This is a genomic window from Photobacterium sp. DA100 (assembly GCF_029223585.1).
Classification (GTDB): domain Bacteria; phylum Pseudomonadota; class Gammaproteobacteria; order Enterobacterales; family Vibrionaceae; genus Photobacterium.
In genome coordinates this window covers 2,706,100-2,936,785 of the sequence record NZ_CP119423.1, presented here as the reverse complement: position 1 = coordinate 2,936,785, position 230,686 = coordinate 2,706,100, and the positions used below count along the sequence as shown (strand labels likewise).

194 protein-coding genes, 3 tRNA genes, 1 riboswitch and 1 other annotated feature (1 of these 199 cut by a window edge) are annotated in these 230,686 nt (G+C 49.9%); of the genes, 125 read left to right on the top strand and 72 right to left on the bottom strand.

What is annotated here, in order from left to right; all coding sequences use genetic code 11:
• Positions 1-315 precede the first annotated feature (315 nt).
• The 13 genes from ccmA (at position 316) to PTW35_RS13300 (ending at position 10,782) form a co-directional block, all read left to right on the top strand.
• Positions 316-966 (top strand): cytochrome c biogenesis heme-transporting ATPase CcmA, encoded by a 651-nt coding sequence (gene ccmA / locus PTW35_RS13360; RefSeq protein ID WP_281025410.1) that lies wholly within the window; start codon positions 316-318, stop codon positions 964-966.
• A gap of 6 nt (positions 967-972) precedes the next feature.
• Positions 973-1,638, top strand: a complete 666-nt coding sequence (ccmB, locus tag PTW35_RS13355) for a heme exporter protein CcmB (RefSeq protein ID WP_039467441.1) — start codon at positions 973-975, stop codon at positions 1,636-1,638.
• 278 nt (positions 1,639-1,916) lie between these two features.
• Positions 1,917-2,648 carry a heme ABC transporter permease gene (locus tag PTW35_RS13350; RefSeq protein WP_281025409.1) on the top strand — a complete coding sequence of 244 codons (732 nt, stop codon included), beginning with the start codon at positions 1,917-1,919 and terminating at the stop codon, positions 2,646-2,648.
• A gap of 7 nt (positions 2,649-2,655) precedes the next feature.
• Positions 2,656-2,862, top strand: a complete 207-nt coding sequence (ccmD, locus tag PTW35_RS13345) for a heme exporter protein CcmD (RefSeq protein ID WP_281025408.1) — start codon at positions 2,656-2,658, stop codon at positions 2,860-2,862.
• A complete protein-coding gene (gene ccmE, locus PTW35_RS13340; RefSeq protein WP_281025407.1) occupies positions 2,859-3,344 on the top strand; it encodes a cytochrome c maturation protein CcmE in 486 nt (161 codons plus the stop codon). The genes ccmD and ccmE overlap by 4 nt, the downstream gene beginning before the upstream one ends.
• Entirely contained in the window at positions 3,344-5,329 is a 1,986-nt protein-coding gene (locus PTW35_RS13335; RefSeq protein WP_281025406.1) for a heme lyase CcmF/NrfE family subunit, read from the top strand. The genes ccmE and PTW35_RS13335 overlap by 1 nt, the downstream gene beginning before the upstream one ends.
• Positions 5,329-5,883, top strand: a complete 555-nt coding sequence (locus tag PTW35_RS13330; RefSeq protein WP_281025405.1) for a DsbE family thiol:disulfide interchange protein — start codon at positions 5,329-5,331, stop codon at positions 5,881-5,883. Before PTW35_RS13335 ends, PTW35_RS13330 begins: the two co-directional genes overlap by 1 nt.
• Positions 5,884-5,933: 50 nt before the next feature.
• Complete coding sequence (locus PTW35_RS13325) at positions 5,934-6,443, top strand: cytochrome c-type biogenesis protein (RefSeq protein WP_281027513.1); 510 nt, start codon at positions 5,934-5,936, stop codon at positions 6,441-6,443.
• The gene (ccmI, locus tag PTW35_RS13320; RefSeq protein WP_281025404.1) at positions 6,443-7,651 is read left to right on the top strand and encodes a c-type cytochrome biogenesis protein CcmI; all 1,209 of its coding nucleotides are present in this window, start codon (positions 6,443-6,445) and stop codon (positions 7,649-7,651) included. The genes PTW35_RS13325 and ccmI overlap by 1 nt, the downstream gene beginning before the upstream one ends.
• A 217-nt stretch (positions 7,652-7,868) precedes the next feature.
• Positions 7,869-8,846 carry an MlaA family lipoprotein gene (locus PTW35_RS13315; RefSeq protein ID WP_281025403.1) on the top strand — a complete coding sequence of 326 codons (978 nt, stop codon included), beginning with the start codon at positions 7,869-7,871 and terminating at the stop codon, positions 8,844-8,846.
• 256 nt (positions 8,847-9,102) lie between these two features.
• Positions 9,103-9,435, top strand: coding sequence for a four helix bundle protein (locus tag PTW35_RS13310; RefSeq protein ID WP_281025402.1), 333 nt, complete (start codon positions 9,103-9,105; stop codon positions 9,433-9,435).
• A gap of 213 nt (positions 9,436-9,648) precedes the next feature.
• On the top strand, positions 9,649-10,173 hold the full coding sequence (locus PTW35_RS13305) for an elongation factor P hydroxylase (protein WP_281025401.1): 525 nt from the start codon (positions 9,649-9,651) through the stop codon (positions 10,171-10,173).
• A 342-nt stretch (positions 10,174-10,515) separates the two neighbouring features.
• A complete protein-coding gene (locus PTW35_RS13300) occupies positions 10,516-10,782 on the top strand; it encodes a YfcL family protein (RefSeq protein ID WP_281025400.1) in 267 nt (88 codons plus the stop codon).
• Between the two features lie 795 nt (positions 10,783-11,577).
• Here PTW35_RS13300 and PTW35_RS13295 read toward each other — a convergent pair.
• The 5 genes from PTW35_RS13295 to PTW35_RS13275 all read right to left on the bottom strand — a co-directional run bounded on the left by PTW35_RS13295 (position 11,578) and on the right by PTW35_RS13275 (position 16,718).
• Positions 11,578-13,797 carry a YjbH domain-containing protein gene (locus PTW35_RS13295; protein WP_281025399.1) on the bottom strand — a complete coding sequence of 740 codons (2,220 nt, stop codon included), beginning with the start codon at positions 13,795-13,797 and terminating at the stop codon, positions 11,578-11,580.
• A gap of 2 nt (positions 13,798-13,799) precedes the next feature.
• Positions 13,800-14,684 carry a capsule biosynthesis GfcC family protein gene (locus PTW35_RS13290; protein WP_281025398.1) on the bottom strand — a complete coding sequence of 295 codons (885 nt, stop codon included), beginning with the start codon at positions 14,682-14,684 and terminating at the stop codon, positions 13,800-13,802.
• An 11-nt stretch (positions 14,685-14,695) separates the two neighbouring features.
• Positions 14,696-15,415, bottom strand: a complete 720-nt coding sequence (locus tag PTW35_RS13285) for a YjbF family lipoprotein (RefSeq protein ID WP_281025397.1) — start codon at positions 15,413-15,415, stop codon at positions 14,696-14,698.
• A gap of 168 nt (positions 15,416-15,583) precedes the next feature.
• Entirely contained in the window at positions 15,584-15,886 is a 303-nt protein-coding gene (locus PTW35_RS13280) for a hypothetical protein (RefSeq protein ID WP_281025396.1), read from the bottom strand.
• A 646-nt stretch (positions 15,887-16,532) separates the two neighbouring features.
• Positions 16,533-16,718: a hypothetical protein gene (locus tag PTW35_RS13275; protein ID WP_281025395.1), complete on the bottom strand. Its 186-nt coding sequence runs from the start codon at positions 16,716-16,718 to the stop codon at positions 16,533-16,535.
• Positions 16,719-16,745: 27 nt separating this feature from the next.
• Between PTW35_RS13275 and PTW35_RS13270 the strand changes: the two genes are divergently transcribed.
• From PTW35_RS13270 to PTW35_RS13135, 28 genes are all read left to right on the top strand, one after another.
• The gene (locus PTW35_RS13270; RefSeq protein ID WP_281025394.1) at positions 16,746-17,888 is read left to right on the top strand and encodes a polysaccharide export protein; all 1,143 of its coding nucleotides are present in this window, start codon (positions 16,746-16,748) and stop codon (positions 17,886-17,888) included.
• 157 nt (positions 17,889-18,045) lie between these two features.
• Positions 18,046-20,205: a polysaccharide biosynthesis tyrosine autokinase gene (locus PTW35_RS13265; protein ID WP_281025393.1), complete on the top strand. Its 2,160-nt coding sequence runs from the start codon at positions 18,046-18,048 to the stop codon at positions 20,203-20,205.
• 245 nt (positions 20,206-20,450) lie between these two features.
• Complete coding sequence (gene cysD, locus PTW35_RS13260) at positions 20,451-21,365, top strand: sulfate adenylyltransferase subunit CysD (RefSeq protein WP_348637723.1); 915 nt, start codon at positions 20,451-20,453, stop codon at positions 21,363-21,365.
• A gap of 59 nt (positions 21,366-21,424) precedes the next feature.
• Positions 21,425-21,769 carry a four helix bundle protein gene (locus PTW35_RS13255; protein WP_281025392.1) on the top strand — a complete coding sequence of 115 codons (345 nt, stop codon included), beginning with the start codon at positions 21,425-21,427 and terminating at the stop codon, positions 21,767-21,769.
• 79 nt (positions 21,770-21,848) lie between these two features.
• The gene (gene cysN, locus PTW35_RS13250; RefSeq protein ID WP_281025391.1) at positions 21,849-23,276 is read left to right on the top strand and encodes a sulfate adenylyltransferase subunit CysN; all 1,428 of its coding nucleotides are present in this window, start codon (positions 21,849-21,851) and stop codon (positions 23,274-23,276) included.
• Positions 23,277-23,293: 17 nt separating this feature from the next.
• A complete protein-coding gene (locus PTW35_RS13245; RefSeq protein ID WP_281025390.1) occupies positions 23,294-24,196 on the top strand; it encodes a sulfotransferase in 903 nt (300 codons plus the stop codon).
• Between the two features lie 150 nt (positions 24,197-24,346).
• Positions 24,347-25,381: an O-antigen ligase family protein gene (locus PTW35_RS13240; RefSeq protein ID WP_281025389.1), complete on the top strand. Its 1,035-nt coding sequence runs from the start codon at positions 24,347-24,349 to the stop codon at positions 25,379-25,381.
• Between the two features lies 1 nt (position 25,382).
• Positions 25,383-26,510: a glycosyltransferase gene (locus PTW35_RS13235; RefSeq protein WP_281025388.1), complete on the top strand. Its 1,128-nt coding sequence runs from the start codon at positions 25,383-25,385 to the stop codon at positions 26,508-26,510.
• Complete coding sequence (locus tag PTW35_RS13230; protein ID WP_281025387.1) at positions 26,495-27,403, top strand: glycosyltransferase family A protein; 909 nt, start codon at positions 26,495-26,497, stop codon at positions 27,401-27,403. The genes PTW35_RS13235 and PTW35_RS13230 overlap by 16 nt, the downstream gene beginning before the upstream one ends.
• Positions 27,400-28,167, top strand: coding sequence for a WecB/TagA/CpsF family glycosyltransferase (locus PTW35_RS13225; RefSeq protein WP_281025386.1), 768 nt, complete (start codon positions 27,400-27,402; stop codon positions 28,165-28,167). The genes PTW35_RS13230 and PTW35_RS13225 overlap by 4 nt, the downstream gene beginning before the upstream one ends.
• A 48-nt stretch (positions 28,168-28,215) precedes the next feature.
• On the top strand, positions 28,216-29,637 hold the full coding sequence (locus PTW35_RS13220) for a mannose-1-phosphate guanylyltransferase/mannose-6-phosphate isomerase (protein ID WP_281025385.1): 1,422 nt from the start codon (positions 28,216-28,218) through the stop codon (positions 29,635-29,637).
• Positions 29,638-29,640: 3 nt separating this feature from the next.
• On the top strand, positions 29,641-31,005 hold the full coding sequence (gene cpsG / locus PTW35_RS13215; RefSeq protein ID WP_281025384.1) for a phosphomannomutase CpsG: 1,365 nt from the start codon (positions 29,641-29,643) through the stop codon (positions 31,003-31,005).
• A gap of 16 nt (positions 31,006-31,021) precedes the next feature.
• A complete protein-coding gene (locus PTW35_RS13210; RefSeq protein ID WP_281025383.1) occupies positions 31,022-32,320 on the top strand; it encodes an oligosaccharide flippase family protein in 1,299 nt (432 codons plus the stop codon).
• Positions 32,321-32,353: 33 nt separating this feature from the next.
• Complete coding sequence (locus PTW35_RS13205; protein WP_281025382.1) at positions 32,354-33,760, top strand: undecaprenyl-phosphate glucose phosphotransferase; 1,407 nt, start codon at positions 32,354-32,356, stop codon at positions 33,758-33,760.
• Positions 33,761-33,948: 188 nt separating this feature from the next.
• Positions 33,949-34,548, top strand: coding sequence for an adenylyl-sulfate kinase (cysC, locus tag PTW35_RS13200; RefSeq protein ID WP_281025381.1), 600 nt, complete (start codon positions 33,949-33,951; stop codon positions 34,546-34,548).
• A gap of 139 nt (positions 34,549-34,687) precedes the next feature.
• The gene (locus PTW35_RS13195; protein ID WP_281025380.1) at positions 34,688-35,650 is read left to right on the top strand and encodes a DHHA1 domain-containing protein; all 963 of its coding nucleotides are present in this window, start codon (positions 34,688-34,690) and stop codon (positions 35,648-35,650) included.
• A 229-nt stretch (positions 35,651-35,879) separates the two neighbouring features.
• The gene (gene galU, locus PTW35_RS13190) at positions 35,880-36,800 is read left to right on the top strand and encodes a UTP--glucose-1-phosphate uridylyltransferase GalU (protein ID WP_281025379.1); all 921 of its coding nucleotides are present in this window, start codon (positions 35,880-35,882) and stop codon (positions 36,798-36,800) included.
• Positions 36,801-36,834: 34 nt separating this feature from the next.
• Entirely contained in the window at positions 36,835-38,562 is a 1,728-nt protein-coding gene (locus PTW35_RS13185) for an SLC13 family permease (RefSeq protein WP_281025378.1), read from the top strand.
• Between the two features lie 28 nt (positions 38,563-38,590).
• Positions 38,591-39,757 carry a nucleotide sugar dehydrogenase gene (locus PTW35_RS13180; RefSeq protein WP_281025377.1) on the top strand — a complete coding sequence of 389 codons (1,167 nt, stop codon included), beginning with the start codon at positions 38,591-38,593 and terminating at the stop codon, positions 39,755-39,757.
• Between the two features lie 131 nt (positions 39,758-39,888).
• Entirely contained in the window at positions 39,889-40,263 is a 375-nt protein-coding gene (locus PTW35_RS13175; protein WP_281025376.1) for a VanZ family protein, read from the top strand.
• 441 nt (positions 40,264-40,704) lie between these two features.
• On the top strand, positions 40,705-41,070 hold the full coding sequence (locus tag PTW35_RS13170; protein ID WP_281025375.1) for a VanZ family protein: 366 nt from the start codon (positions 40,705-40,707) through the stop codon (positions 41,068-41,070).
• 99 nt (positions 41,071-41,169) lie between these two features.
• A complete protein-coding gene (rfbB, locus tag PTW35_RS13165) occupies positions 41,170-42,186 on the top strand; it encodes a dTDP-glucose 4,6-dehydratase (RefSeq protein WP_281025374.1) in 1,017 nt (338 codons plus the stop codon).
• Positions 42,187-42,443: 257 nt separating this feature from the next.
• Positions 42,444-43,577 (top strand): hypothetical protein, encoded by a 1,134-nt coding sequence (locus tag PTW35_RS13160; RefSeq protein WP_281025373.1) that lies wholly within the window; start codon positions 42,444-42,446, stop codon positions 43,575-43,577.
• A gap of 1 nt (position 43,578) precedes the next feature.
• Positions 43,579-44,769, top strand: coding sequence for a hypothetical protein (locus PTW35_RS13155; RefSeq protein WP_281025372.1), 1,191 nt, complete (start codon positions 43,579-43,581; stop codon positions 44,767-44,769).
• Positions 44,747-45,817: a glycosyltransferase gene (locus tag PTW35_RS13150; RefSeq protein ID WP_281025371.1), complete on the top strand. Its 1,071-nt coding sequence runs from the start codon at positions 44,747-44,749 to the stop codon at positions 45,815-45,817. The genes PTW35_RS13155 and PTW35_RS13150 overlap by 23 nt, the downstream gene beginning before the upstream one ends.
• Complete coding sequence (locus PTW35_RS13145) at positions 45,804-46,367, top strand: acyltransferase (protein ID WP_281025370.1); 564 nt, start codon at positions 45,804-45,806, stop codon at positions 46,365-46,367. The genes PTW35_RS13150 and PTW35_RS13145 overlap by 14 nt, the downstream gene beginning before the upstream one ends.
• 2 nt (positions 46,368-46,369) lie before the next feature.
• Positions 46,370-47,518: a glycosyltransferase gene (locus PTW35_RS13140; protein WP_281025369.1), complete on the top strand. Its 1,149-nt coding sequence runs from the start codon at positions 46,370-46,372 to the stop codon at positions 47,516-47,518.
• A 16-nt stretch (positions 47,519-47,534) separates the two neighbouring features.
• Positions 47,535-48,650, top strand: coding sequence for a glycosyltransferase family 4 protein (locus PTW35_RS13135; protein ID WP_281025368.1), 1,116 nt, complete (start codon positions 47,535-47,537; stop codon positions 48,648-48,650).
• A gap of 38 nt (positions 48,651-48,688) precedes the next feature.
• On the opposite strand, the gene PTW35_RS13130 is transcribed toward PTW35_RS13135, so the two are convergent.
• Both PTW35_RS13130 and wecA read right to left on the bottom strand, forming a co-directional pair.
• Complete coding sequence (locus PTW35_RS13130) at positions 48,689-49,816, bottom strand: Wzz/FepE/Etk N-terminal domain-containing protein (protein WP_281025367.1); 1,128 nt, start codon at positions 49,814-49,816, stop codon at positions 48,689-48,691.
• A 63-nt stretch (positions 49,817-49,879) separates the two neighbouring features.
• Positions 49,880-50,929 (bottom strand): UDP-N-acetylglucosamine--undecaprenyl-phosphate N-acetylglucosaminephosphotransferase, encoded by a 1,050-nt coding sequence (wecA, locus tag PTW35_RS13125; protein ID WP_281025366.1) that lies wholly within the window; start codon positions 50,927-50,929, stop codon positions 49,880-49,882.
• Between the two features lie 443 nt (positions 50,930-51,372).
• Between wecA and PTW35_RS13120 the strand changes: the two genes are divergently transcribed.
• A complete protein-coding gene (locus tag PTW35_RS13120; RefSeq protein WP_281025365.1) occupies positions 51,373-51,801 on the top strand; it encodes a protein tyrosine phosphatase in 429 nt (142 codons plus the stop codon).
• Positions 51,802-52,033: 232 nt separating this feature from the next.
• Here the strand turns inward: PTW35_RS13120 and PTW35_RS13115 are convergent, their stop codons facing one another.
• The 3 genes from PTW35_RS13115 to PTW35_RS13105 all read right to left on the bottom strand — a co-directional run bounded on the left by PTW35_RS13115 (position 52,034) and on the right by PTW35_RS13105 (position 57,438).
• On the bottom strand, positions 52,034-53,830 hold the full coding sequence (locus PTW35_RS13115) for an RICIN domain-containing protein (RefSeq protein WP_281025364.1): 1,797 nt from the start codon (positions 53,828-53,830) through the stop codon (positions 52,034-52,036).
• 435 nt (positions 53,831-54,265) lie between these two features.
• Positions 54,266-56,038 (bottom strand): adenine deaminase, encoded by a 1,773-nt coding sequence (adeD, locus tag PTW35_RS13110; RefSeq protein ID WP_281025363.1) that lies wholly within the window; start codon positions 56,036-56,038, stop codon positions 54,266-54,268.
• A gap of 11 nt (positions 56,039-56,049) precedes the next feature.
• The gene (locus PTW35_RS13105) at positions 56,050-57,438 is read right to left on the bottom strand and encodes an NCS2 family permease (protein WP_044623925.1); all 1,389 of its coding nucleotides are present in this window, start codon (positions 57,436-57,438) and stop codon (positions 56,050-56,052) included.
• 433 nt (positions 57,439-57,871) lie between these two features.
• Between PTW35_RS13105 and PTW35_RS13100 the strand changes: the two genes are divergently transcribed.
• Positions 57,872-58,519: a TetR/AcrR family transcriptional regulator gene (locus tag PTW35_RS13100; protein WP_044623924.1), complete on the top strand. Its 648-nt coding sequence runs from the start codon at positions 57,872-57,874 to the stop codon at positions 58,517-58,519.
• Between the two features lie 229 nt (positions 58,520-58,748).
• Positions 58,749-59,906 carry a Na+/H+ antiporter NhaA gene (locus tag PTW35_RS13095; protein WP_281025362.1) on the top strand — a complete coding sequence of 386 codons (1,158 nt, stop codon included), beginning with the start codon at positions 58,749-58,751 and terminating at the stop codon, positions 59,904-59,906.
• Positions 59,907-60,004: 98 nt separating this feature from the next.
• Here the strand turns inward: PTW35_RS13095 and PTW35_RS13090 are convergent, their stop codons facing one another.
• From PTW35_RS13090 to PTW35_RS13075, 4 genes are all read right to left on the bottom strand, one after another.
• Positions 60,005-61,051 carry a lipase family protein gene (locus PTW35_RS13090; RefSeq protein ID WP_281025361.1) on the bottom strand — a complete coding sequence of 349 codons (1,047 nt, stop codon included), beginning with the start codon at positions 61,049-61,051 and terminating at the stop codon, positions 60,005-60,007.
• 514 nt (positions 61,052-61,565) lie between these two features.
• Positions 61,566-64,757 carry a discoidin domain-containing protein gene (locus tag PTW35_RS13085; RefSeq protein WP_281025360.1) on the bottom strand — a complete coding sequence of 1,064 codons (3,192 nt, stop codon included), beginning with the start codon at positions 64,755-64,757 and terminating at the stop codon, positions 61,566-61,568.
• Between the two features lie 70 nt (positions 64,758-64,827).
• Positions 64,828-66,135, bottom strand: a complete 1,308-nt coding sequence (locus PTW35_RS13080; protein ID WP_281025359.1) for a DUF1501 domain-containing protein — start codon at positions 66,133-66,135, stop codon at positions 64,828-64,830.
• Positions 66,136-66,140: 5 nt separating this feature from the next.
• Positions 66,141-68,090: a DUF1800 domain-containing protein gene (locus tag PTW35_RS13075; RefSeq protein ID WP_281025358.1), complete on the bottom strand. Its 1,950-nt coding sequence runs from the start codon at positions 68,088-68,090 to the stop codon at positions 66,141-66,143.
• A 342-nt stretch (positions 68,091-68,432) separates the two neighbouring features.
• Here PTW35_RS13075 and PTW35_RS13070 point away from each other — a divergent pair, with 342 nt between their 5' ends.
• From PTW35_RS13070 to PTW35_RS13060, 3 genes are all read left to right on the top strand, one after another.
• A complete protein-coding gene (locus PTW35_RS13070) occupies positions 68,433-69,821 on the top strand; it encodes an MBL fold metallo-hydrolase (protein ID WP_281025357.1) in 1,389 nt (462 codons plus the stop codon).
• Positions 69,822-69,982: 161 nt separating this feature from the next.
• Entirely contained in the window at positions 69,983-71,149 is a 1,167-nt protein-coding gene (locus PTW35_RS13065) for a nucleotide sugar dehydrogenase (RefSeq protein ID WP_281025356.1), read from the top strand.
• 297 nt (positions 71,150-71,446) lie between these two features.
• The gene (locus PTW35_RS13060) at positions 71,447-71,764 is read left to right on the top strand and encodes a hypothetical protein (RefSeq protein ID WP_281025355.1); all 318 of its coding nucleotides are present in this window, start codon (positions 71,447-71,449) and stop codon (positions 71,762-71,764) included.
• Between the two features lie 94 nt (positions 71,765-71,858).
• Here PTW35_RS13060 and mnmC read toward each other — a convergent pair whose 3' ends face one another.
• Positions 71,859-73,871 carry a bifunctional tRNA (5-methylaminomethyl-2-thiouridine)(34)-methyltransferase MnmD/FAD-dependent 5-carboxymethylaminomethyl-2-thiouridine(34) oxidoreductase MnmC gene (gene mnmC, locus PTW35_RS13055; RefSeq protein ID WP_281027511.1) on the bottom strand — a complete coding sequence of 671 codons (2,013 nt, stop codon included), beginning with the start codon at positions 73,869-73,871 and terminating at the stop codon, positions 71,859-71,861.
• A 242-nt stretch (positions 73,872-74,113) separates the two neighbouring features.
• Here mnmC and fabB point away from each other — a divergent pair, with 242 nt between their 5' ends.
• From fabB to purF, 10 genes are all read left to right on the top strand, one after another.
• Positions 74,114-75,325: a beta-ketoacyl-ACP synthase I gene (fabB, locus tag PTW35_RS13050; protein ID WP_281025354.1), complete on the top strand. Its 1,212-nt coding sequence runs from the start codon at positions 74,114-74,116 to the stop codon at positions 75,323-75,325.
• 583 nt (positions 75,326-75,908) lie between these two features.
• A complete protein-coding gene (locus PTW35_RS13045) occupies positions 75,909-77,081 on the top strand; it encodes a 4-phosphoerythronate dehydrogenase (RefSeq protein WP_281025353.1) in 1,173 nt (390 codons plus the stop codon).
• Positions 77,078-78,091, top strand: a complete 1,014-nt coding sequence (locus PTW35_RS13040; RefSeq protein ID WP_281025352.1) for an aspartate-semialdehyde dehydrogenase — start codon at positions 77,078-77,080, stop codon at positions 78,089-78,091. The genes PTW35_RS13045 and PTW35_RS13040 overlap by 4 nt, the downstream gene beginning before the upstream one ends.
• 412 nt (positions 78,092-78,503) lie before the next feature.
• The gene (locus PTW35_RS13035; protein ID WP_281025351.1) at positions 78,504-82,583 is read left to right on the top strand and encodes a FimV/HubP family polar landmark protein; all 4,080 of its coding nucleotides are present in this window, start codon (positions 78,504-78,506) and stop codon (positions 82,581-82,583) included.
• Between the two features lie 219 nt (positions 82,584-82,802).
• A complete protein-coding gene (truA, locus tag PTW35_RS13030; RefSeq protein ID WP_281025350.1) occupies positions 82,803-83,588 on the top strand; it encodes a tRNA pseudouridine(38-40) synthase TruA in 786 nt (261 codons plus the stop codon).
• Positions 83,589-83,766: 178 nt separating this feature from the next.
• Entirely contained in the window at positions 83,767-84,699 is a 933-nt protein-coding gene (gene accD, locus PTW35_RS13025; RefSeq protein WP_281025349.1) for an acetyl-CoA carboxylase, carboxyltransferase subunit beta, read from the top strand.
• A gap of 184 nt (positions 84,700-84,883) precedes the next feature.
• On the top strand, positions 84,884-86,158 hold the full coding sequence (folC, locus tag PTW35_RS13020) for a bifunctional tetrahydrofolate synthase/dihydrofolate synthase (protein WP_281027510.1): 1,275 nt from the start codon (positions 84,884-84,886) through the stop codon (positions 86,156-86,158).
• A gap of 2 nt (positions 86,159-86,160) precedes the next feature.
• Entirely contained in the window at positions 86,161-86,748 is a 588-nt protein-coding gene (locus PTW35_RS13015) for an SPOR domain-containing protein (protein WP_281025348.1), read from the top strand.
• Between the two features lie 64 nt (positions 86,749-86,812).
• Positions 86,813-87,304 carry a colicin V production protein gene (gene cvpA / locus PTW35_RS13010; protein WP_039467779.1) on the top strand — a complete coding sequence of 164 codons (492 nt, stop codon included), beginning with the start codon at positions 86,813-86,815 and terminating at the stop codon, positions 87,302-87,304.
• A 149-nt stretch (positions 87,305-87,453) separates the two neighbouring features.
• A complete protein-coding gene (gene purF, locus PTW35_RS13005; protein WP_281025347.1) occupies positions 87,454-88,971 on the top strand; it encodes an amidophosphoribosyltransferase in 1,518 nt (505 codons plus the stop codon).
• Positions 88,972-89,136: 165 nt separating this feature from the next.
• Here the strand turns inward: purF and PTW35_RS13000 are convergent, their stop codons facing one another.
• Both PTW35_RS13000 and PTW35_RS12995 read right to left on the bottom strand, forming a co-directional pair.
• Positions 89,137-89,736: a Yip1 family protein gene (locus PTW35_RS13000; RefSeq protein WP_281025346.1), complete on the bottom strand. Its 600-nt coding sequence runs from the start codon at positions 89,734-89,736 to the stop codon at positions 89,137-89,139.
• A 425-nt stretch (positions 89,737-90,161) separates the two neighbouring features.
• Complete coding sequence (locus PTW35_RS12995) at positions 90,162-91,037, bottom strand: LysR family transcriptional regulator (protein WP_281025345.1); 876 nt, start codon at positions 91,035-91,037, stop codon at positions 90,162-90,164.
• A 338-nt stretch (positions 91,038-91,375) separates the two neighbouring features.
• On the opposite strand from PTW35_RS12995, the gene PTW35_RS12990 reads away from it, so the two are divergent.
• The gene (locus PTW35_RS12990) at positions 91,376-92,425 is read left to right on the top strand and encodes a response regulator (protein ID WP_281027509.1); all 1,050 of its coding nucleotides are present in this window, start codon (positions 91,376-91,378) and stop codon (positions 92,423-92,425) included.
• An 81-nt stretch (positions 92,426-92,506) separates the two neighbouring features.
• On the opposite strand, the gene PTW35_RS12985 is transcribed toward PTW35_RS12990, so the two are convergent.
• Positions 92,507-93,895, bottom strand: a complete 1,389-nt coding sequence (locus PTW35_RS12985) for a peptide MFS transporter (RefSeq protein ID WP_281025344.1) — start codon at positions 93,893-93,895, stop codon at positions 92,507-92,509.
• A 415-nt stretch (positions 93,896-94,310) separates the two neighbouring features.
• Between PTW35_RS12985 and rfaH the strand changes: the two genes are divergently transcribed.
• Positions 94,311-94,808: a transcription/translation regulatory transformer protein RfaH gene (gene rfaH / locus PTW35_RS12980; RefSeq protein ID WP_281025343.1), complete on the top strand. Its 498-nt coding sequence runs from the start codon at positions 94,311-94,313 to the stop codon at positions 94,806-94,808.
• A 78-nt stretch (positions 94,809-94,886) separates the two neighbouring features.
• Complete coding sequence (gene galU, locus PTW35_RS12975) at positions 94,887-95,795, top strand: UTP--glucose-1-phosphate uridylyltransferase GalU (RefSeq protein ID WP_281025342.1); 909 nt, start codon at positions 94,887-94,889, stop codon at positions 95,793-95,795.
• A 199-nt stretch (positions 95,796-95,994) separates the two neighbouring features.
• On the opposite strand, the gene folD is transcribed toward galU (PTW35_RS12975), so the two are convergent.
• Positions 95,995-96,855: a bifunctional methylenetetrahydrofolate dehydrogenase/methenyltetrahydrofolate cyclohydrolase FolD gene (gene folD, locus PTW35_RS12970; protein ID WP_281025341.1), complete on the bottom strand. Its 861-nt coding sequence runs from the start codon at positions 96,853-96,855 to the stop codon at positions 95,995-95,997.
• 349 nt (positions 96,856-97,204) lie between these two features.
• On the opposite strand from folD, the gene PTW35_RS12965 reads away from it, so the two are divergent.
• Positions 97,205-97,281, top strand: a tRNA-Arg gene (locus tag PTW35_RS12965).
• A 22-nt stretch (positions 97,282-97,303) separates the two neighbouring features.
• Here PTW35_RS12965 and PTW35_RS12960 read toward each other — a convergent pair.
• Both PTW35_RS12960 and PTW35_RS12955 read right to left on the bottom strand, forming a co-directional pair.
• Positions 97,304-97,468 (bottom strand): hypothetical protein, encoded by a 165-nt coding sequence (locus PTW35_RS12960; protein WP_281025340.1) that lies wholly within the window; start codon positions 97,466-97,468, stop codon positions 97,304-97,306.
• A 148-nt stretch (positions 97,469-97,616) separates the two neighbouring features.
• Entirely contained in the window at positions 97,617-98,411 is a 795-nt protein-coding gene (locus PTW35_RS12955; protein WP_281025339.1) for an SDR family NAD(P)-dependent oxidoreductase, read from the bottom strand.
• Between the two features lie 422 nt (positions 98,412-98,833).
• Here PTW35_RS12955 and tig point away from each other — a divergent pair, with 422 nt between their 5' ends.
• The 7 genes from tig (at position 98,834) to PTW35_RS12920 (ending at position 107,829) form a co-directional block, all read left to right on the top strand.
• On the top strand, positions 98,834-100,135 hold the full coding sequence (gene tig / locus PTW35_RS12950; protein ID WP_281025338.1) for a trigger factor: 1,302 nt from the start codon (positions 98,834-98,836) through the stop codon (positions 100,133-100,135).
• A 107-nt stretch (positions 100,136-100,242) separates the two neighbouring features.
• A complete protein-coding gene (clpP, locus tag PTW35_RS12945) occupies positions 100,243-100,866 on the top strand; it encodes an ATP-dependent Clp endopeptidase proteolytic subunit ClpP (protein WP_281025337.1) in 624 nt (207 codons plus the stop codon).
• A 115-nt stretch (positions 100,867-100,981) separates the two neighbouring features.
• Positions 100,982-102,262 carry an ATP-dependent protease ATP-binding subunit ClpX gene (gene clpX, locus PTW35_RS12940; RefSeq protein ID WP_039467655.1) on the top strand — a complete coding sequence of 427 codons (1,281 nt, stop codon included), beginning with the start codon at positions 100,982-100,984 and terminating at the stop codon, positions 102,260-102,262.
• A gap of 129 nt (positions 102,263-102,391) precedes the next feature.
• Positions 102,392-104,764: an endopeptidase La gene (gene lon, locus PTW35_RS12935; RefSeq protein WP_281025336.1), complete on the top strand. Its 2,373-nt coding sequence runs from the start codon at positions 102,392-102,394 to the stop codon at positions 104,762-104,764.
• Positions 104,765-104,975: 211 nt separating this feature from the next.
• Positions 104,976-105,248 carry a nucleoid-associated protein HU-beta gene (gene hupB / locus PTW35_RS12930; protein WP_039467660.1) on the top strand — a complete coding sequence of 91 codons (273 nt, stop codon included), beginning with the start codon at positions 104,976-104,978 and terminating at the stop codon, positions 105,246-105,248.
• Positions 105,249-105,507: 259 nt separating this feature from the next.
• On the top strand, positions 105,508-107,397 hold the full coding sequence (gene ppiD, locus PTW35_RS12925; RefSeq protein ID WP_281025335.1) for a peptidylprolyl isomerase: 1,890 nt from the start codon (positions 105,508-105,510) through the stop codon (positions 107,395-107,397).
• Positions 107,398-107,583: 186 nt separating this feature from the next.
• Entirely contained in the window at positions 107,584-107,829 is a 246-nt protein-coding gene (locus PTW35_RS12920; protein ID WP_281027508.1) for a ComEA family DNA-binding protein, read from the top strand.
• A gap of 112 nt (positions 107,830-107,941) precedes the next feature.
• On the opposite strand, the gene rrtA is transcribed toward PTW35_RS12920, so the two are convergent.
• Positions 107,942-108,430, bottom strand: coding sequence for a rhombosortase (rrtA, locus tag PTW35_RS12915; protein WP_281027507.1), 489 nt, complete (start codon positions 108,428-108,430; stop codon positions 107,942-107,944).
• On the opposite strand from rrtA, the gene PTW35_RS12910 reads away from it, so the two are divergent.
• Together PTW35_RS12910 and PTW35_RS12905 are read left to right on the top strand one after the other, a co-directional pair.
• Complete coding sequence (locus PTW35_RS12910) at positions 108,359-108,529, top strand: hypothetical protein (protein ID WP_281027555.1); 171 nt, start codon at positions 108,359-108,361, stop codon at positions 108,527-108,529. The genes rrtA and PTW35_RS12910 overlap by 72 nt on opposite strands.
• On the top strand, positions 108,513-109,130 hold the full coding sequence (locus PTW35_RS12905; protein WP_281025334.1) for a tRNA-uridine aminocarboxypropyltransferase: 618 nt from the start codon (positions 108,513-108,515) through the stop codon (positions 109,128-109,130). Before PTW35_RS12910 ends, PTW35_RS12905 begins: the two co-directional genes overlap by 17 nt.
• Before the next feature lie 201 nt (positions 109,131-109,331).
• Here the strand turns inward: PTW35_RS12905 and PTW35_RS12900 are convergent, their stop codons facing one another.
• The 3 genes from PTW35_RS12900 to PTW35_RS12890 all read right to left on the bottom strand — a co-directional run bounded on the left by PTW35_RS12900 (position 109,332) and on the right by PTW35_RS12890 (position 112,771).
• Positions 109,332-110,708 carry an anti-phage deoxyguanosine triphosphatase gene (locus tag PTW35_RS12900; protein WP_281025333.1) on the bottom strand — a complete coding sequence of 459 codons (1,377 nt, stop codon included), beginning with the start codon at positions 110,706-110,708 and terminating at the stop codon, positions 109,332-109,334.
• On the bottom strand, positions 110,708-111,292 hold the full coding sequence (yfbR, locus tag PTW35_RS12895) for a 5'-deoxynucleotidase (protein ID WP_281025332.1): 585 nt from the start codon (positions 111,290-111,292) through the stop codon (positions 110,708-110,710). The genes PTW35_RS12900 and yfbR overlap by 1 nt, the downstream gene beginning before the upstream one ends.
• A gap of 264 nt (positions 111,293-111,556) precedes the next feature.
• Positions 111,557-112,771, bottom strand: coding sequence for a pyridoxal phosphate-dependent aminotransferase (locus PTW35_RS12890; RefSeq protein ID WP_281025330.1), 1,215 nt, complete (start codon positions 112,769-112,771; stop codon positions 111,557-111,559).
• Positions 112,772-113,315: 544 nt separating this feature from the next.
• Between PTW35_RS12890 and PTW35_RS12885 the strand changes: the two genes are divergently transcribed.
• Genes PTW35_RS12885 through menE form a run of 5 tightly spaced genes read left to right on the top strand, consistent with a single transcriptional unit; the run spans position 113,316 to position 119,622 of the window.
• Positions 113,316-114,632, top strand: a complete 1,317-nt coding sequence (locus tag PTW35_RS12885; RefSeq protein WP_281025329.1) for an isochorismate synthase — start codon at positions 113,316-113,318, stop codon at positions 114,630-114,632.
• Complete coding sequence (menD, locus tag PTW35_RS12880; protein ID WP_281025328.1) at positions 114,629-116,350, top strand: 2-succinyl-5-enolpyruvyl-6-hydroxy-3-cyclohexene-1-carboxylic-acid synthase; 1,722 nt, start codon at positions 114,629-114,631, stop codon at positions 116,348-116,350. The genes PTW35_RS12885 and menD overlap by 4 nt, the downstream gene beginning before the upstream one ends.
• Complete coding sequence (gene menH, locus PTW35_RS12875) at positions 116,334-117,197, top strand: 2-succinyl-6-hydroxy-2,4-cyclohexadiene-1-carboxylate synthase (protein ID WP_281025327.1); 864 nt, start codon at positions 116,334-116,336, stop codon at positions 117,195-117,197. The genes menD and menH overlap by 17 nt, the downstream gene beginning before the upstream one ends.
• On the top strand, positions 117,197-118,171 hold the full coding sequence (gene menC, locus PTW35_RS12870; protein ID WP_281027506.1) for an o-succinylbenzoate synthase: 975 nt from the start codon (positions 117,197-117,199) through the stop codon (positions 118,169-118,171). Before menH ends, menC begins: the two co-directional genes overlap by 1 nt.
• Positions 118,172-118,191: 20 nt before the next feature.
• A complete protein-coding gene (gene menE, locus PTW35_RS12865; protein ID WP_281027505.1) occupies positions 118,192-119,622 on the top strand; it encodes an o-succinylbenzoate--CoA ligase in 1,431 nt (476 codons plus the stop codon).
• Positions 119,623-119,697: 75 nt separating this feature from the next.
• Here menE and PTW35_RS12860 read toward each other — a convergent pair whose 3' ends face one another.
• The 3 genes from PTW35_RS12860 to PTW35_RS12850 form a co-directional block, all read right to left on the bottom strand.
• Complete coding sequence (locus PTW35_RS12860) at positions 119,698-121,566, bottom strand: MFS transporter (RefSeq protein ID WP_281025326.1); 1,869 nt, start codon at positions 121,564-121,566, stop codon at positions 119,698-119,700.
• Between the two features lie 146 nt (positions 121,567-121,712).
• Complete coding sequence (locus tag PTW35_RS12855; RefSeq protein ID WP_281025325.1) at positions 121,713-122,309, bottom strand: TetR-like C-terminal domain-containing protein; 597 nt, start codon at positions 122,307-122,309, stop codon at positions 121,713-121,715.
• A gap of 273 nt (positions 122,310-122,582) precedes the next feature.
• Entirely contained in the window at positions 122,583-122,981 is a 399-nt protein-coding gene (locus tag PTW35_RS12850) for a TM2 domain-containing protein (RefSeq protein WP_281025324.1), read from the bottom strand.
• 194 nt (positions 122,982-123,175) lie between these two features.
• Here PTW35_RS12850 and PTW35_RS12845 point away from each other — a divergent pair, with 194 nt between their 5' ends.
• The 3 genes from PTW35_RS12845 to PTW35_RS12835 all read left to right on the top strand — a co-directional run bounded on the left by PTW35_RS12845 (position 123,176) and on the right by PTW35_RS12835 (position 125,909).
• Positions 123,176-124,054, top strand: a complete 879-nt coding sequence (locus PTW35_RS12845) for a TIM44-like domain-containing protein (RefSeq protein WP_281025323.1) — start codon at positions 123,176-123,178, stop codon at positions 124,052-124,054.
• Between the two features lie 128 nt (positions 124,055-124,182).
• Complete coding sequence (locus PTW35_RS12840; RefSeq protein WP_281025016.1) at positions 124,183-125,514, top strand: IS4 family transposase; 1,332 nt, start codon at positions 124,183-124,185, stop codon at positions 125,512-125,514.
• A gap of 149 nt (positions 125,515-125,663) precedes the next feature.
• Positions 125,664-125,909 carry a TIGR02647 family protein gene (locus tag PTW35_RS12835; protein ID WP_281025322.1) on the top strand — a complete coding sequence of 82 codons (246 nt, stop codon included), beginning with the start codon at positions 125,664-125,666 and terminating at the stop codon, positions 125,907-125,909.
• On the opposite strand, the gene PTW35_RS12830 is transcribed toward PTW35_RS12835, so the two are convergent.
• On the bottom strand, positions 125,906-126,154 hold the full coding sequence (locus PTW35_RS12830; RefSeq protein ID WP_281025321.1) for a YkgJ family cysteine cluster protein: 249 nt from the start codon (positions 126,152-126,154) through the stop codon (positions 125,906-125,908). The two genes, PTW35_RS12835 and PTW35_RS12830, sit on opposite strands and share 4 nt — an antisense overlap.
• Before the next feature lie 233 nt (positions 126,155-126,387).
• On the opposite strand from PTW35_RS12830, the gene PTW35_RS12825 reads away from it, so the two are divergent.
• Together PTW35_RS12825 and PTW35_RS12820 are read left to right on the top strand one after the other, a co-directional pair.
• Positions 126,388-126,822, top strand: a complete 435-nt coding sequence (locus PTW35_RS12825) for a YcgN family cysteine cluster protein (protein WP_082008663.1) — start codon at positions 126,388-126,390, stop codon at positions 126,820-126,822.
• A 118-nt stretch (positions 126,823-126,940) separates the two neighbouring features.
• Entirely contained in the window at positions 126,941-127,495 is a 555-nt protein-coding gene (locus PTW35_RS12820; RefSeq protein WP_281025320.1) for a hypothetical protein, read from the top strand.
• 109 nt (positions 127,496-127,604) lie between these two features.
• On the opposite strand, the gene dusC is transcribed toward PTW35_RS12820, so the two are convergent.
• Together dusC and PTW35_RS12810 are read right to left on the bottom strand one after the other, a co-directional pair.
• On the bottom strand, positions 127,605-128,555 hold the full coding sequence (gene dusC / locus PTW35_RS12815; protein WP_281025319.1) for a tRNA dihydrouridine(16) synthase DusC: 951 nt from the start codon (positions 128,553-128,555) through the stop codon (positions 127,605-127,607).
• 104 nt (positions 128,556-128,659) lie between these two features.
• Positions 128,660-129,331 carry an NAD(P)H-binding protein gene (locus tag PTW35_RS12810; protein ID WP_281025318.1) on the bottom strand — a complete coding sequence of 224 codons (672 nt, stop codon included), beginning with the start codon at positions 129,329-129,331 and terminating at the stop codon, positions 128,660-128,662.
• A gap of 194 nt (positions 129,332-129,525) precedes the next feature.
• Here PTW35_RS12810 and PTW35_RS12805 point away from each other — a divergent pair, with 194 nt between their 5' ends.
• From PTW35_RS12805 to PTW35_RS12785, 5 genes are all read left to right on the top strand, one after another.
• Positions 129,526-130,173 carry an SEC-C metal-binding domain-containing protein gene (locus PTW35_RS12805; RefSeq protein ID WP_281025317.1) on the top strand — a complete coding sequence of 216 codons (648 nt, stop codon included), beginning with the start codon at positions 129,526-129,528 and terminating at the stop codon, positions 130,171-130,173.
• Entirely contained in the window at positions 130,118-130,594 is a 477-nt protein-coding gene (locus PTW35_RS12800; RefSeq protein WP_281025316.1) for a (deoxy)nucleoside triphosphate pyrophosphohydrolase, read from the top strand. Before PTW35_RS12805 ends, PTW35_RS12800 begins: the two co-directional genes overlap by 56 nt.
• A gap of 617 nt (positions 130,595-131,211) precedes the next feature.
• Positions 131,212-132,504, top strand: coding sequence for a group II intron reverse transcriptase/maturase (gene ltrA, locus PTW35_RS12795; protein WP_348637735.1), 1,293 nt, complete (start codon positions 131,212-131,214; stop codon positions 132,502-132,504).
• Between the two features lie 644 nt (positions 132,505-133,148).
• Complete coding sequence (locus PTW35_RS12790; protein ID WP_281025315.1) at positions 133,149-133,598, top strand: L-alanine exporter AlaE; 450 nt, start codon at positions 133,149-133,151, stop codon at positions 133,596-133,598.
• A gap of 486 nt (positions 133,599-134,084) precedes the next feature.
• Positions 134,085-134,372, top strand: coding sequence for a hypothetical protein (locus tag PTW35_RS12785; RefSeq protein ID WP_281025314.1), 288 nt, complete (start codon positions 134,085-134,087; stop codon positions 134,370-134,372).
• Positions 134,373-134,410: 38 nt separating this feature from the next.
• Here the strand turns inward: PTW35_RS12785 and mscM are convergent, their stop codons facing one another.
• On the bottom strand, positions 134,411-137,707 hold the full coding sequence (gene mscM, locus PTW35_RS12780; RefSeq protein WP_281025313.1) for a miniconductance mechanosensitive channel MscM: 3,297 nt from the start codon (positions 137,705-137,707) through the stop codon (positions 134,411-134,413).
• A gap of 262 nt (positions 137,708-137,969) precedes the next feature.
• Between mscM and PTW35_RS12775 the strand changes: the two genes are divergently transcribed.
• Positions 137,970-138,057: transfer RNA gene (locus PTW35_RS12775), tRNA-Ser, on the top strand.
• Positions 138,058-138,081: 24 nt separating this feature from the next.
• Positions 138,082-138,172 (top strand) — tRNA-Ser (locus PTW35_RS12770).
• Positions 138,173-138,352: 180 nt separating this feature from the next.
• Here the strand turns inward: PTW35_RS12770 and PTW35_RS12765 are convergent.
• Positions 138,353-141,082 (bottom strand): nitrate reductase, encoded by a 2,730-nt coding sequence (locus PTW35_RS12765; protein ID WP_281025312.1) that lies wholly within the window; start codon positions 141,080-141,082, stop codon positions 138,353-138,355.
• 428 nt (positions 141,083-141,510) lie between these two features.
• On the opposite strand from PTW35_RS12765, the gene cobA (PTW35_RS12760) reads away from it, so the two are divergent.
• The 7 genes from cobA (PTW35_RS12760) to yiaY all read left to right on the top strand — a co-directional run bounded on the left by cobA (PTW35_RS12760) (position 141,511) and on the right by yiaY (position 152,469).
• A complete protein-coding gene (gene cobA / locus PTW35_RS12760; protein ID WP_281027504.1) occupies positions 141,511-142,344 on the top strand; it encodes a uroporphyrinogen-III C-methyltransferase in 834 nt (277 codons plus the stop codon).
• Positions 142,345-142,406: 62 nt separating this feature from the next.
• A complete protein-coding gene (gene nirB / locus PTW35_RS12755) occupies positions 142,407-145,016 on the top strand; it encodes a nitrite reductase large subunit NirB (protein WP_281025311.1) in 2,610 nt (869 codons plus the stop codon).
• 13 nt (positions 145,017-145,029) lie between these two features.
• Positions 145,030-145,368 (top strand): nitrite reductase small subunit NirD, encoded by a 339-nt coding sequence (gene nirD / locus PTW35_RS12750; RefSeq protein WP_281025310.1) that lies wholly within the window; start codon positions 145,030-145,032, stop codon positions 145,366-145,368.
• A gap of 291 nt (positions 145,369-145,659) precedes the next feature.
• Positions 145,660-147,135, top strand: a complete 1,476-nt coding sequence (locus tag PTW35_RS12745) for a NarK family nitrate/nitrite MFS transporter (protein WP_281025309.1) — start codon at positions 145,660-145,662, stop codon at positions 147,133-147,135.
• A gap of 103 nt (positions 147,136-147,238) precedes the next feature.
• A complete protein-coding gene (locus PTW35_RS12740) occupies positions 147,239-149,032 on the top strand; it encodes a bifunctional protein-serine/threonine kinase/phosphatase (protein WP_281025308.1) in 1,794 nt (597 codons plus the stop codon).
• A 243-nt stretch (positions 149,033-149,275) separates the two neighbouring features.
• A riboswitch (cyclic di-GMP riboswitch) is annotated at positions 149,276-149,382 on the top strand.
• A gap of 76 nt (positions 149,383-149,458) precedes the next feature.
• Positions 149,459-150,967, top strand: coding sequence for a lytic polysaccharide monooxygenase (locus PTW35_RS12735; RefSeq protein ID WP_281025307.1), 1,509 nt, complete (start codon positions 149,459-149,461; stop codon positions 150,965-150,967).
• Between the two features lie 353 nt (positions 150,968-151,320).
• A complete protein-coding gene (gene yiaY, locus PTW35_RS12730) occupies positions 151,321-152,469 on the top strand; it encodes an L-threonine dehydrogenase (protein ID WP_281025306.1) in 1,149 nt (382 codons plus the stop codon).
• A 127-nt stretch (positions 152,470-152,596) separates the two neighbouring features.
• Here yiaY and PTW35_RS12725 read toward each other — a convergent pair whose 3' ends face one another.
• Positions 152,597-153,745, bottom strand: coding sequence for a GGDEF domain-containing protein (locus tag PTW35_RS12725; protein ID WP_281025305.1), 1,149 nt, complete (start codon positions 153,743-153,745; stop codon positions 152,597-152,599).
• Positions 153,746-153,757: 12 nt separating this feature from the next.
• A complete protein-coding gene (locus tag PTW35_RS12720) occupies positions 153,758-154,255 on the bottom strand; it encodes an oxidoreductase (RefSeq protein ID WP_281025304.1) in 498 nt (165 codons plus the stop codon).
• Positions 154,256-154,662: 407 nt separating this feature from the next.
• Here PTW35_RS12720 and PTW35_RS12715 point away from each other — a divergent pair, with 407 nt between their 5' ends.
• The 5 genes from PTW35_RS12715 to PTW35_RS12695 all read left to right on the top strand — a co-directional run bounded on the left by PTW35_RS12715 (position 154,663) and on the right by PTW35_RS12695 (position 159,101).
• Positions 154,663-155,319, top strand: coding sequence for an ABC transporter permease (locus PTW35_RS12715; protein WP_281025303.1), 657 nt, complete (start codon positions 154,663-154,665; stop codon positions 155,317-155,319).
• A gap of 27 nt (positions 155,320-155,346) precedes the next feature.
• Positions 155,347-156,468 (top strand): ABC transporter ATP-binding protein, encoded by a 1,122-nt coding sequence (locus PTW35_RS12710; RefSeq protein ID WP_281025302.1) that lies wholly within the window; start codon positions 155,347-155,349, stop codon positions 156,466-156,468.
• A 3-nt stretch (positions 156,469-156,471) separates the two neighbouring features.
• Positions 156,472-157,203 (top strand): ABC transporter permease, encoded by a 732-nt coding sequence (locus PTW35_RS12705; RefSeq protein ID WP_281025301.1) that lies wholly within the window; start codon positions 156,472-156,474, stop codon positions 157,201-157,203.
• A 20-nt stretch (positions 157,204-157,223) separates the two neighbouring features.
• On the top strand, positions 157,224-158,111 hold the full coding sequence (locus PTW35_RS12700) for a glycine betaine ABC transporter substrate-binding protein (RefSeq protein WP_281025300.1): 888 nt from the start codon (positions 157,224-157,226) through the stop codon (positions 158,109-158,111).
• A 144-nt stretch (positions 158,112-158,255) separates the two neighbouring features.
• A complete protein-coding gene (locus PTW35_RS12695; RefSeq protein WP_281025299.1) occupies positions 158,256-159,101 on the top strand; it encodes a nitrilase-related carbon-nitrogen hydrolase in 846 nt (281 codons plus the stop codon).
• A gap of 174 nt (positions 159,102-159,275) precedes the next feature.
• On the opposite strand, the gene cls is transcribed toward PTW35_RS12695, so the two are convergent.
• Positions 159,276-160,733 carry a cardiolipin synthase gene (cls, locus tag PTW35_RS12690; protein WP_281025298.1) on the bottom strand — a complete coding sequence of 486 codons (1,458 nt, stop codon included), beginning with the start codon at positions 160,731-160,733 and terminating at the stop codon, positions 159,276-159,278.
• A gap of 376 nt (positions 160,734-161,109) precedes the next feature.
• Here cls and PTW35_RS12685 point away from each other — a divergent pair, with 376 nt between their 5' ends.
• From PTW35_RS12685 to PTW35_RS12675, 3 genes are all read left to right on the top strand, one after another.
• Positions 161,110-162,543 (top strand): sodium-dependent transporter, encoded by a 1,434-nt coding sequence (locus tag PTW35_RS12685; RefSeq protein WP_281025297.1) that lies wholly within the window; start codon positions 161,110-161,112, stop codon positions 162,541-162,543.
• A 173-nt stretch (positions 162,544-162,716) separates the two neighbouring features.
• The gene (locus PTW35_RS12680) at positions 162,717-163,406 is read left to right on the top strand and encodes a TIGR01621 family pseudouridine synthase (protein ID WP_281025296.1); all 690 of its coding nucleotides are present in this window, start codon (positions 162,717-162,719) and stop codon (positions 163,404-163,406) included.
• A gap of 497 nt (positions 163,407-163,903) precedes the next feature.
• The gene (locus tag PTW35_RS12675; protein ID WP_281025295.1) at positions 163,904-164,842 is read left to right on the top strand and encodes a class I SAM-dependent methyltransferase; all 939 of its coding nucleotides are present in this window, start codon (positions 163,904-163,906) and stop codon (positions 164,840-164,842) included.
• A gap of 209 nt (positions 164,843-165,051) precedes the next feature.
• Here PTW35_RS12675 and gspS2 read toward each other — a convergent pair whose 3' ends face one another.
• The 12 genes from gspS2 to PTW35_RS12615 all read right to left on the bottom strand — a co-directional run bounded on the left by gspS2 (position 165,052) and on the right by PTW35_RS12615 (position 176,278).
• Positions 165,052-165,441, bottom strand: coding sequence for a type II secretion system pilot lipoprotein GspS-beta (gene gspS2, locus PTW35_RS12670; protein WP_281025294.1), 390 nt, complete (start codon positions 165,439-165,441; stop codon positions 165,052-165,054).
• Positions 165,442-165,465: 24 nt separating this feature from the next.
• Positions 165,466-165,765 carry a YciI family protein gene (locus PTW35_RS12665; RefSeq protein WP_281025293.1) on the bottom strand — a complete coding sequence of 100 codons (300 nt, stop codon included), beginning with the start codon at positions 165,763-165,765 and terminating at the stop codon, positions 165,466-165,468.
• A gap of 233 nt (positions 165,766-165,998) precedes the next feature.
• Positions 165,999-166,394: an acyl-CoA thioester hydrolase YciA gene (gene yciA / locus PTW35_RS12660; protein WP_039458384.1), complete on the bottom strand. Its 396-nt coding sequence runs from the start codon at positions 166,392-166,394 to the stop codon at positions 165,999-166,001.
• A 14-nt stretch (positions 166,395-166,408) separates the two neighbouring features.
• The gene (locus PTW35_RS12655; protein WP_281025292.1) at positions 166,409-166,948 is read right to left on the bottom strand and encodes a septation protein A; all 540 of its coding nucleotides are present in this window, start codon (positions 166,946-166,948) and stop codon (positions 166,409-166,411) included.
• A 112-nt stretch (positions 166,949-167,060) separates the two neighbouring features.
• Entirely contained in the window at positions 167,061-168,266 is a 1,206-nt protein-coding gene (locus PTW35_RS12650) for a dicarboxylate/amino acid:cation symporter (protein ID WP_281027503.1), read from the bottom strand.
• 370 nt (positions 168,267-168,636) lie between these two features.
• A complete protein-coding gene (gene trpA, locus PTW35_RS12645) occupies positions 168,637-169,446 on the bottom strand; it encodes a tryptophan synthase subunit alpha (protein WP_281025291.1) in 810 nt (269 codons plus the stop codon).
• Entirely contained in the window at positions 169,446-170,636 is a 1,191-nt protein-coding gene (gene trpB / locus PTW35_RS12640) for a tryptophan synthase subunit beta (protein WP_281025290.1), read from the bottom strand. The genes trpA and trpB overlap by 1 nt, the downstream gene beginning before the upstream one ends.
• A 12-nt stretch (positions 170,637-170,648) precedes the next feature.
• Entirely contained in the window at positions 170,649-172,019 is a 1,371-nt protein-coding gene (gene trpCF / locus PTW35_RS12635) for a bifunctional indole-3-glycerol-phosphate synthase TrpC/phosphoribosylanthranilate isomerase TrpF (RefSeq protein ID WP_281025289.1), read from the bottom strand.
• Between the two features lie 2 nt (positions 172,020-172,021).
• Positions 172,022-173,032 carry an anthranilate phosphoribosyltransferase gene (trpD, locus tag PTW35_RS12630; RefSeq protein ID WP_281025288.1) on the bottom strand — a complete coding sequence of 337 codons (1,011 nt, stop codon included), beginning with the start codon at positions 173,030-173,032 and terminating at the stop codon, positions 172,022-172,024.
• A gap of 18 nt (positions 173,033-173,050) precedes the next feature.
• On the bottom strand, positions 173,051-173,674 hold the full coding sequence (locus PTW35_RS12625) for an aminodeoxychorismate/anthranilate synthase component II (RefSeq protein ID WP_281025287.1): 624 nt from the start codon (positions 173,672-173,674) through the stop codon (positions 173,051-173,053).
• A 10-nt stretch (positions 173,675-173,684) separates the two neighbouring features.
• A complete protein-coding gene (locus PTW35_RS12620) occupies positions 173,685-175,268 on the bottom strand; it encodes an anthranilate synthase component 1 (RefSeq protein ID WP_281025286.1) in 1,584 nt (527 codons plus the stop codon).
• Positions 175,265-176,278, bottom strand: a complete 1,014-nt coding sequence (locus tag PTW35_RS12615; RefSeq protein WP_281025285.1) for a bifunctional 3-deoxy-7-phosphoheptulonate synthase/chorismate mutase — start codon at positions 176,276-176,278, stop codon at positions 175,265-175,267. Before PTW35_RS12615 ends, PTW35_RS12620 begins: the two co-directional genes overlap by 4 nt.
• A 69-nt stretch (positions 176,279-176,347) precedes the next feature.
• Positions 176,348-176,440 (bottom strand) — a sequence feature (Trp leader region).
• A gap of 155 nt (positions 176,441-176,595) precedes the next feature.
• On the opposite strand from PTW35_RS12615, the gene PTW35_RS12610 reads away from it, so the two are divergent.
• The 3 genes from PTW35_RS12610 to rluB all read left to right on the top strand — a co-directional run bounded on the left by PTW35_RS12610 (position 176,596) and on the right by rluB (position 179,344).
• Positions 176,596-177,462 carry a PHP domain-containing protein gene (locus PTW35_RS12610; protein WP_281025284.1) on the top strand — a complete coding sequence of 289 codons (867 nt, stop codon included), beginning with the start codon at positions 176,596-176,598 and terminating at the stop codon, positions 177,460-177,462.
• A 23-nt stretch (positions 177,463-177,485) separates the two neighbouring features.
• Positions 177,486-178,106, top strand: coding sequence for an L-threonylcarbamoyladenylate synthase (locus PTW35_RS12605; protein ID WP_281025283.1), 621 nt, complete (start codon positions 177,486-177,488; stop codon positions 178,104-178,106).
• A 167-nt stretch (positions 178,107-178,273) separates the two neighbouring features.
• A complete protein-coding gene (gene rluB, locus PTW35_RS12600; protein WP_281025282.1) occupies positions 178,274-179,344 on the top strand; it encodes a 23S rRNA pseudouridine(2605) synthase RluB in 1,071 nt (356 codons plus the stop codon).
• Positions 179,345-179,422: 78 nt separating this feature from the next.
• Here the strand turns inward: rluB and PTW35_RS12595 are convergent, their stop codons facing one another.
• Positions 179,423-180,184 (bottom strand): YciK family oxidoreductase, encoded by a 762-nt coding sequence (locus PTW35_RS12595; RefSeq protein WP_281025281.1) that lies wholly within the window; start codon positions 180,182-180,184, stop codon positions 179,423-179,425.
• A gap of 155 nt (positions 180,185-180,339) precedes the next feature.
• Between PTW35_RS12595 and sohB the strand changes: the two genes are divergently transcribed.
• Positions 180,340-181,401: a protease SohB gene (sohB, locus tag PTW35_RS12590; RefSeq protein ID WP_281027502.1), complete on the top strand. Its 1,062-nt coding sequence runs from the start codon at positions 180,340-180,342 to the stop codon at positions 181,399-181,401.
• A gap of 26 nt (positions 181,402-181,427) precedes the next feature.
• Complete coding sequence (locus PTW35_RS12585) at positions 181,428-181,850, top strand: DUF805 domain-containing protein (RefSeq protein ID WP_281025280.1); 423 nt, start codon at positions 181,428-181,430, stop codon at positions 181,848-181,850.
• 79 nt (positions 181,851-181,929) lie between these two features.
• Here the strand turns inward: PTW35_RS12585 and PTW35_RS12580 are convergent, their stop codons facing one another.
• On the bottom strand, positions 181,930-182,178 hold the full coding sequence (locus PTW35_RS12580; protein WP_281025279.1) for a YciN family protein: 249 nt from the start codon (positions 182,176-182,178) through the stop codon (positions 181,930-181,932).
• Positions 182,179-182,845: 667 nt separating this feature from the next.
• On the opposite strand from PTW35_RS12580, the gene topA reads away from it, so the two are divergent.
• Positions 182,846-185,491, top strand: a complete 2,646-nt coding sequence (gene topA / locus PTW35_RS12575; protein WP_281025278.1) for a type I DNA topoisomerase — start codon at positions 182,846-182,848, stop codon at positions 185,489-185,491.
• A 108-nt stretch (positions 185,492-185,599) separates the two neighbouring features.
• The gene (locus PTW35_RS12570) at positions 185,600-186,931 is read left to right on the top strand and encodes an IS4 family transposase (RefSeq protein WP_281025016.1); all 1,332 of its coding nucleotides are present in this window, start codon (positions 185,600-185,602) and stop codon (positions 186,929-186,931) included.
• 147 nt (positions 186,932-187,078) lie between these two features.
• Here PTW35_RS12570 and PTW35_RS12565 read toward each other — a convergent pair whose 3' ends face one another.
• Positions 187,079-187,873, bottom strand: a complete 795-nt coding sequence (locus PTW35_RS12565; protein ID WP_281025277.1) for a tRNA isopentenyl-2-thiomethyl-A-37 hydroxylase MiaE — start codon at positions 187,871-187,873, stop codon at positions 187,079-187,081.
• A 151-nt stretch (positions 187,874-188,024) separates the two neighbouring features.
• Positions 188,025-188,786 (bottom strand): DNA repair protein, encoded by a 762-nt coding sequence (locus PTW35_RS12560; protein WP_281025276.1) that lies wholly within the window; start codon positions 188,784-188,786, stop codon positions 188,025-188,027.
• 316 nt (positions 188,787-189,102) lie between these two features.
• Between PTW35_RS12560 and cysB the strand changes: the two genes are divergently transcribed.
• From cysB to ltrA (PTW35_RS12540), 4 genes are all read left to right on the top strand, one after another.
• A complete protein-coding gene (gene cysB / locus PTW35_RS12555) occupies positions 189,103-190,077 on the top strand; it encodes an HTH-type transcriptional regulator CysB (RefSeq protein WP_281025275.1) in 975 nt (324 codons plus the stop codon).
• Positions 190,078-190,198: 121 nt separating this feature from the next.
• Complete coding sequence (locus PTW35_RS12550) at positions 190,199-191,386, top strand: methyltransferase (RefSeq protein WP_281025274.1); 1,188 nt, start codon at positions 190,199-190,201, stop codon at positions 191,384-191,386.
• Positions 191,387-192,115, top strand: coding sequence for a sulfite exporter TauE/SafE family protein (locus PTW35_RS12545; RefSeq protein ID WP_281025273.1), 729 nt, complete (start codon positions 191,387-191,389; stop codon positions 192,113-192,115).
• 645 nt (positions 192,116-192,760) lie between these two features.
• Positions 192,761-194,053 (top strand): group II intron reverse transcriptase/maturase, encoded by a 1,293-nt coding sequence (ltrA, locus tag PTW35_RS12540; protein WP_348637735.1) that lies wholly within the window; start codon positions 192,761-192,763, stop codon positions 194,051-194,053.
• Between the two features lie 51 nt (positions 194,054-194,104).
• Here ltrA (PTW35_RS12540) and PTW35_RS12535 read toward each other — a convergent pair whose 3' ends face one another.
• The 3 genes from PTW35_RS12535 to PTW35_RS12525 all read right to left on the bottom strand — a co-directional run bounded on the left by PTW35_RS12535 (position 194,105) and on the right by PTW35_RS12525 (position 198,637).
• Positions 194,105-196,099 (bottom strand): EAL domain-containing protein, encoded by a 1,995-nt coding sequence (locus PTW35_RS12535; RefSeq protein WP_281025272.1) that lies wholly within the window; start codon positions 196,097-196,099, stop codon positions 194,105-194,107.
• Positions 196,100-196,283: 184 nt separating this feature from the next.
• Entirely contained in the window at positions 196,284-197,201 is a 918-nt protein-coding gene (locus tag PTW35_RS12530) for a DUF3943 domain-containing protein (protein WP_281025271.1), read from the bottom strand.
• A gap of 230 nt (positions 197,202-197,431) precedes the next feature.
• Positions 197,432-198,637, bottom strand: coding sequence for an aromatic amino acid transport family protein (locus tag PTW35_RS12525; protein WP_281025270.1), 1,206 nt, complete (start codon positions 198,635-198,637; stop codon positions 197,432-197,434).
• 548 nt (positions 198,638-199,185) lie between these two features.
• On the opposite strand from PTW35_RS12525, the gene PTW35_RS12520 reads away from it, so the two are divergent.
• A complete protein-coding gene (locus PTW35_RS12520; protein WP_281025269.1) occupies positions 199,186-200,406 on the top strand; it encodes a CinA family nicotinamide mononucleotide deamidase-related protein in 1,221 nt (406 codons plus the stop codon).
• Between the two features lie 68 nt (positions 200,407-200,474).
• On the opposite strand, the gene asrC is transcribed toward PTW35_RS12520, so the two are convergent.
• The 10 genes from asrC to PTW35_RS12470 all read right to left on the bottom strand — a co-directional run bounded on the left by asrC (position 200,475) and on the right by PTW35_RS12470 (position 210,904).
• Positions 200,475-201,491: a sulfite reductase subunit C gene (gene asrC, locus PTW35_RS12515; protein WP_281025268.1), complete on the bottom strand. Its 1,017-nt coding sequence runs from the start codon at positions 201,489-201,491 to the stop codon at positions 200,475-200,477.
• Between the two features lie 9 nt (positions 201,492-201,500).
• Entirely contained in the window at positions 201,501-202,361 is an 861-nt protein-coding gene (asrB, locus tag PTW35_RS12510) for an anaerobic sulfite reductase subunit AsrB (protein ID WP_281025267.1), read from the bottom strand.
• Positions 202,354-203,415 (bottom strand): anaerobic sulfite reductase subunit AsrA, encoded by a 1,062-nt coding sequence (asrA, locus tag PTW35_RS12505; protein WP_281025266.1) that lies wholly within the window; start codon positions 203,413-203,415, stop codon positions 202,354-202,356. The genes asrB and asrA overlap by 8 nt, the downstream gene beginning before the upstream one ends.
• Positions 203,415-204,284 (bottom strand): uroporphyrinogen-III C-methyltransferase, encoded by an 870-nt coding sequence (gene cobA / locus PTW35_RS12500; protein ID WP_281025265.1) that lies wholly within the window; start codon positions 204,282-204,284, stop codon positions 203,415-203,417. The genes asrA and cobA (PTW35_RS12500) overlap by 1 nt, the downstream gene beginning before the upstream one ends.
• A 428-nt stretch (positions 204,285-204,712) precedes the next feature.
• Positions 204,713-205,000: a class I ribonucleotide reductase maintenance protein YfaE gene (gene yfaE / locus PTW35_RS12495; RefSeq protein ID WP_281025264.1), complete on the bottom strand. Its 288-nt coding sequence runs from the start codon at positions 204,998-205,000 to the stop codon at positions 204,713-204,715.
• Positions 204,997-206,130, bottom strand: a complete 1,134-nt coding sequence (gene nrdB / locus PTW35_RS12490; RefSeq protein ID WP_281025263.1) for a class Ia ribonucleoside-diphosphate reductase subunit beta — start codon at positions 206,128-206,130, stop codon at positions 204,997-204,999. The genes yfaE and nrdB overlap by 4 nt, the downstream gene beginning before the upstream one ends.
• A gap of 48 nt (positions 206,131-206,178) precedes the next feature.
• Entirely contained in the window at positions 206,179-208,446 is a 2,268-nt protein-coding gene (gene nrdA, locus PTW35_RS12485) for a class 1a ribonucleoside-diphosphate reductase subunit alpha (protein ID WP_281025262.1), read from the bottom strand.
• A 397-nt stretch (positions 208,447-208,843) separates the two neighbouring features.
• Positions 208,844-209,506: an HAD-IA family hydrolase gene (locus PTW35_RS12480; RefSeq protein WP_281025261.1), complete on the bottom strand. Its 663-nt coding sequence runs from the start codon at positions 209,504-209,506 to the stop codon at positions 208,844-208,846.
• A 218-nt stretch (positions 209,507-209,724) separates the two neighbouring features.
• Positions 209,725-210,432 carry a bifunctional 2-polyprenyl-6-hydroxyphenol methylase/3-demethylubiquinol 3-O-methyltransferase UbiG gene (gene ubiG, locus PTW35_RS12475; RefSeq protein WP_281025260.1) on the bottom strand — a complete coding sequence of 236 codons (708 nt, stop codon included), beginning with the start codon at positions 210,430-210,432 and terminating at the stop codon, positions 209,725-209,727.
• Between the two features lie 325 nt (positions 210,433-210,757).
• Positions 210,758-210,904, bottom strand: a complete 147-nt coding sequence (locus PTW35_RS12470; protein ID WP_281025259.1) for a hypothetical protein — start codon at positions 210,902-210,904, stop codon at positions 210,758-210,760.
• Positions 210,905-211,394: 490 nt separating this feature from the next.
• Here PTW35_RS12470 and gyrA point away from each other — a divergent pair, with 490 nt between their 5' ends.
• Both gyrA and serC read left to right on the top strand, forming a co-directional pair.
• Entirely contained in the window at positions 211,395-214,028 is a 2,634-nt protein-coding gene (gene gyrA / locus PTW35_RS12465; protein WP_281025258.1) for a DNA topoisomerase (ATP-hydrolyzing) subunit A, read from the top strand.
• A 183-nt stretch (positions 214,029-214,211) separates the two neighbouring features.
• Positions 214,212-215,294: a 3-phosphoserine/phosphohydroxythreonine transaminase gene (gene serC, locus PTW35_RS12460; RefSeq protein WP_281025257.1), complete on the top strand. Its 1,083-nt coding sequence runs from the start codon at positions 214,212-214,214 to the stop codon at positions 215,292-215,294.
• A gap of 87 nt (positions 215,295-215,381) precedes the next feature.
• Here the strand turns inward: serC and PTW35_RS12455 are convergent, their stop codons facing one another.
• From PTW35_RS12455 to PTW35_RS12445, 3 genes are read right to left on the bottom strand one after another with little or no spacing between them, the layout of a single operon-like run.
• Positions 215,382-215,849 (bottom strand): lipocalin family protein, encoded by a 468-nt coding sequence (locus tag PTW35_RS12455; RefSeq protein WP_281027501.1) that lies wholly within the window; start codon positions 215,847-215,849, stop codon positions 215,382-215,384.
• A 55-nt stretch (positions 215,850-215,904) separates the two neighbouring features.
• Positions 215,905-217,194, bottom strand: a complete 1,290-nt coding sequence (locus PTW35_RS12450) for a histidine kinase dimerization/phospho-acceptor domain-containing protein (RefSeq protein ID WP_281025256.1) — start codon at positions 217,192-217,194, stop codon at positions 215,905-215,907.
• The gene (locus tag PTW35_RS12445) at positions 217,166-217,834 is read right to left on the bottom strand and encodes a response regulator transcription factor (RefSeq protein WP_281025255.1); all 669 of its coding nucleotides are present in this window, start codon (positions 217,832-217,834) and stop codon (positions 217,166-217,168) included. The genes PTW35_RS12450 and PTW35_RS12445 overlap by 29 nt, the downstream gene beginning before the upstream one ends.
• Before the next feature lie 107 nt (positions 217,835-217,941).
• On the opposite strand from PTW35_RS12445, the gene PTW35_RS12440 reads away from it, so the two are divergent.
• From PTW35_RS12440 to PTW35_RS12400, 9 genes are all read left to right on the top strand, one after another.
• Positions 217,942-219,210, top strand: coding sequence for a DUF5666 domain-containing protein (locus PTW35_RS12440; RefSeq protein WP_281025254.1), 1,269 nt, complete (start codon positions 217,942-217,944; stop codon positions 219,208-219,210).
• 163 nt (positions 219,211-219,373) lie between these two features.
• Positions 219,374-220,654 carry a 3-phosphoshikimate 1-carboxyvinyltransferase gene (gene aroA, locus PTW35_RS12435; protein WP_281025253.1) on the top strand — a complete coding sequence of 427 codons (1,281 nt, stop codon included), beginning with the start codon at positions 219,374-219,376 and terminating at the stop codon, positions 220,652-220,654.
• Positions 220,655-220,870: 216 nt separating this feature from the next.
• Complete coding sequence (gene cmk, locus PTW35_RS12430) at positions 220,871-221,554, top strand: (d)CMP kinase (RefSeq protein ID WP_039468056.1); 684 nt, start codon at positions 220,871-220,873, stop codon at positions 221,552-221,554.
• A gap of 100 nt (positions 221,555-221,654) precedes the next feature.
• Complete coding sequence (rpsA, locus tag PTW35_RS12425) at positions 221,655-223,325, top strand: 30S ribosomal protein S1 (RefSeq protein ID WP_281025252.1); 1,671 nt, start codon at positions 221,655-221,657, stop codon at positions 223,323-223,325.
• Between the two features lie 72 nt (positions 223,326-223,397).
• Complete coding sequence (ihfB, locus tag PTW35_RS12420) at positions 223,398-223,688, top strand: integration host factor subunit beta (RefSeq protein ID WP_039468048.1); 291 nt, start codon at positions 223,398-223,400, stop codon at positions 223,686-223,688.
• A 199-nt stretch (positions 223,689-223,887) separates the two neighbouring features.
• Positions 223,888-224,172 (top strand): lipopolysaccharide assembly protein LapA domain-containing protein, encoded by a 285-nt coding sequence (locus PTW35_RS12415; RefSeq protein WP_039468044.1) that lies wholly within the window; start codon positions 223,888-223,890, stop codon positions 224,170-224,172.
• 6 nt (positions 224,173-224,178) lie between these two features.
• A complete protein-coding gene (gene lapB, locus PTW35_RS12410) occupies positions 224,179-225,348 on the top strand; it encodes a lipopolysaccharide assembly protein LapB (protein WP_281025251.1) in 1,170 nt (389 codons plus the stop codon).
• 312 nt (positions 225,349-225,660) lie between these two features.
• Positions 225,661-226,356, top strand: a complete 696-nt coding sequence (gene pyrF, locus PTW35_RS12405) for an orotidine-5'-phosphate decarboxylase (RefSeq protein ID WP_281025250.1) — start codon at positions 225,661-225,663, stop codon at positions 226,354-226,356.
• Positions 226,357-226,504: 148 nt separating this feature from the next.
• Positions 226,505-227,776 carry an MgtC/SapB family protein gene (locus PTW35_RS12400; RefSeq protein ID WP_281025249.1) on the top strand — a complete coding sequence of 424 codons (1,272 nt, stop codon included), beginning with the start codon at positions 226,505-226,507 and terminating at the stop codon, positions 227,774-227,776.
• A gap of 88 nt (positions 227,777-227,864) precedes the next feature.
• Here PTW35_RS12400 and PTW35_RS12395 read toward each other — a convergent pair whose 3' ends face one another.
• The 4 genes in view from PTW35_RS12395 to PTW35_RS12380 are tightly spaced (each overlapping or abutting the next) and all read right to left on the bottom strand, a layout consistent with a single transcriptional unit that may run on beyond the window.
• Positions 227,865-228,689 carry an ABC transporter ATP-binding protein gene (locus PTW35_RS12395; RefSeq protein WP_039468030.1) on the bottom strand — a complete coding sequence of 275 codons (825 nt, stop codon included), beginning with the start codon at positions 228,687-228,689 and terminating at the stop codon, positions 227,865-227,867.
• The gene (locus PTW35_RS12390) at positions 228,686-229,687 is read right to left on the bottom strand and encodes an oligopeptide/dipeptide ABC transporter ATP-binding protein (protein ID WP_044623839.1); all 1,002 of its coding nucleotides are present in this window, start codon (positions 229,685-229,687) and stop codon (positions 228,686-228,688) included. The genes PTW35_RS12395 and PTW35_RS12390 overlap by 4 nt, the downstream gene beginning before the upstream one ends.
• Complete coding sequence (gene sapC, locus PTW35_RS12385; RefSeq protein WP_281025248.1) at positions 229,687-230,574, bottom strand: putrescine export ABC transporter permease SapC; 888 nt, start codon at positions 230,572-230,574, stop codon at positions 229,687-229,689. Before sapC ends, PTW35_RS12390 begins: the two co-directional genes overlap by 1 nt.
• Positions 230,561-230,686, bottom strand: partial view of an ABC transporter permease subunit gene (locus tag PTW35_RS12380; RefSeq protein ID WP_281025247.1) — the final stretch only. The gene runs 837 nt beyond the window's last position; only the last 126 of its 963 coding nucleotides appear in the window; its start codon lies beyond the right edge, outside the window; the stop codon is at positions 230,561-230,563. Before PTW35_RS12380 ends, sapC begins: the two co-directional genes overlap by 14 nt.

The following is a 230,686-nucleotide window of genomic DNA, read 5'->3' as shown; positions in this document are numbered from 1 at the left end:
TAAGGGCTTGCTTCCGCTTCTAACTTGTAAGCATTTTTTTCACTTTTAATATTTTTACGCTGGAAGAGGTATTTGGCGGGTGGTGTCTGGCTGAACAAGTTGCGATGAAAGTGTGCGCATAATTAACGATTTTGCTATTTTTTATATTTCTTGTGGCACTTTTTTAATGTTTGCTTGTCGCACAGTGGCAATGTGGAGAAGCGAATCGCGGGCTTAGCATTGAAGTCACAATTACGACCCCTAGTCTCTAACAACCCGAGGGGGGGCTGTGGTACTATGCGAGTCTATTTGTGACACCTAGGATACATCATTTTTATGTTGTCTGTTGAAGAGTTAAGTTGTACCCGGGACGAAAGGGTATTGTTTGAGGATCTGTATTTTACGGTCTCGTCGGGGGAACTAGTCCAGATTGAAGGCCACAACGGCGCAGGGAAAACGACCTTGTTACGGATCCTTGCTGGGCTTGGCCGCGCAGATAACGGGCGGGTTTGCTGGCTGGATGAAGATATTGAATCAGCTCGCGAAGACTACCACCAAGAATTGTTGTTTCTGGGGCACCAGACCGGGGTTAAGCGTGAGCTGACAGCCTTCGAGAACCTGGCTTTTTTTCAGTCGATGCACCAATGCAACGAAAGCTCTGATCTAGCGGGCGCGCCTCAGGTATCTGGCGATGACAGCTTGTGGCAGGCCTTGGCCCAGGTTGGCCTGGCCGGGCGGGAAGATGTGCCTGCCGGTCAGTTGTCTGCCGGTCAGCAGCGCCGTGTGGCCTTGGCCCGGCTGTGGCTGAGCAACCACAAGTTGTGGATCTTGGATGAGCCACTGACGGCGATTGATAAACAAGGCGTGAAGGTACTGGAGCGTTTGTTCCTGGCCCATGCCAAGCGCGGTGGGATTGTGGTATTGACGACCCATCAGGATATGTTCACAGACAGCGACAAGCTAAGAAAAATAAAGTTGGGGCGGTAACAGACGATGAGTGCGATTTTCCAAGTGATCCGCCGCGAACTCTTGATTGCTTTCCGCCGTCAGGCCGAAGTGTTCAACCCGCTGTGGTTCTTTATCATTGTTATCACCCTTTTTCCGCTGGGGGTCGGCCCCGAGCCTAACCTGTTGGCGCGGATTGCGCCGGGTATTGTATGGGTTGCGGCGCTGTTGGCGGCCTTGCTCTCGATGGAGCGCCTGTTCCGGGATGACTTTGTCGATGGCTCGCTGGAGCAAATGCTGCTGATGCCGACACCGCTGCCGGTATTGGCTTTTGCCAAGATGATTGCCCATTGGTTGCTGACAGGCTTGCCGCTGTTGCTGATCAGCCCGCTGCTGGCGATTTTGCTCTCGCTGGAGTGGGAAACGTGGAAGGCTGTGGTGCTTACCCTACTTATCGGGACACCGACGTTAAGCTTTCTGGGGGCAATTGGGGTTGCCCTGACGGTCGGACTGCGCAAGGGTGGCGTTTTATTGAGCCTGCTCATATTGCCGCTCTATATTCCTGTGCTTATATTTGCGACCTCGGCGATTGATGCGGCCGGTTTGGGCATGCCTTATAACGGGCAATTGGCACTGATGGGGGCTATGTTGGTGGCCTCGGCGACACTTTCTCCATTTGCTGTCGCAGCTTCACTACGAATTAGTGTGCAATAACTGATTACAATTAACTGGTGTTTGTACTTTTTCATGAGAATGGATCTCATGAGACAATTTTGAGCAAGAACAAGGAAGCAGACGATATCTGATGCAATACCCCCGAAGGGGTATTTATGTCGGTATGACATTTTGGATGATGAGGGAGTTCTGACCTCATTCAAGGTGCATAGTCGTCAAGATCAATAAACAGGCTTTTTGATGACGCTAGACAGAGTGTTTGAGCTAAGAGCTGTTTGGCAACGTAATTATTCTTATTAGATGAGTTGAGCAAAATTATGTGGAAGTGGTTACACCCATACGCGAAAGCTGAGAATTGTTACCGTCTGTGCGGTACGTTATTGCCTTGGTTTTCCGTCATTGCTTTGTTATCCATCCTGATCGGTACAGTTTGGGGACTGATGTTTGCCCCGACAGACTACCAGCAGGGCGATAGTTTCCGAATCATTTACCTGCATGTTCCTGCAGCGATATGGTCGATGGGCGCTTACATGTCGATGGCGATTGCCGCCTTTATCGGTTTGGTGTGGCAAATTCGCCTATCCAACATGGCCGCGCTGGCCATGGCACCTATCGGGGCCGTATTCACCGTGATCGCTCTGCTGACCGGTGCTATCTGGGGCAAGCCAATGTGGGGTGCTTGGTGGGTATGGGATGCGCGCCTGACTTCCGAGTTGATTCTGCTATTCCTCTACCTGGGCGTGATTGCCTTGTACAACGCCTTTGACGACCAGAAAACAGCGGGCAAAGCTGCCGGTATCTTGGCGATTGTTGGTGTGATCAACCTGCCTATCATCCACTTCTCGGTAGAGTGGTGGAACACGTTGCACCAGGGTGCGACGATCACTAAATTTGCAAAACCGTCAATTGCAACTTCCATGTTGTGGCCTCTGCTACTTAACCTTCTTGGTTTTGCTTGTTTCTTTGGTGCGCTGACCATGATCCGTTTGCGCAATGAAATTGTTGCCCGTGAAAGTCACCGCCCTTGGGTGCGTGCCCTGATGAAGTGAGGCCATTATGCATTTTGACTCTTTTAGTGACTTTTTGGCGATGGGAGGCTATGCCTCTTTCGTCTGGAGTGCCTACGGTATTTCCTTTGCGGCCTTGCTGTGGTTGATTGTTTCGAGCTTGAATACCAAGCGTCGTCTGGCAGCAGAGATCAAGAACAAGATTGCGCGTGAAAAGCGTATTAAAGAAGCTGAAAAACTGGAGAACACATTATGAACCCGAGACGTAAAAAGCGCCTGACGTTGGTATTGGCGTTGGTAGTTGGCCTCGGTGCAACCATCGGGTTGCTGCTATATGCTCTAAACCAGAATATGGATCTATTCTATACTCCGACCGAGTTGGTCGAGGGTAAGCGGGATGGAAGCAAGCCGGAAGTCGGTCAGCGTTTGCGGATTGGCGGCATGGTTGTGGAAGGCTCCGTGGTTCGTGATCCCCAGTCTTTGCAAGTAACCTTCGACGTGGCTGATGTTGGTCCGGCGGTAACGATTAAGTATAACGGCATCTTGCCGGATCTATTCCGTGAAGGACAGGGCATCGTTGCTCAGGGTGTGTTGGTTGACTCAACCACCATTGAAGCCCATGAAGTGCTGGCGAAACACGATGAAGAGTATTTGCCACCCGAAGTAGCAGAAGCAATGGAGCGTACCCACGCGCCGCTTCAGTACACCGAAGAACAACTACAGGGTAGTGCTCAATAATGATTGCAGAAATAGGCAACTTTAGCCTGATTGTTGCACTGGGATTATCCATCCTGGTCAGCATCTATCCCCTCTACGGCGCATCCGTTGGGAATCAGGCACTAATGCGAATGGCCCGTCCGCTGACGTATGGTATTTTCGGCATGACTTTAGTGTCGTTTATCGTTCTAAGCTGGGCTTTTTACAGCAATGATTTCACGGTAGCGTATGTTGCCAGTAACTCTAACACCTTGCTGCCTTGGTACTACCGCTTGTCGGCAGTATGGGGCGGCCACGAAGGCTCGTTGCTGCTTTGGGCGCTGATCCAAGCTGGCTGGGCCGTTGCTGTTGCGGTGTTTAGCCGTGGCATGCCGCTGGAATCACTGGCGCGCGTACTGTCTGTCATGGGGATGATTGCGATCGGCTTCTTGCTGTTCATCATTGCGACCTCCAACCCATTCTTGCGTACCCTGCCGTTCTTCCCGGTCGATGGCCGTGACCTCAACCCGCTGTTGCAGGATCCGGGGCTGATCATTCACCCGCCGCTGCTCTACATGGGTTATGTGGGCTTCTCGGTCGCTTTTGCTTTTGCGATTGCCTCGCTAATGACAGGTCGTTTGGATACGGCTTGGGCACGCTGGTCTCGTCCTTGGACGATTGCGGCATGGGCATTCCTAACATTGGGTATCGCACTGGGCTCTTGGTGGGCTTACTATGAGCTTGGCTGGGGTGGCTGGTGGTTCTGGGATCCAGTAGAAAACGCCTCCTTTATGCCATGGCTAGCCGGTACGGCCTTGATGCACTCGCTGGCTGTGACTGAAAAACGCGGTACGTTCAAAGCATGGACGGTGCTGCTGGCGATTTCTGCCTTCTCATTGAGCCTGCTGGGCACCTTCCTGGTCCGTTCCGGCGTCTTGGTCTCGGTGCACGCGTTTGCATCCGATCCGGCTCGCGGCATGTTCATCCTTGGCTTCCTGGTGGTGGTGATCGGCGGTTCATTGTTGCTTTACGCACTGCGCGGCGCCCAGATCCGCTCCCGTGGTAACTACGCCTTGTTCTCGCGCGAGAACCTGCTACTGGCGAACAACCTGCTGTTGGTTGCCGCACTGCTTGTTGTTCTTATTGGTACTTTGCTGCCACTGGTCCACAAGCAAATCGGTTTGGGCTCGGTGTCTATCGGGGTGCCGTTCTTTAATACCCTGTTCACCTGGCTGATGATCCCGTTTGCCTTCATTCTGGGTGTCGGCCCACTGGTTCGCTGGAAGCGCGACAAGGTCTCGAACATCAGCAAGCAGATGATCATCTCTGCCCTGGTCACTATCCCGTTTGCATTCCTGTCGGTATGGCTGTTCACCGAAGTGCTTGAGCCATTGGCGGTACTTGGTATGGCGATGGCCGTGTGGATCATCGTGATGCACGGTTTTGAGTTGTATGAGCGTGCGACACACCGCCATACCCTGTGGAAAGGACTTACCAAGCTGGGCCGTAGTCACTGGGCGATGGTACTGGGCCATATTGGTCTGGCTGTTTCCGTTATCGGTATTACTCTGGTATCGAACTACGATATCGAGCGTGACGTGCGCATGGCACCGGGTGAGACGGTGCAAGTTCAAGGCTACGATTTCCACTTTGCCGGTTTGCGTGATGCCGACGGCCCTAACTACGACGGTTACATTGCGGACTTCAATATTACCCGCGACGGTAGACGTGTAACGACCCTGCATGCCGAGAAGCGTTTCTACTCGGTGGCGGGCTCTATGATGACCGAAGCGGCCATCGACAGCGGCGTAACCCGTGACCTATACGTGGCAATGGGTGAGAAGCTGACCGACGGTGCTTGGGCGGTACGTATCTACTTTAAGCCGTTTGTAAACTGGATTTGGTTCGGCTCGGCCTTGATGGCTCTGGGCGGTGCATTTGCCATTAGTGACAAGCGCTACCGTTTCCGCCGCAAGGAAGAGAAAGGTGAGTCTGTGGTTGCGAAGCAGGAGGCGAAGGCAAACTGATGAACAAGAAGTTACTTTTTATCCCATTAGTCCTGTTCATGGGGCTGGTCGTGATGTTCATGATCCAGCTCAGCCGTAACGCCGGCGGCGATGATCCAACCAAGTTGGAATCGGTGCTGGTGGGCAAGCCGGTCCCGCAGTTCAAGCTCGAGGACTTGGTGGAAGCCGGCAAGCTGTACGAGCAGGACATCTTCAAGGGTGAGCCTCTGCTGCTTAACGTATGGGCGACCTGGTGTCCGACCTGTTATGCCGAGCACACTTACCTTAACCAGCTAGCAAGCGAAGGCGTGAAGATCATCGGCCTCAACTACAAGGACGAGCGCCTGAAAGCAGTACGCTGGCTCAACGAGCTGGGTAACCCTTACCTGCATAGCCTGTTTGACGGTAACGGGATGCTGGGGATGGATCTGGGCGTGTACGGCGCACCGGAAACTTTCCTGATTGATGCTAACGGTATTATTCGCTATCGCCATGTCGGTGATGTCAACGACCGTAACTGGAACGAGACATTGAAACCGATGTACGAGGCGCTGATTGAGGAGGCGCAGGGATAATGATGATTTCTCGTCGAATGACCCGCTTGTTCACCGGTCCTATCCTCGCGATGGCGATGGTGTTCACAGGTGCTGCGTTGGTGACCGCGCCGGCACCGGCGCTCGCTTCTATTGATGTCTACGAGTTCGATTCTCTGCAGCAGGAGAAGGACTTCCAGGAGCTGGCTGCCACGCTACGCTGCCCTAAGTGTCAGAACAACAACATTGCTGATTCGAATGCGGCCTTGGCGCAAGATATGCGCCAGAAAACCTACGAGCTGCTTCAGGAAGGCAAGAGCAAGCAGGATGTTGTGGATTACATGATTGCCCGCTACGGCAACTTTGTGACATACAACCCGCCTGTGATGGCATCAACCCTGATCCTGTGGCTAGGTCCACTGTTCTTTATCGTCGTGGGCTTTACCATCTTGGTGATGCGTTCGCGCAAAAGCACGGAAAAAGTGACTGACTCAGAGTTGGACGCGCAAGAGCAAGCCCGTTTGCAGGCGCTGATGGCCGAAATGGGTACCGAGGCCGACAAGGCCTCTTCGCAGACAAACCAAGACGGTAAGGTGAAATAATGACGATGTTTTGGGTAATTTCCACCCTCTTGGTGCTGGTCGCGATGGTCATTTTTGTCGTGCCTATGTACAAAGGCAAAGAGCAAGATGAAGTGGCAAGCCGCGATGAGCTGAACAAAGCGTTCTTCAAAGATCGTATGGACGAGCTTAAGGAAGAAAGCAGCGAAGGGCTGGTCGAAAACAAAGACGAGCTGGTGGTTGAGCTCCAGCAGTCATTGCTGGACGATGTTCTGGCCAGTGCCGAGCAGAAGAAAACTCAGGTAAGCACCGCAATGCTTATCCCGGGGTTGATTGTGTTGGTTGGCGTCAGCTTTGGCATGTACATGAAAGTCGGTAGCTTGGATAAAGTTCAGGCTTGGAATGAAACCGTTTCTCGCTTGCCGGAGCTGTCTCAGCGTTTGATGGACGAGTCCAATCCGCTCAGCGATCAGGAAATGGATGATTTGACACTGGCATTGCGTACCCGCTTGCACAGTGAGCCAAATGATGCGACGGGCTGGTTGCTGCTGGGCCGCATCGGCATGGCCAACCGCGATGCGGAAACGGCGCAGGATGCGATGGCTCGCGCCTACCGCCTTGACCCAAGTAATCCGGAAGTGATGCTGAGCTATGGCCAGACCTTGATGATGATTGGCGATCCAGCGCAGAGCGAGCGTGCTCGTCTGCTGCTTCGCAGCGTCCTGCGTGTCGATCACACCAACATTCGTGCCCTGTCGCTATTGGCATTTGATGCCTTTGAAGCTGGCAACTTCCAGCAGGCCATCAACTACTGGAACATGATGAAGCAGGTGATCGGTGCCGATGATCCGCGTGCTGACATGCTTGACCGCAGTATTGCCCGTGCCCAGTCTCAGCTGGAGCGCAGCAACAACACTGCCACGTCAGTGTCGGTAACGGTTGAGCTGGATCCGAACGTGGAGTTGCCGGAGCAAGGCTTGGTGATCATCTCGGTTCATTCAGCAGACGGTGCACCGATGCCGGTGGCCGCACGCCGCGTACCGCTGTCGTCGTTCCCGATCAGCCTGACATTGGACGACAATGACAGCATGATCCCTGAGCGCCCGATGACCTCGCTGCAGGACATGATCATCAAGGCCCGTATCGATACCGACGGTAATGTCACCACCCGTAAAGGGGACTGGTACGGTCAAAGTGAGATCATTCCGTTAGGCGGCTCGACAAACGTCGTGATAAATGCAAAATATTAATAAAATCTGCCACTTGAAGTGGTAGAGATGAAGCAGGCCAGATACTATAAGTATCTGGCCTGTTGTTTTTTAGGCTATAAAGAAAAGAGCATCAACGTATAGGTAGTGATCCTCAATTGACCGATGTCTTTAGCGGCTAGCGCAAAAGTGCTAGATGTTTGGGTTCGCCGATATTACCATTTAGCGCGTTTCAGCCTGATATGCCATGGATACCACATTGAAAAAACACCTACTTGCTATCGCTATTTCATTGACACTGACAGCGTGTGCGCAATCGCCTGATGAGCAAACATTACCGGATACCACTAACATCGAGCAGCCAGGTTCCCTTGCGGAGCAGGGTGCTGTCGACCTTGATGCCGTTGATACCGATGTTGTAGATCCCGGAGCTGTAGCTACAGAGAGCGTCACTGCGCCAGCCGATGGCATTGATGAGTTTGGCGATTACGATGACGAGTATGACGAAGATCTCGCGGCAGTGCTGGAAGAAGTCGAGCAGGGTGGTGGGGAGTATTCGGTACCGGGTGTGTATGATCCGTTCGAAGGCTTCAACCGCGCTATGTGGAACTTGAACTACGACTACTTGGACCCTTACTTGGCCAGGCCGATCTCACTGGCGTACGTCGACTACACGCCTTCATTCATCCGGACCGGCATCAGGAATTTTCTGGCCAACCTCGATGAGCCAGCCAGCATGGTCAACAGTGCCCTGATGCTCAACGGCGAAGAGGCTGTGCGCCATTTCAACCGTTTTTGGATCAACTCCACCTTTGGTTTGCTCGGCTTGATCGACATCGCCTCCGCGGCGGATATTCGCAAGCCGGTCGACAAACAGTTCGGTGACACCCTGGGTAAATACGGCGTCGCCAACGGCCCTTACTTCATGTTCCCGGTTTACGGCCCGCTGACATTGCGCGAAGGCGCCGGTGATTTTGTTGACGGATTGTACTTGCCATTAAGTGCGTTGAACTTCTGGCAGAGCCTGGGTAAGTGGGCGTTTGAAGGGATGGAAGATCGGGCGGCACTGGTCAAGCAAGAAGCTATCCTGAAGGACTCGCCAGATGCCTACATCTTCACCCGTGATGCCTACATCCAGAACAAGAACTTCCGCGCCAGTGGCGGCAACGTCGAGCTACCAGAGCAGCAAGACGACGCGTATCTGGATGATTTTATGGATGAGATAGATGAGTATTAGAGCGGCCCTGGGAGGAGCGGGTCCTGGGGCCTAGGAAATGCGGCCCTAGGAAGAGCGAAAGCAGGTCGTAGGAAAAGAAGGCTCAGGAAGATCGGGAACGGGGTGCTTGGAAGAGCAGTTCCTAGGAGAAGCGGGAAGAGCGAAGAGCTTGACATCGTTTAGCTACGAGCAAACGCTTTTGCAGTACCCAGTACCCAGTACCCAGTACCCAGTACCCAGTACCCAGTACCCAGTACCCAGTACCCATGGAGGGGGAATGGAATACCGAAAACTTCATATTTGGAAGGAAAGCTTTCAGATAGCAGTGATCGTTCATCGATTATTTGTTTCATGTAAGGATTTTGGCTTCAAAGATCAAATAAGTCGGTCTTCTGTATCTGTTCCTTCGAATATCGCAGAAGGCGAAGAACGAGAAACACGTAAGGAATCTGTCCGTTTCTTATATTACGCTAAAGGCTCATGTGGTGAGTTAGTTACACAGTTACTGTTGGCGAAGGAGTTTGGCTATATCGGTCAGGGTGAAGCCGATGAATTAGTAGTAAGAGCTAACCTTGTTAGCCGCAAAATAGCGAGTCTAATCAAATTTTGAAGTGGACAGGTAAAAGAATCTAGAGGAATTTATGATGTCTCTGAGTTTGGCATCTCTGAGAAATATCAAGATTAGAAATAGCAGGTTGTTCTTGATAATATCGCTGCATTAGCAACTAATACTACAGGACCCAGGACCCAGGACCCAGGACCCAGGACCCAGGACCCAGGACCCAGGACCCAGGACCCAGGACCCAGGACCCGCTTTTTTAAAATGCCCCATAAAAACACCGACATCATCAACATCTTCAACCAAACGTTTTTAGACTCCTTCAACACCGAACTGATCCTTGGTGGTGATGAGCCGATTTACCTGCCTGCAGATGAAGAGTACCCGTATCATAGGGTCATATTCGCCCGAGGTTACTTTGCCTCGGCACTGCATGAAATTGCCCACTGGTGTATTGCTGGCCCGCAGCGCAGGCTACTGGAAGATTACGGTTACTGGTACGAGCCCGATGGTCGAACGGCGGAAGTCCAGGCTGAATTCGAAAAGGTAGAAATCAAGCCGCAGGCGGTAGAGTGGATCCTTGCCGTTAGCTGTGGTTTTCGCTTCCAAGTGAGCTGTGATAACCTAAGCGGCAATTGTGAGCCAGACCGAGTAGGGTTTACGAATAAAGTACGCGAGCAAGTATTGGTTTACCTCGAAAACGGTATGCCAACGCGCGCCAAAACCTTATCGGAAGCATTACGCAGTCACTACGGGGTAGAACCGCTAGTGGCGGGGATGTTTGAATAAAAGCGGGGACTGAGCCCTAGGAATAACTGACCCTTGGAAGAGCAGGCCCTAGGAAAAGCGGGTCCTAGGAAAAGCGGGTCCTAGGAAGAGCAGGCCCTAGGAGAAGCGGGAAGAGCGAAAGAATAAGAGCGAGGAGCTTGACATCGTTCAGCTACGAGCAAACGCTTTTGCAGGACCCAGGACCCAGGACCCAGGACCCAGGACCCAGGACCCAGGACCCAGGACCCAGGACCCAGGACCCAGGACTTAATACTAACTTGATTCTGTTATATATGGCGTAGTAATTTGGGCTTTGCTCTTCCTAGGCCCTAGGACCCAGAATCCCGAACCCCAAAAGATATTATGATCCACCAATACGAAGATAAACTACTAACCCTGATCGACCAGATGGTTGAGACGGCATCAGACGACGAGCTCTTTGCAGGCGGTTACTTACGCGGCCATATTTCACTTTCTGCTGCCAATTGTGAGCTGGAAGGGGCGACAAGTATCGAAGCCATGAATGCCAAGGTTGAAGCGAGCATGGCGGAAGCGCAATCGGAGCTTAACCCAGCCGATCAGCTTATTGTCAAAGAGATGTGGCAACAGCTTAAAATGCAAGCGATTTAATAAGCGCTCATATTAATAAAAAAATCGGCATACATTGGTATGCCGATTTTTTATTATTCTTGATAGCTGATAGCTGATAGCTGATAGCTGATAGCTGATAGCTGATAGCTGATAGCTGATAGCTGATAGCTGATAGCTGACTTTAACTATTTGCACTCATATACTTGCGTTTGTAATCAGAAGATTTAGCAAAAACAATGATAGGTAATATTACAAACACAAAACCAGCGGCATATTGCAAGTTTTCATTGGCCAGTAGTTGGTAGCAGCTAATAATAAAAACAGACAATACAATCAACAAGTTAGCTATATGTATGGCTGGGTATTTCACTGAAAAGTGAGCATATGCCCTAAACATGCTCTTTCCTTCTATTAATATCTTCTGTCGTCAAAAAAGTGTCATTTATTATCAGGTTGTCAATTTACTGACAATCTTATTATTTATATATGATAGCTCAGTTCGCAAAATGATGTCGGAAACTGAAAATATTCTTAGTGCAATGTCACATTTTTGAGACAGAATATTTGAAATTGAAAAATATTAATGTGAACCGAGTTGATTAAGCCTTTATTTTCTTAAGTGCTTTTTAAGTTTTTTCTTTGTTTGCTCTATTAGGGCTGCATTGATTATTGGTTCTGCATGTAAAACAAAATGGATGTATTTATTTGTTGGGAAGAACCTAGAACCTAGAGAAGGTTCTAGGTTCTAGGTTCTAGGACCCAGGCCCCAGGATCTCTAACCTGCTCTTCCTAGGTCCCAGAACCAGCTCTTCCCAAGATTGCTCTTCCTCGTTCCTACTCAACCGCTCTGCGGCTGTACCACGGATATCTCGCATCCGTTACCCCAAACAGCTGGTATTTGCGATTCAGCATTTGGCCGCCATCGCGTGTAAGAGGTAACCAGGATATCGTCGCTCGGTTGGTGCTTGGTTTGACTGTCATTACGTCAAACGGAATCGAGATGTAGAAGCCTTTGGTGTAACTACCTTCACCGTATTCATCGGAGGACAGATCTGTGAAGGTGGCAAAGGCACCGGCAGTAATGCCACTATCAAACTGCTTCGAGAAATCAACGGTAACACCGATATCTTCAGTCAAGTATTGACCAGCGCTAACCTTGAACAAGGTGTTTGGTAGCCAATCCCACTGTGGTTGGTAGTAACCGGTAACATGGCCTGTCATCGCTCCGGTTTGTACTCGATATGGGCGATTAGTGATTGGATCAAACTGATCTTCTTCAGTAAAGAAACCAAACGCTGAGTCCGGATCGCGCTGGACAACATAGTTGACATCCATGCCGATAGCCCAGTTTGCACCTAGTGGGCGATACAATACCTCACCACCAACACCGCCGAACATCATTTCTAGGTAGCCACCGTAGGCTTGGCTGTACCAGTTATCACCTAATTTATCCATCCAAGTAAGCTGAAGGTTGTCGAGGCGCACAGGATTATCACTGATGTATTGGCGAACCAGGGTGCGAACACGTTTCAAGTCCGTGCCATCTGGCGGTACGTCGTACAAGAACTTGTCATAATTGTCATAAATATTGAAGTAGACCGAACCGCCTAGTTCAATATTATCGGTAAACCAGTAATTCGCTCCGGCATTGATACCAATATTGAACATGTAGAAATTTTCAGAACCGCCAATAGACTGCTGTAATGTCGGTGATAGGCTGACATCCCACCGTTTACTTGGTTCGGCAACTAGCCTTCCTTCAGGTTCATTTGGTGTAGAAACCGAACTGCTGTCTGTAACATTTGCGCCGATGTATTCAATATTGGCGACTTGGCTGAATTTATCGGCATCAATTCGGGTTTCGGTGATTGCCTGACGGTTGTTGGTTTCAATTAAACGATACTCAGTCACATCTGGGCCACGGTTGGCCAATACGGTTGCTGCACGCTCGTGTGCTTCATTACGATCACGGTATTTGTTTTGATCGGCACTTACCGTAACGCTGGTGTCAGTGTAATGAATAGTTGGGTTTTTATAACCCGCAATAGTATGCAGTTCATCAGCCAGCACTTGCCATTCCGCATTGCTCAGCTCGTTAGTATCAGGCTGACTATGACTACGTGGGGTATAATTTGGTACAGGCTCATCTTGCCAGCCGGATTTCAAGTCGTTGAAGTTGGTATATAGATTAAAGCCAAATGTCCAGGTATTGCCGCGTTCATAACTTAGCCGTAGATCCCCCCAGTTACCAAGCCTGTATAGCGCGCCATAGTTAAATTTGCTGTCCTGTGGCATTTCAATACCACCATGCGTAACCGGAAAATCACTCTTATAGTCGTTAGTATCATATTCAAGCTTGAAGCGTAATGGCTCCCAAGGGCTTTGATATTCCAAACCGCCATAGATAGACATAGGCCCACTGAAGAAATTATCAAAGTTAGCCGTACCCCATTGGCCACGGATTTCTCGTTCACAAAAGCGGTCGGCTAAGTCACATAATGGGTTAGTGACATTGCCGCTGTTGCCCATGTAACCCCATGCAACACCGAGGGTGACATCCACCGGGCCAATTTGTTTATTGGCAGCGATAAACTCGCCATCAAAGAGCCCTGTACCACCAAAATCGCGAATACCAACAGCAACCTCGGGCATCCAGTAGCTTTCTTCCCATAAGCGAATTTTAAAGTCGATCCCTTTATCTGTGTATTTGGTATCACCACTAAAATCAGGGTTGCTACTGTAGAGTAAGTCTTGGACTATGGTGTAGCGAATCGTTGCCTCAAACCAAGGGAAGAGTTGCAGCGAAGCATTGTAGTGATGATATTCATTGTTATAGGTTGCTCCTGCGTTAAACTCGCCAGTGGGGTTCATGCGCGCAGTAGGCATTTGCATTAAGCCAACACCGCCAAAGTCAGACTGTGAAGGCCTTAATACTGGGTAGCTAAAGTCATCGGCATTGGCTGAGTAAACAGGCAGTATCGCTAAAGCGATGGCAGAGAGTCTAAAGAAGCCACAAGGTGTTTGCAAAGTTGTATTGGTATCCTTGTTTGACATGATCACAGCACCTTGTTCCTTAGCAGTTTAATCATTTCTTGGTTCAATGACAGGTAATCACCGGGTAAATCGTTATAGCCAATATAAATGGTTGCGCCCGGCGCAATATCCATATGATTTTTATTCCAATAGGCAATAGGGTGTTGCTCAACGGTGCCATCAGGCTGTATCACCGCAGCATAATCTTTCTGGTGATTGTCGATTAATGCGGTTTTATCCAAGTAGTTCCTTGCCGATAGGCGTGGTTGCCAACGCAGCAAAGTTGGTTTCTGGGTCGCACCAATGACCAAGATATCACTAGGACGATTGGGTAAATAGAGGTGGTATTCGCCATTAAGCAAAGGATTTAATTTTCTATTCAATCTAATGGCATCAAAATCAAGCGGGATTAATTCCCTTTGGTGCAAGATGTTGTTAGCTATCCAGCGTTCGTTAGCCCTAAGGCTTGCTTTCAAGGCAAAACTGGTCGGTTCTTTATCAACAAGTTGGTCGATTGCTTTCAGGACGGTCGATTTATTCTGTGGAGCTGCTCCTGTCGTCAAACTGCTGCCAGGCCAGTAAATCTGATCAGTATAAAAGTGGCTGCCCTGTATGCTGAGATTATTTTGCATTTGCGTTGTAATGCTATCGCTTATTACTTGGCTTAGGCGAGCTGGTTCAGAATAATTCAGAGACCAGGCCTGTGTTTTCTCTGGGTTGTAAATGCTCACGCTTAACTTTGCTTCTGGAGCTATGGTTGTGGTTTGAGCTACCGCCATAGAGGGGGCAAGTAGAACGCTGATAAGTGAAAAGAGAAGGAAAAGTCTTGCTTGTTGCATAATATTTCGTCTAATACGCAGAGTATTGATCAATATTTGATAAATAGGGTAAGAGGTTAAATTACTCACAGTCGCATTCCCTAGGCAAATGGTTTAAGCAAGGTCAGCTCGATATAAGGCAGGTTAGGAGCCAATTTTTGTTTGCTCTTGATGACCATGCCGTTGTTGGGCTCAATCCACCAGTGGTTGTTGTATTCGATATTCAGTGTTGGGATAGAGACATGTTCGACAAAATGCTTGGTTAGCTTATTGGTGCCGTTGATATCTAAAGTCTCTTCGCTAACGAAGACAAATTGACTTTTGACTGGATAGCCGAAATGGTAGCCAGGTTGCCAATCAATGGTTCGTTGCCACTGGGTTGGGGTAGAGGCTAAGTGCAGTCCAAGTGCTAGCGGGTCGGGTTGATAGCTATCACTGCTAACTAAGTTACCTGCTGGCAAGTTAAGGGTTTTTACGATACGCCCACTTTCTGTTATCAACATCCCTTTATCTGCTGACACCCATTTTAGCTGAGTACTCATGTGTTCTGCAGTGATTGTGCTTGATAAGTCACTGTGGTGAGTTAAACCCAGAGTGGAACGATTTTCTGCAAAGGCCAATACCATGAAAGCCTGAGGGCCATCATCTACTCGAGCGTACAGGCTGGCATAAGGTAGTTGACTAATCTCTTCGGCGTTTAGTGCTACATCCTGGTCGCCAAAAAAAGCGAGGTTAACCGTATCGTTAACGTCCTTAAACTTTTGGCTGCAGCCAGCGAGAGATAAAACCAGAAGTAATGCAGTTGAACAGTGTCGAAACATGGAGATAGCATCCAAATTGCTTAATACTAGATAAGTAGAGTGTTTCAGAATAAAGTGTCAGAATAAGGTGGTAGCTGTCTAGTTGCCGATGTGTAAACTTTTGGTCAATTAACAAAATTAACCGCACCAGAGGGCGCGGTTAAACATAATCAACTCAAACAAAATAAATTATCGAGTTGCTGTTGCTGTTGTTGTTGTACTGGTGCTACCACCTGAATCGGCCACTGCAACGCCAGCGACTGCAACTGCTGCACCGACTGCAACAGTTGTTGCTGTAATACCACCGGCCGCTGCCGCTGAAGCACCCGCAGTACCCGCTGCAGCACCTGTTGTTGACGCTGTAGTACCTGCAGTCGCTGCTGTTGAAGATGTACCGCCGGATGCTGCGGCAGTAGAACCTGTTTCAGTTGCCGCGAAAGCTGTACCACTTAGTGATAGCGCAGCAATCATTGCTAAAGCTGTTTTTTTCATCCCATTCCCTTACTTGTTGTTCAAAAGTAACAGTTAAGTATATAAAAAAATATCAATCAAGCGGTTACCGCCTTCTATGCAATGATATTGTGATTAACACAAATCCGCAATGCATCTAGCCAATTGTCATATAAGAGTTTTCTTTTTTCTTAAGTTTGAACGTGTCAAAAAGAGAACTTACTCCCAAAAATGATTAAGAAATGACTGATAAGAGTATCTTGATGGGGATTTAGGTGTGCTACTAATGGTTATAGGGATTTATAACGTTTTTGAAAGCTTCTGAATGCTGATAAAAAGATTAAAAATCAATGCTATATAAGAATGATTTAAGAATTTCTGAAAGTAAGCTACCAAATTCATATTCCTATCAACATAAAAAAAGTGTAAAATCATCAACCAGATTTTAAGGTAGATGAATGCTTTATTTCTAGGTTGAAATGGACTGAATCTGTTTGCTCTTGTGTTGACTAGATTTGACATTTCAATGCCATAAATTTGCGATAGTGTACCCCGTACTCAAAATTTGACGGTCATTAGGAACCACAACCTAAGGGCGGTAGCATGTCTAAACCACTTTGCTAACTAAGCCGACCGTTGTATAAATACGCAAGTATCTTTTGCTTCAAACCTGAACTTCCGTTCATCTTTAGCTGATAGCTGATAGCTGATAGCTGATAGCTGATAGCTGATAGCTGATAGCTGATAGCTGATAGCTGATAGCTGAGCCCCCAACGGTAGTTTCACCTTTTGTTTTAATCTTTATTATCTTAGCTGATAGCTGATAGCTGATAGCTGATAGCTGATAGCTGATAGCTGATTCTTTGTTTTTCACCTTCTCTCAACATTTTCGAAAACAAATATGCATTTCACAAAGAAGCTCCTTATTCCGGCCATGGCAACCGCTATGCTGGCGGGCTGTACTGTGCCCGGTTCAAACTTAACCATAGATGATAAAAATGTCGTTGCTTCTCAGCAAGAAAGAGACAGTGATATTTCCGAACAGGTCAATGTCTACCCGTTGACAGCCAGCGCGGTGAGGCAGTTCAAAGCGCCTGCGGTGTATTCAAAAGCAAATCCAGCCCTGGACGCTGAAATTGCCCGTTACCAATACCGGATTGGCCCTGGTGATATCTTAAATATTACCATTTGGGATCACCCAGAACTGACCATACCTGCTGGCTCTTATCGTAGCTCGGCAGAAGCAGGTAACTGGGTACATGCTGATGGTTCGATTTTTTATCCCTATATTGGGTCGGTACAGGTAGAAGGGAAAACCGTTACCCAAGTGCGTGATGAAATTGCTGTGCGCTTGGCAAAGTATATTGAAAGCCCACAAGTAGATGTCAATGTTGCCTCTTTCCGCTCGCAAAAAACCTATATTACCGGTGAGATCAACAAGCCTGGTCAGCAGCCAATCACCAATGTACCGCTTACAATGCTCGATGCGATTAATCGGGCTGGTGGCTTAGCAGAGAATGCGGACTGGCGTAATGTCACATTGACCCGCAATGGTGTTGAAGAAAGTGTTTCGCTTTATGCGTTAATGCAACGTGGTGATTTAACTCAAAACCGTTTACTACGCCCAGGTGATATTGTTCATGTACCACGAAACGATGCCCAGAAAGTCTTCGTGATGGGCGAAGTCAATAACCCACAGCTGCTTAAAATTGATCGCAGCGGGATGAGCCTCACCGAAGCGCTGAGCCATGTTGGCGGCATTAATGAGCTAGAAGCTGATGCCACAGGCGTGTTTGTTATTCGTGGTAATGAGCTATCAACCACCGATGAAAGCCAGCCATTGGCTAATATTTATCAGCTGAATATCAAAGATGCTTCAGCACTGGTGATTGGCACCGAATTTGCGCTTCAGCCTTATGACATTGTTTATGTCACCGCTGCGCCAATTAGCCGTTGGAATCGTGTAGTCCGTCAATTGTTGCCGACTATTACCGGCTTCAATGATCTAACTGAAGGTGCGCTACGCGTACGTAATTGGCCGTAGGCTATAGTTCCTAGTTCCTAGTTCCTAGGAAATAGAAAGTAGGGAAGAAGCTAGTAACTATTTTGATGAATTGCTTCAGCTAACTGAAGCATAAACGATTAACGAAAGGATCTAGGATCTAGGATCTAGGATCTACTCTATACCTAGAAGTAATTCTATGACCACAACCCAAATTATTAACAATTCTCAAAACGATTCCGATGAAATCGATTTGGTTAAGCTGTTCGGCGTGTTGTTAGATCACCGCTGGATTATCATTTTAACAACCTTCGTATTTGCTTCTATTGGTGTTGTTTATGCATTACTAGCAACACCAATTTACAAAGCGGACGCGTTAGTGCAGGTAGAAGAGAAAAGTCCAGGTGTTCCTGGCCTTTCTGATATATCAGAAATGTTTGCTTCTGAATCGTCTGCTGATACCGAGATTCAAATTATCAAATCTCGAATGGTCATTGGTAGTACCGTTGATAAATTGAACCTTACTGTCAATGTAAAACCTAAATATTTACCCGTTATTGGTAAGGGCTTGGCAAGGTTAAAAGGGGAAGACAAACCATTAGCGGTTATTTCAAAACTGGATCTGCCTCATGAATTGATGGGTGAGAAGCTGGTTTTAACCGTAAATGCTGATGAGAGCTATAGCTTGTCATTTGATGGTGAGAAATTGCTAGATGGCCGTAAAGCTGAATTGGCACAATTCGGTGAAATTTCTATTTTAATCTCAGATCTTCAAGCTGAACCAGAAACAGAGTTTACTGTCGTTAAGCGTGCCCGATTAGTGACTATTAGCGAACTGCAAGAGGCAGTTACGGTCTCTGAGTTGGGTAAGAAAACGGGGATTCTGAAACTCACTTTGGAAGGCGAAGAACCGGCGGAAATTCAGGCAATCTTGAATAGCATTACTGAAGATTACCTGATGCAAAATATCGACCGTACTTCGGCAGAAGCGGAGAAAAGTCTGCAGTTTTTGCGTGGTCACCTCCCAGATATTAAGCAGCAACTGGATGAATCAGAAGCCAAGCTAAATGCTTATAAGCTTGAAAACGATTCGGTGGATTTAGCCTTAGAAGCGAAATCAGTGCTGGATACCATGGTAACGGTAGAAGCACAACTTAACGAGTTGACCTTTAAGGAATCAGATATTGCACAGCGTTTTACCAAGAGTCACCCGGCTTATGTCTCGTTACTTGAAAAGCGTCGTACATTAGAAGCTGAGAAAGCACGTATTGATCGTACGGTCTCAAAAATGCCAAAAACTCAGCAGGAAGTCATTCGCCTCAGCCGAGATGTCGAAGTCAATCAGGCCATTTACCTGCAGTTGGTCAACAAGGTACAAGAACTTAATGTCATGAAGGCCAGTGCGGTCGGCAATGTACGTATTCTTGATAATGCCGAGACTTTGGAAGAAGCGGTAAAACCGAAAAAAGCCATTATCGTTATTATAGCGACTATGTTGGGCGGTGTGTTGTCAGTGGCATTTGCTTTGGTGAAACAAGCTTTCCATCGAGGTGTTGAAAACCCTGATGAAATTGAAGCTATCGGCTTACCGGTTTATGCCAGCGTGCCGATGTCGGATTGGCAGATTGAGCTGGAGAAAAAACAAAAGGGCAAAAAGCAGTTATCGGTGCAAGATACTCTGTTAGCGGTGTCAAACCCTGCAGACTTGTCTATCGAAGCGCTGCGTAGTCTGCGAACCAGCTTGCATTTTGCCATGATGGAAGCCAAGAACAATATCCTGATGATTTCTGGCCCAAGTCCGGGTATCGGTAAATCATTTGTCTCTGCCAACATGGCGGCAGTCGTTGCAAAATCAGGCCAAAAGGTGTTGGTGATTGATGCGGATATGCGCAAAGGCCGTATGGAAAAACAGATGGCGGTCAACCCAAAACCAGGTCTGTCTGATTTCTTAAGCGGCCAAACCAGTATTGAAAACTTACTCAAAAAGCCGGGTGTTGATGGCATGGACTTTATTGGCCGGGGTGAAGTACCGCCTAATCCATCCGAACTGCTAATGCATCCTCGCTTTAAGCAGTTGATGGACTGGGCATCAGAAAATTACGATATCGTCATTGTCGATACCCCACCAATTCTAGCGGTGACTGACCCTGCTATTGTCGGTGCCCATGCAGGTACCACACTGCTAGTTGGCCGTTTTGGACAAAATGCCGTGAAGGAAATCGAAGTGACCAAGCAGCGCTTTGAGCAAAACGGCATTGAAGTAAAAGGCTTTATTCTTAATGCTGTAGTGCGCAAAGCAAGTAGTTATTACGGTGGTAACTATGGTTACTACAACTACAGCTACAGCAGCGAAAAATAATCTTTAAGTTGCAACTAATCAGCCTTCAGCTGTCAGAATTCCCTGATAGCTGATAGCTGATAGCTGATAGCTGATAGCTGATAGCTGATAGCTGATAGCTGATAGCTTTACTTCTAATATTTCTTCAAATCAAAATCTATTAAGCTCGTAGCTCGTAGCTCGTAGCTCGTAGCTCGTAGCTCGTAGCTCGTAGCTCGTAGCTCGTAGCTCGTAGCCTTCTTTTTTATCTAAGTCAGAAAATAATTATGGAAATTTCTCAAGCAAGAATGACCCACCTCAAACAACTTGAGGCAGAATCCATTCACATTATTCGTGAAGTGGCCGCTGAATTTGATAATCCAGTGATGCTTTACTCAGTAGGTAAAGACTCCGCGGTAATGTTGCACCTTACCATGAAAGCTTTCTTTCCTGCCAAACCACCATTTCCATTGATGCATGTGGATACCACATGGAAGTTCCGTGAGATGATTGAATTTCGTGATCGCATGGCAAAGAAATATGGCATGGAGTTATTGGTTCATACCAATGAAGAAGGCCGTGCAGCTAATATTAACCCGTTCGACCACGGTAGTGCCAAATATACTGACGTGATGAAGACCCAGGCACTAAAGCAAGCACTGAATAAATACCAGTTCGATGCTGCTTTCGGTGGCGCACGCCGTGATGAAGAAAAATCCCGTGCCAAAGAACGTGTGTACTCGTTCCGTGATAAAAATCACCGTTGGGACCCGAAAAGCCAGCGTCCAGAGCTATGGAACATCTTCAATGGTAAAGTAAACAAAGGCGAGAGCATCCGTGTATTCCCGCTTTCGAACTGGACTGAGCTGGATATTTGGCAGTACATCTACCTAGAAAACATTGAAATTGTACCGCTATACCTTGCTGATGAACGCCCAGTAGTCGAGCGCGACGGCACACTGATCATGGTAGACGACGAGCGTATGCCACTTCGTGAAGGTGAACAGCCAGAAATGAAGAAAGTCCGCTTCCGCACCCTTGGCTGCTACCCACTTACTGGCGCCGTAGAATCTGAAGCAACAACCCTTCCAGAAGTCATTCAAGAAATGCTTCTGACCAAAACCTCCGAACGCCAAGGCCGTGTCATCGACCACGACTCCGCCGGCTCCATGGAGAAGAAAAAGATGGAAGGTTATTTCTAAATTTCCAGAGGAAATTTAGAGCGGCTTGAAAGCTAAAAGGCTAGAAAGCGGGAAAGTAAATGGATTTTGAAAAGTTGGATGTATGGAGAAAGTCTTCTAGATTATCAGCTGACTTATATCTTTACTTTAAGAGCTGCAAAGACTACGGATTTAAAGATCAAATAACTCGTTCAGGCTTGTCTGTTCCTAGCAATATCGCAGAGGGAATGACAAGAGAAACAGAACGAGAAAAATACCGGTATCTATCTATAGCAAAAGGCTCTTGTGCTGAATTAAGAACCCAAATCTATATTGGTATAGAAGTACAATATATAGAAAAAGAAGTTGGTAAAAATTGGCTTAATCAGACAAGGCTTATCGCAGCCATGCTTGAAGGTTTAATGAAAAAATTAAAACCTAGATAGCATTCAAGCATTCAAGCATTCAAGCATTCAAGCATTCAAGCATATACACAGAATTTAAGATTTTATTTGGAATTAAAATATGTCCAACCAATCCTCCCTAATCGCTTCTGACATCGAAGCGTACCTAAAACAACACGAAAACAAAGATCTTCTGCGCTTCCTAACCTGTGGTAACGTAGATGACGGTAAATCAACATTGATTGGCCGTTTGCTGCACGATTCAAAAATGATTTTTGAAGATCATATGGCGGCAATTAAAAACGATTCCAAGAAGTTTAATACTACAGATGGTGAGTTTGACCTTGCGCTGCTAGTAGACGGTCTTCAGTCAGAGCGTGAGCAAGGCATTACCATTGATGTAGCTTACCGTTACTTCTCAACGGATAAGCGCAAGTTTATTATCGCAGACTGCCCAGGACACGAGCAGTATACCCGTAACATGGCAACCGGTGCATCAAACTGTGACTTGGCTATTGTAATGATTGATGCCCGCAAAGGGGTTCAAACCCAGACTAAACGTCATTCATACATTGCTTCACTTCTAGGTATTAAGCATATAATTGTCGCGGTAAACAAAATGGACTTGGTCGATTACAACCAAGACACTTACCGTCAAATTAAAGCTGATTACAAAGCATTTGCTGAGCAACTTGATATCCCTGATGTGCGTTTTGTGCCTATTTCTGCACTACGAGGTGATAACGTAGTAGAGCGCTCGGCACAGATGGATTGGTACCCTGGTGCAACATTGATGCAACTCCTTGAAACCGTCAAAGTCAATGAAGATAAAAACCTGGATGTTTTCCGTCTGCCAGTACAGTACGTTAACCGTCCAAATCTCGATTTCCGTGGCTTCTGCGGCACAATTGCCGGTGGTGTGATTAATGTCGGCGACAATGTTGTTGCTTACCCTTCAGGTAAATCATCATCAGTTGCCCGTATCGTCACCGCTGATTGTGACTTAGATAGCGCATTTGCAGGCCAGGCCATTACCCTAACCCTGGAAGATGAAATTGATATCTCACGTGGTGATGTGATTGTTAAAGCCACAGAAGATGCCACTAAGCTGCCAACAACTACCAACAGCTTTGAAGCCACCATTGTCTGGATGAACGAAGCTGAGCTTCAGCCTGGCAAAGAATATGAAATCAAAGTGGGTTCAAAGAACACCTTTGGTCATATTGAGAAAATCCAGTACCGTATTGATGTCAACACGCTAGAACAACATGATTCGACAGAAATGCAACTCAATGAAATTGCTAGCTGTGTAATAGAAACAGCAAGTCCAGTAGTCATTGACAAATACCAAGACATTCACGGCACCGGTTCATTGATTATCATTGACCGTCTAACGAATGTAACGGTTGGTGCTGGTATGATCACAAATACCTCTCTAACTGCTGAAAGTTCAAAGCTAAAAGTAAAGCTGTATACTGAAGCGGAGATTGCACTAAATAAATTAATATGCCAAAAATTTCCGGAATGGAATTGTAAGAAGATATATTAAGTAAGAGAGCTTTTGAAATGGCAAATGAATTAGACTTTATGATTGTTGGTAGTGCTAAAAGTGGCACAACATCACTTTATTATTATTTACAACAAGTTGAAGGCATTTTTATGCCGGAAAATAAAGAGCCACATTACTATCTAGGCGAATTTAAACATGGTTATGATAATGGGGTGGGTGATAAAGAAATTATTAAGTCAATGTATGTCACCAGTAAAAAAAACTACAATTCTCTTTTTGTAAAGGCTAAGAAAAGTGAAAAGATTGGTGAGGCTTCTGCTACATATCTATATGATCGAGAATCAGCAAAATTAATAAAAGAAGACAATCCTAATTGCAAAATAATTATAATGCTACGAAATCCAGCTCTAAGAGCTTTTTCCGCATATTCACATATGAGAAGAGATTATCGTGAAAATGTGAATGATTTTTATGACGCAATAAATGAAGAAGAATTAAGGGTAGAAAATAAATGGATGCCTATATGGCATTATAAAAGAATGGGGTTTTACTATGAACAAGTAAAGTTATATATGGAAACATTTGGACGTGAAAATGTTCATGTCATTATCTTTGAAGATTTTATCAAAGATATTGATGCTAGTGTATCAGAAGTTTTGTATTTTCTTGGTGTTGATGCTAATTTTTCAATAAAAAAAGATAAAACAAATGAGTCAAATATGCCAAAAAGCAAATTTATACATTTGTTTATAAAAAGGCCTAATATAATAAAGTCGGTTATTAAGCCGTTTATACCACAAAGTTTAAGAAAAAAAATTATCAAATATTTTAATGGTGTAAATAAGGGAGGCAAGCTTAAAATATGTAAAAGTGATGAAGTAAAATTGAAAAGTATATATAAAAAAGATATTGAAAATTTAGAAATACTTCTTGAAAAGAAAATCCAGCAATGGCACTAAATAATGAGTAAGCTAAGAGTTGATTTTTTTAGTTTGATTATAATCATATATTTATTATTTTCATCAAGGATATATTTTAAGTTCTTCGATAGTTCACTAATATATAATTTGCTTGCCATATCTTTATATTGTGTTATCACGGCATTTTTATTGACAGGTCTAAGCAAAAAAGTATTTATTAATCATAAAGCGATACTAATTTTACTTATCTACGTGTTTTTAAGCTTTATTTGGTCGTATGATAAGATTTCAACATTAAAAGCGTCAATGTTTTTGTTCTTATCAACCATATTGCTTATGGGATTACTGTATAAGAATCAATTAAGAAACAGCGCATATGCTCTGAAAAATTACTTTCTTACTGTTGTTTTTTTATCATCTATTTTCTATTTTGTTGGTATTGGCCAAATGGGTGAGCCGTACCCAGGTGTTTTGAATGGGATATTCCCTCATAAAAATATACTCGGTAGAGTATGTGCAATAGGTGTTATTTTTTTTGGCTGTTATTGGTATTCATATAGAAAAAATAAAGATATATTATATTTGCTGTTTTGTTTTGCTTTCTTGATATTGTCTGAGTCAAAAGGCGCAATATCAATTTTAGTTATATCTATTATAGTATTCTTTTTGGTATATAATTCATACAAAGGAAGCTTAATAAAGAAAATAGCAAGTATAACAATAATTGTATCTAGCTTTATTTTAATAAGTTATGTTTTAACTAATGCAGAAGTTATTCTTGAGCTATTAGGTAAAGATATTACACTTACGGGTAGAACTTTTCTATGGGATTTGGCTTTAGAGTATTTGAGGGATCAGTATATTTTTGGCTATGGATATGATGTATTTTGGACCTCGGTTATTGATTATAATAAACTAACAGCTTATGAAATCTATTGGGAAGCTCCACATGCACATAATGGATATTTAGATTTATTATTAGATGTTGGCTTTATTGGTTTATTGCTTTACTTATATTGCAATATTAAATTAATTAAAGATGGTATGAATGCGATTAAGAAAAGTGGTAGCAATGGTAAAGCTCTTTTATTGTTTTCAGTGTTAACATTGATTTATTTATTAGTTTCGTCATTTGTTGAAAAGTCATACTTTCAATATAATGATATTCAGTGGTGCTTTTTTATTTTCTCTTCTTTTTTTATTGATGAGATAAAGAGAACATAACATGTATAATATAGGTATTTACCGTAGTATATTTCCAGTTTATTCTGAGTCTTTTATTACAGAGCAAACAAGATTTCTTAATGAGTTTTCACCAGTCTTTATAACGAGAAATAAGAAATCAAATGAGTTTAAGAATACGCATTTAATAAACTCAGAGTATGCAAAAGTCCCTTTCGCCTTGTTTGGGTTTGGAATAAATAAACGGCTTTTAAATAATAAAATTGATTTAATTCATGCTCATTTTGGCCAGGATGCATTTTATGCTAGAAAGTTAGCAAAGAAATTAAATGTTCCATTTCTAGTAACATTTCATGGTCAGGATTGTACTGTATCAGATATACATAAGATTCGCTCTCTACAAATTAGTAACTTAAATTATCTTAAAGACAGAAAGAAAATATTCCGGGAGAGTGCGAAAATAATCGCGGTTTCTGACTTTGTGAAAAATAAGTTGATTGAGCAAGGGTGCCCTAAAGAAAAAATAATTACCCACTATATAGGGGTTGATTGTGATTTATTCAACTATAAAAAGAAAATAATTAATAAAAAGACAAAAATTCTTTGTGTTGGACGTCATACAGATAAAAAAGGCATTGATGATTTAATTGAAGCTTGTTCAATATTAAAAAACGAAGGGGTAATGTTTGAGGTTATTCAAATTGGTAAAGGTGAAGAAAACTATACAAAATATCTTGAGAGTTTAGTTTCAAAGTACAGTCTTAATGACTACTTTCACTTTATTGGTTCAGTAGAGCATAGTGAAATAAAGAAATATTTTCATAACTCAGATATTTTTTGCCTACCAAGCCGAGAGGCTAAAAATGGTGACTCAGAAGCACTAGGATTGGTTTTTAATGAAGCTTCATCAACAGGACTACCTATTGTATCAACAAAGCATGGAGGAATTCCTGAAGTGGTAATCGATGGGTTGAATGGTTTCAGCGTAAGTCCGAACTCGCCAATGGAGCTTGCAAGTGCATTAAAAACATTGATAAAAGATGAAGAATTAAGGAATACATTTGGTGTGGCCGGGTCTAAGTTGGTGAGTGACAAATTTAATTTAAAGAAACAAACGATTGAGCTTGAGAAAATTTATAAAAAAGTGGTATCAGAATGGAACGGTTATTAATTATTACACCTTGTAGAAATGAAGCTGAATATGCTGAGGTTACTTTAAAATCTATTTGTAATCAAACAGTTAGGCCTGATCTTTGGATCATTGTCGATGATGGTTCAACGGATGAAACTCCTAATATTTTAAAAAAGTATGAAGAGAGATATGATTTCATCAAGGTGGTTAAAAAGAACGATAGGGGAAGAAGAAATGTTGGCCCTGGTGTAGTCGAAACTTTCTATTATGGCTTAAATTCGGTTGATTATAAAAAATATCAATTTATTTGTAAGCTTGATTTAGACTTAGATATCCCAAATAAATATTTTGAAAGCTGTATACAAAAATTTAACAATGATCCTAGGTTAGGCACTTTTTCTGGTAAGCCTTATGTCAAAGATGGTGAGAAAGTTTCAATGGAACCAACAGGTGATGAAATATCAGTTGGTATGATTAAACTTTATAGAACTGTTTGCTTTGATGATATAGGAGGTTTTATTAGAGAGGTAATGTGGGATGGTATTGATTGTCACTTATGCCGATTAAAAGGGTGGAAAGCCCAAAGTTTAGATATTGAAGAACTAAGATTTATCCATTTAAGACCTATGGGATCTAGTCAAAAAAGTATTTATACTGGCAAGAAACGACATGGCTATGGTCAATATTATATGGGGACTTCTTTATTATATATGTTAGTAAGTGTGATATATAGATTGAAGTATAAGCCTTATGTATTAGGTTCTTTTTGTATCTTGTTTGGGTACCTTGAAAGTATGCTTAAAGGTTCCAAAAGATTTGAATTCCCAGGTTTCAGAAAGCATCTTAGGATGTTCCATCTAAGCTCATTATTTATTGGAAAAAAACGAACTTTAGCAAACATGAATAAGAAAATTGAACAGGAACTAAAATGACATTAGATAGAGTTAGTTTTCTCGGTTTGTCTATGTTTAACAATAATGTCTTTGAGGTGTGCGATTATATTGAGGAGAATGTTATTGGAAAAGGTTATCAATACCTAATTACACCGAATGTAGACCACTTAACTCGGCTTAATTATGAATATTCAGACGATTTCTATCAGGCTTATTTAAAAGCAAGTATAATCGTAAATGATAGTAGAATACTCTGTAAAGTATCTCAATTGCTTAAGGGGAACTTAACTAAATTTTGTCCTGGAAGTGATTTAACAGTTGAGTTATTAAGAAGAGTTAAAGATAAAAGGGTCTACATAGTTGGAAGTAACCAAAAGTCAGTAGATATTGTCCAAAAAAAATTCAAAATCAAAAATATTGATTTCTATTCACCTCCGATTGGTTTTATTGAAAACCAGCAAGAATGTAAAAAAATTGCTCATTTAATTAAAGAGTTTTCACCTGATTTAATAGTTCTCGCGGTAGGTAGTCCTCGACAAGAACAATTAGCACTTAAGTTAAGTAATGAAAATTTAAATGCTTTGGCTATCTGTGTTGGTGCTTCAATTGATTTTATTTCAGGAGATGTAAAAAGAGCGCCGTTAGTTTTTCAGCGATGTTCTTTGGAGTGGTTGTATAGGATTATTCAAGAGCCAAGAAGATTGTTTTTGAGATATTTTGTTTGTTTTTTTAGGTTGTTTAAGATTATTTATAGAGATGTTTTAAATAGAAAAACCAATGAGGCTTATTTATTTGACGAATAATTTAATTTCGTTTTTTTATTTTATAAATTTATACAATTAGGTCATATAATGAAAGTTAATGAGGAAATTTTACCAGTAATTCTAGCTGGAGGTTCAGGAACTCGCCTTTGGCCAATGTCTAGAACTCATTTCCCCAAACAATTTATTCCGCTTGTTAATAAATCTACGATGTTACAAGATACGGTTAGGCGTTTGCATAAAATTAAGCATATACCTCCATTATTTATTTGTAATGAAGAACATCGATTTATGCTTGCAGAACAACTGCGTCAAGAAAATATCAATCATAGCGGAATTTTACTTGAGCCTGTTGGTAGAAATACTGCACCTGCGATAGCTTTAGCCGCAATAAAATCTGTTGAGGAAGGGAAGGATCCGCTATTGCTTGTGTTAGCTGCGGATCATGTAATTAAAGATGTTTCAGCGTTTTCTGAGTCAGTTAAACAAGCAATACCATTAGCTTCTGAAGGAAATCTCGTGACTTTCGGTATTGTGCCTGATGCGCCAGAAACTGGTTATGGTTATATCAAAAAAGGTTCAATTAAATCAGTAAATTCTTACTCTGTCGATAAGTTTGTTGAAAAACCTGATCTTGCTACTGCAAAGAAGTATCTAGCTTCCGGAGAGTTTTTTTGGAACAGTGGCATGTTCCTTTTTAAAGCATCTCAATATTTAAAAGAGCTTAAAGAGCATCAACCTAATATTTTGTCAGCTTGTAGAACAGCATTTATGGGGGCGCATATAGATCTTGACTTTGTTAGGATTGACGAAAAGGCTTTTATTAGTTGTCCTGATAATTCAATTGATTATGCAGTAATGGAAAAAACTAGCGACGCTGTTGTTGTACCTATGAAAGCAGGGTGGAGTGATGTTGGCTCATGGTCAGCACTTTGGGAGGTTAGTGATAAAGATATATATGGTAATGCCCTGCGTGGTGATGTCTTAATAGAGAAAACTTGTAATAGCTATGTCTATTCACAGGATAGATTAGTTGCGGCTATAGGAGTGGAAGACTTAGTTATTGTTGATACAAAAGATGCAGTATTGGTGTCTCATAAAAATGAGGTGCAAAAGGTGAAAAGCATTGTGTCCTTATTAAGGGATGCCGGACGTTCTGAGTATTTACATCACCGTGAAGTATATCGGCCATGGGGAAATCATGATCATATAGCGGAAGGAAAACGTTATCATGTTAAGAAAGTAGTTGTAAAACCAGGACATCGAACTGCAACTCAAATTCATTATCATCGTGCAGAGCATTGGGTCGTTGTATCTGGAACAGCAAAAGTTAGACACGATGATGAAACTTATTTGGTTAGTGAAAATGAATCGACTTATATTCCTATTGGATGCGCCCATTCTTTTGAAAATCCAGGAAAAGTTCCATTAGAAATTATTGAGGTTCGTACAGGTTATTATCTTGATGAAGATGATATTGAACGCATTGAGTCAGTTGGAGAGGGGTACTAAGTAGTGTCTGTATTATCATGTTTTAAGGCTTATGATATTCGTGGTCAGTTGGGTGATGAATTAAATACCGATATTGCTTATCGAATTGGTAGAGCTTTTGGTGAATATTTGCAGCCTAAGAAAGTGGTTGTTGGTGGAGATGTCCGGCTTACTTCTGAAGAGCTTAAACTTTCATTAGCGGAAGGTTTAATGGATTCTGGCTGTGATGTCATCGATATTGGTGTGACCGGGACAGAAGAAATTTATTTTGCTACTCAGTTCTTAGGTGTTGATGGTGGTATTGAAGTGACTGCTAGTCATAACCCAATGAACTATAATGGTATGAAACTAGTTCGAGATGACGCTAAGCCAATTAGTGGTGATACGGGGCTTCGAGAAATTCAGCGATTGGCAGAATTAAATAACTTTCCTGAGCCAATAAAGAAAGGTACATACACTAGAAAATCAATATTAAAAAGCTACACAGATCATTTGATGAGCTACATTTCACCACAAAATATTAAACCAATAAAGTTGGTGATTAACTCTGGCAATGGTGCGGCTGGTCATGTAATTGATGAAATTGAATCTCGATTTGAACAGTCAAATATTCCAGTGGAAATTGTAAAAGTTCATCATAATCCAGATGGTAATTTCCCTAATGGTATTCCAAACCCACTGTTGCCAGAATGCCGAGAAGACACTACTAAAGCTGTGCTTGAACATCAGGCGGATATGGGAATTGCCTTCGATGGTGATTTTGACCGCTGCTTTTTATTCGATGAAAAAGGCCAATTTATTGAGGGATACTATATTGTAGGGCTTTTGGCCGAAGCATTTCTGGCCAAGGAGAAAGGTGCTAAAATCATCCATGATCCACGTTTGTCATGGAATACCATAGACATGGTAAGCAAAGCCGGTGGGATACCTGTTATGTCTAAGACAGGACATGCCTTTATTAAAGAACGCATGCGTAAAGAGGATGCAATCTACGGCGGTGAGATGAGTGCTCATCATTATTTTCGTGATTTTGCCTATTGTGATAGTGGGATGATTCCTTGGTTACTTGTTGCTGAGTTAATGTCACGGACTGGTTTGCCTTTGTCTGATATGGTTGAGTCTCGTATTGATGCTTATCCATCATCAGGTGAAATCAACTGTAAGCTGGATAGTCCCGAACAAGCGATTGAAGCTGTTCTTGAAAAATATAAATATGAAGCGCTACACATTGATTATACCGATGGAATAAGTCTTGAATTTTCAAATTGGCGTTTTAACTTAAGAGCCTCAAATACTGAACCTGTTGTTCGACTTAATGTTGAATCTAAAGGGAATAGGGAGTTGATGAAGGTTAAAACTAGCGAAATTCTTTGTCTTCTAAATAGTTAGCTGTTTAGGTTATACAATGTTGTATAAAATAAAATCACTATCAAATTTCGATATGATCATTGGAGCTTCATTAGCTTTCATTGTTAAAATTATTGCAGCAGTAGGTGCATTTTTATTAAACATCTTAATTGCGCAATTATTAGGTGCCGAACAGGCTGGGTATTTTTTCTTAGCGCAAGCTGTTATTTTTATTATTGCCGCAATAGCAAGGCAAGGATTTGATAATGCGCTTGTGAAATTTATTGCAGGGTACCGTGCTGTAGATAACCAGGTTTTTATTTCTGGGATTTACCAATATGCATTAGCTAAAATTGTTCCAGTGCTTATTGTATTTAGTGTTGCTATATGGTTGTGTAGTGACGTATTAAGTGTTTGGTTTTTTAGTAAACCTTTATTATCTCCGATTTTATCTGTTTCTGCCTTGGTGATTTTACCTCTATCTATTAGTCAGCTCCATGGTTTTTGCTTACAAGGTCAAAAACAAGTTGTTTTAGCTAGTACCTTTCAGTCTGCAGCAATGGCTGTTTTATCATTGATTATTATTTATGCTTTACAGCCTAATAGTGCAAGTGAAGCAATGTTAGGTTATGCGGGTGCAGGTTTTATAGTATTTTTGTTTTCAATTTTTGTATGGAATTATGGTCGTAAACCTAAACTATTTTTATTACCTATAGAAGAAAAAAAACATATTACTGATTCCGTTAAGCCACTATTTGTTATTTTACTCTTGGCACAGATAACGCAATGGTCTGGACAGTTAATGTTGGGAGCATGGAATAGTACAACGGATGTTGCTATTTTTGCTACTGCTCAACGTACAGCAATGCTAACAAGTTTTATTCTGATTGCCGTAAATTCGATAGCCGCTCCTAAATTCGCAGAAGCTTTTAAAAAAAATGATATACATAGTGTTAAGAATATAGCTAAGTTTTCCGGGCAGTTAATGACTATAGTTTCATTGCCTGTGATTATTATAATGTTGTTATTCTCAGAAAAATTAATGGGTCTTTTTGGTGAGGATTTTATTCAAGGGGCTAATATTTTACGTGTTCTTGCGTTAGGGCAGTTTGTTAATGTTATTACAGGTTCAGTTGGTTATTTATTACAAATGACCGGTCATGAGAATATACTTAGAAATAATGTTATTATATCTTCACTCATTATGTTGGTTGGCGGATTTATTGTTATCCCTGTTTTTGGGGTTTATGGGGCTGCATTAATTAGTGCTTTTTCAGTTGCAACTCAAAATTTACTTTGTGTTTATCAAGTTAAAAAAATGCTGGGTTTTAATACATTAAATATTTTTAGGAGTTAATGTATTACCTTTTATATTGTTAGAGGCAATAATATGAAGTACCAAAAAGGAGTTTTACAAAGTCGCCAAACGACGGTTGCCATGTTTACCCGTTTTGTGGACTCATTGGTTATTCTAGCGAGTTCAGTTTGGGTGGCCTACTATTTTGTCGAGCTTACCGATGCGGCAAATTATTTAGCGGCATTTATTGCGATGATGTCATTTTACGCAATCTGTGAACTTCAGCATTTCTATGTGTCGTGGCGTACCACGCCATTTCGTATGGAAGCTTGGCGGTTAAGTGTTAATTGGCTGTTTGCATTTTTGGTGGCCAGTAGTGCGGATTCTATGTTGGACTTCAACATGTTTTCCTCTATTACCCATCAGTTGACTTGGTTTGGTGTTACCTGGATTGTCTTATTGTTGTACCGCCGATTATTAAAAATGATACTACGTGCCGCACGTGGTCGCGGTTATAATACAAGGCAAGTAGCTATTGTGGGCGCCGGACGTTTAGGCCAAGAGCTTGCGAAACGAATAAATCGCTCGCCTTGGATGGGGCTCAACATTGTGGGACATTATGATACGTCAGATTATGTGGAATCAGACCATCCAGAACCAATTGCACGTGTCTTAGGTGATTTGGAGCAATTAGTATCGGATGCGAAAGATGGCATTATTGACAGGGTCTACATTGCGCTGCCTGTTTCTAAACAGGCGTACATTGCTAGCTTGGTGAATGAGCTAGCTGATACCACCTGTTCTGTGATGTATCTGCCTGATGTCTTCACTTTTGAGCTTTTGCACGCGCGAAGTGATAATTTGGGTGGTTTACCAGTGATTAGTATTTATTCTTCACCAATGGATGGTTCTAACCGTATTCTTAAACGGGCTTTTGACTTGGTGGTAGGCAGTTTAATCTTACTGTTGATCTCTGTTCCAATGCTAGTGATAGCTTGTGCGGTGAAGTGGACGTCAAAAGGTCCGGTGTTCTTCAAGCAACATCGCTATGGCATCGATGGTCACCCTATCAAGGTATGGAAGTTCCGTTCGATGAATGTGATGGAAAATGGCGATAAGGTCACGCAGGCCAAGAAGGGGGATAATCGCCTGACCCCAATTGGCGGTTTCCTGCGTCGTACATCTTTAGATGAATTACCTCAATTCATCAATGTACTCCAAGGCAGTATGTCAATTGTTGGCCCTCGTCCACATGCCGTTGCCCACAATGAAGAATACCGTAAGCTAATTAATGGTTATATGCTGCGCCACTTAGTCAAGCCAGGTATTACTGGTTGGGCCCAAATCAATGGTTGGCGCGGTGAAACCGATACCTTGGATAAAATGGAAAAACGCATCGAATTTGATTTAGATTACATTCGTAATTGGTCTGTATTCCTTGATGCCAAAATCGTTTTCCTGACCATTTTTAAAGGCTTCATTGATAAAAATGCTTATTAAGATTTGAGCTATCAGCTATCAGCTATCAGCTATCAGCTGAAAGTGTTGCAATTCCTTTAAGCTCTGATATTTTCTAGCTTTCTAGCTTTCTAGCTTTCTAGCTTTCTAGCTTTCTAGCTTTCTAGCTTTCTAGCTTTCTAGCTTTCTAGCTTTCTAGCTTCTTACATTCTTATTTTACTCTATATATTATGAACGAAAACATCGTCTGGCATGATCAAGTCATCAGCCACGAAGCGCGTGCTGCGCAGAAAAAACAAAAGCCGGTTATTCTTTGGTTCACCGGATTAAGTGGCTCAGGTAAATCAACTATTGCTAACGCAGTTGAAAAAAAACTGTTTGATAAAAATTGCCATAGCTACTTATTAGATGGCGACAATGTACGCCACGGCTTAAATAAAGATTTATCATTTAGTGATCTTGATCGCATAGAAAACATTCGTCGCATTGGTGAAGTGAGCAAACTGTTCGTTGATTCAGGCTTAATCGTGTTAACGGCTTTCATTTCACCCTTCATTGGTGACCGTCACCTTGTTCGTGAGTTAGTGAAAGATAATGAGTTTGTTGAAGTGTATATCGATACACCTTTGGCTGTGTGTGAGTCTCGTGACCCGAAGGGCTTGTACAAGAAAGCTAGAGCTGGAGAGATTAAAAACTTCACCGGTATTGATTCGGCCTATGAAGCACCAACTGCACCGGAAGTCCATGTCAAAACAGCAGAGCTGTCGATTGAAGAGTGTGCGGAGCAGGTTGTGAGTTATCTGGTTGAGAAAGGCTACATAATGGAGTGATCAGCTTTAAGCTGTCAGCGTTCAGAAAAGAGCTGTTCGCTTTCTTATCTTACAATCTTGACCAGAAACCTTTCTTCTTTAAATAATTCGCTGATCGCTGATCGCTGATCGCTGATCGCTAAAATTCAAAAGGGTCCCCATGTCCACCCATTACGACATTTTCAACGGTGATGCTGACGGTATCATCGCTTTGCTGCAACTTCGTCTTGCCCAGCCAAAAGAAAGTAAATTAATCACTGGTGTGAAACGTGATATCAAACTGGTTAAGCAGGCTAAGGCCGTCGCTGGTGATAGCTTAACCGTACTCGATATTTCTATGGAGAAAAACCACGAGGATTTGCAGCGGGTTCTTGACGCTGGTGCGTCTGTTTTTTATGCCGATCACCATCGAGCCGGTGATATCCCAGAGAGTGATTCGCTGGAGTCACACATTGATTTGGATGCAAATACCTGTACGAGCTTAATTATTGATCAATTGCTTGATGGCCAATTTCATCATTGGGCAATCGCTGCGGCGTATGGTGATAACTTGATTGCGATAGGTGATAGGTTAGCGGCTAAAGCTGGCCTTTCTCTTGGTGAGGCATCGTTCTTGAAAGAGTTAGGCACATTGATTAACTATAACGGCTATGGAGCAACCATTGATGATTTGCATTTTGCGCCTGCCGATTTATATCTAAAGCTATTACCTTATAGCTCCCCGTTTTCCGTTATTGAAGACAGTGAATCGCCATACCATGTATTAAAAGCCGGGTATGAAAGTGATATGAATAATGCGCAAGCTCTAGAGCCAATCGCCAATGGGAGTACAAGTGCCGCATTTGTCATGCCTAATGAGGCATGGTCTAAGCGCATTAGCGGTGTCTTTGGAAATGAGCTTGCCAATAAATCACCGGATAAAGCACATATCGTCTTCACGGAAAATGCAGACGGAACATTTACTGTTTCACTCCGCGCCCCTTTGAATAACAAGCAAGGCGCTGGTGATATCTGCAGCCAGTTCCCAACTGGTGGTGGCCGTGCAGCTGCTGCTGGAGTTAATGCATTACCTGCTGATATGCGTGATGCGTTTATCAAAGCGGTTAATGACTATTACAGCTAAGATTCCAGCTATCAGAAATTAGCTGTCAGCTATTAGAAACTAGCTGTCAGCTATCAGTTTAAAGCGATCAGTTCAGGGCTGTTATTCTTAGTCGTTGATAGTTTTATTTTAAGCTGTTGACGCTTTTTTAAATACAGCTCTTTCAAGCTATTACAGCTTACAGCTTACAGCTTACAGCTTACAGCTTACAGCTTCTAGCTCCCCAAATACCCCCAAATAAGGAAAAACAATGAGTACAGTTAAAAAAGCTGTCATCCCAGTCGCAGGGCTAGGCACACGCATGCTTCCGGCAACCAAGGCCATTCCAAAAGAAATGTTGCCAATCGTGGATAAGCCGCTTATTCAATATATTGTCAATGAGTGTGTAGCAGCAGGCATTAAAGAAATTGTGCTGGTTACCCATTCATCAAAAAATGCTATCGAAAATCATTTCGATACCTCTTTTGAATTGGAAGCAACGCTTGAAAAGCGTGTGAAGCGTCAGCTTTTGGATGAAGTACAGTCTATCTGTCCGCCAGATGTCACCATTATGCATGTGCGTCAGGGCCAAGCGAAAGGCTTGGGCCATGCGGTACTATGTGCCAAGCCTTTGGTCGGTGATGCGCCTTTTGCTGTGGTACTGCCCGATGTGATTTTGGATGAGTACACTGCCGATCAATCAGAAGAAAACCTTGCAGCAATGCTGAAGCGTTTTGATATGTCTAAAGCTAGCCAGATTATGGTTGAGCCTGTTCCTATGTCTGAAGTATCAAAATACGGTGTGGTCGACTGTGGTGGTGCAGAGCTTCATGGCGGTGATTCTCATGCGATGACGGCGATGGTTGAAAAACCTGCGATTGAAGATGCGCCGTCGAACCTGGCCGTGGTTGGCCGTTACGTGCTGTCTTCAAACATTTGGCAGAAGCTGGCGATTACCCCTCCTGGCGCTGGCGATGAAATCCAGCTAACCGATGCTATTGATATGTTAATGGCAGAAGAGGCGGTTGAAGCCTTCCACATGACAGGTAAGTCCCATGACTGTGGTGATAAGCAAGGCTATCTTCGTGCCTTTGTTGAATACGGCATGCGCCATGATAGTCTTGGTGAAGAGTTTAAAGATTACTTGAACTCGCTTTTTAATCCTACTTCACCTTTAAAAGCGGTGAGTTAATTTGTGTGGCGCCCTCGGGCGCCTATTTCGACTTATGATGACGCCTTCATTTATAGTTGCGTTGACGATTGTCTCGCTTTTTCTTGCTCTCATCTTTACACGGGTTAGGCCCTCGATCCTTTTCAGTGCGGTAGTTCTATTTTTCTATTTCCTTGGCTACATTGAGCAGGTAAGGATGCTTAGCTTCGGTGTCAACCAAGCAGTGATTACTCTGCTATTGCTTTTGGTCGCTTCTCTTGCCCTAGAGCGTACTCGGATTTTGGTTTGGGTTACGAAGCTTGTTTTTCGCTCAACGTTTAGAATGACGTTAGCCCGATTAGGTTTATTAGCCTCGCTGAGCTCTGCTTTTTTGAACAATACCGCGGTTGTTGCCTCTTTGATGGCGGGTTTAACCCGAAGTCAAGACTATTCTCCATCCCGCCTGCTGCTCCCGCTTTCGTACTTTGCCATTATTGGCGGTACATTAACCCTCATTGGGACATCAACTAACTTAGTGGTTAACGGCTTGCTGATAGAGCAGGGATATGCATCACTGCAGTTTTTTGATTTTCTGCCTGTCGGGTTGATGATTTTACTGGTCGCAGGCCTCGCGGTATATTTTTGTGCTTATCGTTTGCCCGATAAAGTGGTTAGTAATAAGCAACGCGGGGATTACTTTATCGATGCCGAGGTGCAGGCTGGAAGCTCATTGATTGGCAAGACTATTCAGCAAAATGGCCTGCGTGCTTTGGATGGTTTGTTCCTGGTCGATATCGTTCGGGATGGCCAGCTGATTTCTCCGGTCAATCCGCAAATGATGATTAAAGATAACGATAAGCTGGTTTTTTGTGGTGATGTCAAACACATATCACAACTGGAGCAGTTTGATGGCTTGTCACTGTTCGCCAATAGCAACGGCTTGTTGATCAGCAATTTGATTGAAGTGATTGTCAGTACAGAGTCCAGCATTATTGGCAGAACGTTGAAAGATACTCAGTTTCGCTCGCGCTTTGATGCTGCAGTGGTCGCGATTAACCGTAATGGTGAGAAGGTCTGTGGCAAACTAGGGGAACAAGTTATTTATGCCGGCGATAAGCTGGTATTGGCGGTTGGGCCAGATTTTGAAAAGCACCGTAATGTTGAGCGTAACTTTTTTATTATTTCTGGCCTGAAAGTCAAATCCCTTTTGCTGCCTTGGCAAGAAGCACTGGCCATTGGCGGTTTTGTCGCCATGATAGCTTTTGCGGCCACAGGTATTATGAGCCTATTTTCTGGATTGCTTATTTACGTTGCCGCTATGGTGTTAGCCAATGTGCTGACGGGGGCTAATATTCGCCGGCGTTTCCCATTTGAAATTTGGCTGATGATAGCCAGCGCCCTGTGTATTGCCGATGTGTTTACCAGCAGTGGATTAGCACTGCAGATAGCGAATATGGTAACAAGCGTGGCAGGTAACAGTGGCCCTTGGTTTGCCTTAGCGGTGATTTTTTTCATGACAATGGTGACCACTGAGATTGTTACCAATAATGCTGCAGCAGCCTTAGCATTACCTATTGCTTTGGGAGTTGCCGAGACATATGGTGTGAACTATATGCCATTTGTCATGGCTGTTGCCTATGGAGCTAGCGCTAGTTTCATTAGCCCGTTTGGTTATCAAACAAATTTGATGGTAATGAATGCTGGTGATTATAGAGTGGTAGACTTTATCAAAACGGGCTGGAAAGTATCATTGACTTACTCCCTAGTGGTGATTTTATCGACACCATTATTTTTCCCTTTTTAGATACTTTAAATTATTAATTAGGAAACACATGAAAATCGCAGTTGCAGGTACAGGTTATGTAGGCCTGTCTAATGCTGTGCTATTGGCACAGAATCATGAAGTTATCGCCGTCGATATCATCGAAGACAAAGTTAACATGATTAATGATCGTGTCTCGCCGATTGTTGATGCAGAAATTGAAGATTTCCTAGCGAACAAAGAACTAAATCTTACAGCAACGCTTGATAAACAACGAGCGTATCAGGATGCTGAGTTTATTATCATTGCAACACCAACTGACTATGATGTTGCTAATCACTACTTCAATACATCGTCTGTTGAGGCTGTGATTAAAGATGTGATGGATATTAACCCAAATGCAGTAATGGTGATTAAATCGACCATTCCTGTTGGTTATACCAAGCAAATTAAAGAACAGTTTAGCTGTGAAAATATTATCTTCTCGCCTGAGTTCTTGCGTGAAGGTCGCGCGTTGTTTGATAACCTTCACCCATCTCGCATTATTGTTGGTGAACAAAGCGAGCGAGCACAGATTTTTGCTAACTTACTAGTTGAAGGCGCGATTAAAGAAGATATTGAAGTGCTGTTTACCGACTCTACGGAAGCAGAGGCTGTGAAATTGTTCTCTAACACTTATCTCGCTATGCGCGTTGCCTACTTCAATGAATTGGATTCCTACGCAGAGTCCCACGGCCTTGATGCTCGTCAAATAATCGAAGGTGTTGGTCTAGATCCACGTATCGGTAGTCACTACAATAACCCTTCATTTGGTTACGGTGGTTATTGTTTACCTAAAGACACTAAGCAACTTCGAGCCAACTACCAAGATGTGCCGAATTGCTTGATTGGGGCAATAGTTGATGCAAACACCACGCGAAAAGATTTCATCGCAGACTCTATTATTAGTCGTAAGCCAAAGACTGTTGGTATCTATCGCTTAATCATGAAATCTGGTTCTGATAATTTCCGTGCTTCGAGTATCCAAGGCATCATGAAACGTATTAAGGCTAAAGGGATTGAAGTTGTGGTTTATGAACCCGTTCTTGAAGAAGAAGAGTTTTTTAACTCAACAGTGATTAAAGATCTTGAACAATTCAAAGTGATGTCAGATGTAATCGTTTCAAACCGAATGGCAGAAGAGCTCTCTACCGTAGCTGATAAAGTTTACACTAGGGACTTGTTTGGTTCCGATTAAATTAATTTTTGTTGAATGAATAGAAATCGGCATGTTTTTTAACAATTAAATTGCCGATTTCTTTTTGCAAGACTTACTGGGTGAAAAAAATAGCCTGATGTTTATTTGAAATATAAAATAGAAAATTTCACATGCTGAAACGATTGTCGGTATTAATTTACATAATAGCAATGCTATTTCTTTCACTAAAACCAGTAGGGCCTAAGATAATATCCATACCTTATATTTTTTATCTTCAGCATTTTATTGCCTATACGGCTTTTGTTATTGTTGTAGCCTATGCTGTTAATAACAAACAGGTGTTTTATACATCTTGCTCTGTAATCATTTTTTTTAGTGGTTTGATTGAAATCATTCAGCCTCGTTTTGGCCGGGAGAGCTCCATATGGGATTTTGTGGCAAATTGTTTAGGTGTTAGTCTAGGTATATTGGTTGTCTACTTGCTTCGTAAAGTTCGATGGCGTAAACATCAACGTCTAAGCTACAAAGTGAGCATAAATTGGTAATGCTATTTTTGATAGTCAATACTATGGGCTTGACACTCTTGTAGAGCCCATATAATTTCTCGCTTTCTCGCTTTCTCGCTTTCTCGCTTTCTCGCTTTCTCGCTTTCTCGCTTTCTCGCTTTCTCGCTTTCTCGCTTTCTCGCTTTCTCGCTTTCTCGCTTTCTCGCTTTCTCGCTTTCTCGCTTTCTCGCTTTCTCGCTTTCTCGCTTTCTCGCTTTCTCGCTTTCTCGCTTTCTCGCTTTCCCGCTTTCCCGCTTTCCCGCTTTCCTCTTTACTATTCGCCCACACCTCGTAAAATCACCCAGAACCCAGAACCCAGAACCCAGAACCCAGAACCCAGAACCCAGAACCCAGAACCCAGAACCCAGAACCCAGAACCCAGAACCCAGAACTCAGAACCCAGAACCCAGAACCCAGAACCCAGAACCCAGAACCCAGACCATGCTCAGAAAAATCCCTCTCATCCTTTACGCGCTGCTAATTCTTTTTCTCTCGCTCAAACCGACGGGCCCTGAGCTAGTCTCTATACCCCATATCGACAAAGTGCAACATTTCATGGCTTACGCCGTGTTTGCCATATTGGCTGGCTTTGCCGTACCAACCAAACGTAGTTTCTACAAATGTTGTTTTGCCATTGTGCTGTTCAGCGGCGCGATCGAGCTTATCCAGCCATCTTTCGGACGTGAGTGCTCGTTTTTTGATTTGCTCGCCAATTCGCTCGGGGTTAGCTTGGGTATGTTTGTCACGGCTTTGCTCCACAATCAGCAAAAGCGGTTGTGTGATTTCCTAAACTTAAGCTTGGATTAGAGTGATAATCTTTAAGTTCAGGCAAGCAAAGAGCGGAGTTTGTAGTGACAATTTTTGCTATAGCCAGAGTGATGTAAAGACAGAGCTGTAAGAAAGAATATGAATATTTTAGTTACGGGTGGGGCTGGGTTTATCGGCTCAGCAATGGTTCGCTATCTCATAAGCTATACAGATGACACAGTCATCAATGTTGATAAGCTTACGTATGCGGGATCCTTACGATCATTAGCTGACGTTGAAGGTAGCCCGAGATATGCCTTCGAGCAAGTAGATATTTGTGACAGAACCTCCTTAGAGCGTGTATTTAGCCGATACCAGCCAGATGCGGTGATGCATCTGGCAGCTGAAACGCATGTCGATAATTCTATCGATGGGCCTGCTGCATTTATTCAGAGCAATATTGTCGGGACCTTTACACTATTGGAAGTTGTCAGAGCGTATTGGCTTCAGTTGGATGAGGAAAAGCGCTTAAGCTTTCGCTTTCTTCACATATCGACTGATGAGGTATACGGCGATCTTGAACAAAATGGAGCACCGTTTACTGAAATGTCACCGTATGCTCCAAGTAGTCCATACTCCGCGTCAAAGGCCTCAAGTGATCATCTTGTTCGAGCCTGGCACCGTACGTACGGCCTGCCAATACTTGTATCTAATTGCTCCAATAACTATGGCCCTTATCAACACAGTGAAAAGTTGATCCCGCGAATGGTGGACAGCGCCCTTAATGGCAAACCTCTTCCCATCTATGGCGATGGGAATCAAATAAGAGATTGGTTGTATGTCGACGATCATGTACGTGCCCTTTATGCCATGTTGAAAAGGGGGAGGGTAGGTGAAACCTATAATGTTGGCGGTGCGAATGAAAGAAGGAATATTGATGTTGTAAGGCTAATTTGTAACCTATTGGAAGAGGTCGCTCCAATGAAACCTAAAGGGATCAATCGTTACGAAGACTTGATCACTTATGTTTCGGATAGGCCTGGCCATGATGTGAGGTATGCTATTGATTTTAATAAGATTAAAAAAGAGCTAGATTGGGAGCCACAAGCTGATTTTGAGGAATGCCTCTATAAAACAATTTGTTGCATAAATGAGGGAATAATAGATAAGGCATAATGAACATTGATATGCAATGAGCTTTATTCTTATAAGCGAATCTTTCTGTTGTTTTATGTTTTAATGCACCTTATAATTGTAAGATTTTTACTTTCTGCTGGGTTGGTTGTGGTTTGCTGGAATTATTAATACTAATAAATTTTGTTGTATCATTAGTGTTGTTAGTAAAGTGCGTTGGTTATACGTCTAATAAGGTTTATAATTCGACTGTATTATATTACCCTGTGTTCTTTATTTTCTTTCCAATTCATTCTTTTTTGGATTTGGTTATTGGTTACCCGCAGCTAAAAGATTCAATCTTAGCGCTAGAAAATGTGCTTCAAATACCTGAAGCGGAGTGGATTTATCAAATTTTCATATTCACTCTGAATATTGTTTTTATGCTACTTATATTAGGTAAGAAAGAAGACTTTATCATTAAATCTATAAGAATAAATAAAGTTGTTGAGGTTATGTTATGGTGTGTGGCTGTAATAGGGCCTATAAGTTTATTGACTGTAAGTGAACCTAATATATATTTTGTTTATGGGAAAATTAGAGAGTTTATAGGGCAGTCTCCATACTCTGAGTATAGTCGTGTATGGATTGCGACAACTTTTTCATCCATGTCTGTTTTGGCTTTAAGATTTTTCTATGGTGAGGAAATTAAATTAAAAGCTTCATTGGTATTATTCGTTATACTGTTGCTGGATATATATCTTAATAATAAAAGATTCATTTATGGCTTTTTCGTTATCTATGCGGCAATATCTTACCTTTATGGGAAGAAAAGCTTTATAAACACGTCCAAAATATATATATCTATTGCTTTGTTCTTCATTGTATATGTTTTTTACTCATTTAATTATAAATATCAATATGAAGTGACATCTTCTGAAGTCTATGCGTCGACTAGGCATGAGTTTGGGCGAGATGATGTGATGAAATATGTTATCAATGAAAAGCTTATAGAAAAAAAACAGATGGTTGAATACCCAGGTCAAACTTACTTAAGTATTGTATTGGCATTTGTACCTCGGAGTATCTGGGTTGAAAAGCCATATCCATATGCCCAATATCTTACTGGGAAAATACTGTATGGTAAAACAGGTCCAGCTTTAGCCGGGTGGAATATTACGAATAGCTTATATGACGAAGCGGTTTCTAACTTCGGATGGGCTGGTTTTGTTTTGATCCTGATCTTATTACCTGCTTTTTTAAAATATATAGATAGTAATAAAAACATTATTATTAAAATATCAATGTTAATGATGCTTGTTTTTTATACAATGACTAATGTTAACTGGTTTTTACCTTTAGTGTATATTTTAGCATTTATTATATTTTTGAGATTCGTTCTAGAAAATATAGGAAAGCTTTGTGTCTTCTTAAAGTTAAACGAGAGTAAATAAAGTGAGGATTCTGAAGTTTTTTAGCTATACATTCATTTCTGCAATAATTTATGCATTAACTCAATGGGGTATAGTCTCTGCAATTAGTCATATTAAAGGCGTAGAGTGGGTTGGTGTATATGCATTTGCTCTTTCGCTTGTTTTACCGATCAACATGTTCTTTAACTTTGGTGTAAGACAACTGATCTCTACGGAGAAAAATGATGTTGATATTAACAGCTATTGTTTATCTATTCTGGTATCACAGGCTTTAGGGCTTTTGGTTTGTATTGCATTTAGCTATCTCTTTTATCAAGAATATTTATATTATGTAGTTTGTTTATATGTGGTGAAAATTTGTGAGTCACTAGCGGAGACTGTATATGGCTATCGCCAGTGGCATGATAACTATAGAGCTATTGCAACATCAAAGATATGTCGTTCGATACTGCTTTTTGCATCTATTTCTGTATCACTTCTTGCTGGGTTATCGCTGTTGCAGTCAGTACAAATACAAGTTATAGCGGCCGTTATTTCAATTTTCTTACTTGATGTAAGAAAAGTAAGTGTAAAGTCTGGGCAGATATTAAAACAACAATTTTACCTATTGGGCCTGCCTTTGGCCGTTGCTGCTACATTACTTTCAGTGAAAACAATGTTTCCTCGTTTTTTCATGGAATATTATGCAAGCAACTTTGAGCTTGGTGTGTTTGCGTCAATGATGTATTTTGTGAGTGCCGGTGGCTTAGTGATTACTGCTTTTTCACAGGTTTTAGTACCGATAGTCGCAAGAACTAGCAGAGAGAAAAAAATCAAGGTCATTTATGGCGGATTTTTAGGCTCTCTTCTTCTTGGAAGTGGCTTGTCACTATTTATCTATTTATTTGGTGAGTGGGTATTTAAAGTGATTTATGGAGATGGTTTTGTTGTTAATCATTCTCAATTGCTTTACTTGCTATTAATAATTACGACGACATTTGTATCATCATATCTAGGTTACATTGCAAGTGCACTTAGAGTTCTGAAGCAGCAACCGTTGATTTATATATTCATCATTCTTGTTATGTTTATTGCATTCTACTTATTGAAGAGTTTTATATCAGTTGTTGATAGTATTTACTTAGTTGTTATTGTTGGTAATATCGTTCAATTCTTCCTTCTTCTTTATTTAGTCAAAATAGGATTAACCGATGAAAGTAGCTCACATTCTTAAAGCATTAAACCCCGGGGGGATTGAAGCTTGGCTTAAAGATTTATCTTACGTAGATAAGAATGAGCTGTACTACCTGGTTCAAGATGAGAATGAAGGCTTTTTTGACCGTGAAGTTGAAAAAAATGATGTTAAAATAATCAAAACGCCATTCCGCAATGGTCTGATTTCATATTCAATTTTTTTATATAAATTCTTTAAAACCCAAAAAATTGATGTAGTCCACTCACATGTTAACCTTTCATCGGGTTGGATTTTATTTCTTGCATTTCTTGCTGGGGTAAAAGTAAGAATTGCCCATTGCCATAATGACAAACGGTCAGAATACAAGAACGCTAAAGCGATAAAAAAAGCATACTTTTTAGTGATGAAGCTTTTTGTCAACATCTTTGCGAATGAAAAAATTTCAGTAAGCGTTGATTCGGCAAAGTCGATGTTTTACTCAATGGATAATGTGAAAATTATTCCATGTGGACTTAGTTTTAAAAGAAACTCTAGCTTAACTAAGAGTGAGCTTGGGTTGTGCGAAGATGATATTGTTCTCACTCATATTGGGAGATTTGTCGATCAAAAAAACCATGATTTTGTAGTTGAAATTCTGTCACATATGAATAATGAGAAAGTTAAATTACTGCTTGTTGGCCAAGGAGATAAAGAGCATGCTATCAGAGCGAAAGTGATGGAGCTTGGTCTTCAAGAAAGAGTTTTTTTCCTAGGGATAAGAAATGATGTTAATGAACTTCTTCATGATGTTTCTGACTTTTTTATCTTGCCATCTAAGTTTGAAGGTCTTGGCTTAGTAGCAGTCGAGGCCCAGTCTAACAATGTTTATACGCTAGTTTCTCAGGCTTTACCGGATGATGTTAAAATTTCTGATTTTATTGAGTTTTTAGAGATAGAATATCCAGAAGAGTGGGCTAATAAGATTAAAGAGTTAATTTTGAAGGATATGCATGAGCAATCAAGAATGATGACATATCATAATGAGAGATTCACAATTCAAACAAATATGGAAAAAATAAATAAGGTATATAAAAATGAATGGTCGTAATTTATTTAAACGATTGAAATTTGTTTTCAATGTACTTGATAAGTTAATAGGATTGCTACCTTTTTTTATTCGTTCAGCTATGTTTTCTCTATTTTCAGGATTTCCTGGAAAACTAGGTGTGGCGATCAGATATGTGCTTTTACGTTCTTTGGCTCGGAGTTGTGGTGAGAACGTTTATGTTGGTCGATGGTGTACAATTAAGAATTTTGAATGTTTAAATATTGGCAGCAATGTTAGCCTTCATGAATATTGTTACATAGATGCCAAAGGAGAATTAAACATTGGGGATAATGTATCAATAGCACATGGTTGCTCGATCCTTACTTTTGAACATACTTTCGATGATGCAAACCTTCCTATCAAATATCAGGAATTAAAACTGGCTGCGGTTTCAATCAGTGATGATGTGTGGTTGGGCTGTGGTGTAAGAGTACTGGCGGGTTCCGTTATCGAGGCGAGAACTGTAATTGGCGCTAATTCAGTGGTGAGAAATACACTAGAAAGTGGCGTATATGTAGGTTCACCTGCAAGGAAAGTAAGGCCTTTATAAAAATGAAATTACTATTTGCTCACGATCATGTTTTTTACTTGGATGATATGGGGGATTTTTATTCGCCAGGTAAGCTCAATAATACTAGCTTTGATCGGTATTTTGACTCTTTTTCTTCAGTAACAATCGTATCACGTTTTAAAAAGTGTAATGATCAATCGCTATTGTCGACGTTTAATAAAATTGATCGTGAAGGTGTTAATTTTATTCCATTTGACAATTTATCAAACCTAAAAAACCGATTTTTAAAATACAATCATTATAAGAAATTAATAAAAAGTATTATTAATCAGCATGATGGTGTGGTTGTAAGGCTACCAAGTGAAATTGGTTTTCTGGTTGCTAAATGTGCTTCAGAATTTAATGTACCTTATGCTACTGAGGTTGTCGCTTGCCCCAAAGATGCCATGTCGGGATTTGCAACGCTTAAGTCACGCCTTTACTCTCCTATTATTGTCTCGGAGATGAAAAAAGCAGTGTTTAAAGCGGCTGGAGCAATTTACGTAACGAGTGATTTTTTGCAAAAGCGATACCCATGTAGTGGTTTTGTCAGCTCAGCATCTAATGTTGAAATTTCGGAGTCGGTTGATAGAAAAATTATTGACAAGATTAGCACAAAGCAGTGTGTTGATATTGCATTAGTCGGAAATCTAGACAGTTTTCATAAGGGGTATGATACCGTTTATGAAGCAGCAAAGCTGCTTGATACAGGAAGTCGGCATTATAAATTCCTACTTGTTGGGCCTGGCCAACATTTTAAAAGATCGTTTCATACTGAAAATATCGTCTTTTCATACCCTGGTGCGATGAAGCTTGATGAAGTTGTCAATCTATTAGACTCTGTTGATTTATACATACAGCCGAGTAACCAAGAAGGCCTTCCAAGAGCGACGATTGAAGCGATGAGCAGAGGCCTTCCAGCTATTGTCAGTAATGCTGGAGGCTTACCTGAGTTGATTGATCATAATTTTGTTCATGAGGTTGGTGATCACCGAATGTTAGCTACACTTATCTGTCAATTGACAAATGATGATAGGGTGTATTCTGAACAATCAAGCAAGAATACAAAAACAGCTAGCCAGTTTATTCGGGATAACTTAAAAGAGATACGTGCTAATTTTTATGCTGATTATGCATTGTGTTTAAAGTAGAAATAGTGAAACTCAAATGGCGAATATTGTAATATCAGCAAATACCAGTTGGTATTTGTATAACTTCAGAAAAAATACTATTTTAGCACTTATTAATGCAGGTCATAGCGTTACTGCTGTTTCACCAACAGATGGCTATTCTGATAAAATAGAAGAATTAGGTGCTACTTTCCATCATATAGATATTGATCAAGGTGGAACTAACCCGATAAGAGATTTTATTACGTTTGTAAACTTCGTTAAAATCTATAAAAAAAATAAATATGATGTTATTTTGAACTTTACACCAAAAAATAACATTTATAGTACGCTTGCTGGTCGTTTACTGAAAGTTAAAGTAATTAACAATATAGCAGGGCTTGGTAGCTTATTTATTAATGAAAGTATCACTTCGAAGATTGCTCGCTCATTGTATAAGCTAAGTCAAAAGCATGCTGATTGGATTTTCTTTCAGAATAATGATGATTTAACGCTTTTTTTAAACAACGGTATAGCAGACGAAAGCCTCACGGAGCGTTTACCTGGCTCTGGAGTTGATCTTTGTCGTTTTAGCGTAAAACCTGCCGATGACGATGGAGTGATTCGCTTTTTACTTATTGCTAGGATGTTACGTGAAAAAGGAGTTTTACATTATGTTGAAGCTGCAAGAGTTTTGCGAGCTAGATATGGAGTTAAAGTCGAATTTAACCTTTTAGGCTTTTTAGCGGTAAATAATCCATCGGCTATTTCTGAGCCAGAAATGCAATCGTGGGTAGAAGAAGGGATTGTTAACTATTTGGGCGTTTCGGATTCTGTGGAACAAGAAATAGCCCGTGTTAATTGTATGGTATTGCCTTCTTACTATCGTGAAGGAGTGCCTAAATCTCTTCTTGAAGCCGGGGCTATGGGTAAAATAATAGTTACAACGGACAATGTTGGTTGTAAGGAAACGGTGGATGATGGTATCAATGGATTTATTTGTCAGCCAAAATCTACTGATAGCTTGGTTGATGCATTAGATAAAGTTATCCTCCTTTCGAGTGAGGAGCGTGAAGCTATGGGGCTTGCAAGTAGGTATAAAATTGAACGTGAGTTTGATGAAAAATTAGTAATAGATAAATATTTAAGCCGAGTAGAAATGTTGTTATCGTAATTTTAGGCGAAAGCACAAGCAGTGCTTTCGCCTTTTTATTACCTATTTTTTTTCAAGTATACGGTTAGAAATCTTTTTAATAGTGCAATGAAAATGCTTACAACGATACCGAATAATGTTGCAATTAGAACAATTAAGCCTCGTTTGGGACTGTCTTTATACAGTGGTTGAGATACTTCGTTCATAAATCTATATGTTTTAAAGGATGCATCAGTATCTCTCGAGTAATTATCCAGCATCGTGATTTTAGCTGTGTATTCTTTTATACGAGGTTCAAAAATATTTAGATCATCTAGGTCTAGTTTGCTTAATATCTTATATTTTTCACTCAGTGCTTTCGAGCCAATATGAATAGAAAAAATTTCATCATTTTGTTGGGCTATTGTATTGATTGGCGTGTTAATCCCAGCTGCTTCTGCAACCTGTAAAGCAAGTTGTGTGCGTTTTTTTTCAGTTTCTAGCTTTGACTGAATCTGGGTTTGAAGCAATTTTATTGAATAATCTAATTCTGCTCTTTTTTGTGAAATCAAACTATCAATATTGAGCTCTGTTTTTTGAATAACTTTTTTATTGGTAAACTCGATATACTTATTTAACAAATCAGTACTGGTCGTACTATCAAATGATTCAAATGCTAAATTATATACATTCTTTTCATTTCTTTCCTGGGCTGCACTAAACTTGTTTGACCATGTTTGAAGCTCTTTTGTCGATGATGAACTGTTATTATGTTCATTTACATACTTTTTAAATGTCTCATTATTAGATAAAAACTCCTTTTTATTATCTAAGGAGTTAAATTCATAGATGAAGTTTTTTAACAATTCTTTTGATTCTAATAAAGCAGTAAATGGGTTTTCAAATCTTGTATTAGCTGCATTTTCTGCCGTTTCAAATGCAGGTAAAAGTTTCGCTGTTTGCTTTTGAAGATCTGCATAATCATATAGTAATGGTGGTAATACTTTGGCTTTTGACGTCCAAGTCTCTTCTACTGTGTTTACATATAAAACTGCAGCTACTGCAAAAAGACCCGTTACAACTAGTACGGTTATTTTTTCATGCCATAATGTTTTAAGAATCAGTAAGAAATCAATTTCTTTATATAAACTATGTTCTTTTTTTGAGCTTCTGACGGCTTCACTTTTAGCATTGTCTTGGCTTTTCAAAACTTTCACCACTCATTAAAACCTAATGGTTTTCCTATGTTAACTGTAAAGGTTAAATTAATATTAGATAGACGTTGTTTTTCTAATAGCTGCAGTAATTTTCCAGATATTAGATAAGATGAGCAAATATAAAATAAAGCAAAAGATAAAACTCCAAAACATGATGTATTCAGGGATGTTTACCATCTCACCATATATGCCAAAAACAGCAAAACCGGTAGCAATTGTGCATATTGTGATTAATGTTTGAACAGAGTTTAAACCAAGTCTTTGGAAAATATGGTGAAGATGCTCGCGATCTGGTTTGAAGGGGGAATCGCCACGTCGGATACGGCGGATCATAATGGCAGCCATGTCCATCAATGGAACCGCGATCAGCCATAGCGCCGTTACTGGACGCAGTGGCGGCCTTGTTCCACCTTGGCTAGCTAAAAGAAGCATCCAAATGACAGTAAAACCAATAAGCATACTCCCTGCATCACCCATAAAAACTTTTCTCTTACGGCCAAATGCACCAAGGTTAAGTAAAATGTAAGGTATGATGGCAACAATAATGATGAGCAATACATACGCTAGCGAAGGCTTGCCATCAAAGTGTAATATGTATGCAAGCCCCCCGAAAGTTACAATAGACAAACCACCAAGCAAACCGTCGATTCCGTCTACCATATTAAACGCATTTATCGCACCAATAACTGCGATAATGGTAATAACGTAACCTAGAGTACCTAGTTTTATATGGCCAAAGCCCATCAAGTTACCTAATGTATTTAATTCAAGGCCAGCAAAGTAGATCATGCAGATTGACAGAGCGCCTTGAAGTAGCATTCGAACTTTAAAATCGACATCAAACTTATCATCAAGTGCTCCAACCACTGTCAAAGTGACTATACAAAAGATATATAGGCCTGAGTCATTGAGCACTTCGGGCTTGTAGTACAGAAATTGAGCAAGGCATATGCATATGGCGATCCCACCGACAAGTGGAACAGAGCCTTCGTGATGTTTTCTTGCATTAGGTTTATCTACAAGGCCAATGCGCTTTGCGAACCTTCTTAGAAGAAATAAAGCTGTCAGTGAAGAGAAAAAGACGAAAAAAAAGTCAGCAAACATTGGATACTACTAGTTGTTGTGTTTAACCATAATTAACCAATTTTAACAAGTTTTACAGGGTTACAGAAGTCAAAAGAATGATCTTGTCGTAACATCTTACAAAGATTTAGCCTTATTAGTTTAAGGATGAACGACTTTCTTTTTTATGCTTATGATTTAAAAGCGCATTATCAAGATACCTTCGAGGCATTTTATTTAGTTTCTTGAAAATAAACAAAAATTTATCATAATATTTATATTTATTTTTCAAGTTTTTGTTTCTGGTTGCTACGGAAGCGCGCGGTTATGCAATTTTGTTGTTGCTTTCGGACTGTATCTATGAAGTACGATTATAGGCTGATAATCAGACGTCGTTCATGTAGAATTTTAATGATTTTGAATGGGGAAAAGGAATGGATGTGGCTGAACTAGGCCATGGAAATTCTAACTTTATATGGGACAGTATGTTTAATAAAATTTTAGTGGTTTGTGTTGGCAACATCTGCCGTTCACCGTCGGGTGAATACCTTTTGAAGCACCACTTGCCGAACAAGCACATTGCCTCGGCAGGTGTCGGTGCGTTGGTAGGTAAACCAGCTGACAAAACGGCTGCCGAAGTCGCGCTTGAGCACGGTATCAGCCTGGAGGGGCATGTGGCCCAGCAGCTTTCCAGCGAGCTTTGCCGCGATTACGATTTGATTTTGGTGATGGAAAAAGGCCATATCGAAGCGGTAACCAATATCGCACCGGAAGCGCGTGGCAAAACCATGCTGTTTGGTCAGTGGATTGGCCAAAAAGATATTCCTGACCCATACCGTCAGAGCCGCGAAGCGTTCGACTTTGCCTATGAGCTGATTGATGAGTCAGCCAAAGCGTGGGCAAAGAAGCTGTAAGTATGTTCTTTGGTGAGTTGAGGGGTTAACGTTAAATTTGTTGAGGCTGCTTCTGAGTAAAGAATTTGCAGGAAGTACGCCACCCGCAGAGCAGGTGGCGTTATTGGGTTGCTTGTTGTTATAGCGGAGCTTCAGCTTGCAGAACAATCAGCTTAAACTTCTCGACATCGACCAGGCCTTTCACCGACATTTTTCGCCGCCGCTCACCAGTCAGTGAGCGGCTATCAGGGCTTTAAGGTTTAATGGTACTGAAGTCCGTAAAGCGGCTGGTGTATAGCACGCTGTCCGGCTTGTCTTCTGAATCACCGAGAACAAGTACGCCAGGCACTGAGCTTGATGCGTCTATCGCATTGATTGTCCGGTCATGGTTTACGGTATAGAGAACATCATTGGTAAAGCCATTTGGCTCCTGCCAGTACCAGATCTGGGTGTTTCGCGCGAAGTCATCTCTGCAGTCTGAGCTTAGTGTCAACTGGCCATTTGCGGTTTCCAGACACTGGTTGATATTGGCAACGCTGCGATATCTCTTCTCCTGGTCGTAGATGAACGACTGAGACTTAGAGCCATCGACACAGTCTTTAAACTGCAGGCTGCTGTTGCCGACAACAGTCAGACACTGCGCATTCTGCTGGCTTAGGTAAGTCGATTTGATTGTAACCGCGTCAGCCCCCAGGAACCAGGGGCTGTTCCAGTCGACCGTCACGGTAAACTGATCAGAGTATGTCAGTTTTTCAAAGTCACGGCCGGTCTTCCAGTTTGAGTTGCTGTCGGAGTTGTTCCACAGCTGGCTGCCGGATGCGTAGCGGCGGCCAATGATCCAGCGGTTATGACCAAACAGCGCCAGACTGTCTACCGTGGTTTTGACCACGATGTCAGACGTGCCGCCGGTTCCTTCTTTTGCCGCAATTTTGGCGATAAAATCAGGCCGCAGGCCGCTGACTGCCAGCGAGTTGTTTTGCTTTAGCTTGTCAAAGTTCCACGGGTTACCACGGCGCTCATCGTAGTCCCAGCACCAGCCATCAGCGGTACCCAAATCACAGAAGCCGTGTTCCGGGTCGACAGCTGAACCATATTTGTTGTTCACATATTTGATGTTGTAGCCATCTTTATTGGTTTTCGCGATCAGCCCAAACTGCTTCTTATTGGTGATGCTGTATTTATCGCTGAAAGAGTACTCAATATCTTTGATTGGGATCTTGGGAGAAAAGCCCAGGCCGACTTTAATGCTGGTAGTGGTTTCTTTTTCGATTTTGGACTCGACCTGGTCCTGCATTCTCGGGTAGAGATCATTTAGGTAAATCTGGCCGGAAGAGAGTTTCACGCTGTCGTTAATCTTGATGCCGACATCGATAGCGTCCAGGTACTCTTTATAGACATAGTTGGTGTTGCTGTTGTGATCCCAGCGGCGGTAAATATCAGACCAGCTGTCGGCCAATCCCATATCGACCCCGGAACCCTCTGCCAGGATGATCTCAACATACTTGTCTTTATCGCCAGAGCGTGCGTAGAAAGGGGATTTGCTGTAATAGCGAATTTTGTATTTCAGCGTGACGTTTCCTTTCCCCTGCCTTTCGACATTGAAGCGTCTGTGGACGATAAACTCCATTACGTTGCCGCTGTCCTGAGAGACAGACCTTTTACTCAGGCTTCGCTTATTGAGCTCTGTTTCCAGACTGGATGCGATATATTCAGGGTCAAGCACATCAAGAAGATAGATAGCCCGCTTATCTATATCGCTAGGCTTTGTAACCAGCACATATTTACTGTCTACACCAAGCCCTAACAGCTCAGAAGTGAACGCTCTTCTCTCATCAACGCTTATTTCAGCCAGATTTAAGACGTAGTAATTACAGTTTGACGGAACGTTTTTTTCTGGGCTGTACAGGTGGCATTCTTGTTGGAAGTAGGCGGTAGATGACTGAATCAGATCCGCCACAGGGTCGGTTTGATCAAGGTTAGATGCATAACAAGCGGAACCGACTGCCGTCAGCAAACTTAAGGCGAAGAAAGAGCTCGAAACTTTTTTCATGTTATACCTTTATGTTTATTATTAGATATAAATCAATATTTTATGGGTTGTTTGCGTGAGAATGTTACTCTTATTTTTGCTGATGTATTCATGAGTTTTATGAATGTGTGATTTTGGTTTACAAAATAATCAGCCCGGGAACCTGGTTTTAATATATGAGAATGTGCTGTAGTAGGAAGTCGTTAATAATATTTATTTAATACGGCTGTCATTATTTCTGCTTCACCATAAAAAAGATCCCGCTAAAAGCCTATATAGTGGCGCCTTCTGTGTTTTGTAATTAGATTTTATGCCATTTAATTTATATGGCTTGATTATTATAAAACGATTAAATTCTCCCTAAATAAGAGACTCATTTTTGCTATAGATAGCCAGATCTATGCGTAAGAATACCAATGCCACCAGATTGACTGATGGCATTTGGGTTAATTGTCGCTATTGCGGAGCATCAGCTTGCAACTCAATCAGCTTAAACTTCTCGACATCGACCAGGCCTTTCACCGTCATTTTCAGCGACGGGATCACGGGCAGGGCGAGGAAGCTCATCTGCACGAAGGGCTCGGCCACGATGACACCAATATTTTTCGCTGCCACTTTCAAGGCAATGATGTGACTGGTAATCGCTTCTGAGCTGTCGAGGCTCATGATCCCGCCAAGCGGTAATTTGAGATCAGCGGTTACTGTACCGTCCTCGACGACACAGTAGCCGCCACCGATTGCAAGCAGGTGATTGATGGCCTGAGCCATGCTCTGCTCGTCGGCACCGATAGCGACGATATTGTGTGAGTCATGGCCGACGCTGGTGGCTATTGCCCCCCGATTGAGTCCAAACCCTTTTACTAATCCTACGGCGGGCGGCAATTGGTGGCCGTAGCGCTCGACGACCGCCAGCCTGTTGATGCCGGGCTGATCAAATTTCCGGCCGTTGTAGTAGCTAACAAGGTGGTTGGTCAGCAGCTCGTCTTTGATTATTTCAATGACATGGTAGTTGCCGGGTGTGAGGGGGATCGCCAGCTCATCGCTTGCAACAACGCTATGGCGCAATGTGGCTTGCAGCGGCGGGGCGGAGGAGTCCAGCTTATCTGAAACTAGTTCGTCCAGTTTCAGCTCGTCAACAAATTGGCCGCCGATCACGACTCGTTGGATATCGACTTGTTCCAGATCGGTGAGCAAGTTGATATCGGCCTTGTAACCCGGTGCAATCAGGCCAAGACGATCTAGACCGAAGTGCCGGGCTGCGGACCAGGAAGCGACCCGGTAGGCCAGGTGCGGCTTGATCTTATGCTGTTGGATCAGCCGTTTGACCATGTAGTTGATATGGCCCTCTTTGGCTATTTCGTGTGGGTTGCGATCATCGGTACACAGCAGGCATAGCGGCGAGCTGTAATCGGTGATCAAAGGTGCCAAGGCATCGAGGTTTTTGGCCACTGAGCCTTCCCGGATAATCACGGCCATACCTTTGGCTAGCTTCTCTTTTCCCTCCTGATAGTTGGTGGTTTCATGACAGTTCTGGATCCCGCTGGCTCTATACGCTGACAGCTCCAGACCGCTGAGTAGCGGACAGTGCCCGTCGATGTTTAGCTCGCCGAAGGCTGCCAGTTTATTGAGCATTGCCGGGTTGCCGCCGATCACCGCCGGGTAGTCCATGACCTCGGCCAGACCCAGCACATGGGGATGCTCGAGATAGGCTTCCATCTCCTCGAGGGTGAAGTCGCTGCCGTTGATATCCAGATCGGCCACAGCCGGTACGCAGGAGCTGATCTGGACAAACATGTTCTGCATCAGTAACTCACTGCAGCGCAGGAACCATTCGATACCCTGTTTGCCCATCACATTGACCAGTTCATGTGGGTCGCAAACGATACTGGTGGTACCGAGCGGCAAAGTGGTGCGCTCGAACTCGAACGGGGTCATGGTGGAGGTTTCCACATGCATGTGGCCGTCAATAAATCCCGGTACCGCAACCTGGCCATTGCAGTCGACACTGCGTTTGGCTTGCAATACCTCGGCCTCCGGACCGACAGCCGCAATATACCCTTGGTCAATGACGACAGGGCCGGGAAGTACCTCCCCGTTGACCAGATCGAGCACGGATAGGTTCGTCAGCTTCAGCTCCGCTTTCTTTTCCCCGCGTAGCACCGTTAGCAGGTGTTGCAACTGTTCCCGGCAGAGCCGTTGAGTGTGCTTGTGTTTTAAGTTCGACATCATCACGCCCCCGGTTAGTGACCATCGACAAAGACAAACTTGATAATGAACAGCAGGGCGACAATGGCTACACCTGGGTGGATTTCGCGCCAGCGGTTAGTCCCAGCCTTCATGACGCAATAGGTAATAAAGCCAGTGGCAATCCCTTCGGTGATTGAAAAGCTAAAGGGCATCATTACCGTGGTGATAAAGGCCGGAGCCGCTTCTGTCATATCGCTCCAGTTGACTTTTGCCAGTCCGGAGGACATCAGAATCCCCACGTAAATCAGTGCGCCGGCAACGGCATAGCCCGGTACCATGGCAGCGAGCGGCGAGAAGAAAATCACCACAATGAACAGCAGTCCGGTAACAATCGCGGTCAAACCGGTCCGGCCGCCAACGGCTACACCGGCAGAGCTTTCGATATAGGCCGTCACGGTCGAGGTTCCCATATAAGCACCGGCTACCGAGGTGACTGAGTCTGTCATCAGGGCTTGTTTCATGCGTGGGAAGCGGCCGCGCTCATCGGTGATACCGCATTTTTCGGTAACCCCTATCATGGTGCCTGAGCTATCAAACAGGCTCACCAAGGCAAAGGAGAAAATCACCCCGGCCAGGGCGATATCCAGAGAGCCGGCAATATCCAATTGGCCGAAGGTGCTCTCGATACTCGGAGGCATGGAGACAATCCCCGTGTATTCGACATCCCCCATCAAGGCAGCAATGGACGTCACTACGACAATCGAGATTAACACTGCGGCATGGATACCGCGTGAGGCGAGGATCACGATAATAAAGAACCCCAGTGCCCCGAGCACGCACTGCAGAGAGCTTAAATCGCCGACGGTGATCATGGTGGCAGGGCTGGCGACGACAATACCGGCATTGCTCAGACCGACCAGTGCAATGAGCAGACCGATCCCACTGGGAATACCAATACGCAGGCAGGAAGGAATGTTGCTGAGGATCCATGAGCGGATACCGAGAGCGGACATCAGGGTAAAGCAGACCGCACCCCAGAAAATGGTCCCCATCCCGGTCTGCCAGCTGATCCCCATGCCGACGACAACGGAAAAAGCGAAGAAGGCGTTAAGCCCCATGGCGGGTGCCAGGGCGATCGGTAGGTTGGCAACCAATCCCATGGCGATACAGCCAAAGGCACTGATCATACAGGTGACAACAAAGACCCCGCTAGGGTCCATACCGGCGGCCGATAGGATTTGCGGGTTAACAAAAACGATATATACCATCGTCATAAAAGTGGTGATACCCGCAATCACTTCGGTAGAAAATGTGGTGTTATGCTCGTTTAACTTAAAGCGACGCTCAAAGAAGCCGGACTGAGGGGGAACTTGCTGGTTGGGAATCGAGCTCTTCGGGAGCTCGTTGATGGGGGCACTGCTCTCATTGCTAGGCATTTCCATAATTGATTCCTTTTCTGTATTCCATCTAACAGATAAGCGCCTGCAACCATGTTCTATTGCCCAATTGTCTTGCTGTAGGGACTTGTTGTTTTGAATTGCTGTTAGGGTTGCCCATGGAACATGTGGCTGGTTTTCAGGTGCTGACGAATTTTAATTTGCTACCAGAGAATAAATGCATGTTTTTTGTACAGGACTATTGTAAGGAGATTGGAAGAACATCCGCGGCGACAGCGATCTCATTTCACTGGCTTTATTATTCCGCAAACTTCGGGTTTTGATGAATACCTAAATAGCATTGTTGACCAGAGTCACATGTCATACGGTAACGGGTACGCAATTTTTTGAAATATGAATTTGCCGCACTTTTTTGGATGCTGGTTAAGGTTTAATCATCTCAGTCGCCAATAAATTAAATTGAGGATAATGGAGTGGCATGACGACCCAGGTTAAATCGCGTGGACGTCCCAGGCAGGAGGTCGATCAACCCTGCAGTCAGCAGGCTATATTGGATACAGCCCGCCGGTTGTTTTTGAAACGTGCCTACAACAAGGTCACGACCCGTATGATCGCTCGGGAAGCAGGGGTAGATGTCGCGCTGATTGGTTATTACTTTGAAAATAAGGCCGGGTTGTACAAGGCGGTATTTGACGATATTTACGCGCCATTTTTTGCCAAACTGAACCAGTTGGAAAAAGCATCTTCGAACCGCAACACCATCGAAGAGCTGTTTATGACCATTTTTTACTTGGATATTGAATACCCGGAACTTCTGGGCATTATTTATAAAACCTTGGTGTTGAATGACGGCCCAAGACGTAGTTATATCGATAAGTCGATACTGGCCTACACCGATGCTTTTCATATCAAAATCTTTTCCACCCTCCAGCGCAAGGGCTTTATTGACCCCGACTTGGATGTCGATTTGCTCAAAGACAGTTTCAACGCGCTGGTGATGACGCCGTTTTTCTTTTATCCGCTCAAAATCGAAGATAGTTCGCAGCAAGAGACAATTGCATACCTGGAAAGTCTGTACCGGCAAAATATCCGATTGTTCCTCTATGGCTGTGCGGTGAGTGAATAAAACAGCGAACTGAGTCTATCTCGTTAAATATCACACAGCAGTCTCAAGCAAGCATCAAAAATACTGACCTTATTTCCCTATTGCGACCTTGGTGCCCCCAGCGAATGCGCCTATACCATGATGTTCGAAAGCCGATCTATAGCGCTGTTTCATATTGCGGGTTGGGTTAAGTTGAATAGGTAAGATCTATTTCCTCGCCTGGTGGGTTTGACCTTAAGGAGGGTAGGCTATGGTTCAATCTTTGGGCGCAAAAAGTGCAGTTGCCATTTCCAAGGAGCGGTTTGGGGGCTTGCTTTTGATAACTTGCTGCTTATTGGCATTTGCCTGGGCAACGCTTCACCTGCCGTCTTACACGGCCTTTAAAAATTACCCCCTTACCGATGGCGTTTCATGGCAGCTTTTTGTCAATGATTTGCTGATGGTGCTTTTCTTTTTGATGGTTGGCCTTGAATTAAGTAACGAGGCAAAGCATGGGGCATTTAGAACCCTGCGGGCCATTTTGCTGCCTTTTGCCTCTGCGTGCGCGGGGTTTATCTGTCCAGCGTTGATTTACCTGCTGCTTGTGGGCGGTGTGAGCTCACCCTTGGGCAATGGCTGGGCGATTGTCACCGCAACAGATATAGCGCTGGCGCTTGGCTTGCTCTCGTTGTGTAGCCGCGTGCCGGTGAGCCTGAAAATGTTCCTGCTGGCGGTGGCTATTTTTGATGACGTGCTCGCCATTATTACCATTGCGGTCTTCTATACCGCAACCGTTGAAATGGCTTATGTAGGTTTATCGGTACTGATCACCAGCTTGGTATGTGTCCTGTCTTACCTCCAAGTAAAAAGGCCATTGCTGTATGTGTTGCTGGGGGGAGCCTTGTGGTTTGGCTTGCTCCAAGCCGGTATCCATCCTGTCCTAGCTGGTGTGGTTATCGGAATAGCTTTAAGCCAGAGTGGGTGCGCAATTGACCACAAGACAGAGTCCATGTTGCAGTGGATAGTCACTTTATTGATATTGCCTTTGTTTGCCCTGTCAAACGCAGGTGTTTCGCTTTCTGAGGCGTTTTCTTCCGTCGCGTTTGATCCTGTGGTGGCGTATGTTGCGGTTGCGATGCTGATAGGCAAGCCCCTTGGGGTGTTTGGCGCGGTTTGGCTGGGTGTCAAACTCAAGTCTTTTGACTTACCCGAAGGGACGAATATGCTGATGGTCTTTGCTCTGTCTGTCTTTTGCAGTATCGGTCTAACGCTCTCCCTGTTTATTGGTGAGCTTTCAGGGTTGGAAAGTGATCATTACAAACTGGGAATTGTGCTGGCTGCCTTGGTGGCGAGTTTGATAGGCCTGACGTTAATGCAGTATGCAACTACCCAGGGGAGTGGCGTCATTAAGGCCGGAGCGGGTAAATGAGCATAATTGATGGCGGCCCACAAGCAATAGTAATGTCCAAGTTGCTTGAAAGGCCGCTCCGATATCAAATGGTAGTTGTATAGTTTGCCTCCTTCACGCTAGCGTTTTCCATTACGCAAAGTAGATAGGTGACTAGGCTGCGTGACATCATATTTGCCTGCAAGGAAATCTCGAAGGTAGTGGTAGTTCAACAGGTGCCCTGATCCTTTCTTTTCAAAAACGTTCCCTTTAGTTTTATCGGTCTCATGCAGTACACCCAGTCTTGCGACAAAGTCTCCGTCGTTGGCAAAATGTTCGGTGAAAGGTGATAGATAATTTGATGGGCCTTTCTGGTTACCAAATGAAGGATACTCGTCATGGGCAGAGGCAAACGTATAGACCTCAAGGTGATTGAGTAATGGGTCTTTGTGATGCTCCAGGATGAGTTTGCCTACGACATTAGAGAGAATGATCCCACCTTGGGAGTGACCAATAACGACAATTTTATGGTGATGATTGGTGTCGGTATTTTTATCGATGGTATGGACTTTCAGTTGCTGTAATTCATCCCAAATAAGGTTCTTGGCAGTTCTGGCAATATTGGTATATTTGTCGAAGTCACGCCCGGTGATGGCTTCAAATATATCAGGGAGCATGCCATTGGTTGGGTTGTGCAGCGGAGTAATAGGACGGCCGAAGACTTTGCTGAGCATGCGGGCATTTTCTTTTGCCATGTCTTTACTGGTGCAAATTCCATTGATGAAAAACCACTTTTCGTTGGGTGTCGGGTTTGGGTTATCATCACGATAGTTTTGTTCAGATAAGCACTTAATTTTTTTCTGTATCATAAAGGGGGACAGGTCAAAAGCGGCTTTCAATAAGGTGATGAGATAACTTGCGGTGTTCGGGTAGTTCTTGCGGTTTAACTCACTGTCTTCTCCGTAAAAAGGCTCAATTGGGTTGTCGCCTAAGGCTTTGGGCAGGGTGTGTATTTCTTTTAGGCCGCTGGATACGGTTCCTAAAAAAACGCAGACCTTTGAGCTATCCAGAGTATCAATGAGGTTATCTTTGCTTGTATCAATCTTACCAATAGCCTTCCACCAACAATAGGTAAGCATTTTTGTTGCCAAACCCGTCGATTTCCTTTCTTGAGTAATAGCTTCCATGGTGCACTCCTCTCGGTAGTGAGTCCCTATTTTATTAGGTATATGCATTCATCTTGATAAGGATAGAGTAGCGCAATAATGCGTATAAAAAATGAACGGGTATCGCTTTTAGAACAGGCTTGCTTACTTAAAGCTGAAGTGGCTATGCTCTGTCAAAGGTGAGTTTATAAGGCTGGATTTTTTGTGCATTTAGCGTGCTAACATGAAAATTAAACCAATTTTTGGCTGGCCGGTATTGAATTTTTTCAATACCAAAACTCAGATTTCTATACACGCTTAGCCAAAAAAGCGTTTGTCTCATTGAGCACGATTAATGTCTCAATGAGATTTGGGTGCTAATTAAGTTGCTGATTTGAAATGGCTTTTATGGGGTGTTTCGGGGGTGTCTGATAGCCCAGGCTATTTGTGGCGCTTGTTTTCATGATTCAGCAAGCATCATCAAAATAAAAGGATGTGACAGCCTCTCACATCCTTTCTCATTGCTACTTATAGACAGCTACTCTTTCACTCTGTGCTAGCGAATCGTGCGGCCAAATAGTTGAATTTCAATGAAGTTGTTCCAGTCGTTTTCCGTATTGCCGTTGCAGACAAAACGGATATAGCGCGCTGGTGGATTATCCATCATATAACTGGTCATTGCATCGCTGGTGATCTCTGTGGTGACTGACGCAATATCACTAAAGCTCACCCCGTCGGTACTGGCCTGGATAGTAAAATGGTAGGCTCGTTCTGCCGCTTTGCGCTGGGCCCATCTAATTTCCGCTAGTGCGTAGGTGTTATCCAGCTCGATAGTATACGTGACGCCTTTTCCTTCCCCCGACCAGCGGCTGTCGAAATCATCATCGATGGCAAAGTGGGCAGCCCCTGTTCCATTCGGGTTTTCTATGCTGGCCACCGCCGTGGTCGGCAGTAGTCGCATCGGTGCCGGGTCGGCATAAACATACAGCTCGGCCAGGTTCAGGTATTCCGTGGTATTCGGGTTGCTCTCGATGCGGACAAAGCGGGCTGGCAGTGACGCAAAATTCCTCGGCTCCGCTTCGAACAAGTAGCGGCTTTGGACCGGCAGGGCTTCCGAGCGCCATAGCTCATTACGGTCAGCATCTAACAGCAAGACGCTGGCCCCGTCTAGTCGGCTGTTATACCCGCTGCGGTTCACCAGTTGTATGGCATTGATTGCCGTTTCTCCCAGCAGATCGACTTCCACCCATTCAACCGACGCCTTGTAGGTATGCATGAAGCTGTCTTCATCACCGTCGACCAGGCGGTCAGCCGTATATGCCCCACCAGTCCCGGTATATACCGATGATGCCGTCGCCGGTTTACCCAGGGCAATATTGTCGCCGAACAGCGTTTCCAGCCTTTCGTTGCTCAGGCTTCGCAGGGTCATGTATTGCTCCCAGCTCAGGGGCTCGGCCAGTACGTTGCCGGTCGCGGGGAGGGCGATGGCGTTTTCCGGGATCCAGCCACCACCAATAGGCCGGCCGAATGTTTCGGCAATATAGATATTGTCTTTGTCCAGCCATTCATCCGGTACCTCTCCGGCGTGCGTTTCCGACGGGTAGGGGATATAGCCAGGTTGCTGCTCCTCTTTCATATATAGTCGGTATGGCTGCTGCCAGCTGCCGATATCCAAGAGCATGTAGGATGTCGAGCCGGCCCGAAACACACCACCGCCAAAGTTGATATCAAAGTGCTTGCGGGTACGCCCATCCAGCGCGGTGTCATCTAACTCGCCAAATTCAATATTGCCCTGAACCACCGAGGTGTGGGGGTAGTTCCAGCGTTTATGGAACTCGAAGTCGACCACATTGTTGGAGTAGGCGTTGGTTAGTGTCGATGTCCCTTGGCGCTCAGTCAACTGGTAGCCGATCTCCATCCCTTCAATATGCATATCGCTAAGGCGTATCGACCCGGCGTTGCCGAATTTTTTGATGCCGATACCACGCGGGGCGTCCAGATCACCGATGATCACAAAGTTACTGTAATCCACTGCGCCGGCATACCAGCGGTCGTCACCGGTTTTAATGGTATGGGCAATCACGCCATCAATATCGCCACTGGCTCTTTCGTCTTTCAGCGCGGTGGGGCCGCCATAGATGATTAGGTTTTCATAGAGTCCCCGGATGCCACTTTTTTCCATCAGCTCATAGCCGGTGACATACTCCTGGTCATCATACTTGGAGGTAAGGTGGGAGATCAGGCGGGTTTCAATGAGGTTATCCTCGGCGTTGTCGATAAGCTCTTTCCACTGATGGACACCAACGTGGGCAAAGCCGGCGGCAATGTTGCCGTCCATGCGGATCAGACGCGACTGAATCCAGTATCCGCTGCCGAAATGACCCAGATCTTTGCCTTGGCTGCCCAAGCCGTGACCGCGAACGCCCAAGCCAGACGTTTTGCTGCCTATGGTGTACATGGCGACATTGTTGTCAAAGCGGCCCAGCTCGTCACCGGCTTCGGCTGCAAATCCCGCCCCCATGGTATTGAATGCGACATTGTGCTCAAAGAGGCCGTAGCTGGAATGGTTGACGAATCCCCAGGCGACTGAGCCATTGACGGCATTGCCGAGCACATAGGCGGGCTGGCCAACGCCCCCGGCACGATGGAGGTGGAAGGGATAGCGGGCTATCGGGTTCAGGCCGATGGTGTAGTTACCCTGCTCGTCGACAAGGGTATTGCTCTGCCCCCAGCGCTTGTTGGTGCGCCCAAGGTTGTTGAAGGCGGCAAAGGCGACGTCGACAGCATTGGAGTGCATCATCATGATGTGGCCGCGCTTGGTAAACTCCTTGGTGTTGTATTTGTCATCATGCTTGATAAAGACAGCTTCGTTGCCCGGTGCCGTCATAAATACGACGTTGCGGCTCAGGTTAATGATGTGGGCTGTTAGAGTCAGGGTCTCCTTGCTATGCCTTGGCAGAATATGGTCGTGTTGCAACGGGGCATCCAGGGTGAGCGTTTTTCCCTGGATCGCGGCGATGCGGCGTTCCTCGTGTTGATCGTTGCTGGTACTTAGCCCGGCAATGACGATGTAGTCACCGACTTGCCAGTTGACTGGTGCCTGTTCGAGTGCAATGACACTCTCGCCGGCCATGGCCTGCCGGTACTCGGCAACTGGCGATTTTTCATTACCGTGTATTCTCACTGCGCCTATCGCAACCAGGCCGAGGCCGAGCTTGTAAGGGTCGAAGCGCGGATGGGATGGGTCATCGGTAATAAAGCCTAAATCGGCATAGTCCTTGAAGATCACTGTTGCCTGATTGGCTGGGGCGATGGGATTGCCGTGGCTGCCAATTTCCAGTAGCCCGTCACGGGTCACGACTATCGTATCGACGGTCATTTCGGTATCGAGCTGGGAGGCAAAGGCCAGGGTGCCATCGATACGAAGAGTATCGAGCTCATCCATGCTCTTGCCATCGAATACCACATGGTGGCTGGGAGAGATAATGACACGCGCCCCGTTTGAAGGGACATTGCCGCCCCAGGTCGCCGGATCAAACCAGGAGCCGGAGGTTGCCGAGACATGGGTCGCCTGTGCTTCGCTGACCATGGCCATAATGGCTTGGTGTTCACGCTGCATGTCTTCTCGTATCGGGTGATCATGGCTCGGTGCTAAGTTGGTAAGGTGATGGTGCTGTTCGGGTAAGCTGGCACTGGCCATAAACGACCAGCAAAGCAGTAATCCAATGAGGGGATGGGTAGTTCGCATAACGCTCCTCCTTGAGAGTGTATGGACTGCGGTTTTCCTCCGCCCCCGAAGGGGCGGCATGCCGAGGGGCTTAGCTCAAAAAGCCCAGCGTTTTCTGGTTGAAGTTCGCGAGGTTGGGGAACAGCAGTTCCAGTGCCTCGGTAGGGGCGCCAAACCAGTGGGCCAGTGTCGCGGCCACTTGATCGGCGGAGGTGGTTGGGATCATCCTCCCGTTGTTGTTGATGGACCAGTTGCCGTCATGGAGCAGATCCGGTATATCGCCGTAGTACCGCCCGCCGATAACCGCATCGCCCATTACCAGCTCGTGGCCCGCCCAGCCGTGCGCGGTCCCGCTCCCATTGGTAAGCTGCGAACGGCCGAAATCAGACATGGTAAAAGTGGTGACATTGCTGCCGAGCCCCGAGATATCGAGCTCGGTCTGCAAGGCCGCCAGCCCGTCTGCTAGTTCCTTGTAAAGCTTGTCATGGGCCGCCAGCTGGTTGTTGTGGGTGTCATAGCCGCCCTGTACCACGTAGAAGATCTGGCGTTGCTGGTTCAGCACCGCATTGCCCTTGATCACCTTGGCGACCATGGCAAGCTTGCTGGCCAGGGAAGTTTTGGGGAACGGGGTCGACAGCTCTGCTTCGAGCAACGGATCTAGCTGCGCGCCCGAGGAGAGCATCTGCTGTTTGATGAGGTTGATTTGCTGGCGGAATAAATTGCTCCGCTCGGCAGCCATATCATCCTTGAAGGTTTGCTCAAGCCCTGCGGCCAGGCCGAAGGCCTTGATGTTGGCGCTCTCAGACAACAACACTTGCTGGTAGCTGCTGGACAACAAGAAGTTGGTTTCCTCGCCGGTGCTGTAGGCTGGGCTAAAGTCGTAAACTGGTGAGGCTAATGTATCAAGCAATCTCCCGGCCCATCCGGTCGCAATATCGCCGCCAACAAAACCGCTTCTTTTTGCCGCCTGCATATCGGCATGGGAGCCAAGGCGGGAGATGGACGGTACGGCGTTGGCCTCGAAGGCCGCTCTGTCACCGGCAGCGATAAGATTGCCGGTGTTGATGATCGCGGTCATTTTTCCTTGGCTGAATAAATCCGCCAGTGGACCGAGGGCCGGGTGGGCGGCAAAAGCGAGATCCCCGTCCATGGCCAAGTTCACCAGCTGGCTTTTTTCTAATGCCAGTGCGCCTTTAGCGGCACTGTATTCATCGTAACGGGCAGGTAGGGTCGGGATCAGCATATTATGGGAATCATTGCCTCCTGCCAGGAACACGCAGACCAAAGCTTTGTAGTCGCCGCCGGCGGCCATGGCCAGGTTGCGCATGCCAATACCGGTCGATAATGAAAGCAAGCCTGCGGTGGCGATGGACTTTTTTAAAAATTCGCGTCTTTTCATTATCGTTACTCCTGGACCAAATACTCTGGTGAGGTGACGGTAAGCCAGATCATTCCTTTACAGCGAATACGCCCGTTGCTGGAGCCGATGGAGTCGGTGAACTGGCGGTAGGCAGCAAGCATGGTGTCGCTAATGGGGCGGTGGTAAAAGGTTTGTTCGAGGTAGGCCATTTGTTCGGCGAACTTGGAGACATGGCTGTTGGCATAGCAAGCCGAAATATCGACTTTGTTGTTTTCATCGACTTCCGGGGTGTCGTAGTTTTTATTCTGGGCAATCACATCGTGGAGGGTGTTCAACAGCGGCTTGAAGGTTGACGTGTTGAGCACCGTAAACTCGGGGGCTGCCAGACCGGCCTCTTTCAAGCTGCCATCGGGCACGTCTTCAGGACGGTAGAAGTTGAACACCGATGGCGAGCCGAGAGGAATTTGACCGTAGGCTTCGGCGGTATTGATATCCCGGTAATAGCCATCAAGGTTGCCGCGCATGGCCATCGCCCTGGCCAGATTGGTCATGACAATAAGCGGCTCTTTGAGTTTGTGAGCCTCGCCGTTGCGGGCCTCGGGATCTGTCAGTATCGCTTTGGCGACGGTGGCGAGATCGCCGCGAACTCCTTCGCCGTTGTTGCGAAAGGCGCTGGCAACCCGCTCGATGTATTCAGGCGTGGGGTTGGATGTGACCAGGCGCTGGATAAGGATTCGGCTTACAAACACTGGGGTATTGGGGTGGTTGAACAAGATGTCGATGGCGAGCTGGAGATCTTGCTCCGCCGACTGGCCTGCGGCAAAAGCCAGTCCCATGACCTGCTTGCTACCACTGTCGTGACGCTCCTCGTTGGGTGCCATGGCGGCAAAGAGTTCGCCGTTGCTGAGGTCGTCCCAGTCGCTGTTCCCCGCAAGGTGCCAGCCGGTCAATACCCGTGAGAATTCGCCGATATCGGCTTCGCTGTAAGTGGCTATCGGATCTCCGGCAGCTGTCCGATAGGGGCGACCATCAGGCTTCAGTTCGTCCAAACCGATGGTAAAGAGCTGCATTAATTCTCTGGGGTAGTTCTCGTTGGGGCGAATGCCGGCGAACGGGTTCTCCTGCTGGCTGGCAATGGCCGTCAGGTAGTATCCCATGGCAGGGTGGCGAGAAACATTGAGCAGTAAGGCGCGGTAGTTGCCTAGGGCGTGTTCGATCAATAGGTCGTAGTAGTCGGTTAATAGGCGGGGCTGCTGGCTCAGTGTCGCATCCTTTTCCGATACTACCAGTATTTGGCTGAGGGCAAAGGCTATGCGCTGGCGTAGCTGGTCCGGCGCATTGATACTTCTGTCCCACCAGACGCGATACCGGGTTTTAGCGCTGTCATCGGCACCATAGGCAAGATAACTGTCGTAGCGGGGCAAATGATAGCTGGGCTCGGTAGCCACCTGCTCGTCAAACCATAGCTCAAAGCCACTGGCGCTCAGTGCTGCTGGTTCGCCGACTTTCGGGCCGAAGGTGGCCTGGAACAGCAGTGATGCGGCTTGTTCGGTCGTCAGCGAAATCTCGGGTAGAACCGGTGCTGGCGAAAGGGGATCGATACGGGGGTAGGCCAAATTGCCCGAGGTATTGTTACTAGGTTCAACTATCCAGGTGAAGGGGCCGTAGGTACTGGCTTCGGTGCCGTCGGTTACCGTAAAGGTCACGCCTGGGTAATACCCCTCTGAGCCTGGAGGGGGCATACGGTCAGCCCATGGTTTGGCCCAGAACACGCCGTTGCCATTGACCCAGATAAAATCGGGTAGGTTTTCGCTGGACCAGCTTAGCGTTGCTTCACCATCGTAGTCTACCGGGATCACCCAGCGGTACTTTTCACCGACAACGCCTCTCGGTGGCTCAATATTTGAGGGAATTTCGAGTTTTGCATGGCCGGGGGCGGATAGGACAATAGGGATGCTGACCCATAACCATGAGCTAGCCTTAAATCGTTGCATTGCTGCCTCCTTTTTTAGTTATTTATGTAATTTTTAGCAGGCAATATGCAGCAGGTGATGATGTTTTATTGGTGGTGTGAATGTCTGGGCTGGGTATCACATTTGACGGCGGGGAAGTGCTTTCATGATGTCAGAGAGGTGCTTTTATCAAGATGTATATTTATGAGTAGGCTTAAGTGGTGGCTGAATCGACAATACCTTCAGCTCAGCTTGGTAATTCATGCACTTGAGTTGATTGTTATCAGTATTTTTCGTGAACTCAGTCGGACTTGCTAGGTGAAATGCTGTAGTAGTATTGTGATTTAGTGAAGATCTCCCTAAGGATTATTAGGGAACTTGCATATGCAGATAATTCATCACGGTGCTTATAACGGTGTTACTGGCTCTTGCCATGAACTGCGCTGGGAGCAGTATGGCATTTTGGTTGATTGCGGTTTGTTTCAGGGTGAAGAGGCGTCGGCTTCTCTGAATATTGACTTCCCGGTTGACCATATCCAGGCCTTGGCCTTATCCCATTGCCACATAGACCACATCGGACGCATTCCCTGGTTGCTTGCTGCCGGGTTTCGTGGCCCGATTTATGCGACAGAGGCTACAGCGGCTTTGCTTCCGCTAATGCTGGATGATGGCTTGAAAATCCAGCTCAACCTCAACAAACATCAGCGCAGCAAGTTTTTGACGCTGGTCAAAAGCTTGCTGCGGCCTGTGCCGTTTGATTGTCAGGCCCCCGTTACCTTGCCAAGTGGCGATCGCTTAACCTTGTACTTTCGCCAGGCGGGACATATCTTGGGGTCGGCTTATGTCGAAGTGGTGCTGCCTAGCCGTGAAGTGGTGGTGTTCTCGGGCGATCTCGGACCGTCCAATACACCTTTGCTGGTTGATCCGACATCACCCAAACGGGCGGATGTCCTGGTACTCGAGAGTACTTACGGTGACCGAAGGCACCAGCGGCAGGCTGAGCGAAGTGATAGCCTGAAGCAGATCATCAGGCAATCGCTGCTCGATGGCGGGACGATATTGATCCCGGCTTTTAGTGTCGGTCGCACCCAAGAATTGCTGTATGATATCGAAAGCTTAATTGCCGATGCTTTTATGCCGCTGCTACAGATCAACAATGAAAGTATGGCCTGGCAAGAGCTGCCGATTATTCTAGATTCTCCCCTGGCCGATAAGGTGACTGAGCAATACGATCTGTTCCACCGTCTTTGGGAAAAAGAAGCGGTTAGCCGCAAAAGCATGGGACGGCATCCGCTGTCGTTTGAGCAATGCATTACCGTCCAGTCTCACCAGCAGCACCAGGCTATCGTGAACCGCCTGCAATCAACCAATGCCCCGGCAATAGTGGTGGCGGCCAGCGGTATGTGTCAGGGGGGCAGGATAGTGAATTATCTTGAGGCATTACTCCCTGATGCCCGCACGGATGTTGTATTGGTGGGGTATCAGGCAAAGGGAACGCTGGGGTATCGACTCTCCCAGGGGGCTAAACAGGTTGAAATAAACGGTCAGATAATTGAGGTGAAAGCCAATATTCATAGCCTTTCTGGGTATTCTGCTCATGCTGATCAACATGACTTGATACGCTTCGTTGAAAATATTGAGCAGGGGCCAAAGAAAATTCACCTTGTCCACGGTGAGCTCGTTGCCCAACAGGCACTGGCACAGTGGCTCGAGGAGATAAAACCCGAATGCGAGGTGGTGATCTCGGCTGAACAAATTACCGCCACGGTTTGATCTGGACTCTTAAGTGCTTTAGTTACTGCTATGCTGTATACACCTTATAAGGTAGTATGCGGGCTATTAAAGCTTTATTAGTTAAAGGATTGCGATTTATATAATTACATGCTGAGGGATGTAAGTGATTATAAGTGCACTGAAGTAATCGAGGTTGAGTAATGAAAATTAGCGTTGCGGGTACTGGGTATGTTGGCCTGTCAAATGCTGTGCTGCTGGCGCAGCACAATGATGTGGTTGCATTAGATATTGTTGCGGAAAAGGTTGAGCTGATTAACCGTTCGGTTTCTCCTATCGAAGATAAAGAGATCTCCGAATATCTGGCAGATAAACCATTGAACCTAACGGCGACAACGGATAAGCATGCGGCTTATGAGAACGCGGATTACGTGATAATCGCTACTCCGACAGATTATGATCCGAAGACCAATTATTTCAATACTTCATCGGTTGAAGCTGTCATCAAAGATGTGATGGCTATCAATCCCAACGCGGTCATGGTGATAAAATCGACAGTGCCTGTTGGCTATACCCAGCGTATCAAGCAAGAGTTAGGCTGTGACAACTTGATGTTCTCGCCGGAGTTTTTGCGCGAAGGACGCGCACTGTTTGACAACTTGTATCCATCTCGCATTATTGTGGGAGAGAAGTCCGAGCGGGCAGAAGTCTTTGCCAACTTGTTGGTGCAAGGCGCCGAGAAAGAAAATATTGAGGTGCTTTACACTGATTCAACTGAAGCAGAAGCGGTGAAGTTGTTTTCCAACACCTACCTTGCGATGCGTGTGGCTTATTTCAATGAACTGGACTCTTACGCGGAAGCGCATGGCCTCGATAGCCGCCAGATCATCGAAGGGGTTGGTTTGGACCCTCGTATCGGTAATCATTACAACAACCCGTCGTTTGGCTATGGTGGTTACTGTTTGCCGAAAGACACTAAGCAATTGTTGGCGAACTACCAGTCGGTACCTAACAATATTATCGGCGCCATTGTCGATGCAAACCGTACCCGCAAAGATTTTATTGCCGATTCCATTATTGCGAAAAAGCCAGAAGTTGTCGGTGTGTACCGCCTTATCATGAAAGCGGGCTCAGATAATTTCCGCGCGTCTTCCATTCAGGGCATCATGAAGCGTATCAAGGCCAAAGGGATACCTGTTGTGGTTTATGAGCCGGTGCTCAAAGAAGAGGAATTCTTCCAGTCCAAAGTGATGACTGACCTTGAAGAGTTCAAGCAAGTTTCCGATGTGATTATCTCCAACCGCATGACTGAAGAGCTTGCCGACGTCGCTGACAAAGTCTACACCCGCGACTTGTTCGGGGCAGATTAATATTTTAGTTCCTAGTTCCTAGAAAGAACGGGAACTAGGAATAGCAGGTCCTAGGAGGAACAGGAAGAGCTAAGAGCAGTTTTGCCCTCTTCCTTTTTCTGGCAATATTTCTGCAGGACCCAGGACCCAGGACCCAGGACCCAGGACCCAGGACCCAGGACCCAGGACCCAGGACCCAGGACCCAGGACCCAAGGTTCTCATTCTCAAGACTATTCTCAAGACGTCCTCCCAGATTGCTAACCCCAACTATACTTACAGACATATCAATAATCATATGTTGCGCTTTGGGGATAGTAATGATGAAATTTTCATTGGCGGCAATTGTTCTATCGGGCTTGATTAGCCTTACTGCTTTTGCGGCAGACTCGACCTCTACCAACACCTCTGCGTCCAAGCCAACGGCGATTTCGCAGCAGGCTAATGCCTCTATGAAGGCGGGTAGCCAGGAAACCGGTAAGGCGGCAGGCATCGATACCGCGTTTGCGGCCTCGGCCGGGGGGATCACCGCGACGGTATTGGCGGTGGGGGCGGCGGCAGTCGTAATTGGTGTTGCCCTGTCAGACTCGGGCGGCGGTGACGATCCAGCTCCTCCGGTTACCGTTCAAGCTGATTAATGACACTTGGAATTGCGGTCTCATTAGTTTGAGCTTGCTCCAGCACTAAAAAGCTTGGCTCACATCACTTGCAAGCCAAGCTTTTTCTAGGTTCTTAAACCTTCTTCCCCTTTACTAACTTCCTCACCCACATCCGCCCCGGGTGCAATGCTTCCAGCACACTGTTTGGCAGCGGCAGAGGATCACCGCAAATCTGCGAGGCCAGCAGTTCGCCGAGCAACGGGGCAGAGCTCAGTCCGCGTGAACCCAGGCCAATCATGGCGTAGAGGTTGGGGTAAACCGGCACGTCCTGTGCACTTTCCTGCTGGTTCTTCAGATCGGCATATTGCGCGAGCAAGCTGTCATATTGGCACACATCGCCAACAAACGGCAGGTGGTCGCGGCTGGCACAGCGAACGCCAGCACGCGCCTGTTCCGCCGACATATCAATGTCCTGCGGCCAGCTTGCTGCAGGCAGGCAGTCAACCAAACGCTGCTTGTTGTCGGCATGCTCTTCCGGGCTGAAGGCCAAGTCGGTACTGCCGCGGCGGTAGCTGGCACCGATACAGTGGCTTTCTCCGGCGGCATTGACCGGGGTGAGGTAGCCATCGTAGCAGAGCACGGTTTTCAGCGGGTTTAGTGTTGGGTTGGTCGGAATATGGCTAACCTGGCCGCGAACAGAGTAAGCTGGAATGTCCTTGGTCTGCGGGAATTCGGCAAAGCGGTGGCCGTTGGCCACAATGACGGTTCCGTGTCGGTAGTTTTCACCGTGTTGATCGGCCAACAGCCAGCTGCCGTTCTCTTGTTGGTTTAACTGCTGAATATCGGTTTGAGTCTTCAGCTCAAGCCAACCCATTTCCTGCGCTTGTTCAATCAAGGCGCGGGTGAGTTCCTGCGGGCATAGCCAGCCGCCAAGCGGGTAGTTGACGCTGCTGTGGCCCGATACCACGCCAGTTACCTGCTCGGTTTGTTCAACGTCTAATTGACGAATTAGCAGCTCAGGGAAGCCGCCTGTCATCATCTTGCCTAGCTTGCTGGTGGCATTGTCATCCCAGGCCAACTGGGTGACACCGCACCAGTTATGGGCAAATGACTTTATCTCGGCGGCTTGCTCGACAAACTGGCGAGCATAGAGGAACGCCGGGGCAAAAAATCGCGACAGGGCATCGTTGGAGCCGTTGAGTAGCGGGTACACGGCCCCCTGGCGGTTTCCTGAAGCCCCTTCTGCAGGCAGTTCGTCGGCACAGTAGAGGGTGGTTTTGATGCCGCGGCGCGCTAACGCGAGTGCCGTTGTCGCCGAGCCGACACCGCCACCAATGAGCGCAATGCTGTTGTCTTGATGTTCATTCGCCAGGCAGGCTGGCTGACGCTTGTACCATGGCTTGACGTTGCTGCCGTATTTTCGCTCAATCACACTGCCGGCCAGCATCTCGCGCTTGGTGCCGAAGCCTTTGACTTTCTTCATGTCAAAACCGGCCTCGATCAGGCCGCGGCGGACAAAACCGGCGGCAGTGAAGGTCGCGGTGGTACAGCCGGTGCGGGCGAGTTTGGCCATGCCGTTGAACAGATCTTGGTTCCACATTTCCGGGTTTTTGCTTGGGGCAAAGCCATCGAGGAACCACGCATCGACGATGCCGTCATTATTCGTCCATACTTGTGGCATGCAGTCTTTGATATCACCAAACCACAGGTCGAGGGTGATCATGCCATCTTCCAGCACGATGCGGTGGCAATCGGCCACGGCTGGCGGGTAGTGGGCGTGGAGTTGGCTGGCAAACTCGGCCAGCTCCGGCCATGATTGGTGGGCCTTGATCAGATCGTCTTTGGTGACCGGGAATTTTTCAAAGCTGATGAAATGCAGCTCTTTGGTGGTTGCTTCCGGGTTGGCCTGACGAAATGCTTTGAACCACTGCCAGACGGCTAGGAAGTTGAGGCCGGTTCCGAATCCGGTTTCGGCCACTACAAAACGGCGGCGGTCGAACGATTGCCAGCGTTCTGGTAAGCCGTTTTGGTGCAGGAAGACGTAGCGGGTTTCTTCCAGACCATTGGCGTTGGAGAAGTAGACATCGTCAAAGTCATTGGAAACAGGGGTGCCTGATTCATTCCAGTCCAGTACGGCATTTTCGATTTTTGCCGAGGTGGTTTGGCTGGCGGAAGGCGTGGTTGAGTCAGGTGACTGTTGGGCTTTATCAGACAAGGGGCGAAGCCTCATAGTTGGTTATTGCCGAGGATTGTACCTGATCAACAGGAAAGCTGACCACTTTTGGCGGCTAAACCCGTTATTATCGTCAGCGTTATACCCAAGTCACCTCAGGTTGATGATTGTTTTGGCTGAGGTTATTTGGGTATAAATGACAGTAGGAATTCATCATGAAACGAGCCGTAATTACAGGCATGGGTATTGTGTCCAGCATTGGTAACAACGTTAAAGAAGTGCTGGAGTCATTGAAAACGGGTAAATCCGGTATCAGCTTCTCTGAACAGTTTGCAGAAATGAAGCTGCGCAGTAATGTTTGGGGCGATCTGAAAATGGTCCCTGCAGAGCATATCGACCGTAAGAAAATGCGTTTCATGGGCGATGCTGCTGCGTTCGCTTACTTATCGATGGAACAAGCAATTGAAGATGCGGGCCTGACGGAAGATCAGGTATCTAATGATCGTACCGGCCTTGTAGCTGGCTCTGGTGGTGCGTCTTCTTACAACCAGGTTGCGGCAGTGGATATTCTGCGTGAGAAGGGTGTGAAGCGTGTGGGGCCATACATGGTGCCGCGTACCATGTCTTCAACCGTTTCTGCGTGTTTGGCAACACCGTTTAAAATCCGTGGTGTGAACTACACCATGAGCTCTGCGTGTGCAACGTCGGCTCACTGTATCGGCCATGCGCTTGAGCTTATTCAGCTTGGCAAGCAGGACGTGGTCTTTGCCGGTGGTGGTGAAGAGCTAGATTGGTCGCTGACCATGATGTTCGACGCCATGGGGGCGCTTTCAACCAAGTACAACGACGACCCAACCAAAGCTTCGCGTACTTACGATGCTGACCGTGATGGTTTCGTTATCTCTGGTGGCGGCGGTATGCTGGTTATCGAAGAGCTGGAGCATGCATTGGCTCGCGGCGCGAAAATCTACGGCGAAATCGTCGGTTACGGCGCGACATCTGATGGCTACGACATGGTTGCGCCATCAGGCGAAGGTGCTGTGCGCTGTATGAAGATGGCGATGCAGGATGTAGACAGCATTGATTACATCAACACTCACGGCACGTCTACGCCGGTTGGTGATGTGAAAGAGCTTGGTGCTATTCAGGAGCTGTTTGGCGACAACAGCCCGGCGATTTCAGCGACCAAGGCAATGACTGGCCACGCACTGGGTGCGGCAGGTGTGCACGAAGCGATCTACTCAACCTTGATGCTGGACAACAACTTCATCGCGCCTAGCATCAATATCGAGAACCTGGATCCAGCCGCTGAAGGCCTAGATATTGTGACTGAAACACGCGAGCAGGAGCTGAAGACGGTAATGTCTAACAGCTTTGGTTTCGGCGGCACCAATGCCACCTTGGTTATCAAGAAATACGAAGCTTAACCGACTTTTGTCATTTTCCAGGGGGTGGCACTGACTAAGTTACTCAGCTAGATAGTTTTTTTGCGGAGACTGCTCTAGCCTTTTGACCTCAAGTCAGTGCCTAAAAAACAGACGCGACATTGGCTGTGTGAATAGTATTTTCTTTTGCGGGAGCTGTCTATGATCCCAGTCGGTGTTTTATTCCTGGACCTTCGCCCAGCAGAGTATCTGCTGGGCTTTTTTATGGGTCAAAAGCGGGTGCCAGAACCTAGTGCTTAGTTCCTAGGAAGAGCTGGCCCTTGGAAGAGCGGGAAGAGCAAAAAATAAGAGCGAAGAGCTTGACTGGATATAGTAAGCCGTAAACGCTTCTTCAGAACCCAGAACCCAGAACCCAGAACCCAGAACCCAGAACCCAGAACCCAGAACCCAGAACCCAGAACCCAGAACCCAGAACCCAGAACCCAGAACCCAGAACCCAGAACCCAGAACCCAGAACCCAGAACCTTCTAGGTACTAGACTCCAGGATCTAGGATCATATACCTTGACTCTTCCCAAACATCCAATAGCATCTGCCATATACAAATAACCATCGAAGGACGTTTTATGAAAATCCTCATTGACGAAAATATGCCTTACGCCGAGGCGCTGTTTGGCCAACTGGGCGAGGTGATCAGCAAGCCGGGCAGGATAATGACTGCTGAGGATTTGGTAGATATCGATGCGTTGATGATCCGCTCGGTGACCAAGGTTAACGATGCCTTGCTGGCCAAAGCCAACAAATTGCAGTTTGTTGGTACCGCCACTGCCGGCCAGGACCATGTTGATCAAGCCTTGCTGGCTCAGAAGGGAATTACCTTTACTGCGGCACCCGGTTGCAACAAAGTTGGGGTGGCCGAGTATGTGCTGAGCAGCTTGCTGGTGCTCGGCCAGCAACAGGGCTTTTCGATTTTCGACAAGAGAGTGGGGATCATCGGTGCCGGCAATGTCGGCAGTTACCTGGCCCAATGCCTGGACGCGTTGGGCATAGACTACATGCTTAACGATCCTATTAAAGAGCAGCAGGGTGACAGCCGAAAATTTCATTCGCTACAAGATATTCGCTCGCAGTGCGATGTGATCACCCTGCATACTCCGATCACCCGAGAGGGGGACTATCCAACCCACCACTTGGTTGATGAGGCCTTTATTGCGGGCATGCAGCCGGGCGCCATCCTGATCAATGCCGCCCGAGGCCCGGTTGTCGACAACCAGGCACTGAAGTTGGCCCTACAGCAGAGCCAATCAGGTGTAGGCAAGGCGCTGACGGCGGTGCTGGATGTGTTCGAACACGAGCCGCAGGTTGACTTGGAGCTGCTGCCGTTGCTGGCCTTTGCGACCCCGCATGTTGCCGGTTATGGCCTGGAAGGCAAGGCACGCGGTACCACCATGGTCTATAACAGCTATTGCCAGTTTCTTGGCCTGGCCAAGGAAGTGAGTGCGGCCAGCCTGTTGCCGATCGCGCCGGTACCTCAGGTGACGCTGAGTCAGGAGTGGGACGAGCCGACACTATTTAGCCTGACCCAGCTTATCTACGATGTGCGCCGTGATGATGGCTTGTTCCGTCGCGAAATGGGCCAAACGCTAGCGGGAAGCCCTGAAATGGCGGCAGCTTTTGACCGGATGCGTAAAAATTACTGGGATCGCCGGGAATATAGCGCGATTACAGTAGCGGGCGAGGCCCATTTTGGGGTAGAGTCGCTGGCTAAATTAGGTTTTACAGTAGAGGAAAGGCCATGAGCCAGGAATTTGATATTGCAGTACTCGGTGCGACCGGCGCTGTCGGCGAAACGATTGTAGAAGTTCTTGAGGAACGCAATTTTCCTGTTCGCAATCTCTATTTACTTGCTTCTGAGCGTAGTGCAGGCAAAACCTTGCGTTTTAAAGGTAAGTCCGTACGTGTCACCAATGTTGAAGAGTTCGACTGGAGCCAAGTTCAGCTAGCTATTTTCTCTGCCGGGGCAGAAGCGTCAGAGCGTTGGGCTCCTATCGCAGCTGATTACGGGGTCGTGGTGATCGACAATACCTCCCGCTTCCGCTACGACTACGATGTGCCGTTGGTGATCCCTGAGGTGAACCCGCACGCGTTGGCTGAGTACCGTAACCGCAATATTATTGCCAATCCGAATTGCTCGACTATCCAGATGCTGGTGGCGCTGAAGCCGATCCACGAGGCATACGGTATTGAGCGTATCAATGTGGCGACCTACCAATCGGTATCGGGCACGGGCAAGAAAGGGGTTGATGAGTTAGCGGGCCAGACGGCCAAGCTGCTTAACGGCCTGCCTGCGGAAAGCAATGTTTACGACAAGCAGATTGCTTTCAACTGTCTGCCTCATATCGATCAGTTCATGGATAACGGCTACACCAAGGAAGAGATGAAGATGGTGTGGGAAACCCAGAAGATCCTGGGCGATGATAATATCCGTGTTAACCCGACTTGTGTTCGTGTTCCTGTGTTCTATGGCCATGCCGAAGCGGTTCACGTAGAAACCTGTCAGCCTGTGCATGTCGAAGAAGCCATCAGCCTGCTGGAAAACGCAGAGGGTATCGAAGTCTTCCACGGCAATGACTACCCGACTCAGGTTAGTGATGCCACCGGTAAGGATCACGTAATGGTGGCCCGTATCCGTGAAGACATCAGTCATCCATGTGGTCTGAACATGTGGGTGGTTGCTGACAATGTCCGCAAAGGTGCAGCGACCAACAGTGTCCAGATTGCAGAGAAGCTGATCGAAGAGTATCTATAAGATAGATCCTAGGAAGAACCAGTTCCTAGATCCTAGCAAAAGCGGTTATGGACTGGCTTTATAGCTTTAGGGATACTTTCCTCTAGGATCTAGGATCTAGGATCTTTTGAAACCCAAAGCGCCATGCTTTTTCAAGCAGGGCGCTTTTTTATTTTCGAATAGTTGATGCGAGTTTAAGCAATGTTGTATTTTCAACTTGCTGAATCTACTATCAATACCAGTCCAGTGAGTTCGCATGGGGCAAGAGTGCGACCTTGCTCCCGAACTATCAATTGGCTGGCTCGGTCACGCTCAAGGTTATTGTGCATAGGCCGACATGCAATATTCTTGTATCATACAACGCGGGTATTTGTGCACATGAAGTGCGCTATTCATTCGTAGCTATTTTTCCTGCCAAAGAGGATGACAGGCAGTGTCTGACCTTTCGACGATGATAAAACGTTTTTTTCTGCCGGTAATTTTTTCCACCGCGGTAATTTCTAATACGGCCAACGCGAACACCATCCGCATTACCGGGCCAACGCAAGGCGCACAGCCTGCTACCTCTTCTTTGCCGGCTGCCACAGTGCTGCCGTCGTCTGCCGATGCTATCCGCTATGGCCCGACCACCAGTAACGAGACGCTGTGGTCTATTGCTTCCCGCTACCGCCCGAATAGTCAGGTTTCCATCTATCAGGTCATCGGGGCGATTTTCCGCAACAACCCGCAGGCGTTTGAAAACAGCAATATTCATGGCCTGATCCCCGGCAGCTATTTGGTGATTCCGACCGAACAGCAAATGCGCCGAGAATATACCGATGCCATCAAGCAACGCTTGGAAGCCGACCAGCGTCGTCCAGCCAGCAGCCAGCATCGTACTTCTGCCCAGCCACAGGTGACAACACCTAAGCCGAAGCCGGTGGCGCAACAACCTAAGCCTGCGGCCCCAGCGCCAAAGCCTCAAGCGCCAAAGGCATCGCCAGCGCCTACCGTGGTTGCCCAACCGGAGCAAAAACCAGAGCCAGTGACCGAGGTTGAGGCCCGTGAGCCGGAAGCTGCGCCCAAGAGCGAGTTGATCCCGGCGAAACCGACGGTGCTCCAGGCCCAGTTGGATGCCTCCGATGAGCAGATGACCAAGCTGCTTGAAAGTAATCACCTGCTGCGTGTCCGCCTGGCTGAAATGCAACATGAAGTCTCGGCACTGAAGCAGCAGTTGAGCGATGATGAAGTGCTGCGCGAGCAAATCAAGGGCTTTATTGACCAGCAGCGTGCGCAGCGGGCGCAAATGGTTGAGCCTGAGCCCGGTATGTTCGACCGCATGATTGCCAATCCGTGGATGCTGGCGGCACTGGCATTGATCCCTGGCGCCTTGATTGCCGGTCTACTGGCTTACTTCCTGCTTGGCCGCAAGCGCGAAGCTGAAGACGATGTGAAAGCCTTAGATGCGCCGCAAGGCCAGGACGCAGCTGCGGTGATGCCTCCGCCGTCACCGACACTGTCTGATGATGAGGGTGTCCCGAACCTGACATTGGGTGACGATGATGATATCGGTGATCTGTTTGGTGATGACGAGCCCCTGTTCGATGATCCTGAAAGCAGCTTGTTTGGCCAGGATACCCCGCTGGAGTTGAAACCGGGTGGGGAAAGCAATGGCTTTGAGCTTGGCAGTAACCTTGGGGCGAGCAGTATCTCGGTCAATAGCGACGATGCGGCTATCGGCTTGGAAGACATGGAGCGGGCACTGGATGAAATGGACAGTAAGCCAGAGTCTAATCCAGACGAAGAGTTGGCCGCGATGTGGGAGCAGTCTCTCCAGGCGGATGATGACGATGAAGATAGCTTCGACTTGTCTTACGATGGCGATGAGCTAGATTTCGACTCACCGCTTGCATCGTCGGCGGAAGATGATCAGATTATCGATCAGGCTATGCTGGATGACCTCTTCGCTTCTGATGAGGGTAATGAGCCTTCGGTTTCTGCACAGCCAGAACTAGAGCCTGAGCAGTTGGTCGGCCAAGATGAGCTGGATGCCCTGTTCGACAGTGTCGGCGTTGACGACGCTGCGGGTAATGTGCCGAGCGAGCAAGATACGGCAGAGCAGGCTGCGGTGGACAAGGCGCTGGCCGATATTGAGATGATGGCGTCGCCTGCCGCGGAGAATGACTTTGCCTCGATGTTTGAGCAAGCGGTAGACCGCGAACCTGATATGTCAGCGGACCGTTCCACGGCGTTGCTGGACGAGCTGCTCGATGATGAAGACAGCCTGACGTCAGAAATTGAGCTGGAAGAGGACAGTACGGCGCTGCTTGATGAGTTGCTGGATGAGCCTGATGCGGACGATTTGTTGTCCAATCACAATATTGAAATTGCTGAAAATAGCACAGAGCTGCTAGATGAGCTGCTGGCCGATGTCGGTGAAGGGCTGGATACTGACGATCTCGATATTGATGACTTTGATGGTGGCCTGCTTGACGAAGGCATTGAAGAGCCTGCCGCACTTGACGATATCAGTATCGGAGAGGACAGCACTGAGCTGCTTGACGATATTCTGGAGCAGCATTCCGCGCCTGAAAGCGGTGGTGAGCCACAGCAGGCGCCCTTCAGTCAGGAGGCTGGAAAACACGACGATGCGGTCTTGGCAAGCCCAGAGGTTGAGAGCACAGGCCCAGAAGCGAGTGCCGGTCTAGAAGCAAGCCGTGACCTTGACCAAAGCGCTGGCCTAGAAGAAAGCAATGACCTTGATGGGCGCGCACCATTAGCAACGGCCGATGATGAGTTGCCACCACAAAACAATAGTGACAGTAGTGCGTTACAGGAGCGGCCTCAAGCGGCTTTGGAGCCTGAGTCTGAAATTGATGAAATCGAGCAGTTGTTGGCTGCGGCTGATATGGACTCGGCAATACGGGATGATCGTGCTGAGATTGAAGCGATTGGCCAAACCGTTGAGCAGCTGCTAGAGAGCTTGGAGGATGACGAGGGCTTGGAGGATGAGGGGCAAGTCATCGTTGATGATCCGATCAGCGTTGAAGCACTGAGCCCTGACGAGCGGCAATCTCCGCGAGAGGCAGCGTCGGCTGCAGAGCAAGCAGAGCCTGCCGCTGCAGTTCAAGAGCAAAGTGCGGCTGAACCAAGCGTAGATGAGTTCGATGAATTTCCGGTTTTTGATGAGGAAACACTGCTAGCGGAACTTGATGAAGCTCCTGAGCCGGAAGGGATCTTGCAAAAAGCAGGTGAAAAACTGGCGCAGAATGTCATTGATAGGGCTACTTTGTCCGTCGATGAGCTGCCAGAGTTTGATGAAGAGGCAGCGTTTAATGATCCGGAAATTGAACCGCTGCAAGAGCGCGAGCATGCGCTGAGCGAGGATGACGAGCAGGCTATGCTCGATAATGTCGTTCGCCAGCTGCAGCAGGCTGCAGAAGTGGCGGAGAAGCCCCTGCACCAGCCAGACGCTGCTGAGGCGCAGTCCGCGAGCGAGCCGGTCGATCTTGATCCAATACTGGCCGAGCCAGCCAGCCCATATTCGTTGCATGGCCGCCCGGACATTGAGTTTGAAACACTGGATCCCGCCAGCCTGCCAGAGTTTAGCGAGGATGATGCTCTGCAGGCCTCTTTCGATGAGCAGTATGAGCTGGAGCAGTATGAGCGAGAGCAGGGGATCAACCCGCAGTCATCGCCAGCCCAAGAGGCGGTTGCGCCTGCAGAGTCTTCTCGCCTGCAACAGGATCAACTGGCTGAAGCGGTTCAGGAGAAAATTGAACCGAATACCCCGGCGACTGATGTTCCCGAAGGACCGTTGAGTGACGAGTTTGTCGACTCGGCTGGGCTGGATATGGATGCCCTGCTCAGCGATCCTGAACTGCAGGCGGACTGGGAGCGAGAGCAGTTGGTTGGCCGTTCGCAGGAGGTGGCTGCTGATACGCACGCCGCCGATGACCTGTCGGAAGAGGAGCATGAAATTTGGTCGGCGAGTAACCCTGAACCCGAGCTCGAAGGTGAAGACTGGGGTGAGCAGCCAGAGATGAACATCGAAGATGTTCCAGTCTTCGATGAAGATGAGCTCATGGCTGAGGATAGTGCTGGTGCCGAGTCTGAGATCTATGCTGCGGAAGAGGCGTTGGAGCCTTTGCCTGCGATAGATGAAGCGGCCAGCGAATTAGTGACTGAGCCCCAAGCAGCAGAGCCGGCTAAGCATGAGCGGCCCGAGTCCTCTTACATCAGTATCGATGAGCTGATGAAAGATTTGGATGGTGGGCTGTCTGAGAGTGAGTTGGATGAAGCGCCGCTGAATCTCGATGTTGGCCTGGATGAGTTCCCGGATGTATTGTCTGATATCGGAGATCTGGACATCGACAGCCAGGGGGAGTTTGCCAGTAAGCTCGATTTGGCCAAGGCCTACCTCGAGATGAATGACAGCGAAGGCGCTCGTGGGTTGTTGGAGCAAGTCGCTCAAGGCGGCGATGCCCAACTGCAGCTTGAGGCACAAAGCCTGCTGGGGAAGATAAAAGGATAAGAGCGGAACCTAGATCCTGGTAAGAACAAAGGCTAAGAGCTTGAGTTGAGATAGCTACCTAGGTTCTAGAGTCTAGGAACCAGCTTTTGACTATCTAGGAGCTCGCATCTAGGCTCTACAGAGCCAAAAAAGCGGAAGCACATGCTTCCGCTTTTTTTGTTATACTCCCCCTCTTAATTTGAAAACCGGCCTTCGGCCGCCAGCAAGACGAAGAATATTATGCGAATAGCTTTAGGTATTGAGTACGACGGTGCGAAATACTACGGTTGGCAACGCCAGCGTGATGTAGACAGTGTCCAGGAACGTTTGGAAAAGGCGCTGAGCAAGATTGCCAATAAGCCGATTGAGGTACAGTGCGCGGGCAGGACCGATGCTGGGGTTCATGGTACCGGGCAAGTTGTACACTTTGATGTTGACGTTGACCGGAAAATGGCGGCGTGGAGCATGGGGGTAAATGCCCACTTACCTAAAGATATCGCGGTTCGCTGGGCCAAAAAAGTGGATGACGAGTTTCATGCCCGTTTTACAGCGACAGCACGCCGATACCGCTACATCATTTATAATCATGCCTACCGTCCGGCCATCTTGGCTTCTGGGGTGAGCCATTATCACGGCGAACTCGATGAAAAAGCGATGCATGAGGCCGGCCAGTACTTGTTGGGTGAGAATGACTTCACATCCTTCCGTGCTGTGTATTGTCAATCTCGCAGCCCTTGGCGTAATCTAATGCATTTGAACGTATCGCGTCAGGGTAACTTTGTGATCATTGATATCAAGGCCAACGCCTTTGTTCATCATATGGTTCGCAACATTACCGGAAGCCTGATTAAAGTCGGCCGAGGCGAAGAAAAGCCAGAATGGATCCAGTGGCTGCTGGCCCAGAAAGATCGCACATTGGCAGGTGCAACGGCAAAAGCGGAAGGTCTGTACCTTGTAGAAGTGGACTATCCTGAAGAGCATGAGCTGCCGAAAGTGCCTGTTGGTCCGTTGTTCTTGCCAGATTAATCTGACAGGTAACGGCTAGATTTGGCTCGGGCTAACTCGTAGTACCAGTTTTTTATCTACAGTTAGACGAGTTTGTGCTTTAATTCCACCTCGGAAAATTAACGAATTTGTAATTCTCTGCCGCAAAGACTTGTGCTAAGACCCTAAGGGCAGGGAAATAAAAGATAAAAGGTCATTCATGAGCTGGCTGGAAAAGATCCTTACAAAAAGCAACATTGTTTCTTCTCGCAAAGCGTCTATCCCAGAAGGGGTGTGGACCAAATGTACTTCTTGCGAACAAGTGCTTTATCACGCCGATCTAGAACGTAACTTGGAAGTTTGCCCGAAATGTGACCATCACATGCGCATGAAGGCGCGTCGTCGCCTGGAAACCTTCCTCGATGCTGAAGGACAAGTTGAAATTGCGGCAGAGCTTGAGCCAAAAGACAAGCTGAAGTTCCGCGATTCCAAGAAGTATAAAGATCGTCTGTCTGCTGCTCAGAAGGCGAGTGGTGAGAAAGATGCCCTTGTAGTGAAGAAAGGTACCTTGCTAGGCCAGCCGCTGGTAGCCTGTGCATTCGAGTTCTCTTTCATGGGGGGCTCAATGGGCTCAGTGGTTGGGGCCAAGTTCGTGCAAGCGGTTGATGAAGCCATTGCAAACAATTGTGGCCTTGTCTGTTTCTCTGCTAGTGGCGGTGCCCGTATGCAAGAAGCATTGATGTCACTGATGCAGATGGCTAAAACCAGTGCTGCGCTTGAGCGTCTGTCTGACAAAGGCCTGCCGTTCATCTCGGTACTGACAGACCCTACAATGGGTGGGGTGTCGGCAAGTTTGGCGATGCTGGGTGACATCAATATCGGCGAGCCGAAAGCTTTGATCGGTTTTGCTGGTCAGCGCGTTATCGAGCAGACAGTACGTGAGAAGCTACCGGAAGGTTTCCAACGCAGTGAGTTCCTGCTTGAGCACGGTGCGATTGACATGATTGTCGACCGACGTGAAATGCGTCAACGTATTGGTGGTCTGGTTGCCAAGCTGACCCAGGCTGAATCACCAATGGTTGTACCTGTTGAACAGCCGGTTAAAGCGGAAGAAGAGAAGGCGCAAGAGCCGAACGAGCAAACTGAAGAGTAAGCGCGTACCGCTAGGATTCGCTAACTGAGAACGGGGCTTTGGCCCCGTTTTTTTCTGTTTATCCCTTCTGTAGCACCCTCTCGATTTATTGCTCTTCTCTGTCAAGAATCAATACATTGCTGTTTGGTCTGGGCACGTTCAATGGTAAATTAGGGCTCATATTGTTATAGCGAAATGAAATATGATGTCCGGATTGACAGCACCTCAAGCAAACTCTTCTTTGGCCGCATGGCTGACCTATCTTGAACACCTTCATACCAGCGCGATTGATCTCGGCCTTGACCGCGTGCAGGCGGTGGCGCAGCAAGCGGAGCTGACCAAACCGGCCCCATGCGTGATCACCGTGGCGGGCACCAATGGTAAGGGCTCGACCTGTGCCATGATGGAAGCGATCCTGCTCAAAGCCGGCTACCGGGTCGGGGTCTATAGCTCTCCGCATCTCGTGCGTTATAACGAGCGGGTTCGCATCAACGGCATCGAATTGCCTGATAGCGCGCATAGCGAAGCCTTTGCCGCGATTGAGCAGCAGCGCGGTGAAACCAGCTTGAGCCTGTTTGAGTTTGGTACCCTTGCCGCCTTGTATCTGTTCAAGTCTCGCCAGGTAGATGTCGTTTTATTGGAAGTAGGACTGGGTGGCCGTCTGGACGCCACCAATGTCGTCGACCATGACGTGTCGGTGATCACCAGCCTGGCGGTTGACCATGTCGACTGGCTGGGTGATGACATCAGTGTGATCGGCTATGAAAAGGCAGGTATTTTCCGCAGTGGCAAGCCTGCCGTGTGCGGCCAGCCTAACCCGCCGGCCACGGTACCGGCCCATGCCGATGATATCGATGCCAAGCTTTACCAGGTGGGTTATCAGTTTGAGTACAGTGTCGAGGAAGATCATTGGCGCTGGCAAAGTGGGGCATTCACGTTGGAGCAGCTTCCGCTGCCTTCGTTGCCATTGCCAAATGCCGCTACGGCGCTGATGGCGCTGGCGGTTGCCGAGCTAGACATTAGCGATGAGAACGTGATTGAAGGGTTGGCCGATGCCAGCCTGCCGGGACGGATGCAGAAGGTATCAGAACAGCCTTTGGTGATCATGGATGTGGCCCATAATCCGCATTCGGCGCAGTATTTTGCCAAGCAGCTGGAAAGCATGAAGCACAAGCACGGCAAGAAGAAAATTCATGCTGTGGTGGCGATGTTGCACGATAAGGATATTGCCGCGACCATTGCAGAAATGGCACAAGTGGTTGATTGCTGGTATCCAGCGTCGCTGACAGGCCCACGAGCGGCCAGTGCCGAAGAGATCCTGGCCCATCTTCCGACGGGCACCGAGACACATCTGAACCCGGAAGCGGCTTATGACAAAGCGCTGACACAGGCAGAAGCTGACGATATGGTAATTGTATTTGGCTCCTTTTACACTGTGGGGCAGATAACCAGTCACATTGAAGCAAAGAATCAGGAGTAACTGTGGCAAGTAAATTTCAGAGCCGTTTGGTCGGTACGATCATTTTGGTGGCAATTGGGGTGATTTTTCTCCCCGATTTGTTCGATGGCAAAAAGCAGCATTACCAAGAGCAATTTGCCAGTATTCCGCTGCAGCCAGAAATCACCGATGAAGTCGAGTATGAATCGATCCCGGCTCCGGAGTTTGCAGAGGTGGATCTACCCCCAGAGCCGGTAACAGTAGTGATTGATGAGCCGCAGCCTGAACAGCAGGTTGAGGTTACCGCAGCGGCCATCGAGGCGGCTAACCAGCCGCTCAAGGTCGAGCCGCAACCGGTTGCCGAGCCGAAAGCCGGCAATCAAGACAGTGCCTGGGTGGTACAGTTGGGGGTTTTCCGCAATTTTGATAACGCCAACCAGCTGGTTGAGCGTCTTCGTAAAGCAGGATATCAGGCACATGTTTTTCCAAAACAACCTCAGCAAGGTGATCTTGCCAGGGTTGTCGTTGGCCCGGATGTGTCCAAGCAAAAGCTGTCGGGCGATATCAAAAAATTGGAAGAATTGACCGGATTGAAGGGCCGATTGGTCAGATTTAATCCACTAAACCCTTAGGTAAACGTTTGCGTTCTCATTTTTTCTGTTAGAATACGCACCAACAATAAGAATACAACAAATGATGATTTGGATTGATTACGTAATTTTAGGCGTAATTGGCTTCTCGGCTCTGGTGAGTTTGATCCGAGGCTTTGTTAAGGAAGCGCTCTCGCTAGTGATATGGTTTGCTGCGTTTTTCGTTGCAAGTAATTTTTATGCTCAGCTGGCAGCCTATTTCACTAATATTCAGGATGAGATGCTGCGAAACGGCAGCGCGATTGCTGCCTTGTTCATTGCGACGCTGATAGTCGGTGCAGTAGTGAACTATGTAATTGGACAACTGGTACAGAAAACCGGCCTGTCAGGCACAGACCGGGTACTGGGAATTGTGTTCGGTGGGGTGCGCGGCGTTTTGATTGTTGCGGCAGTGCTGTTCTTCATGGACGCCTTCACAGGCTTCGCGGATTCGGATTGGTGGCAGCAGTCCCAGTTGATCCCTCAGTTTGGCGTAGTGATTGAATGGTTCTTCACTTACCTGAAAGACACATCAAGCTTTTTACCGGGCGCTCTGTAGCGAACGGTGTTGGATGAATACCCAAGGTGACTTGGGGATATCAGGTTCAGTATTAATGTATTGATACCTAATGGAAAAGCTATCAGCGGGTATTTGGCCAGGCCGGATACCCGCTGAATTTCAAATTAAGCGTGACGAGGATTTAGGACATGTGTGGTATTGTCGGAATCGTGGGTTCAACCCCGGTTAACCAGTCTATTTATGATGCTTTGACCGTGCTGCAGCACCGCGGCCAAGATGCGGCTGGTATTGTTACCTTAGAAAGCAATCGTTTTCGTCTGCGTAAAGCGAACGGTTTGGTTCGCGATGTTTTCGAAGCCAAGCACATGCAGCGTTTGCAGGGTAACGTGGGGATTGGCCATGTGCGCTATCCGACAGCTGGTAGTTCTAGCGCGTCAGAAGCCCAGCCTTTCTATGTGAACTCACCCTACGGTATTTCACTGGCTCACAACGGTAACTTGACCAACGCGGGCGAGATCAAAGACCAGCTGTTCGAAAAAGCGCGTCGTCACGTTAACACTACCTCGGATTCAGAGATCCTGCTGAATGTATTGGCTAACCAACTGGAAAATGCCAAGACTTACCCTATCACGCCCGAAGAAATTTTTGATGCCGTCCGTGAAGTACACCGCATGGTATCTGGTGCTTATGCCGTGGTTTCCATGGTTATTGGCCACGGTATGATCGCATTTCGCGACCCGCACGGTATTCGTCCTCTGTGCCTAGGTAAGCGTGAAGTTGAAGGTAAGGTCGAGTACATGGTGGCTTCAGAGTCGGTAGCACTGGATGCGGTCGGCTTTGATTTCATGCGTGACGTGGCTCCGGGTGAGGCGATTTACATTACCTTTGATGGCCAGTTATACACCCAGCAGTGTGCAGACAATCCGGCACTGAACCCTTGTGTGTTTGAGTTTGTTTACTTTGCCCGTCCTGATTCATTCATCGATAAAGTGTCGGTGTACGGTGCGCGTGTAAGCATGGGCCAGAAGCTGGGTGAGAAGATAAAACGCGAGTGGGCTGATTTGGATATCGATGTGGTGATCCCGATCCCTGAGACCTCATGTGACAGTGCTTTGGAAATTGCTCGTACTCTCGATAAGCCATACCGCCAGGGTTTCGTGAAAAACCGTTATGTTGGCCGTACCTTTATCATGCCGGGTCAGCAAATGCGCCGTAAATCAGTCCGCCGTAAGCTGAATGCGATCCGCTCGGAGTTTAAGGACAAGAGTGTACTGCTGGTGGATGACTCTATCGTTCGCGGTACGACGTCAGAGCAGATCATCGAGATGGCCCGTGAAGCAGGTGCTCGTAAGGTGTACCTAGCCTCGGCTGCGCCAGAAGTTCGTTTCCCGAACGTTTACGGTATCGATATGCCAACCGCCAATGAGCTTATTGCCCATGGTCGCGAAGTGGATGAAATCAGCAAGATGATCGGTGCCGACGGTCTGATCTTCCAAGACCTGCAAGATCTGGTTGATGCGGTTGCTGAAGGTAACCCAGATATCCAGCAGTTCGAGGCCTCTGTCTTCAGCGGCTCATATGTCACTGGCGATATTGACCAGTGCTACCTGGATTACCTAGAGTCGCTGCGCAGCGAAGATGCCAAGACCAAGCGTGAAATCCAGCAGGATCTCGCTAACCTCGAGTTGCACAACGAAGGGGTGTAGGTACGGTACTTTGTTCCTATGGTTCTATGGATTAAGAACCAACCTTAGAGGTTTTTTGGCTTTTTAGGCTTTGTGTAAGACCATAGAAACGCAAATAAAAAAGCGAGAGCTGCTTAGCTCTCGCTTTTTTTGACCACAGAACCACAGAACCACAGAATCGCTATTCTAGTGACTAAACTGCGGGCCAATCCCCAGGTTCCACAGGATCACCGAGCCAGCGATAATAGACACCAGCAAGACAAGGCCACAGGTGACTATCGAGCTGGCGTAGATAAACCCTCGCTCCTCGGGAATATGCATTAGGATTGGAACGCCGGTATAGAGCAGATATACCGAATAAGCGATACCGATAAGGCCGGCAATCATCAGGAACCAGATCTGCGGGTAGATAGCAGCAATGCTGATCATGAAAAGCGGCGTCGCGGTATAGGCGGCCAGCTCCAGCGCCTGGGTATAAGTGGGCGTCGAGCCAAAGGTGTGGCTCATCCAGTACGTTAGGTAGGCGAGGGCAAAGACACCGGCAATCAGGGCAAAATACATGGCAACGGACATGGCCAGTGCACTGCCTTGGGTAAGGTAAATAGGGGCGCCGACGCCAATTCGCCAGCCAATAAACACGCTGGAGATGAAGGCAAACACAGGTGGCAGCAATGCAATGAGCAAAATATGACTTAAGCTGCTTTGGATCCCTTCATGTTCCTTGTCAATGGCCCGCCACTCTTGTTTGGGGTGGGTATATAAACCAAATAAATGTCCCAGAATCATAATGCTTCCTCATCAAATCGTGTTTATTTTCATCCGTTTTCGAAGAACCTTCCTTACGTTCCTGCTCGCAGTGTGCTCTTCTTGCTCGTTGTGGCCTTGCCTACCAATAAACACAGATACAGGGAGGCTTTTTCTGCCAGTACTATTAACATTTAGTCGGGGTTGAAAAAGTTCGCAAGGAGTTAAAAGCGGTTTTTAAGAGCGGTCCTATAGTCCTACGGTCCTGTGGGGGTGAAAAGCGGTGCGATGGAAAAGTTAGAAACTAGGGGCTTTGGCGATGATGTTTTATTATTCGTTATGGTTTGCAAGTGAAATGTAGTTCGCGAGTCTTCTTGTAAAACCACTGAATCACTGAATTTGAAGTTTAGCGAATAAACGAAAAGCGCCACCCGGAGGCAGCGCTTTGATGTGAAAGTGAGCGACTGTTACAGCTTGAAGTACTCGCTGGCAAACTCGATAAACAGTCGCAGCTTCTCTGGCTGGTAGTCACGATGGTTATACATCAGGTAAACGTCACGCTGGTTAGAAGACCAGTTCTCGAGGATTTGAACCAATTCCCCAGAAGCAATGTATTTTTCCAGCATGACATCTGGCATTAGGGTGATCCCCAGGCCAGCCATACAGGCTTTACGTACTACGTTGAGTTCGTTGGCTTCGTAGCGGCCGCGGTCTGAAACTGTGACTGTCTCACCGTCACGGTTGGTCAGGCGCCAGCGGAGCAATGGTTTACCTTTAAGCAAAGGATGCTGATGCAGATCCTGAGCGTGCTTTGGTTCGCTATTGGTTTTGAGGTATTCGGGACTGGCCACCAGAATATCTTTCACCGCGTTGATTTTGCGGGCAATCAAGGTAGAGTCGCGCTGCGGGCCAACGCGGAAGATCACGTCCCAATCTGTCGGGTCGAGAATTTCCGGGTCGTTGCTCATCATCAACTGGATGTTGATGGCCGGATGCTCTTTCATAAAGGCATTGAGCAGTGGCTGCAGCATCACCTTGGTGAGGTTCGACGGCGCAGCAATCTTTAATTTACCGGCAGCACCTTTGCACTCTTCGCTTACATGCTCGGCGGTATCGACCAGGCTCTGGAGCAGAGGGCTACACTCATCGTAGAACTTTTGTCCGGCTTCTGTCAGTGATAGCTTCCTTGCATGACGGTTTAGTAGTCGGATATTCAGGCACTCTTCAAGGGCCTGAATACGCCGGGTCAGGGTGGCAACAGGCACCTGGGTCTTACGAGACGTTGCTGTGTAACTGCCGTTTTCCACAACCATGCGGAATAAATTCAAATCGTCAAGCTTCATAACTGTACAACACTGAAAACTTATAATGGGGAATTGTATAACAAAATATGTAAAAAGATGTCGCTTTCACGACAACTTTTGCTGTAAATCAAGATATCGTGTGTTTTTGTTATTGCGCTAATTCTTAGTAATTGAAAAATTTAAATTTTGATGCTGTTAACAATTTTCAATATTTTAGCCAAAAGAACCATGAATCTCCTGACGCCCTGCGGATTTAGACCTATGCTTTTGGTAGGTTAGTCAAGCCTGTGGTTTGTAATGTCATGAGTACGCATTCCCAGTCCGACGGCACACGAGGTGCCACGCACCATTATCATTCTTCAGTCAGGGAGCAGGCTTTGCTTGAGGAAAAAGACGTTCTCATCGTTGAGGATGATCCAGTATTTAGAACTATGCTGACTGGTTTCCTTTCCAGCCAGGGCTGCCGAGTGCGGGAAGCTGAAAATGGATTAGAGGGGTTGAAGGCACTGCGTGAAGGCATGCCGGATATTTTATTGTGTGATTTGGCCATGCCGGTGTTGACCGGGATGGAGTTTGTCGAAGAGGTATCACTGCAGTATCCGATGGTGCCGATTATCGTGATTTCTGGTACTGGCAATATGTCGGATGTGGCGGCGGCGCTGCGTCATGGGGTAAAGGATTTTCTGATCAAACCGCTGGATAACATCATGGTGCTCAAAGCTGCGATTTTATCGGTGTTGAAAACGGAAGATTCCGTCACCCACAACCAGGGTTTTTCCAGTCAGTGGGTGAACCTCGAAGACGAAACCGTGGTCGACGAGGAGCTGGAATGGCATATCGAGGAGCTCAAGGCAAACCCTCGGGCGGCTCGGGAGTTGCTCATTGGCCTGATGCCGGAAACCGAATCTTCTCTCGGGGATTGGCAGCTCTCCTACTGTGTGTTGCAGGCAACCGATGTCCAGCCGGTTTTGCTTGATTATACCTGGTTGATAGATGGAAGGTTGGCTTTTTATCTGGTTGACTCGGCCACCGGTGGGGATAATGGTACGGCCACCACCTTGCTGATCCGGGCTTTTTTTAACGATTACCTGCGCACCCGGATGAGTGACCAAAATACCCTGTCGGGGCTGATCAAGCTGATTGAGAAAGGGATGCGCAACTCAGGTTATGCCTCACCGATTAAAGCAATTTTCGGTATTTTTGATGTCACTGACCGAACCTTGAATGTTGCCTCTGCCGGGTTGACGGCTAGATTGCAAACCAGTGATGGTGAGCAAGTGGTGAAGGCGCAGCCTTGGCTGGGCAACCAAGCCAGTAAAAATGGCAGCGTTAGCCTCAAACTGGCTGATTCTGGAGGGCGGCTGTCGTTGAGTGAAATAGGCTCTGCCAGTTTTAGCTTAACCTTTAAGCGCAGAGCCAAAGTTTGAGCGTGATAAAGATTGTCTATAACAAAGAAACGGAGAGCCAAGGCTCTCCGTTCTGTTTATTGTTCGCTTGAAGCGATTAGATTATGCCTCTACAGGCTGAGGCTCAGCCTCTTCTTCAACCGCCTTGCCTTCGGCGCCGTGCATCCAGCGGATAAGCTGGTTCGAGCATAGCAGCAGAAGGACGCCTGAAATTGTGGCAGCAATTGCAATACCGCTGAAGATAGCCATTGGGCCCGCTTCGCCAACGTGGGCACCGATAATACCTGCCACATAGTTAGCGATAGCATTGAAACCGAACCAAGCCCCCATCATCAATGAAGCCAGACGCAGTGGAGCCAGCTTGGTAACCATAGATAGGCCGATTGGTGATAGGCAAAGCTCACCCAGGGTATGGAAGAAGTAGGCACCGACTAGCCAGAACATTGAAGTCTTCACGGTGATGTCGCCACCTTGCTGCATCACGGCACCCATCATGCAAACGAAACCCGCCGCCAGGAAGAATAGACCCATGGCAAATTTAACCGGGGAGCTTGGCTCTTTAGGACCCATTTTCACCCAGATAGAAGCGATAAGCGGTGCCAGGGTGATCACGAAGAACGGGTTAAGTGACTGGAACCATGCCGCAGGGACTTCGAAGCTGCCGATCATACGGTCGGTGTACTGCTGAGAGAAGATGTTCATCAGGCCGCCGGCTTGTTCGAAACCTGCCCAGAAAATGACCACGAACATACCCATGATCAAGATAACCTTAAGGCGATCTTTCTCTTGTTTGGTCAGCGGTTCTTGCTTGCCAGACTTGTTCATTGCCGCCGCGCGTTTAGCCGCAGGCTCTTTACCGATATCGCCCAGTAGACGTTCGGCAAAAACCATCTGGGTAACGAGGCTGATCAACATACCGATGCCGGCAGTAAGGAAACCCGCTTTCCAACCGTAAGCGGCAGAGGCGGTACCGGCAATGATACCCGCCAGCAATGAGCCAAGGTTGATACCCATGTAGAAGATAGTGAATGCACCGTCACGGCGGTTATCACCTTCCTGGTACAGATCACCGACCATGGTCGAAATGTTCGGCTTGAACATACCGTTACCAATGATCAGCAAGCCTAGGCCGAGGTAAAAGGCTGTCACAGAGTGCGGGTCGACCATGCTGTTTGGAAGGGCAAGGGTAAATTGGCCCAGGGCCATCAAGATACCACCGATAATGATTGAGCGGCGCTGCCCCAGGAAGTTATCGGCAATCCAGCCACCGATGAGCGGAGTGATATACACCAGGCCAGTATAGATACCGTAAAGGTTAAGGGCGTCCTGTGTCGACCAGCCAAGACCACCGTTGATGGTTTTGTCGGTGAGGTAAAGGACTAGAATGGCACGCATCGCGTAGTAAGAAAAACGTTCCCACAGTTCGGTTCCAAACAGTAAGAACAAACCTTTTGGGTGGCCTAACAAAGTGCCACTACTAAGATTGCTCATAATTATTCTCTGAATTTAGTTGGTTTTGTGTTTGCTAATGTCGCACCTGTTATAAATGACAAATTATTAAACTGCAAATCGTTACAAATAAAAAACAAAACAAAAACAATGCAACGTGTTGATTAATAAGCATTTGTTTGCTATTTGCTCAAAATTGAAATTTCAGATTTCCAAGACGTGGAGTAAGTCAAATTCTAAATAAATGTAGATGTTTGGTGTTTTATTCTGAATTTATCGCTATTTGTGGTTTTGTTTGTTGTTGTCAGGCTGGGTTAATGATTGTTACATTTCGGGGTGAGCTGTAATTGGCCGACAAAGGGTTGGCGATTTGCTGTGAGCAGTGGCAAAACATTGTCGCTTAGGGTGGCTTAGGTATAATTAATTCAGGCTAGAGGATTAACTGACTGAGATTGCTATGAAAGATTGGTACCTACTATATTGCAAGCGCAGTGAACAAGAGCGAGCGGTGATCAATCTTGATCGTCAAGGGGTTGAGTGTTACTACCCGCAGGTGACGGTGGAAAAAATAGTTCGTGGCAAGCGGGTGACAGTTTTTGAGCCTCTGTTTCCGAGCTATATGTTTGTTTACTTTGACCCGGAAAACATCAGCTATACCACGGTACGGTCGACTCGCGGCGTCGCCGATTTTATCCGCCAGGGCGCGCGGCCGCAGGTTGTCAATCCGGATCTCATCTATAGCTTGATGATCAATGAAGACTCCGAAGAGCAGCAGTCCAAGCTGTCAGATCTGCCTAAACCCGGTGAAACACTGAAGCTGACTCAGGGGCAGTTCAAGGGGATCGAGGCCATCTACCAAGAGCCAGATGGCGAGAAACGTTCATTTATGCTGATTAATTTGTTGGGCAAGCCTGTCAAAGTCAGTGTCCAGAACGAAGACCTGGTGAAAAAGTGAACCCTTCTTATTGTATTGTTGGCTTCGCTCACAATGAGTTTGTTATAGTGGTTTGAATTATTTTAAATGGAACAAATTATGTCTACATCTTCCCCTGTACGTAAGGCAGTGATCCCGGTTGCTGGCTTGGGTACACGAATGCTTCCGGCAACCAAAGCGATTCCCAAGGAAATGCTGCCAATCGTCGACAAGCCATTGATTCAATATGTGGTTAACGAATGTGTTGCGGCTGGCATTAAAGAAATTGTATTGGTGACCCATTCATCGAAGAACTCGATTGAGAACCACTTTGATACGTCATTCGAACTGGAAGCGACGCTGGAGAAACGTGTCAAGCGTCAGCTGCTTGATGAAGTGCAAAACATTTGCCCGAAAGATGTCACCATCATGCATGTGCGTCAGGGCCAAGCCAAAGGGTTGGGCCATGCCGTACTTTGTGCCCACCCGCTGGTTGGCGATGAGCCTTTTGCGGTTGTTTTGCCGGATGTGATTTTGGATGATGCTGCTAGCGATTTACGCCGTGAGAATATGGCGGCGATGGTGAAGGCGTTTAACGAAACCCAGATCAGCCAGGTGATGGTTGAGCCGGTTCCGATGTCCGAAGTGTCGAGCTACGGTGTGGCCGATATTAGCGGTGCTGAGCTAAAACCGGGTGAAACTGCGGCAATGACCAAGGTAGTGGAAAAGCCAGCCCGAGAAGAAGCGCCATCTAACTTGGCCATTGTGGGACGTTATGTCCTGCCTGCAGAAATTTGGGCGCTACTGGCACGTACGCCGGTCGGTGCGGGAGATGAAATCCAGCTGACTGATGCTATTGATATGCTGATGGAAGATCAGCAAGTGAATGCATTCCATATGTCAGGCAAGAGCCATGACTGCGGCAGTAAGCTGGGCTATATGCAGGCATTCGTCGAATACGGCATGCGCCACGAGTCTTTGGGTGAAGAGTTTACTGCTTACCTGAAAGAGGTGGTGAAGGGAAACTAGCTCCTAGAAAGAAAAGTTCCTAGCCCCTGAAAAAGCGGAAGGCTAGAGCAAATAGCTTGACGTAATATAGCCATCAGCAGACGTTTTTACAGGACCCAGGACCAAAAAAAGCGAGAGGTGTTCACCTCTCGCTTTTTTGTTTGTGGAGCAGCAGGCTTTCTAGGTTCTAGGTTCTAGGTTCGCTCTCCATAAGCTTTAATCACTTTTCCGCATGGTATAGCTCACATGCATGCAGGGTATTCTCGATCAAAGTGGCGACGGTCATAGGGCCTACACCGCCCGGCACTGGGGTGATATGGCGGGCACGCTCACGGGCGATATCGTATTCAACATCCCCGACAAGCTTGCCGCTATCCAGGCGGTTGATACCTACATCGATGATCGTTGCCCCTGGTTTGATCCATTCGCCAGGAATGAAGTTGGGCTTGCCCACGGCAACAACAAGAATGTCGGCCTGGCGCACGTGGCTCTCAAGATCCTGGGTGAATCGGTGGCAGGTGGTGGTGGTGGCACCTGCCAATAAGAGTTCCAGGGTCATTGGGCGGCCGACAATATTGGAGGCACCAACAATTACGGCATGCTTGCCGCGAAGCGCGATGTTGTAGCGTTCCAGCAACGTAATGATGCCTTTGGGAGTACAGGAGCGTAGCTTGGGAATACGCTGGCACAGGCGGCCGACATTGTATGGGTGGAAACCATCGACGTCTTTTTCTGGGTCAATGTGCTCCAGTATCTTGGTGCTGTCGATCCCTGCAGGAAGGGGAAGCTGGACCAAGATACCATCGACTTCGTTATCACTATTGAGCTCGTCGATGAGGGCGAGTAATTCTGTTTCGGTTGTTGTGGCCGGTAAGTCAAAGGACTTGGATACAAAGCCAACCTCATCACAGGCCTTGCGCTTACTGCCGACATAGATTTGTGAGGCAGGATCTTGGCCTACCAAGACAACGGCTAATCCCGGAGCACGAAGGCCGGCATCGACACGTGCCTTGACTCGGGCAGCAACTTCTTGACGAACTGTTTGCGAAATGAGTTTCCCATCAATGATTTGAGCGGCCATGTTTATCCCTTGGACTGAAAATAACTGAACATGATACGAAGTAGCTTGGTTGGTTAAATATACCCACGGATGAGTATAATTGGGCTACTGAATTGTTGTATTGTCGCAAACAATGTTACGAAAATCCATACCGCAAACGTTTGCGTGTTGGTTTTGTTTACTTTTTGGAAATAGTTGCTGTTTTAGTGTGGTTATTGTTAGCGGCGCGAGCCGCTAGCCTCTTATTGCCCAATTTGGTCTATGTTTAAACACTTAAACGCAAATGCAGGTAAAATAGGGGAAAAGGCGTTGACGTTAGAGAGTGGGAACGTATAATTCGTCCGGTAACTTCAACGTTACGCCTAATGATGCGCCCTTAGCTCAGTTGGATAGAGCACGTGCCTTCTAAGCATGTGGTCGCAGGTTCGAATCCTGCAGGGCGTGCCATTTCCTTTCTTTTACGTTCTTGCTAACGGATCAACCGACCCGTATCAACCCCTGTTTTTCCGGTACCGCCTTGGTGTTGCTTTGTGCATCCTGCCATTTCGCTCATCAGGAACTGTTTCAATGCTTGCTTTTCTCGATCGTTGTCGGGTTGCCATGAGGCGATCACTGTTGCCTTATTCCTTTTCATTGTCTTGTCCTTTGTTTTGCGCAGCTTGTCTGTCGCTGCATGCTCTTGGGGAATACTCGATCAGTATCTTAAGGTTAGAAGTGGTTAAAATTTGTGCAATCCATCGCCTATTTAGAATCTTTTAGTTTGTTTTGGATCTAACTCCCTTTCACCAGGGAAGTATTGATCCGTCCCAATGGAAGAACTTGCCGCTATCGGTGGGAGCGAGGCCGGCTAACACCCGGCAGATCCGCTGGGCCGAGAGCGGTGGCAAGTAGAGTTTGTCGCTGCTAATGCTTTGTTGGAACGGGACGGAGAGCGGTGTGTCTGTGGTGCCTGGGTGTATCGTTGCCACGCAGGCGCGGGGGAAGCGCCTTTGCCACTCAATACTGAGGGTTTTGACAAACATATTGAGGGCGGCCTTGCTCATCCTGTAGCTGTACCATCCTCCGGCGCTGTTATCATTGATCGAACCTACCATGGCGGATAGGCACAACAGTCGAAATGGATCCTCTCGGGAGTAGAGTGGGTCGAGAAATTGTGCAACAGCAATGCTGGTATAGGTATTGGCATGGATGTTATCGGCGAGGAAAGATGGGGCGAGTTGGGATAAGCGTTTTTCCGGCATCCTGACAGGGTCTGTGGTATGCAGCAATCCTGCAGCATTTAGGGTCCAGTCCGGGAGGCCATAGTGGTCGAAGAGAGCTGATAATTGCGGAATCGCTTGTGAATTGTGCTGGCAAATATTACCCACGACGATTGCTACCTGGCCACTATAGTGGCCTTGCAGTTGCTGTAGTGCCGGGGAGGGCCGGCGGGTCAGGGCGGTAACCTGGTGGCCTTGTTCCACAAGATGCCGGCACAGGGCTAACCCCAGTCCGCCGCTAGCTCCGACAACCCAAACTTTCTTTTTCGCCGCTGTCATTACGATTCCCACCGTTAGGTCATGCAAAAGGATACGCATCGACATGCATCCAAGATCATTCTTATTTTGCAGACGGCAGCTGGTAAGAGATGCTCGGTAAAAATTCGGCGTTTAGGTGGGAAAAGAGGCAGTTAAAATAGCCTACGGTCAAAAAAACGTAAAAGGAACCGATTTTTTTGGGCTTTTCCCTTGTAAATGGATTTTTTGCCCCTATCTTGTGTGAAAGGTTTGATTGCGGTGCGGCCGCTCTGTCTCGACGGCAGGGCTGAGGATCGCTATAATACCGCGTTTTTAGTCCCTGGCTGGGTGAGTTTAAGCCCGCAAATGCAGGAACTATCAGAATTAAGGCGTTATGGTTTTGGCGTGGTTGCCAGCCATAACACGAAAAGGATGCCACCGTCAGTACGACTGATCGGCAACACCACTCAGGTAGCACTGAGTAAGTTTTGAGGTTAAATAAAATGCAAGTTACCGTTGAAACCACTGAAGGTCTAGAACGCCATCTAACTATCACAGTTCCAGCTGCAAACATCGAAGACGCTGTAACCGCTGAGCTGAAGAAAATTGCTAAGAATCGTCGTTTCGATGGTTTCCGTCCAGGTAAAGCACCGATCAAAATGGTTGCTCGTATGTTCGGCGCGTCTGTTCGTCAGGACATCCTAGGTGAAGTGATGCAGCGTCACTACATCGAAGCGATCGTTAAAGAGAAAATTAACCCAGCTGGCGCTCCAACTTTCACTCCAGTTGAAATCGCTGAAGGCAAAGACCTAGTATTCAAAGCGTCTTTCGAAGTATTCCCAGAGATCGAGCTAGCGGGCCTAGAAAACATCACTGTTGAGAAGCCAGCAGTAGAAGTGAAAGACGAAGACGTTGACACTATGCTAGAAACGCTTCGCAAGCAGCAGGCAACTTGGAACGAAGTTGAAGAAGCTGCAGCTGCTGACAGCCGTGTAACTATCGATTTCACTGGTTCTATCGACGGCGAAGAGTTCGAAGGCGGTAAAGCTGAAGGCTTCGCGCTTGCTATGGGCCAGGGCCGCATGATCCCAGGCTTCGAAGACGGTATCGTTGGTAAGAAAGCGGGCGACGAGTTCTCTGTAGAAGTGACTTTCCCAGAAGAGTACCACGCTGAGAACCTAAAAGGTAAAGCAGCAACTTTCGCTATCAAACTGCACAAAGTTGAAGCTCAGGAACTACCAGAGCTAACTGAAGAGTTCGTTGCTAAGTTCGGCGTTGAAGACGGTTCTGTAGAAGGTCTTAAAGCTGAAGTTCGTAAGAACATGGAGCGCGAACTGAAGCAAGCTGTTAAGAACCGCATCAAAGATCAGGTACTAAACGGCCTAGTTGAGCAGAACGACATTACTGTTCCTGCTGCTCTTATCGACCAGGAAATCAACGTTCTACGCCAGCAGGCAACTCAGCGCTTCGGCGGTGATGCTGCTAACGCTCCTGAGCTTCCTCGTGAGCTATTCGAAGAGCAAGCTAAGCGTCGCGTAGTTGTTGGCCTACTTCTAGGTGAAGTGATCAAGTCTGAAGAGCTAAAAGCTGATGAAGAGCGCGTTAAGGCTATCATCGCTGAAATGGCATCTGCATACGAAGATCCATCAGAAGTTGTTGCTTACTACGAGAAGAACGAGCAGATGATGAACAACATGCGCAACGTTGCTCTAGAAGAGCAAGCGATCGATGCGCTACTGGCCAAAGCTCAGGTTTCTGAGAAAGAAGTTAGCTTCAACGAGCTAATGAACCAGCCTGCTGCTTAATTTGCTGAAATTACTGTAGGGATTTGACTTTACTTCAAATCTTCTGCTAACAATGGTCCGTGTGAGAGTAATTTCATTCGGGCCATTTATTTTAGGGAAATAACGTTATGAGCTACCAAGAAAAAAACGCCATGTCGCCGATTTTGGATGCGCTGGTTCCTATGGTGGTCGAGCAGACTTCTCGTGGTGAACGTTCCTACGACATCTATTCCCGACTATTGAAAGAGCGTGTGATCTTCCTGACCGGTCAGGTAGAGGATCACATGGCCAACCTAGTCGTTGCGCAGCTTCTGTTCCTTGAGTCTGAAAATCCAGACAAGGATATTTTCCTGTACATTAACTCACCGGGCGGCTCGGTTACTGCGGGGATGTCTATCTACGACACCATGCAGTTCATCAAGCCGAACGTCAGTACCGTGTGCATGGGCCAGGCGTGCTCCATGGGGGCATTCCTGCTGGCGGGCGGAGCCAAGGGTAAGCGTTACTGCCTACCTAACTCCCGTGTGATGATTCACCAGCCGCTGGGTGGCTTCCAGGGCCAGGCTTCTGATATCCAGATCCATGCCCAGGAAATCCTAACGATCAAACACCGTTTGAACGGTTTGCTTGCTGAGCATACTGGCCAGCCACTTGAAGTGGTTGAACGCGATACTGATCGTGATAACTTTATGTCGGCAGAACAGGCTGTAGAGTACGGCTTGGTCGACGCAGTTTTGAGTCAGCGTGACTAAGTTTTTTTGGTCTCCGTGCAGCGACTTAGCCGCTTGCGCGGAGCAAAAATACTTGAGTTGTTATACACTCAAAACAAAGGCAATGATGGGGTAAGACCCGAAAAGAGGTTAGCGAATGACAGATAAGCGAAAAGAGAGTGGTAGTGGAAAACTGCTTTACTGCTCTTTCTGCGGCAAAAGTCAGCATGAAGTTCGCAAGCTGATTGCAGGCCCTTCTGTGTATATTTGCGATGAATGTGTTGACCTGTGCAACGACATCATTCGCGAAGAAATCAAAGAAGTAATGCCTAAGCGTGATGGCAATGAGCTTCCGACACCACAAGAAATTCGTGCAAACCTGGATGAATATGTTATTGGCCAGTCTCATGCGAAGAAAGTGCTCGCGGTAGCGGTGTACAACCACTACAAGCGCCTTCGCAATGGCGATACCAATAGTGACGGTGTTGAGTTGGGCAAGAGTAACATCTTGTTGATCGGCCCAACAGGTAGCGGTAAGACGCTATTGGCAGAAACATTGGCTCGTATGCTGGATGTTCCGTTCACTATGGCAGATGCCACCACACTAACCGAAGCCGGTTACGTGGGTGAGGATGTTGAAAATATCATCCAGAAACTGCTGCAGAAATGTGATTACGATGTAGCCAAGGCCGAGCGCGGCATTGTGTACATCGATGAGATCGATAAGATCTCCCGTAAGTCAGACAACCCATCAATCACCCGTGATGTCTCGGGTGAAGGCGTTCAGCAAGCATTGTTGAAGCTGATTGAAGGTACGGTCGCATCGGTACCACCACAAGGTGGCCGCAAGCACCCACAGCAGGAGTTCCTGCAAGTGGATACGTCGAAAATCCTGTTCATCTGTGGCGGTGCGTTTGCCGGCTTGGACAAGGTGGTTGACCAGCGTGTTGCAACCGGTACGGGTATCGGCTTTGGTGCGGATGTTCGCTCGAAAGATCAGTCGCGTACGTTGAGTGACTTGTTCGAACAGGTAGAGCCTGAAGATCTGGTGAAATACGGCCTGATCCCAGAATTCATTGGTCGTCTTCCGGTGACCGCGATTCTGAACGAGCTGGACGAAGATGCACTGGTTCAGATCCTGCGTGAGCCTAAGAATGCGCTGACAAAACAGTACGCGGCACTTCTTGAGCTGGAAAACGTTGAGCTTGAGTTCCGTGATGACGCCCTGGTTGCAATTGCCCGCAAGGCAATGGAACGCAAGACCGGTGCGCGTGGTCTGCGCTCGATTGTTGAAGCTGTGCTGCTTGATACCATGTACGAGCTTCCTTCAGCGGAAGGCGTGAGCAAGGTTGTGATTGATGAATCAGTGATTAAAGGCGAGTCTGAGCCTCTGCTGATTTACGAGAACACCGAAAGTCAAGCTGCAGGCGCTGAGTAAAATCTGCCCAGTACGGTCAAAAAAAGGAGGCTATCGCCTCCTTTTTTATTTTCTGATACATATCCCGTTGAATCTTGTGCCCATGCCCCCATATACTCAGTAATAAGAGTGAACGGAAGAGAGAAAAATATGAACCTGGAGCGTTCGGAACGCCTTGAGATCCCCGTTCTGCCACTGCGAGATGTGGTGGTCTACCCGCATATGGTCATTCCATTGTTTGTAGGCCGGGATAAATCTATTCGCTGCCTTGAAGCGGCGATGGATGATAACAAACAAATTTTGTTGGTGGCCCAGAAAGAAGCGGCGACCGACGAGCCTGCAATTTCCGATCTGTACGATGTTGGTACGGTGGCGACAATTCTACAGCTGCTCAAGCTACCAGACGGTACGGTTAAGGTACTGGTGGAAGGCCAGCAGCGCGCTAAGGTCGAAAATCTCCGCGACGACGAGTTCTTCACGGCCGAAGCTGAGTTCCTGGTAACCGAGGAGATGGACGAGCGTGAGCAGGAAGTCCTGGTTCGTACGGCCATCAATCAGTTCGAAGGCTTTATCAAGCTCAACAAGAAGATCCCGCCGGAAGTACTGACTTCCCTCAACGGTATCGATGAGGCTGCGCGCCTGGCTGATACCATTGCTGCTCACATGCCACTGAAGTTGGCTGACAAGCAGAAAGTGCTGGAAATCATCGATGTTGTCGAGCGCCTTGAGTTCTTGATGGCGATGATGGAGTCTGAAATTGACCTGCTGCAGGTGGAAAAGCGCATCCGCGGCCGCGTCAAGAAGCAGATGGAAAAGAGCCAGCGCGAGTACTACCTCAACGAGCAGATGAAGGCGATCCAGAAAGAGCTGGGTGAGCTGGATGAAGCGCCGGATGAATTCGAGTCTTTGAAGATGAAAATCGAAGAGTCGAAGATGCCGAAAGAGGCGCGCGAGAAGACGGAGCAGGAGCTGCAGAAGCTCAAGATGATGTCGCCGATGTCGGCCGAGGCAACGGTGGTCCGTGGCTACATCGACTGGATGTTGAGTGTGCCATGGCACAAACGCTCCAAGGTGAAGAAGAACCTGGCCAAGGCCGAAGAAGTGCTCAATGCCGACCACTATGGCCTTGAGCGTGTCAAGGAGCGCATCCTTGAGTACTTGGCGGTACAGAGCCGAATCAATAAACTTAAAGGCCCTATCCTGTGTCTGGTGGGTCCTCCTGGTGTAGGTAAGACCTCCCTGGGCCAGTCAATTGCAGCTGCTACTGGCCGTAAATACGTTCGCATGGCGTTGGGTGGGGTGCGTGACGAAGCGGAAATCCGTGGTCACCGCCGTACCTACATTGGTTCGATGCCGGGCAAGTTGATCCAGAAAATGTCCAAGGTCGAAGTGAAGAACCCGCTGTTCCTGCTCGATGAAATTGACAAGATGTCATCGGACATGCGTGGTGATCCGGCCTCGGCTCTGTTGGAAGTGCTTGATCCGGAACAGAACAATGCCTTCAACGATCACTACCTTGAGGTGGACTACGATCTGTCTGATGTGATGTTTGTCGCGACGTCGAACTCAATGAACATCCCAGGGCCGCTACTTGACCGTATGGAAGTGATCCGTCTTTCTGGTTACACCGAAGACGAGAAGCTCAACATTGCTAAGCGTCACCTGCTAGAGAAGCAAATCAAGCGTAACGGCCTGAAACCGAACGAGATCGAAGTTGATGACTCGGCACTGATTGGGATCATCCGCTATTACACCCGCGAAGCGGGCGTGCGAAGCCTAGAGCGTGAAGTGTCTAAGCTGTGCCGCAAGGCCGTGAAAGAAATCCTGCTCAACCCTGAGACCACGAAAGTGGTTATCACGCAGGACAACCTGAAGCAGTACCTGGGTGTTCAGCGCTTTGACTTCGGTAAGGCAGAAGAGAACAACCGTATCGGCCAGGTGACGGGCCTTGCATGGACCGAGGTGGGCGGCGATTTGCTGACTATCGAGACTGAATCGATGCCGGGTAAAGGCAAGCTGACTTACACTGGCTCGCTTGGTGATGTGATGCAGGAATCGATTCAGGCGGCGATGACGGTTGTCCGTACCCGTGCCGAGCGTTTGGGTATTGCGCCTGACTTCTACGAGAAGCGTGATATTCATGTTCACGTCCCGGAAGGGGCCACGCCGAAGGACGGCCCAAGTGCGGGCATCGCCATGTGTACGGCGCTGGTGTCTAGCCTGACAGGTAACCCGGTACGCGGTGATGTTGCCATGACGGGTGAGATCACGCTACGGGGTGAAGTGCTGCCTATCGGTGGCCTGAAAGAAAAACTACTTGCTGCTCACCGCGGCGGTATCAAAACGGTCCTTATTCCGAAGGAAAATGAGCGCGATCTGGAGGAAATCCCAGACAACGTGATTGCCGATTTGGAAGTCCGACCGGTACGTTGGATTGATGAAGTGCTGACCGTTGCACTGCAGAATAATCCAACCGGTATCGAGCTGGTGAACGCCCAAAATAGTGACCTGCAGCAAAGTTAAGATATGAAAAAACGCTTTCGAGGATAAAAACCTTGTCAGCGTTTTTTTGTGTGGCTATAAGTGAGTCCTAATTTGCCGTTAGCTCAATAAAATCAACGTCTACACGTGAACTTAAGTTTAGTGTTGATATACTGAAATAGATTCTTTTTGTCCGTGTTGTAATTTTGCCATGAAGGCTCCAAGCGGATAACGTTCATAGAGGGGATAGATCGTGAACAAAACTCAACTAGTTGATAAAATCGCTGAAAATGCAGATATCTCTAAAGCGTCTGCGGGTCGTGCACTGGATGCATTCATTGACGCAGTATCTGAGAGCCTGAAAGAGGGTGATCAGGTTGCGCTTGTTGGCTTCGGTACTTTCTCTGTACGCGAGCGTGCAGCGCGCACTGGTCGTAACCCACAGACCGGTGAAGAGATCCAGATTGCAGCAGCCAAAGTACCTGGCTTTAAAGCAGGTAAAGCGCTTAAAGATTCTGTAAACTAAGCGAAGGGCATTGCCCGCCAGTTTGTTTGAACAAACGAACATTCAGGTTGTCTTAATGGGCAATCTGGCATGATAAAGGGCGCATCCTGTCGGTGCGCTTTTTTTACTTTGGAAAAGTGTGAATTTTTCAGGTCTTCGCCTGTTAGCATTCTTCACTAATATCAATACCGGTAAGCTGTGATTTAGAACAGTCTATATTAGGCTTATCACAGGTTGGTATTACCATGCCAAATCGAATAGGTAGGAGATACGGCAAATTATGATGGAGCGTATGCGCGAAGGCGCAAGCAGCATTTGGGTCAAGATTATCCTTGGTCTGATTATTCTTTCTTTTGTTTTCGCAGGGGTAGGTAGCTACCTGGCTGGTGGCGGTAACCAAGTCGCGGCGAAAGTGGACGACCGTGAAATTAGCCAGCGCGAATTCGAAATGGCTTACCAGAACGAACGTAACCGCATGCAGGCGCAACTGGGTGATTACTTCTCGACCCTGATGGGTGACCCAGCTTACGTACAGCAGTTCCGCCGCAGCGTGCTAGACCGCATGGTCAATGATCTGCTCATCGAGCAGCGCGCCAACGCGCTTGGCTTGCGCATCAGCGATCAGCAGGTACGCCAGACGATTCTGTCTATGCCTGAATTCCAGCGCAATGGGGCATTTGATAACGAGCAGTACAATGCACTGCTTCGCCGCTCGGGCCTGACCCCAGACATGTTCGCAGAGTCTATGCGTACCGATCTGCTGCGTCAGCAGCTGCTGCTGGCTATCCAGGGCAGTGACTTTGCACTAGGTAACGAAGTCGCGGCATTGATCAAGCTTGAGCGCCAGGAGCGTGAAATCCGCACCCTGACACTGGATGTGGCTGACTTTACCCAAAAGGCCGAGGTCACTGACGAGGAAGCGCTGGCTTACTACGAGCAGAATCCACAACAGTTCACCCGTCCTGACCAAGTGAAAGCGGCTTACATTGAATTGTCGGGTGCCAACCTGAAGCAGACCCTGGATGTGTCTGAAGCCGATGCGAAAGCTTACTATGACGAGAACCAGAATAAATACGGCACTGCCGAGCAGCGCCATGCTAGCCATATTTTGGTTCAAGGCAAAGGCAGCGAGGCCAAGACCAAAGCAGAAAACCTGCTTGACGAGCTGAACAACGGCGCTGATTTTGCTGAGCTGGCCAAGACGTCATCTGACGACTCTTTCAGCGGCAAAGACGGCGGTCAGCTGGATTGGTTCGAACGTGGCGTGATGGACCCTGCTTTTGAAGATGCGGCATTTGCTTTGGGCAAAGGCGAGATCTCTGGGGTGGTCGAGTCTGATTTCGGCTACCACATCATCAAGCTGGATGATATCAAAGAGCCTCAGGTCAAGCCGTTTGCTGAGGTACGTGATGAAATTCTGGCGGAGCTGCGCGAGCAGCGTGCGGCAGAAGCCTTCTACGATCTTCAGACCCAGCTAGCAGAAAAAGCGTTCGAAATGCCAGATTCTTTGGAAGACGCTGCTGAAGCGGTACAGGGGACGGTGCAAACAACAGATTTCATCTCTCAGTCGGATGCCCCGGGCGTACTGGCTAATCCAGCAGTCCTGCAGGCGCTGTTTAGCCCTGAGGTTCGCGAAGACGGCCTGAATTCTGATGTTATCGAAATCGGTCCTGAGCATGTTGTTGTCGTGCGTGTTGATGACTCTCGTAATGAAATGGTGCTGCCATTTGACGAAGTGTCTGCCAAAGTGAAGCAGCAGCTGTCTGTAGTGAAGGGCGAAGAAGCGGCGAACGCCAAGGCTGATGAGCTGGTGGCTGCCCTACGTGACGGCAACACGGATGTGTTGGCAGACGAAGGCCTGAGCTTCTCTGAGCCAGAGATGATCAGCCGCATGGGTGCCGATCGTCTAGTTGCCCAGGTGGCGTTTGGTCTTGCCAAGCCTGAGTCAGGTGCGTCGGTATACGGTGTTACTCGTGATATGGCCGGCAACATGCTGATCATTGCGCTGGACAAAGTGGTCGAGGCGGATGTTGATGCGAATGCCGTTGACCCGCAGATGGCGCAGCAGCTTGAGCAGATGCATGCCCAGCAGGATGTGATGGCGACCTTGGATGTACTGCGCAATGCAGCCAAGGTGTCTTACCCTGTGTTGGATACAACTACGAACTAAATGTAACTAATACGTTACTAGACGGGCCGCCATTGTGCGGCCCGTCGTTTTTTTAAGTCGGGAAAGGTATCCCCTGTATACAGCGACTCATTGCTTCGTCACTCTATCCTCTCTTGTCAATGAAGGAGAAATGTAATGAAGCGAGTTCTTGTCTCTCTGCCCTTGGTCGTTGGGTTGGCGATTGGTATGGCAGCCCCAGTCTCTGCCACCGGGGATAGCCACGAAGGCATCGAAATTACCGTCAACATCAATGATGCCAATGCCGAAGAGCTGGATAAGTTACTGGTTGGTATCGGGCCGGATAAAGCCGCCAGTATCATTGAATACCGCCAGTTGAATGGGCCTTTTGAGTCGGCAGAAGACTTGATCAAGGTGAAGGGGATTGGCACATCCACCGTCGAGAAAAATCGCGAGCGGATCAAGTTGCAGTAACAAGGCTTGGTTGCTCCCTGGGGGTTACCAGCTTTGCAAAGGAGAGAGGTCAGTGGTTCTCCTTTGTTAATCGCCCGGGCGCCCGGACAAAAGGGGCCGGCCGCGGTAAGGGCTACTTATCAACGGCAAGCTTCTGTTTGATTCTTTCTGCCGCCGCAAATAACAAACCGCCACAGACACCAGCCAGGTGTGCTTCTACGGCGACTCTGGCTCCGATTAGCTCGGCTGAGCTGGCTGAGCCGCCTGCTATCTGCTCCCATATCACCTTGGCGCTCACGCCCAGCAGCAATAACCAACCGAGTTTGTCCTTCGCCTTGATATCCTGTATAGCCCCCCAGGCGAACAGGCCGTGGAGGACGCCGGATAGCCCTGCATACCAGTCCATGGCACTAAGCCAGAGTGTGGCACCGATGAAACCGGCAATGGCGAAGAGCAGCAAAGCAAGACGTTCGGCATTGAGGTAGCGGCGAAAAATGAAGGTAATGATTGCCAAGCCGAGACTGTTCATTATCATGTGTGGCCAATTGGTATGGGTCAGATTGCCGCTGATAAGCCGCCAAACCTCTCCTTGCTCGATGGCCGTACGCTGCCAGGCCAGCAACGGTTGTATGGCGGGAAGCTGGGCGAGGGCCGTGATACCGATGAAAATGAGTACAAAGATGCGAATAGACAAGGCTACCTCGATGAGTCGATATTGTGAACAGTGCGGCAAAGCAACCAAGGCATGTATCTGCCAGTGGATCCAACAGCTTGATGCTAAAACTGAATTGTGGATTTTACAACATCCATCGGAAGTAAAGCGTGCGATTGGTACCGCAAGGATCCTTACTCTCTCGCTGCCCAATGCCAGACTATGGGTCGGGGAGGACTTCTCTGGGCATCTCGAAATCAATCAGTTGCTTGCCGAGCCGGATCGCCTGGCCTGGGTGGTCTACCCGGGCGAAGGGGCATTGCCTATTTCGAGCCTGGCTGATGCGGGCGATGACCAAGCTGCCGGGATCAAGCGTACCCTGATCCTGCTCGATGGCACCTGGAAGAAAGCCTACAAGATGTGGCAATTGTCAGCGAACCTGCAGCAGTTGCCTACTGTCGCCCTCGACAATGCCGAGCAGGGCAACTACCGGATCCGCAAATCACCAAAATCGGCGGGGGTCTCGACGGTGGAGGCCGGCTACCTTGCGCTCTCGGCCTTGGAAGGCGAGGGGGATAAATTCGCCCCGCTGATCGAGGCGTTTAACCAGATGATCGAGTTCCAGATCCAGCAGATGCCCGAAGGGGTGTTTGAGAGGAACTATCGTTAAGAGCTGGCACTAGGAAAAGCTGGTCCTCGGACCTAGGAAAAGCAAAAGAAAGAGTTTGTTGGATTGAATGTAAAAGGAATGCTGCTAGCAGGACCCAGGACCCAGGACCCAGGACCCAGGACCCAGGACCCAGGACCCAGGACCCAGGACCCAGGACCCAGGACCCAGGACCCAGGACCCAGGACCCAGGACCCAGGACCTTTAGTCCCCCCCCTGAAACCCTATGCCGCTGGCCGCGGTCGGGTGGAACAGGGTGCTGTAGAGTCGCTGGGCGAAGCCGTCGGTCATGCCCGAAATATAATCGGCGATGATGCGGTGGGCATTTTCTCCTTGGTCACTGCTGTGGCGCCAGCGCTCGCGGGTATTTTCCGGCAGCAAACGCTCGGGATCCGACGAGAAGGCTTCGAACAGCTCCATCACTAACTGCTGGCCTTTGTACTCCAGCAATTGGATATCCGGTTTGTGGACCACATACAGGCTGACGAACTGCTTGAGCACCTCCAGTACCTGCTCCATCGGCTCAGACAAGTAGGCATTCCACTGCAACAAAGGCTCCTCGAAGCTGTCGATGCCATTTTGAATGGTCGGGGCGATATGGATGGATGTCAGCAGGGCATTGACCATGGCCCCGATTGCGTCTTTGCGCTGGTGGTGGGTGCCAAATAGCTGGCTGCTGAGCTGTCCGATACGCTCCTCCAGCCAAGGTTCGCCACAATCTGCCAGCTTGCTGGCCACCGCTTCCTGCCACTGCTCGCGGGTGACAATCCCCATCACAATCGCGTCTTCGAGGTCATGGACACCGTAGGCGATATCGTCGGCCAGCTCCATGATAGAGCAGTCTAAGGATTTGAACCGCGTTTTTAGGTGCTCGCTTGGCTTGGCGCGAGCATGGCGCATCTGGCCAAACAGCTGGCGGTCATGGTCGGATAACGGGGCCAATACCCAATCGAAGGTCTGGTGGTCATCGTTGTAGATCCCCTTGGCCGGGTACCAGTCCTTAGCTTTGAGGTGGCGGAAATGGTGGACATCTGCTGGCAGCTCTGTGGCACGGGTATGGCTGATAAATGCCGGGTATTTCAACAGTCCGAGCAAGGTGCGGCGCGACAGGTTCATGCCGAAGCGTTCGGTATAGGGTTCGAGTAGGGTGACGATCCTGAAAGTCTGGGCATTGCCCTCGAACCCACCGTGCTCCCGCATCATGTAGTTCAGCGCGACTTCGCCGCCGTGGCCGAATGGAGGATGGCCGATATCGTGGGCAAGGCACAAGCTTTCCATCAGGCTGTTCGAAGGCAGAAGCTCACGGAATTCGGGTTGCTTGATTTTCAGCTGCGCCACAATGCCGGTACCAATCTGCGAGGCTTCCAGCGAGTGGGTCAGGCGGGTGCGGTAAAAGTCATGGTGGCCGGCACCGTGGACCTGGGTTTTGGCCTGCAGCCGACGAAAAGCCGCAGAGTGAAGGATCCTAGCTCGGTCACGTTGGAAGGCCGAGCGATGGTCGTTGCGCCGCATTTTCTGCTCATTGCTTTTGCGTGTTTCCCATTGCTGGCTAAATTGTGGGGACAGGGAGATATCGGCCATTAGCTGATCTCATCTAGGGTTAGGTTGAAACTGTCGACAAAGGTCGCGAGGAAGTATTGCATTTCCGGGGTGGAGCGCTGTTGCAGGGTATGCTCAAGGTTGTTTTTGGCCGAGGTAAACTCGTGGTTGCCGACGTTGAGCTCCTCCAGGCATTTGAGGTACGCGCACAGGCTGTCGGCCTGTTTGACGATGGCATAGTCATCCTTGTCTATTTGGTGGCTATCGAGCAGCGGTGCGTAATCAGCACGGAACTCCTCGGGAAGCATCGACAACAGTTTTTGCTCGGCAGCGAGTTCGATTTTCTTGTACTCCTCGGCGATCGCCGGGTTGTAGTACTTGATAGGGGTCGGCATATCGCCCGTCAGCACTTCACTGCAGTCGTGAAACATCGCGAGCAGCGCGATACGTTCAGGGTTGGTGTTGCCACCGAACTTGCGGTTTTTGATCAGGGCGAGGGCATGGGCGACAAAAGCGACCTGGAGGCTGTGCTCCGAGATATTTTCGGTTTCGACACAGCGCATCAACGGCCAGCGCTGGATCAGCTTCATTCGGGCAAGATGAGCAAAAAAATGGCTTTGTTTCATAGCGGTACTTCTTGACGGACAGAACAGGTAACAAAATCAATCACCTTTTAAAGGTAACAGAATTTACCGCTAAGCAAACGATAATTCGCGTTTGGATCTTTAGGGGGACAAGCTAGAGAAATGAAATAATGAAGTAACATATATGCAGGATGTGATTTCAAAAGCGCATTAAGACATCCATGTCGCTCCGACCCGCCATCCATGGCGGGTAGGTTTTGAAATCTCACCCTGATATAGGTCTAATAACACGTTATATATCAATTTTTACTGGCGGTAGTTATGGAGGAATCGCTCCAAGCGGCCTATCGCCATTTCCAAGTCATCAACCCGCGGCAGGGTGACGATACGGAAGTGGTCCGGTTGTTTCCAGTTAAACCCGGTGCCGTGTACCACCAAGACTTTTTCCTGCTGGAGGAAGTCCAGTGCGAAGCGCTGGTCATCAATGATGTTGAACTTTTTCTGATCCAGTTTCGGGAACAGGTAGAGCGCGCCTTTCGGCTTGACGCAGGACACCCCCGGGATGGAGGTTAGCAGATCATAGGCCCGGTCACGTTGCTCCAGCAAACGGCCACCCGGCAGGATCAGCTCATTGATACTCTGGTAGCCACCCAGCGCCGTCTGGATAGCATGTTGCATTGGCACGTTGGCGCACAGGCGCATCGAAGAAAGCATTTCCAACCCTTCGATATAGCTCTTCGCCAGGTGCTTAGGGCCAGAAAGTACCATCCAGCCGGCACGGAAGCCGCAGACCCGGTAAGACTTCGACAGGCCGTTGAAGGTCACGCAGAATACATCGTCGGCCAGTGGGGCAATCGAGGTGTGCTGAGCACCTTCGTAGAGGATCTTGTCGTAGATCTCGTCGGCAAAAATGATCAGCTTGTGCTGGCGGGCAATTTCCACCACTTCCAGCAGGAAGTCCCGGCTGTAAACTGCACCTGTCGGGTTGTTCGGGTTGATCAGGACAATACCGCGGGTGTTCGGCGTAATCTTGCTGCGGATATCGTCTAAATCAGGATACCAGTCGGCTTGCTCGTCACAGGTATAGTGCACAGCTTTACCGCCGGAAAGGGATACGGCTGCTGTCCACAGCGGGTAGTCCGGTGCCGGTACCAGCATTTCATCGTTGTTGTTGAGCAGGGCCTGCATCGCCATTACGATTAGCTCGGAAACACCGTTGCCGATGTAGACATCTTCCACGTCCAGATCGAGCATGCCGCGCTTCTGGTAATGCTGGACAACCGCTTTTCGGGCCGAGTAAATGCCCTTGGAGTCACAGTAACCCTGGGAGGTCGGCAGGTTACGGATCACATCCACCAAAATTTCATCAGGGGCATCAAAACCGAACGGGGCAGGGTTGCCGATATTGAGTTTGAGAATCTTGTGCCCTTCTTCTTCCATGCGCTTGGCATGTTTCAGAACGGGACCTCGAATGTCGTAACAGACATTATTGAGTTTTGATGACATCCCGATGTTTTGCATTATTGGTGGTATCCTGTTTCAAGCCGTTAATGACAACAAATTACACTATAAAACCTTAAAAAATAAACACCCTACAGGAATAAGTAGCGTAAAATAGTGGTTTGTATAATTAAATTCTATGTTATGAGGTGGGATTCACTGGCTGCAGCGCAAAACAGGGGCTATTTTCCTCTCTTGGCAGAATAAAATATTACAATGAAGGGATTTGCTGGAGATTTCAGCAAAATATGATGGTAATTAAACCGGATTTGTCGAAACTGGCGGCAAAATATTATCTTGCGAGGCGTCATTCGCCATTCGTTTCTGTGAGGGGCAGGGCAATCATCGCTTGTGATGAGATGTGAAGATATATATTGAGTCATTACTTTATTAGTCAGAATGCGAGAACTGGGGTAGAATGCCATGATTCGGTATGTGGTCTATTGCTTACAGCTGCATGACTTGCTGGGGGGCCACATATAGGGCGAAAGATGCTAATTGATTAGCCATTTACCATCAGCCAAGGATGAGCCAATTTGGTGCTTGAGAGCTGAGTGAGGTTACCTTGACCGCGTTACAAAAAGCCGTTGAGTTACTACTTGAAAAAATTCGACAATCCACGCCAATAACTCAACGATTGACGGTAAAGCTGGAGCTTCCGGCCAATACCGATCTGATTGATTGGATGGAGTCCCAACCCCTGTTTCCCAAGTTCTATTGGCAGTCGCGTGATTGCCGAGAGGAAGTGGTGGCGCTCGGGCAAATTAAAACGTTCACTGATCCCAAAGCTGCCGAGAAAATCTTGGCGGATGACCAGCGTATCTGGGGGGGGCGCTCATTTGACGGTCGTACCCAGCGCAACAGGCGCTGCATGCCTTCTTTCTTCTTCCTGCCGGTATTGGAGATTTTCCGTGTGGACGGCAGCTGGCAGATGGCGGTGAACCTGTCAGAGCAAAGCCGAGACAAAGTTATCGATGCACTGGCCCAGCTGACGCTGGATACTATCGAAGTTCCGCAGATCACGAGTAAAATCCTGGGGCGCACTTACAGCCCTGACTTCTCTGGCTGGTCACAGATGATAGGCAATGCCCTGGAGGCTATCTCCCAGAGAGTGTTCGAGAAGGTTGTGCTGGCACGCAAGACCACCCTGACCCTCGATACACCGGTTTCGCCGGCCCAGCTGCTCAAGGCTAGCCGGGGCAGCAACCACAACAGCTTTCATTTTATGATGGCGCTCGATGCCAAGCATTGTTTTGTCGGTTCCACCCCGGAGCGTTTGTTCCTGCGCCAAGAGCAAGATCTGCAAACCGAAGCACTGGCGGGAACCATTGGCCGAGGGGCCGATATGGCCGAAGATGATCGCCTGGCACAATGGCTGCTCGACGACAACAAGAATCGCTATGAAAACCGCTTGGTGGTGGATGATATCGTCGACCGCTTGGTACCACGCTGCATCAGCATGAACGTGGCCCAGACCCCAGAGCTTATCCGCCTGCGCAAGGTGCAGCACCTCAAGCGCGGAATTGATGCCCAGCTCAATGACGGGGTCGAAAACTCTGAGTTGCTCGACAGCCTGCAGCCCACAGCGGCCATTGCCGGGCTGCCGAGGGACAAGGCGTTGGACTTCATCAGCGAGAATGAACCTTTTGCCCGTGGCTGGTACAGTGGTGCCGTCGGTTTTCTCGGGGCACGCCGCAGCGAATTCTGTGTCGCAATCCGCAGTGCCTTGATCATGGGCGATGAGCTGCACCTGTTTGCCGGGGCCGGCATAGTGCCCGGTTCGACAGCCGACAGTGAGTGGAAAGAGCTGGATCGTAAAACATCGACCCTGTGCAGTTTGCTGGCCAGCGATGAACCTGAGTGGGAGCGCCAGACGGCATGAGTAATGGGGTTTCGACAAGAGCGGCCTTGAACCAGTTGTGGGCAGGGCTGATGCTCGAAGAGCTGGTGCGCCACGGCGTGAAGCATATCTGTATTGCTCCCGGCTCCCGCTCGACGCCGCTGACCCTGGCGGCGGCAAAAAATGGCCAGCTGGCGATCCATACCCATTTTGACGAACGCGGGCTGGGCTTTCTGGCACTCGGGCTAGCCAAGGCAACGGCCGAGCCGGTGGCGGTCGTCGTCACTTCCGGTACCGCGGTGGCCAACTTGTTACCTTCAGTCGCCGAAAGTGGGCTGACTGGTGAAAAGCTGGTCTTGCTGACCTCCGACCGCCCGGTGGAGCTGATTGACTGCGGGGCGAATCAGGCTATCCGCCAGCAGGGTATTTTTTCCTCCCATGTGACCGCGTTTGAAGATATCCCTTCGCCGACCCAAGAGATCAGCCCTGCCTGGCTGCTATCAACCGTTGATAAGGCAATGTACCAGCAGGCACAGCGCGGTGGGTCTGTACATTTCAACTGCCACTATCCCGAGCCGTTATACGGCGAAGAGGGGGATTTCTCTGCCTACCTGCAGCCGGTCGAACACTGGCAATCTGGCCAGGCCCGTTTTACCCAGTACATTGATGCTGAGCGCAATGGTGCCGCGGTCGATCTTGAGCGCTGGCAACAGCTGCAGGGCACCAAAGGGATCGTGATTGCCGGCCGGGTTGCACCGAATGAGTTTGCCGCTATCAATACTTTGGCTAAAGCCTTGGGCTGGCCGTTGTTGGCCGATCCGCAGGCTGGTGGGAGCAGTGACTGGGCTGGTTTTGATGTCTGGTTGCAAAACGATAAATGTCGCCAGCAGTTACTGCAGGCGGACGCTATTATTCAGTTTGGTGGCCGTCTGGTTTCCAAACGCTTGGGGCAACTGATCGGTGCCAAACAATGGTCGCATTACTGGCTGGTGGACCCACTGTCGGTTGCGCTTGACCCGAGCTTTGCCGCGACCGTGCGCATTCAGGCCAATGTGTCTCGCTTTGCCGGGAAGCTTATTGAGCATACCGGATCCTCCGGTGCCACCTATCGTGGCTGGGCGGATTGCCTTAAAGCCGCCTCCAGCCAGTGTTTGGCCTCCGCCCGAGATAAATACACCGTCCTTAACGAAGTCAGTCTGGCTGCCCATATGATGGATTGGGTCGAGCGGGACACGACATTGTTTTTGGGCAATAGCCTGATTGTCCGCCTGCTGGATATGTGTGGCCGCATGCCGTCAACCGCGACGTTTGCCAACCGCGGCGCTTCAGGCATTGATGGTTTGATTGCCACTGCTGCCGGGGTGCAGCGTGCCAATCAGCAGCCAATGCTGTGTGTATTGGGCGATACCTCTCTGCTGTACGATCTCAACTCGCTGGCTTTGTTGAAGCAAGCCAATCAGCCGGTGGTGGTCGTGGTCACCAACAATGACGGCGGGGCGATCTTTGACTTGCTGCCGGTACCGGATGCGCAGAAGGACAGTCTATACCGCATGCCCCATGGCCTGAGCTTTGGCCATGCCGCGGGCATGTTCGGGTTGAAGTATGCCAGCCCGGCCACGCTCGCTGATGCCAAGCGAGCCGTTCAACAAGGCTTGTCTGTTGACGGGGCTACCTTGGTCGAGATCAAGACCCCGGCCGGAGAGAGTGGCGATTTGCTGCGCGAGCTATTTGGCGAGATCAAGCATGCGACTTTACTCTGAAACCTATGGTGCGCCTGTTGTTGGGGGAGTATCTAACCCAACCGGGCCCCTCAAGCCGACGCTGGTTTTTTTGCACGGTCTGCTCGGCTCTGGCCGGGACTGGCAGCAGGTTGTTACCCAGCTAAGCATTAAATATCAATGCCTTACTGTTGATTTGCCAGGCCATGGCCACAGCCGCTCAATACCGGCTGAAGAGTTCGAGCAGCGAGGCTTCGAGCTGACCAGCCAATGGTTAGCTGATACCTTGGAAGCCCGCGGGGTGACCCGCTATATTTTGGTTGGTTATTCGCTGGGGGCTAGGGTGGCGATGTACCATGCCTGCCACCGGGATACCGACTCGAAGCCGCAGCTGGCCGGTTTGATTTTGGAAGGTGGTCATTTTGGCCTGCCGCAAAGCGAACGAGCGGTGCGGCTGGATAATGATCGGCGCTGGGCGCAGCGGTTTGCTGCCCAGCCTATTGCCGATGTGCTGGCGGACTGGTACCAGCAACCGGTATTTTCATCACTGAATCATGACCAGAGACAAGGTTTGATTGCCAAGCGCAGTGATAACCTTGGCTCTTCCATAGCACATATGCTACTGGCTACATCGCTAGCCAAACAACCTCTCCTGCAATCTCAGCTAAACAGGCTTCCTATTCCTGTGCATTATCTTTGCGGAGAGAAAGACGAAAAGTTTACGCTTCTGGCTGCGGGCTCTGACCTGTTTTATCAGGTGATCGAAGAAGCCGGCCATAATGTTCATGTTGAGCAGCCATACTCTTTTGCCAGGGCCGTAGACGATTTTATTTCAAGAACATTATTTGAAGCACATTCTTACAAGAATAAGGCAGATGGAATTTTATGATGCGTAGCGCGAAACTTTACCAATATCAGCTTCCTATGGACTCTGGTGTGATCCTCCGTACCCAGCGTTTGGTCAACCGCGATGGCTGGATTGTCGAGCTGCAGGACGGCGATCACAAAGGCTATGGAGAGATTGCGCCACTGCCTGAATTCAGCCAAGAGACCGCAGAACAAGCCGGTGAACAAGCCAAGGCATTGCTTGCGCAGTGGGTCGCTGGCGAGGCGTTGGCGCTAGACAATGCATTACCATCTGTTGCATTTGGCCTGAGCATGGCAGAGCTTGAACTGCAGGGCGGCCTGCCACAAGCCGGCAACTACACGGTTGCCCCGCTGTGCGCCGGTGATCCCGACGATTTGGTTATCGCCCTGAATGACATGCCGGGTGAGAAGGTGGCCAAAATCAAAGTGGGCATGTACGAAGCTGTTCGCGATGGCATGGTGGCCAATATGTTCATCGATTCCATTGCGGGGATCCGCCTGCGCCTAGATGCCAACCGCCAGTGGACGCCACTGAAAGCCCAGCAGTTTGCCAAGTATGTGAAGCCGGAAAACCGCGGAGGCATCGCGTTTCTGGAAGAGCCTTGCCAAACCCCAGCTGACAGTTTGGCCTTTGCCCAGGAAACAGGGATCAACATTGCTTGGGATGAAACCGTGCGTGACGAGGGCTTTGAGGTCAAAGCAGAGCCGGGCGTGGTGGCGATTGTGATCAAGCCGACCCTGGTGGGCAGTATCCAGCGTTGTATGGAACTGGTAAAGCAGGCGCATGAGCAGGGTCTAACGGCAGTGATTAGCTCCAGCATGGAAACCAGCCTTGGTTTGAATCAGCTGGCTCGCTTTGCCGAATGGCAGACGCCGGAAGTGATCCCGGGCCTCGACACCATGCAGCTGTTCCTCAGCCAGCTGGAAACGCCGTGGCCTCAGTGTGAGCTGCCGGTGAAAACCCTGGCTGAATTGGATGTGGTATGGTCCAAGTAACGGCTGGCAGCCGGTCGGAGATGCCGGTGGAAGACGTCACGGATATGACATTTTCCACCTGGCCCTGGCAACATTGGGCAAAAGAGCGGCCGTCAGCGGTCGCTCTCTCATTTGGCGGACAGCAATTTAGCTGGGCCGAACTGGCCGACAGGGTCGAAGAGTATGCCCAGGGGTTGGTTGAGCAGGGCCTCAAGCGTGATCAGCTGGTGGCTGCCGTGGCTCCCAACTCGGTATCGGTGATCTGGTTGTTGCTCGCGACATTGCGTACCGGGGCCCGCTATGTCGGGCTGAATCCGCGCTTGAGCCAGCAGCAGCTTGCCGCCCAGCTGGCGCAGCTGGAGTGTGACTTTATTTGGTATCCGGCAAAGTCAGGTATGGATTTTGGCAATGGCCAAGCGTTGCCAACCCGGTTGCAGTTACTGCCGCCGCAAGTGCCACGTCTGGTGCCGGTGACTTGGCAGGCTTCCCGGGCTGCGACCCTGACCATGACCTCGGGCTCTACTGGCCAGCCCAAAGCGGTGGTACACAATGCACAGAGCCATCTGGCGAGTGCGGCGGGCTTGCTGCATTGGATGGCGTTTGAGCCGGGAGATAGTTGGCTACTCTCGTTGCCGCTATTTCATATTTCCGGAATGGCAATTGTCTGGCGTTGGTTATACCGCGGTGCGCAACTGGTTATTGAGTCCCCGCAGGGGTTGGAGCAGGACTTGAATACGGTAACCCATGCTTCACTGGTACCGACTCAGCTACAGCGTCTGCTGGCCAGCAGCCAAGCGTCGTCATTGACGTTGAAGCGGGTATTACTCGGCGGGGCGGTGATCCCGGTTAGTCTTACCGAGCGGGCCAAGCTGGCGGGGATCGAATGCTGGTGTGGCTACGGCATGACCGAAATGGCCTCGACGGTGACGGCCAAGCTGGCTGATAGCAGTGCTGGCGTTGGTGCGGTGCTGCCAAATCGTGAGCTGATGCTCAAAGACGGCGAAGTCCTGGTCAAAGGCAAGACCTTGGCGATGGGCTATTACCGCAACCGGACTGTTTTTCCGCTCTGCGATCAGGACTGGTTTGCCACCAAAGATCTGGCGGATTGGCACGATGAAGAGCTGTTTATCCGTGGCCGCAAGGACAACATGTTCATCTCCGGTGGCGAGAATATCCAGCCGGAAGAGATTGAAAAGGTGCTGCTGGCACACCCAGAGGTGCGTCAGGCTTTTGTGCTGCCGGTTAATGATACCGAGTATGGCCAGCGTCCTGTTGCGGTTTTGGCAACGTCCTCTGAGCTGGATTCGCGGCTCGAGGGGGAGTTGGTCACGTATATGAAACAGCAGGTGATGGGCTTCTGTCGTCCGGTGCAGTATTTTTCTTTGCCTTCGCACCTCAGCGCTGGAGGGATCAAAATATCCCGCCAGCAACTGGCAGGATGGTTGGCTGAACAAAATGGACCTGCTGACTGAAACAAAAAGGCCCGAGGTGACAATTATCCCCCCGGGCCTTTTTTATTTAATCGCTATTTTGGTTCTAGGTACTATTTACCTATTATCCCCTCGCAACGTCAGCACTTCTTCCCTTAGCTGGCTGCTGTTGGTCTCTTGCGGTTGAATCGGCTGCCCGGCGACAATCGTGACTTTTGACCAGAAGCGTTTAGGGATTTTCAGTAGCGCCCGTCCGCCTTCCCGGCTGAAGAAGCTGCCCCATAAACCTTGGATAGCGACTGGCACGACCGGGACAGGAGAGCGCTTGATGATCAAGTCGATCCCGCGCATGAAAGGCCCCATTTCGCCATCATAAGTCAACTGGCCTTCGGGGAAGACGCAAACAACTTCGCCGCGATCGAGGCGCTTGCTGACCTCGACAAAGGCTTTCATCACCGATTTCCTGTCGGTGGCATCGATCGGTATGACCTTGCAGGCCCGGCAGAAGGCCCGGATCATCGGTAGTTTGTAAATATCTCGGTCCATCAAAAAGCGGATTGGACGCGGGCACGCCCCGGCCAACAATAGGGCATCCATGTAGCTGACATGGTTACAGACAATCAGCACGCCGCCTTTTTCTGGAATATTGGCTAGGTTCTTATGGGTTACCCGGTACATGGTGTGGCTGACCAGCCAGACCATGAAGCGCCAGAAAAAGTCCGGGGCTTGGATGTAAATGTAGATGACCACGACCAGGTTCAGTACTGACAGGATCAGGAAGAACTGCGGTATGGAGAACTCCAGTACCGCCAGTACCATAATGCCGCTGATCGCACTGATGACCATGAAAATAGCATTCCAGATATTATTGGCAGCAATGACCTGGGCCCGTTCTTTTTCCTTGGCACGGTGCTGCATCATCGCATAGAGAGGGACGATGAATACCCCGCCAGACACCCCCAGCATAGTTAGGCAGATAAAGACACTCAGTAGTTGTGGGTTAGTCACAAACTCGACAATCGACTGGGTCTCGGTGATGGCCGTCGGCGTACTGAACATCAGGCCCGCCCCAAAGAGGGTGATCCCCATGCTGCCCAGCGGGACGATGCCCGGTTCGATGCGGTGGCCCGATAGCCGGTCACACAGTAGCGAACCGATGGCGATGCCGATCGAAAACAGGGTCAGCAAGAAAGAGACCGAGGCCGCATTGCCACCCAGGTGCAATTTGGCGAAGTTCGGGAACTGGGTCAGGTAGCAGGCACCGAGGAACCAGAACCAGCTGATCCCCAGGATACACTGGAATACGGTTCTGTCTTTGCGGGCAATGGCCAGCGTCTTGCGGGTTTGTTTTACCGGCTGCCATTTGAATTTCAGATCCGGGTTACTCGGTTTGGCCGATGGGATCCCTTGAGAGCACAAATAGCCAATCACCGCAAAGCTGACCACGCTGATGGCTGCGATATAGGTGGCCTGTTCTTGGTTGGCAATCACACCCGCCAGAAGGGTACCGATCAGAATGGCAAGGAAAGTGCCGGTTTCGACCAGGGCATTGCCGGAGACCAGCTCTTCTTTTTTCAGGTGTTGGGGAAGCAGGGCATATTTGGCCGGGCCGAAAAATGCTGATTGGGTTCCCATCAGGAACAGCAGGATCAGCAGCATCATGTAGTTTTCGCTGATAAAGGCCATGGCTGCCAAGGTCATGATGACAATCTCGGCCATCTTGACCATGCGCATGATGGTGGCCTTGTCATATTTATCGGTGATCACCCCGGCGGTCGCGGAGAATAGGAAGAAAGGCAAAATGAATAAGCCCGCAGCCAAGTTGATGATCAGATCACTGTCTACCGGTAATGTGCCCGGAGCGGCAAAGGCTATGAGGATCAACAACACATTCTTGTAGATGTTGTCGTTGAATGCCCCGAAGGCCTGTGTAAGGAAGTAGGGCAGGAAGCGCCGCTGGGTTAGGAGTCGAGACTGATCTGACATGAATACGTTAGCCTGAGTTCGAATAGATCATCGAAAGTAGTCACCGCAGCGAATGCGGTTCAAAAAGACGGTATCACTTGTTGATATGAGTGTATAGCTATCTGGCCTAAATTAAGGCCAGATACAAATTAATAAATGTTAATTGATTACCCTTTCCATGCGTTAAGGTAAGTAGTTAACAGGTTATCAATCAATGCTTTGCCATCAACGGGAACGGAGGTGAATAGCTTGTCATCAACCGATAGCAGGGTGATCCCGTGAACGCCCGACCAAATCACACGGCTCGCTTCAAGGGTTTCGTCACTGTTGAGCTTAGGGTTGATTTGCTGGATCAGGGTTTCCAGCATACCGGTCATGTTGTTGATTCGCTCTGACTGCCACTCCGGCAGCTCTTCACCGTTCATGGTGTGCTGGAAGATCAACTGCCAGCGATATGGGTTTTTCGAGGCAAAATCCAGATAGCAGTAGGCAAGGCGCTTGAGGGCATCTTCCGCTGATGTCGCTTCTTTCATTTCTGCTTCGGCCTGGGCAAACAGCTCATCCAGGGTCTGGGCAACGGCATGCAGCAGTAGCAGGTTGTAGTTACCGAAAACGTTAACCAAGGTGCTAGGTACATAGCCGATCATGGCCGCAACCTTGCGTAGGCTCAGTTCGTGGTGAGGGTGTTCAGCGAGAAAGTTTTTGACTTGCTCCAGTGTCATACTTACCAACTCTTCGCGAGTATGGTCGTTTCGTCTTGCCATCGAAGTTACTCTTAATCGAATAAGTCTTATTTTGCTTAATTGTAATATGCCCAGCCCGAGTGGGTATGATGCGAAATAAGTTTTTTGCAGAAAGGCAAAAAATAATTAGAACATTGTTCGATATTCTAGTGTTAAGCGCAAGAATAGGTCAAGCCTATTAGCTTTCTCTATTGTCATTTCTGGTATTTACTTGGTGAGTTGTGAGCCTAGTCAAGGCAAATGCCAGCACTTTTTTGAATGCTGGCATTGGTATTGTTTACTTTTGCAGCGCGGCTAAGCTTGGCGGCGTTGTTGGTTCTGAATCGAGACCTGATCGTTGAGGGTCCAGAAATCGACCAAGATACCGATGAGGAAGAAGCCGAAAGTAAGGAGATACAAGATACCGGTGAGCCATTTCCCCATGTACATGCGGTGCAGGCCAAAAACGCCGAGGAAGGTTAGCAGTAGCCAGGCAACGGTGTAATCGATATCGCCGCCGTGAAAGCGAAGATCTGCTTCTCGGTCCATGGAAGGGATCAGAAACAGGTCGATTAACCAGCCGATACCGAATAGCCCGAGGGTGAAGAACCAGATGGTGCCAGAGACGGGTTTACCGTAGTAAAAGCGGTGGGCACCGGTAAAGCCAAAAATCCACAACAGGTAGCCGATAAGTTTGCTGTGAGTATCTTGCATAAGTCATTCTGCCTACAAAATTATTATTAACACTTTGAAGTTATTAGAGTTACAGACTAATTCAATCCAGCGCGATATGAAACTATTCATTGATAGTTAATATTAGTAACAATTTGCTTGTGTGGTTTGGTTGACATTCAGTTGCTGAGGTTTACGATGCAATCTTCATTATGAGGCAAAGGTATTTCATTCGAATGAAACGCATCTTCACAGTATTTGCCCTTATCCTAACAGTCGCTTTCGTGGCGCCTGAGGCTGAGGCAAAGAGATTTGGTGGCGGTAAATCATTTGGCAAAAGCTTTAAAACGGCGCCAGTGAAAAAGCAGCAACCACAGCAAACGGACACCCTGAGACAACAGCAGCAGCCAGGCACTAATCAGGCCGCAACATCAAGCAAGAAAGGACTAATGGGCGGCCTGATGGGCGGACTATTGGCTGGTGGATTGCTAGCAGCCTTCTTTGGCGGTGCGTTTGAAGGTATCCAGTTCATGGATATTTTGATCTTGGGCTTGATTGCCTTTGTTATCTTTAAGTTGTTCAAAACACTGCGTGGGGCAAAATCGACGCCGATGGGCCATCGCGAGGCGTATGCAGGCAACTCCCCGCGCCAGCCTCAGCAGCCTCACCAGTTCCGCCAGCAGGCGAACCAGGGCGGCATGGGGCAGGACGAGTACGTATCGACCGACAGCGATGTGCCATTCAACCTGCCTCCGGGCTTTAATATGAATGCGTTTCTCAATGGTTCCCGCGAGCACTACCGTACCATCCAGGGAGCCTGGAACTATAACGATCTGGACAAGATCAAAGAGTATGTCAGCCCGGCGTTGCTGGAGGATTTGATTGCCGAGCGTGCCAAACTGGACGGTGAGCAGCACACTGAAGTGATGTATGTTGATGCCGAGCTGGTACGTGCCGACTACGATGCGAATATGGCGCAGCTGAGCATTAAGTTCTCTGGCCGTTACAAGGATCGCCATGAGGGTGTGGAAGAGGATATCACTGATATCTGGCACCTTGAGCGTGACCTGCGAACGCCGAACGCACCTTGGCTGATTGTCGGCATTCAAGCCTGACAACACTGAGCGAGATTTTGAAAACCGCCCCCCTAGGGCTAACACCGATCAGTTAAGCCATTGATCAGTTGAATGATCCTACGGTTGAGTGAAAATACCCTCAGACATTAAGTATGAGGGTATTTTTTATGTTGGCACATTGGCTGATCGATGTTGATGATTTTGCTTCACCTGACTCACTCTCTTTGTTTCAAAAAGAGTTGCCTCTTGAGTGGATTCAACAAGCACTCGATGACACCAACAAGGCAAGTTTAAGGCGACGGAAGCTACCTGCTGAGCTTGTGGTCTGGCTTGTTGTTGGGATTGGTTTATACCGTGATAGACCGATTACCGATGTACTTGATAAGCTAGACCTTAAGCTTTCCAGTTCTCTAGGTGAGTCCATTGCTCCGAGTGCGATCCCCCAAGCAAGAAAACGGTTAACAGCTAAGCCTCTCGAAGCCCTATTTACATTAACTTCACAGCATTGGGTACAAACAGAGGATAGTGAAGATACATGGTTCGGGTTAAAGCTTTTCTCTGTAGATGGCACGCAATTTAGGACCCACGATACCCCAGCCCTTGCAGAGCATTTTCAATACGTTAAGCACAGTAAAACTCGCCATACTGAATACCCAGTTGTAAGGCTATGTGCACTCTGCTCCCTCCGAAGTCGGCTAATCCATAATGTCGCTTTTGGTCCTAGCTACAAGGGTGAAGAAAGCTACGCCAAGCAACTCATTTCCTCTGCAACAGCCAACTCCCTTACTATTTTCGACCGATGCTATTTAGGTGCAGAGTTGATGATTAACTGGCAAAACCAACATGGTTCTAGCCACTGGATGACTCCCATTAAATCCAATACAAAGTACACAATCATAGAGCAGTTAGATGAAGACGGGCGTGACTTGATAGTAGAAATGAATGTTTCTCAACAAGCTCGCAAAAAAGATCCTCATCTGCCTGAAAAGTGGCAGGCTAGACTTGCGCTTTATCCAGAAAAAGATCAACCCAATCATATCAAAGGGGTTTTGACGTCCCTAACAGACAAAAAATATGACCTGCAATCCTTGCTTAATGTTTACTTCGAACGATGGGAAATCGAAAACAGTTACGGGGAGATAAAACACGACATGCTTGAGGATGAGATCCTACTTCGCAGTCAATCAATCGAAGGTGTTGAGCAGGAGATCTGGGGCACCTTAATTGCCTATAATCTAGTCCGGTTGGAAATAAGCCGAATAGCGAAAGAAGCTAAAGTGTCGCCTTTACGGATCAGTTTTATGATGGCTTTGAGGGATATCCAGGATGAATTAATGTGGTGTGCAATCGCATCGCCCGGCTCAATACCCAAGAAGTTAAGGGCAATGCGAGAGCGAGTAAAACGTTATATTTTGCCTGAGCGAAAAAAACGGCCCAAATCAAGGACCGTTCGTATCAGTAAAACTCGCTATGTGGTTCGCTCCAAGCATCTTAATTGATAGGAGTTAGCCCCCCTAGGGCGGTTTTTTTATAACAAAAATATGATCTTGCTCGCTCTCGCGATGGCTGTGAATTGATCTTGCCACCTACTTTTCTAGCGCCAAGCCGCTAGTATTAGAGTTAGGTTAAATCAGTAAGAGAGAAATGCATGCCGTACAATGCCGATTTGGTTCACGAGATGAACCTACTAGTGAAATTCCCAATGCACAGTGATTTGGAGGGGATTAAAGTACACAGTGATGCCGCGCCGGAAATGGTTGCAGCGGCGCAGCGTCTGTATGCGAAAGGATTGGTGACACAGGAAGACGGCGGCTACCTGACCTATTCGGGCCACCAGGCTGTTGAGCACGCCAAGTCGGTGCTGCGTATCCTGACGGGTAAGGTAGCGGTTTAGGTCATACTTTCCAGTTCGGTAATATTTGCTAGCGCCTGCTTGTTGCTATTTCCGCACAGTGACGGGCAGGCTTTAAACTGATGACAGACGGCAGGGCGCTCGGGCTTGCCGAAAATCTTACACAGATTGTTGTCGTCAAGCTGGATGCAGCGAATACCGGCCGGTTTGCCCTTTGGCATGCCGGGGATTGGTGAAGAAATACTTGGTGCAATACAGCACGCCCCACAGCCTAGTCGACATTCCATCACTTACCACTCATCTACACTTATCAAAACGGTTGCGAACGTTACCACTCTCGGTGCCTGTGATCAAAAAAATGTGGCTTTTGAGGCAGAGGATAAGAGTGATTCTTATTCCATGGCGTTATTGGTAGCGATAGGCTGGAATTACTTGCACTTTGCTAGCCCGGGAGCTATAAAACCGCCTCCATTGAAAGGCCTTGGCATAGCGCAAGGTGACAGCAACAGAAGGCAATGTGATGACGCACTACTGGCAACAGAAAGATTTGAAGGAAATGACCGATCAGGAGTGGGAAGCGCTGTGTGACGGCTGCGGCAAATGCTGCCTGCACAAGCTGATCGACGATGATACCGACGAAATCTACTACACCAATGTGGCCTGTAGCCTGCTGGATAACAAGACCTGCTCTTGTAAAGACTATCCGAACCGGTTCGAATCGGGCGAAGAGTGCCTGAAGCTGACCCGCGAGCGTATCGACGAGTTCGTCTGGCTGCCGGAAACCTGTGCCTACCGCTTGCTGGCCGAGGGCAAAGCGCTGCCAGAGTGGCACCCGTTGCTGACCGGTTCGAAAGACGCCATGCATGCCGCCGGTGAATCCGTGCGCGATAGCGTGGTGTATGAAATCGATGTGATTGACTGGGAAGACCACATAATCAACCATCCGAATAGATAGTTCACCTTACCTCCAGATGCCTTTAAGCTATTGGGATAATTACTTTTTACATCAAGTTTCTTGAAAAAAATGCCTGCATATGGATACTGACTCAAAATGATTATATTGGGTAGGTTCAATGAGTGCACTAAGGCGGGCGTATAAGCCAAGAATTCCAATGCCAAGCCACCAGTGCTCAATGGTCAACCGCGAGACACTGCCGCGGGAATGCGGGGTGTATGCCATCTCGCGGGGATTCGAGTGTCTGCTGGTGGGCAGTGCATCAGATGTAGGCAAAGCCCTGCAGTCGCTGCACAAGGTGGGTGACGTGCAAATTACCCACGGCTGCACGGCACAGTTCTGGCGTTGCCGGGAGCAGGATAGGCAGGCGATGGAACTGTCGTTTATCTATTCGATGGATCCCAAGTTCAATATTCACTTGCCGGACAACTTCGTTAAAATCATGACCGAGTACCTCAAGCCGGACTCGAGCCTGGCGGTGGAAGATATCGAGCGTTTCTTCCAGCATTTCCAGGCCAACCGGGCGTACAAGGTACACGAGCATGAAGAGCGTCGCCGTAAAACGGAAGTGACCCGGCTTGCTTACTTGGCGGCGTTCAGCGAGTTAACCGATGACGAGCTGGATACCGTGCAGGAGGCATTGGAGCAGGTCCGGCGGGAGCGCAGGGCGTAAGCCCGCTTGCTAAGCGTCTGGGTCTTGCCGGTTACCGCAGGCCATCATAGAAAAAGCCAGCACATCAAGATGTTGCTGGCTTTTTTGTTTGGTTTAATCGAGATTAAGCTTATGCCGCTAGGCCGGCATGGCTGCGTTCGAGGATCTCGACGATGGGCGCGGCTTTGTTGTGCTTGCGGATATCGGCAAACAGCTCCTTGGCCTGCGGGTACTCGTGGCGCAGGTAGGCAAACCACTGTTTGATGCGGTTCGGGTAGTAGAGGCCTTTGTCCCCTTTGATTTCGTAGGTCGAGTATTTTAGCAGCAGCTGCAGCACGTCTTCCCAACGCATGTGCGCCTCGTTGTGTTTGACCACATTGCCCAGGTTGGGCAGGTTGATGGCACCGCGGCACACCATCAGGGCGTCACTGCCGGTGACGTCCATGCAGCGCAGGCCATCCTGGTGGTTCCAGATCTCGCCGTTGGCAATAATTGGCGTTTTGATTTTCTCTTTTAGCCTACGGATATAGTCCCACTTGATGGTGTCGGCCTTGTAGCCATCGACTTTGGTTCGGGCGTGAACCACGATCTCATCCGCCCCGGCCTGGGCGACGGCATCGGCAATTTCATAGCAGTGGCTGGGTTCATCCCAACCAAGACGCACCTTGGCTGTTACCGGCAGGCGCGGATCGGTCGCACCGCGTACCGCCTTGACGATGTCATACATCAAGCCCGGATCTTGCAGCAGTACCGCCCCGCCCCTACTTTTATTGACCGATTTGGCCGGGCAGCCGAAGTTGATATCAATACCGGGAGAGCCAAGGGTAACCGCGCGGTGGGCGTTTTCTGCCAGCCAGTCCGGATCCTGACCCAATAGCTGCACCCGAACCGGTGTCCCTGAGGCCGTCTTACCGCCCTGACGCAATTCGGGGCATAGGCGGTAGAACACACTGTTTGGCAACAACTGGTCAACCACACGGACAAACTCCGTGACGCAGAGATCATAATCATTGATATCTGTCAGCATTTCCCGCATCAGGTGGTCAAGGACACCTTCCATCGGGCCTAGAATTACTCGCATGTGATTTCTCTTTTGTGCCAATGTGCAAAAGTATAGGCGCGGCAGCCCCGCGCCTGTTGGGTGCGAGATTTTAGTGGGTAATGGTGGGCTTGTCCAATACCAGGCTACGACGGCATGAGCATCCGCCCCGAAAGGGTAAAGACTTTAGGCAGTTCATGCCGTTGGGCCTCTTGGGCCAGTGTCAGCATTTTCCTGGCCACCTGCTCGGCCGGGATCGGATCCAGGTTGGCGAGCGGGCCGATAATTAACGGGTGGAAGAGATCGAAGATCCCCTGGACCAGTAACTCGTCTTTTCTCGGCTGGCTGCGCTCCCCCTTGAGGGGCCCGGGACGGACAAAGATGCAGTGCTCAAAGTCCATTTTCACCAAAGCCTGTTCCATTTTCCCTTTGCAGCGCAGGTAGTGGGAGGGCGACCAAGGACTGGCAAACAGGCTGGAGATGACAACGATATGCCTGACCCCTAACATCTTCATGGTTTTGGCCACCTCTTTGACCAGTTGGTAGTCCACCGCTTCCAGGGCCTTTTTGCTGCCGGCCTGCTTTTTGGTGGTACCGAGGCAGATAAATCCCACGGTCGGTGTCGGAGAGGCATCTTCCCATTCGGTGACGCGCAGATCGGGATGGATGATCTGGTGCAGTTTGCTACTGTGTAGGGGAAGCTCACGCCGAGAGAGGGCATATATCGCCTCAAACTCCGGTTGACTGAGGAGAAGATGTAAAAGTTCATCGCCGACCAATCCGCTGCCACCGGCAATAATTGCACTGCTACCTGTCATTAATTTCCACCATCCTGATGATAACTCCATCTTTTTTGCCACCATTTGCTGCAAAGTTCAACAGGTTTGTCTTTTAGCCACCAATTTCCTGTTCTGGCGCAAAAACGGCTGTACCCAAGTAACTTCAAGTCCATGTTCAGCGAGAATGACTTGGGTATATAATCAGCCGACGAAACAGAGAACGAGAACCGATCATGACACAACTAATGACATTACCAGAGGCTTGGGATGGCATGCCGGCCACCTTTATAGAAGGTGCACTACTGGCAGCCAACGCCAATCCGAAACCTTTGGCACCAGAGATCTGGCTACCTGTGTTGATCACTGGTGGAGTGGATGAAGACGAGCCAGTAGCGCTAGAGCAAGATGACAAGGTGTCGGTGTTAAACCACTTTGAACTGCAATACCGGCATATCAAGGCCGGTGAGTACACCTTGCCTGAGGCGGTGAGCTTTGAGCATGCCGGTGAGCTGACGTTAGCCATGCAGCAATTTGCCGAAGGCTTCCTGGCTGTATGGCCGTATATCGAGCCGAATTGGGCCGAGCAGCCACTGACAGACGGTACCATGCGCATGCTATCGGCATTAATTACCACCTTGATGCTGATGTTGGACGAGGACAATACCTTGGCACAGATGCAGGAGGCTGGGGTAACCGGTATGCCCGCGCCAGCAGAACTTTATGCTCAGTTGCCACTGATGCTGACTGAGGTGGTGATGGCGGCGGATGAGCTGCAGCAGGGCAATGCAGCTCAGGCCGTTAATCCTTACAAGGAAACCGGCCGCAATGATCTCTGTCCCTGTGGCAGCGGCAAGAAGTTCAAGCAGTGCTGTGGTAAGTAGTGTGTTGACACCGGAGCCCAACAAACAGAAGCCGGTGATCCTAGTGGTCGCCGGCGTGATCGAAAAGCAGGGAAGGTTTTTGCTGACCCAGCGCTTCGATCATGCCAGCCAGGGAGGACTATGGGAATTTCCCGGTGGCAAGGTGGAAGCGGGAGAGTCCGAGGCCCAAGCGCTGGAACGTGAACTTCGCGAAGAGCTGGCAATTGAGACCACCACTGGACCGTTTCTAGCCGACAGTGTGTTTGACTATGGTGACAAGGTTATCCATCTTAAGGGGTATCTGGTCCATTGGGTCTCAGGAGAGCTCGTTTTGCATAGCCACCAAGATGCCAAATGGGTTGAGCAAGAGGAAATTGATAGCTACTCCTTGTGCCCGGCTGACTATCCCATTGTCGATGCGCTGGCGAGATATTCCCTGTAACTGTCCTGCACCTTCGCTAAAGCGTTTAACCCCAGCCATCCGCTGGGGTTTTTTTGGTGCGCCGAGCATGGCGTTGTTCTAGGAGGTGAAAGTCCTCTACGGGCTCAGTCGAGCGAGAACCGTTAGCCTATGCAAGGGTGCCCACCGTGAGGTGGGATCTGAAGGAAGCAAACGGCAAAACTTGGTTGTGACGAACAGAAATCTGATAGTAGGCCAGTACAACTTGGGTAACCTAGCCATATATAGAATAGCCCAATGCCTCGACGGGAAGTGTGTACGGGTAAATCAGGCACAACCAAGGGAAAGAACAACGTCTTACCTCGGGAGATCTTATTAGCTGTCTCGGACGAGACTAGTGCAGCAGTGATGCTGCGTGACGGTTAATAAGAAGTCAGCAGAAGGCATAGTACCTTGGGGAAGTACAACCCAAGGGAAGGCCGGAACTGAATATATCAAGAAGCAGTCATTAGACACTCAATCATGTGGAGTCATAGCAAGATGAACAATATCTCTACGTACCAATGGGCAACACCGCAAGTGACGCTCATGGCCACGAAGAATGACAAGCATGTTTGGCGTAGACAGGAGGACGAGTCTTGGTGACCTCCACTCAGTTGATGGAGCAGATCTGTTCATCAACGAATCTGAACCAAGCCCTGAGAAGAGTAAAGAAGAACAAGGGATGTGCTGGGGTTGATAAACTCGACATAGCAGCCACTATCTCGGTGCTTCGGCAGTCTTCCAATGGGCAAGCGCTCCGCCAGAGCCTTCTGGACGGTAGCTATCAACCCCAACCCGTCTTGGGTGTAGAAATCCCTAAACCTAGTGGGGGAGTGAGGCAGCTAGGTATCCCAACGGTACTTGATAGGATCGTCCAGCAGGCCATCACATCAGTCCTGACAGATATCTACGAACCTAAGTTCTCCAACAGCAGTTACGGGTTCAGGCCCAACCGTAGTGCCCACCATGCTCTGGCGGCAGCAAGCCACTACATCAGGGAGGGGCGGGGTTATGTAGTCGATGTTGACCTAGCGAAATACTTCGATACTGTGAACCACGATAGGCTGATGCACAGGTTATCGAAAGATATCACAGATAAACGGGTACTGAAGCTGATCAGGTCATACCTACAGGCAGGCATAATGCGAAACGGGTTAGTCGAGCAGAGGCAACGAGGGACACCACAGGGTGGCCCATTATCTCCGCTGCTATCAAATATCGTATTAGATGAGTTGGATAAAGAGCTTGAACGAAGAGGGCATAAGTTCTGCCGATATGCAGACGACTGCCAAATCTACGTGCACAGTGAGGAAGCCGCAAATCGAGTAAAAGCCTCGATAACGGAGTTCTTGGAGCAGAAACTGAAACTCACGGTCAACCGGGAGAAGAGTGCAGCAACAAGAGTGACAGAGCGGACTTACTTAGGCCATCGCTTCCAACGAGATGGAAGTATCCATATCTCGAAGACAGCACAAACTCACATGAAGAAGCGAGTGCGTCAAATAACGAAGCGGAATCGAGGACGAGAGTTGAAGACAGTAATAGTCGAACTAACTCAATATCTAAGAGGTTGGCAACACTACTTCAAGCTCGCCATGCGGAAAAGCGCGATGCAGCGCTTGGATGAATGGATAAGACGGCGCTTACGGTGCTACCGACTCAAGCAGCGAAAACGCAGACACAGCATAGCGATATGGTTACGCCAAGAAGGCGTAAACGAGCGCAATGCTTGGAAGCTAGCGATGTCAGAGAAAGGATGGTGGCATCTGGCTTTATCGCCGCAGCTCAATCAGGCCATGCCAACGAAACGGTTCAAGGAGATGGGCATGTACTCATTGAGAGATGGGTATGAGTCACTGAAAATATATTCGGAACCGCCGTATGCGACCCACGCTTGTACGGTGGTGTGAGAGGACGGAGGCCGTGAGGCCTCCTCCTACTCGATTCAATAATGGCCTAGTGCCGCTTCTCGCTAAATGGCAATAAATGCTTATTATTGCAGTTTTATGATGTAAACATCGTAAGCTTTGGATAATTTTGTATCTATTGTGAAATTTAAGGCCATTTTTATCCACTTAAATTCAGGCAGCGGCATGATGCGAATAATGCCTCATGGGTATGATTTGTTTCCTGTTTTTAATCCAGTATAAACAAAAGTTTATGTTTGTTTATCACCTGCATATGACTTCGCTTTAGACGCTTGAATAATGTTGCTACAAAATGATTTTCAAGCGGTATCTGAAGAGTATTACTTAAAAATCTTATCAAACTTACGCACTAGGCGACCTTTTCACTCATTAAACTGTTGGTTTTAGTGGCTAGCGAATTGGTTTTACGTCCATGTGGCACGTCACTGACGCCACAGTAGCGGATCATGCCGCAGACTCAGTCAAAACTAGTTGTAAACTTACAAACAAACTCGATCTTTGGTGGGTAATTCTGCTTATTTCCTGTTCTAATACGCTCATCAACTGCTTGCTGGCTTTTATTCCAGTTGATGTATCTATCCTTTTTTTAATGTTTGGTTATATTTGCTGTGATTTGAGGTTTTGTTATGTCTGTTAAAGGGCAATTTAACGCAAGAAGTGCTGCCGCCGATACTTTTGCGATGGTAATTTTTAGTTTTATTACAGGCATGGTGATTGAAGTGTTCATCTCCGGGATGACATTCGAACAGTCTCTCGCATCAAGAACCTTGTCTATTCCGGTTAATATTGCTATTGCCTGGCCTTATGGCATGTTCCGCGACATGGTGATCCGTCAGGGAATGAAGTTGTCCGCCAGCGGCTGGATGAAAGGGCTCTCAGATATGCTGGCTTATGTGATGTTTCAGTCGCCGGCTTACGCGGGTATTTTGCTATTCGTTGGTGCTGATATTGACCAGATCATCACGGCAGTGACGAGCAATGCGTTTGTTTCGGGGGCATTGGGTGTGGTGTATGGCCAGTTCCTTGAAATGTGCCGCCGTATGTTCCGTGTCCCGGGTTACTACCAGCAAGCGTAAAAGACAAAGCCCCATCGTCTAATTCAATACCCAAATATATGGCCCCGAAGGTTCTTTCCTTCGGGGTTTTTGCGTTTATCTGCTTCTAAATTGCACGAAAGTGCTTGGATAAGTGCTGAACAGTCTGTTTCTATTTGTAAAAACTTATCTCTGATTGTGATGCTCGTAAAGGGTTGTGGGTTTGATTTAAATCAATGAAATGATCTGGTGAAATCATTCTTGTAAAAAATGTGTTGCGTGGTATTTGTTGTGCATGAAAATAAGTCATTGTAAATCAGTGTAATAGGGTTTGGTTATTACGGCGTGTTAATGGTTTGTTTTGTTTTCAGTGTTGGGATCTTTGATTTCAAAAATGACCTTTAGGGGTGGAGAGAGGCCAGTTCAGGTTAAATTCAGTTACAGCCATAGGCATATTGTTCATGATTTTATTGGCATAGTTACCTCAGTCAGTTCTGCAGCAAAAACTATAAATAGCGGGGAAGTAAAATGATTGAGGTACATTGGTCGCTAGCAGCGATGCTAGGTGTTAGTCAGTTTGTCCTGTGGGTGAAAATTGGTCTTTTCGGTCGCTTCTTCTCTTGGGTTGACCGCTGTTGCCAGGGTGTCGCTAAAAACATGTTCCGCGTTCTTTATGTCAGAATGCGCCCTACCAGCAAAGCGACAATGCAACCTACTGAGTTACCTTACATCCTAAGAGGCAAGCCTGCCTCGATGCATTTGGGAAGTTACATCCAAATGCAAAATGAACGCGCTGCAGCTAGAAATAAGCATTAAAAAAAGCCCCGGAAGGGGCTTTTTTGTTTTGGTTGCTCTTAGGGGGTCGCAGCACGGCGCCGTTTCATTTGGATTTCCAGTTGCGGGCTGGCTATCTGGATACCATGGTGGTTGAACTTTTGTTTGATACGATTGTGTAGATCGTGCGTGAGACTCAGGCGGTGGGCGGTTTCAGCCGCATATGCCCTGACCTCGAAGTTCTGGCTATCTGCTGTCAGTGTCAGGAAGAAGACTTCAGGGGCAGGGTTGTCGAGTACCAGTTCGCACTCTTCTGCCGCTTCAAACAGTAATTTGGTAACGAGGTCGGTGTTCGCTGAATAATTCACACTGATCGACAGGGTTACTCGGGTGATCGGATCTGACAGCGACCAGTTGATAAACTGCTCGGTGACAAATGCCTTATTGGGTACGATCACTTCCTTGCGATCAAAATCGACGATGGTGGTGGCGCGGGTATTGATCTTGGCAATGACGCCAGTCAGGTTGCGAATGGTCACCGTATCGCCGATTCGGATCGGTTTTTCGAAGAGGATGATCAAGCCCGAAATAAAGTTGGCAAAGATTTCCTGAAGGCCGAAACCAAGGCCGACACCCAGTGCGGCAACCAGCCATTGCATCTTCGACCAGTCGAAGCCAACCAAACCCGAACCGATTAAGATCCCCATGATTATCGCCACATAGCGGGTGAGCGAGGTAATGGCATAGCCGGTGCCCGGCGACAGGTCTAGATGCTGGAGGATCAGTAGCTCCATGGCACCGGGTAAGTCACGAGCAACAATAGCGGTGAGCCAGAAGGCAAGGATACCGAGCAATACGCTGCTGACCGAGATAGCGCTGAGCTCGTCGATGCCATCGATTTGGTTGGTGACATCCCACAGCGTGAGATCGCCAAGGTAGGAGATTGCCTGATAGAAGTCGGACCATACCAACGAGAGGCAGGCAAGGTAAATCAGTAACAGTAACGAGCGCAGCAAACGAAGTGACTGGGCGCTTATTCTGTCCAAATCCACTTCAGGCTCTTCAATCTCAATTTGCATTTCGTTACTGCCGAAATGCTCTTCTTTTTCTTCTTCTAGCTCGGCGATACGCTGGGCGATGATCTCCTGGCGCTTGGCTTTAGCACGCTCAAAGGCCAGTCGACGTTTCTGTATGAGCATCAGCCGCTTGACCAGGTAATAGATCAAGATGGTGATCACTCCGAGGACGGCTGAATACTCCAACTTGTGCATCACATCCTGTGACGAGGAAAGGTAGCCACTGAGCGCGGTGTAGTTCAGCCCTTGCGGGATCAGGATCAGGGTCCACCAGAACAGGTGGTGTCCAATATGGGCTTTGCCCTCGGGTAGATCGCCGTAGGTCATGGGCAGCTTTTCCCGGCACATTCGCCACATGAAATAGCTGATAGAGATATTGCTGATGATAAAGGCCAGACGGCCCAAGGTGGCATTGACATCAATATCGCTGTAGAGGTGGGCGAACTGTTGGATCACCATCATCGGCAGGTAAACCCACAGCAGGCGTTTGTAGTGGGTAAAGCATCGGCTGATAAGATCATGCTCCCAGCCGAAATGGCTAACCAGCAAGCCATTGGGACGCACAAGCTCGCGCATGAAGCAGAACATGACCAGGGCCATCGGGACGGTCAGCGCCTGACCGAGGTGGTGGACAAACGGGTATTGCCAGCCACTGGAGAATACCAGCCCGACCAGACCAACAATGATCGGGATCGGCCACGCCATCAAAAACGAGAAGAAAACATTGCTATAGCTGTAGCGGAACTTGTCCTGGGTAACCTTACCGATTTTCTTGCTGGTATCGGCAAGGAATCGTTTCCAGTATTTACGGCACCAATTTAACCCAAAAATGATGACGGCAATGATACTCAGGGAGAAGGCCAGTTTAACCTTATCGGCGGCAGCCGGGAATTTCACAAAGCCGATCCATTGATAGGGAGAAAAGAACCACTTGAGTTTCTCCCAGGTGGCAATGACAAACCTGACGCTGACCGGGTTGGTATCTGGTGCCCAAAAGAGTTGTTTGTTGGCCGAGGTCTGCAGATCATTGAGGTTACTGTTGAGCTGCTCGTAGGACACTTTGAGTGTCGCTTGTTGGTAGATCAGGGTATCGGTCTGGTCGATGAGCTTTTCAAGCAGGATTTGGTTGGCCTCCACCAGTGCATTTTCTTGCAGCAGCTGCTCTTCGGTCAGCTCTCGGTTGTTGGGGGAGGAGGCTTGATCTTTCAGCGAGTCCGCCAACTGCTGGTATTCGTACTTTTTGATCTGGTTTTGGGCTATATCCCTATCGAGTTGCTCGATCGGGGGATTGGCTGGCAGGCGGCTGATGCGGGTTCGCAAGTTTTCGCTGAAAGCCGGGCTGAGTTTGAGCCATTCCGCCATGGTGGCCAGATCGTCGGCCGTGCTCTCGACGCTGCGGATTTGCTCGCGGGTGGCTGTCAGGCGCTGCTGCACTTGCGCGCTCTGGGAACTGATGGTGTTCAGGGCGGCAATGTAACGTTTGTTGTTGATGGTGAGTTGGCGCAGGTGGTCGGGTTGCCCGTCCAGATCGAGTTCGAACTGGTCGTTTTGCTCTGAGGACAGATCGGTATCAATACGTTGCTGGCGGGTTAGCTCGCGCTGCAAGTTGTTACGGTAGGCCTGGCGGGCATCGATTTGCAGGTTCTGCAGCTGGATACGTTGTTTGACCAGTGTGCGGCGGTTGCCCGCACTGAGCTGTTCTGCTTCGAGCATATACAGCTCGCTGACATAGTACTGGTGCGAGATCTGGTGGACCAGTTGCTGGTTGCTGGCATCGGGCTGGCTTTCGATTTGCCGCAGCGCTTGCTCTTCCTGCTTGATTAAGTCGCGCAGCTGGGTCGACCGATACGAGAACTCATCGATCCCTTTTTCGATGGCCACCAATTCGTTTTTGCTGTTGTTGCGGCTTTGTTCCAGCTGGTTGATTTTCGCGTCTTGCTCTTTAATGGTATCAGCTAGCTCTTTTTGCGACATATTGCTGAAGTCGGGGAGCTTGGTGGTGGCAAAGTTGTTGATTTGCTGCTTCAGCTTCTCGTTAAGACTCGGGAAGTCCTCAATAAGCTGGCGGTAGCTCTGGGTTTTCTCATCGAAACCGACCGAGCTCTCAATCATGCCCTTGGCGCTTTGCAGGGTATCAAGCTCCTTGACGGCTTCGGGCGTATTGCCCTGTTCTCGAAGTTGTTCGATTTGCTTATCCAGGGCTTGGTTCCAGGCGTCATAATGCCCCTCCAGGGCAGGGACAAGGCTGGAGGACAAGCTTAGCGCAAGCAGGACGAAAGCAGAAAATAGCCGGCAGATCATAACACTCCAAAAGTACAGAGGCTCAGGCTCTTGTAAGCATAGTGGGGAGAATAAGCCTGAGGGATAATAGATTGATAATAAGTGTTAAATTGTAGTGTATAACAGACTTGATGGATATCTGACGAGTGCTTTGCTGGACATTGGTACAATTTGATCTATTCCTCACCAGTCGGTAAAAGAATTCGGTAAAAGCACTTGACCCTGATACGCTAAGTGATTACATTAGCCGCCGTTGAGACGCAAGGCGTCAAAACAACAATGTGGTGAGGTGTCCGAGTGGCTGAAGGAGCACGCCTGGAAAGTGTGTATACGGCAACGTATCGAGGGTTCGAATCCCTCCCTCACCGCCATCATCCTTACGGGTGATACAATTCGGAGAGATGGCTGAGTGGTTGAAAGCACCGGTCTTGAAAACCGGCATACGTTAATAGCGTATCTAGGGTTCAAATCCCTATCTCTCCGCCACATTCAAGAAAAGCCCAGCAGAAATGCTGGGCTTTTTCGCGTTCGCGATAAAGGATTCAAATCCTCTCATGCCCAGAGCGAACCGCCACATTCGAAGGGCTCGCTGAAATGCGAGCCCTTTTTGCATTTGGAATTTAGGGGGCAGCCGAGCGCAGCGAGACAACGTTGCTAGCCCTTTCCTCATACTTGCTTGAGCTGGGCCTCATCCAGCATCTGTTGCAGCTCCGGTAGGCAACTCCCGCACCCTGTGCCGGCTTGGGTCACTTGGCAGATCGCCTTTACTGAGTCGCAAGTCCCGCTCCGAACCGCTTGCGCTATGGTGTTGGCTCTGACCTGCTTGCAGGCACAAACCAAGCGTCCGGCTTGATGCTCGGGCAGGGCTTTGCCCGTGAACAGGGTTTGTACCAGAGGGTCCGACAGCGGCCGGCCAACTAAGGTAGACAAGTAGTCGGTCTCGCAGATCTGTAAGTCATTACTAACGATAAAGGCTACGCTCAGTTGGTTATTGTGGAACCGGGCATAACGGCTTTGGTTGCTCTGTGCTATATCGATATGCTGCTGTCCCCTGCCGTCTCTTTTTGCCTGCTGCGTTGCCAGCCATTTATGCAGCTGTTCAGGTGTTTGTTGCGAGGTTATCCGAAATATATAGCCGTTGTGACTGCGCTGGCAGGTCCAGTGCTCTTGCGGACTCAGCCAGTCCGGGACGTGGTTGGATTGACTGATCAACAGTGCTTCGCTCTGGTAGGGGGAGGGCTCAACGGATACCGGTGTGGCCTTGAACTCGGGTTGGCCTGACAGAGGATCGCGCTGCCCGGCGAGCAGTGCGTTGACTTTGCCCATGCTGGTGGTGCAATCACTCCAATGGAACGGGGCAAACATTTGGCCCGGGCGGCACTCAGGGCTGATCCGTGCCCGCAATAGGACACTGCCGCGGGCACTGGACACTTTGACTAACTTGCCCTGTTCGATTGAAAACTGCTCGGCATCTTGTGCTGACAGGGCCAGATATGGCTCGCTGGTGTGCTCGCTAAGGCGCGGAGATAATCCGGTGCGGGTCATGGTATGCCAGTGATCCCGTATTCGTCCGGTATTGAGCCACAGCGGATACCGGGACGAAGGTTGCTCTGCAGGTGGCCGGTGATCGGTGGCAATAAACTGGGCTTTGCCCGATGGCGTGGCAAATTCGCCATTGCCAAACAGCCGAGCCGTCGGTTGGTCGCACATCGTTACCGGCCATTGCTGCGGGGCCAGCTGATGGTATTGCTGGGGGGTGAGGCCGGCAAGGCCCACGAGGTTCAGCGGCCTGGAAAGTACCAGCACGGTGTTTCTCTGATTACCGGAGCCGGAGGAAGGCGGGGCCAATGTCTCTTGGCCCAGCGTAGTCATCTGGGCATATTCGCAAAAAATATCGGCCTCGCTTTGGTAGTCGAAGGCATGGCCGAAACCCATTTTCTTGGCCACCTCGCTGATGATCCACCAGTCTGGCTTGGCCTCCCCCGGAGATGGAAGCAGGCGTCGCTGGCGAGAGATCCGCCGCTCGGAGTTGGTCACCGTGCCGGATTTCTCCCCCCAGCCTTGTGCGGGCAGCGCGACATCGGCATGGCGGAGGGTATCGGTATCGGCCATGCAATCAGACACCACGACGTAGGGGCAGTTGGCCAAAACGGCACTGAGCCGCTGGTTTTCCGGCAGGCTAACAGCGGGGTTGGTGGCCATGATCCAAATCGCCTTGATTTTCCCGCTTTCAATGGCATTGAACATATCGAGGGCTTTGAGGCCGGGGGAGCGAGCAAGGTTGTCGGTTTGCCAAAACTCGCTGATTTGGCGGGTGTGGTCAGGATTGTCGAAATCCATATGGGCGGCTAGCATGTTGGCCAGCCCGCCCACTTCTCGTCCCCCCATGGCATTGGGTTGTCCGGTGACGGAAAATGGGGTGCTGCCCGGCTTGCCGATCCGGCCGGTAGCCAGGTGGCAGTTGAGGATACTGTTGACCTTGTTGGTGCCTGATGTGGACTGGTTGACACCTTGCGAGTAGACCGTAACGGTTTTTTCTGTGGCGGAAAAGAGCTGGTAGAAGGCGAGGATCTGCCCTCTGTCGAGCCCGGTTGCAGCCTGTACCGATTCGATATCACCAAACCGAAATGCGGTCGCCAGTGCCAAATCCAGCCCTTCGGTGGCTTGGTCAATATAGGTAAAATTCATCGCCCTGTTTTCACTGAGGAAGGCCAGCAAGCCATTGAACAGGGCAATGTCACTGCCCGGCAGCAGTGGCAGGTGCAGATCGGCAATATCGCAGCTCGGTGTGTGGCGCGGATCAATGACGACGACTTTGCATTGATTATTGGCTTTTGCTTCGCGGATACGCTGAAACAGGACAGGGTGGCACCAAGCGAGGTTTGATCCGGTCAGCACGATCAGGTCGGCCAGCTCGAGATCTTCATAGCAGCCCGGGACGATATCTGCCCCAAATGCGCGTTTGTGCCCGGCGACACTCGATGACATACAGAGCCGTGAGTTGGTATCGATATTGCCGCTGCCGATGAACCCTTTCATCAATTTGTTGGCGACATAGTAGTCCTCGGTCAGTAGCTGCCCCGAGACATAGAAGGCCACGGCGTTTTTGCCATGACGTTCGATGATATGGCGAAAATTGGTTGAGATATCTGCCAGTGCCTCTTCCCACGTTACATCCTGCTGGTTGATTCGCGGCGTCAGTAGCCGTCCTTCAATGCCTACCGTTTCTCCGAGGGCCAGCCCTTTAGAGCACAACCTGCCATAGTTGGCAGGGTGCTGGCTGTCGCCGCGGACCTCCAGGCTTCCATCGCGGTTTGCCCTGGCTTCAATTCCGCAGCCTACCCCGCAGTAGGCGCAGGTCGATTTAATCCACTTATTATTCTCTCTATGGGCCACCTGCTGTTCTCCTTGGCTGTGACATCGCTCTAAAACGTATTCAGCAATAACCAGGCCAGCTTTTGCTGTGCTGAAATTCCACTCGAAATTGGATGATTAGCTTTCTGTGTGTGAATTATTTGGATATAAATTCTGTATATACCCCTAAAGTGGTATTTTGACTTATATGAAATGCTGATTGTGTGGCTTTTTTGGTGCAAGAACATGTTTTCCTTGCACGGGGAGCGGGCAGTTACCGGCGCTATGAGCATCATGGCTTGGCCGGATAAGGAGAGAGCTAATAGCTATTAGTTGATTAATAACAATTGGTTAGGTTTTGCTTGGGAAGGGGGTGGTCGTAGCTGGCATCGTCTTTGCTGATGGTCTTGGTAGATGGTCTTGGTAATAGATTTCTCAGGATAGGTATGAGTAGGAGAGGTAAGCCAGCGATGAGAGAACAGGCAGGGAATGCCCTGATCAGCGCTTCAGTGGCGTCGGGGCGCAAGGTCGGAAAAGTGGACTTGGTCGGGGCTGGCCCCGGTGATCCTATGCTGCTGACCTTACGGGCAATGCAAAGCATTGAGCAAGCCGATGTGATTGTTTACGACCGCTTGGTTAGCAAGCAGATACGGGCATGTTTTCCGGCCAGTGCCCAGGCTTTGTATGTCGGTAAGGCAAAGGGAGAGCACAGCACCCGTCAGGAGGCAATCAACAATTTGCTGGTCGCACTGGCCTGGCAGGGGAAAAGCGTATGCCGCTTGAAAGGGGGGGATGCCTTTATTTTTGGCCGGGGCAGTGAAGAGATGTTGGCGCTCAAAGCGGCCGGGGTGCCTGTCGACGTGGTGCCGGGGATCACGGCAGCTGCCGGTTGCACCAGTTATGCCGGTATTCCGCTGACACATAGGGGAGTCTCGCAAGGCTGCACTTTTGTCACCGGCCATGCTGAGCAGTCGCTGGATCTTAACTGGCCGGCCTTGGCGCAGCTTGACCACACTCTGGTGTTTTACATGGGGGTCACTAAATCGACCATGATCCGCGACCGGCTGTTGGCCTGCGGCGCAAAGCCAACCACGCCGGTCGCCCTGGTCGAGAAAGGGTGCTGCCCCGAGCAGCGCACAGTGACCGGGCAATTGCAGCATTTGCCGGCGTTGGTGACACGGCACCAAGTGGTATCGCCGGCGCTGATTGTGGTCGGTGAGGTTGTCGCTCTGGCAGAGCAGCTGCAATGGGTCAGCCAGATTGCCGAACTACAGCAACAAAAACAGCTCCAGCTTTCAGCTTGAGAGCCATTGAGTTGAGAGCAGTAGAAACGACTAGTGAAGTCAGCCGCTCAGGGGAGAGCAAAATGGACAAGAAAAAAATCATCGTGGTCGGCAATGGCATGGTCGGGCACAAATTTATTGAAGACATGCTGGCTCAGGATGAGCGGGCGCAATTTACTATCCTGACTTTTTCCGAGGAGCCGAGGTTGGCGTATGACCGAGTGCAGCTAAGCAGCTACTTTAGCGGCAAGAGCGCACAGGATTTGGCGCTGGCCAACGAGGCCGAGTACCAATCCAACGGGGTTGAGTATTTGCTTAACGAGCAGGTCTGCGAGATTGATACCGCCGGGAAGTGCGTGGTGACCCAAAGCGGCCGGCGCGAGCATTACGACAAACTGGTGCTGGCAACCGGCTCATACCCTTTTGTCCCGCCGATCCCGGGCAATGACCAGCCGCACTGCCATGTGTACCGGACAATCGAAGATCTGGATGCGATTGCCGAGTCAGGGGCGCAGAGCCAGGTGGGTGTCGTGGTCGGGGGCGGGCTGCTTGGCCTCGAAGCGGCCAATGCGCTAAGACAGCTGGGGGTTGAGACCCATGTGGTGGAGTTCGCACCTCGGCTGATGGCGGTTCAGCTTGATCAGGGGGGGGGCGACTTGCTTGCCCGCCAAGTCTCGTCGCTTGGGGTGTCGGTTCATACCGACAAGGCCACGACCGACATTGTTGCCGGTGAATCCTGCCGTTACCGGATGAATTTCGCGGATGGCTCGTATCTGGAAACCGATATGATCGTATTTTCGGCGGGGATCCGCCCGCAAGACACCTTGGCCCGCCAGTGCGGGCTCAAGATCGGCGAGCGGGGCGGCATTGTGATCGATGATCACTGCCGGACCAGCGCCATGGATGTCTACGCCATCGGTGAGTGTGCCCTGTGGCAACAGCGGGTCTTCGGGCTGGTTGCGCCCGGTTACCAGATGGCGAAAGTGCTGGCCAGTCACTTCTGCCGGCCGAAAGCCGATGTGGCTTTCGTCGGGGCCGATATGAGCACCAAGCTCAAACTGCTGGGGGTGGACGTGGCCAGTATCGGCGATGTGAGTGGCTCGACACCGGGAGCCTTGTCTTATACCTATAGTGATGACTTGGAGCAGGTGTACAAACGGTTAATCCTCTCGCCCGAAGGTGACAAGATATTGGGCGCGGTGCTGGTGGGCGATGTCAGTAACTACCAGTCGCTGCTGCAACTCAAGCTCAACGATATGCCGCTGCCTGAGAACCCCTCGGTATTGATCCTGCCCCAGTTTGAAGGACAAGGTGCGCCATCGGGTATGGGGGTAGAAGCCTTGCCCGACAGCGCCTCTATCTGCTCCTGCTATGACGTGACCAAAGGTCAGATCAAGCAGGCCGTGGCCGATGGCTGCAGCTCGATGGCTGATCTCAAGGCGGCGACCAAAGCATCAAGCGGCTGTGGAGGCTGTTCGGCGCTAGCCAAACAAGTGATGGAGGCAGAACTGGCCACCATGGGGGTAGAGGTCAGCAACCATCTCTGTGAACATTTTGCCTATTCCCGTCAGGAGCTTGCTGATCTGGTGAGGGTGAAAAAGATCACGACCTTTGACGCCTTGCTCGAAGAATACGGCAACGGTCTTGGATGTGATATCTGCAAGCCCGCCGTGGGCTCGATAGTCGCGTCTTACTGGAATGACTATGTGCTGGCGGAGCCGCACCTCGAGCTGCAGGATACCAATGATATCTTCCTCGGCAACATGCAAAAAGACGGTACGTACTCGGTGGTACCGCGTATACCGGGCGGTGAGATCACCCCGGAAAAATTGATCGTGCTGGGTGAGGTCGCCCAGCAGTTTGACCTCTACACCAAGATCACCGGCGGCCAGCGGGTCGACTTGTTCGGTGCCCAGCTGCATGAATTGCCGCAGATCTGGCGCATCCTGGTGGATGCTGGATTTGAGACCGGCCATGCCTACGGCAAGGCGGTCCGTACCGTCAAATCCTGTGTCGGCAGTACTTGGTGCCGATACGGAGTGGCGGACAGTGTCAGTTTTGCTATTGATCTTGAGCATCGCTACAAAGGGCTGCGATCCCCGCACAAGCTAAAATTTGCTGTTTCCGGCTGTACCCGGGAATGTGCCGAAGCCCAGTCCAAAGATATTGGGGTGATCGCGACGGAAAACGGCTGGAACCTGTATGTTTGCGGTAATGGCGGGATGCGTCCGCGCCATGCCGACTTGCTGGCCGGCGATCTGGATGCGGAAACTCTGGTGCGTTATGTCGACCGCTTGCTGATGTTCTACATCCGCACCGCTGACAGGTTGCAGCGTACCTCGGTGTGGCTGGAAAACCTCGACGGCGGACTGGATTACCTCAAGAAGGTGGTGATAGATGATCACCTCGGTATTGCTACCGAGCTGGAGCAGGAGATGGCAACAACGCTCGGCCAGTACCAGTGTGAGTGGAAAACTACCTTGGCATCGCCTGAAAAACTCAAGCGTTTCAGGCACTTTATCAACAGTGAACAGCAAGATAGCCGATTGGCCTATGTGTCGGAGCGGGGACAGCGCAGGCCTATGACCAGGGAAGAAAGGGTACTGGAGCAAGGTCAGGCCAACATTGCGGCTGGCACTTCGCCCGGTGGATTTGTTGGTGAATCAATTAATGTTATTGATATTACGAAGTAAAGAGGAGGGTAGCATGGAGCAGAAGCAGGCTGAGTGGTATAGCGTGTGTCATCGAGATGCACTCATTAAAAACTCCGGCGTTTGTGTGCTATGGGGCCACGAGCAAGTGGCAATCTTTTACTGTCACCGGTCAGATTCCCTGTATGCTGTCGAGAACTACGATCCGATTGGTGAGGCCAATGTACTGTCGCGGGGGATCATGGGTTCGATAGGTGATGAGGTGGTGGTGGCCTCCCCCCTGTACAAGCAGCACTACAGCTTGCAAACAGGTCAGTGTATTGAGCAGCCGGAAGTGAAATTGAAGACTTTCGCGGTGCGATGCCAAGGAGAAAAGGTGCAGCTTAATTTGTAGTCAATTAGCTATTTACACTAATAATCACAGCTTTTGCTGTGATTATTTTTTCATGCTATTTAACCCTATATTTTAAATGGATAAGGAGTGTCGATTTGTTTCTAACAAGCAGGCCAAATTTGTTATAAATTGGATCGATATGGTGCTTGATAGTTAAGTTTTGGCTCATGTTGGTGCTGGATGGTTTGATTTAATGAGTTTGTAAGGGTAAGTTCTTGATATTTAAGTGTAATAATTTTGGTATGAACAATGCATTAAAGGTGTAAGTCAGTTAATACAGGAAGCACCAAAATGTCGGAAATAGGCAAGTTCAATATCCTTTCGTTTACGGGGAAAATGAAAATTCTCCACCTTAGTTGGTTCGCGTTTTTCATCACTTTTGTAGTGTGGTTCAACTTTGCGCCGCTGCTGCAATCGGTGAAAAGCTCGTTGGGGCTCACTACGGCAGAGATTAAAACCCTGCTGATCCTCAATGTTGCCTTCACCATACCTGCCCGGGTGCTGATCGGCATGCTCACCGATAAATATGGCCCAAGGTTGGTTTATGCGGCCTTGCTGGCTGTTTGCTCCATTCCTTGTTTTGTGTTCGCTTTTGCAGACAGCTTCGTCCAGGCGGCGATTGCCCGTTTTGCCCTGGGTTTTATCGGGGCCGGGTTTGTGGTCGGGATCCGCTTGGTCTCTGAGTGGTTCCCGCATCATGAGTTGGGGACGGCAGAAGGGATCTATGGCGGTTGGGGTAACTTCGGCTCTGCGGCGGCGGCCTTTACCTTGCCCACTGTTGCTGTGTTGTTCGGCGGCGAAGATGGCTGGCGTTACGCCATGGCGATCACCGGCATGATGAGTCTGCTGTTCGCCTTTGTATTCTATGCCAACGTGACAGATACCCCAAAGGGCTCGACTTATTTCAAGCCCAAGCAGTTGGGAGCAATGGAGGTGACCTCGAAAGGGGACTTCTTCCTGCTGCTGTTTATGAAGTTGCCTATGTATGGGGCCTTGGCTTTGCTGGCATGGAAGCTTTCGCCGACCGGGATAGGCATGCTGGGGGACAGCACGGTGATGACCATCTATGCCGTGCTTGCCCTGATTTATTGCTATGAAGTTCTGCAGGTATGGCGGGTCAATAAAACGGTATTTGAGAAGCCGGTGCCCGAAGTGCATCGCTATAAATTCAAGCAGGTAGCGATTTTGAATGTGTTGTACTTTGCCACCTTTGGCTCTGAATTGGCCGTGGTTTCAATGCTGCCGCTGTTTTTTTCGGAAACCTTTGAGCTCACACCGGTGATGGCCGGTATGGTCGCCTCTGCCTATGCCTTCATGAACCTTATGTCCCGTCCGGGAGGCGGCTGGATTTCCGATAAGTTCGGCCGTAAACCGACCTTGCTGATCTTGACGGCAGGGTTGGCTGCCGGCTACTTCCTGATGGGGCAGGTGGATAGCAGCTGGCCGCTATGGCTCGCGGTGGTAGCGGCAATGGCTTGTTCGTTCTTCGTCCAGTCGGGGGAAGGGGCGGTGTTTGCGACCGTACCACTGATAAAACGCAGGATGACCGGCCAAATCGCCGGGATGACCGGCGCCTACGGGAACGTTGGGGCGGTGTGTTACCTGACCATTTTGTCAGTGGTTGATTACAGTACCTTCTTCTACGTGATAGCGGCAACGGCGGTCATCGGCTTCATTACCTTGTTGATGATGGAAGAGCCAAGTGGGCAGATCGCCGAGATCAATGAAGACGGCAGTATCGTGATGATTGATGTCGCCAACCGATAAGCTTGGCCGGCCTACCCTGCAGGGGCAGAGTAGGCCGCCGGCCGTGCTGATGGAAAGTACTGGGGTGACCAACTGCAGGGTGAAGGGGCTCTAGGAGGAGAGGATGGATAACACAACTGGGCCAGAAGGCATATCCCACCAGAGAGCGGATAGGGGGGAATGGGCTTCAAGGACCAATACCCTAAAGTTGGACTTTGGCGGGTATTCGGTGGCCGGGTGTAAGCCCAGTAACCAAGATGCGTTTGCAATCTGCCAGCCTGCGCAGCGTGATGAACTGGTACACAAAGGGGTCGTTGCCTGCCTGGCAGACGGGGTGAGCTGCAGCGAGCAGGGGCAGCGAGCGAGCCAGATCAGTGTGAGTCAGTTTGTCGAAGAATACTATGCAACGCCAAAAACCTGGGGGGTGAAGCAGTCAGCAGGCAAAGTGCTGCATGCCCTGAACCAATGGCTTTACTCTCAGAGCTGCCAATCCGAGCTGCAGCATAACGGCTTGGTAACTACCTTTTGCGCCGTGATCATCAAGTTCAATACGGCTTATATAATGCATGTGGGAGATACGCGAGCCTATCTCTACCGTAATCAGACCCTGATTCCACTTACCCAAGATCACCGTCGCCAGCTATATGGTCAGCAGTCTTTTCTCACTCGCTCGCTGGGCATGGACAGCCACATTGAAGTCGATTTCCAGCAAATACGGCTAGAGCATGCTGACCGGCTGCTGTTGGTAACAGACGGCATCCACGAGTGGTTGGGCGAAGCCGAACTGCAGCAAATTTTGTCCGCGGCCGTTTTGCCAGCCGAACAGCAAGCTCGCCAGCTGGTGGAGGCCGCACTGGCATCGGGCAGCCAGGACAATGTCTCGAGTGTGCTGCTTGAAGTCCAGTCGCTGCCAAGCCTGACCATGGATGAATATATTGAGGAGTTGACTGGGCGGGTGATCCCGCCGGTACTGGAAGAAGGCAACCGGATTGACCAGTACCGTATTCTGCGGGTATTGCACAGCGGCCCACGGAGCCATGTTTATTTGGCGGTCAGTGAATTTGACACTAAACGCTATGTACTGAAGATGCCCTCACTGAATTTTGCAGAGGACTATCAGTATTTGCAAGGGTTCGTTCGCGAGGGTTGGTTGGGGGAGCAGATATCTAACCCGCGGATAATGAAGATTCATCCTTTTTCCCGTCATTCCCCCTTTCTATATCATGTCTGTGATTGGGTTGAAGGAAAAACATTACGTCAGTGGATGGACGATAACCCCAAGCCAGATTTAGGTGAAGTGCGGCTAATGGCAGAGGAGATAATTAAGTCACTTCGTGTTTTGCAGCGTCATCGCCTTATTCACCGCGATATCAAACCAGAAAACCTTATCGTTAATCAACTTGATCAAATTGTTATTATTGACTTTGGTTCAGTTTATTCTGAACACTTTGATGAAATACATACCCCTATAGTGGAAACCGTACCCGTTGGTGATATTAAATATTTATCACCAGAGTGTTTGTCTGGGGGAGAATTGTCCATGAGGTCTGACATGTATTCTGTATCTATCATTATTTACGAGATGTTGACCGGGCATTTTCCCTATTCTTTTTCTAAGACTGTTACATCGTCACCGGCTATAAGCCGATGGCCGGAATATATACCTTTGGGGAATTACCGCCGCGATCTGCCATCCTGGTTAGACCTGGTGATACGAAAAGGGTGCTTTCCTCAAGCCAATCTGCGTTATGCGGCCTTTTCTGAACTCGCCGGTGATTTGTTCCATCCTTCGGCTGAAATAATGAAGCAGGCAAGTGGACGTTGTTTGAAAAGCAAGAACCCGGTCAGGTTCTGGAAAGTCGTATCGCTCTGTTTGTTTTTTATTGTTATTGTGCAACTTACCATCTCTGTGCACTAATATTATTCATGTTGGTTTGGCTGGATTATTATTTGTAGGGTGAATGTTTTTAGGTGAATGAAATATTACATCTCGTCAAATTAATTTATTAATATTAATAACTGTGAATTAAATGAGATCGCCATTCCATTGTTAATTTATAATTTTTTGTGGTGAATTAGAAACACACTATAAATATAACCGGGTTCTTTAATCGAGCGGTTCAAGGCGAACCAACAAATTGAAGTGACCTATTTTTGTATCGTCAGCTAAAGGCTAATTATCTGAAAGGATAGGGCGCAAAACTTCCGGCCTAAGGAGCGGTCATGTTTGTTTCAATGATTTGCCTCTATGGTAGCGGGGTTACCTGATTGGGAAAAGCAAGATAAAAGCAGTGGCTTCTTCCCGTTAGCTGGCTTCCCACAATAATCATAATGGAAGCTAAACATGAATAAAGTTATTCACTTTTCGTTGGGCGCAATGTCAGTCATGGCAGCCCTTTCTTCACTTCACGTCAATGCCCACGGCTATGCTGAGTACCCAGCAGCCCGCCAAGTGATTTGTGAATCAGATGGCGGCCACTGGGGCCCATCTGATGGCTCGCAGATCCCGAATGAGGCGTGCCGCGCGTCATTTTTGGAATCGGGGACCTATCCATTGGTGCAGAAGAACGAGTTTGCAGCCTTGGTACCGAATTACAACAATATGGATGCCGTCAAAGCCGCAGTGCCCGATGGGGCTATCTGTTCTGGTGGCGACACGCGCAAGAGCGGCATGAGCGTGGCCTCTGAGCACTGGCAGCGTACTGAGATGAAAGCTGGTGAGACCTTCACCTTGCGCTACCGCGCAACCGCCCCGCATAACCCGAGCTTCTGGCAGTTCTACCTGACCAAGCCGGGCTACAATGCTGCCCATAGTCGTTTGGATTGGGATGATCTGGAGCTGATTGATACTGCAGGCAATGTAGCAGTGACGGAGGAAGGCAACGGCCAGTATTACCTAATCAATGTGACCTTGCCAAGCGGTCGCAGTGGTGATGCCACGCTGGTAACCCGCTGGCAGCGTAATGATCCGGTCGGTGAAGGCTTCTACAACTGTAGCGATATCCGTTTTGACGGTGAAGTGCTGCCGCCGGAGTGGACCTCTAAGGGCCAATACGTCAAGCCTGGGGTAGAAGCCCAGGATGGCGACAGCATCTGGTTCCGGATCTTCAATAAACAAGGCTCAGAAATTGTTTTCGAGAAGCTGTCAATCACAGCCACAAACGAGAACATCAATACCTGGTCATATGATCTGGCCCAGTTGATCAACGAGACATACCCGACTGTGACTCAAATCGGTGTGGAACAAGCCTCCGGCGATATCGTTTACCAGCCATCTGATCTGTATGCCAACCAGGTTTTTGTCACCAACCCAGATTATAGCTACGCTCTCGATGTGCGTGATGGGGATGTGATTGAGCCTGCGCCGGTAACCGTCCAAGGGCTGGAAAGTCAATACACCTTGGGGGCTGACGGTAAAGCTCACATCGAAGCCACGGTGAGCTCTGAGGGGCACTACAAGATTAACATGGCGCTGCTTGATAGCACCGGCCAGCAATTGGCATCGGACAATGATGTTATCAATAACAGCAGTGTTGGTATGTCACTGTCTACCAATCAGACGGGGTCGTTCAGCGTGGTAGTGACGGCGACAGATCCGGCTAGCAACGAGCAACAGGTGGTCGAGGCCAAGTCAATCACTATCAAGGAGAGCTCAGGTGGTGGGGATTATGATTATGCCTACCCTGAAGGTATCGGTAGCTATGTACCGGGCCAGACTGTGGTACTCGGCCGCGATGGCAATACCTACCAGTGCCGTCCTTTCCCTGAAGGCGGCTGGTGCAACATCGACTCGCCGTATCACTACGAACCGGGATACGGTTCTGCTTGGCAAGATGCCTGGATCAAGCAATAGCTAACCAAGTGGTGAGATCGGAAAAACGCTGGCACAAGCCAGCGTTTTTTTATGAGCGCTAGCTCACAAACGCTTCTACTGCTTAGTGATAAATCGAAAAGTAGTGTTTCTCCTTGTGGACAATGTTGGTGTGTAACCTGTTGATTTGGTGATCTTGCTCAAAATCCCCTCGATCATTTTTTGCCGGGAATTTATAACTTGTCTCAGATCAAATTGTTGCACACTTTTTTGGTGGTAGCTTTTATTCGCACACACAGAGACTGGTTACGTCTAGCCCGCCTGAACATTAAGTGGTTCTTTGGTTTACAAGCGGTTTATGGTAATTAGTTTTTGATAATTATGGAGAATTTATCATGAGTAGCGCATTTTTCATCCCTGCGGTAAACCTGATGGGCGCGGGCTGCCTGACTGAAGCCGCTGATTCGGTGAAAGCTCACGGTTTTAAAAAAGCCCTGATTGTGACCGATAAAGTGCTTAGCCAAATTGGTATGGTCAAGCAGGTTGCCGATTTTCTGGCACAGCGTGATATTAATTCTATTGTTTTTGATGGTACACAACCAAATCCGACAATTGGCAATGTTGAGGCCGGTCTGGCATTGCTCAGAGAAGGTGAATGTGACTTTGTGATTTCACTGGGCGGTGGCTCTCCGCACGACTGTGCCAAGGGGATTGCCCTTGTCGCTGCCAATGGTGGTGAGATTGCTGACTACGAAGGTGTCGACCAATCAGCTAAACCGCAGCTGCCGCTGGTTGCGATCAACACTACAGCCGGTACTGCCAGTGAAATGACCCGCTTCTGCATCATTACCGATGAAGCGCGCCATATCAAAATGGCCATCGTTGATAAGAACACCACCCCGTTGATGTCTGTCAATGACCCTGAGCTGATGCTAGCCAAACCAGCATCCCTGACGGCTGCGACCGGCATGGACGCGCTGACCCATGCGGTTGAGGCCTATGTGTCTACGGCGGCAACGCCGATCACCGATGCTGTGGCGATCAAGGCTATCGAGCTGATCCAGGCCCACCTGCGCACCGCAGTGAAAGACGGCCAGAACATCGAAGCGCGCGAGCAAATGGCGTATGCGCAGTTTATGGCCGGTATGGCCTTCAACAACGCTTCACTGGGTTACGTTCACGCCATGGCGCACCAGCTAGGTGGTTTCTACGATCTGCCACACGGTGTCTGTAATGCAGTATTGCTACCGCACGTCCAGCGTTACAACGCGCAGGTTTGCCCTGAGCGCCTGACTGATGTTGCTAAGGCGATGGGCATGAAGGTCGAAGGGCTGACGCCTGAGCAGGGTGCAGAAGCTGCACTTGAAGCGATCCAGGCGCTGTCCAAAGATGTCGGCATCCCGTCGGGGCTGGAGGTGCTGGGTGCCAAAGCCGAGGATATTGCTGTGCTTGCGGATAATGCCCTGAAAGATGCATGTGGTTTCACCAACCCGAAACAAGCAAGCCACGAGGAGATTTCAGCCATCTTTGCCGCGGCAATGTAAGCCTTTTTTGAGTGCCTGCTCAGCGGGAATTGATGAAAGATAAGCAGGCACTATCCACTGCACTATTGATTTTTGCGCCCGTCATCAAACGGGCGCTTTTTTGTTTCTGGCCGAAAGGCATAGACTCTTACACACTTTTCGAGAATGGCTTGACGTTAGAAGAAGTCGTGCCGGGATCGGTTGCGGGGGCGGATTGCTGATAGTCCAGCACCCCATTCTTTCCCCGTTGTTTGACTTCATACATCGCGAAATCAGCTTGTTGCAGTACTTCACTCATGCTTGATGCATTGAGCGGGTATTCGCTGCTGCCGATACTGGCAGAAATAGCGAAAGGTTTGCCATTCAACATTGCCGGCTGCTGGAAACTGTTGAGTAGTTTTTGGCTGATATTGATTTCGTGTTGCACCGCGAGCAATTCGATAACTGCAAATTCATCCCCGCCCATCCGGGCGACGTGGTAGTGCTCCCCGCTCAGTGCCGCTAACCGGTTTGCAACGGTTTTCAGCAGGGTATCCCCAGCATGGTGACCCAGGGTGTCGTTGACCAGCTTGAACCCATCCAAATCAATCAGGTAGAAGCGAAAGGGCTGCTTGGTATCGATTAACTCAGTGAGCTGGTGGTTAAGCCACAACCGGCTATGAATTCCGGTCAAGGTATCGCTCATTGCCAGCTTGCGCATCGACTTAGACTCTTGCCATAACGACCACAGTAAAATCCCGCCAAGCAGGACAATGGCGCAGAGCAAGAAATAAATAAGCATTTTCATCGCATGGGTCGCTTTTACTTTTTTGAGCAGATCGCCGCTCGATAGCCGGAATTTGTGGCTGAGGAAAACCACGAGATTTTCGTAGTTGTCCTTGACCTGCTTGCTCAAGTCTGAGTCTGCATTCTCCGGTTGGAGTGCAAGTAGCTGCGGCTCGATGGACTGGATATAGTCAAACTGCTTGCTGATTTGGTGGTAGGCGCCGTCAAAGTGGTAAATATGGCTGATATGGGTGTTGGTGAGGATGGTCTTGAAGCGGCTCCATAGAATTTCATACTGCAGCATCATATCGTTATGATCACTGGTGCCAACACTGTAGCGGTGCAGCAGGTGGTGGAATTCTGCATATTCTTTGTTGAGCTGGAGTACATACCATGCCACTTCATTTTGGCTGTTGGCAATAACATCTGAGTTGCGTTTGAGCGCGGTCACGGCCATCAGGATACTGATGAAAAGCAGCGGTGTTATAAAGGCGAGTAGGGTGGTGATTTTACGGCTACGACATTTTTCCATAACGCTACTCGGTTAGTGCGTTTCGATATACGCAAGTTGCCAGACCATGTTTGCTAGGTGCTCGGTTGCGGCGGCGTCGGGATGTTCATTCAATGAAATAATGATCCAGTACGGGCCGTAATCGCGCACTTTTAGATACTGGCCATCTTGCTTGATGGCCAGTAATGGGTTGTATTGCTTGATGTAATCATGGCTGACGACCACCGAGTAGTCGTTGAGGGCCAGCAGTTTGAGCTTGGAGACTGACAGATTGAGGTGCTCTAGCAGTGTCAGCAGCCGGACCCCTTGAAAGGTCGCGCTCTGCTCTAGCCAAGGCAGGTTAGTCGAGAGGGAGGTTTGGGGAAGCTGTTCGAGTTGGCTGCGTTCAAGCTCAAGCGACAACTTGTCCCCTGACAGGCTCTTGCCTGAAATCGCCAGCGGAATGCCTTTGCTCCAAGCGGAAAATGCAGTGGAAAGGCACAGGGAACCAACTAGACAAAATAACATAAGTTTCGCACGTGCTCGCAGCATTGAATCTCCCCCAATCATCATACTGAATTAATTGTAGTTGTTTCTTTAAGAAATGAGGCAAAGAAATGAAAACAAAATAGAATGAGTTCATTGTAATTTTGCTTTTTAAGCTTCATATAAAATCATTGGCTTAGCACTTGTTTGTGTGTTTTTTGAGCGTCAATAAGTGGTGAGATCAAAATAATTCCTGAAAAAACTTGAGCTGTTCAGGGTTACTCACTAGAATCCCCCTTCCTTTGCCGCTTGTATGACTTATGGTCTGGCAGGCGGTGCTTATGGTGAAAACCATGTCTATCAGGGCGGAGCCCCTGTTTTGACAACCTTATGGTTGTATCACTATTTCCGGCATCTAAGCGGAAATAATCAATAAACAATCTGTGTTCAACTTGTAAATCCAGGAGTGCAAATTGGAAATTTTCAATTTCGTTCTGGACAACTGGGATGTCATTGTCTCTCGAACTGTAGAGCATCTGTCATTGGTGAGCCTGGCCGTTGGCCTTGCAATGATGACAGGGGTACCTATTGGTATCGCAATTACCCAGAATCAACGTGTCGCCAATGTGGTGCTATACGTTGCGTCCATTATCATTACGATCCCTTCTATTGCCTTGTTTGGGATCATGATCCCTGTGCTGTCGATGATCGGCCAGGGTATTGGCTATCTGCCTGCAGTGATTGCGGTTCTGCTCTATTCGCAGTTGCCAATTATTCGTAATACCTACACCGCAATCAACAACGTTGACCCGGCCTTGCGCGAAGCGGCAAGGGGCATCGGCCTGACTAACATCCAGCGCCTGCGTTTGGTGGAAATTCCACTGGCAATCCCGGTGATCATGGCGGGTGTGCGTACCGCCGTGGTGATGAACATCGGTGTTATGGCGATCGCCACCTACATCGGTGCCGGTGGTTTGGGGACGTTTATTGCACGAGGGATCAGCCAGTCTGATCCGCGCCAGCTGATTGTTGGTGCTGTAGCTGTGAGCCTGTTGGCAATTTTTGCCGACACGGTATTGGCGAAAATCCAAAAGAAATTCACACCGAAAGGTGTCGTCGTTCACGGCTAAGTTTTACGAATTTAAGAGGGCGTTTTCATGATTCAACTTGAGAACCTGACAAAAGTTTTTGAAACACCACAGGGTGTGGTGACAGCAGCCGATCATATCAACATGGAAGTACCGACCGGCGAAATCTGTGTCCTGCTGGGCCCATCGGGCTGTGGTAAAACGACCACGCTGAAAATGATCAACCGCTTGGTAACCCCAACATCTGGTCGTGTGCTGATCAACGGCGAAGACACAACAGATATCGATACAGTGACCTTGCGCCGCAACATCGGTTACGTGATCCAGCAGATCGGTCTGTTCCCGAACATGACCATCGAAGAGAACATCAGCCTGATCCCGAAACTGATGGGGTGGGATGCCAAGCGCTGCACCCAGCGTGCCAAAGACCTGCTGGACATGGTCGCCCTGGATCCGAATACCTTCATGAAGCGCTACCCGAATGAACTGTCGGGTGGCCAGCAGCAGCGTGTCGGTGTGATCCGTGCGCTGGCGGCCGATGCACCGGTACTTTTGATGGATGAACCTTTTGGTGCAATCGACCCAATCAACCGCGAAGTGATTCAGGAAGAGTTCCTGAAGATGAACAAAGAGCTGAAGAAGACCATCATGTTCGTGTCCCACGATATTGATGAAGCGGTGAAGATGGCTGACAAAGTCGCGATCTTCCGTGATGGCCAGCTGGAGCAATATTCAAGCCCGGATCAGCTTCTGGCTCATCCTGCTACTGATTTTGTGGCCGATTTCGTCGGTACCGACCGTACCCTGAAGCGCCTTCAGCTGTCGACCGCCGGTGAAGTCATGGAACGCCAGGTGCCGACGGTAACCCCGGGCGATTCACTGGAAGTTGCCCTGCAGCGCATGAACGACTACGGCCACGGCATGATAGTGATGGTGAACAACCAGCAGCAGCCAGTGGGGATGATCACCAAGTCGGTGGCGATGAGCCAGCGTGGTTTGTGTGGCGATCATTATGACGGCCTGCCTATCTTGATGAACCAGGAGCAGGACTTGCGTGCCGTGGTGTCCAAGATGTTTGCCCACGATATCAGCTGGCTGGCTGTGGTCGATGAGCAAGGCCAATTGTGTGGTGAAATTTCACAGCGTGGTATTACACACCACCTGGGAGCCAGTTTCCGTAAAAAGGGGTAAGGGATGAAGTCTATTAACTTGAGCCCTTACTTCAATGCCTTGCTGCTGGTGACCGTGTTCCTGCTGGGGATCTGGGTCCAGTCATCAGGCTTTGTCGAGCAGTTTGTCTATTACTGGGATGAAATCCTGTATCTGTCGGGCCACCACATCAAGCTGACATTGATCTCAGGCTCTATTGCTATCCTGATTGGTGTTCCGGTGGGGATTATCCTGAGTCGCCCGGCCTGCCGTAAGGCCGCCGATTTGGTGATGCAGATCTTCAATATCGGTACCACGGTACCGACCCTGGCGGTTCTGGCTTTGTCGATGAGCTTCTTGGGTATCGGTGACAAACCGGCGATTTTCGCCCTGGCCTTTGCTTCGATCCTGCCGATCCTGCGCAATACCTACACCGGGTTGCTTTCGGTGCCTGCGCACCTGAAAGAGGCGGCAACCGGTATCGGCCTAACACCGATGCAACAATTGGCGAAGGTAGAAATGCCCAATGCGATGTACGTCATCATGGCGGGGATCCGTACTGCTTTTGCGATCAATATCGGTACCGTGCCGCTGGCTTTCCAGATTGGTGGTACCGGTTTGGGTGAGCTCATCTTCGCCGGTATCGACCTTTACGATACCCCTATGATGCTGGCTGGTGCTATTCCGACAGCGGTATTAGCACTGATCATGGATATGGTCCTGGGGGTGGTGACCTTCCTGATTGTGAGCAAGGGTGTTAACCCTAACCGTAAGTAATGGCACGGAGTAAAACTAAGATGAAACGCGTAATCGCTTTATTGGCTACCGTGGCAATGATGTTCTCGGTTTCGGCACAGGCGGCAGGCAAACTGGTCGTTGGCGGCAAGGGCTATACCGAGCAGTTGATCATGTCTTCGATGACCGCGCAGTATCTAGCGGGTCTGGGTTATGACGTCGACCAGCGCGATGGGATGGGATCAACAGTATTGCGTACGGCTCAGCTCAACGGTCAGATTGACCTTTACTGGGAATACACCGGTACGGGCTTGGTGACGTTCAACAAGGTGACAGAAAAACTGACGCCGGAAGAAACCTACCAACGGGTTAAAGCGCTGGATGAAAAGGTGGGCTTGATTTGGCTTGACCCATCCCAAGCCAACAATACCTATGCATTGGCTATGCGCCAGGATTTTGCCAAAGAGAAGGGCATCGAGTCGATCACCGATATGATGAACTGGCTGCAGTCGGAAGATGGCAAAGACGCGCAGATGGCCAGTAACGTTGAGTTCTCGGCTCGCCCTGACGGTTTGAAATCCCTGCTTGAGGCCTACGAGTTCGATATGCCGCGCCGTAACCTGCGTAAAATGAACTCGGGACTGGTGTACCAGGCACTGGCTCAGGAAGTGGTTGATGTCACGATGGTATTTGCGACCGATGGCCGTGTTAAGGCGTTTGGGTTCTACGTCTTGAAAGATGACCGCCAGCACTTTCCCAACTATGCACTGACGCCGGTGGTGCGCACTGATACGCTAGAGGCTAACCCCGCGTTGGCCCAGCAGTTGAACAAATTGTCTGCTCTGATGAATGACGAGACCATGTCCAGTCTGAACGCCTTGGTCGACGTAGATGGTCTGTCTATCGAACGTGTGTCGCGCCAGTTCCTGGAGCAAAACGGCCTGCTGTAAAGTTTGCCCGAGACCGGGTTACCTAGCGCCAAAAATCAATCAAAGGCCAGCATCAGCTGGCTTTTTAATGCCAGCCTGTATTAACAGTGAATGTGCGCATCAAGCGGTTTTCGGTTTTGATGCAGGCGGGTATGAGGTTTTATTATGACAAAACAAGTACTACATGTCGGTATTGCCCAGATCGCACCGATACTGGGCGATGCAGCGGCCAACCTGCAAAAACACCTAGCTTATATCGAACAGGCCCGTGAGCGTGGCATTGAACTGCTGTTGTTTCCTGAACTGTCGCTAACAGGCTACAGCCTGCGAGAAAAAACGCTGGATGTCGCCATGCCCGTCAGCCACCCGTTGTTTGACGAACTGGCCGCGGCAGCCGGTGATATGGTCGTCAGTGCCGGGTTTGTCGAGGAAGATAGTGCCGGTGAGTTTTACAATGCGCAAGCGATGGTGAAAAACGGCCAGCTGGTTCACGTCCACCGCAAGCTGAATCTGCCAAATTATGGCGGTTTGGAAGAAGCCAAATGGTATAGCAAGGGCCAAGGCCTGGAGCCGTGCGAGCCGATCGCGGGCTGGCCGATGCATACCCTGATCTGTGCGGATTTATGGAACCCTGCGTTGCCGCACCTTGCAATGCTGGACAAGCCCGCCCTGATGCTGGCTCCGGTCAATTCTGCGGCAGATATTGTCTCCGATGAATTCTCTAACCCGCAGGGCTGGAAAACCAATACCGACTTTATCTCGATGACTTATGGTGTGCCTTTGCTGATGGCAAACAGCTGCGCACTCGAAGGCAATAGCCGTTTCTGGGGCGGTTCGCGTATTCTGGATGCATTCGGTCATTGCCTGGCAGAAGCGGGGGACGAGGAAGCCTTGATTAGTGCCAAAGTTTCACTCAAAGATACCCGCGAGGCACGATTCCAGCTACCGACTATCCGAGATGCAGACAGCCGATTGGTGCTGGATTTGTTGGCAAAGCGGGTGGGAAAGTAATTATAAAGCAGTAAAGTTTTACTGCTTCTTCTGCAACTTAGCTAGGCGTAATTTCAAAAACGCATAAAGGCATCTATGCCGCTCCGACCCTGGAACGCCAGCCCGGGCCATCCATGCCCGGGTAGGCTTTGAAATCACCAAGCTATATTGCTTTTCTGCAAACGAATCAATTTATTACAGCAACGGGCTAAACATATAAAAGAACTGTTCAATCAGTTTGTTGCTGACCCGCCGTTTTTCCCATTCCCCCCTGTCGACCAAGCTCGAGTCACTCATATATTCCTTCTGTAGCCAGTTCAGTTGTTTGGTGAACTCGGCGTTATCCACTGCCAGGGTGACTTCGAAGTTTAGCCACAGGCTGCGCATATCCAGGTTAACCGTGCCGATCAGGCAATGGGTCTTGTCGATCACCACTGACTTGGTGTGGAGCAACCCGCCATGGAAGCGGTGGATGCGGACACCGGCGGCGAGCAGCTCGGAAAAGAAAGAGCGGCTGGCCCATTCCACCATGATGGAGTCATTCTTGTCGGGAATGATGATATCCACGGTGACGCCTCGGTGGGCGGCTCCTTTCATCGCATGCAGCAGGTTCTCGCTCGGGACAAAATATGGCGTGGTGATGACCACGTTTTCCTTGGCTTGGTAAATGCTTAGCAGTAGGGCTTGGTGGATGATCTCATCGGGCATCCCCGGCCCGGATGGGATGACCTGGATCATGTCGGAGGCTTCGACCGAGCTTGGCAACGTACATTCAGGTAACCGCGGCAAGAAACGCTCCCCGGTTTCCACTTCCCAATCCCAGGCTTGGATGCCGTTAAGGACCGCGACGGATGGCCCCGTAACCCTGACCATGACATCAATCCACTGGCCGACGCCGGCATCGGTTTTGAAATAGGCCGGATCGACCAGGTTCATCGAGCCGGTATAGCCAATCCTCTCGTCGATAACGACAATTTTGCGGTGCTGGCGCAAGTCCATCCGGCGCAGGAACATCCTGAATGGGGTGACTGCCAACGCTTCGACAATTTCGATGCCGGCATGGCGCATCAGCTTTGGCCAATGGGAGCGGAAGAAACGCATGCTGCCGGCTGCATCAAGCAAGATCCTGATCTCAACCCCACGCTTGGCGGCCATGATCAACGCGGTCGCCACTTCGTCGGCCAGCCCGCCGGGGTGCCAGATGTAAAATTCCATTTGAATGGAGTTGTTGGCCTGGTGAATGTCATCGATGAGGGAGCGCAGGATGGTCTGCGGCGAATCCTGTAGTGACAGGATATTGCCGCTCAGGGCCGGGATACCAAGGCGATTTTCGCATAAATCACTGATAGGGCGGGCATGTTCGCTCATCAGTTCCGGCTGGTGGCCTGGGCAGTCATTGAGGCGCTGGAACCAGTCGGCAAAAGGCTCGAACATGTCTTCGGCGCGTTGGGCGCGCTTCTTACCTAAATTGAGCTCACCGAATAACAGGTATGCGATCACCCCGCCAATTGGGATGATATAGATGATCATGAGCCAGGCGAGAGAGACGCCGACCACTCTGCGCTTGAAGACAATGCGCATGGTCACGGCAGCAATAATCAGCCAATAGAAGAAGACGCTTGCCCAAGCCAAGACTTGATAAAACTGTTCCATCTTTATTTTTAATGAGTTGGATATATTACTCTATTTTGCATTGAAACTAGAGGAATACCAGCGAAATTTTCTGCCAGTTATGTGCTATGTTTGATAAGGAGAAATCACTGAATTGTATGAGTAATGTGAAATTTGCACGAGGTTGAAGTGCAAAAAATAAGCAAAAAACGAAGAAATGAGGTAAAAAAGCAGTAAATGATCAAAAAGTAGATGAGCGGGCTTCACATTCTAATCGCAACCTGTTTTACTTGCCATATGTAGAGCGTTATTAAGAACCTTATAAGTGTACACATAGGTTTCCATTTACGTTTACACAACAATTTTAGACGCCTACGTAAGCAAACTCTAGCAAACACAACAAAACCTTGGAGAGAACGTGGCTACTACTAATACAACCACACAACCCCGCGATAGTTGGGGTTCTAAATTAGGCTTCGTTATGGCCGCGGCAGGATCCGCAGTAGGTCTTGGTAACATCTGGAAGTTCCCATACACAGCTGGTGAGAGTGGTGGTGGTGCTTTCGTAGCTATTTACCTATTGTTCGTTATCTTTATCGGTTTCAGCGTCATGCTGACTGAATTTGCCGTGGGTCGTAAAACAGGTCTTTCCGCAGTAGGTGCTTTCAAATCAACTGATCGCCGTTGGTCTTTCGTCGGTGTTATCGGTGTGGTTAGTGGCCTACTTATCATGGGCTTCTACCCGGTCGTAGGCGGCTGGGCAATTGCGTATATCTATAAAATTGCAACAGGTCTCCTGAGTACACCAGAAGCGATTGGTGACAGCTTTGGTGGCTTCATCTCTAACCCAGTCCAGCCTCTGTTCTGGATGGGGCTTTACTTGTTGTTCAACATCCTGGTGGTGATCAAGGGGATTTCAGGCGGTATCGAGAAAGCCGGCAAGATCCTGATGCCTCTTCTTTTCGCTATCCTTATCCTGGTTGCCGTCAAAGGCCTGAGCCTTCCAGGCGCGACAGCTGGCCTTGAGTTCCTGTTCAAACCTGATTTCTCTAAAGTCGATAGCACGGTTGTACTGGCCGCACTGGGGCAGGCGTTCTTCTCACTGAGTTTGGGTATGGGCTGTATGATCACATACGGTAGCTACCTGAAGAAGAAAGAGAACCTGGTACAAACCACCGCTATGGTGACGGCGATGGATACGGCAGTTGCCATCCTGGCGGGTGTGGCGATGTTCCCTGCAATGTTTGCGTTCAGCATGGAGCCAGCCGCCGGCCCTGGCCTGATCTTCGTTGTCGTTCCTCAGCTATTTGCGGAAATGGGTGGCATCGTTGGCCTGTTGCTTGCGCTTCTGTTCTTCATCGGCCTGAGCGTTGCAGCACTGACTTCTTCTGTTTCTCTGCTTGAAGTGGTTGTGTCATACCTGATTGACGAAAAAGGCATGAAGCGTTCGAGCGCGGTGTTCTCGGCAAGTGCGGTCATGGCCTTCCTGTGTGTATTCGCATCGCTATCGCTTGGAGGCTTGGGTCCAACACTGTTCGAGACCGGTGCTTTCGATATCTTCGACTTGCTAACTGACAAGATCTTCCTAGCGGTCGGCGGTATGTTGGTATGTATCTTTGCAGGCTGGCGTTTGAGCCGTAGTGAGCTTGAAAAAGAAATCACCAATGACGGCGAAATCAAATTCCCACTGTTCGGCCTATGGTACACCCTAGTGAAGTACGTGATCCCATTTGCTATCGCTATCGTTGCCATCGCGGGCGTGAAAGCGGGCTTTGACAGCGGTAAAGGTGAAATCATGGTATTGGGCCTAGCCATTATTGGTCTCGGTGCCCTGGTTTCTAAGAAACTGTAACTCTGTCAATACCATCGATACTTGACTGCGGGAGCCAATGGCTCCCGCTTTTTATTGCTCGCTTTGAGCGGTGTGGAAAAACTGCCGATAAGCGGTATACTTCGCACTCCCTATCGGCTAACGCTGTCAACCAAGAGCCCATCAGCGAAGAGCCAGTCAATGAAGAGTTAGTTATGTTCGATATTCTCCACACCCACCCAGATTTTCTTGTGATCAACAAACATCCAGGTGTCTCTGTGCATAAAGATGATGGCGATGTAATGCTGTTGCAAGAAGTGGCAAAGCAAAGTGGGGATGCGCAACTCTACCTGATCCATCGCCTGGATAAGATGACGTCGGGGATCTTATTGCTTGGCCGCAACCGCGAGGCAGCCGCCAAGCTGTCAGCGAATTTTGCTGAGCGTGAAGTTGAGAAGTTCTACGTGGCGATTGGCAGCAAGAAACCGAAGAAGAAGCAAGGTGTAGTGACCGGCGATATGACCCGTTCGCGCCGGAGTAGCTGGAAACTGGAAAACAGCCGCGAGAATCCGGCGATCACCCAGTTCTTTTCGGCCGCGGCAGGGCAAGGGCGTCGGCTGTTTCTGTGCAAGCCGCATACCGGTAAGACCCATCAGATCCGAGTGGCGCTGCGCAGTGTCGGCTCCGGGATCACCGGAGATGATATCTATGGCAACGAGCCGGCGGATCGTGGTTATTTGCACGCCTATGCATTGCGCTTCCGGTATGCTGGGCAGCAGTGGCAGTTTACCTGCCCACCCGAGCAGGGCGAGCTGTGGCAATTCGCAGAGACTCAACAGGTACTGGCCGAATGGGCTACGCCTTGGGAGCTGGCATGGCCCGTATTGCCTGGAAAAAGAAAATAGCGCCGGGCACAACGTTTCCCGTGCGGCAGTTGGTTATCAAGTAACCGGTTTTTAGCGAGGTTATGTAGGAAAATAGGGCTTAATGATAATAAATTGTGCAAGCCTTGTGTTTTTCATTGTTAATTCGCGACCAACTGCTGCTATTTTAATCGTTTGAAATTACATTACAGGAAAGTTTCACTTATAATATCGGTCTAGGATTTACCTAGACTGAGATTCAATATGCGCCTTACCCGCTCCGTGTCGCTTCGCATGCGATTGAAGAAAAAGAAGAACCAATCACGTTTTTGGGGGCTGGCGTCATTTCGTCGACAACGCAAATTAGTCAAACACCGCACCCGCCGCCAACGACAAGTTCGCCTTCAGGCCGAATACGTCCACCTCGCCAGCTATCGTCAACCCGAGCAAGAAAACCTTAAGCTCGTGGCTTAATATTATCTTTGCCGCGACGGTGTTTGGTATACTACCGCCCCTGAATTTCCCAACCCGGTAGAACTATGGAACCGAGTGCAGTAAAAAACCTTGAGCAACACCTAATGGCAGAGTTGGCGACGCCGCCACATGAAGTGCGCCGGTTATTCCATGGCCGTGGCCGCTGCTGGCCAGGCCTTGAGCAATTGACCGTGGATTGGCTGGGTGGCCAAGTGCTGGTTTCATTGTTCAAAGAACCATCCGAAGCCTTCTTGGCGGAATTGCACCAGATGCTCGAGACGCTGGTAGGCTCCCCTTCGTGGCTGCAATCAGGCGCGACATCGCTGCTGCTGCAGCACCGTGACCGTCAAGGCTCTCCGATGGAAGTGCTGTGGGGCGAGAGCCGAGAGTACCAAGATGTGGTGGAGAATGGCCTGACGTTCAAGTTGGATCTTGGCCGCAAGCAGAATAACGGCTTGTTTCTGGATATGCGCTACGGCCGTGACTGGGTAATGCGCCATGCCGAGGGTAAGCGGGTGTTGAACTTGTTCGCTTATACCTGTGGTTTTTCGGTTGCGGCCATCGCCGGCGGGGCAGAGCATGTGGTCAACTTGGATATGGCCAAGGCGGCCTTGAGCCGTGGCCGTGACAACCACCATCTAAACCAGCATGATTTGTCCAAGGTCAGCTTCCTTGGTCATGAGCTGTTCAAGTCGTGGGGCAAGGTACGCAAGCTTGGGCCTTATGATCTGATCATTATCGACCCGCCGTCATTCCAAAAAGGCAGCTTTGCCCTGACCAAGGACTACCAGAAAATCTTGCGCCGATTGCCAGAACTGCTGACGGCAACTGGCCAGGTTCTCGCCTGTGTCAACGATCCGGGTGTATCCTCGTCCTTCCTGATTGAAGGAATGGCTGCCGAAGCGCCGGAGCTTGCTTATCAGCACCGCTTAGAAAATCCGCCGGAGTTCAAGGATATCGACCCGGAAGGCGGGCTGAAAGTGCTGCTATTTGAGCGCTCGTAATCCCACAGAACCAAAAGAAAAAACGCCAGCAATGCTGGCGTTTTTTCGAGGGCTTTAAATCATCAGGATGAAAATTTCAAAAGCGCACGAGTACATCCATGTAGCTCTAAGCCTTCTTCCCTGAAGGCTAAGTTTTGAAATTTTATCCAGCTGTATAAAGCTTTAGTTGGTTGGGTTGATTGCGGGTAAAAAACGCCAATCGCCCGTTACTAATTCGCTAATTGACTACAAACCTCAGCAGTGATCGGCTGCGTCACCATCGGGCGGCCACGCATATCCATAATCACGATATTGTAGTTCACCCCCTCGCTCACCATTGGGCTGAGTTCATTGCTGTTGCAGTAGTTGAGTGCCGCACTTTTTGCTGCCTTGGTCGGTGGGGTCTTGCCGCCGCCGCCGTACAGGATGGTGATTTCGACAATGTTTTCCCGCGCCTGGGCTTTCATGATCTGGTATTGATCAATTTTCTCGTACGGGGCTTTGTTGTTGATTGCACGGGCCCGGGCTTTTGCCAGATCCATGATTGCCTGCTGCTCGGAGTTTGATGCGCAGCCTGCCAACAAGACAGCGCCTAATAAAACGAGGGTGCGTTTTAGCATAACGTTGTTATCTCAAATTACGGATTATGGGAGGACTTTCTTGAACGGCTTTACGATCACCTTTTCGTAGACACCGGCTTCGATGTACGGGTCGGTATCGGCCCAAGCCTGGGCGTCGTCCAGGGAATTGAAGTCAGCAATCACGGTCGAGCCGGTAAAGCCTGCCTCACCAGGATTCTCGCTGTCGATCGCCGGCATCGGGCCGGCGACCAGCAGGCGGCCCTGCTCTTGCAGGTCTTTCAAGCGTGCCAAGTGTTTTTCACGCACGCTAAGGCGGCGCTCAAGGCTGTTTTCGACATCCTGGGAAAAAATAACGTACCACATGTAGCTCTCTCCATGTAACTGCCGGCCCCACAATTACGTTGCTGAAACGGAAGGTGAGGTGACAATGAGTGATAAATTTTTCCTATCATAAATGAAAAAAAAAGCCCTAGCATTATGTTAGGGCTTTTTTGCGGAACTCGATGGTGTTGCATACCAGTCTACATAAGTCTGTGAGCAAAATTTATAACGTAAATTTCATAATTCAATGACTTATAAAGATTGGCACTGTGAGCTTACTTTTTAACTGGACGAGGGCGGCCGTTGCTGTCAATGGCAACATAGTTGAATGTTGCTTCACATACTCGGTAGCGTTCACCGACAGCATCAATGGCAACAGGCTTGACCCATACTTCTAGCGCGACGCTCATCGAAGAGTTACCGATCCGGCAGCATTCGCCGTAGCAGCATACAACGTCACCCACGCTGACAGGCGCCTTGAAAGCAATGCTATCGACAGACACAGTTACGACACGGCCACCTGAAATTTCTTTCGCCAAGATGGCACCAGCTAGGTCAAGTTGAGACATAATCCAGCCACCAAAGATATCGCCGTTGGCGTTTGTATCGGCTGGCATTGCAAGAGTGCGAAGCAGTAACTGCCCGCGAGGAATATTATTTTCTGATGTCATGATGCGACTCTGTACTACTCTGAATCAGGTTCTTTTGGCATATGGTGGTAAATATAGCCGCCGGTAGCAAGGGTGAAAATCAAAGTCAGGATCAACAGGCCGAATACTTTGAAGTTAACCCACACGTCCAGTGGCAGGCGGAAGGCAATATAGACATTCACGACGGCACATACAACGAAAAACAGTGCCCAAGCGCCGTTTATCCGGTTCCAGACGTTGTCCGGCAGGCTGAGTTCTTTGCCTAACATACCTTTTATCAATGGCTTGCCCAAAAATTGGCTGATAGCCAAGCCAACAGCAAAAATGCCGTACACAATGGTGACTTTCCACTTGATGAAGTTGTCATCGTGCATGAAAAGGGTCAGCCCGCCAAACACAGCGACCATGACAAACGTCACCAGCTGCATTTTCTCGACCTTCTTATACAGCATCCAGGTGACAGCCACCTGAATCGCCGTGGCGATAATCAATGCCCCGGTCGCGACATAGATATCATGGGTTTTGTAGAGAATAAAGAATACGACCAGTGGAATAAAATCAATTAGTTGCTTCATTTCAATAATTACACATGTTTGTTACTTGGCTACATAGTACACCAGTAAGCAAAAGGCTGCAGGTATTAACCCTACAGCCTTTGGTGTTTTGCCTGCATCGAGCGGGATATCGTTAGCCGTGGTGGCTGGATTCCGGCTCCGGCGTCTCCTGCGGCCCGTCATTGATCATGTTGTCGACAATCACGGCACAAGCGGCATCGCCGGTAATATTGAGGGCGGTCCGGATCATGTCGAAGATACGGTCAAGGGCAAACAGCAGCGGTAGGCCTTCGATTGGAATACCGGCTGCAAGCAATACCGCAACCACTAAGAAAGAGGGGCCCGGAACACCGGCCTGGCCAACAGCACCCAGCGTCGAGGTGACGATGATGGCGATATAGGCACCCATACCCAGTTCAACGTTGAACATCTGGGCAAAGAAGATGGCGACCAGGCCGTAGTAAATCGCATTACCACTCATGTTGATGGTTGCGCCTAGCGGCAGTACGAACGAAGCAGTTGAGTTTTTCACGCCCAACTCTTCCTCACATACTTCCATGGTGACCGGCAGGGTTGCCATGGAGGAAGCGGTCGACAGGGCAACAGCCTGTGGTTTTTTCATGGCCGACAGGAACTTAAGCGGTGAGGTTTTGCTGAATGCTTTGATCATGGCTGGGTAGAAGATAAAGCCGTAGATCAGGATAGCGACGACGTAGACCACAAATAGCTTGAACACGACCATCAAGGCACTAAAGCCAAAGGTACCAACGGCATCAGCCATCAGGCCAAAGACACCCAGCGGGGCGATTTTCATTACCACGTTGATCATCCATACCATGGCATCAACGATGGCATTTACGCCGTTGATCAAAGGATCGCGACGTTCTTTTTCCAGCTTAGAAACCGCAATACCAAAGAAGAGGCAGAAAACCAAAATTTGCAGGATATTCGCTTCGTTCAGTGACTGGAAGACGTTAGTCGGGATCATACCGAGTACGGTTGCCCAGAATGTCGGCATTTCACCCTTGTCGGCATAGACATTGGAGAACATGCCCTCGACGCCCGTCATATCGACGCCCACGCCCGGCTGGAACACCACGCCCATGAACAGGGCCAAGGCAACGGCCACGGCGGAGGTCAGGCCGAAGAAGCCCAGCGTAGAGAGGCCGACTTTACCAGCAGACTGGCTGCTGCCAAGCCCTGCGGCACCGGAGATAATGGCTACGGCAACCAGTGGGATCACCAACATCTTGATCAGGTGGATGAAGATGCTGCCCAGCGGGGCAAACATACTTGCAGACTGGCCCATCATCGCACCGACGAGGGTCCCCACACACATGGCAATGACGACTTGCACGCCGATATTGCCAAACAGTCCTTTTTCTTTTAACACGGTTAGATACCTCAGTTGTGTTTGATATTGTTCGCAAAAATATCGGAGAATTGTTTTGTAATTGTACTAAATGTTAATCCGATATTCTGCGCGTGTGTTTTTACACGGAAATATCACGTTGATCAATCATTCTTTTACCAGAGTAGCATTATTGTCTTTCAAACTTGCAATTTGTTGCTACCGGGCGTTAACAAGTTGGTTACTGTATGGGGGAAGGGCAAAGAGATCTTTGATCTTGAACCAAAAAGCAGCAGGGAAATAAAAAAAGCCGCCCGCAGGGTGAGCTGGGACGGCTTTTGTGTCACCGGCTAAGGGCTCAGCCCTTACGGGTTGCAGCCTTCATGTTGCTAATAAAGCTGTACATGTTGCTCAGCATGGCATCATTATCATCAAGGTTGTTTTCAATGACCTTCACCACGGCAGAGCCGGAGATCGCCCCGGCTGCGCCAGCTTCAATCGCCTCGGCAACTTGCTGTGGCTCGGAAATGCCAAAACCCAGTAGCGCAGGCGGTGCATTGTGCGCTTTCAGGCTGTCCAGCAGGTGATTGATCGGGGCTCCCGCTTTGGTCTCGGTACCTGTTACGCCAGCACGCGAAAGCAGGTATGTGTAACCACCACCGAACTCAGATACGGTTTTCAATGTTTCCTCATCGGCATTGGGTGGGGCAATGAAAATAGGGTGAATACCGTACTTTGCCGCCGCTGTCCGGAACTCTTCGGACTCTTTCAGCGGTACATCGGCAACCAGTACCGAATCGACACCGGCTTCGGCACATTGCTGGTAGAAGTTTTCGATCCCATTGGTGAATACCAAATTGGCGTACATTAAAAGGCCAATTGGCATCTCTGGGTACTTGGCTCGGATCTGGCTCAGCAAATCAAAACAGACTGCTGGGGTGGTGCCAGATTCCATCGCACGGATCGTTGCGCCTTGGATGGTCGGGCCATCCGCCAGCGGGTCGGAGAACGGGATCCCCAGCTCAAGGGCATCGGCTCCGGCTTCGACCAAGGTTTCAATGATCTTCAGTGATTGCTCCGGATTCGGATCACCGATAGTCACAAAAGGAACAAAGGCGCCTTCGTTTTTCGCCGCCAGGCGGTCAAATTGGGCTTGGTAACGATCCATTACAGCACTCCTTTTGCATCTAGAATATCGTGTACAGTGAAAATATCTTTGTCGCCACGGCCAGATAGGTTAACGACCAGCAGCTGTTCTTTTTCAGGGTTGGCTTTAATCATCTTTAAGGCGTGGGCCAGTGCGTGCGCTGACTCAAGGGCAGGGATGATCCCTTCGTTGCGAGCAAGCTCCTGGAAAGCCTCCAGCGCTTCATCGTCGGTTACTGCCTCGTATGTCGCGCGGCCTATCGCATTGAGGTGAGCATGCTGTGGGCCGACTGATGGAAAGTCCAGACCGGCAGATACCGAATAAGACTCCTCGACCTGGCCATGCTCGTCCTGCATTAGCGGGGCTTTCATACCAAAGAAGATCCCCAGCTTGCCGTGTTTTAGCGGCGCGCCGTGCATGTCGGTATCCAGACCTTTACCGGCAGGTTCGACACCAATCAGGCCAACACTTTCTTCGTCAATGAAATCGGAGAACATACCAATAGCATTCGAGCCTCCGCCGACACAGGCGATAACGGCATCGGGTAGACGGCCTTCTTTTTCAAGGATTTGCGCTTTGGTTTCTTCGCCGATGATGTGCTGGAATTCACGCACAATAGTCGGGAAAGGATGCGGGCCCGCAGCCGTACCCAATAGGTAATGCGCTTTGTCGTAAGTGGCCGTCCAGTCACGCATGGCTTCGTTGCAGGCATCCTTCAGCGTTGCTGAGCCCGAGTGGACCGGGATCACTTCTGCGCCCATCAGTTTCATCCGGAAGACGTTCGGGCTCTGGCGCTCAACATCTTTGGCCCCCATGTAGACGCGGCACTTGAGGCCGAGCAGCGCACAGGCAAGGGCCGTCGCCACACCATGCTGGCCGGCCCCGGTTTCGGCGATGATTTCCTCTTTGCCCATGCGTTTCGCCAGCAGCGCTTGGCCAAGGACTTGGTTGGTCTTGTGGGCACCGCCGTGGAGCAAGTCTTCTCGCTTGAGGTAAAGTTTGGTCTTGGTGCCCTTGGTCAGGTTCTGGCACAAAGTCAGGGCCGTTGGGCGGCCTGCGTAATCTTTCAGCAGATCGACAAACTCTTTCTGGAAGGCTGGATCTTGCTGGGCTTCCACAAAAGCGGCTTCTAGCTGGTCCAGCGCAGGGACGAGGATCTGTGGAACGTATTGTCCCCCGAACTCGCCGAAGTAGGCACTTATCTTACTCATGGTTTATTTTCCTTAATACTTTCTAATAGCCGCGAAAGCCGCTTTCAATTTTGTTGGGTCTTTTTTGCCGGGCTCGCTTTCAACCCCGGAATTCAAATCCAGTCCTCGACAGCCAAGGCTGGCTGCTTCACAGACATTGTCTGGATTGAGGCCGCCCGCGAGCATAGTGATTTGCTTCTGCTCGTCAGGGATCAGGCTCCAGTCAAAAGCAATGCCGGTGCCACCTGACAGGCTGCCGACTCTGCTATCGAGCAGGTGGCGGTCGACCTGCCACTTATCCAGCTCCGGTGCGTGATCGGTGATACCGTGGGCTTTCCAGATCTCGCACTCTTCGGGCAGCTGTCCCTTCAGGGCGGCAATGTAGTCGTGATCCTCGTCACCGTGCAGCTGGACCGCAGCCAGCGACAGGGCTTTGGCGGCTTTGGCAACGGCTCCGGGATCGGTGTTGCGGAAGACGCCGACGTATTTCAGCGGCGCGCCACTCATGATCATCCGCGCCTGCTCGATGTCGACGGCCCGAGGGGAGGAGGAGACGAAGATCAGGCCGCCGTAGACCGCTCCGCTTTGGTAAGCGGCCGCCGCATCGTCGGCATGGGTCAGACCGCAGACTTTGTTGTCGCCCAGCAAGACCCGGCGTACCGCCAGTTCCAAGTTGTCTTCGGCCATCAGCGAGCTGCCGATCAAAAAGCCGTTGGCATAAGCTGCCAGTTCGCGCACCTGCTGGTGGTTGTAGATCCCCGACTCGGAAATCACAATCGTGTCTTCCGGAAGGCGGGGGGCCAGCTCTTTAGTACGGTTCAGATCAATGCTGAGATCGCGCAGGTTACGGTTGTTGATCCCCACCACCTTGGCCTTGAGGGCGATGGCGCGCTCGAGCTCCGCCTCGTTGCTGACTTCGGTCAGGATCCCCAGGTTGAGCTGTTCGGCAACCTCAGCCAGTTCACGGTATTCCTCGTCATTCAATACCGATAGCATCAGCAAGATGGCATCGGCATGGTAGTGACGGGCCAGGTAGACCTGGTAGGTATCGATCATGAAGTCTTTGCACAGTACCGGCTGGGTCACCTGGTCGCGGACCACCGGCAGGAAGTCAAAGCTGCCCTGGAAGTACTTTTCGTCGGTCAGCACCGAGATGGCGCTGGCATGGCCGTTGTATACCCGGGCAATCATGTCGAGGTCGAAATCCTGGCGGATCAAGCCCTTGGACGGTGAGGCCTTTTTGCATTCCAGAATAAAGGCGGCCTGATCGCCTGATAGTGCTTCGTAGAAGCTACGGTCGCTCGGTACTAGGCTGTCTTTGAACGATGCCAATGGCTGCTCGGCTTTGCGCGCTTCAACCCAAATACGTTTGTCGGCGACAATTTTGGCTAGAACTGTTTCCATGCTTAACCTCGTGCTGCAAGTTGGCCGACAAGCTCAAAGGCCTTGCCAGACTTCATGACGTTGATGGCTTTCTCGGCGTTGGCCTTGAGATCCTGCTGGCCGAATAGGCGAAGCAGCAAGGCCACATTGACTGCCACGGCGCCCATCTGGGCATCGGTGCCTTTGCCGGTCAGGATATTGGTAATAATGGCACGGTTTTCCTCCGGCTCTCCACCCTTGATCGCTTCGAGCGGGTGGCTTTCAAGGCCGAAGTCAGCGGGCGTCAAGCTATACTCGGTGATTTCGCCATCGATGATTTCAGCCACCGTGGTTTCTCCATGGATAGCGACTTCGTCCAAGCCGCTGCCGTGGACAACCGCGGCGCGCTTCATCCCCATGGCTGCCATGGTCTCGGCAATCGGGCGAACCAGTGAAGCGTCGTAGACCCCCATTAGCTCGATGTTAGGACGAGCCGGGTTAATCAAAGGACCCAGTACATTGAAGATGGTGCGTGTTTTCAAGCTCTGGCGCACCGGCATCGCATGGCGCACACCGCCGTGGTATTGCGGGGCGAACAGGAAGCACACGCCCAGATCATCGAGAGCTTCGCGCGCTGTCTCCGGCGCCATGGCCAGGTTGATGCCAAATTTGTCGAGCAGATCTGAAGAGCCCGACTTGCTCGATACCCCGCGGTTGCCGTGCTTGGCCACCTTCACGCCACAAGCGGCGGCCACGAAAGCGGCCGTGGTGGAGATGTTGATGGTGTTGGCCCCGTCGCCGCCGGTACCGACGATGTCGGCAAAGTCGTACTCGGGACTCGGGAACGGATTGGCATTGGCCAGCAGGGCCTTGGCGGCTCCGGCGATTTCAGCCGGGGTTTCGCCTTTGATTTTCAGTGCCGTTAGGACTGCCGATAGCAGCACGGGCTCGACTTCGCCCTTGATGATGGCATCGAACAGGGTCTGGCTTTCTTCCTGGCTCAAGCCTTGCTGGTCGTAGAGCTTGTTGGCAATGGTGTAGATGGTCGCATCCATAATTAAAATCCTTGTTGTCTATACCGGCTGATGACTGGTTCGCTCATTATTGGTCGGTGACGACGTGACCCACGCCAGCGTATTGGTCAGTAGCTGGGCACCTTGGGTGGTGAGGATGGATTCCGGGTGGAATTGGTAACCGCACACCCGATCCTCATCATTGGTCACCGCCATGACCAGGCCGTCAACATCGGCAATGATATTCAGGCTCTCGGGTACCGTTTCGGCAACCAGCGAGTGGTAACGGGCAATCGATAATGGGCTTGGCAATTCACCAAATACGTCATGGCCGGTATGGGTCATCATGGCTGATTTACCATGAACGATTTCACCTGCGCCTGACACTTTGCCGCCATAGGCTTCAACAATGGCCTGGTGGCCTAGGCAGATGCCAATCATCGGGATTTTGCCACGAACCTGTTTGATCAGCTCAGGCATACAGCCCGCATCGGCAGGGGCACCCGGGCCCGGTGACAACACCAGTACCGGGTTGGTTTTTTCAGCCAGTGCCTGCTCCATTTGCTGGGCGGTCAGGCTGTTGCGGTAAATCGTTACTTCACAGCCCAGCGAGCGGAACTGGTCCACCAGGTTGTAGGTAAAGGAGTCAAAGTTATCAAGCAATACAATATGAGGTAGGGACATCCGTGGCTCCTTAGTGCGATTGACGTTCTGGGGCACTGTGTGCCTTGCGAATAGCCGTGATCACCGCCTGTGCCTTGCCGCGGGTCTCATCGGCCTCTGCCTGAGGCACCGAGTCATATACCACGCCGGCCCCGGCCTGCACGCTGGCAACATCATCTTCGACGTAGGCCGAGCGGATCACGATACAGGTATCCATATCACCATGGCCGGTCAGGTAGCCTACCGCACCGCCATAGCTGCCACGGCGGCGCTGCTCGACATCACGGATAAGCTGCATGGCACGGATTTTCGGTGCACCGGTTAGCGTCCCCATATTCATACAGGCCTGGTAGGCGTGCAGGGCATCCAGATCGCCACGGAGCTGGCCGACAACACGGGACACCAGGTGCATCACATGGCTGTAGCGGTCGACTTTGAGCAAATCGGCGACATAGCGGCTACCCGGTTCACTGATACGGGCGACATCGTTACGGGCCAGGTCGACCAGCATCATGTGCTCGGCGTTTTCTTTCATATCGCAGCGCAGTTCAAGCTCGATGCGGCCATCAAGATCCAAATTGATTGAGCCATCCGGGTTCTTACCGCGGTGGCGGGTACCGGCAATCGGGTAAATCTCAATCTGGTTGCTCTCGGTGCAGTACTTCAGCGCACTTTCCGGCGAGGCGCCGAACAGGGTGAAGTCAGCATCCTGCAGGTAGAACATGTAAGGACTCGGGTTGCCGATCTTCAGCTCTTTGTAGGCATTGAGCGGCGACGGGCACGGCAGGGTGAACTGGCGGGACGGGACCACCTGGAACACGTCGCCATTGACCACATGCCGCTTGAGGTCAATGACCTGTTGGCAGAAATCGTCGTCGCTGACACTGACCACCGGTTCGCACTCATCCACTAGCTGGGCAGCCGGAAGCGGCATTGGCTCGAGGCAGGCCTCCTTGATGTGCTGCAGGCGGCGGCTGAGCTCGAAATAGCTCGAGGTGTACTCGTCGCCCCCGAACAGGGTGGCCTGCAATTTGCCTTTGCGGCGCTGGTGGTCGATCACTAGCAGCGTTTCGGCAATATAGAAGAGGTAGTCCGGGCAGCGGTTGTCCTGTTTGACGCCCGGCAACGGCTCGAAACCGTCAACCACGTCATAGGCGAACAGGCCGCCGAGAAACAGGGCTTCACGCGGATGGCCTGCGATATCGAAGGCGTGCTGGATCATGCGCAATGCATCAAACGAGGAGGTTTGGCGTAGGCGGCTGTCTTCGTCGAGGGCGCGCTCTGCCGCCGGGAACGTCAACGCGAGCTGGCGTCCTTCGCGTACTGCGCGGATATCGGCGGGCATCTTGCCCTCCAGGGTCTGCAGTACATTGAGGCCGTTATCGGTCAAGGCTTCCAGGGTGACCACTTTGCCGCGGCAGACGATACGCACTGCCGCGTCGATGAGCATCAGGCTCTTGAGATCTTGTTTGGAGTCGATTTCGGCCGACTCCAGCAATAGGTTGTGTGGGCGGTCGCCACAGACGGAGTAATACAGCTCCGTCGGATCCGCAACATAGGGGACATCGAGGCTGAGCAGTTCCAGCTCGCCGACGCCTAGTGGGTTGGTATTCACAGCGTTCTCCCTGCCGCTTCTACAAACGGTTTCAACTCTTGCATCAACTGTTCAAACATTGGACCGGTCAGTGCCTGGTGGCCGTCCGACAAGGCTTCACACGGGTTAAGGTGTGATTCGACGATAATGCCGTCAGCACCAACCGCTGCCGCAGCACGTGACAGTGGGATCACCAGCTCACGCACCCCGGTACCATGGCTTGGGTCAACGACCACCGGCAGGTGGGTGCGCTGCTTGAGGTATGCCACGGCGTTCAAATCCAATGTATTCCGTGTCGCTGTCTCGTAGGTACGGATCCCTCTTTCACACAGGATGATATTCGGGTTGCCTGCGTCATAGATGTACTCCGCCGCGAGTAACAGCTCCTCGATAGTGGCTGAAAGTCCGCGTTTGAGCAAGACCGGTTTTTTGCTTTCACCGACAGCTTTTAGCAGCGCGTAGTTCTGCATATTGCGCGCGCCAATTTGAAGGCAGTCGATATATTCACACATTGAATCCATCTGGCTGACTTCCATCACCTCAGAAACGGTTGGGATACCGAGCTGCTCGTTGGCCTTTTTCAGCAGCTTCAGCCCCTCAATTCCCATTCCCTGGAAATCGTACGGGCTGGTACGCGGCTTGTAGGCACCACCACGCAGGGCAACAGCGCCGTGTTTTTTCACCACTTCGGCGACGCTCAGTAGTTGCTCTTCAGATTCAACTGAGCAAGGGCCGGCAATCACGGCAAACTTGTCGCCGCCCACAGCGGCATTGCCGAAACGAACCACGGTATCGTGGGCCTGCACTTCACGGCTCACCATCTTGTACTTGGTCAGGATCGGCTTGACGGTTTCTACGCAAGGGTAGGCATCAAGGTGCAATTGCTGGAGCACGCGCTCATCGCCCAATGCCCCCAGAACAATACGTTCCACGCCAGGCATGTAGAGCGGCTTGAGGCCGGCGCCTTCGATGCGGGCGAGAATTTCTTTGGCTTGTTGCTCGGTGGCATTTGGCTTGAGTACGATGATCATAGTCTTTTCCTTGTCAGGGCGCTGTTCACTCAGGCGCCCCGGTAAAATTGCTGTCAGGCTGAATCTGGTATAAAAAAACCCGCGTCATGGCGGGTTTGTGTAATCTGTTTAAGGCACAGCTAATCACACCACCCGCGTTGGGAAGTGCCACCACCAAGATGAGAAAGCGCAGAGCTGACGGTGAATTTGCTGTACCATGTATCTATCCTTTCAGTGTTATACAGGCCTATCAGTGAATATACTGGACGGCCAGTGACGTACTAGGTAATTACGTACTAGTAAACTAGTTCGCTAGAGTAAAGTCAAGAAGATAATTTATGTTGTTTGATTTACATAGCCACACCACCGCATCGGACGGGCGGTTGTCGCCGGAAGAACTTGTGTTGCGCGCCGTTGAGCGCCGGGTCGATGTGTTGGCGATCACCGATCACGATACTGTGGCGGGGCTGGCTGCTGCCGAGCAGGTGATAGAAGCACAAAAACTGCCTCTGACTCTCATCAAAGGCATTGAAATATCGACACTTTGGCAAAATTTTGATATTCACATTGTCGGTTTGAATATTGATCCTGAGCACCCTGCCATTGTTGCCCTGATTGAAGCGCAGGCACAGCGCCGCGCCGATCGCGCTGCCATGATGGGAGAGCGGCTGGAAAAGAACAGGATGCCGGGCGCGCTGGCTGGTGCGATGGCGATTGCCAACGGCGCGACCTTGACCCGCGCCCACTTTGCCCAGTGGATTGTCGAGCAGGGCTACGCCAAGAATATGCAGGCGGTCTTCAAGAATTTCCTGACCCGAAACAACCCGGGCTATGTGCCGCCCAACTGGTGTACGATGGCCGAGGCCGTTGAGGCAATCCACCGAGCTGGTGGGCAGGCGGTGCTTGCCCATCCCGGTCGCTACAAGATGACCGCCAAATGGCAAAAGCGCCTGCTCACTGCCTTTGTCGCAGCCAAAGGCGATGCCATGGAAGTGGCGCAGCCGCAGCAGTCACCCCAGGAAAGGCGCCTGCTCGGGGACTATTCGATCGACTACCAATTACTCGCTTCGCAGGGCTCTGATTTCCATTATGCCTCGCCATGGACCGAACTGGGCCGCAACCTGTGGCTGCCCAAGGGCGTGTCTGAAGTCTGGCAGGACTGGAGCGTTGAGAAGAAACGCATAGACGAGGAAGTGCACGATTAGGCGGCATTTCCCATGGAGGAAGAATGAGTCAGTTTTTTTATGTTCACCCTGAAACGCCGCAAAATCGATTGATCAACCAGGCGGTGGCGATTATCCGCAATGGCGGGGTGATTGTGTATCCGACCGATTCGGGCTATGCCCTTGGCTGCCAGCTGGAGAACAAGTCGGCACTGGAGCGGATCTGCCAGATCCGCCGCTTGAACGATAAGCATAACTTTACCTTGCTGTGCCGTGACCTTTCCGAGCTGTCGCTGTATGCCCGGGTGGATAACGCCGCGTACCGCTTGCTCCGCAATAACACGCCGGGTGCCTACACCTTCATTTTCAAGGGCACTAAGGAAGTCCCGCGCCGCCTGATGAACCCCAAGCGCAAGACCATCGGGATCCGCGTGCCGGACAACGCCATTGCGTTGGCCCTGCTGGAGGCGCTGGGCGAGCCGATGATGTCGACATCGCTGATTTTGCCGGGTAACGAAACCACCGAGTCCGATCCGGACGAGATCCGCGACAAGCTTGAGCACGCGGTGGATTTGATCATCAATGGCGGGTATCTCGGTGAGCAGCCGACCACGGTGATTGATTTTAGCAACGATGAAATGGAAATTGCCCGGGTGGGTGCCGGTGATCCGTCGCCGTTTGAGTAATGTGCATCAGGTTGTTTAGTGAGTGAAAAAATGACAGGAAATACCGGGCTATCAAGGTGTTTTCGGTGGTATCTCAGCTAAGCTTTTGGCATAATCCGCCATCGCTTTAAGATGGCTTAAAGCACGATGATATTTCGACGCCTGTGAAGGCGACAAAGGTTTGTCTAATGAGTGAAAAATTACAGAAGGTACTGGCACGTTCTGGCCAGGGTTCTCGCCGAGAAATCGAATTAATGATCCAGCAGGGTCGAGTCAGTATCGACGGTAAGGTAGCCAAGCTTGGTGACCGACTGGAAGATCTGTCAGTCAATGTTCGCATTGATGGTCACAAAATCCAGTTGGTGTCGTCTTCAGAAGAAGTGTGCCGAGTATTGGCGTACAACAAACCTGAAGGTGAACTGTGTACCCGTCATGATCCAGAAGGTCGCCGCACGGTATTTGACCGTCTGCCTCGCCTTAACGGTGGTCGCTGGGTATCGGTTGGCCGTCTTGATGCCAACACCGCGGGCCTGCTGCTGTTCACCACCGATGGTGAGCTGGCTAACCGCCTGATGCACCCAAGCCGCTGTGTTGAGCGTGAGTACATGGTTCGTGTATTCGGCGAAGTGACCGAAGAGATGGTGCGCAACCTGGTTAAGGGTGTTGAGCTGGAAGACGGCATGGCACGCTTCGAAGACGTGGTTTACGCCGGTGGTGAAGGTATGAACCATACTTTCTACGTGGTGATTACCGAAGGCCGTAACCGTGAGGTTCGCCGTTTGTGGGATTCTCAGGGCGTGACAGTAAGTCGCCTGAAGCGTGTGCGCTACGGTGACATCTTCCTGACCAAAGACCTGCCGCGAGGCGGTTGGATGGAGCTTGAACTCAAAGAAGTGAACTATCTTCGCGAGAAAGTTGAGCTGCCAGCCGAGACGGAAACCATGCTGACGGTTGAAGGCCAGAAGCGTAAGCGTGGCGTTCGCCAGATCCGTCGCGCCGTGCGTCGTCACGAAGAGCGCCTGAACGAAGACACCGGCCGCGGTCGCCGCGGACGTCAGGACCAGCGTCGCTCGCCTAGCCGTAACCAGGGTGAGGATAGCCGCAACGAGTCGCGCCGTAAGCCGTCAGGCAATCCATCCACTCGCCGTAACCAAGGCGAAGAGAGCACTAACGGCCCGCGCCGCAAGCCGTCGGGTAATGCCGCGAACCGTCGTAACCCGCTGAAGAACAAGCCGGCTAAGCCACGTAGCCGCAAATAAGCGTGGTCACAGCAGACGATAATTAAAAAAAGCAGCCATTGGCTGCTTTTTTATTATCTGCGGTTACACAGCCAATCACTAGCTGGCGGCGCCCGGCTTGCGCTTTGGCTGGGCATCAATGCACTGGCCGTTGATGTCCTTGCTCTCAGGGCCCATCAGGTAGAGATACAGCGGCATGATCTCCTCCGGGGTCTTCAGCAATGACGGATCCTCCGCCGGGAAGGCCTTGGCACGCATACCCGTGCGGGTCCCGCCTGGGTTGATGGCATTGACGCGGACATTGGTGTTGGCCATTTCATCGGCCAGGATCTGCATCATGCCTTCGGTGGCAAACTTGGAGATCGAGTAGGCGCCCCAGAATGAGCGGCCCTGGTGGCCCACAGTGGATGACGTGAAGACAATGCGGCCGTCTTCGGCTTTTTTCACCAGCGGCATAATCGCCTGGGTCAGCAGGAACTGGGCTTTGACATTGACCTGCATCACGTCGTCGTAGGTGTCTTCGCCGAGTTGGTCAAACGGGCTGAGCACGCCCAGCAGCGAAGCGTTGTGCAGGACGCCGTCCAAGCGGCCAAATTGTCCCTCGATAGTGTCTGCCATGTCGAGGTAGTTCTGCTTGGTGGCCCCCATCATATCCATCGGGATGATCGCAGGCTGCGGGTAGCCCAGGGCTTCAATCTCGTCGTAAACGGCTTCTAGCTTGGCGACGGTACGGCCCAGCAGGATAACGGTCGCGCCGTGGGCGGCATAGCTGATGGCTGCCTGGCGGCCAATTCCATCACCCGCTCCGGTTACCAGAATAACTCTATCTTTCAGTGAGTTTTCAGCGATTTGATAATCCACTGTGTACTTCCTTATTGGTTTTTTCGTTTGCCCATTGTATACCCAAATTATTCCCGCTTAAACGCGCATCTTGACGCGGTTTGGCTATATTGCGATAGCGGTATGGGTGACAACTTGGTTACAATGGCTGAATGTCAAAAAATGAGGACTCGACATTGGATTTTTTGTTTGATTATGGATTGTTCCTAGCCAAGATTGCCACGGTGGTTATTGCCTTCATCGCGATTCTGGTGGTGGCTAAAACAGTGAAAGGCCATCATGGAAGCCAGAAAGGTGAGCTAGAAGTCACTGACCTGACTGAGCAGTACAAGCACACCGTGCATCAACTGGAGTCTCACTTGTTTGATAAGCCGTTGCTCAAGGCGCGCGACAAGGCGGAAAAGAAAGCGGACAAGGAAAAGCACAAGGCTCGACAGAACGAAGTCAAGAAAGCGGCCAAAGAAGGTGACTTGTCTCATTCGCGTGAGCCCCGCCTCTTTGTGCTGGATTTCCATGGCAGCATCGATGCCCGCGAAGTGGCTTCACTGCGTGAGGAAGTCACGGCGATCCTTGCGGTGGCAATGGAAGGTGATGAAGTGTTGCTGCGCCTCGAAACAGGCGGCGGTATGGTGCATGGCTACGGTTTGGCTTCTTCCCAGCTTGACCGCCTCAAAGCCGCAGGGATCAAGCTGACGATCTCGGTCGATAAAGTCGCAGCCAGCGGTGGCTACATGATGGCCTGTGTGGCCGATAAAATCATCTCGGCACCGTTTGCGGTGGTCGGTTCCATTGGGGTGATTGCCCAGCTACCAAATTTCAATAAAGTATTGAAGAAAAACGATATTGAGTTTGAGCAAATTACCGCTGGTGAGTTCAAGCGCACCCTGACCATGTTCGGTGAAAACACCGACAAGGCCCGCGAGAAATTCCAGAGCGAGATCGAAGAAACCCACGGCTTGTTCAAGGCTTTCGTGTCGGAGCACCGCCCAGAGCTGGATCTCGCCAAAGTCGCGACCGGTGAGCACTGGTTCGGCAAGCAGGCGTTGGAGCTTGGCTTGGTAGACGAAATTGGCACCAGCGATGATTACATCAGCCACTCTTGCAAGGAGCGTGAAGTTCTACAGGTCCGCTATGTCCAGCGCAAGAAGCTGGCAGAAAAGCTGGCAGGTGCAACCGGTGATGCCGCTGACAACTTGCTGCTGAAATGGATCAGCCGCGGCCAGCGTCCTATTGTTTAAACATCGAGCGGTATAAAGAGGTTACGATGGATCAAAAGTGGGCCTTGTTTTCATTTCAAGGACGGATGCGCCGTCGCGATTACTGGATCTACAGCATCCCGGTGCTGTTGGTGTCGCTGCCGGTGTTTCTTTATTCGACACCGGAAAACGCGGGCAACTCGTTGCTGAATATTTTGTCGATTGTGGTGTTGGTGTTTGTGTTCTGGGCTTCGGTGGCGCTGAATGTGAAGCGCCTGCATGATCGTAACAAGAGTGCGTGGTGGATCATCCTGACCTTCTTGCCTCTTATCGGTCCGATCTTTGTGATTGTCGAGCTGGGCATTTTGGATGGTACGCCGGGGCCTAACCAGTTTGGTGCTGATCCTAAGGGGCGTGGCAACCCGCCGCCGGCTCCGCGTCCTGATGATCAGTCCAAGGACAGCAAAGAGACAATGACCATCGATATGTGATCATTGTATCTTGGCGCCGGACAGTCAACAGCCCCGCTTCGGCAGGGCTGTTTTTTTTCGCCATGATGGCAGGGCGGAATTATTTGCCGAGGGTAAACTTCGGCGATAGCTGGTGGGCAAGGTATTTGAACATGTTGAAGACTGCCGTGGTCTTTTCGGTCGGCAGGCCCTTGTCATCGAGGAAGAATTCGCCTTTGAAAATCAGTACCCCGCCACGCTCTTCAACGGAAGTGGCACGCATACCGTCGATGTAGGCTTCATGATCTTGAATTTGCTGGTTGGCAATCATTAGCAGGTCATCAGTTGAAATGGTTTCTTTGGTGCTCATTGTGTCTCTCTCATCTCACAGCAGGTGCCGGCAATGTCTCCGGCCGAGGCCGCTAAGTGTATTGGAGTTGGTGGACGATGACAAATTTTGCACCCAAGTGGGCACTGCCATTTTTTTGGCGTTGTTGATTTTTATCGGAGACTGGTTATATCTTGAAATAAAGTGGGCGATAAAACAGCAAGGTACAAAGAATAGGCATTAACTGTTTGAATTACCGAAAATCTGTGAGCAACGGCAAAAAATCGCGGTTTTTTATAGTCAAAGTGTTGCTGAGGTGGTAATGATTAGCGCCCATTGTGGGAGTTGTTTTTAGCATTGCGGAATAAATGAGGGGAATATCGCGTTGCAGCACGTCTTGTCGGCACGCTTTTTTCCTGTACATTGAATGGCGTAACCAGCTGTTAACAAGTGGGGAAGGGACGACCAAACGGTCCCATTTTGTTAAAAAGCAGTTGACCTTCTCCGATTGTAGCCCAATATGTAAATACCAATCACATTACGTAACTAGTTATCCGGAGCAGTCCTCAACCGGTTGGATTTCGAGATTTAAATAGTTACTTAATCAGTTTGGTGTACCAGCGTTGCCGTGCTAGCTCTAGTTTTTTTAGCGTGCAACTAGTTGTTTTAATTTTAAGTTTTGTGAGCACGAGGACGTAATAGAATTATTATGGGTAAATCTCTCGTTATTGTGGAGTCCCCAGCCAAGGCGAAGACAATCAATAAGTACTTGGGTAAGGACTTCGTTGTTAAGTCAAGCGTCGGTCACGTTCGTGATTTGCCGACCGGTGCACGAAGCACGGGCAAAAAAGCGGCGGCTACTTCAACCAAGGGCTTGAGCGCAGAAGAAAAAGCGCGCATTAAAAAAGAAAAAGAACGAAAAGCGCTAATCAATAAAATGGGCGTTGACCCTTACAATGACTGGGCAGCCCAGTACGAAGTGCTTCCTGGCAAGGAAAAAGTGGTCAATGAACTACAGAAGCTAGCAGCAGACGCTGACTATGTTTATCTCGCGACCGATTTGGACCGCGAAGGGGAGGCTATTGCGTGGCACCTTCGTGAGATCATCGGCGGCGATGATGAGCGTTACAAGCGAGTGGTTTTCAACGAGATCACCAAAAATGCTATCCAGCAGGCTTTCGAGCAGCCGGGTGAGCTGAACATGGATGGCGTCAACGCGCAGCAGGCACGCCGCTTCCTTGACCGCGTGGTCGGCTTCATGGTTTCCCCTCTGTTGTGGAAGAAAGTCGCGCGTGGCCTTTCTGCGGGCCGTGTACAGTCGGTTGCGGTTAAGCTGATTGTAGAACGCGAACGCGAGATCAAGGCGTTCGACCCGGAAGAATACTGGGACATGCATGCCAACACCCAAACCGCAGGCAGCGATGCCCTGCGTTTGATGGTGGCACAGCAAGCGGGCAAGACGTTCCGTCCGGTAAACGAAGCTGACACCATGGCGGCGAAAGCCCTGTTGGAAAAGGCGGCCTTCCAGGTCAAAGACCGTGAAGACCGACCAACCAGCAGCAAGCCGTCAGCACCGTACATCACCTCGACGCTGCAGCAGGCGGCAAGTACCCGTCTGGGCTACGGCGTTAAACGGACGATGGGACTGGCCCAGCGTCTGTACGAGGCGGGTTACATTACCTATATGCGTACCGACTCGACCAACCTGTCGAAGGAAGCGGTAGAGGCGGCGCGTGAGTTTATTGCTAGCGAGTACGGCGATAACTACCTGCCGTCTTCGCCGAACGTATACGGCAGCAAGGGCAATGCCCAGGAAGCGCACGAAGCAATCCGTCCTTCCAGCGTTGACGTGAAAGCGGAAAACCTTGAAGGCATGGAGCAAGATGCGATCAAGCTCTATGACTTGATCTGGCGTCAGTTCGTGGCTTGTCAGATGGTGCCGGCTAAGTACGACTCAACCACGATTACGGTGGAAGCGGGCGACTTTACCCTGAAAGCGAAAGGCCGTACCTTGCGCTTTGCCGGTTGGACGCAAGTACAGCGCCCGTCAGGCAAGAACGAAGATACTACGCTGCCAATGGTTCATGTGGGCGATACGCTCAAACTGGAATCGTTGGAGCCGAAACAGCACTTTACTAAGCCACCTGCACGCTTTACCGAAGCGGCACTGGTAAAAGAGCTGGAAAAACGAGGTATCGGTCGTCCTTCAACCTACGCCTCCATCATCTCGACCATTCAGGATCGTGGTTATGTGCGTGTTGATCAGCGTCGTTTCTATGCCGAGAAGATGGGGGAAATTGTCTCTGACCGTCTTGACGAGAGCTTCGCAGACCTGATGGACTACGACTTTACCGCCCGGATGGAAGGCAACCTCGATAAAATCGCCGAGGGCGAAGCGAGCTGGAAGTCGGTGTTGGACAAGTTCTTTAGCGACTTCACTACCGAGCTGGAAAAAGCCGAGTTGGACGAAGCCGAAGGCGGTATGAAGCCGAACAACATCGTACTGACCGATATCAAGTGCCCGACGTGTGAGCGTCCGATGGGGATCCGAACTGCTTCAACCGGCGTGTTCCTGGGCTGTTCTGGCTATGCGCTTCCGCCGAAGGAGCGTTGTAAGACGACCATTAACCTAGGTGACGAGGAAGGTATCGTCAATGTGCTGGAGGAAGACGTTGAAACGGCAGCCCTGCGTGCCAAGAAGCGTTGTCCGAAATGTAGCACGGCGATGGACGCTTACCTGATCGATGCCGACCGTAAGCTGCATGTATGTGGTAACAACCCGAGTTGTGATGGCTATGTGGTTGAGAAAGGCGAGTTCAAGCTCAAGGGCTACGATGGCCCGGTTATCGAGTGTGATAAATGTGGCTCGGACATGGAGCTCAAGAACGGTCGCTTCGGTAAGTACATGGGTTGTACCAACGAGACCTGTAAGAATACCCGTAAGATCCTGAAGAACGGTGAAATCGCACCGCCGAAGGAAGATCCGGTTCATCTGCCTGAGCTGCCTTGTAGCCAGGATCCTGATGCGTATTTCGTACTGCGTGACGGTGCTTCCGGTTTGTTCATGGCGGCCAGTACCTTCCCGAAATCGCGTGAGACTCGTGCGCCGCTGGTAGAAGAGCTGGTGCGCTTCAAAGACCGCTTGTCGCCGAAGTTCATGTACCTGACCGATGCGCCGACAGAAGATCCGGATGGCCGTCCGACCGTGGTTCGCTTTAGCCGCAAGACCAAAGAGAACTACATCCGTTCGGAAATCGATGGTAAGCCATCGGGCTGGACGGGGCTTTACATTGACGGTAAGTGGGAAATTACCGACAAGCGCAAGAAGCCGAAAAAAGAGAAAGCTGACGACTAATAAAAAACCGCCGACAGGCTAACACCGATCAGTTAAGCCATTGATCAGTTGAATGATCCTACGGTTGAGTGAAAATACCCTCAGACATTAAGTATGAGGGTATTTTTTATGTTGGCACATTGGCTGATCGATGTTGATGATTTTGCTTCACCTGACTCACTCTCTTTGTTTCAAAAAGAGTTGCCTCTTGAGTGGATTCAACAAGCACTCGATGACACCAACAAGGCAAGTTTAAGGCGACGGAAGCTACCTGCTGAGCTTGTGGTCTGGCTTGTTGTTGGGATTGGTTTATACCGTGATAGACCGATTACCGATGTACTTGATAAGCTAGACCTTAAGCTTTCCAGTTCTCTAGGTGAGTCCATTGCTCCGAGTGCGATCCCCCAAGCAAGAAAACGGTTAACAGCTAAGCCTCTCGAAGCCCTATTTACATTAACTTCACAGCATTGGGTACAAACAGAGGATAGTGAAGATACATGGTTCGGGTTAAAGCTTTTCTCTGTAGATGGCACGCAATTTAGGACCCACGATACCCCAGCCCTTGCAGAGCATTTTCAATACGTTAAGCACAGTAAAACTCGCCATACTGAATACCCAGTTGTAAGGCTATGTGCACTCTGCTCCCTCCGAAGTCGGCTAATCCATAATGTCGCTTTTGGTCCTAGCTACAAGGGTGAAGAAAGCTACGCCAAGCAACTCATTTCCTCTGCAACAGCCAACTCCCTTACTATTTTCGACCGATGCTATTTAGGTGCAGAGTTGATGATTAACTGGCAAAACCAACATGGTTCTAGCCACTGGATGACTCCCATTAAATCCAATACAAAGTACACAATCATAGAGCAGTTAGATGAAGACGGGCGTGACTTGATAGTAGAAATGAATGTTTCTCAACAAGCTCGCAAAAAAGATCCTCATCTGCCTGAAAAGTGGCAGGCTAGACTTGCGCTTTATCCAGAAAAAGATCAACCCAATCATATCAAAGGGGTTTTGACGTCCCTAACAGACAAAAAATATGACCTGCAATCCTTGCTTAATGTTTACTTCGAACGATGGGAAATCGAAAACAGTTACGGGGAGATAAAACACGACATGCTTGAGGATGAGATCCTACTTCGCAGTCAATCAATCGAAGGTGTTGAGCAGGAGATCTGGGGCACCTTAATTGCCTATAATCTAGTCCGGTTGGAAATAAGCCGAATAGCGAAAGAAGCTAAAGTGTCGCCTTTACGGATCAGTTTTATGATGGCTTTGAGGGATATCCAGGATGAATTAATGTGGTGTGCAATCGCATCGCCCGGCTCAATACCCAAGAAGTTAAGGGCAATGCGAGAGCGAGTAAAACGTTATATTTTGCCTGAGCGAAAAAAACGGCCCAAATCAAGGACCGTTCGTATCAGTAAAACTCGCTATGTGGTTCGCTCCAAGCATCTTAATTGATAGGAGTTAGCCGACAGGCGGTTTTTTTATGCTTGAAAGCGAAGGAGGCTGGGAAGAGCGGATTCTGGTTCCTAGGAAAAAATCAAGAGCAAAAGAGCTTTAAAAAGCTTCGGTAATCTAGAGACTGCTTGCAGGACCCAGGATCCCTTAAACTGTTGCAGTCTCGAACGTCGGTACGCCGCTGTGGAAACGGAAGCTGTCGTCGGGGCTGTTGATGAGCTCCGCCTCGCGGGCACCGATTGCCTTCACTCGAGCGCTGATATCAGCGCCTGCGATTTGCTCGGCCAGCTTGAGGTAGTCTTGATAATGGCGGGCCTCGGAGCGCAGCAGGGACACATAGAACTTTTTCAGCTCCTCATCGAGGTAAGGAGCCAGCTTGGCAAAACGCTCGCAGGAGCGGGCTTCGATGTAAGCGCCGATGATCAGCTTATCAATCAAGGTACCTGGCTCATGGGTACGAACAATCTTCATCAGTCCTTTGGCGTAGCGGCCGGCACTTAGGCTGGAGTACGGGATACCGCGGTTGCCCATAATTTCCAGAACCTGCTCGAAGTGGTGGAATTCTTCCTTGATCAGGCGAACCATCTTGTCGATAAGCTCTTTGCCATGGGCAAAATCGGCCCTGGGCGTCAGTTCGGCGGCCAGACCGTTTTTCCGGCCATGGAAGTTGCGGGTATCGCGCTCGGCACCATAGACGAATTCTTCGTATGGCTTGGCCCATTCCAGTAACGCTTTTCCACTCTCGGCATCTACCGCGTACTTGCGGATCAAAAACATGGCGGTCTGGCTGGCTTTCAGCTCGCAGTTGCAGTGGTCAACCAGAAGCGCGGTGAGGTTCTGGGGTTTCTTGGCTTCGTCGATCCAGGCTTCTGGCGTCTCGCATTGCAGGAACTGCTTGATCGGCGCCAGTAGCGTGTCGATCATCTGTTGGCTTGTATTCATCGGTTAGGTTTGTTGAGTCTTGTTGTTGATATGCGGCCAGTATACCAACGGTGGGGATGAAAGAGCCAATCGCCAGAAAAACAAAGGCCACCGTAACGGTGGCCTAGTATCTGGAGCGCGTCTTGGCCTGTTTGCCGTGTCGCAAACAGTGTTACCATTTGCGCTTGGGCTGGAACAGGACATCCAGCTCATCCTGCTCTTTCTCAAGCATTTGCTGGCGCTGCTGTTCGTGGCTCATGTTCTGGCTGCTATCAACGTCTTGCAACATCTTCTGCAGCTTCTCGCGGGCCTGATTGGCATAGTCGTCATTTTTGCTCGACAGCACATCGATGCCCTTCTTTAGCAGCTGCTTGGCTGTACCCAGCTGTCTTTTGACACGGGCATCATTGGCGCGCTTGATCACATTCTCGATATTGATCCTCAGCTGGATACCCTCTAGGCGGGCATTCTCGGTCACAAAGGCTTGGGTCGGCATCCGGCCTTTGCTGTGCTCGCTCTTGATGACATTTTTCAGGCGTTTGACAAGCTGAAGCATGCCAAGCGCTTGCTTGTCGGTACTCGGAACCTTGAAGCTGGCCACATCTGCCTGAGAATAGTTGGCCTGGAGCTGGCCGATTTGCTCGGTGACATTGGTAATTCGCTGCGGTAGTGACTTATCCGCTGGGTCCGTTTCCTTCATGGCCTGCAGCGAGAACAGTACCCGCTTGTTTAGGCAGACCAGTAGATCCTTACTGTAGGGAAGGTGGTGAGCGTTACTGATCAGCTCTTCGGTTGCATCAATAATGGCGATGAATTTTGCTAATTCCTGCTGCTTTGTGCTTTCCAGTTTCTGTCGGTACTGAATAATGATGTTGTAGCCAACGATCAAGATCAGCAACAGGCTTACCAGGCCAATAATTAGTGGCATGCTCATGGGGTAGAAGACCATCCGTGCTTACTCAAGCCCTATAAGATACACCATATCGATAATGGGTCATAGCGGCGAGATCGCTTTCTCGAAGATCTGCCCGGGAGCTGGTGGTTTTTTCAACGCTGACGCGCTGGCAAGGGACAAGTGTGTGCCATTTTGTGTTAAATGTCGCTTAACGGTTGAAAATTTGACATACGATGCTGGGAAACTCGGTCTATAAGTTATATAACATAACGTTATATAACCCCGCACAGAACTGCGCCGGGCATAACTCCAAGGTTGGGGTGAAGATGATAACGGACGATCATTAGGCAGGACCATGAAACTACAGCAACTGAAATATATCGTAGAGGTCGTTAACCATAACCTGAACGTTTCTGCCACGGCAGAGAGTTTGTATACTTCCCAGCCTGGGATCAGTAAGCAAGTCCGGCTGTTGGAAGATGAGCTGGGGGTGCAGGTTTTTGAGCGAAGCGGCAAGCATTTGACCCAGGTGACACCGGCAGGGGAGTCAATTGTCAAAATTGCCCGGGATATTCTGGCCCGGGTGGAAAGCATCAAGTCGGTGGCAGGTGAGCATACCCACCCGGAAATGGGGACGTTGAACATCGCGACCACCCATACCCAGGCTCGCTATGCCCTGCCTCCGGTGATCCAGGGCTTCACTGCCCGTTATCCCAAAGTGACCTTGCACATGCACCAAGGCACGCCGAGCCAACTGGCCGAGGCGGTGTCCAAGGGGACCACAGATTTTGCCATCGCCACTGAGGCACTGCACCTGTATCAGGATATGATCATGCTGCCCTGTTACCACTGGAACCGTTCGATTGTGGTCAAGGCCGATCACCCCTTGGCGCAGAAGTCGGAGCTCACCATCCATGATCTGGCGGCCTACCCGCTGGTCACCTATGTGTTTGGCTTTACCGGGCGCTCGGAGCTCGACAGTGCTTTTAACCGCTCGGGGCTGACCCCGCGAATCGTATTTACCGCAACCGACGCGGATGTGATAAAGACTTATGTGCGGCTGGGCATTGGGGTCGGGGTGATAGCCAGCATGGCCATGGATCCGGCCACCGACAGTGACCTGGTGGCGATTGACGCCAGCCACATCTTTGAAGCCAGCACCACCAAGATTGGTTTCAAGAAAGGGACTTTCCTGCGGAGCTACATGTACGATTTCATCAAGCGTTTCGCCCCGCACCTGACTCGGGAAGTGGTCGATCAGGCGGTAGCGCTGAAAACCAATGCCGAAATCGAGGCCATGTTCGCCAACATGCCGCTGCCGGTAAAGTAACCGCTCCTCAGGCTGCCACTCGGCAGCCTGTTTGTTTCTTATCTTGAAAGGGTCTCTTTCTGCCCATTTGCCCTAATTAGGTTTACAATAGCGGGCTGTCTGATTAATCCAAGAGTACACCATGCACGCCCCGCGCTTTTCCCAACTTGATCGCCTACTGACGGATACCCGTGAATGGTGGCAGTTTATGCCCTTTTCCACGTCACAGCCCGAATGGGAGCAGCGTCACCCCGCACTAACTCAATGGCTGCTGGGCTTGGATGATCAGCAACTCGCCCTATTTCGTCAGGATGCCGGCTTGCTCGCTGATGCGCTGAGCCGCTGGATCCCGCAGGCCGCCGCCATGCACCTGCTTGCCTCGCTTGAGGCTTTGCCTCAGGTCGAGCGTACTACGCCCCGTGGTCTCGATGCCGGTATTCCGGGCCGCAAATGGCAACAGCTGCAGGCGTTCAACGGTGTGCTGCCAGCGCTGTCGCTGCCATGGCTGGAATGGTGTGCCGGAAAAGGGTTTCTCGGAAGGGTGCTGGCCGCGACGCACAACACGGCGGTAACCAGCCTGGAATGGCAGCAGGCACTGTGCGAAAGCGGTGACGCAGCCGCCCGTAAGCTGGGGCTGCCGATGACCTTTGTCCATGGCGATGCGTTTTCACCGCAGAGTGGCCAATATATTTTATCCCAGCAGCATGCGGTCGCTTTACATGCCTGTGGCGATCTGCACGTCTCGCTGTTGCAGCGTGTGGCCGAGCGCAGGGGGCAAGCGGTCAGTGTTTCGCCCTGCTGTTACCATCTCATCCGCGACCGTGCCTACCAACCGATGTCGATGCCGGCGAAGCAAAGCGCATTAACCCTGAGCAAGCATGATCTTCGGCTGCCGTTGCAGGAGACGGTGACGGCGGGCAACCGAGTTCGAAATCTCCGCGTTGTTGAAGTCAGCTTCCGGCTTGGCTTTGACAGCCTGCAACGCAGCGTAACCGGGCAAGACGATTATCTGCCGGTCCCCAATGTCCAGAAGGCCTTGTTCAATGATGGCTTTGAGGCTTTTTGCCGCTGGGCAGCAGGGCAAAAGGGGCTGATGTTACCGGAGAATATTGACTTTGCCCATTGGCAGCATGTCGGCGAGCAGCGGTTTGACTGGGTCGAGCGGTTGGAGTTGCTGCGCCAGCTGTTCCGCCGGCCGTTGGAAATGTGGCTGGTCTATGACCGGGCATGCTTTATGGAAGAGGCGGGGTATACCGTGACGGTCGGGACCTTCTGCGACAAGCCGATCACCCCGCGTAATATTATGATCCATGCGGAGTTAAAGGATTAAATGGAAACCAGCACATTAGTATATTGCGCCATTGCCCTGGCGGCAGGGTGTTTTGTACAAAGCACCGTGGGATTCGGTATGGCCATCGTTGCGGCACCCATCGTGTATTTCTTTGAGCCCCGTTTTGTGCCCGGCACCATTACCTTGGTTGGCTTGGTGCTGGCGCTGATCAATATGTGGCAATACCGCTCTCAGGTGTCGTTTCGTGGCTTGGGCGCGGCTTTTGTCGGGCGGGTGCCAGGGACGATCGTTGCTGGAGCATTACTGCTGTATATCACCGCGGAGTCGTTGGCTTTGGTGCTTGGTGCTGGAGTCTTGCTGGCGGTGGTGATCAGCTTGCTCAAAGTGAGGATCAGGCCAACGCCGAAGGCTTTGTTCTGGGCAGGATTTGCCTCGGGGCTGATGGGGACATCAACGGCTATCGGCGGTCCGCCTATGGCCCTGGTCCTGCAACATGCCGAGGCCGGCAAGCTCAGGGCCAACCTGGCGGGCTATTTCACCTTTAGCAGCATCCTTTCGTTGCTCGCCCTGACCGCGACAGGGCACTTTAGCTGGTGGCATTTCAAATACGGCATGATGATCATGCCTGCGCCTATCTTGGCCAGTTTGTTTGCCTACCGGATCCAGCATTTGATCCGGGCCGAGTGGCTGCGCTATGCCTTGCTGGTGCTGTGCTCGGTCTCAGGGGTGATTGCCATTTGGCAGGGAATGGCACCGAAATTTGTCTAGCGGCACGGGAAGGCTTGGACAATCCTTGTGCACAAGGTGGTAAACAGTAATAAGGCCAGTCACTGACTGGCCTTATTATTAATGGTGCGCCGAGCATGGCGTTGTTCTAGGAGGTGAAAGTCCTCTACGGGCTCAGTCGAGCGAGAACCGTTAGCCTATGCAAGGGTGCCCACCGTGAGGTGGGATCTGAAGGAAGCAAACGGCAAAACTTGGTTGTGACGAACAGAAATCTGATAGTAGGCCAGTACAACTTGGGTAACCTAGCCATATATAGAATAGCCCAATGCCTCGACGGGAAGTGTGTACGGGTAAATCAGGCACAACCAAGGGAAAGAACAACGTCTTACCTCGGGAGATCTTATTAGCTGTCTCGGACGAGACTAGTGCAGCAGTGATGCTGCGTGACGGTTAATAAGAAGTCAGCAGAAGGCATAGTACCTTGGGGAAGTACAACCCAAGGGAAGGCCGGAACTGAATATATCAAGAAGCAGTCATTAGACACTCAATCATGTGGAGTCATAGCAAGATGAACAATATCTCTACGTACCAATGGGCAACACCGCAAGTGACGCTCATGGCCACGAAGAATGACAAGCATGTTTGGCGTAGACAGGAGGACGAGTCTTGGTGACCTCCACTCAGTTGATGGAGCAGATCTGTTCATCAACGAATCTGAACCAAGCCCTGAGAAGAGTAAAGAAGAACAAGGGATGTGCTGGGGTTGATAAACTCGACATAGCAGCCACTATCTCGGTGCTTCGGCAGTCTTCCAATGGGCAAGCGCTCCGCCAGAGCCTTCTGGACGGTAGCTATCAACCCCAACCCGTCTTGGGTGTAGAAATCCCTAAACCTAGTGGGGGAGTGAGGCAGCTAGGTATCCCAACGGTACTTGATAGGATCGTCCAGCAGGCCATCACATCAGTCCTGACAGATATCTACGAACCTAAGTTCTCCAACAGCAGTTACGGGTTCAGGCCCAACCGTAGTGCCCACCATGCTCTGGCGGCAGCAAGCCACTACATCAGGGAGGGGCGGGGTTATGTAGTCGATGTTGACCTAGCGAAATACTTCGATACTGTGAACCACGATAGGCTGATGCACAGGTTATCGAAAGATATCACAGATAAACGGGTACTGAAGCTGATCAGGTCATACCTACAGGCAGGCATAATGCGAAACGGGTTAGTCGAGCAGAGGCAACGAGGGACACCACAGGGTGGCCCATTATCTCCGCTGCTATCAAATATCGTATTAGATGAGTTGGATAAAGAGCTTGAACGAAGAGGGCATAAGTTCTGCCGATATGCAGACGACTGCCAAATCTACGTGCACAGTGAGGAAGCCGCAAATCGAGTAAAAGCCTCGATAACGGAGTTCTTGGAGCAGAAACTGAAACTCACGGTCAACCGGGAGAAGAGTGCAGCAACAAGAGTGACAGAGCGGACTTACTTAGGCCATCGCTTCCAACGAGATGGAAGTATCCATATCTCGAAGACAGCACAAACTCACATGAAGAAGCGAGTGCGTCAAATAACGAAGCGGAATCGAGGACGAGAGTTGAAGACAGTAATAGTCGAACTAACTCAATATCTAAGAGGTTGGCAACACTACTTCAAGCTCGCCATGCGGAAAAGCGCGATGCAGCGCTTGGATGAATGGATAAGACGGCGCTTACGGTGCTACCGACTCAAGCAGCGAAAACGCAGACACAGCATAGCGATATGGTTACGCCAAGAAGGCGTAAACGAGCGCAATGCTTGGAAGCTAGCGATGTCAGAGAAAGGATGGTGGCATCTGGCTTTATCGCCGCAGCTCAATCAGGCCATGCCAACGAAACGGTTCAAGGAGATGGGCATGTACTCATTGAGAGATGGGTATGAGTCACTGAAAATATATTCGGAACCGCCGTATGCGACCCACGCTTGTACGGTGGTGTGAGAGGACGGAGGCCGTGAGGCCTCCTCCTACTCGATTGGCAGGCGCGAAATACTACTGCACCACCTCTGGTTTTTGCTCTTGTAGTGGGGCTTCCGGAATAGTGTTGAGCAAGGAGAAATTTCGCTCCTCATGCTCATGGGCTGGCATTGGCCGGCCGAGGTAGTAGCCTTGGCAGAAGTCGAAGCGGCATTGCTGCAAATAACGCAATTGCGCTTCGGTCTCGACACCTTCAGCCACCACTTTGAGTGCCAGCTTTTCGCAGATGGCCTGGGTCGCCTCAATAATCGCCTGGCTGCCTTTGTGCTCCCCTTGGACAAAACTCTGATCCAGTTTAACGGTGCTGATCGGCAAATCCTGCAGCTGCGACAAGGAAGAGTAACCGGTCCCAAAGTCGTCGAGATAAAGCTCTAGGCCCAGGGAAGCCAGATCATCCAAGCACTGTTTAGCTTCATCGTACTCCTGCAGCATGGTGGACTCAGTGAGCTCCAAGGCTAGCTGTGACGGAGGGATCTGGTAGCGGTTCAGCAACCCTTCGATGGTCGGTGCCAAGCTAGATTGCAGCTGGGCACGGGAAAGGTTGACGCTCATGATAAACGTCTTGCCGTATTTTTCCCGCCATAGCGCCAGTTGCTTGCAGGCGGTTTTGAGGATCCACTTACCAAGCGGGACAATCTGGCCGGTTTCCTCGGCCAGTGGGATGAACTCTCCTGGGGAGACTTGCCCCAACTCCTCGTCGTGCCAGCGGATCAAGGCCTCGAAGCCTTTGAGCGACTTTGAGTTCATGTCGACAATCGGTTGGTAATAGAGCTCGAAAGCCTCGGCTTCTAGGGCCAGAGTCAGGTGGTGCCGCAGAGTCATCTTTCGATAGAGAGCATCTGCCATATCAGGCGAGAAGTGGTGGCTGCGGTTACGGCCGCGTAACTTGGCACGGTGCATAGCCATGTCGGCTTGGGTTACCAAGGTTTCGATATCCCGCGCATCGGTCGGATAGTCCGAGGTGCCGATACTGCAACCAATGGACAGCTCGCCTACCTCCTTGAGGTGGAAAGGGCGGTTCAGGGCTTTGATCAGCTGCTTAGCAAACGTCGCCGAGTTCTCGATATTTCGGTGCTCAGCTTGGACGATAAACTCATCACCGCCGAATCGTGCCAGTAACCCTTTGAACTTCACTTCTTCTTGCAAGCGAATGGCGATGGCCCGTAGCAGTTTGTCGCCAATGGCATGGCCATAGGTATCATTGACCAGCTTAAAGCCATCTATATCGAGGAATAGCAGGCTATACGGATGCTGACTGTGCTGATTTTCGACAATGGCGTTCGTGATACCGCGGCGGTTGAGCAGCCCGGTCAGAAAATCATGCTCGGCATTGTATTTGGCTTTGTGGAGCTGTTCTTTTTCCTGGCTGATGTTGATCAAGCTCAGGAGCAGTTGGTGCTTATCGGACAGCCACTTACCATCGATATTGAGCCAGTGGTGACTTTTTCCGGTCCAGCACAGGCGCTTGGCCTTGAGAACACCTTCATTGCGGGCTGCCGCCAGCCATTTATCAGCCAATTGGGCGTCACCGAGAAAACTGGCCAGATCTTTGAGATCTTCTCCAAAAGAATGGGTAAAAGAGTTGTTAGCACTGATTAGGCTACCGCTTTCATCGAACAGCAAGGCGAGGTTTGAGCTGCCTGAGAACGCCAACTCTCGGCGCAGGCTGGCTTCTTCGGCGATCACCTCAACCAGCATGACAGTGTTGCCGTCGGGACCGGGCATACCCGAAAAATAACATAATGCTTTTTTGATGACATCGTTAGGGGAGAAGTACCACCAGGTCTTGATTTTCTCTCCCTGCTGGAAACGGCTTAGGTAGCCATCCAATATGGCATCAACCGCTTCGGACATATCGAGGCTGAGATCACGGGCTGTGAGTTCGTCGGTAGTTTTCGCTTCCCACAATGGCAATGCGGCGGAGTTTGCCCAGAGAATGCGTTTTTGGTGAATGTCGAAAATCCATACAGGAGTCTGCAGGAACTCTAACAGAGAAAAATTTTGGTTCATCACCAAGGCTTTGTTATTTATTGTGATATTTGTCAGATGCTATATCAAAAACGGCGTTCTAAATATGCATGCGGTATAAAATCGTGACACTTCTTCACGAAATATGAAATAAAATATGTAATTTCTTGAAAAGCAGCAAAAAAGGCGATAGAGATCGCACTTTTTTGCTGTCTATTTCTTTACTTTACTGCAAAGCCAGTTTTAGTTCGAGGCCAACGAAGACCGGATCGTAGGCAGCTCCTGCATCAAGGGCGAAGCTGGCGGCATCGGTATTGCCGAACCACGGTGTGTAAGTAAGGCTAACATCGGCGTCGCCACGCCACCAGTCGGTTACCCAGTAGTGGATATGGCCAACGGGGTTGAGCAGGAATAGGCTGACGTCGCCCATGGTTTTTGAGCCCATGACCTTGCCACGGTTGGCGGTAATTTCCATTTCGGTCTGGAACATCCACTCACCCACTGCCGCGCCGAACAGCGGCGTGACAATAATGTCCTGAATCGATGGGATTTCGGCAAAGGCTTCTACCCCGTACTCCCAGAAGAATGTCGACATGGTTGCCGAATAGAGGAATGACTCCCATTCGTTAAATCCGGAATGGCGGGCTGCTGTGTAGTAAACACCGCCGAAATATGGGTGCATGATGTAGTTCAGATAGTGATCATCTTTGTCCCAGACTGGGCCGGCCTTAACATTGTCCCACCATTTTTTGCCCAAGCCGCTTAAGTTGGTATCTTCCGGATCCCAGTTGGTGACGCTCTCGGGCAAGAGGGTCATCAACCCGACGGTAGCAACGCTCAAACCAAAAATGGTGTATGACTGCTCCAGTAGGTAATCCCAATCTTTTTCCGGCGCGACGGATAAATGTTTTGGCAAACTGTAGGTTGTCGGCTCGGAAGTCGCTGGTTGCAGTGCAATCCCTTGATCCATGGCTGCGTACTGGTATCCGTGGGCCACCCCCAGATCCTGAGCTGGCTGGGTCGCATAGTTGTTTAGAAAGGTTGGCTGCTGGTAAGCACCAAGGTTGGCATTCTCATTCCATGCGAATGCAGGGGTGCTGACGGCAATCCCCAGGGCTAGAGTTGATAGAAGTGAAGTGCGCAAGATACGCTCCGCAATAGATCAAGGTGGATAGGATAAAAAGTGCGGGAAGTATCACTGAAATGATAAAAAATTCCTAGTAGCAATGGCCTGAAATCGTACAGTTTTGTGCAAAAAAATTGTAAAAAACACCAATTTATATGAATGATTGGAAAAATAAATTATTTTGCTCAAATTTATTTCAGGCGGAAGGCCCAGCGGCAAGCGGAGGACGCTTGCCGCTGGGTTAGCTATTAACCGACAGCCGGGATCACGCCTGCCATCTGCAGAAATTGGGCGGTAATAATGAGGACTCCAGCCCCGGTTGCAGCGAGCAGGGCGGGCTTGCCGCCGGCCACCTGGTAGCCACTGTTCGCTTCGAGCTGCTTGCGCTGGGCGCTGACCATGGCGACAGGCAGGAAGATCGCCAGGATAACCAGTGCAATGGCAGCGAAACCCAGTGCCGTGATAAAGCCCTGTGGATAAAACAAAGCGAAAGCGAGTGGTGGAATGAATGTCATCGCTGCCGTTTGTACGCGGCCATGCTTTTTGTCGTTTTGCTTAAAGCTGTCGGCCACAAAATCAAACAGGCCCAGGCTGACACCCAAGAAAGAAGTGGCCAAGGCCAAGTCAGCGAAAACTGAGACGGACTGGCTAACCATTGGGTTGTGCAGCATTTCACTCAGTGTGCCAATGAATGAGCCTAGGCTGTTGCTAGCCATCAGATCTTGCTGGCTTAGTACGCCTTGGCTGGTCAGTTGCCAGAAAACGTAGATCAGTAGAGGCAGCGAAGAGCCGATGATCATGACCTTTTTCAGGGCTTTGATATCCAAGCCGATGTAGCGCACGATAGATGGAATACTGCCGTGAAAACCAAACGAGGTAAAGATCACGGGCAGTGCCGAAATGATCAGGCCTTTTTCAACCGGCATATTGACCAGGTAGCCGCCTTCGACATTTGGCGCCAGCAAGCTGAGCATTACCACCAAAGCAATAACCTTCAGGGTAAACAGTACTCGGTTAACCATATCGACCGAGTGAGTACCAATCGCCACAATGCTGGCAATCACCAGGGTAAAAATGACGGTGCTGGTCTGTGCCGAGACTTCCAATCCTACCCAGTTGTTCAGTTTGTCGTTGAGTTGACCACCTCCGCCGGCAATGTACGCGGCACAAAGCGAGTACATCAGAAAGCACACGGCAAAGTTGGCGAGGAACTGGCCTTTTTTGCCGAGAAGGTCACGGGCCAGGGAATTTAGCGTGGCTTGGTGATCGGCGTACTGATGCACTTCTAACATTAAGAGGGCGGTGTAGGTCATCAAAGACCAGATACCAAACATGATCAAAGTGGCTGTGGTAAAACCAAGTCCGGCCGAGGCCAGGGGAAGGGCTAGCATGCCCGCGCCGATGGTCGTACCGGCGATGATCAGCATACTGCCGAAAGTCTTGTTCATAGACATGGGGTTATTTGCTCCGAGTATTCAATAGGTTCGTGCTCGGGAGGCGGTGTCTGCACCTGTGGTTACTCCCTTTTCATCCATCAAGAGGGCCACAATGGCAATGGGGTGTCATTTATTATTTACACTCTACCTAGCCATTGCGGCTATCGATAGAAAGTGCTCGTTTGGTGTTTTTTCATGGCTTAATTGATTCCCATTAGTGATATATGGCGGTTTTAAGCTCTTTGATAAGGCTTGCGTCTGGTTGTGAACAATATAGCGATTGGATATGACTGTCAACTTTTGTGTTTTTGTGTGTAAATAATAATTTACAGTTGTGGTGTGTTTTTAATGTCTTGGTGCCATAACTGGCTGAGTGGGATAGCCTTCGTGGAAAAATAACGTGCTGAAATAGCAGGAGATATGCTTGAATAGGCAATACCCACCTCGATGTGCTCTGGTTGCGTCATTTTCGGTATGTCGGGGGGATATGGTAAAAGCCGTTGTCTGGCTGATGAACAAAGCCAGATGCTAAAAGGAAGTCGCAGGTCGACAACATGGGAGAAAATATGCTGAAGGTAGCAATGATAAGTACGGGCGAAGAAGTGCTTCACGGCGACATTACTGATACCAATGCCGCTTGGTTATCGGCACTGTTCTTTCAGCGCGGGTTCCCTCTGTCGCGGCGGACTACCGTGGGTGATCAGCTTGATTTCTTGGCCAAGGAAATTGAGCATTGCAGCCTCACTGCCGATGTGGTGATTGTCAATGGCGGTTTAGGCCCGACAACCGATGACCTGACCGCACAGGCCGCGGCCATTGCGGCAAATGTCGGCTTGGAGTTGGTCGACGAGTGGGTCGAGGCGATGGAGCAGAAATATGCCCAACTGGGGCGCGTGATGCCCGAGACCAACCTCAAGCAGGCGATGTTGCCACAAGGTTCGGAAGTATTGGATAACCCCATCGGCACTGCTTGCGGGTTCGCGATGCAGATTAACCGAGCCTGGGTTTTCTTCACCCCCGGGGTCCCGAGCGAATTCAAGAAAATGACCCATGAGCAAATCCTGCCGCGGCTGGAGGAGAGTTACACCACCAATGCTCGGGAGTGTATCCGGCTCCATACGTTTGGTTTGTCGGAATCGGGTATTGGCCAGTCGTTGCAATCTATTGCGCTGCCGGAAGGCTTCGAGCTAGGTTACCGCTCAGCGATCCCATTTATTGAAGTGAAGGTGTTCTGTCCGTCAGAACACCCGCAAACCCAGGCATTGGTGGCAGCTATTGCCAGCCTGTTAGGGGATAACCTGGTTGGCCATAACCAGCCTTTGCTGGCGGAGGTTGGCGAACTCGTTGAAAAAAATGGGTATTCACTAGCGCTAGCCGAGCATTTTACCGGCGGCTTTCTGACTAGCTGGCTACATGATGACATACGACTAGCAGAGCATGTCGCTCAGTCCTGGGTGCTGGGCAGAGGCAATGCGCCTGAGTATACCGCTAAGCTACCGCTAGAGGCTGCTTTGTCACTGGCGCAGGCTGCTCGGGAGAAAAATCAAGCGGATCTCGGCTTGGCTATAGGGACAGAGCAAACCGATGGCGTGGTGGTGGCGTTGGTGACACCCGAAGGGGAATGGGCGCAGCTAGTATCGACCAAACGCCGCTATGCCGTGCGTGATCACCGTCATGTGTTGGCTGCCCTTGGCCTCGACATGCTCCGCCGCTGGCTGGAAGGCAAACCGGTGTTTGGCCATTCGGAATCACTGCAGCGTGTTACTCACATCGAAAACAGATACTAGCCGTTACAGTTGCTAACAGGGGGCTGCCGAACTATGGCAGCCCATTTACCGAGGAGCTTTGTAGTCACTTACCCGTGACCAATAGCTTTAACATGCATATTGGCGACATACTCGTCCTCGGCCCAGTAGATCCGGTCGGCAACCATGGCCTCGGGGTTGAACTCGACACCATCGAGCACGCGTCTTTTAAACGCGTGGTAGCCCGATCTGTCGATGAGGTGTCCCATGTGCAGGTATACCGGGTTACCTGCAAGCATCTCTTTCTCAAATTCAAACAGATTGTTCAATACCTGATGGATTACATCTTCGGTCACCCAGTTCATGAACAGCTTGCCGACCCTGGGGGTTTTCTTGGAGGTCCGCCCACCCAGTTTAACCATATAAAGCTGTTTCGGATTTCGCTGCCAGGCAAGGGTTGGGCAAGCGAGGACACACTCGCCGCAACCAATGCACTTACTCTCTTCTTTGACCGCTTTGCCATTTTCAAGGCCCAGGCAATCAACCGCATGGTGTTGGCAGGCGCGGACACATGCCCCACAGCCAATGCAGCGCTCACTGCTGAATTCAATCTTGGCAACCCCGAGCACACCAAAGTCCGACATGTTGGCCTTGGCGCAGTCATTGGGACAGCCGGCCAGGACGATTTTTAGGTGGTAGGGTTGAGGGTAGACATGGTGCTCCAGCCGCTGGGCAAGGCCGGTGGTGTCGGTATTGGCCTTCTGGCAAATCCGACTACCTTGGCAAGCGACGATATTGCGACCGCCAATGCTCTGGTAACCTGCTTGGGTATCTTCCACGTCTATACCGCACTGTTCGACCGTGATGTCCTTGATGAATGGCTCGAGGGCGCGGTTTACCGCTGGAATATCTTGATATTTTATCCCCGGCATAGCCAGCTTCTGCCGGGTCGTCAGGTGGATGACACCATTACCGAACGTTTCCGCAATATGCTGGGCGGTGGAAAGCAGGTAAGCGGGCATGATCCCCCCCGGGATACGGACACTGATCATGCACTCACCCCGCTCCTTGGACAGGCGGTAGTCACCATTGGCGCGGGTTTTAATAATGTCGATGTCGAGACTCATGGTCACTCCTCAGTCAATCATGTATTGGGCTTGGTCGAAACGAAATACCGGGCCATCGAGGCATACGTATTTGTCACCGATCCGGCAGTGACCACATTTACCCACGGCACAGGCCATGCGGCGCTCGTAGTCGACCCAGATTTGTTCCTTGCTGAGGCCGCGTTCAAGCAGCCCTAGTACCACGAATTTGATCATGATAGGAGGACCCACCACGATGGCCTGAATGGCTTCGGGGGCCGAGAAATCGAGCTGATCGATGTAGTCGGTCACGCGGCCGACACAGAACTGCTCATCAGGCTCACCCTCATCGAGAGTGACAATCAAGTTTTGCCGCTGACGCCACAGCGTGAGATCTGGCTGGAAAAGCACGGCTTCACGGTTTTTGAACCCCAGGATCATATCGAGCTGTTTTACGGATTCGGGATGACGGCAGAAATGCGACAGCAAGCCTTTGACCGGGGCGACACCTGTCCCCCCGGCAATGACAATCAGTTGTTTTTGCTCGTATTCAGCCATCGGGTAGCCGTTGCCGTGCACCCCGCGCATCCACACTTTGTCACCGGGACGAAGCGCAAAAAGCTTATCGGTGACTTGACCGACTTTCCTGATCAGCAAGTCAATATAATCGTCGCCGTAGTCAGAGACGGAGATCGGCGCTTCGCCGGCGAGTGGCAGTGAAATTTCGACAAACTGGCCGTAGTGAACGTCGAAGTCCTTGGCGACACGGAATGTCCATTCAAGTTCGGTGTGCTTTTCAATCGCCAGGATGTCATAAGCTGTTGGCAACAGCTTGTTAGCTGCCTCACCGTGGTGCTTGTTGTGGCATTGGCATTGGCATTGGCAGTGGTGGGTAGGTGCTTGCTCAGTCATGTTGTGGCTCCAGCGCCGCTGAGTTAATGGTGCTTTCTACCACGTCACTCATTCGATTGATGATGTTGGAAAATGAAATGTAGTGCGGGCAGCGGTCGTCGCAGCGGCCACAGCCAATGCACATATGGTCAGTACCTTGGCGGGCTTTGTAATCATTGACTTTGTGCAAGGCACGGTAGCGCAGTCGTTCGCCGGTTTTATCACGGAAGCTATGACCACCGGCCATGTCGGTGAAATTGCCTGTCATACAGCTTGCCTGCTGGCGGCGCCGCTCACCAATACGGGCTTCGGTGTTGTAGCTGATATCGAACACGCTGTAGCAAGTACAGGTAGGGCAAGAAGTGGTGCATCGACCACAGCCGATACAGCGTTTGTCATAGCTTTGCCATAGCGGGTAATGCGTCAGGATGTGTCTGATCCGATCCGGATCGTCGCAGACCTGGTCCGGGGTGCGGACCTTGACCGGGTTGCTGGTGACAAAGAACGGTTCGAAATCGTTTTCTGCGCCAAGCAGGTCAAAGTAAGCTTGCAGGCTTGGATCTTTGATACTGATGGCCACGCCGTTGTCATCAAATCGCACCGCTGCGGCGTAGTTGTCTGTCTTGTTGGTACCCATCGAGACGCAGAAGCAGTTGTCGAAACTGCTTTGGCATTCGAGCAAGACCAGTTTTACTTTCTTGCGAAGTCGGTCGTAGTACCAGTCGCGATTGTTGCCGTTTTTCAGGTACATATGATCAAGTCGCTCTAGCGCGTGGATATCACACGAGCGGGCGAACAACAGGATAGGTTTGATGTTATCGCTTGGCTGGATGATTTCATCACCGTGGAAATGAAACAGGGTCTGGGTGATAGGCAGCACTGTTTCCTTCGGTGAGAAATGGGACTTCTCCTGCCAGACAATATCAGCTGCATTTTCGATATCCTGATAAATCAGGTTGTCGGTATGGGCGAACCGCCCGCCGAAATGTTCGTAGGCTGGTGCCAAGACGCGATACTGTGAGCGCAGATGTGTCAGCGCCTCATCGAGTTCATCAAGCGTGAGGTATTTAGCCATCAGATAGCTCCTTGAAGTGAATGTTCAAATAGGTGTTCAGTTTGCTGGTGGTTGGAGTGCCATTTGATCTGATTGGCTAAATCGACGGTCTTACCGACGACAATTAACGACGGGGCAGAGGGCTTATGTTTGAGCAGGCAATTTTCCAGCTCGATGAGGGTGGTACTTAGCTGGTAATGCTGTGGCTGGGTACCGTGGCTGATAATGGCTGTTGGGGTGTCTCCTGCCATGCCGTGCAGCATGAGGCTGGAAGCAATCCATGCTGCGCAGTGCAAGCCCATGTAAAACACCAGCGTATGATTGAGATTAACTAGGCTTTCCCAGTTGATCTGGTACTGCTCGTTGTTGCCGCGGGCTGTCACCGCGGTAAACCCTCGCGAGACTCCTCTGTGAGTGAGCGGAATACCACTGTATGCGCAGCAACCTAATGCCGCGGTGAGCCCTGGAATCACTTCAAATGGGATTTGTTGCTGTTCAAGGGCAATGGCCTCTTCGCTACCGCGGCCAAAAACAAATGGGTCTCCTCCCTTGAGGCGGCAAATACGCAGCCCCCGTTGAGCCATGGAAACCAGCATTGTGTTGATGCCTTCCTGAGTCGCTGAAGGGTTGTTGTAACTTTTGCCTACTTCGATGATATTGGTGCCAGGCTTGGCATTTTGGATGATCGCTTTGGTGACGAGATGGTCATGCAATATGACATCGGCCGATTGGACTGCCTTTAACGCCTTGAGTGTCAGCAGTTCTGGATCGCCGGGCCCGGCACCGACCAAGGAGACAAAACCTTGCCTGTCACGGTTCAAATTGCTGCGAGGGCGGGGGGGCCGGATAGGCAATGGGCTAGGGCTTGAGTTGCTTTTTCGTAATGGCATAAAGGATCTTTCCGAAGCGAGGGTGAACAGCCAAGCTGGTTTATCTGTTTGAAAGCTAAATGCTTGAACTTTAACTGCCTGAAATGGTTGCCTAAAATGTAGGGCAAATCTATTTGGACTTTGTGAATAGGCCGTTCAGTAAAAATGAAAGGAGGTGCATAAGGAAGGAGGGGGATAACCCCTTTGAAATTAAGTACCTGAAAATAAATGTGATTTTTTCGAAATGCTAGTAATTCTCAATGAACAAAAGAGCCGTGAAAAGTCGTAGATAGTCCGCAATGTAAGTTTGCTTAAACGGTACGGTTAATGGCTGGAACAGGGGGAAGGAGAAGAGGTGTGTAGGGCTGGGCTGCTGGCATGGCTAACAAGGGAGAAACAAGGTATTACGGAGTTTGGCTGAGCGAAACAAGCACCCCCAACAAAGGGGCTCAAAGGTTGGCTTGTAGTTCTTGCTGTTGCAGTTGGTAATCGAACTCGACCTCGACATTGCTCTTTGGCACTGAGCAACAGGCCAGCACTTCGTTGGGGGCGATAAACGCCATCGAGTCTTGCTGGTCGAGCGCGCCGGATTTTAGTTTGCAGCGGCAGGCACCGCACATACCGTTTCGGCATTGGTATTCAGGTTGAAAGCCCGCTTTTTCCAATTGGGTGAGCAGAGGCTCACGGCTGTTGCCGTGAACCTCCATACCATTGACGCGAATGGCGACTCGACTCATAGTTCGAAGTCACCCAGGTCATCGGCGCTGACATCGTTGTCGATCTGGCCAACCAGGTAGGAGCTGATCTCCGCTTCCTGAGGCGCAACCTGGACGTTGTCAGATGAGAGCCAAGAGTTGATCCAAGGGATCGGGTTCTGTGTCGCACCCGGGTAGGCATGCTCAAGCCCCACCGCTGCCATACGTAGGTTGGTAATGTACTCAACGTATTGGCACAGGATGTCTTTGTTCAGGCCGATCATCGAACCGTCTTTGAACAGGTATTCTGCCCACTCTTTTTCCTGTTCGGCCGCATCACGGAAGATAGCAAAGCACTCTTCCTTGCATTCTTTGGCAATTTCAGCCATTTCCGGATCGTCCTGGCCGGTGCGCAGCAGGTTCAGGATGTGCTGGGTACCGGTTAGGTGCAATGCTTCGTCACGGGCGATCAATTTGATGATTTTAGCGTTACCTTCCATCAATTCACGCTCGGCGAATGCGAACGAGCAGGCGAAGCTGACGTAGAAGCGGATCGCTTCCAGCGCGTTGACCGACATCATGCAAAGGTAGAGCTTTTTCTTGATGTCACGCAGGTTTACCGTGATGGTGTCGCCATTGACCGTGTGCGTGCCTTCGCCGAAGCGGTGGTAGTCACTGGTCGCGGCGATCAGATCATCGTAGTACTTGGAAATATCGCCAGCACGCTTGATGATATGCTCGTTACCGACAATATCGTCGAACACGACCGCAGGATCGTTAACGATATTACGGATAATGTGGGTGTAAGAGCGCGAGTGGATCGTCTCGGAGAACGACCAGGTCTCAATCCAGGTTTCCAGCTCTGGGATCGACACAATCGGCAGCAGCGCCACGTTAGGGCTGCGACCCTGAATTGAGTCCAGCAGGGTCTGGTACTTCAGGTTGCTGATAAAAATGTGGCGCTCGTGATCCGGCAGGTTGTTGTAATCGATACGGTCGCCGGACACATCCACTTCTTCCGGGCGCCAGAAGAAAGAAAGCTGTTTTTCGATCAGCTTTTCGAAAATCTCAAATTTTTGTTGGTCATAACGCGCAACGTTGACAGGCTGGCCAAAGAACATTGGCTCTTTTAGTTGGTCGTTATTGGTTTGACAGAAAGTGCTGTATGCCATCTTATCCTCAACATCGGTGGGAGCCGAAGCTCCCACCGTTTCAAATCATTAAATCTTGCAGCTTGTGCAGTCGTCTGCGCCTACATCGCCCTGGCTATCAGAAGCGCCGTCACGGGTGTTGTGGTAGTACAAGGTTTTCACGCCGAGTTTATACGCTGTTAGCAGGTCTTTTAGCAACAGTTTCATCGGCACTTTTCCGCCCGGCTGCTGGCTCGGGTCGTAGTTGGTGTTGGCCGAAATCGCCTGGTCGATGAATTTCTGCATGATGCCAACTAGCTGCAGGTAACCGTCGTTGCTGCCGATGTTCCACAGCAGCTCGTAGTTGTCCTTGTACTTGCTGTATTCAGGCACCACCTGCTTCAGGATGCCGTCTTTCGATGCTTTTACCGATACGTAACCACGTGGTGGTTCGATGCCGTTAGTCGCATTCGAGATCTGCGATGATGTCTCTGATGGCATCAAGGCTGACAGGGTTGAGTTGCGCAGGCCGTGGGTTTTGATTTCCTCACGTAGCCCTTCCCAGTCGTAACGCAGCTCAGCAGTGCACACTTTATCGATATCTTTCTTGTAGGTATCGATAGGCAGGATGCCTTGCGCGTACGTTGTCTCGTTGAATGCCGGGCATGCCCCTTGCTCTTTTGCTAGGCCTAAAGACGCTTTTAATAGGTAATACTGGATTGCTTCGAACGCTTCGTGGGTCAGGTTGTTGGCGCTGCCGTCCGAGTAGCGAACACCGTTCTTCGCTAGGTAGTAAGCGAAGTTGATCACGCCCACACCCAGGGTACGGCGGTTCATGGTCGAGCGGTATGCCGCTGGCAGTGGGTAGTCCTGGTAATCAAGTAGTGCATCAAGCGCACGTACGGTCAGATCTGCCAGCTCTTCCAGGTCATCCAGTGTATCAATGGCGCCTAGGTTGAACGCAGATAGCGTACATAGGGCGATCTCACCGTTTTCGTCTTCCACGTTGTTCAGTGGCTTGGTCGGCAGGGCAATTTCCAGGCATAGGTTAGACTGGCGGATTGGCGCTACGCTTGGGTCGAACGGGCTGTGGGTATTACAGTGGTCGACGTTTTGTACGTAGATACGGCCGGTTGAAGCACGTTCTTGCATTAGCAGCGAGAATAGCTCGATCGCCTTGACGCTCTTGCGCTTGATGCTGCTGTCCTGCTCGTATTTCACGTACAGGCGCTCGAATTCGTCTTGGTCTGCGAAGAAGGCATCGTATAGGCCCGGCACGTCAGACGGAGAGAACAGGCTGATGTTCTCGCCTTTGATCAGGCGGGTGTACATAAGTTTGTTGATCTGTACGCCGTAGTCCATGTGGCGGACACGGTTTTCTTCAACACCACGGTTGTTCTTCAGAACCAGCAGTGATTCTACTTCGCCGTGCCACATTGGGTAGAACAGCGTTGCCGCACCACCGCGCACACCACCTTGAGAGCAGCATTTAACCGCGGTCTGGAAGTACTTGTAGAATGGGATACAACCGGTGTGGAATGCCTCACCGCCGCGGATTTCTGAGCCTAGGGCACGGATACGGCCAGCGTTGATGCCGATACCGGCACGCTGCGACACGTAACGTACAATAGCGCTTGACGTTGCATTGATCGAATCCAGGCTGTCGTCACACTCGATCAGTACACATGAGCTGAACTGACGAGTTGGGGTACGAACCCCTGACATAATAGGTGTCGGTAGTGAAACCTTGAACTGGGATACCGCATCGTAGAAACGCTTGATGTAGTCCATACGGGTGTCGCGCGGGTATTTGCCGAACAGGCAAGCGGCGATCATCATGTATAGGAACTGGGCACTTTCGAAGATTTCACCGCTCACACGGTTCTGTACCAGGTACTTGCCTTCCAACTGCTTAACGGCAGCGTAAGAGAAGTTCATGTCACGCCAGTGATCGATGTAAGTGTCCATCAGATCAAATTCTTCTTTACTGTAGTCTTCCAGCAAATGTTTGTCGTACTTGCCTTTTTCGACAAGGTTGGTGACGTGGTCATACAGCTTTGGCGGCTCGAATTGGCCGTAGGCCTTCTTGCGCAGGTGGAAGATGGCCAGACGGGCTGCCAGATACTGGTAGTCAGGCGTTTCTTCAGAGATCAGATCAGCTGCTGCTTTAATGATGGTTTCGTGGATATCTTCAGTCTTGATCCCTTCATAGAACTGAATGTGAGATTTTAGTTCGACCTGAGACACAGAGACGTTTTCCAGGCCTTCTGCGGCCCAAGTGATCACTCGGTGGATTTTGTCTAGATCGATACTTTCTTTGCGTCCATCACGCTTGGTAACAGTGAGCTGTTGATTCATTTTTGGTAGTTTTCCCAGATTTCCATCAGTAGCAGTGTTTTTTGTAAGTTTTAGCAATGAGGTTAGCAAAGATTGTGATCTTTGTTAGGTTTCTGACTGCCGATTAAAACACTACATATTGGGGTGTTGAGCTTATAGTGTTACAAGATAGTGGTGAGGGCAGGGTAATGCAAGGCGGTAATTTTTAACCGGCTGTGGATAACATGGGGATTCATAAAATTAAGTCAGTGCCTACTAACTGATTTGCGCAGGTGTGACAATATCATAGGAAAAATCAAAAATTTTTAAGGATAAAAAAATCGCCTGCAAAAAAAAAATTCTTGATTTTTTGCAGGCGTTGGACGTACTGATAAACCTTATGTTTTTTGGTTATTTCTTGGTTAGTTAGTAGCACGTCTCAGGTGCTGACAACGGCGATGATGTCGCTCGGGTGGGTGAGCACGCCGTGTGCGTGCCAGTCTGACGGGGTGTGTTCTTCACCTATGTATCCCCAGCCGGCAACATAGCCAGTCATGTTGGCGGCTTGGGCGGCGATCATGTCTTTTTCGATATCCCCGATATAAATACAGTCTTGATGATCGATACCCATTAGCCTGCTTGCGTGGAGCAGTGGTTCCGGGTGGGGCTTGGCGACGGCGAGGGTATCACCACAGACAATGGCTTGGGCGCGCAGCAAGGGGGGGAAGAAAGGCAGCAGCATATCGGTCAGGAAACCGGGTTTGTTAGTCATAATTCCCCAGGCAATGTCTCGCTCCTCCAGCTGTTCGAGCAAGGCCGCTACACCGTGGTAGAGCGAGGTATTGACGCAGATCTTTTCTTGGTAATAGCGCAGGAACTCCTCTCTTAACGCCATGATATCGAGGTGTTCGGGAATCGTGCCGAACCCGGCAGTCAGCAAGCCCTTGGCACCCATGCTGGTGTTGGCCTGGATTTGTTGCTCCGTCAGTGGCGGCAGGTTGTAGTCGGCCAGTACTCGGTTGGCCGCATCGGCCATATCCGGGGCGGTATCAAGTAAGGTGCCATCCAAATCGAACAAAATCGCTTTCTTCTTGGTTGTCATAGCTACATATCCTTGTATCGAAAAAGGGGCTTTAAGATCAGTATATACGCGGCGACCAGCGAAAAAGCGATCCCTGCAGCTAATTGCCATAATATTCACGGTGGTAGGCTGGATAGATATCAACGCCAGGCTGGCGGGAGGTTACTGTCGGGAGGCACAGGAATTTAGCTCGCTAGGATCGAGATACCCTAGCGAGGGGCACCGGCTCGCAGTTGTGGCTACTGCTTGGTGGTATGAACGATATAGTTGACGTCGACATTGTTGCCGAGCCAGTAACGGTCGGTGAGCGGGTTGTAGTGCAGGCCGGTAATATGGCGGTCTTGCAGCGGGGTGGCATCAATCATTTCCAACAGCTCTGACGGCCGGATAAACTTCTCGTGGTCATGCGTGCCCTTTGGTACCAGTTTGAGCAGTTGCTCGGCACCGACAATAGCGAACAGGTATGACTTGAAGTTACGGTTCAGGGTCGAGAAGAAGACATGGCCGCCAGGCTTGACCATTTTGGCGCAGGAGGCAATCACCGAAGCCGGATCGGGTACGTGCTCCAGCATCTCCATGCAGGTCACGACATCATAGGTCTCAGGGTGCAGTTCGGCATGCTCTTCGGCCGTGCGCTGGACATACTCAAGCTTGGTGCCGGTTTCCAGTGCATGCAGGCGGGCCACGGTCAACGGCTCTTTGCCCATATCAAGGCCGGTAACCTCGGCGCCTTCGACCGCCATGCTCTCGGCCAAAATGCCGCCGCCGCAACCGACATCCAATACTTTTTTGCCAAACAGGCCTTCTGCTTTATCTATTACATAGTTGAGGCGCAGGGGATTGATCTGGTGCAGCGGTTTGAATTCGCCTTCCAAATCCCACCAACGGGACGCCATTTCTTCAAATTTGATGATTTCTGCAGGGTCTACATTCAACTGCTTAGTCATGAATCTTTGCCATATTCCTTTCTGATAGCGGCATTATAACCCCAAGCATGGAGAAGGTGCAGTTATTGGCGATAATTTATTGCCATGTTATCGCAGTGTTGTTGAAAAAGACGAGGATGAGTCGTTACGGCGCCGGGCCACCGCTGTCGCTCGGCATAAAGAGGAGCGACAGGCGTTTCCGGTAGCTGGAACAAGCAAAGAACAGAGAAAGGGGAAGTGAGAAAAAATTACCTGTCCTTAAAACAATTCAGGCTTAGGAGCGGTGCTGCGCGATAGTCGCATTGTTGCTTCTAAGCCTGGTAAACATTCCGTGTTTGCATAGGTATTACTCGGTTGGTTCTAGCATGGCTAGCTGCATCATATCAGCCTGTACACCGCCTGTAGTCATTGCAATACCTGCGATAATGAGCATAAGAAGATATTTGCCGCCGATGATACACATGCCTAATGTGGTGATTACTCTGCCTAACATAATTGACCTCGCTTAACTGCTAATTGGTGATTTTTGAAATCTTAGATTTTGTTCTTGCGGGTTAATTGTACCTAAATGCATAGAAGCAAAATTGATAATGATCAGTTTTCTGTTCAGCTTTCGGTCAGCTCGGCGAAGAAGTAACATAATTCCGATCTTGCTCAATAATTTACAATTGGTTGCAATTTGAACGTGCCAGAATCAAAAATGAGAAAAGTAATAAAAAACAGGCTTTGAGCAAAAAACAGGCTGTCAGAAGGGTAATACTAAGATAAGTGCTTTCGATTTTTTTCCAATCCGCTAAATTACTCACAACATAATGGTGAAAGGTGTGCCTATCTGGGCTGAAATATGCTATATTCTCGCACCTTGCACGTATGGTACCAGACGTTATAGATATCGCCTTAGATTGGCTCTCAGCCCGTTTTAGCGCTAACTATGCCGTTTGGTATACGTATACGACAGAAATTACCTGAGGGATATTGGCTCCATGAGCGATCTTGCAAAAGAGATCACGCCCGTAAACATTGAAGAAGAGCTGAAAGGCTCGTATCTCGACTACGCGATGTCAGTCATCGTGGGTCGTGCTCTTCCTGATGTGCGTGATGGCCTTAAGCCGGTACACCGTCGCGTCTTGTTCGCGATGAACGTACTGGGCAATGACTGGAATAAAGCATATAAAAAATCTGCCCGTGTGGTCGGTGACGTAATCGGTAAATATCACCCGCATGGTGATAGCGCGGTTTACGACACGATCGTGCGTATGGCGCAACCTTTCTCTCTTCGCTACATGCTGGTAGATGGTCAGGGTAACTTCGGTTCGATTGACGGCGACTCCGCCGCGGCAATGCGTTATACCGAAGTGCGTATGGCCAAGATCGCCCATGAACTATTGGCTGATCTGGACAAAGAGACGGTAGATTACGTTCCTAACTATGACGGTACCGAGCAGATCCCTGCGGTACTGCCGACGAAGATCCCGAACTTGCTGGTTAACGGCTCATCGGGTATCGCCGTTGGTATGGCAACGAACATTCCACCTCACAACCTTGGTGAAGTGATCGATGGTTGCTTGGCCTACATCAATGATGAAGACATCACCATTGATCAGCTGATGGAATACATCCCGGGTCCCGACTTCCCGACTGCCGCGATGATCAGCGGCCGCAAGGGTATCGTTGATGCCTACAAGACTGGCCGCGGTAAAATCTACCTGCGCTCTAAAGCGGAAATCGAAGCTGACAAGAATGGCAAAGAGACCATTGTTGTTACTGAAATCCCATACCAGGTCAACAAAGCCCGCCTGATCGAAAAGATCGCCGAGCTGGTGAAAGACAAGAAGGTAGAAGGGATCAGTGCACTGCGCGACGAATCTGACAAAGACGGTATGCGTATTGTTATCGAATGTAAGCGTGATGCTGTCGGTGAGGTGGTGCTGAACAACCTCTACGCACAGACTCAGCTGCAGACCACGTTCGGTATCAACATGGTGGCACTGGACAACGGCCAGCCGAAGACTTTCAACCTGAAAGAAATGCTGAAGTGCTTCGTCAACCACCGCCGTGAAGTGGTGACTCGCCGTACTATCTATGAGCTACGCAAAGCCCGTGAACGTGCCCATATCCTTGAAGGCCTGGCACTGGCACTGGCCAACATCGATGAAATCATCGAGTTGATCAAAAACGCGACGACGCCGGCTGAAGCGAAAGCTGGCCTGGTTGCGCGCGGTTGGGATCTTGGCAACGTTGCCGCGATGCTTGAGCGTGCGGGCACCGATGCCGCTCGTCCAGAATGGCTGGAAGAGCAGTACGGTATCCGCGACGGTCAGTACTACCTGACCGAGCAGCAGGCACAAGCGATCCTGGACCTACGTCTGCACAAGCTGACGGGGCTGGAACACGAGAAGATCCTTGGCGAATACAAAACGCTGCTGGAAGAAATCGCTGAGCTGATGCACATCCTTGCAAGCTCAGAGCGTCTGATGGAAGTGATCCGCGAAGAACTTGAACTGGTCAAAGAGCAGTTCAACGATGTTCGCCGTACTGAAATCACCGCAGCGAGCCACGACATCGATCTGGAAGATCTGATCAACCAGGAAGATGTGGTTGTCACCCTTTCTCACGAGGGTTATGTCAAGTACCAGGTTCTGAGCGACTACGAAGCACAGCGCCGTGGCGGTAAAGGTAAGGCGGCAACGCGCATGAAGGATGAAGACTTCATCGAGCGCCTGCTGGTGGCCAATACCCACGATACGATTCTGTGCTTCTCGAGCCGCGGCCGCATGTACTGGCTGAAAGTGTACCAGCTACCGCTGGCAAGCCGTACCGCCCGTGGTAAGCCGATTGTCAATATCCTTCCGCTGGAAGAAGGCGAGCGTATTACCGCTATCCTGCCGGTGAAAGAATATGCAGATGACAAGTTCATCTTCATGGCAACGGCAGACGGTACCGTCAAGAAGACGCCGCTGACTGACTTCAGCCGTCCTCGCAGCGCGGGTATCATCGCGGTTAACCTGCGTGACGGTGACTCGCTGATCGGTGTGGATATCACCGAAGGTAGCGATGACATCATGCTGTTCTCGAAAGCCGGTAAAGTTGTCCGCTTCTCTGAAGAGCAGGTGCGTGGCATGGGCCGTACAGCGGCAGGTGTTCGCGGTATCAAGCTGGCCGAAAGCGACAAGGTTGTGTCTCTGATCGTTCCTCACAACGCGGGCGATGTATTGACGGTAACCGAAAATGGCTACGGTAAGCGTACTGAACTGGAAGAGTACCCGGCGAAGAGCCGTGCGACTCAGGGCGTGGTTTCGATCAAGGTCTCTGAGCGTAACGGTAGCGTTGTCGGCGCTGTCCAGGTTGAAGACGGCGACGAGTTCATGATGATCACCAACGGCGGTACGCTGGTTCGTACCCGTGTGGCTGAAGTGAGCCGTGTCGGCCGTAACACCCAGGGTGTCACCCTGATCCGTACTGCTGATGACGAACAGGTTGTTGGCCTGCAGCGTATCGATGAGCCGGAAGAAGAAGAGCTTATCGAAGATGCTGAACTGGTCGAAGCTGAGAATTCTGCAGAGGGTGAAACGCCAACTGCCGACACCGAAGCAGACGACTCTTCTGAGCAGGAATAACTAAGTAGTTAGTTAATCTGATAAAAGCGCAGCCTTAAGGCTGCGTTTTTTTATGCCTGCGAATATCAGCAAGAGTATTTTCTCTTTGCCTCTTTTCAGCACCGTTATAAAGGTGTAAAACAGACCTAAGTCACAACTTTGACCACAACCTTATGTTTTTCCAGCAGGAGCAAGTCTTACACCATGGACAACGTTTATAACTTTTGCGCCGGCCCAGCGATGATCCCGGCAGACGTATTGAAAAAGGCCCAACAAGAACTCGTTAATTGGAATGATCTCGGTACCTCGGTGATGGAAATCAGCCACCGCGGCAAGGAGTTCATTGCCGTGGCCAAACAGTCCGAGCAAGACCTACGCGACCTGCTGTCCATCCCTGACAACTACCATGTCTTGTTCTGCCATGGTGGTGCTCGTGCCCAGTTTGCGGCGGTACCGATGAATTTGTTGGGTGAGGCAGATAGCGCCGACTATATGGATGGAGGCTACTGGGCGCACAGCGCCGCCGAGGAAGCGGCGAAATACTGCCAGCCGAACATTGTCGATATCACCTGCGAGCGCGACGGCAAGAAAGCGATCCTTCCGGCGGCCGAGTGGCCACTGTCTGGCGATGCTGCCTTTGTCCATTTCTGCCCGAATGAAACCATTGATGGTATAGAAATCCGCGATCTGCCGGTAACGGACAAGCCGATTGTGGCGGATATGTCGTCGACCATCCTGTCTCGCCCTATCGATGTGTCGAAGTACGGTGTCATTTATGCCGGGGCGCAGAAAAACATCGGTCCTGCCGGCCTGACCATCGTGATTGTGCGTGATGACTTGCTCGGTAAGGCGAAATCTATCCTGCCGAGCATTTTGGATTACAGCGTGCAGGTCGACAAAGAGTCGATGTTCAATACCCCGCCGACCTTTGCTTGGTACCTGGCTGGCGAGGTGTTCAAGTGGCTCAAGGAGCTCGGTGGTGTGGAAGCCATGGCGCAGCGCAATATCGCCAAGGCCGATGTACTGTATGACTACATCGACCAGTCGGACTTCTACCGCAACGATGTCCATCCGGACAATCGCTCATTGATGAATGTACCGTTCCAGCTCAAGAATCCAGCACTGGATGCCTTGTTCCTCGAGCAAGCGGATGCCGCCGGTTTGAAAGCGCTGAAGGGCCACCGCGCAGTCGGCGGTATGCGTGCCTCGATTTACAACGCCATGCCGATTGAAGGTGTGCAGGCGCTGGTCGAGTTCATGAAGCACTTCGAGCAGGAAAATGCCTAACACCGCCATGTAACCTGCTATTGCTCAAGACAAAAAAGCCGCTTCACAACAGCGGCTTTTTTTGTCTTTGCCGTGTTCTTGTTGCCGTCACCGCTGGCGGGATTGTTCCGGGTAAATCAGCTTATCGGTGTCGAACCCCGCCTCTTGGGCAATGGCCACATAGCGGGAGATTTGGGGCGCGTCCAGCTCGGGCTCTCTGGCTAGCAACCAGAGGTAATCGGTGCTGTAGCCGCTGACGAGGGCAACGGAGTAGTCCGGCTCGAGAAAGAACACCACATAACTGCTGTAGAAGGGGCCGAAGAAAGAGACCTTGAGGTGGCCCTGGCTATCGTCATCGACAAACACCGCCCGGCCATCGGCTTGCTGCCACTGCTGCTCTTCGGTATCAAACCCGCGGTTGAGTACCGTTATCGAGCCGTCATCATTGCGGCTATAGACGGCACTGACATTACTGAGGCCACGCTCGAAGCTATGGTCGAGCCGGGCGATTTCGTACCAGGTACCGAGGTAGCGCTGTACGTCAAACGGTGACACGGGCTCGATCGACGGCGGCATCCCGGTACAGCCCGACAGTAGCACCCATAGCCCTGCTAAAGTTAGCCTGGATAAATTACACCGCGCCAAAATGTTTACCATGTTCCTCGCTCCTTGCCTGAGGTGGGGAAGTGAAGACCAATGTGGTGGTGAATTTCGCGCTGTCGTCGACGGGGGTAAACTCCCATCCCATACGTTCGCAAATTCGCTCAACGATCACCAGCCCACAACCGTATCCTGCATTAAACGTAGCATGGCCATCGTGATAATTGGTGATAGTCAGCTGATTCTCGACCAGCCGGATCTGGATATCGCCGACACTGTAATTGAACGCATTTTTGATCAGGTTGTTGATGACAATATTGATAAAGCTCTCCGGTGCGGAGATCGTACTCGCCGAGTGCGTCTCCAAGACGTAACTGGCGTCCTGTTTGGCGAAAATGGGGGCCATGGCATCGAGTTGCCGGCGGAGGTTATCTTCCAGCGGGTAGGTCCCGAAATGGTGGCGGTCAATGCTTTCTTTACCCAGCAGCAAGAAGGCTTCGGTTAACTCGCGCATCTCTTCGCTGGCTTGCTGCAGACGGTTGATGGCTTTGATGGCCACTGGCGGCTGGTTAGGCACTTTGCCCAACAGCTCCGCCGAACCCTGGATCACCATAATCGGGGTTCGCAGTTCATGCGAGGCGAAGCGGCTGAACTCGTGCTCGCGCTGAAAATAGCGGGCAATGTTTGTCTTGCTCTCATGCAGTGCCTGCTCGATCTCCCGGGTTTCTTTGTAGTCGGTCTCGACCAAAAAGTCCGGCTGGTCAGGCGGCATATTGCGGATTTTGTGCTCGATGGTTTCGAGCGGGCGAGAGACACTCTTTACGAAATACCAGCTGTAGATCAGTACCGCGAGGGAGACGGCCCCGCCCAAGCTGAATGTCATGAAGTGCAGGCGGGCTTCGTATTCGTCGAGGTAGTCGTCGGCATCATCCTGGAACACGATGTAGAACAGGCCATCACCGGATGGGTGCTCGGTGACGAGGAAGTGCTTGTCCTCCTTACCCAATAGGTGCTCATAAAAGCCGGGCTCCTGGTAGCTATCAAGCCAAGCCGGTGGGGTTTCTTTGCTCCAGTAGCTGTAGAACTCATGCTCATTGGGGAGCTGGGCCTGGTCCCCAAAGCGCTGGTAGTCGCGGCTGTAGCGGCTTGCCTCGGTATCGAGCCAGTGGTGGAGGCTGATGATCTCAAGCTCATTCTCGGCCAAATAGATCACCGACCAGAACAAGGTAAACATAATCAGCGTGGGAATGCCGAAGCTCCAGCGGATCTTGCGGTAAATGCTGGGGTAGGCTTTAGGCTTTGAGTCGGTATCCTTGGCCATGAATCGTCTCTAGTCGTGGTTCTACGAAGTCTTTGTCGATAGCATTTCTCAGGCCATAGACATGGCTGCGCAGGGCATCGCTACCCGGCGCATCGTCTCCCCACACGCTGTCTATGACTTCCTGGCGGGATACTATAGCGGGGGCCTTTTTCACCAGCAGCGATAGGATTTTCAGTTGGATACGGCTGAGCTTGATCGGCTTGCCGGCCCGGAGCACCTCGCCAGTGGACTGGTTGATGGTAATGTCGGCAAAGTGCAGCAAGCCAACATCTTTGCGTGCCCCCCGGCTGGCCAGCGCTTGCAGCCGAAGGCACAGCTCTTCCATGGCAAAGGGCTTGACGAGGTAATCATCGCCGCCGGCCTGGAAGGCGGCAATTTTGTCCTCCAGGCTGTCCTTGGCGGTCAAAAACAGGATCGGGATGTCACACAGCACTTCTTGGCGTATTTTCTTAACGGCTGAAATACCGTCGATTTTGGGCATCATGATATCCATGATGATGACATCGTAATGGTTGTCCTTAACCAGTTGGATTGCGCCAAGGCCATGGTATGCGCAGTCAATGGTATGGCCTTCTAGCTCGAGATAATCAGCCAGTGTTTCGGCGACATGGTGGTTATCTTCGACAATCAGCACTTTCATAAGCCAGTTTATTTATCCTCGTCAGACATTTCTTCACGCTTGCTTCACAGGCAGCGTAATAACATACCGCCAGTTAGTAATTATGCGCAATTAATCATAGGTAAAGTATGAAAAAAATGGCACTAGCTTCTCTGGTCGCAATAGTGTTGGCCGGTTGCGGCGGAAGTTCCGGTTCGGGTGGCTCGTCGGCGGAGGTCAAAACCGGTCGCCTTGACGGACAGGTTGCCGATATCTCGCACAGCAACAAGACCCTGAGCGTAAACGGGTATGCGCTGCGCAGTGAAGGTGCCCCGGTCATCTATCGTGATGGCGTGACCTTGCCGTTTGGTGAACTGGTCAACGGCATGCGAGTGCAGATCGATGCTGACGATAACCTGATTGAAACGATGAAGCTCGATCCTTCCCTGACAGGCGTTGTCACCGCCATCAACGGCGAACAGTTTACGGTCAACGGTATCACGATGACTTTTGCGGGTCTGGCGGGGATCAATGTCGGCGACTGGGTGATGGTGACAACTTACCCGCTGGCTGACGGCTCGGTGGAAGTGGTTGCGGTGCAGAAAGTCCCCGATCTTGGTTTTGTCGAGATCGAGGGGCCGGTTTCCCAGCTCGACAGCGCAGCCTATACCTTCAAGATCGGCACGGTGACCGTGGACTACAGCCAGGCAAAAGTGGATGACGACGATGAGCTGGCCAACGGGGCATGGGTCGAAGTCTACGGTGATATGCATGGCACGACGCTGGTGGCTAGCGAGGTCGATGTGGAAGATGATCTCGATTACGACGATACCGAAATCGAAGGGGTCATCTCCTGGGTCAATAACAACCTGACCCAAATTGAGCTCAACGGCCGCCTGCGTATCGAAGTCAACGATCGCACCGAGTTTGACGACGGCCGCCGCGAGGATCTGGCATCGGGGCGCTGGGTCGAGGTGGAAATGGCCTATCGTTCAGGGCGCCTGGTCGCGACTGAGATTGAATTTGAAGACGATGGCAATAGCGTCTCGGGCAAGGAGTTCCAGGCGGTTGGCGAAGCGAGATACCGAGCGGGTGTCTTCACCATCAATGGCATTGAAATCGAAATCAATGGCCAGACCGAGTTCGACGATGGCCTGAACCACGACAATCTGGATACCAGTTGGGTCGAAGTTGAAGGGCGCTACCTTGAAGACGGCAGCGGTGTGGGCCGCTACGTGGCGATCGAAATTGAACGCGAAGACCGTTTTGACGATGAAATCGAGCTTGAGGGGCCGGTCAAGGGCGGGACGATCTGGGGCTATGCGGCAACGGATAACTCCCTGGCGAAATATGAGGGCCGCTGGGTCGATCTCGACTGTGACTTCAACGGTACAACGCTATCGCGCTGCGACGACTAGAGCCAAGCTGAGTAGAAACGATATCGGTTATTGAAGCGCCTGCGGGCGCTTTTTTGTCGTTACGGTCCGGGGGAAAATGGCTGACGCATTCAGTACTAGCGAACGGAGGCATTATTCGTTACTCTGCAATGACTGCGACCAAACAGGATTAATGAAAAAACAGATGGAAAGTTTAACGTTACAGCCGATCAGTAAGATTAATGGCACCGTGAATCTGCCAGGTTCCAAAAGCGTCTCGAACCGAGCTCTGCTATTGGCGGCGTTAGCAAGCGGTACGACCCGACTGACTAACCTCCTTGATAGTGATGATATCCGTCACATGCTAACAGCCCTGACCAAGCTGGGAGTGAGCTATCAATTGTCTGACGACAAGACCGTGTGTGAAGTAACAGGCCTTGGTGGCGCATTCCAGCCAACCGAAGCAATGGAACTCTTCTTGGGTAACGCCGGTACAGCCATGCGCCCGCTGGCGGCGGCACTGTGCCTGGGGGAGGGCGAGTTCGTTCTCACGGGTGAGCCACGCATGAAAGAGCGTCCTATCGGTCACCTGGTTGATGCCCTGCGTACTGCTGGGGCGGATATTACCTATTTGGAAAATGACAACTACCCGCCGCTTAAAATCAAAGGTACGGGCCTGAAAGGCGGCGAGGTGGAAATCGACGGTTCTATCTCGAGCCAGTTCCTGACCGCGTTTCTGATGTCGGCGCCGCTGGCCTCGGCCGATACGGTGATCCGCATTAAAGGCGAACTGGTTTCGAAACCGTATATTGATATCACCCTGCATATCATGGCCCAGTTCGGTGTCGAGGTGGAAAACCGCGACTACCAGGAATTTGTGGTTAAAGGGGGCCAGGCCTATCAGGCTCCGGGTGACTTCTTGGTCGAGGGCGATGCCTCGTCGGCGTCTTACTTCCTGGCTGCCGCCGCGATCAAGGGCGGCGAAGTGAAAGTGACCGGTATCGGCAAGAAGAGTATCCAGGGGGATGTGCAGTTTGCCGATGCTCTGGCCGCGATGGGGGCAGAAATCGAGTGGGGCGACGACTACGTGATTGCCCGCCGTGGCGTGCTCAAGGCGGTCGATATGGACTTTAACCATATTCCCGATGCCGCGATGACGATCGCCACCGCCGCCTTGTTTGCCGAAGGCACCACGTCTATCCGCAATGTCTACAACTGGCGGGTGAAGGAAACCGACCGTTTGGCGGCGATGGCAACTGAGCTACGCAAGGTCGGTGCCGAGGTAGAAGAAGGCGAAGACTACATCACGATTACCCCGCCGGCACAGCTTACCCATGCAGCCATTGACACCTATGATGACCACCGCATGGCGATGTGCTTCTCGCTGGTGGCACTGAGCGACACGCCGGTGACGATCAACGATCCTAAGTGTACCTCCAAGACCTTCCCGGATTACTTCGACAAGCTGGCCATTCTGAGTCATTAACTGTCTGGGTTGTCATTAGTTAAGCAGAACCCGTCAACTGGCGGGTTTTGTTTTTTATCTCGAGGTCTATTTGGCCTGAAGACCGATTACTGATTGGTATCACAACTTTTTTCTCGTATAATATGCCCCCGTTTGAGAGCGGCAATACGTATCGGCACGCCCATGGGGTGCCGATACGTATGACTGCTTAGATTTAAACAAGTTTGGAGATTACCTATGTCTACTCACGCGCCAGTGATCACTGTCGATGGACCAAGCGGTGCCGGCAAAGGCACGCTATGTATGCTGTTGGCAGATAAACTGGGCTGGAAGCTATTGGACTCTGGCGCTATCTACCGCGTGCTGGCCCTGGCGGCGCTGCACCACGGAGTTGACCTAGAGTCTGAAGACGCACTTGTACCTTTGGCGGCTCACCTGGATGTGCAGTTTATCGCTGAAGGTGAGTTGGTAAAGGTGATTCTTGAAGGGGAAGACGTGTCGGGTGAGCTTCGTAAGGAAGAAACCGGCATGGCAGCCTCCAAGGTGGCAGCGCTGCCGCGCGTGCGCGAAGCCCTGCTTCGTCGCCAGCGTGCATTCAGCGAGGCGCCGGGCCTGGTTGCGGACGGCCGTGACATGGGCACCGTGGTGTTCCCTCAGGCAGAAGTCAAGATCTTTCTCGATGCCAGTGCCGAAGAACGTGCGAATCGTCGCATGAAGCAGTTGCAACAGAAAGGGTTAGATGTTAACTTTGACCACCTTTTGAAAGAAATTCAGGAACGTGACTACCGAGATCGCAACCGTGCGGTCGCGCCGTTACGTCCCGCGGCTGATGCATTGGTGCTAGACTCTACAGAGATGTCTATCGATCAAGTCATCGAACTGGCATTGGCCCATATTGAAACGAAATTATCAGCCGAATAATTCGGCATGATGGCGTCGGTGTCACGGAAGATAACTGACTTTACTACCAACCCCATGCGGTAGGATACCCATGGTTGTTAATCACATTGAAGATTAAATAATGACTGAATCTTTTGCTCTACTTTTTGAAGAGTCTCTAAACGAACTAGAAACACGTCCAGGTGCAATCGTTAAAGGTACTGTTGTAGCTATCGAAAACGGTTACGTACTAGTTGACGCAGGCCTTAAGTCTGAGTCTTCTATCCCTGCTGATGAATTCAAGAACGCTGCTGGCGAAATCGAAATCGAAATCGGCGCAGAAGTTGACGTTGCTCTAGACGCAGTAGAAGACGGCTTCGGTGAGACTAAACTTTCTCGCGAGAAAGCTAAGCGCCACGAAGCTTGGATCGTTCTTGAGAAAGCTTACGAAGACGCTGAAACTGTTGTTGGTATCATCAACGGTAAAGTTAAAGGCGGCTTCACAGTTGAACTTAACGGCATCCGTGCGTTCCTACCAGGCTCTCTAGTAGACGTACGTCCAGTTCGTGACACTGCTCACCTAGAAAACAAAGAGCTAGAGTTCAAAGTAATCAAGCTAGACCAGAAGCGTAACAACGTAGTTGTTTCTCGTCGCGCAGTTATCGAATCTGAAAACAGCGTTGAGCGTGATGAACTTCTTGCTTCTCTACAGGAAGGCATGGAAGTTAAAGGTATCGTTAAGAACCTTACTGACTACGGTGCGTTCGTTGACCTTGGTGGTGTTGACGGTCTTCTACACATCACTGACATGGCTTGGAAGCGCGTTAAGCACCCATCTGAAATCGTTAATGTTGGCGACGAGATCAACGTTAAAGTTCTTAAGTTCGACCGTGAGCGTACTCGCGTATCACTAGGTCTTAAGCAGCTAGGCGAAGATCCATGGGTAGCAATCGCTAAGCGTTACCCAGAAGGTACTAAGCTTTCTGGCCGCGTAACTAACCTAACTGACTACGGCTGCTTCGTTGAAATCGAAGAAGGCGTTGAAGGTCTTGTACACGTTTCTGAGATGGATTGGACTAACAAGAACATCCACCCATCTAAAGTTGTTAACGTGGGCGACGAAGTTGAAGTTATGGTTCTTGATATCGACGAAGAGCGTCGTCGTATCAGCCTAGGTCTTAAGCAGTGTAAAGCTAACCCATGGCAGTCATTCGCTGAAATGCAAGCTAAGGGCGATCGCGTAACTGGTAAGATCAAGTCTATCACTGACTTCGGTATCTTCATCGGTCTTGAAGGCGGCATCGACGGTCTTGTTCACCTATCTGACATTTCTTGGAATGTTGCAGGTGAAGAAGCAGTTCGCGACTTCAAGAAAGGCGACGAGATCTCTGCAGTTGTTCTAGCGGTTGACGCAGAGCGCGAGCGTATCTCTCTAGGTATCAAGCAGATCGAAGAAGACCCGTTCAACGGCTTCGTTGCAGTTAACAAGAAAGGTGCTCTAGTTACTGGTACTGTTACTGCAGTTGACGCGAAAGGCGCAACTATCGAGCTAGCTGAAGGTGTTGAAGGTTACCTACGTGCTTCTGAAGCATCAGTTGACCGTGTTGAAGACGCAACTCTAGTTCTTTCTGTTGGCGATTCTGTTGAAGCTAAATTCACAGGCGTTGACCGTAAGAACCGCGTAATCAACCTATCTGTACGCGCTAAAGACGTTGCTGAAGAGCAAGAAGCTATGGCTAACCTGAACAAGCAAGAAGATGCTTCTTTCGGTAGCGCAATGGCTGACGCTTTCAAAGCGGCTAAAGGCGAATAATTGAGCTCGGGGGGATCACTTTTCCTCCCAAGCGGTTATACTATTGAGAAACATACTAAAAACGGAGTGTTTATGACAAAGTCTGAATTAATTGAAAGACTATGCAGTCAACAAACACATCTTTCTGCCAAACAGGTAGAAGATGCTATTAAGGAAATCCTTGAGCATATGGCTACGACCCTGGCTGAGGGTGACCGAATCGAAATCCGTGGCTTTGGTAGCTTCTCTTTGCATTACCGCGCTCCACGTGTAGGTCGAAACCCGAAAACAGGTGACAAGGTTGAGCTGGACGGCAAGTACGTTCCTCACTTCAAGCCTGGCAAGGAATTGCGCGACCGTGTTAACCAGTCTATTGCTAGTTAAGCACGTTTAGAACAAAAAAACGGCATGCTGTTAAGTATGCCGTTTTTTTATGCGTATTGATCATGGTCTGATGAGGCAAAATCTTGCATAATCAGGCCATACCCGTCTGTGCTTATACCAGATGTTTTTTTCGGTTTTGGGGCATTGCCTTTACCAGATAGGTATCATCTATATTTCGTTCAAGTGAGAAGGATTCACGATGAAAATTCTGACCGTACTCTTACTGGCTGCGTGTTTCTTGGTTACCCTTGCGCTGGGTGCCCAAAATCAGCAGTTGGTGAACTTTGACTATTTGATTGCCCAGGGAGAACTCCAGCTATCGACATTGCTGGGTATTGCCTTCGGTTCCGGGTTCGTTATCGGCTGGCTGATCTGCGGCCTGCTGTACCTCAAGGCCCGTTTCACCAAAAACCGCCTGAGCAAGAAAGTCCAAAAGCAGCAACAAGAACTGGATCAGCTACGAGCCGAGCCAGTTAAGGAATAACATTTAATGCTAGAACTGTTGTTCCTGTTATTGCCTATTGCTGCCGCCTACGGCTGGTATATGGGTAACAGGAGCGCTAGTAACAAGCAACAAGAGCAGTCTCATCACATGTCACGCCAGTACGTGACAGGCCTGAACCTGCTGTTATCGGACCAGTCCGATAAAGCAGTGGATGTGTTTATTGAGCTGCTCCAGGTTGATAGTGAAACGATCGATACACACCTGGCTTTGGGAAATCTTTTCCGGAGCCGGGGCGAAGTTGATCGTGCGATTCGCATCCACCAAAATCTGATTGCCCGCCCAAATCTGACTATTGACCAGCGTAATCTCGCTTTGCAGCAGTTAGCCCAAGACTATATGGCGGCTGGTTTTTTTGACCGCGCCGAGAAAATCTTCGAGCAGCTGTTGGATGAACCCGACCACCGCAAAGGGGCGCTGCAGCAACTCCTGACCATTTACCAACAGACGCGAGAGTGGGAAAAAGCGATTAATATTGCTAGCCACTTGGTCAAGATGGGGAAGAGCAGGCTCAAACACGATATCGCCCATTACTGGTGTGAAATGGCGATGCTGGAGATGAGCGCGCAGAACCCGGATAAGGCCAAGCAGCTCCTCAAAAAATCGCTGTCCGCGGATAAAACCTGTGTCAGGGCCAGTATCATGCTGGCAAAGATCTTGATTGCCGAAGATGAGTTCAAATCGGCGGCCAAGCAGCTAGAGCGTGTTGCCGAGCAGGATATCGAATTCATCGGTGAAGCGCTGCCGCTGCTGCTGGAGTGCTACGAAGCGATGGACAATGAGTCCGGCTGGCTCAAGTACTTGCGCTACTGTGTAGAGCAAAAGGCAGGGTCGACCGCCGAGCTGATGCTGGCCGACGAGATTGCCAAGCGAGAAGGCCCGACGATGGCCCAGACGTTCATGACCCGTCAATTGCAGAAGAACCCAACGATGAAGGGTTTCTATCAGTTGATGGACTATCATCTGGACGAGGCCGAGGAAGGCAGGGCGAAAGACAGCTTGACGACGCTACGAGGTTTGGTTGGCGAGCAGATTAAGATTAAGCCTCACTACCGCTGCCGCCAGTGTGGCTTTGCCACCCACTCTCTCTATTGGCAGTGTCCTTCCTGTAAGGGGTGGGGTTCGATCAAGCCAATTCGCGGTTTGGACGGCGAATAAGCTGAAGTTTACATGGTTAAATTGCCATTAAAAGCCCGCTTGTAGTTCAAGTGGGCTTTTTTGTGTCAAAAGTAGGGCTTTTTAGGGCGAATTATTCAACTAGATTTTTTTTGGACTGCTTTTGACCATCGAAAAAGATGTTGAAAAATTTAGTTGGCGAATGAAACGATTGGCTGTTGGTGTTGGGTGTGGTTTTTGGCTGTTTGGTGCGGTTTGTTAATTAATGCTCGATAAAAAACTATTTTGCTGTACAATCCTGAGCGCGCTCAGCATGCTGGGCTAGTTTGACCTTATAACTAAGCAGGAGATGCCATGTTAGATCCAAAAGTAATTGTCGCTCTCGACTACCCAAGCCAAGACGAAGCACTAGCCTTTGTTGACCGGATTGAACCGGGCAGTTGCCGATTGAAAGTTGGCAAAGAGATGTTTACTTTTTTTGGCCCTGACTTTGTGCGTAAACTGCATGAGCGGGGCCATTCTGTATTCCTGGATTTGAAATTCCACGATATCCCGAATACTTGTTCCCGTGCGGTGGCTGCTGCTGCTGAGCTGGGTGTCTGGATGGTGAATGTCCACGCTAGTGGTGGCGAGCGTATGATGACCGCCTCGCGCGAAATCCTTGAGCCCTATGGCAAAGATCGTCCGCTACTTATCGGTGTAACGGTATTGACCAGTATGGAAGCGGCTGATCTTAAGGGGATTGGTATTACCGCCGAGCCGAAAGAGCATGTCTTGAACCTTGCCCGCCTGACGAAAAACAGCGGCCTTGACGGTGTGGTTTGCTCGGCCCAGGAAGCGAGTATGTTGAAAGCCGAGCTCGGGAGCGAGTTCAAGCTGGTGACGCCGGGGATCCGCCCAGCAGGTAGCGCGGCAGGCGACCAGCGCCGTGTGATGACGCCGGTTGAGGCGGTGAAAGCCGGCTCTGACTATCTGGTGATCGGACGCCCAATTACCCAGGCAGCAGATCCTGCTGCGGTACTGGCAGAAATCAACAAGACACTTGCCTAACCAGGCATCTCGCCGATAGTTTTCAGGCAGGCCCTCAACGAGGGCCTGCTTTTTTATTGTCCGGTGATATCAATTCCGTGATGCAGCAGACAGTTGCTTGCCGGGAGTCATCCTAAACTAGATTAAGGTAATCGGATTGGGAGGCCCAATGGACTCGGATTTAGCGTTAACCTCTCCCTATATCAGGCTGGCCATTGCACTTCTGCTTGGCGCAATCATAGGTATTCAACGCGGATGGGTTGAGCGCAATGAAGCAGCAGGGAGCCGGATTGCCGGGATCCGCACCTATTCGCTGGTCGGGTTGCTTGGTGGTATCTGCGGCTTGTTGGCCGAGCGCTTTTCCGAGTTGTTCCTCGGTTTGTCTTTTGCCGCACTAACCATCCTGTTGACCGTCGCCTACTCCCACCGCCTGAAATTGAAAAGGCAAACCAACCTCAGTATCACCGGCTTGGTAGGGGCGTTGCTGACCTTTCTGCTCGGGGCTCTGGCTGTGGTCGGCGAACCAGCCTTGGCGGTTTCTGCCGCGGTGATCACCGCCATCATCCTCGATAATAAACAAGAGCTGCACTCAGCGCTGCAGCGGCTGCAGGAGTATGAGCTTGATGCGGCGCTGCGACTGCTGCTGATCTCGGCGGTACTGCTGCCGTTATTGCCCAATGAGCCGATGGGACCGTGGGGAGCGATTAACCCTTACGAGATTTGGTGGATGGTGGTATTGATTGCCGGCATTTCCTTCGTTGGCTACTTCGCGATGAAAATCGGCGGGGCACAAAAAGGTATCTTGCTGACTTGTCTTTTTGCCGGGCTCAGCTCCTCGACGGCGCTGACATTGCAGTTTTCCCATCTGTCGAAGCAGCAGCCCCAGCTCAATGGGCTGCTGGCTAGTGGGATTCTGCTCAGCTGCGGCACCATGTTTCCTCGTATCTTGTTCGTGTGCTCTGTGGTCAACAGGCAATTGATTGAACTGCTGTGGTTACCTATGTTGCTGATGATGCTGGGCTTCTATGTGCCGGCCTGGTGGATATGGCAGCGAAACAAGGCGGATAGCCAGATGAATCCCGAGATGAAACAAAACCCCCTGGCGCTGACCTCGGCATTGAGTTTTGGTGTGATCTTGCTACTTATCATCCTGCTGGCCAATGGTTTGCAGGAGTGGTTCGGCGATACAGGGACACTGGTACTGGCGGCGATTTCAGGGATCACCGATGTGGATGCCATCACTCTTGCCTTGGGGCGCCAGAGTGCCGGTGGCCAGATGCTCGCGACGGCAGCGACAGGGATTTTTATTGCCGCGGCCGTGAACAGCTTGGTCAAGATGGGGATGGCGTGGTTCATCGGTGAGCCCGGGCTGCGAAAATACGTCGCCTTGCCGGTAACGGGCGCCGTGATATTGGGTGGCTTGGCGGTATTCTTGGCTTAGTCTGGAGGCCGTTTGACGAGGTGGTCTTGATAAAACAAAAAACGGGCAAGGTGCCCGTTTTTTCGTTTCACGTATTGGCAGCGCAGGCCTAGCACTCAATTTTCGGCGTTGCCCTGCTCAGGCGGGTTGTCCGGTCGTGGGATGGGGCTGAGAAGTGGCTGTCGAGCAACTTCTGGGTCAGCGCGTGCTGCGGGTTGCTGAAGACCTCACTGGTTGTGCCCTGTTCGACAATCTCACCGTGCTGCATCACGATAACTTTATCGGAGAAATGCTTGATCACCCCCATGTGCTGCGACACATAGATGTATGACAGGCCCATTTCTTCCTGCAGCTCGAGTAGCAGGTTGATGATCTGAGAGCGCATCGACATATCCAGCCCGTTGAGCGCTTCGTCGGCGACAATGATACAAGGTTGCAGGATCAAGGCCCGGGCCAGTGACACACGCTGTTTCTGGCCGGTCGCCAGCATCTGCGGGTAGAAGTAAGCGTGTTCCGGCAGCAGGCCGACACGCTTCAGGGTTTCCATGATCCGGCGCTCACGGGCCTGCGGGGTCATATTGGTGTTTCGCTTCAGCGGCCCTTCGAGGATTTTGCCGATCTGGATCCGCGGATTGAGCGAGGTGTTGGGATCCTGGAAGATCATCCTGATCAGCTTGCAGCGGGTCTGGTAATCCCGGTGAGCCAGCGGCTCGCCATTGACTCGGATAACGCCTTCGGTCGGCTCGACTACGCCCGCGAGCATTCGGGCCAAGGTGGATTTCCCCGAGCCGTTTTCCCCCATAAAGGCGATAGTCTCGCCGGCCTCCAGACTGAAGGAAACCGGCTTGACGGCCTCTATAGTACGGCGGCGGAACAAGCCTGAGCGGTAGTGGTAGTCTTTTTTCAGGTTCTCGACTTCAAGTAACGCACTCATTTGGTACTGCTCTCCATGTTCAGCGGGAAGTGGCAGCTGAACTTGTGATTCTTGATCTTTCTGCGCTTTGGCACTTCGACACATTTACGTTGGGCGTGCGGGCAGCGGGGCCCCAGCCGGCAGCCGATTGGCAAATGCTGGAGTGGGGGAATCGAGCCCGGCAGGGTTTCGAGTTTGCTCTTGTGGGCGAGCTTATCGAGGTTGAAGTCAGGCATCGCTCGCAGCAGTGCTTCGGTATAGGGGTGGTGCGGCGACTCCAGCAACTGCTGGCGGTTGGCAGACTCGACTGATTGGCCGCAGTACATCACCGTGATCCGGTCTGCCCACTGGGTTACGGTGGTCAAGTCGTGGCTGACCAGCAAAATGGTGGTGTTGCCCAGTTGGTTCATCCGGCTGAGCAGGCGGAATATCTGCGCCTGGGTGATCGGATCCAAGTCATTGGTTGGCTCATCGGCGATCAGCAGGCGAGGGCGGTTGGCGATAGCCATGGCGATCATCACTTTCTGGCATTCACCGTCGGTGAGCTCGTAGGGATAGCTTCGCATGACCCGGCGGTGCTCTTTGATCCCGACTTTGTGCAGCAGGGCAATGGCCTGCTTCTGGCGCCAGTGGAAACGCTGCCAGAAGTAACCGTCGAAAGACGATGACGGGATCGCTTCTTCTAGCTGCTCGCCGACTTTCTCTGACGGATCCAAACACGAGGACGGCTCCTGAAAAATCATTGCGATCTCGCGGCCAACCACCCGTCGTCTTTCGCGCGGCGTCAGGGTCAGCAGATCGATATCCCCGAGGCGGAGGCGATCGGCACTGACACGCCAGTTGCTCTTGGTCACGCCGGCAATGGCTTTGGCGACCAAGCTCTTACCCGAGCCGGATTCACCTACCAGGCCGCGGATCTCGCCCTCGTTAATAGTCAGGCTCATGCGGTCAACCGCTTTCACCATGCCTTGTGGCGTATCGATTTCAATGGTCAGGTTACGAATATCTAATAGTGGCATCAGTCAATCCCCGCATTAATAGCTTGGCGGAGTCCTTCCCCTACTAAGTTTACTACCAATACACTGAACGTAATGGCCAGCCCCGGCAAGGTGACTGTCCACGGCGCTAGGTAGATAAGTTCGATGGAATCGCCCAGCATCGCCCCCCATTCAGGCATCGGTGCCTGGGCACCAAGGCCAAGGAAGCCGAGGGCGGCAATATCGAGAATGGCAATTGAAATTGCTCGGGTAAACTCGTTGGTGAGCACCGTTAGGATATTGGGCAGGATCGAGTTATACAGCAGGTAGAAGTTGTTGGCACCATCGAGGCGTGCCGCCATGATGTAGTCTTTCTCTACCTCGTTGTGCACTGCGGTATACACCGCACGGATAAAGCGCGGGATCAGCGCCAGCCAAATGGCCAGCAGGATATTGGTTTCGCCTGGTCCCATGTAAGCCACGACGATGATCGCCAGGAGCAGTGACGGGATCGAGAGTACCGTGTCCAGCACGTGGTTGAGGAAGCTGGATTTCAGGCCTTGGGTCATCCCTGCCAGAACCCCGATCAGGATCCCGATTGTCGCCGAGGCGAGGGCAACTAATACCGCGTAGCCAAAAGTGAGGCGGGTACCGAGCAACAGGCGGCTGAGCATATCACGGCCGAGATCATCGGTGCCAAAGAAGTATTCCACCTTGCCTGCGGTATCCCACGACGGTGGCATCAGCAGTTCGCCGACCTGGCCGAAGACATCATAAGGTGCCAGCCAAGGTGCCAGCAGGGTGACCAGAATAAGGAAAGACAGGCACCACAGACCGAACATCGCCAGGGAGTTGTTTCTGAAGTTCTGCCATGCCCGCTCCAGCTGGGTCGGGATCTTGGTCTCCTGGTAGATGTTATTTGATAGCATACCATTCCTTCCTTACCAGAGGGTTGACAAAGGCACCGGTCAGATCAGACAGGATGTTGGCAATCAGGATAAAGCTGCCCACAGTGATCACACCGGCCTGGATCGCGACATA

What these genes read in the sequence shown, in the direction of transcription:
- ccmA (WP_281025410.1), top strand. Translation starts at nt 316, where the DNA reads ATGTTGTCTGTTGAAGAGTTAAGTTGTACCCGGGACGAAAGGGTATTG.
- ccmB (WP_039467441.1), top strand. Translation starts at nt 973, where the DNA reads ATGAGTGCGATTTTCCAAGTGATCCGCCGCGAACTCTTGATTGCTTTC.
- PTW35_RS13350 (WP_281025409.1), top strand. Translation starts at nt 1,917, where the DNA reads ATGTGGAAGTGGTTACACCCATACGCGAAAGCTGAGAATTGTTACCGT.
- ccmD (WP_281025408.1), top strand. Translation starts at nt 2,656, where the DNA reads ATGCATTTTGACTCTTTTAGTGACTTTTTGGCGATGGGAGGCTATGCC.
- ccmE (WP_281025407.1), top strand. Translation starts at nt 2,859, where the DNA reads ATGAACCCGAGACGTAAAAAGCGCCTGACGTTGGTATTGGCGTTGGTA.
- PTW35_RS13335 (WP_281025406.1), top strand. Translation starts at nt 3,344, where the DNA reads ATGATTGCAGAAATAGGCAACTTTAGCCTGATTGTTGCACTGGGATTA.
- PTW35_RS13330 (WP_281025405.1), top strand. Translation starts at nt 5,329, where the DNA reads ATGAACAAGAAGTTACTTTTTATCCCATTAGTCCTGTTCATGGGGCTG.
- PTW35_RS13325 (WP_281027513.1), top strand. Translation starts at nt 5,934, where the DNA reads ATGGCGATGGTGTTCACAGGTGCTGCGTTGGTGACCGCGCCGGCACCG.
- ccmI (WP_281025404.1), top strand. Translation starts at nt 6,443, where the DNA reads ATGACGATGTTTTGGGTAATTTCCACCCTCTTGGTGCTGGTCGCGATG.
- PTW35_RS13310 (WP_281025402.1), top strand. Translation starts at nt 9,103, where the DNA reads ATGGAATACCGAAAACTTCATATTTGGAAGGAAAGCTTTCAGATAGCA.
- PTW35_RS13305 (WP_281025401.1), top strand. Translation starts at nt 9,649, where the DNA reads ATGCCCCATAAAAACACCGACATCATCAACATCTTCAACCAAACGTTT.
- PTW35_RS13300 (WP_281025400.1), top strand. Translation starts at nt 10,516, where the DNA reads ATGATCCACCAATACGAAGATAAACTACTAACCCTGATCGACCAGATG.
- PTW35_RS13295 (WP_281025399.1), bottom strand. Translation starts at nt 13,797, where the DNA reads ATGTCAAACAAGGATACCAATACAACTTTGCAAACACCTTGTGGCTTC.
- PTW35_RS13285 (WP_281025397.1), bottom strand. Translation starts at nt 15,415, where the DNA reads ATGTTTCGACACTGTTCAACTGCATTACTTCTGGTTTTATCTCTCGCT.
- PTW35_RS13280 (WP_281025396.1), bottom strand. Translation starts at nt 15,886, where the DNA reads ATGAAAAAAACAGCTTTAGCAATGATTGCTGCGCTATCACTAAGTGGT.
- PTW35_RS13270 (WP_281025394.1), top strand. Translation starts at nt 16,746, where the DNA reads ATGCATTTCACAAAGAAGCTCCTTATTCCGGCCATGGCAACCGCTATG.
- PTW35_RS13265 (WP_281025393.1), top strand. Translation starts at nt 18,046, where the DNA reads ATGACCACAACCCAAATTATTAACAATTCTCAAAACGATTCCGATGAA.
- cysD (WP_348637723.1), top strand. Translation starts at nt 20,451, where the DNA reads ATGGAAATTTCTCAAGCAAGAATGACCCACCTCAAACAACTTGAGGCA.
- PTW35_RS13255 (WP_281025392.1), top strand. Translation starts at nt 21,425, where the DNA reads ATGGATTTTGAAAAGTTGGATGTATGGAGAAAGTCTTCTAGATTATCA.
- cysN (WP_281025391.1), top strand. Translation starts at nt 21,849, where the DNA reads ATGTCCAACCAATCCTCCCTAATCGCTTCTGACATCGAAGCGTACCTA.
- PTW35_RS13245 (WP_281025390.1), top strand. Translation starts at nt 23,294, where the DNA reads ATGGCAAATGAATTAGACTTTATGATTGTTGGTAGTGCTAAAAGTGGC.
- PTW35_RS13235 (WP_281025388.1), top strand. Translation starts at nt 25,383, where the DNA reads ATGTATAATATAGGTATTTACCGTAGTATATTTCCAGTTTATTCTGAG.
- PTW35_RS13230 (WP_281025387.1), top strand. Translation starts at nt 26,495, where the DNA reads ATGGAACGGTTATTAATTATTACACCTTGTAGAAATGAAGCTGAATAT.
- PTW35_RS13225 (WP_281025386.1), top strand. Translation starts at nt 27,400, where the DNA reads ATGACATTAGATAGAGTTAGTTTTCTCGGTTTGTCTATGTTTAACAAT.
- PTW35_RS13220 (WP_281025385.1), top strand. Translation starts at nt 28,216, where the DNA reads ATGAAAGTTAATGAGGAAATTTTACCAGTAATTCTAGCTGGAGGTTCA.
- PTW35_RS13210 (WP_281025383.1), top strand. Translation starts at nt 31,022, where the DNA reads ATGTTGTATAAAATAAAATCACTATCAAATTTCGATATGATCATTGGA.
- PTW35_RS13205 (WP_281025382.1), top strand. Translation starts at nt 32,354, where the DNA reads ATGAAGTACCAAAAAGGAGTTTTACAAAGTCGCCAAACGACGGTTGCC.
- cysC (WP_281025381.1), top strand. Translation starts at nt 33,949, where the DNA reads ATGAACGAAAACATCGTCTGGCATGATCAAGTCATCAGCCACGAAGCG.
- PTW35_RS13195 (WP_281025380.1), top strand. Translation starts at nt 34,688, where the DNA reads ATGTCCACCCATTACGACATTTTCAACGGTGATGCTGACGGTATCATC.
- galU (WP_281025379.1), top strand. Translation starts at nt 35,880, where the DNA reads ATGAGTACAGTTAAAAAAGCTGTCATCCCAGTCGCAGGGCTAGGCACA.
- PTW35_RS13185 (WP_281025378.1), top strand. Translation starts at nt 36,835, where the DNA reads ATGATGACGCCTTCATTTATAGTTGCGTTGACGATTGTCTCGCTTTTT.
- PTW35_RS13180 (WP_281025377.1), top strand. Translation starts at nt 38,591, where the DNA reads ATGAAAATCGCAGTTGCAGGTACAGGTTATGTAGGCCTGTCTAATGCT.
- PTW35_RS13175 (WP_281025376.1), top strand. Translation starts at nt 39,889, where the DNA reads ATGCTGAAACGATTGTCGGTATTAATTTACATAATAGCAATGCTATTT.
- PTW35_RS13170 (WP_281025375.1), top strand. Translation starts at nt 40,705, where the DNA reads ATGCTCAGAAAAATCCCTCTCATCCTTTACGCGCTGCTAATTCTTTTT.
- rfbB (WP_281025374.1), top strand. Translation starts at nt 41,170, where the DNA reads ATGAATATTTTAGTTACGGGTGGGGCTGGGTTTATCGGCTCAGCAATG.
- PTW35_RS13150 (WP_281025371.1), top strand. Translation starts at nt 44,747, where the DNA reads ATGAAAGTAGCTCACATTCTTAAAGCATTAAACCCCGGGGGGATTGAA.
- PTW35_RS13145 (WP_281025370.1), top strand. Translation starts at nt 45,804, where the DNA reads ATGAATGGTCGTAATTTATTTAAACGATTGAAATTTGTTTTCAATGTA.
- PTW35_RS13140 (WP_281025369.1), top strand. Translation starts at nt 46,370, where the DNA reads ATGAAATTACTATTTGCTCACGATCATGTTTTTTACTTGGATGATATG.
- PTW35_RS13135 (WP_281025368.1), top strand. Translation starts at nt 47,535, where the DNA reads ATGGCGAATATTGTAATATCAGCAAATACCAGTTGGTATTTGTATAAC.
- wecA (WP_281025366.1), bottom strand. Translation starts at nt 50,929, where the DNA reads ATGTTTGCTGACTTTTTTTTCGTCTTTTTCTCTTCACTGACAGCTTTA.
- PTW35_RS13120 (WP_281025365.1), top strand. Translation starts at nt 51,373, where the DNA reads ATGTTTAATAAAATTTTAGTGGTTTGTGTTGGCAACATCTGCCGTTCA.
- PTW35_RS13115 (WP_281025364.1), bottom strand. Translation starts at nt 53,830, where the DNA reads ATGAAAAAAGTTTCGAGCTCTTTCTTCGCCTTAAGTTTGCTGACGGCA.
- adeD (WP_281025363.1), bottom strand. Translation starts at nt 56,038, where the DNA reads ATGATGTCGAACTTAAAACACAAGCACACTCAACGGCTCTGCCGGGAA.
- PTW35_RS13105 (WP_044623925.1), bottom strand. Translation starts at nt 57,438, where the DNA reads ATGGAAATGCCTAGCAATGAGAGCAGTGCCCCCATCAACGAGCTCCCG.
- PTW35_RS13100 (WP_044623924.1), top strand. Translation starts at nt 57,872, where the DNA reads ATGACGACCCAGGTTAAATCGCGTGGACGTCCCAGGCAGGAGGTCGAT.
- PTW35_RS13095 (WP_281025362.1), top strand. Translation starts at nt 58,749, where the DNA reads ATGGTTCAATCTTTGGGCGCAAAAAGTGCAGTTGCCATTTCCAAGGAG.
- PTW35_RS13090 (WP_281025361.1), bottom strand. Translation starts at nt 61,051, where the DNA reads ATGGAAGCTATTACTCAAGAAAGGAAATCGACGGGTTTGGCAACAAAA.
- PTW35_RS13085 (WP_281025360.1), bottom strand. Translation starts at nt 64,757, where the DNA reads ATGCGAACTACCCATCCCCTCATTGGATTACTGCTTTGCTGGTCGTTT.
- PTW35_RS13080 (WP_281025359.1), bottom strand. Translation starts at nt 66,135, where the DNA reads ATGAAAAGACGCGAATTTTTAAAAAAGTCCATCGCCACCGCAGGCTTG.
- PTW35_RS13075 (WP_281025358.1), bottom strand. Translation starts at nt 68,090, where the DNA reads ATGCAACGATTTAAGGCTAGCTCATGGTTATGGGTCAGCATCCCTATT.
- PTW35_RS13070 (WP_281025357.1), top strand. Translation starts at nt 68,433, where the DNA reads ATGCAGATAATTCATCACGGTGCTTATAACGGTGTTACTGGCTCTTGC.
- PTW35_RS13065 (WP_281025356.1), top strand. Translation starts at nt 69,983, where the DNA reads ATGAAAATTAGCGTTGCGGGTACTGGGTATGTTGGCCTGTCAAATGCT.
- PTW35_RS13060 (WP_281025355.1), top strand. Translation starts at nt 71,447, where the DNA reads ATGATGAAATTTTCATTGGCGGCAATTGTTCTATCGGGCTTGATTAGC.
- fabB (WP_281025354.1), top strand. Translation starts at nt 74,114, where the DNA reads ATGAAACGAGCCGTAATTACAGGCATGGGTATTGTGTCCAGCATTGGT.
- PTW35_RS13045 (WP_281025353.1), top strand. Translation starts at nt 75,909, where the DNA reads ATGAAAATCCTCATTGACGAAAATATGCCTTACGCCGAGGCGCTGTTT.
- PTW35_RS13040 (WP_281025352.1), top strand. Translation starts at nt 77,078, where the DNA reads ATGAGCCAGGAATTTGATATTGCAGTACTCGGTGCGACCGGCGCTGTC.
- truA (WP_281025350.1), top strand. Translation starts at nt 82,803, where the DNA reads ATGCGAATAGCTTTAGGTATTGAGTACGACGGTGCGAAATACTACGGT.
- accD (WP_281025349.1), top strand. Translation starts at nt 83,767, where the DNA reads ATGAGCTGGCTGGAAAAGATCCTTACAAAAAGCAACATTGTTTCTTCT.
- folC (WP_281027510.1), top strand. Translation starts at nt 84,884, where the DNA reads ATGTCCGGATTGACAGCACCTCAAGCAAACTCTTCTTTGGCCGCATGG.
- cvpA (WP_039467779.1), top strand. Translation starts at nt 86,813, where the DNA reads ATGATTTGGATTGATTACGTAATTTTAGGCGTAATTGGCTTCTCGGCT.
- purF (WP_281025347.1), top strand. Translation starts at nt 87,454, where the DNA reads ATGTGTGGTATTGTCGGAATCGTGGGTTCAACCCCGGTTAACCAGTCT.
- PTW35_RS13000 (WP_281025346.1), bottom strand. Translation starts at nt 89,736, where the DNA reads ATGATTCTGGGACATTTATTTGGTTTATATACCCACCCCAAACAAGAG.
- PTW35_RS12995 (WP_281025345.1), bottom strand. Translation starts at nt 91,037, where the DNA reads ATGAAGCTTGACGATTTGAATTTATTCCGCATGGTTGTGGAAAACGGC.
- PTW35_RS12985 (WP_281025344.1), bottom strand. Translation starts at nt 93,895, where the DNA reads ATGAGCAATCTTAGTAGTGGCACTTTGTTAGGCCACCCAAAAGGTTTG.
- rfaH (WP_281025343.1), top strand. Translation starts at nt 94,311, where the DNA reads ATGAAAGATTGGTACCTACTATATTGCAAGCGCAGTGAACAAGAGCGA.
- galU (WP_281025342.1), top strand. Translation starts at nt 94,887, where the DNA reads ATGTCTACATCTTCCCCTGTACGTAAGGCAGTGATCCCGGTTGCTGGC.
- folD (WP_281025341.1), bottom strand. Translation starts at nt 96,855, where the DNA reads ATGGCCGCTCAAATCATTGATGGGAAACTCATTTCGCAAACAGTTCGT.
- PTW35_RS12960 (WP_281025340.1), bottom strand. Translation starts at nt 97,468, where the DNA reads ATGAAAAGGAATAAGGCAACAGTGATCGCCTCATGGCAACCCGACAAC.
- PTW35_RS12955 (WP_281025339.1), bottom strand. Translation starts at nt 98,411, where the DNA reads ATGCGTATCCTTTTGCATGACCTAACGGTGGGAATCGTAATGACAGCG.
- tig (WP_281025338.1), top strand. Translation starts at nt 98,834, where the DNA reads ATGCAAGTTACCGTTGAAACCACTGAAGGTCTAGAACGCCATCTAACT.
- clpP (WP_281025337.1), top strand. Translation starts at nt 100,243, where the DNA reads ATGAGCTACCAAGAAAAAAACGCCATGTCGCCGATTTTGGATGCGCTG.
- clpX (WP_039467655.1), top strand. Translation starts at nt 100,982, where the DNA reads ATGACAGATAAGCGAAAAGAGAGTGGTAGTGGAAAACTGCTTTACTGC.
- lon (WP_281025336.1), top strand. Translation starts at nt 102,392, where the DNA reads ATGAACCTGGAGCGTTCGGAACGCCTTGAGATCCCCGTTCTGCCACTG.
- ppiD (WP_281025335.1), top strand. Translation starts at nt 105,508, where the DNA reads ATGATGGAGCGTATGCGCGAAGGCGCAAGCAGCATTTGGGTCAAGATT.
- PTW35_RS12920 (WP_281027508.1), top strand. Translation starts at nt 107,584, where the DNA reads ATGGCAGCCCCAGTCTCTGCCACCGGGGATAGCCACGAAGGCATCGAA.
- PTW35_RS12910 (WP_281027555.1), top strand. Translation starts at nt 108,359, where the DNA reads ATGGGTCAGATTGCCGCTGATAAGCCGCCAAACCTCTCCTTGCTCGAT.
- PTW35_RS12905 (WP_281025334.1), top strand. Translation starts at nt 108,513, where the DNA reads ATGAGTCGATATTGTGAACAGTGCGGCAAAGCAACCAAGGCATGTATC.
- PTW35_RS12900 (WP_281025333.1), bottom strand. Translation starts at nt 110,708, where the DNA reads ATGGCCGATATCTCCCTGTCCCCACAATTTAGCCAGCAATGGGAAACA.
- yfbR (WP_281025332.1), bottom strand. Translation starts at nt 111,292, where the DNA reads ATGAAACAAAGCCATTTTTTTGCTCATCTTGCCCGAATGAAGCTGATC.
- PTW35_RS12890 (WP_281025330.1), bottom strand. Translation starts at nt 112,771, where the DNA reads ATGCAAAACATCGGGATGTCATCAAAACTCAATAATGTCTGTTACGAC.
- menD (WP_281025328.1), top strand. Translation starts at nt 114,629, where the DNA reads ATGAGTAATGGGGTTTCGACAAGAGCGGCCTTGAACCAGTTGTGGGCA.
- menH (WP_281025327.1), top strand. Translation starts at nt 116,334, where the DNA reads ATGCGACTTTACTCTGAAACCTATGGTGCGCCTGTTGTTGGGGGAGTA.
- menC (WP_281027506.1), top strand. Translation starts at nt 117,197, where the DNA reads ATGCGTAGCGCGAAACTTTACCAATATCAGCTTCCTATGGACTCTGGT.
- menE (WP_281027505.1), top strand. Translation starts at nt 118,192, where the DNA reads ATGCCGGTGGAAGACGTCACGGATATGACATTTTCCACCTGGCCCTGG.
- PTW35_RS12860 (WP_281025326.1), bottom strand. Translation starts at nt 121,566, where the DNA reads ATGTCAGATCAGTCTCGACTCCTAACCCAGCGGCGCTTCCTGCCCTAC.
- PTW35_RS12855 (WP_281025325.1), bottom strand. Translation starts at nt 122,309, where the DNA reads ATGGCAAGACGAAACGACCATACTCGCGAAGAGTTGGTAAGTATGACA.
- PTW35_RS12850 (WP_281025324.1), bottom strand. Translation starts at nt 122,981, where the DNA reads ATGCAAGATACTCACAGCAAACTTATCGGCTACCTGTTGTGGATTTTT.
- PTW35_RS12845 (WP_281025323.1), top strand. Translation starts at nt 123,176, where the DNA reads ATGAAACGCATCTTCACAGTATTTGCCCTTATCCTAACAGTCGCTTTC.
- PTW35_RS12840 (WP_281025016.1), top strand. Translation starts at nt 124,183, where the DNA reads ATGTTGGCACATTGGCTGATCGATGTTGATGATTTTGCTTCACCTGAC.
- PTW35_RS12835 (WP_281025322.1), top strand. Translation starts at nt 125,664, where the DNA reads ATGCCGTACAATGCCGATTTGGTTCACGAGATGAACCTACTAGTGAAA.
- PTW35_RS12830 (WP_281025321.1), bottom strand. Translation starts at nt 126,154, where the DNA reads ATGGAATGTCGACTAGGCTGTGGGGCGTGCTGTATTGCACCAAGTATT.
- PTW35_RS12825 (WP_082008663.1), top strand. Translation starts at nt 126,388, where the DNA reads ATGACGCACTACTGGCAACAGAAAGATTTGAAGGAAATGACCGATCAG.
- PTW35_RS12820 (WP_281025320.1), top strand. Translation starts at nt 126,941, where the DNA reads ATGAGTGCACTAAGGCGGGCGTATAAGCCAAGAATTCCAATGCCAAGC.
- dusC (WP_281025319.1), bottom strand. Translation starts at nt 128,555, where the DNA reads ATGCGAGTAATTCTAGGCCCGATGGAAGGTGTCCTTGACCACCTGATG.
- PTW35_RS12810 (WP_281025318.1), bottom strand. Translation starts at nt 129,331, where the DNA reads ATGACAGGTAGCAGTGCAATTATTGCCGGTGGCAGCGGATTGGTCGGC.
- PTW35_RS12805 (WP_281025317.1), top strand. Translation starts at nt 129,526, where the DNA reads ATGACACAACTAATGACATTACCAGAGGCTTGGGATGGCATGCCGGCC.
- PTW35_RS12800 (WP_281025316.1), top strand. Translation starts at nt 130,118, where the DNA reads ATGATCTCTGTCCCTGTGGCAGCGGCAAGAAGTTCAAGCAGTGCTGTG.
- ltrA (WP_348637735.1), top strand. Translation starts at nt 131,212, where the DNA reads ATGGAGCAGATCTGTTCATCAACGAATCTGAACCAAGCCCTGAGAAGA.
- PTW35_RS12790 (WP_281025315.1), top strand. Translation starts at nt 133,149, where the DNA reads ATGTCTGTTAAAGGGCAATTTAACGCAAGAAGTGCTGCCGCCGATACT.
- PTW35_RS12785 (WP_281025314.1), top strand. Translation starts at nt 134,085, where the DNA reads ATGATTGAGGTACATTGGTCGCTAGCAGCGATGCTAGGTGTTAGTCAG.
- mscM (WP_281025313.1), bottom strand. Translation starts at nt 137,707, where the DNA reads ATGATCTGCCGGCTATTTTCTGCTTTCGTCCTGCTTGCGCTAAGCTTG.
- cobA (WP_281027504.1), top strand. Translation starts at nt 141,511, where the DNA reads ATGAGAGAACAGGCAGGGAATGCCCTGATCAGCGCTTCAGTGGCGTCG.
- nirB (WP_281025311.1), top strand. Translation starts at nt 142,407, where the DNA reads ATGGACAAGAAAAAAATCATCGTGGTCGGCAATGGCATGGTCGGGCAC.
- nirD (WP_281025310.1), top strand. Translation starts at nt 145,030, where the DNA reads ATGGAGCAGAAGCAGGCTGAGTGGTATAGCGTGTGTCATCGAGATGCA.
- PTW35_RS12745 (WP_281025309.1), top strand. Translation starts at nt 145,660, where the DNA reads ATGTCGGAAATAGGCAAGTTCAATATCCTTTCGTTTACGGGGAAAATG.
- PTW35_RS12740 (WP_281025308.1), top strand. Translation starts at nt 147,239, where the DNA reads ATGGATAACACAACTGGGCCAGAAGGCATATCCCACCAGAGAGCGGAT.
- PTW35_RS12735 (WP_281025307.1), top strand. Translation starts at nt 149,459, where the DNA reads ATGAATAAAGTTATTCACTTTTCGTTGGGCGCAATGTCAGTCATGGCA.
- yiaY (WP_281025306.1), top strand. Translation starts at nt 151,321, where the DNA reads ATGAGTAGCGCATTTTTCATCCCTGCGGTAAACCTGATGGGCGCGGGC.
- PTW35_RS12725 (WP_281025305.1), bottom strand. Translation starts at nt 153,745, where the DNA reads ATGGAAAAATGTCGTAGCCGTAAAATCACCACCCTACTCGCCTTTATA.
- PTW35_RS12720 (WP_281025304.1), bottom strand. Translation starts at nt 154,255, where the DNA reads ATGCTGCGAGCACGTGCGAAACTTATGTTATTTTGTCTAGTTGGTTCC.
- PTW35_RS12710 (WP_281025302.1), top strand. Translation starts at nt 155,347, where the DNA reads ATGATTCAACTTGAGAACCTGACAAAAGTTTTTGAAACACCACAGGGT.
- PTW35_RS12705 (WP_281025301.1), top strand. Translation starts at nt 156,472, where the DNA reads ATGAAGTCTATTAACTTGAGCCCTTACTTCAATGCCTTGCTGCTGGTG.
- PTW35_RS12700 (WP_281025300.1), top strand. Translation starts at nt 157,224, where the DNA reads ATGAAACGCGTAATCGCTTTATTGGCTACCGTGGCAATGATGTTCTCG.
- PTW35_RS12695 (WP_281025299.1), top strand. Translation starts at nt 158,256, where the DNA reads ATGACAAAACAAGTACTACATGTCGGTATTGCCCAGATCGCACCGATA.
- cls (WP_281025298.1), bottom strand. Translation starts at nt 160,733, where the DNA reads ATGGAACAGTTTTATCAAGTCTTGGCTTGGGCAAGCGTCTTCTTCTAT.
- PTW35_RS12680 (WP_281025296.1), top strand. Translation starts at nt 162,717, where the DNA reads ATGTTCGATATTCTCCACACCCACCCAGATTTTCTTGTGATCAACAAA.
- PTW35_RS12675 (WP_281025295.1), top strand. Translation starts at nt 163,904, where the DNA reads ATGGAACCGAGTGCAGTAAAAAACCTTGAGCAACACCTAATGGCAGAG.
- gspS2 (WP_281025294.1), bottom strand. Translation starts at nt 165,441, where the DNA reads ATGCTAAAACGCACCCTCGTTTTATTAGGCGCTGTCTTGTTGGCAGGC.
- PTW35_RS12665 (WP_281025293.1), bottom strand. Translation starts at nt 165,765, where the DNA reads ATGTGGTACGTTATTTTTTCCCAGGATGTCGAAAACAGCCTTGAGCGC.
- yciA (WP_039458384.1), bottom strand. Translation starts at nt 166,394, where the DNA reads ATGACATCAGAAAATAATATTCCTCGCGGGCAGTTACTGCTTCGCACT.
- PTW35_RS12655 (WP_281025292.1), bottom strand. Translation starts at nt 166,948, where the DNA reads ATGAAGCAACTAATTGATTTTATTCCACTGGTCGTATTCTTTATTCTC.
- PTW35_RS12650 (WP_281027503.1), bottom strand. Translation starts at nt 168,266, where the DNA reads ATGTGTGTGGGGACCCTCGTCGGTGCGATGATGGGCCAGTCTGCAAGT.
- trpA (WP_281025291.1), bottom strand. Translation starts at nt 169,446, where the DNA reads ATGGATCGTTACCAAGCCCAATTTGACCGCCTGGCGGCGAAAAACGAA.
- trpB (WP_281025290.1), bottom strand. Translation starts at nt 170,636, where the DNA reads ATGAGTAAGATAAGTGCCTACTTCGGCGAGTTCGGGGGACAATACGTT.
- trpCF (WP_281025289.1), bottom strand. Translation starts at nt 172,019, where the DNA reads ATGGAAACAGTTCTAGCCAAAATTGTCGCCGACAAACGTATTTGGGTT.
- trpD (WP_281025288.1), bottom strand. Translation starts at nt 173,032, where the DNA reads ATGGATGCGACCATCTACACCATTGCCAACAAGCTCTACGACCAGCAA.
- PTW35_RS12625 (WP_281025287.1), bottom strand. Translation starts at nt 173,674, where the DNA reads ATGTCCCTACCTCATATTGTATTGCTTGATAACTTTGACTCCTTTACC.
- PTW35_RS12615 (WP_281025285.1), bottom strand. Translation starts at nt 176,278, where the DNA reads ATGATCATCGTACTCAAGCCAAATGCCACCGAGCAACAAGCCAAAGAA.
- PTW35_RS12610 (WP_281025284.1), top strand. Translation starts at nt 176,596, where the DNA reads ATGTTGTTTGATTTACATAGCCACACCACCGCATCGGACGGGCGGTTG.
- PTW35_RS12605 (WP_281025283.1), top strand. Translation starts at nt 177,486, where the DNA reads ATGAGTCAGTTTTTTTATGTTCACCCTGAAACGCCGCAAAATCGATTG.
- rluB (WP_281025282.1), top strand. Translation starts at nt 178,274, where the DNA reads ATGAGTGAAAAATTACAGAAGGTACTGGCACGTTCTGGCCAGGGTTCT.
- PTW35_RS12585 (WP_281025280.1), top strand. Translation starts at nt 181,428, where the DNA reads ATGGATCAAAAGTGGGCCTTGTTTTCATTTCAAGGACGGATGCGCCGT.
- PTW35_RS12580 (WP_281025279.1), bottom strand. Translation starts at nt 182,178, where the DNA reads ATGAGCACCAAAGAAACCATTTCAACTGATGACCTGCTAATGATTGCC.
- topA (WP_281025278.1), top strand. Translation starts at nt 182,846, where the DNA reads ATGGGTAAATCTCTCGTTATTGTGGAGTCCCCAGCCAAGGCGAAGACA.
- PTW35_RS12570 (WP_281025016.1), top strand. Translation starts at nt 185,600, where the DNA reads ATGTTGGCACATTGGCTGATCGATGTTGATGATTTTGCTTCACCTGAC.
- PTW35_RS12565 (WP_281025277.1), bottom strand. Translation starts at nt 187,873, where the DNA reads ATGAATACAAGCCAACAGATGATCGACACGCTACTGGCGCCGATCAAG.
- PTW35_RS12560 (WP_281025276.1), bottom strand. Translation starts at nt 188,786, where the DNA reads ATGAGCATGCCACTAATTATTGGCCTGGTAAGCCTGTTGCTGATCTTG.
- cysB (WP_281025275.1), top strand. Translation starts at nt 189,103, where the DNA reads ATGAAACTACAGCAACTGAAATATATCGTAGAGGTCGTTAACCATAAC.
- PTW35_RS12550 (WP_281025274.1), top strand. Translation starts at nt 190,199, where the DNA reads ATGCACGCCCCGCGCTTTTCCCAACTTGATCGCCTACTGACGGATACC.
- PTW35_RS12545 (WP_281025273.1), top strand. Translation starts at nt 191,387, where the DNA reads ATGGAAACCAGCACATTAGTATATTGCGCCATTGCCCTGGCGGCAGGG.
- ltrA (WP_348637735.1), top strand. Translation starts at nt 192,761, where the DNA reads ATGGAGCAGATCTGTTCATCAACGAATCTGAACCAAGCCCTGAGAAGA.
- PTW35_RS12535 (WP_281025272.1), bottom strand. Translation starts at nt 196,099, where the DNA reads ATGAACCAAAATTTTTCTCTGTTAGAGTTCCTGCAGACTCCTGTATGG.
- PTW35_RS12525 (WP_281025270.1), bottom strand. Translation starts at nt 198,637, where the DNA reads ATGTCTATGAACAAGACTTTCGGCAGTATGCTGATCATCGCCGGTACG.
- PTW35_RS12520 (WP_281025269.1), top strand. Translation starts at nt 199,186, where the DNA reads ATGCTGAAGGTAGCAATGATAAGTACGGGCGAAGAAGTGCTTCACGGC.
- asrC (WP_281025268.1), bottom strand. Translation starts at nt 201,491, where the DNA reads ATGAGTCTCGACATCGACATTATTAAAACCCGCGCCAATGGTGACTAC.
- asrB (WP_281025267.1), bottom strand. Translation starts at nt 202,361, where the DNA reads ATGACTGAGCAAGCACCTACCCACCACTGCCAATGCCAATGCCAATGC.
- asrA (WP_281025266.1), bottom strand. Translation starts at nt 203,415, where the DNA reads ATGGCTAAATACCTCACGCTTGATGAACTCGATGAGGCGCTGACACAT.
- cobA (WP_281025265.1), bottom strand. Translation starts at nt 204,284, where the DNA reads ATGCCATTACGAAAAAGCAACTCAAGCCCTAGCCCATTGCCTATCCGG.
- yfaE (WP_281025264.1), bottom strand. Translation starts at nt 205,000, where the DNA reads ATGAGTCGAGTCGCCATTCGCGTCAATGGTATGGAGGTTCACGGCAAC.
- nrdB (WP_281025263.1), bottom strand. Translation starts at nt 206,130, where the DNA reads ATGGCATACAGCACTTTCTGTCAAACCAATAACGACCAACTAAAAGAG.
- nrdA (WP_281025262.1), bottom strand. Translation starts at nt 208,446, where the DNA reads ATGAATCAACAGCTCACTGTTACCAAGCGTGATGGACGCAAAGAAAGT.
- PTW35_RS12480 (WP_281025261.1), bottom strand. Translation starts at nt 209,506, where the DNA reads ATGACAACCAAGAAGAAAGCGATTTTGTTCGATTTGGATGGCACCTTA.
- ubiG (WP_281025260.1), bottom strand. Translation starts at nt 210,432, where the DNA reads ATGACTAAGCAGTTGAATGTAGACCCTGCAGAAATCATCAAATTTGAA.
- PTW35_RS12470 (WP_281025259.1), bottom strand. Translation starts at nt 210,904, where the DNA reads ATGTTAGGCAGAGTAATCACCACATTAGGCATGTGTATCATCGGCGGC.
- gyrA (WP_281025258.1), top strand. Translation starts at nt 211,395, where the DNA reads ATGAGCGATCTTGCAAAAGAGATCACGCCCGTAAACATTGAAGAAGAG.
- serC (WP_281025257.1), top strand. Translation starts at nt 214,212, where the DNA reads ATGGACAACGTTTATAACTTTTGCGCCGGCCCAGCGATGATCCCGGCA.
- PTW35_RS12455 (WP_281027501.1), bottom strand. Translation starts at nt 215,849, where the DNA reads ATGCCGCCGTCGATCGAGCCCGTGTCACCGTTTGACGTACAGCGCTAC.
- PTW35_RS12450 (WP_281025256.1), bottom strand. Translation starts at nt 217,194, where the DNA reads ATGGCCAAGGATACCGACTCAAAGCCTAAAGCCTACCCCAGCATTTAC.
- PTW35_RS12445 (WP_281025255.1), bottom strand. Translation starts at nt 217,834, where the DNA reads ATGAAAGTGCTGATTGTCGAAGATAACCACCATGTCGCCGAAACACTG.
- PTW35_RS12440 (WP_281025254.1), top strand. Translation starts at nt 217,942, where the DNA reads ATGAAAAAAATGGCACTAGCTTCTCTGGTCGCAATAGTGTTGGCCGGT.
- aroA (WP_281025253.1), top strand. Translation starts at nt 219,374, where the DNA reads ATGGAAAGTTTAACGTTACAGCCGATCAGTAAGATTAATGGCACCGTG.
- cmk (WP_039468056.1), top strand. Translation starts at nt 220,871, where the DNA reads ATGTCTACTCACGCGCCAGTGATCACTGTCGATGGACCAAGCGGTGCC.
- rpsA (WP_281025252.1), top strand. Translation starts at nt 221,655, where the DNA reads ATGACTGAATCTTTTGCTCTACTTTTTGAAGAGTCTCTAAACGAACTA.
- ihfB (WP_039468048.1), top strand. Translation starts at nt 223,398, where the DNA reads ATGACAAAGTCTGAATTAATTGAAAGACTATGCAGTCAACAAACACAT.
- PTW35_RS12415 (WP_039468044.1), top strand. Translation starts at nt 223,888, where the DNA reads ATGAAAATTCTGACCGTACTCTTACTGGCTGCGTGTTTCTTGGTTACC.
- lapB (WP_281025251.1), top strand. Translation starts at nt 224,179, where the DNA reads ATGCTAGAACTGTTGTTCCTGTTATTGCCTATTGCTGCCGCCTACGGC.
- pyrF (WP_281025250.1), top strand. Translation starts at nt 225,661, where the DNA reads ATGTTAGATCCAAAAGTAATTGTCGCTCTCGACTACCCAAGCCAAGAC.
- PTW35_RS12400 (WP_281025249.1), top strand. Translation starts at nt 226,505, where the DNA reads ATGGACTCGGATTTAGCGTTAACCTCTCCCTATATCAGGCTGGCCATT.
- PTW35_RS12395 (WP_039468030.1), bottom strand. Translation starts at nt 228,689, where the DNA reads ATGAGTGCGTTACTTGAAGTCGAGAACCTGAAAAAAGACTACCACTAC.
- PTW35_RS12390 (WP_044623839.1), bottom strand. Translation starts at nt 229,687, where the DNA reads ATGCCACTATTAGATATTCGTAACCTGACCATTGAAATCGATACGCCA.
- sapC (WP_281025248.1), bottom strand. Translation starts at nt 230,574, where the DNA reads ATGCTATCAAATAACATCTACCAGGAGACCAAGATCCCGACCCAGCTG.